Source organism: Microbulbifer regidiadema (SeqCode), from assembly GCF_052466995.1.
Genome location: NZ_CP174297.1, coordinates 1614193 through 1844878, shown reverse-complemented (window position 1 = coordinate 1844878; position 230686 = coordinate 1614193). Strand labels below are relative to the sequence as shown.

207 protein-coding genes, 19 tRNA genes, 3 pseudogenes and 1 riboswitch (2 of these 230 running past the window's edge) are annotated in these 230686 nt (G+C 50.8%); of the genes and pseudogenes, 143 read left to right on the top strand and 86 right to left on the bottom strand.

Going from position 1 to position 230686, the window contains the following annotated elements:
• Window positions 1-458: the final stretch of an MFS transporter gene (locus ACJJIK_RS07980; protein ID WP_444944701.1), read on the top strand. 736 nt of this gene lie to the left of the window's left edge; 458 of the gene's 1194 nt are visible here — the last part of the coding sequence; the start codon falls outside the window, past its left edge; its stop codon occupies window positions 456-458.
• 198 nt (window positions 459-656) lie between these two features.
• Here ACJJIK_RS07980 and sppA read toward each other — a convergent pair whose 3' ends face one another.
• The 4 genes from sppA to arsC all read right to left on the bottom strand — a co-directional run bounded on the left by sppA (window position 657) and on the right by arsC (window position 3933).
• Window positions 657-2522 (bottom strand): signal peptide peptidase SppA, encoded by a 1866-nt coding sequence (gene sppA, locus ACJJIK_RS07975; RefSeq protein WP_444944700.1) that lies wholly within the window; start codon window positions 2520-2522, stop codon window positions 657-659.
• 85 nt (window positions 2523-2607) lie between these two features.
• A complete protein-coding gene (locus ACJJIK_RS07970) occupies window positions 2608-2955 on the bottom strand; it encodes a DUF2069 domain-containing protein (RefSeq protein ID WP_444930314.1) in 348 nt (115 codons plus the stop codon).
• A gap of 10 nt (window positions 2956-2965) precedes the next feature.
• Window positions 2966-3586, bottom strand: a complete 621-nt coding sequence (gene wrbA / locus ACJJIK_RS07965; RefSeq protein ID WP_444944699.1) for an NAD(P)H:quinone oxidoreductase — start codon at window positions 3584-3586, stop codon at window positions 2966-2968.
• Window positions 3586-3933: an arsenate reductase (glutaredoxin) gene (arsC, locus tag ACJJIK_RS07960; RefSeq protein ID WP_444930316.1), complete on the bottom strand. Its 348-nt coding sequence runs from the start codon at window positions 3931-3933 to the stop codon at window positions 3586-3588. Before arsC ends, wrbA begins: the two co-directional genes overlap by 1 nt.
• Window positions 3934-4100: 167 nt before the next feature.
• Between arsC and ACJJIK_RS07955 the strand changes: the two genes are divergently transcribed.
• From ACJJIK_RS07955 to ACJJIK_RS07905, 11 genes are all read left to right on the top strand, one after another.
• A complete protein-coding gene (locus tag ACJJIK_RS07955; protein ID WP_444944698.1) occupies window positions 4101-5504 on the top strand; it encodes a YihY family inner membrane protein in 1404 nt (467 codons plus the stop codon).
• The gene (locus tag ACJJIK_RS07950; protein ID WP_444944697.1) at window positions 5479-5883 is read left to right on the top strand and encodes a TlpA family protein disulfide reductase; all 405 of its coding nucleotides are present in this window, start codon (window positions 5479-5481) and stop codon (window positions 5881-5883) included. The genes ACJJIK_RS07955 and ACJJIK_RS07950 overlap by 26 nt, the downstream gene beginning before the upstream one ends.
• A gap of 81 nt (window positions 5884-5964) precedes the next feature.
• Window positions 5965-7329 (top strand): L-cystine transporter, encoded by a 1365-nt coding sequence (locus tag ACJJIK_RS07945; RefSeq protein WP_444930319.1) that lies wholly within the window; start codon window positions 5965-5967, stop codon window positions 7327-7329.
• A 129-nt stretch (window positions 7330-7458) separates the two neighbouring features.
• Window positions 7459-7863 (top strand): hypothetical protein, encoded by a 405-nt coding sequence (locus tag ACJJIK_RS07940; protein ID WP_444944696.1) that lies wholly within the window; start codon window positions 7459-7461, stop codon window positions 7861-7863.
• Window positions 7864-8212: 349 nt separating this feature from the next.
• Window positions 8213-8737: an RNA polymerase sigma factor gene (locus ACJJIK_RS07935; RefSeq protein WP_444930321.1), complete on the top strand. Its 525-nt coding sequence runs from the start codon at window positions 8213-8215 to the stop codon at window positions 8735-8737.
• Window positions 8734-9117: a hypothetical protein gene (locus ACJJIK_RS07930; RefSeq protein ID WP_444944695.1), complete on the top strand. Its 384-nt coding sequence runs from the start codon at window positions 8734-8736 to the stop codon at window positions 9115-9117. Before ACJJIK_RS07935 ends, ACJJIK_RS07930 begins: the two co-directional genes overlap by 4 nt.
• 212 nt (window positions 9118-9329) lie before the next feature.
• Window positions 9330-9905 (top strand): DUF3106 domain-containing protein, encoded by a 576-nt coding sequence (locus ACJJIK_RS07925; RefSeq protein WP_444944694.1) that lies wholly within the window; start codon window positions 9330-9332, stop codon window positions 9903-9905.
• A 76-nt stretch (window positions 9906-9981) separates the two neighbouring features.
• Window positions 9982-10536 carry a glycine zipper 2TM domain-containing protein gene (locus ACJJIK_RS07920; RefSeq protein WP_444944693.1) on the top strand — a complete coding sequence of 185 codons (555 nt, stop codon included), beginning with the start codon at window positions 9982-9984 and terminating at the stop codon, window positions 10534-10536.
• Window positions 10537-10601: 65 nt separating this feature from the next.
• The gene (locus ACJJIK_RS07915) at window positions 10602-10919 is read left to right on the top strand and encodes a PepSY domain-containing protein (RefSeq protein WP_444944692.1); all 318 of its coding nucleotides are present in this window, start codon (window positions 10602-10604) and stop codon (window positions 10917-10919) included.
• Between the two features lie 34 nt (window positions 10920-10953).
• Entirely contained in the window at window positions 10954-11628 is a 675-nt protein-coding gene (locus ACJJIK_RS07910; RefSeq protein WP_444944691.1) for a response regulator transcription factor, read from the top strand.
• 17 nt (window positions 11629-11645) lie between these two features.
• Entirely contained in the window at window positions 11646-12992 is a 1347-nt protein-coding gene (locus ACJJIK_RS07905; protein WP_444930327.1) for an ATP-binding protein, read from the top strand.
• Window positions 12993-13014: 22 nt separating this feature from the next.
• Here ACJJIK_RS07905 and ACJJIK_RS07900 read toward each other — a convergent pair whose 3' ends face one another.
• The 5 genes from ACJJIK_RS07900 to ACJJIK_RS07880 form a co-directional block, all read right to left on the bottom strand.
• A complete protein-coding gene (locus ACJJIK_RS07900; RefSeq protein ID WP_444944690.1) occupies window positions 13015-14814 on the bottom strand; it encodes an acyl-CoA dehydrogenase in 1800 nt (599 codons plus the stop codon).
• 236 nt (window positions 14815-15050) lie between these two features.
• The gene (locus ACJJIK_RS07895; RefSeq protein ID WP_444944689.1) at window positions 15051-16124 is read right to left on the bottom strand and encodes an MJ1255/VC2487 family glycosyltransferase; all 1074 of its coding nucleotides are present in this window, start codon (window positions 16122-16124) and stop codon (window positions 15051-15053) included.
• The gene (locus ACJJIK_RS07890) at window positions 16121-16627 is read right to left on the bottom strand and encodes a phosphatase PAP2 family protein (RefSeq protein ID WP_444930330.1); all 507 of its coding nucleotides are present in this window, start codon (window positions 16625-16627) and stop codon (window positions 16121-16123) included. Before ACJJIK_RS07890 ends, ACJJIK_RS07895 begins: the two co-directional genes overlap by 4 nt.
• Window positions 16628-16984: 357 nt before the next feature.
• The gene (locus tag ACJJIK_RS07885; protein WP_444930331.1) at window positions 16985-17206 is read right to left on the bottom strand and encodes a DUF1653 domain-containing protein; all 222 of its coding nucleotides are present in this window, start codon (window positions 17204-17206) and stop codon (window positions 16985-16987) included.
• An 8-nt stretch (window positions 17207-17214) separates the two neighbouring features.
• Entirely contained in the window at window positions 17215-17535 is a 321-nt protein-coding gene (locus ACJJIK_RS07880) for a DUF3301 domain-containing protein (RefSeq protein WP_444930332.1), read from the bottom strand.
• A 55-nt stretch (window positions 17536-17590) separates the two neighbouring features.
• Here ACJJIK_RS07880 and ACJJIK_RS07875 point away from each other — a divergent pair, with 55 nt between their 5' ends.
• The 3 genes from ACJJIK_RS07875 (at window position 17591) to tmpT (ending at window position 20081) form a co-directional block, all read left to right on the top strand.
• A complete protein-coding gene (locus ACJJIK_RS07875; protein WP_444944688.1) occupies window positions 17591-18286 on the top strand; it encodes an SDR family oxidoreductase in 696 nt (231 codons plus the stop codon).
• A 415-nt stretch (window positions 18287-18701) separates the two neighbouring features.
• On the top strand, window positions 18702-19211 hold the full coding sequence (locus ACJJIK_RS07870; protein WP_444930334.1) for a DUF1097 family protein: 510 nt from the start codon (window positions 18702-18704) through the stop codon (window positions 19209-19211).
• A gap of 231 nt (window positions 19212-19442) precedes the next feature.
• A complete protein-coding gene (tmpT, locus tag ACJJIK_RS07865; RefSeq protein WP_444944687.1) occupies window positions 19443-20081 on the top strand; it encodes a thiopurine S-methyltransferase in 639 nt (212 codons plus the stop codon).
• Here the strand turns inward: tmpT and ACJJIK_RS07860 are convergent, their stop codons facing one another.
• The 3 genes from ACJJIK_RS07860 to ACJJIK_RS07850 all read right to left on the bottom strand — a co-directional run bounded on the left by ACJJIK_RS07860 (window position 20082) and on the right by ACJJIK_RS07850 (window position 22115).
• Window positions 20082-20390, bottom strand: coding sequence for a GIY-YIG nuclease family protein (locus ACJJIK_RS07860; RefSeq protein ID WP_444944686.1), 309 nt, complete (start codon window positions 20388-20390; stop codon window positions 20082-20084).
• 25 nt (window positions 20391-20415) lie between these two features.
• On the bottom strand, window positions 20416-21507 hold the full coding sequence (locus ACJJIK_RS07855) for a PA0069 family radical SAM protein (protein WP_444944685.1): 1092 nt from the start codon (window positions 21505-21507) through the stop codon (window positions 20416-20418).
• Between the two features lie 152 nt (window positions 21508-21659).
• Complete coding sequence (locus ACJJIK_RS07850; protein ID WP_444930338.1) at window positions 21660-22115, bottom strand: hypothetical protein; 456 nt, start codon at window positions 22113-22115, stop codon at window positions 21660-21662.
• A gap of 956 nt (window positions 22116-23071) precedes the next feature.
• Here ACJJIK_RS07850 and ACJJIK_RS07845 point away from each other — a divergent pair.
• Window positions 23072-24316: a cation:proton antiporter gene (locus ACJJIK_RS07845; protein WP_444944684.1), complete on the top strand. Its 1245-nt coding sequence runs from the start codon at window positions 23072-23074 to the stop codon at window positions 24314-24316.
• A 1-nt stretch (window position 24317) separates the two neighbouring features.
• Here ACJJIK_RS07845 and ACJJIK_RS07840 read toward each other — a convergent pair whose 3' ends face one another.
• The 3 genes from ACJJIK_RS07840 to ACJJIK_RS07830 form a co-directional block, all read right to left on the bottom strand.
• The gene (locus ACJJIK_RS07840; protein ID WP_444944683.1) at window positions 24318-24962 is read right to left on the bottom strand and encodes a LysE family translocator; all 645 of its coding nucleotides are present in this window, start codon (window positions 24960-24962) and stop codon (window positions 24318-24320) included.
• 118 nt (window positions 24963-25080) lie between these two features.
• Window positions 25081-25899 (bottom strand): AraC family ligand binding domain-containing protein, encoded by an 819-nt coding sequence (locus ACJJIK_RS07835; protein WP_444944682.1) that lies wholly within the window; start codon window positions 25897-25899, stop codon window positions 25081-25083.
• 1097 nt (window positions 25900-26996) lie between these two features.
• Window positions 26997-27977 (bottom strand): chromate resistance protein ChrB domain-containing protein, encoded by a 981-nt coding sequence (locus ACJJIK_RS07830; RefSeq protein WP_444944681.1) that lies wholly within the window; start codon window positions 27975-27977, stop codon window positions 26997-26999.
• Window positions 27978-28641: 664 nt separating this feature from the next.
• Between ACJJIK_RS07830 and ACJJIK_RS07825 the strand changes: the two genes are divergently transcribed.
• From ACJJIK_RS07825 to ACJJIK_RS07805, 5 genes are all read left to right on the top strand, one after another.
• A complete protein-coding gene (locus ACJJIK_RS07825) occupies window positions 28642-39057 on the top strand; it encodes a right-handed parallel beta-helix repeat-containing protein (RefSeq protein WP_444944680.1) in 10416 nt (3471 codons plus the stop codon).
• Between the two features lie 88 nt (window positions 39058-39145).
• Window positions 39146-40036 (top strand): hypothetical protein, encoded by an 891-nt coding sequence (locus ACJJIK_RS07820; protein WP_444944679.1) that lies wholly within the window; start codon window positions 39146-39148, stop codon window positions 40034-40036.
• Window positions 40033-41169, top strand: a complete 1137-nt coding sequence (locus ACJJIK_RS07815; protein ID WP_444944678.1) for a FlgD immunoglobulin-like domain containing protein — start codon at window positions 40033-40035, stop codon at window positions 41167-41169. Before ACJJIK_RS07820 ends, ACJJIK_RS07815 begins: the two co-directional genes overlap by 4 nt.
• Before the next feature lie 37 nt (window positions 41170-41206).
• On the top strand, window positions 41207-41716 hold the full coding sequence (locus ACJJIK_RS07810) for a tetratricopeptide repeat protein (protein ID WP_444944677.1): 510 nt from the start codon (window positions 41207-41209) through the stop codon (window positions 41714-41716).
• A 67-nt stretch (window positions 41717-41783) separates the two neighbouring features.
• Window positions 41784-46001 carry an RHS repeat-associated core domain-containing protein gene (locus ACJJIK_RS07805; RefSeq protein ID WP_444944676.1) on the top strand — a complete coding sequence of 1406 codons (4218 nt, stop codon included), beginning with the start codon at window positions 41784-41786 and terminating at the stop codon, window positions 45999-46001.
• 343 nt (window positions 46002-46344) lie between these two features.
• Here ACJJIK_RS07805 and ACJJIK_RS07800 read toward each other — a convergent pair whose 3' ends face one another.
• Complete coding sequence (locus ACJJIK_RS07800) at window positions 46345-47019, bottom strand: hypothetical protein (protein WP_444944675.1); 675 nt, start codon at window positions 47017-47019, stop codon at window positions 46345-46347.
• Window positions 47020-47393: 374 nt separating this feature from the next.
• On the opposite strand from ACJJIK_RS07800, the gene ACJJIK_RS07795 reads away from it, so the two are divergent.
• The 6 genes from ACJJIK_RS07795 (at window position 47394) to ACJJIK_RS07770 (ending at window position 50427) form a co-directional block, all read left to right on the top strand.
• A complete protein-coding gene (locus ACJJIK_RS07795; protein WP_444944674.1) occupies window positions 47394-47555 on the top strand; it encodes a hypothetical protein in 162 nt (53 codons plus the stop codon).
• Between the two features lie 54 nt (window positions 47556-47609).
• Window positions 47610-47756, top strand: a complete 147-nt coding sequence (locus tag ACJJIK_RS07790) for a hypothetical protein (RefSeq protein WP_444944673.1) — start codon at window positions 47610-47612, stop codon at window positions 47754-47756.
• 76 nt (window positions 47757-47832) lie between these two features.
• Window positions 47833-48123 carry an IS66 family insertion sequence element accessory protein TnpA gene (tnpA, locus tag ACJJIK_RS07785; RefSeq protein WP_444944672.1) on the top strand — a complete coding sequence of 97 codons (291 nt, stop codon included), beginning with the start codon at window positions 47833-47835 and terminating at the stop codon, window positions 48121-48123.
• Window positions 48123-48479 carry an IS66 family insertion sequence element accessory protein TnpB gene (gene tnpB, locus ACJJIK_RS07780; RefSeq protein WP_444944671.1) on the top strand — a complete coding sequence of 119 codons (357 nt, stop codon included), beginning with the start codon at window positions 48123-48125 and terminating at the stop codon, window positions 48477-48479. Before tnpA (ACJJIK_RS07785) ends, tnpB (ACJJIK_RS07780) begins: the two co-directional genes overlap by 1 nt.
• Window positions 48480-48505: 26 nt before the next feature.
• Window positions 48506-50056, top strand: a complete 1551-nt coding sequence (gene tnpC, locus ACJJIK_RS07775) for an IS66 family transposase (RefSeq protein ID WP_444944670.1) — start codon at window positions 48506-48508, stop codon at window positions 50054-50056.
• A gap of 47 nt (window positions 50057-50103) precedes the next feature.
• Window positions 50104-50427 carry a hypothetical protein gene (locus ACJJIK_RS07770; RefSeq protein WP_444944669.1) on the top strand — a complete coding sequence of 108 codons (324 nt, stop codon included), beginning with the start codon at window positions 50104-50106 and terminating at the stop codon, window positions 50425-50427.
• A gap of 334 nt (window positions 50428-50761) precedes the next feature.
• Here ACJJIK_RS07770 and ACJJIK_RS07765 read toward each other — a convergent pair whose 3' ends face one another.
• On the bottom strand, window positions 50762-51070 hold the full coding sequence (locus tag ACJJIK_RS07765) for a hypothetical protein (protein WP_444944668.1): 309 nt from the start codon (window positions 51068-51070) through the stop codon (window positions 50762-50764).
• A 296-nt stretch (window positions 51071-51366) separates the two neighbouring features.
• Window positions 51367-52610: pseudogene (locus ACJJIK_RS07760) on the bottom strand (IS256 family transposase).
• A gap of 159 nt (window positions 52611-52769) precedes the next feature.
• On the opposite strand from ACJJIK_RS07760, the gene ACJJIK_RS07755 reads away from it, so the two are divergent.
• Window positions 52770-53099: a hypothetical protein gene (locus ACJJIK_RS07755; protein WP_444944667.1), complete on the top strand. Its 330-nt coding sequence runs from the start codon at window positions 52770-52772 to the stop codon at window positions 53097-53099.
• A 32-nt stretch (window positions 53100-53131) separates the two neighbouring features.
• Here the strand turns inward: ACJJIK_RS07755 and ACJJIK_RS07750 are convergent.
• From ACJJIK_RS07750 to ACJJIK_RS07710, 9 genes and pseudogenes are all read right to left on the bottom strand, one after another.
• A pseudogene (locus ACJJIK_RS07750) lies at window positions 53132-53485 on the bottom strand (IS630 family transposase); the annotation flags it as partial.
• Window positions 53472-53924 (bottom strand): hypothetical protein, encoded by a 453-nt coding sequence (locus ACJJIK_RS07745; RefSeq protein WP_444944666.1) that lies wholly within the window; start codon window positions 53922-53924, stop codon window positions 53472-53474. The pseudogene ACJJIK_RS07750 and the gene ACJJIK_RS07745, both read right to left, overlap by 14 nt.
• A 101-nt stretch (window positions 53925-54025) precedes the next feature.
• Window positions 54026-54271 (bottom strand): hypothetical protein, encoded by a 246-nt coding sequence (locus ACJJIK_RS07740; protein ID WP_444930364.1) that lies wholly within the window; start codon window positions 54269-54271, stop codon window positions 54026-54028.
• A 56-nt stretch (window positions 54272-54327) separates the two neighbouring features.
• Window positions 54328-54456: a hypothetical protein gene (locus tag ACJJIK_RS07735; protein WP_444944665.1), complete on the bottom strand. Its 129-nt coding sequence runs from the start codon at window positions 54454-54456 to the stop codon at window positions 54328-54330.
• Window positions 54457-54839: 383 nt separating this feature from the next.
• Complete coding sequence (gene tdh / locus ACJJIK_RS07730) at window positions 54840-55865, bottom strand: L-threonine 3-dehydrogenase (protein ID WP_444930365.1); 1026 nt, start codon at window positions 55863-55865, stop codon at window positions 54840-54842.
• A gap of 89 nt (window positions 55866-55954) precedes the next feature.
• A complete protein-coding gene (locus ACJJIK_RS07725; RefSeq protein ID WP_444944664.1) occupies window positions 55955-57154 on the bottom strand; it encodes a glycine C-acetyltransferase in 1200 nt (399 codons plus the stop codon).
• Window positions 57155-57232: 78 nt separating this feature from the next.
• The gene (locus tag ACJJIK_RS07720; protein ID WP_444930367.1) at window positions 57233-57448 is read right to left on the bottom strand and encodes a hypothetical protein; all 216 of its coding nucleotides are present in this window, start codon (window positions 57446-57448) and stop codon (window positions 57233-57235) included.
• A gap of 58 nt (window positions 57449-57506) precedes the next feature.
• A riboswitch (SAM-I-IV-variant riboswitch) is annotated at window positions 57507-57633 on the bottom strand.
• A gap of 65 nt (window positions 57634-57698) precedes the next feature.
• Window positions 57699-59132 (bottom strand): aldehyde dehydrogenase family protein, encoded by a 1434-nt coding sequence (locus tag ACJJIK_RS07715; protein ID WP_444944663.1) that lies wholly within the window; start codon window positions 59130-59132, stop codon window positions 57699-57701.
• 28 nt (window positions 59133-59160) lie between these two features.
• Entirely contained in the window at window positions 59161-60765 is a 1605-nt protein-coding gene (locus tag ACJJIK_RS07710) for a 5-guanidino-2-oxopentanoate decarboxylase (RefSeq protein WP_444944662.1), read from the bottom strand.
• A 512-nt stretch (window positions 60766-61277) separates the two neighbouring features.
• On the opposite strand from ACJJIK_RS07710, the gene pdxH reads away from it, so the two are divergent.
• The 4 genes from pdxH (at window position 61278) to ACJJIK_RS07690 (ending at window position 65437) form a co-directional block, all read left to right on the top strand.
• Complete coding sequence (gene pdxH / locus ACJJIK_RS07705) at window positions 61278-61916, top strand: pyridoxamine 5'-phosphate oxidase (protein WP_444944661.1); 639 nt, start codon at window positions 61278-61280, stop codon at window positions 61914-61916.
• A 433-nt stretch (window positions 61917-62349) separates the two neighbouring features.
• A complete protein-coding gene (locus ACJJIK_RS07700) occupies window positions 62350-63012 on the top strand; it encodes an Hsp70 family protein (protein ID WP_444944660.1) in 663 nt (220 codons plus the stop codon).
• A gap of 53 nt (window positions 63013-63065) precedes the next feature.
• Window positions 63066-64040: an Hsp70 family protein gene (locus ACJJIK_RS07695; protein ID WP_444944659.1), complete on the top strand. Its 975-nt coding sequence runs from the start codon at window positions 63066-63068 to the stop codon at window positions 64038-64040.
• Complete coding sequence (locus ACJJIK_RS07690; RefSeq protein ID WP_444944658.1) at window positions 64040-65437, top strand: RDD family protein; 1398 nt, start codon at window positions 64040-64042, stop codon at window positions 65435-65437. Before ACJJIK_RS07695 ends, ACJJIK_RS07690 begins: the two co-directional genes overlap by 1 nt.
• Before the next feature lie 105 nt (window positions 65438-65542).
• Here ACJJIK_RS07690 and ACJJIK_RS07685 read toward each other — a convergent pair whose 3' ends face one another.
• Entirely contained in the window at window positions 65543-65875 is a 333-nt protein-coding gene (locus ACJJIK_RS07685) for a hypothetical protein (RefSeq protein WP_444930373.1), read from the bottom strand.
• A 604-nt stretch (window positions 65876-66479) separates the two neighbouring features.
• Between ACJJIK_RS07685 and ACJJIK_RS07680 the strand changes: the two genes are divergently transcribed.
• Both ACJJIK_RS07680 and ACJJIK_RS07675 read left to right on the top strand, forming a co-directional pair.
• The gene (locus ACJJIK_RS07680) at window positions 66480-66791 is read left to right on the top strand and encodes a transposase (protein WP_444930374.1); all 312 of its coding nucleotides are present in this window, start codon (window positions 66480-66482) and stop codon (window positions 66789-66791) included.
• A 1-nt stretch (window position 66792) separates the two neighbouring features.
• The gene (locus ACJJIK_RS07675) at window positions 66793-66963 is read left to right on the top strand and encodes a transposase (RefSeq protein WP_444944657.1); all 171 of its coding nucleotides are present in this window, start codon (window positions 66793-66795) and stop codon (window positions 66961-66963) included.
• Window positions 66964-67109: 146 nt separating this feature from the next.
• Here the strand turns inward: ACJJIK_RS07675 and ACJJIK_RS07670 are convergent, their stop codons facing one another.
• From ACJJIK_RS07670 to ACJJIK_RS07650, 5 genes are all read right to left on the bottom strand, one after another.
• Window positions 67110-68003: an alpha/beta hydrolase gene (locus tag ACJJIK_RS07670; protein WP_444944656.1), complete on the bottom strand. Its 894-nt coding sequence runs from the start codon at window positions 68001-68003 to the stop codon at window positions 67110-67112.
• Between the two features lie 293 nt (window positions 68004-68296).
• On the bottom strand, window positions 68297-71398 hold the full coding sequence (locus ACJJIK_RS07665) for an efflux RND transporter permease subunit (protein WP_444944655.1): 3102 nt from the start codon (window positions 71396-71398) through the stop codon (window positions 68297-68299).
• Complete coding sequence (locus ACJJIK_RS07660) at window positions 71395-72477, bottom strand: efflux RND transporter periplasmic adaptor subunit (protein ID WP_444944654.1); 1083 nt, start codon at window positions 72475-72477, stop codon at window positions 71395-71397. The genes ACJJIK_RS07665 and ACJJIK_RS07660 overlap by 4 nt, the downstream gene beginning before the upstream one ends.
• Window positions 72478-72947: 470 nt before the next feature.
• Complete coding sequence (locus tag ACJJIK_RS07655) at window positions 72948-73244, bottom strand: hypothetical protein (RefSeq protein WP_444930379.1); 297 nt, start codon at window positions 73242-73244, stop codon at window positions 72948-72950.
• A gap of 22 nt (window positions 73245-73266) precedes the next feature.
• Window positions 73267-74820: a VCBS domain-containing protein gene (locus ACJJIK_RS07650; protein WP_444944653.1), complete on the bottom strand. Its 1554-nt coding sequence runs from the start codon at window positions 74818-74820 to the stop codon at window positions 73267-73269.
• Between the two features lie 378 nt (window positions 74821-75198).
• On the opposite strand from ACJJIK_RS07650, the gene ACJJIK_RS07645 reads away from it, so the two are divergent.
• The 4 genes from ACJJIK_RS07645 to ACJJIK_RS07630 all read left to right on the top strand — a co-directional run bounded on the left by ACJJIK_RS07645 (window position 75199) and on the right by ACJJIK_RS07630 (window position 78906).
• Window positions 75199-75834 (top strand): CHAP domain-containing protein, encoded by a 636-nt coding sequence (locus ACJJIK_RS07645; RefSeq protein ID WP_444944652.1) that lies wholly within the window; start codon window positions 75199-75201, stop codon window positions 75832-75834.
• A gap of 133 nt (window positions 75835-75967) precedes the next feature.
• Window positions 75968-77137, top strand: coding sequence for a hypothetical protein (locus tag ACJJIK_RS07640; RefSeq protein WP_444944651.1), 1170 nt, complete (start codon window positions 75968-75970; stop codon window positions 77135-77137).
• A 12-nt stretch (window positions 77138-77149) separates the two neighbouring features.
• On the top strand, window positions 77150-78157 hold the full coding sequence (locus tag ACJJIK_RS07635) for a sensor histidine kinase (protein WP_444944650.1): 1008 nt from the start codon (window positions 77150-77152) through the stop codon (window positions 78155-78157).
• The gene (locus ACJJIK_RS07630; RefSeq protein ID WP_444944649.1) at window positions 78145-78906 is read left to right on the top strand and encodes a LytR/AlgR family response regulator transcription factor; all 762 of its coding nucleotides are present in this window, start codon (window positions 78145-78147) and stop codon (window positions 78904-78906) included. The genes ACJJIK_RS07635 and ACJJIK_RS07630 overlap by 13 nt, the downstream gene beginning before the upstream one ends.
• Window positions 78907-79161: 255 nt before the next feature.
• Here ACJJIK_RS07630 and ACJJIK_RS07625 read toward each other — a convergent pair whose 3' ends face one another.
• The 11 genes from ACJJIK_RS07625 to ACJJIK_RS07575 all read right to left on the bottom strand — a co-directional run bounded on the left by ACJJIK_RS07625 (window position 79162) and on the right by ACJJIK_RS07575 (window position 89122).
• On the bottom strand, window positions 79162-79740 hold the full coding sequence (locus ACJJIK_RS07625) for a TerD family protein (RefSeq protein WP_444930385.1): 579 nt from the start codon (window positions 79738-79740) through the stop codon (window positions 79162-79164).
• 37 nt (window positions 79741-79777) lie between these two features.
• Window positions 79778-80356: a TerD family protein gene (locus ACJJIK_RS07620; protein WP_444930386.1), complete on the bottom strand. Its 579-nt coding sequence runs from the start codon at window positions 80354-80356 to the stop codon at window positions 79778-79780.
• Window positions 80357-80384: 28 nt separating this feature from the next.
• Window positions 80385-81416, bottom strand: a complete 1032-nt coding sequence (locus ACJJIK_RS07615; protein WP_444944648.1) for a TerC/Alx family metal homeostasis membrane protein — start codon at window positions 81414-81416, stop codon at window positions 80385-80387.
• 11 nt (window positions 81417-81427) lie between these two features.
• The gene (locus ACJJIK_RS07610; protein WP_444930388.1) at window positions 81428-81877 is read right to left on the bottom strand and encodes a tellurite resistance TerB family protein; all 450 of its coding nucleotides are present in this window, start codon (window positions 81875-81877) and stop codon (window positions 81428-81430) included.
• Between the two features lie 64 nt (window positions 81878-81941).
• On the bottom strand, window positions 81942-83111 hold the full coding sequence (locus tag ACJJIK_RS07605) for a TerD family protein (protein ID WP_444944647.1): 1170 nt from the start codon (window positions 83109-83111) through the stop codon (window positions 81942-81944).
• Window positions 83108-83701, bottom strand: coding sequence for a TerD family protein (locus tag ACJJIK_RS07600; RefSeq protein ID WP_444930390.1), 594 nt, complete (start codon window positions 83699-83701; stop codon window positions 83108-83110). The genes ACJJIK_RS07605 and ACJJIK_RS07600 overlap by 4 nt, the downstream gene beginning before the upstream one ends.
• Window positions 83702-83990: 289 nt before the next feature.
• On the bottom strand, window positions 83991-84941 hold the full coding sequence (locus ACJJIK_RS07595) for an HpcH/HpaI aldolase/citrate lyase family protein (RefSeq protein WP_444944646.1): 951 nt from the start codon (window positions 84939-84941) through the stop codon (window positions 83991-83993).
• Window positions 84938-86035 (bottom strand): cysteine protease StiP family protein, encoded by a 1098-nt coding sequence (locus ACJJIK_RS07590; protein ID WP_444930392.1) that lies wholly within the window; start codon window positions 86033-86035, stop codon window positions 84938-84940. The genes ACJJIK_RS07595 and ACJJIK_RS07590 overlap by 4 nt, the downstream gene beginning before the upstream one ends.
• Entirely contained in the window at window positions 86028-86786 is a 759-nt protein-coding gene (locus ACJJIK_RS07585) for a hypothetical protein (protein ID WP_444944645.1), read from the bottom strand. The genes ACJJIK_RS07590 and ACJJIK_RS07585 overlap by 8 nt, the downstream gene beginning before the upstream one ends.
• A complete protein-coding gene (locus ACJJIK_RS07580) occupies window positions 86776-87903 on the bottom strand; it encodes a phosphoribosyltransferase domain-containing protein (RefSeq protein WP_444944644.1) in 1128 nt (375 codons plus the stop codon). Before ACJJIK_RS07580 ends, ACJJIK_RS07585 begins: the two co-directional genes overlap by 11 nt.
• A gap of 88 nt (window positions 87904-87991) precedes the next feature.
• Window positions 87992-89122, bottom strand: coding sequence for a trypsin-like peptidase domain-containing protein (locus ACJJIK_RS07575; protein ID WP_444944643.1), 1131 nt, complete (start codon window positions 89120-89122; stop codon window positions 87992-87994).
• A 132-nt stretch (window positions 89123-89254) separates the two neighbouring features.
• Here ACJJIK_RS07575 and ACJJIK_RS07570 point away from each other — a divergent pair, with 132 nt between their 5' ends.
• The 6 genes from ACJJIK_RS07570 to ACJJIK_RS07545 all read left to right on the top strand — a co-directional run bounded on the left by ACJJIK_RS07570 (window position 89255) and on the right by ACJJIK_RS07545 (window position 94580).
• On the top strand, window positions 89255-89500 hold the full coding sequence (locus ACJJIK_RS07570; protein ID WP_444944642.1) for a hypothetical protein: 246 nt from the start codon (window positions 89255-89257) through the stop codon (window positions 89498-89500).
• 549 nt (window positions 89501-90049) lie between these two features.
• Entirely contained in the window at window positions 90050-90943 is an 894-nt protein-coding gene (locus ACJJIK_RS07565) for a hypothetical protein (RefSeq protein WP_444944641.1), read from the top strand.
• Window positions 90944-91274: 331 nt separating this feature from the next.
• Window positions 91275-91892 carry a hypothetical protein gene (locus ACJJIK_RS07560; RefSeq protein WP_444944640.1) on the top strand — a complete coding sequence of 206 codons (618 nt, stop codon included), beginning with the start codon at window positions 91275-91277 and terminating at the stop codon, window positions 91890-91892.
• Window positions 91893-91910: 18 nt separating this feature from the next.
• The gene (locus tag ACJJIK_RS07555) at window positions 91911-92594 is read left to right on the top strand and encodes an ABC transporter ATP-binding protein (RefSeq protein ID WP_444930399.1); all 684 of its coding nucleotides are present in this window, start codon (window positions 91911-91913) and stop codon (window positions 92592-92594) included.
• Complete coding sequence (locus ACJJIK_RS07550) at window positions 92582-93796, top strand: ABC transporter permease (RefSeq protein WP_444944639.1); 1215 nt, start codon at window positions 92582-92584, stop codon at window positions 93794-93796. The genes ACJJIK_RS07555 and ACJJIK_RS07550 overlap by 13 nt, the downstream gene beginning before the upstream one ends.
• Window positions 93789-94580, top strand: coding sequence for an outer membrane lipoprotein-sorting protein (locus tag ACJJIK_RS07545; RefSeq protein ID WP_444944638.1), 792 nt, complete (start codon window positions 93789-93791; stop codon window positions 94578-94580). Before ACJJIK_RS07550 ends, ACJJIK_RS07545 begins: the two co-directional genes overlap by 8 nt.
• A gap of 56 nt (window positions 94581-94636) precedes the next feature.
• On the opposite strand, the gene ACJJIK_RS07540 is transcribed toward ACJJIK_RS07545, so the two are convergent.
• Window positions 94637-95641, bottom strand: coding sequence for a tRNA dihydrouridine synthase (locus tag ACJJIK_RS07540; protein ID WP_444944637.1), 1005 nt, complete (start codon window positions 95639-95641; stop codon window positions 94637-94639).
• Between the two features lie 563 nt (window positions 95642-96204).
• Here ACJJIK_RS07540 and ACJJIK_RS07535 point away from each other — a divergent pair.
• The 4 genes from ACJJIK_RS07535 to ACJJIK_RS07520 all read left to right on the top strand — a co-directional run bounded on the left by ACJJIK_RS07535 (window position 96205) and on the right by ACJJIK_RS07520 (window position 100278).
• Window positions 96205-96441 (top strand): OadG family protein, encoded by a 237-nt coding sequence (locus tag ACJJIK_RS07535; RefSeq protein ID WP_444930403.1) that lies wholly within the window; start codon window positions 96205-96207, stop codon window positions 96439-96441.
• Window positions 96442-96494: 53 nt separating this feature from the next.
• A complete protein-coding gene (gene oadA, locus ACJJIK_RS07530; RefSeq protein WP_444944636.1) occupies window positions 96495-98285 on the top strand; it encodes a sodium-extruding oxaloacetate decarboxylase subunit alpha in 1791 nt (596 codons plus the stop codon).
• Window positions 98286-98304: 19 nt separating this feature from the next.
• Window positions 98305-99621 (top strand): sodium ion-translocating decarboxylase subunit beta, encoded by a 1317-nt coding sequence (locus ACJJIK_RS07525; RefSeq protein WP_444944635.1) that lies wholly within the window; start codon window positions 98305-98307, stop codon window positions 99619-99621.
• A 210-nt stretch (window positions 99622-99831) separates the two neighbouring features.
• Entirely contained in the window at window positions 99832-100278 is a 447-nt protein-coding gene (locus ACJJIK_RS07520) for a hypothetical protein (protein ID WP_444944634.1), read from the top strand.
• Between the two features lie 62 nt (window positions 100279-100340).
• Here the strand turns inward: ACJJIK_RS07520 and ACJJIK_RS07515 are convergent, their stop codons facing one another.
• Window positions 100341-100985, bottom strand: a complete 645-nt coding sequence (locus ACJJIK_RS07515) for a type 1 glutamine amidotransferase (protein ID WP_444930407.1) — start codon at window positions 100983-100985, stop codon at window positions 100341-100343.
• Window positions 100986-101633, bottom strand: coding sequence for a hypothetical protein (locus ACJJIK_RS07510; RefSeq protein ID WP_444944633.1), 648 nt, complete (start codon window positions 101631-101633; stop codon window positions 100986-100988).
• A 92-nt stretch (window positions 101634-101725) separates the two neighbouring features.
• On the opposite strand from ACJJIK_RS07510, the gene ACJJIK_RS07505 reads away from it, so the two are divergent.
• A complete protein-coding gene (locus tag ACJJIK_RS07505) occupies window positions 101726-102598 on the top strand; it encodes a LysR family transcriptional regulator (RefSeq protein WP_444944632.1) in 873 nt (290 codons plus the stop codon).
• 58 nt (window positions 102599-102656) lie between these two features.
• Here ACJJIK_RS07505 and ACJJIK_RS07500 read toward each other — a convergent pair whose 3' ends face one another.
• Window positions 102657-103253, bottom strand: coding sequence for a hypothetical protein (locus ACJJIK_RS07500; protein ID WP_444930410.1), 597 nt, complete (start codon window positions 103251-103253; stop codon window positions 102657-102659).
• A 239-nt stretch (window positions 103254-103492) separates the two neighbouring features.
• On the opposite strand from ACJJIK_RS07500, the gene djlA reads away from it, so the two are divergent.
• The 3 genes from djlA to ACJJIK_RS07485 all read left to right on the top strand — a co-directional run bounded on the left by djlA (window position 103493) and on the right by ACJJIK_RS07485 (window position 105885).
• Window positions 103493-104278 carry a co-chaperone DjlA gene (gene djlA / locus ACJJIK_RS07495; RefSeq protein WP_444930411.1) on the top strand — a complete coding sequence of 262 codons (786 nt, stop codon included), beginning with the start codon at window positions 103493-103495 and terminating at the stop codon, window positions 104276-104278.
• A gap of 40 nt (window positions 104279-104318) precedes the next feature.
• On the top strand, window positions 104319-104621 hold the full coding sequence (locus tag ACJJIK_RS07490) for a BolA family protein (protein ID WP_444930412.1): 303 nt from the start codon (window positions 104319-104321) through the stop codon (window positions 104619-104621).
• Between the two features lie 421 nt (window positions 104622-105042).
• Window positions 105043-105885: an OmpW/AlkL family protein gene (locus ACJJIK_RS07485; RefSeq protein WP_444930413.1), complete on the top strand. Its 843-nt coding sequence runs from the start codon at window positions 105043-105045 to the stop codon at window positions 105883-105885.
• Between the two features lie 122 nt (window positions 105886-106007).
• On the opposite strand, the gene ACJJIK_RS07480 is transcribed toward ACJJIK_RS07485, so the two are convergent.
• From ACJJIK_RS07480 to recQ, 3 genes are all read right to left on the bottom strand, one after another.
• Window positions 106008-106250, bottom strand: a complete 243-nt coding sequence (locus ACJJIK_RS07480) for a hypothetical protein (RefSeq protein WP_444930414.1) — start codon at window positions 106248-106250, stop codon at window positions 106008-106010.
• 272 nt (window positions 106251-106522) lie between these two features.
• Window positions 106523-108034 (bottom strand): CoA-acylating methylmalonate-semialdehyde dehydrogenase, encoded by a 1512-nt coding sequence (locus ACJJIK_RS07475; protein WP_444944631.1) that lies wholly within the window; start codon window positions 108032-108034, stop codon window positions 106523-106525.
• A gap of 99 nt (window positions 108035-108133) precedes the next feature.
• Entirely contained in the window at window positions 108134-109939 is a 1806-nt protein-coding gene (recQ, locus tag ACJJIK_RS07470; protein ID WP_444944630.1) for a DNA helicase RecQ, read from the bottom strand.
• Between the two features lie 151 nt (window positions 109940-110090).
• On the opposite strand from recQ, the gene ACJJIK_RS07465 reads away from it, so the two are divergent.
• Window positions 110091-110519 carry a hypothetical protein gene (locus ACJJIK_RS07465; protein ID WP_444944629.1) on the top strand — a complete coding sequence of 143 codons (429 nt, stop codon included), beginning with the start codon at window positions 110091-110093 and terminating at the stop codon, window positions 110517-110519.
• On the opposite strand, the gene ACJJIK_RS07460 is transcribed toward ACJJIK_RS07465, so the two are convergent.
• Window positions 110520-111317 (bottom strand): glutaminyl-peptide cyclotransferase, encoded by a 798-nt coding sequence (locus tag ACJJIK_RS07460; RefSeq protein ID WP_444944628.1) that lies wholly within the window; start codon window positions 111315-111317, stop codon window positions 110520-110522.
• A 9-nt stretch (window positions 111318-111326) separates the two neighbouring features.
• Here ACJJIK_RS07460 and ACJJIK_RS07455 point away from each other — a divergent pair, with 9 nt between their 5' ends.
• On the top strand, window positions 111327-111959 hold the full coding sequence (locus tag ACJJIK_RS07455) for a DUF502 domain-containing protein (protein ID WP_444944627.1): 633 nt from the start codon (window positions 111327-111329) through the stop codon (window positions 111957-111959).
• Here the strand turns inward: ACJJIK_RS07455 and mnmC are convergent.
• The 4 genes from mnmC to ACJJIK_RS07435 all read right to left on the bottom strand — a co-directional run bounded on the left by mnmC (window position 111952) and on the right by ACJJIK_RS07435 (window position 115594).
• Window positions 111952-113940, bottom strand: coding sequence for a bifunctional tRNA (5-methylaminomethyl-2-thiouridine)(34)-methyltransferase MnmD/FAD-dependent 5-carboxymethylaminomethyl-2-thiouridine(34) oxidoreductase MnmC (gene mnmC / locus ACJJIK_RS07450; protein WP_444944626.1), 1989 nt, complete (start codon window positions 113938-113940; stop codon window positions 111952-111954). The genes ACJJIK_RS07455 and mnmC overlap by 8 nt on opposite strands.
• Window positions 113941-113953: 13 nt before the next feature.
• Window positions 113954-114493, bottom strand: coding sequence for a flavodoxin FldB (fldB, locus tag ACJJIK_RS07445; RefSeq protein ID WP_444944625.1), 540 nt, complete (start codon window positions 114491-114493; stop codon window positions 113954-113956).
• 14 nt (window positions 114494-114507) lie between these two features.
• Entirely contained in the window at window positions 114508-114981 is a 474-nt protein-coding gene (gene trmL / locus ACJJIK_RS07440; protein ID WP_444930422.1) for a tRNA (uridine(34)/cytosine(34)/5-carboxymethylaminomethyluridine(34)-2'-O)-methyltransferase TrmL, read from the bottom strand.
• 82 nt (window positions 114982-115063) lie between these two features.
• Window positions 115064-115594: a glycine cleavage system protein R gene (locus tag ACJJIK_RS07435; RefSeq protein WP_444930423.1), complete on the bottom strand. Its 531-nt coding sequence runs from the start codon at window positions 115592-115594 to the stop codon at window positions 115064-115066.
• A 131-nt stretch (window positions 115595-115725) separates the two neighbouring features.
• Between ACJJIK_RS07435 and ACJJIK_RS07430 the strand changes: the two genes are divergently transcribed.
• The 4 genes from ACJJIK_RS07430 (at window position 115726) to ACJJIK_RS07415 (ending at window position 117784) form a co-directional block, all read left to right on the top strand.
• Complete coding sequence (locus tag ACJJIK_RS07430) at window positions 115726-116031, top strand: MTH1187 family thiamine-binding protein (RefSeq protein ID WP_444930424.1); 306 nt, start codon at window positions 115726-115728, stop codon at window positions 116029-116031.
• Window positions 116032-116047: 16 nt separating this feature from the next.
• Window positions 116048-116860: a class I SAM-dependent methyltransferase gene (locus tag ACJJIK_RS07425; RefSeq protein WP_444944624.1), complete on the top strand. Its 813-nt coding sequence runs from the start codon at window positions 116048-116050 to the stop codon at window positions 116858-116860.
• 71 nt (window positions 116861-116931) lie between these two features.
• On the top strand, window positions 116932-117156 hold the full coding sequence (locus ACJJIK_RS07420; RefSeq protein ID WP_444930426.1) for a YheU family protein: 225 nt from the start codon (window positions 116932-116934) through the stop codon (window positions 117154-117156).
• Window positions 117149-117784: an alpha/beta family hydrolase gene (locus ACJJIK_RS07415; RefSeq protein ID WP_444944623.1), complete on the top strand. Its 636-nt coding sequence runs from the start codon at window positions 117149-117151 to the stop codon at window positions 117782-117784. Before ACJJIK_RS07420 ends, ACJJIK_RS07415 begins: the two co-directional genes overlap by 8 nt.
• On the opposite strand, the gene ACJJIK_RS07410 is transcribed toward ACJJIK_RS07415, so the two are convergent.
• Window positions 117762-118049 (bottom strand): antibiotic biosynthesis monooxygenase family protein, encoded by a 288-nt coding sequence (locus tag ACJJIK_RS07410; RefSeq protein WP_444930428.1) that lies wholly within the window; start codon window positions 118047-118049, stop codon window positions 117762-117764. The two genes, ACJJIK_RS07415 and ACJJIK_RS07410, sit on opposite strands and share 23 nt — an antisense overlap.
• Before the next feature lie 117 nt (window positions 118050-118166).
• Between ACJJIK_RS07410 and tusA the strand changes: the two genes are divergently transcribed.
• Window positions 118167-118397 carry a sulfurtransferase TusA gene (gene tusA / locus ACJJIK_RS07405; RefSeq protein ID WP_444932299.1) on the top strand — a complete coding sequence of 77 codons (231 nt, stop codon included), beginning with the start codon at window positions 118167-118169 and terminating at the stop codon, window positions 118395-118397.
• 78 nt (window positions 118398-118475) lie between these two features.
• On the opposite strand, the gene ACJJIK_RS07400 is transcribed toward tusA, so the two are convergent.
• Window positions 118476-119162: a hypothetical protein gene (locus tag ACJJIK_RS07400; protein ID WP_444930429.1), complete on the bottom strand. Its 687-nt coding sequence runs from the start codon at window positions 119160-119162 to the stop codon at window positions 118476-118478.
• A 290-nt stretch (window positions 119163-119452) separates the two neighbouring features.
• Here ACJJIK_RS07400 and ACJJIK_RS07395 point away from each other — a divergent pair, with 290 nt between their 5' ends.
• From ACJJIK_RS07395 to ACJJIK_RS07375, 5 genes are read left to right on the top strand one after another with little or no spacing between them, the layout of a single operon-like run.
• A complete protein-coding gene (locus tag ACJJIK_RS07395) occupies window positions 119453-120037 on the top strand; it encodes an elongation factor P hydroxylase (protein WP_444944622.1) in 585 nt (194 codons plus the stop codon).
• Window positions 120034-120927, top strand: coding sequence for a 5'-3' exonuclease (locus ACJJIK_RS07390; RefSeq protein ID WP_444944621.1), 894 nt, complete (start codon window positions 120034-120036; stop codon window positions 120925-120927). Before ACJJIK_RS07395 ends, ACJJIK_RS07390 begins: the two co-directional genes overlap by 4 nt.
• Complete coding sequence (locus ACJJIK_RS07385) at window positions 120924-122045, top strand: 4-phosphoerythronate dehydrogenase (RefSeq protein ID WP_444944620.1); 1122 nt, start codon at window positions 120924-120926, stop codon at window positions 122043-122045. Before ACJJIK_RS07390 ends, ACJJIK_RS07385 begins: the two co-directional genes overlap by 4 nt.
• Window positions 122036-123187: an ATP-NAD kinase family protein gene (locus ACJJIK_RS07380; RefSeq protein ID WP_444944619.1), complete on the top strand. Its 1152-nt coding sequence runs from the start codon at window positions 122036-122038 to the stop codon at window positions 123185-123187. Before ACJJIK_RS07385 ends, ACJJIK_RS07380 begins: the two co-directional genes overlap by 10 nt.
• A gap of 3 nt (window positions 123188-123190) precedes the next feature.
• Window positions 123191-124132 carry a class I SAM-dependent methyltransferase gene (locus ACJJIK_RS07375; RefSeq protein ID WP_444930434.1) on the top strand — a complete coding sequence of 314 codons (942 nt, stop codon included), beginning with the start codon at window positions 123191-123193 and terminating at the stop codon, window positions 124130-124132.
• 22 nt (window positions 124133-124154) lie between these two features.
• Here the strand turns inward: ACJJIK_RS07375 and ACJJIK_RS07370 are convergent, their stop codons facing one another.
• Together ACJJIK_RS07370 and ACJJIK_RS07365 are read right to left on the bottom strand one after the other, a co-directional pair.
• Window positions 124155-124556: a hypothetical protein gene (locus ACJJIK_RS07370; RefSeq protein WP_444930435.1), complete on the bottom strand. Its 402-nt coding sequence runs from the start codon at window positions 124554-124556 to the stop codon at window positions 124155-124157.
• A complete protein-coding gene (locus ACJJIK_RS07365; RefSeq protein WP_444944618.1) occupies window positions 124556-125770 on the bottom strand; it encodes a pyridoxal phosphate-dependent aminotransferase in 1215 nt (404 codons plus the stop codon). The genes ACJJIK_RS07370 and ACJJIK_RS07365 overlap by 1 nt, the downstream gene beginning before the upstream one ends.
• A 186-nt stretch (window positions 125771-125956) precedes the next feature.
• Here ACJJIK_RS07365 and msrB point away from each other — a divergent pair, with 186 nt between their 5' ends.
• From msrB to cyoD, 19 genes are all read left to right on the top strand, one after another.
• Entirely contained in the window at window positions 125957-126373 is a 417-nt protein-coding gene (gene msrB, locus ACJJIK_RS07360; RefSeq protein ID WP_444944617.1) for a peptide-methionine (R)-S-oxide reductase MsrB, read from the top strand.
• Window positions 126370-127146 (top strand): DUF1499 domain-containing protein, encoded by a 777-nt coding sequence (locus ACJJIK_RS07355; RefSeq protein WP_444944616.1) that lies wholly within the window; start codon window positions 126370-126372, stop codon window positions 127144-127146. Before msrB ends, ACJJIK_RS07355 begins: the two co-directional genes overlap by 4 nt.
• 159 nt (window positions 127147-127305) lie before the next feature.
• Window positions 127306-127381: transfer RNA gene (locus tag ACJJIK_RS07350), tRNA-Glu, on the top strand.
• Between the two features lies 1 nt (window position 127382).
• Window positions 127383-127458, top strand: a tRNA-Gly gene (locus tag ACJJIK_RS07345).
• Window positions 127459-127578: 120 nt separating this feature from the next.
• Window positions 127579-127654: transfer RNA gene (locus ACJJIK_RS07340), tRNA-Glu, on the top strand.
• A gap of 33 nt (window positions 127655-127687) precedes the next feature.
• Window positions 127688-127763, top strand: a tRNA-Gly gene (locus tag ACJJIK_RS07335).
• Between the two features lie 118 nt (window positions 127764-127881).
• A tRNA-Glu gene (locus tag ACJJIK_RS07330) sits at window positions 127882-127957 on the top strand.
• A gap of 33 nt (window positions 127958-127990) precedes the next feature.
• Window positions 127991-128066 (top strand) — tRNA-Gly (locus tag ACJJIK_RS07325).
• Window positions 128067-128184: 118 nt separating this feature from the next.
• Window positions 128185-128260, top strand: a tRNA-Glu gene (locus ACJJIK_RS07320).
• A 40-nt stretch (window positions 128261-128300) separates the two neighbouring features.
• Window positions 128301-128376: transfer RNA gene (locus ACJJIK_RS07315), tRNA-Gly, on the top strand.
• A 204-nt stretch (window positions 128377-128580) separates the two neighbouring features.
• Window positions 128581-129516, top strand: coding sequence for an ABC transporter ATP-binding protein (locus ACJJIK_RS07310; protein ID WP_444944615.1), 936 nt, complete (start codon window positions 128581-128583; stop codon window positions 129514-129516).
• Entirely contained in the window at window positions 129513-130286 is a 774-nt protein-coding gene (locus ACJJIK_RS07305) for an ABC transporter permease (RefSeq protein ID WP_444930440.1), read from the top strand. The genes ACJJIK_RS07310 and ACJJIK_RS07305 overlap by 4 nt, the downstream gene beginning before the upstream one ends.
• 7 nt (window positions 130287-130293) lie before the next feature.
• Window positions 130294-131124: an NADPH-dependent 7-cyano-7-deazaguanine reductase QueF gene (gene queF / locus ACJJIK_RS07300; RefSeq protein WP_444944614.1), complete on the top strand. Its 831-nt coding sequence runs from the start codon at window positions 130294-130296 to the stop codon at window positions 131122-131124.
• Window positions 131125-131321: 197 nt separating this feature from the next.
• The gene (locus ACJJIK_RS07295; RefSeq protein WP_444944613.1) at window positions 131322-132875 is read left to right on the top strand and encodes a DcaP family trimeric outer membrane transporter; all 1554 of its coding nucleotides are present in this window, start codon (window positions 131322-131324) and stop codon (window positions 132873-132875) included.
• Between the two features lie 44 nt (window positions 132876-132919).
• Window positions 132920-133501, top strand: a complete 582-nt coding sequence (locus tag ACJJIK_RS07290; RefSeq protein ID WP_444930443.1) for a hypothetical protein — start codon at window positions 132920-132922, stop codon at window positions 133499-133501.
• Between the two features lie 167 nt (window positions 133502-133668).
• Window positions 133669-134670: a cytochrome c oxidase subunit II gene (locus tag ACJJIK_RS07285; protein ID WP_444944612.1), complete on the top strand. Its 1002-nt coding sequence runs from the start codon at window positions 133669-133671 to the stop codon at window positions 134668-134670.
• Complete coding sequence (locus tag ACJJIK_RS07280) at window positions 134667-136742, top strand: cbb3-type cytochrome c oxidase subunit I (protein ID WP_444944611.1); 2076 nt, start codon at window positions 134667-134669, stop codon at window positions 136740-136742. The genes ACJJIK_RS07285 and ACJJIK_RS07280 overlap by 4 nt, the downstream gene beginning before the upstream one ends.
• Window positions 136743-137369: a cytochrome c oxidase subunit 3 gene (locus ACJJIK_RS07275; RefSeq protein WP_444944610.1), complete on the top strand. Its 627-nt coding sequence runs from the start codon at window positions 136743-136745 to the stop codon at window positions 137367-137369.
• Window positions 137362-137682, top strand: a complete 321-nt coding sequence (gene cyoD / locus ACJJIK_RS07270) for a cytochrome o ubiquinol oxidase subunit IV (protein WP_444944609.1) — start codon at window positions 137362-137364, stop codon at window positions 137680-137682. The genes ACJJIK_RS07275 and cyoD overlap by 8 nt, the downstream gene beginning before the upstream one ends.
• A 28-nt stretch (window positions 137683-137710) precedes the next feature.
• Here cyoD and ACJJIK_RS07265 read toward each other — a convergent pair whose 3' ends face one another.
• On the bottom strand, window positions 137711-139105 hold the full coding sequence (locus tag ACJJIK_RS07265; RefSeq protein ID WP_444930448.1) for an adenylate/guanylate cyclase domain-containing protein: 1395 nt from the start codon (window positions 139103-139105) through the stop codon (window positions 137711-137713).
• 782 nt (window positions 139106-139887) lie between these two features.
• Here ACJJIK_RS07265 and ACJJIK_RS07260 point away from each other — a divergent pair.
• From ACJJIK_RS07260 to ACJJIK_RS07235, 6 genes and pseudogenes are all read left to right on the top strand, one after another.
• Window positions 139888-139975 (top strand) — tRNA-Ser (locus tag ACJJIK_RS07260).
• A gap of 206 nt (window positions 139976-140181) precedes the next feature.
• Window positions 140182-140472 carry an IS66 family insertion sequence element accessory protein TnpA gene (gene tnpA / locus ACJJIK_RS07255; protein ID WP_444944608.1) on the top strand — a complete coding sequence of 97 codons (291 nt, stop codon included), beginning with the start codon at window positions 140182-140184 and terminating at the stop codon, window positions 140470-140472.
• The gene (gene tnpB / locus ACJJIK_RS07250) at window positions 140472-140828 is read left to right on the top strand and encodes an IS66 family insertion sequence element accessory protein TnpB (RefSeq protein ID WP_444944607.1); all 357 of its coding nucleotides are present in this window, start codon (window positions 140472-140474) and stop codon (window positions 140826-140828) included. The genes tnpA (ACJJIK_RS07255) and tnpB (ACJJIK_RS07250) overlap by 1 nt, the downstream gene beginning before the upstream one ends.
• 26 nt (window positions 140829-140854) lie before the next feature.
• Window positions 140855-142128, top strand: a pseudogene (gene tnpC / locus ACJJIK_RS07245) (IS66 family transposase).
• A 1877-nt stretch (window positions 142129-144005) separates the two neighbouring features.
• Window positions 144006-144629 carry a hypothetical protein gene (locus ACJJIK_RS07240; RefSeq protein ID WP_444944606.1) on the top strand — a complete coding sequence of 208 codons (624 nt, stop codon included), beginning with the start codon at window positions 144006-144008 and terminating at the stop codon, window positions 144627-144629.
• Window positions 144626-144988 carry a hypothetical protein gene (locus ACJJIK_RS07235; RefSeq protein WP_444944605.1) on the top strand — a complete coding sequence of 121 codons (363 nt, stop codon included), beginning with the start codon at window positions 144626-144628 and terminating at the stop codon, window positions 144986-144988. The genes ACJJIK_RS07240 and ACJJIK_RS07235 overlap by 4 nt, the downstream gene beginning before the upstream one ends.
• Window positions 144989-145567: 579 nt before the next feature.
• Here the strand turns inward: ACJJIK_RS07235 and ACJJIK_RS07230 are convergent.
• Window positions 145568-145867, bottom strand: a complete 300-nt coding sequence (locus ACJJIK_RS07230) for a hypothetical protein (protein WP_444944604.1) — start codon at window positions 145865-145867, stop codon at window positions 145568-145570.
• Window positions 145868-146536: 669 nt separating this feature from the next.
• On the opposite strand from ACJJIK_RS07230, the gene ACJJIK_RS07225 reads away from it, so the two are divergent.
• A tRNA-Ser gene (locus ACJJIK_RS07225) sits at window positions 146537-146624 on the top strand.
• Window positions 146625-146760: 136 nt separating this feature from the next.
• Here the strand turns inward: ACJJIK_RS07225 and ACJJIK_RS07220 are convergent.
• The gene (locus ACJJIK_RS07220; protein WP_444944603.1) at window positions 146761-147075 is read right to left on the bottom strand and encodes a hypothetical protein; all 315 of its coding nucleotides are present in this window, start codon (window positions 147073-147075) and stop codon (window positions 146761-146763) included.
• Window positions 147076-147464: 389 nt separating this feature from the next.
• Between ACJJIK_RS07220 and ACJJIK_RS07215 the strand changes: the two genes are divergently transcribed.
• Window positions 147465-147920, top strand: coding sequence for a 3TM-type holin (locus tag ACJJIK_RS07215; protein WP_444944602.1), 456 nt, complete (start codon window positions 147465-147467; stop codon window positions 147918-147920).
• Window positions 147921-148113: 193 nt separating this feature from the next.
• On the opposite strand, the gene ACJJIK_RS07210 is transcribed toward ACJJIK_RS07215, so the two are convergent.
• Window positions 148114-148275 carry a DUF7079 family protein gene (locus tag ACJJIK_RS07210; RefSeq protein ID WP_444945044.1) on the bottom strand — a complete coding sequence of 54 codons (162 nt, stop codon included), beginning with the start codon at window positions 148273-148275 and terminating at the stop codon, window positions 148114-148116.
• Window positions 148276-148762: 487 nt separating this feature from the next.
• On the opposite strand from ACJJIK_RS07210, the gene ACJJIK_RS07205 reads away from it, so the two are divergent.
• Together ACJJIK_RS07205 and hdeA are read left to right on the top strand one after the other, a co-directional pair.
• Window positions 148763-149263 carry a GmrSD restriction endonuclease domain-containing protein gene (locus tag ACJJIK_RS07205; RefSeq protein ID WP_444944601.1) on the top strand — a complete coding sequence of 167 codons (501 nt, stop codon included), beginning with the start codon at window positions 148763-148765 and terminating at the stop codon, window positions 149261-149263.
• 453 nt (window positions 149264-149716) lie between these two features.
• Window positions 149717-150085, top strand: coding sequence for an acid-activated periplasmic chaperone HdeA (gene hdeA / locus ACJJIK_RS07200; RefSeq protein WP_444930467.1), 369 nt, complete (start codon window positions 149717-149719; stop codon window positions 150083-150085).
• 473 nt (window positions 150086-150558) lie between these two features.
• Here the strand turns inward: hdeA and ACJJIK_RS07195 are convergent.
• Window positions 150559-150634: transfer RNA gene (locus ACJJIK_RS07195), tRNA-Arg, on the bottom strand.
• Between the two features lie 398 nt (window positions 150635-151032).
• Between ACJJIK_RS07195 and ACJJIK_RS07190 the strand changes: the two genes are divergently transcribed.
• Entirely contained in the window at window positions 151033-151212 is a 180-nt protein-coding gene (locus tag ACJJIK_RS07190; protein WP_444930468.1) for a PA3496 family putative envelope integrity protein, read from the top strand.
• Window positions 151213-151687: 475 nt separating this feature from the next.
• Here ACJJIK_RS07190 and ACJJIK_RS07185 read toward each other — a convergent pair whose 3' ends face one another.
• Entirely contained in the window at window positions 151688-152371 is a 684-nt protein-coding gene (locus ACJJIK_RS07185) for a 2OG-Fe(II) oxygenase (protein ID WP_444930469.1), read from the bottom strand.
• A 297-nt stretch (window positions 152372-152668) separates the two neighbouring features.
• Between ACJJIK_RS07185 and ccmA the strand changes: the two genes are divergently transcribed.
• The 8 genes from ccmA (at window position 152669) to ACJJIK_RS07145 (ending at window position 158722) form a co-directional block, all read left to right on the top strand.
• Complete coding sequence (gene ccmA, locus ACJJIK_RS07180) at window positions 152669-153343, top strand: cytochrome c biogenesis heme-transporting ATPase CcmA (RefSeq protein ID WP_444930470.1); 675 nt, start codon at window positions 152669-152671, stop codon at window positions 153341-153343.
• Window positions 153330-154043 carry a heme exporter protein CcmB gene (ccmB, locus tag ACJJIK_RS07175; RefSeq protein ID WP_444930471.1) on the top strand — a complete coding sequence of 238 codons (714 nt, stop codon included), beginning with the start codon at window positions 153330-153332 and terminating at the stop codon, window positions 154041-154043. The genes ccmA and ccmB overlap by 14 nt, the downstream gene beginning before the upstream one ends.
• A 14-nt stretch (window positions 154044-154057) precedes the next feature.
• Window positions 154058-154801, top strand: a complete 744-nt coding sequence (locus tag ACJJIK_RS07170; RefSeq protein WP_444930472.1) for a heme ABC transporter permease — start codon at window positions 154058-154060, stop codon at window positions 154799-154801.
• A gap of 1 nt (window position 154802) precedes the next feature.
• Window positions 154803-155045 carry a heme exporter protein CcmD gene (ccmD, locus tag ACJJIK_RS07165; protein ID WP_444930473.1) on the top strand — a complete coding sequence of 81 codons (243 nt, stop codon included), beginning with the start codon at window positions 154803-154805 and terminating at the stop codon, window positions 155043-155045.
• An 86-nt stretch (window positions 155046-155131) separates the two neighbouring features.
• Window positions 155132-155581 carry a cytochrome c maturation protein CcmE gene (locus ACJJIK_RS07160; protein ID WP_444930474.1) on the top strand — a complete coding sequence of 150 codons (450 nt, stop codon included), beginning with the start codon at window positions 155132-155134 and terminating at the stop codon, window positions 155579-155581.
• Complete coding sequence (locus tag ACJJIK_RS07155; RefSeq protein ID WP_444930475.1) at window positions 155578-157563, top strand: heme lyase CcmF/NrfE family subunit; 1986 nt, start codon at window positions 155578-155580, stop codon at window positions 157561-157563. The genes ACJJIK_RS07160 and ACJJIK_RS07155 overlap by 4 nt, the downstream gene beginning before the upstream one ends.
• Window positions 157564-157578: 15 nt before the next feature.
• Window positions 157579-158163: a DsbE family thiol:disulfide interchange protein gene (locus tag ACJJIK_RS07150; RefSeq protein WP_444930476.1), complete on the top strand. Its 585-nt coding sequence runs from the start codon at window positions 157579-157581 to the stop codon at window positions 158161-158163.
• Entirely contained in the window at window positions 158126-158722 is a 597-nt protein-coding gene (locus tag ACJJIK_RS07145) for an IMPACT family protein (protein ID WP_444945043.1), read from the top strand. The genes ACJJIK_RS07150 and ACJJIK_RS07145 overlap by 38 nt, the downstream gene beginning before the upstream one ends.
• 12 nt (window positions 158723-158734) lie before the next feature.
• Here ACJJIK_RS07145 and ACJJIK_RS07140 read toward each other — a convergent pair whose 3' ends face one another.
• Window positions 158735-159934, bottom strand: coding sequence for a CaiB/BaiF CoA transferase family protein (locus ACJJIK_RS07140; RefSeq protein ID WP_444944600.1), 1200 nt, complete (start codon window positions 159932-159934; stop codon window positions 158735-158737).
• A 276-nt stretch (window positions 159935-160210) separates the two neighbouring features.
• Between ACJJIK_RS07140 and ACJJIK_RS07135 the strand changes: the two genes are divergently transcribed.
• From ACJJIK_RS07135 to ACJJIK_RS07090, 10 genes are all read left to right on the top strand, one after another.
• Complete coding sequence (locus tag ACJJIK_RS07135) at window positions 160211-161062, top strand: HpcH/HpaI aldolase/citrate lyase family protein (RefSeq protein WP_444944599.1); 852 nt, start codon at window positions 160211-160213, stop codon at window positions 161060-161062.
• Window positions 161063-161128: 66 nt separating this feature from the next.
• Window positions 161129-161656: a MaoC family dehydratase gene (locus ACJJIK_RS07130; protein ID WP_444930480.1), complete on the top strand. Its 528-nt coding sequence runs from the start codon at window positions 161129-161131 to the stop codon at window positions 161654-161656.
• A 32-nt stretch (window positions 161657-161688) separates the two neighbouring features.
• Complete coding sequence (locus ACJJIK_RS07125) at window positions 161689-162207, top strand: MaoC family dehydratase (RefSeq protein ID WP_444930481.1); 519 nt, start codon at window positions 161689-161691, stop codon at window positions 162205-162207.
• Window positions 162208-162352: 145 nt separating this feature from the next.
• Window positions 162353-163000, top strand: coding sequence for a site-2 protease family protein (locus ACJJIK_RS07120; protein WP_444944598.1), 648 nt, complete (start codon window positions 162353-162355; stop codon window positions 162998-163000).
• 767 nt (window positions 163001-163767) lie between these two features.
• Window positions 163768-164157, top strand: coding sequence for a DoxX-like family protein (locus ACJJIK_RS07115; RefSeq protein ID WP_444944597.1), 390 nt, complete (start codon window positions 163768-163770; stop codon window positions 164155-164157).
• Between the two features lie 568 nt (window positions 164158-164725).
• Window positions 164726-165034 carry a cupin domain-containing protein gene (locus ACJJIK_RS07110; RefSeq protein WP_444930484.1) on the top strand — a complete coding sequence of 103 codons (309 nt, stop codon included), beginning with the start codon at window positions 164726-164728 and terminating at the stop codon, window positions 165032-165034.
• Window positions 165035-165156: 122 nt separating this feature from the next.
• A complete protein-coding gene (locus ACJJIK_RS07105; RefSeq protein WP_444932300.1) occupies window positions 165157-165384 on the top strand; it encodes a DUF7661 family protein in 228 nt (75 codons plus the stop codon).
• Window positions 165385-166141: 757 nt separating this feature from the next.
• The gene (locus tag ACJJIK_RS07100) at window positions 166142-166894 is read left to right on the top strand and encodes a hypothetical protein (protein WP_444944596.1); all 753 of its coding nucleotides are present in this window, start codon (window positions 166142-166144) and stop codon (window positions 166892-166894) included.
• A 76-nt stretch (window positions 166895-166970) separates the two neighbouring features.
• Window positions 166971-167504 (top strand): hypothetical protein, encoded by a 534-nt coding sequence (locus ACJJIK_RS07095; protein ID WP_444944595.1) that lies wholly within the window; start codon window positions 166971-166973, stop codon window positions 167502-167504.
• A gap of 351 nt (window positions 167505-167855) precedes the next feature.
• On the top strand, window positions 167856-168248 hold the full coding sequence (locus ACJJIK_RS07090) for a hypothetical protein (protein WP_444944594.1): 393 nt from the start codon (window positions 167856-167858) through the stop codon (window positions 168246-168248).
• Between the two features lie 579 nt (window positions 168249-168827).
• Here the strand turns inward: ACJJIK_RS07090 and ACJJIK_RS07085 are convergent.
• The 6 genes from ACJJIK_RS07085 to fes form a co-directional block, all read right to left on the bottom strand.
• Window positions 168828-169931, bottom strand: a complete 1104-nt coding sequence (locus ACJJIK_RS07085) for a 3-deoxy-7-phosphoheptulonate synthase (protein ID WP_444944593.1) — start codon at window positions 169929-169931, stop codon at window positions 168828-168830.
• A gap of 52 nt (window positions 169932-169983) precedes the next feature.
• Window positions 169984-170643, bottom strand: a complete 660-nt coding sequence (locus ACJJIK_RS07080) for a 4'-phosphopantetheinyl transferase family protein (protein WP_444944592.1) — start codon at window positions 170641-170643, stop codon at window positions 169984-169986.
• Between the two features lie 59 nt (window positions 170644-170702).
• Window positions 170703-172007: an enterobactin transporter EntS gene (entS, locus tag ACJJIK_RS07075; protein ID WP_444944591.1), complete on the bottom strand. Its 1305-nt coding sequence runs from the start codon at window positions 172005-172007 to the stop codon at window positions 170703-170705.
• Window positions 172004-179254 carry an amino acid adenylation domain-containing protein gene (locus tag ACJJIK_RS07070; protein ID WP_444944590.1) on the bottom strand — a complete coding sequence of 2417 codons (7251 nt, stop codon included), beginning with the start codon at window positions 179252-179254 and terminating at the stop codon, window positions 172004-172006. The genes entS and ACJJIK_RS07070 overlap by 4 nt, the downstream gene beginning before the upstream one ends.
• Before the next feature lie 277 nt (window positions 179255-179531).
• On the bottom strand, window positions 179532-179726 hold the full coding sequence (locus ACJJIK_RS07065; protein WP_444930492.1) for an MbtH family protein: 195 nt from the start codon (window positions 179724-179726) through the stop codon (window positions 179532-179534).
• Window positions 179727-179733: 7 nt separating this feature from the next.
• The gene (fes, locus tag ACJJIK_RS07060) at window positions 179734-181044 is read right to left on the bottom strand and encodes an enterochelin esterase (protein ID WP_444945042.1); all 1311 of its coding nucleotides are present in this window, start codon (window positions 181042-181044) and stop codon (window positions 179734-179736) included.
• Window positions 181045-181662: 618 nt separating this feature from the next.
• Between fes and ACJJIK_RS07055 the strand changes: the two genes are divergently transcribed.
• From ACJJIK_RS07055 to tnpC (ACJJIK_RS07005), 11 genes are all read left to right on the top strand, one after another.
• Window positions 181663-182727: an isochorismate synthase gene (locus ACJJIK_RS07055; RefSeq protein WP_444932301.1), complete on the top strand. Its 1065-nt coding sequence runs from the start codon at window positions 181663-181665 to the stop codon at window positions 182725-182727.
• Window positions 182727-184352 (top strand): (2,3-dihydroxybenzoyl)adenylate synthase, encoded by a 1626-nt coding sequence (locus ACJJIK_RS07050; protein ID WP_444944589.1) that lies wholly within the window; start codon window positions 182727-182729, stop codon window positions 184350-184352. Before ACJJIK_RS07055 ends, ACJJIK_RS07050 begins: the two co-directional genes overlap by 1 nt.
• A gap of 13 nt (window positions 184353-184365) precedes the next feature.
• Window positions 184366-185253, top strand: a complete 888-nt coding sequence (locus ACJJIK_RS07045; RefSeq protein WP_444930495.1) for an isochorismatase family protein — start codon at window positions 184366-184368, stop codon at window positions 185251-185253.
• Window positions 185254-185260: 7 nt separating this feature from the next.
• On the top strand, window positions 185261-186007 hold the full coding sequence (gene dhbA, locus ACJJIK_RS07040) for a 2,3-dihydro-2,3-dihydroxybenzoate dehydrogenase (protein ID WP_444944588.1): 747 nt from the start codon (window positions 185261-185263) through the stop codon (window positions 186005-186007).
• A gap of 901 nt (window positions 186008-186908) precedes the next feature.
• Window positions 186909-188765, top strand: a complete 1857-nt coding sequence (locus ACJJIK_RS07035) for an RHS repeat domain-containing protein (RefSeq protein WP_444944587.1) — start codon at window positions 186909-186911, stop codon at window positions 188763-188765.
• Window positions 188766-189039: 274 nt separating this feature from the next.
• Window positions 189040-190668 carry an RHS repeat domain-containing protein gene (locus ACJJIK_RS07030; protein WP_444944586.1) on the top strand — a complete coding sequence of 543 codons (1629 nt, stop codon included), beginning with the start codon at window positions 189040-189042 and terminating at the stop codon, window positions 190666-190668.
• A gap of 72 nt (window positions 190669-190740) precedes the next feature.
• Window positions 190741-192255: a hypothetical protein gene (locus tag ACJJIK_RS07025; protein WP_444944585.1), complete on the top strand. Its 1515-nt coding sequence runs from the start codon at window positions 190741-190743 to the stop codon at window positions 192253-192255.
• Window positions 192256-192359: 104 nt separating this feature from the next.
• Entirely contained in the window at window positions 192360-192491 is a 132-nt protein-coding gene (locus ACJJIK_RS07020; RefSeq protein WP_444944584.1) for a hypothetical protein, read from the top strand.
• 52 nt (window positions 192492-192543) lie between these two features.
• Complete coding sequence (locus ACJJIK_RS07015; RefSeq protein ID WP_444944583.1) at window positions 192544-194253, top strand: DUF6531 domain-containing protein; 1710 nt, start codon at window positions 192544-192546, stop codon at window positions 194251-194253.
• 54 nt (window positions 194254-194307) lie between these two features.
• On the top strand, window positions 194308-197103 hold the full coding sequence (locus ACJJIK_RS07010) for an RHS repeat-associated core domain-containing protein (RefSeq protein WP_444944582.1): 2796 nt from the start codon (window positions 194308-194310) through the stop codon (window positions 197101-197103).
• Between the two features lie 1414 nt (window positions 197104-198517).
• Entirely contained in the window at window positions 198518-199948 is a 1431-nt protein-coding gene (gene tnpC / locus ACJJIK_RS07005) for an IS66 family transposase (protein WP_444944581.1), read from the top strand.
• 82 nt (window positions 199949-200030) lie between these two features.
• Here the strand turns inward: tnpC (ACJJIK_RS07005) and ACJJIK_RS07000 are convergent, their stop codons facing one another.
• Both ACJJIK_RS07000 and ACJJIK_RS06995 read right to left on the bottom strand, forming a co-directional pair.
• Window positions 200031-200411 carry a hypothetical protein gene (locus tag ACJJIK_RS07000; RefSeq protein ID WP_444944580.1) on the bottom strand — a complete coding sequence of 127 codons (381 nt, stop codon included), beginning with the start codon at window positions 200409-200411 and terminating at the stop codon, window positions 200031-200033.
• Between the two features lie 100 nt (window positions 200412-200511).
• A complete protein-coding gene (locus ACJJIK_RS06995) occupies window positions 200512-200922 on the bottom strand; it encodes a rhodanese-like domain-containing protein (RefSeq protein ID WP_444944579.1) in 411 nt (136 codons plus the stop codon).
• Between the two features lie 323 nt (window positions 200923-201245).
• Here ACJJIK_RS06995 and ACJJIK_RS06990 point away from each other — a divergent pair, with 323 nt between their 5' ends.
• From ACJJIK_RS06990 to ACJJIK_RS06965, 6 genes are all read left to right on the top strand, one after another.
• Window positions 201246-202244, top strand: coding sequence for a helix-turn-helix domain-containing protein (locus tag ACJJIK_RS06990; RefSeq protein ID WP_444944578.1), 999 nt, complete (start codon window positions 201246-201248; stop codon window positions 202242-202244).
• 121 nt (window positions 202245-202365) lie between these two features.
• Window positions 202366-203373 (top strand): tryptophan--tRNA ligase, encoded by a 1008-nt coding sequence (locus tag ACJJIK_RS06985; protein WP_444930509.1) that lies wholly within the window; start codon window positions 202366-202368, stop codon window positions 203371-203373.
• 77 nt (window positions 203374-203450) lie between these two features.
• Window positions 203451-205019, top strand: a complete 1569-nt coding sequence (locus ACJJIK_RS06980; protein ID WP_444930510.1) for an AbgT family transporter — start codon at window positions 203451-203453, stop codon at window positions 205017-205019.
• 353 nt (window positions 205020-205372) lie between these two features.
• Window positions 205373-207475 carry a TonB-dependent siderophore receptor gene (locus ACJJIK_RS06975; protein ID WP_444944577.1) on the top strand — a complete coding sequence of 701 codons (2103 nt, stop codon included), beginning with the start codon at window positions 205373-205375 and terminating at the stop codon, window positions 207473-207475.
• Window positions 207476-207584: 109 nt separating this feature from the next.
• Window positions 207585-208163 (top strand): hypothetical protein, encoded by a 579-nt coding sequence (locus ACJJIK_RS06970; protein WP_444930512.1) that lies wholly within the window; start codon window positions 207585-207587, stop codon window positions 208161-208163.
• Between the two features lie 27 nt (window positions 208164-208190).
• The gene (locus ACJJIK_RS06965) at window positions 208191-209699 is read left to right on the top strand and encodes a PepSY-associated TM helix domain-containing protein (protein ID WP_444944576.1); all 1509 of its coding nucleotides are present in this window, start codon (window positions 208191-208193) and stop codon (window positions 209697-209699) included.
• 57 nt (window positions 209700-209756) lie between these two features.
• Here the strand turns inward: ACJJIK_RS06965 and ACJJIK_RS06960 are convergent, their stop codons facing one another.
• The 3 genes from ACJJIK_RS06960 to ACJJIK_RS06950 are packed head-to-tail and all read right to left on the bottom strand — an operon-like array spanning window position 209757 to window position 211550.
• A complete protein-coding gene (locus tag ACJJIK_RS06960) occupies window positions 209757-210218 on the bottom strand; it encodes a GNAT family N-acetyltransferase (RefSeq protein WP_444944575.1) in 462 nt (153 codons plus the stop codon).
• 39 nt (window positions 210219-210257) lie between these two features.
• A complete protein-coding gene (locus ACJJIK_RS06955; RefSeq protein WP_444944574.1) occupies window positions 210258-210974 on the bottom strand; it encodes an esterase/lipase family protein in 717 nt (238 codons plus the stop codon).
• Window positions 210975-211034: 60 nt separating this feature from the next.
• Window positions 211035-211550: a PH domain-containing protein gene (locus ACJJIK_RS06950; protein WP_444944573.1), complete on the bottom strand. Its 516-nt coding sequence runs from the start codon at window positions 211548-211550 to the stop codon at window positions 211035-211037.
• A 100-nt stretch (window positions 211551-211650) separates the two neighbouring features.
• Here ACJJIK_RS06950 and ACJJIK_RS06945 point away from each other — a divergent pair, with 100 nt between their 5' ends.
• The 3 genes from ACJJIK_RS06945 to ACJJIK_RS06935 all read left to right on the top strand — a co-directional run bounded on the left by ACJJIK_RS06945 (window position 211651) and on the right by ACJJIK_RS06935 (window position 213726).
• Entirely contained in the window at window positions 211651-212541 is an 891-nt protein-coding gene (locus tag ACJJIK_RS06945; protein WP_444930517.1) for a patatin-like phospholipase family protein, read from the top strand.
• 73 nt (window positions 212542-212614) lie between these two features.
• Complete coding sequence (locus ACJJIK_RS06940) at window positions 212615-213124, top strand: GNAT family N-acetyltransferase (protein WP_444944572.1); 510 nt, start codon at window positions 212615-212617, stop codon at window positions 213122-213124.
• 143 nt (window positions 213125-213267) lie between these two features.
• Window positions 213268-213726: a GFA family protein gene (locus tag ACJJIK_RS06935; RefSeq protein ID WP_444930519.1), complete on the top strand. Its 459-nt coding sequence runs from the start codon at window positions 213268-213270 to the stop codon at window positions 213724-213726.
• A gap of 91 nt (window positions 213727-213817) precedes the next feature.
• Here ACJJIK_RS06935 and ACJJIK_RS06930 read toward each other — a convergent pair.
• The 8 genes from ACJJIK_RS06930 to ACJJIK_RS06895 form a co-directional block, all read right to left on the bottom strand.
• A tRNA-Asp gene (locus tag ACJJIK_RS06930) sits at window positions 213818-213894 on the bottom strand.
• A gap of 47 nt (window positions 213895-213941) precedes the next feature.
• Window positions 213942-214017, bottom strand: a tRNA-Val gene (locus ACJJIK_RS06925).
• A gap of 301 nt (window positions 214018-214318) precedes the next feature.
• A tRNA-Asp gene (locus tag ACJJIK_RS06920) sits at window positions 214319-214395 on the bottom strand.
• 48 nt (window positions 214396-214443) lie between these two features.
• A tRNA-Val gene (locus tag ACJJIK_RS06915) sits at window positions 214444-214519 on the bottom strand.
• A 400-nt stretch (window positions 214520-214919) separates the two neighbouring features.
• Window positions 214920-214996 (bottom strand) — tRNA-Asp (locus tag ACJJIK_RS06910).
• Window positions 214997-215044: 48 nt separating this feature from the next.
• Window positions 215045-215120 (bottom strand) — tRNA-Val (locus ACJJIK_RS06905).
• A 446-nt stretch (window positions 215121-215566) separates the two neighbouring features.
• A tRNA-Asp gene (locus ACJJIK_RS06900) sits at window positions 215567-215643 on the bottom strand.
• A 48-nt stretch (window positions 215644-215691) separates the two neighbouring features.
• Window positions 215692-215767 (bottom strand) — tRNA-Val (locus ACJJIK_RS06895).
• A gap of 174 nt (window positions 215768-215941) precedes the next feature.
• Between ACJJIK_RS06895 and ACJJIK_RS06890 the strand changes: the two genes are divergently transcribed.
• From ACJJIK_RS06890 to ACJJIK_RS06840, 11 genes are all read left to right on the top strand, one after another.
• Window positions 215942-216469 (top strand): cytochrome c-type biogenesis protein, encoded by a 528-nt coding sequence (locus tag ACJJIK_RS06890; protein WP_444930520.1) that lies wholly within the window; start codon window positions 215942-215944, stop codon window positions 216467-216469.
• Complete coding sequence (gene ccmI, locus ACJJIK_RS06885) at window positions 216466-217695, top strand: c-type cytochrome biogenesis protein CcmI (protein WP_444944571.1); 1230 nt, start codon at window positions 216466-216468, stop codon at window positions 217693-217695. Before ACJJIK_RS06890 ends, ccmI begins: the two co-directional genes overlap by 4 nt.
• 302 nt (window positions 217696-217997) lie before the next feature.
• Window positions 217998-221501, top strand: coding sequence for a chromosome segregation protein SMC (gene smc, locus ACJJIK_RS06880; RefSeq protein WP_444944570.1), 3504 nt, complete (start codon window positions 217998-218000; stop codon window positions 221499-221501).
• A 25-nt stretch (window positions 221502-221526) separates the two neighbouring features.
• The gene (gene zipA, locus ACJJIK_RS06875) at window positions 221527-222543 is read left to right on the top strand and encodes a cell division protein ZipA (protein ID WP_444944569.1); all 1017 of its coding nucleotides are present in this window, start codon (window positions 221527-221529) and stop codon (window positions 222541-222543) included.
• 147 nt (window positions 222544-222690) lie between these two features.
• Entirely contained in the window at window positions 222691-224742 is a 2052-nt protein-coding gene (gene ligA / locus ACJJIK_RS06870) for an NAD-dependent DNA ligase LigA (RefSeq protein ID WP_444930524.1), read from the top strand.
• A gap of 180 nt (window positions 224743-224922) precedes the next feature.
• Complete coding sequence (locus tag ACJJIK_RS06865) at window positions 224923-225357, top strand: hypothetical protein (RefSeq protein ID WP_108732626.1); 435 nt, start codon at window positions 224923-224925, stop codon at window positions 225355-225357.
• Between the two features lie 248 nt (window positions 225358-225605).
• Window positions 225606-226052: a DUF4399 domain-containing protein gene (locus tag ACJJIK_RS06860; RefSeq protein ID WP_444930525.1), complete on the top strand. Its 447-nt coding sequence runs from the start codon at window positions 225606-225608 to the stop codon at window positions 226050-226052.
• Between the two features lie 58 nt (window positions 226053-226110).
• On the top strand, window positions 226111-227496 hold the full coding sequence (locus ACJJIK_RS06855) for a class II fumarate hydratase (protein WP_444944568.1): 1386 nt from the start codon (window positions 226111-226113) through the stop codon (window positions 227494-227496).
• 261 nt (window positions 227497-227757) lie between these two features.
• Window positions 227758-227958, top strand: coding sequence for a hypothetical protein (locus ACJJIK_RS06850; protein ID WP_444930527.1), 201 nt, complete (start codon window positions 227758-227760; stop codon window positions 227956-227958).
• Window positions 227959-227961: 3 nt separating this feature from the next.
• Window positions 227962-229032: an AraC family transcriptional regulator ligand-binding domain-containing protein gene (locus ACJJIK_RS06845; RefSeq protein ID WP_444930528.1), complete on the top strand. Its 1071-nt coding sequence runs from the start codon at window positions 227962-227964 to the stop codon at window positions 229030-229032.
• A 178-nt stretch (window positions 229033-229210) separates the two neighbouring features.
• Window positions 229211-230686, top strand: the 5' portion of a protein-coding gene (locus ACJJIK_RS06840) for an acyl-CoA dehydrogenase C-terminal domain-containing protein (RefSeq protein WP_444944567.1). 318 nt of this gene lie beyond the right edge of the window; only the first 1476 of its 1794 coding nucleotides appear in the window; its start codon is at window positions 229211-229213; the stop codon falls past the right edge of the window.

Below are 230686 nucleotides of genomic sequence, written 5' to 3'. Positions count from 1 at the left end.
ACTACGCAACGCTGCAATTGGCATTTGTCGCGGGCACGGTAATCGCAACGGTGACCATGTTGAGGCGGGGGCAGGGGCAGGAACCGGGGCGCGGTATTTTGATGTGCCTGCTCTATAGTGCCGCGCTGTTGATTGCCATCAGTCTGGGGCCCACTCAGTTTGGTTTGATCCTGCTGTGCCTGTGTTGGGGCGCGGTCGCAGCGGCCTCTGCGGGATTGGGGCGGGGCATAGTGCAGCTGCTGGCGCCGGCAGATTATCGCAGTCGTATTATTTCTATTTACCAGTTTGCCCTATTTGGTTCGGCCGCGCTGGGTGCGCTGGTGGCGGGTGTGTTGAGCGAAGTCGCCGCGCCCCTGGCTACATTGCAGTGGGCGGGAATCTTGAGTCTATTGGCCTTCGTCCTGGTTGCCCTGAGCGGAGCCCTGCGGCAGGTAAAAATTTCCGATGGCGAGGTATAGGCCGGGCAGTCCGGCGATGATATCGGTTTATAGCGGAGTTAAGTTAAGGAGAGTGGTTTGAGTTATTGGCACTCTTTGTTTTATGCGATTTTTTTCTCGCCAGTTAGCGCTTTAAACAAATAATAAAAGGTGCGCGCATAAGTTCTATGGGCGTCCGCGCCGGCATTGCGCCGGCGCAGTGTAATGGCCCTTGGGGTCTTAGGGTGCGAGACAGGAGAGGCAGCGCACGTAGAGGCCGCGTGGGTCGCGGAAGCTCTGCAACTCGCCGATGGGTGCCAAAATCGGATTTAAGCTATTAAACCAGGCCCCCAGAGGTAGGTTTTCCTCAAGGCTGGCGGCGATACGGGCATCCACATTGTCGCTCAGGGCGCGCAGGAACTTCTCACCGGGTGTCAGTTCGCGCTGGATCTCTATGACGTCGTACTCTTCGATTTCGGCAAGCTGTGCGGCGTCGGCAATGGCATCGTTGAGATTGCCGAGATCATCGACCAGCCCCAGATTTTTGGCTGCGCGCCCGGTCCAGACCTGGCCTTGGGCAATCTTGTGTACTTCCTTGGGGGTGCTGCCACGGGCTTCGGCCACAATCCTCAGAAATTTGGTGTAGGTATTGTCTACGCCCTGTTGCAGGATATTGGCTGCGGCCTCGGGTAGAGCGCGATCCAGGCGCATGCTGCCGGCCAGGTCCGAGGTGCCCACGCCGTCGGTGTAAATCCCCAGGGCTTCGAGAGAGTCCTCGAATGTGGGGAAGGCGCCAAATACACCGATAGAACCTGTCAGGGTTGCGGGAGATGCCCAGATGCGATCGCCACCGGTGGCGATCCAGTAGCCGCCGGATGCGGCCAGACTGCCCATGGAGACAACTACCGGGATATCGGCTTCGCGGGTGGCGAGCAATTCCTGTCGAATGGCCTCCGAAGCGAAGGCGGAGCCGCCGCCACTATCGATGCGTAAAACCAGGGCATCGACTTCCTTCTCGCGTGCCTGGGCGATCAGTTTTACCAGGCTTTCGCTGCCAATTTTACCGGCGGGCGCCCGGCCATCGACAATCGAGCCGCTGGCAGTGATCAGGGCGATCTGATTGGGCTCTTTCTTGATCGCGACTTCGCTCAGTTTCTGGCTGCGCAAATAGGTGAGGGCATCGATGGATTTGTAGTTGCGCTTGTCGTTCTCATCTGCGCCAATAGTCTCGCGCAACTCCTGGACGGCCAAATTGCGGCTGGCCAGTTGATCGACTAATTTATTGGCCAGAGCGGTGCGCGCCCAGTCACCCTCGTGCTGTTGCAACTTCAGGGGCAGCTCGTCGATAAACAGATCGATACTCTCTGTGGGCAGATTGCGCAGGCCGGTCACCTGTTCGGTGTACTCGCTCCAGAGCTCGTGCAGCCAGCGCTGGTTGTTCTCGCGGGAGGCCGGAGACATATCGTCGCGGGTATAGGGCTCGATAAAATCCTTGTAGTCGCCCACGCGGAAGACATGGAAATTGACTTTGAGCTTCTCCAGCGCACTCTTGTAGTAGTTCCGGTAGAGACCAAAACCGGTGAGCATTACCGAGCCCATTGGGTTCAGGTATACCTTGTCGGCGTGGCTGGCGAGGAAATACTGCGCCTGAGTGTAGTTGTCACCCACGGCGTAAATGGGCTTGTCGGCGGCCTTAAAGCGTTGCAGTGCGGCGCCAATCTCATCGAGCTTACTGAGGCTGCCACCGATCATATGGTCGAGTTCTAGCACCAGTGCAGAAATGCGCTTGTCTTGCGCAGCCCTATCGATCGCGTCGACAAGATCCTTCACCCTGACTTCGGTCGGCCCCTGGGCGCCGCCGAGGAAAATCGGCAAGCCGCTGGGCTGACTGAGTTCATCCACCAGGAAGCCGCTGGGGGCCACCCGCAGGGCGGCGCCCTGAGGGACCACTAACTGTTCATCCTTGCTAAAAAGAGCAGTGCCGATGAACACCAGTAGTACAAGGAATACCAGGTTGGTAAACACTCGCCTCAGCCAGGTGATGGAGCCGCCAATGGCGGCAAAAAAACGCCGGAAAAATCCTTTCTCATCAGATGAATCAGTCAAACCTCAAAACTCCTTAGTGCGCTGAGGGCAAGTAATCTCTACTTATTTGTCGCGAAATCATAAGCGATATGAGCTGCGGCGGGGGTTACTGCAAGCGATGCCAGCGGCTGCTCATCATTGAAGAAAAGAATAGGATAAGGCTAAGGGCTACCAGTACGCCATCCTGCCAGCCGCGTGTAGGCATCATTACATCGACAATACTGGCGGTGATATATAGCAAAAGGATAAAGCAGAGCCACAGGTAGCTGCGGTAGTGCTGCTTGATCAACCCCGGCAGTACCAGCAGTAGAGGTATGGTCTGCAAGCACCACAGGAAAACGGAGCCGCCTTCGAGGAATAGGTTCCAGGCCGCAAACAGCAACAGCATACCGATATAGCAAATCCAGTTAACTCGCAGCGCTATCTTGAGTTTGCGCTGTACGGAATCGTTCACACTTTGTCCTCTAGTTCTCTGCGCCTGGCGCATTTTCCAGGGTCTTGGCCAGGTTGCCGACTCGTTTGCCCAGTGCTCGGCACAGGGAGACCTCATCTTCAGAAAGCGAGGTGGCGTGCTCACCGGACCAGTGCGAGGCCCCGTAGGGAGTACCGCCAGTGCGGGTGCGCATCAGGGCGGCCTCGGAATAGGGGATACCGGCGATGACCATGCCGTGGTGCAGCAGGGGCAGCATCATGGAAACTAAGGTAGTTTCCTGGCCGCCGTGCAGGCTGCCGGTGGCGGTAAATACCGCAGCGGGCTTACCGGTAAGACTGCCATCGAGCCAAATATCACTGGTCTGGTCGAGGAAGTGGCGCAGTGGCGAGGCCATGTTGCCAAAGCGGGTGGGGCTGCCCAGCAGTAGGCCGGAGCAGTTGCGCAGGTCTTCCATTGTACAGTAGGGGGCGCCTTCGCGCGGGACTGGCGGCTCGCTCGCTTCGGTGTCGGGCGATACGCTGGGCACGGTGCGCAGGCGAGCGCTGATTCCGCTGGCCTCTACGCCGCGCGCCAGCTCGGCAGTCATGCGCGCTGTGGCGCCAGAGCGGCTGTAGTAGAGGATCAGGACATAGCCTTGGTTGTCCCGATTCATCAGATCAGCTCCAGCACATTTTCCGGCGGGCGCCCAATCACGGCTTTGTCGTCTTTTACCACGATCGGGCGCTGGATCAAGATCGGATTCTGAGCCATGGCCTCAATAAGCTGGGCCTCGGTCAGATCTTTGTTTTTCAGCTCCAGCTGCTTGTACGGCTCTTCGCCGGTACGCAATAACTGCCGTGCATCAATGCCCAGTTTGTGCAGCAACTGCTGTTGGATATCCTCGGCAGAGAGTGGCGTTTGCAGGTAGAGCACGACTTCGGGCTCGATACCATTATCCTGTAACAATTGCAGGGTTTGGCGAGATTTTGAGCAGCGGGGGTTGTGGTAAATCGTCCACATTGTGGCGGCATCCTGTTACTGTTTGGCGTATTCTAACCGAAGACGCTTGTGGAGTTCTAAGGCGTATCTGAATAATTCCCCAGGCTCTATGGGGGGCTCAGAGTCTCCCTATTTGGGAGTAGTAATACTGCCGCCGGTGGGGATTGTCCAGATATAGAGGGATCGCAATGAAAAGTATGGTGAAGGACTGGGGAAACCGCTGGCTGCGCTTTGCGATGTCGCTGTGGAAGTTGTTCAATGAAAAGGATTGCCGGCAGAACGCTGCCGCCCTCACCTATCTGACCCTGTTTGGCATAGTGCCCCTGGTGACGGTCAGCTACGCCATGCTGTCTCTGTTTCCCGATTTTGCCGGCTTGCAGAGCAAGCTTCAGGAGCAGCTGTTTTCCCACTTTCTGCCTCAGAGCGGGCAGGAGATTCAGAAATATATCAGCAGTTTTTCCGAGCAGGCGCAGCGCTTGACCGGGGTGGGTATCGGGATGCTGATTGTCACTGCGGGTTTGACCCTGCGTGGTATCGAAGAGACCTTTAACGCTATCTGGGATGTGCCAAAGGGGCGCAGTGGAGTTTCCAGCTTCCTTTTGTACTGGGCGATTTTGAGCCTCGGCCCGATTTTGTTGGGAGCCGGTCTGGCGACGAGCACCTATCTTTTTTCGCAAAAGTTATTTCTGGGCGGGGCTGACTCCTTTGAGGTGACGTCGCTACTGCTCAGGGTTCTGCCATTTATTTTCAGCACCATTGTTTTTACCCTGCTGTTTATTGCCGTGCCCAACTGCAATGTACCACTGCGTCACGGTATTGAGGGCGGCATCATAATCTCGGTTGCCTTTGAGATTATGAAGTACCTATTCGGTGTGCTGGTCGCGCGCAGTTCGGTTCAGGCCATCTATGGGGCTTTTGCCGTTGTTCCCCTGTTTCTGCTTTGGATCTATCTGATGTGGATACTGGTATTGGCCGGCTGTGTGCTGGTGCGCACACTGGCTGTTTACCAGGCCGCGACCCAGGAGCGGGAGCACTCGGACCTGATTGCGATCCTTATTGTTCTCTGGCAAATGTACAGAAAGTGCGCACAGGGGAGGCCGCTGCGCGAGCGGGATATTTCCCGGATGGGAATCAAGTTTGCCCAGTGGCGGAAACTGCGAAACATTCTTCAAGCCAATCGGATGATCACTCAGACCGATCGCAATGATTATGTGCTGTTGAGAGACTTAAATAGTGTTTCTCTGGTGGAATTGGCCAGTTGGCTGAGCGAGGAGTGGATGCCCAGTGGCATTCCCGTAAACTTGGATGGATTGCCCTGGTATGTCGAGGTGGAGCAGCGTTTTGCCAATGCCAGAGAGTCTACCCGGGAGCAGTTGGGGATTACGGTCGGGGCGCTGTTCCTGGAGGCCGAGCAGTGGGACAATGAAAATAGACCCACTGGCTTGGGTTATGATGGCGGGGCCGATGAAGGGCAAACTAAGGTTGAAAATGGGGGTGATAGTGGCGCGGAAGAGGGAAATAAAGCAGGGGACGGAGAGAGCGGCAAAGGCAATCTTTCTTTTGTTGGTGTGCGCAATAAGCGCCTGCGTTAAAGACCCCAAGCCCCTGCAAACGATTGCGGGGGAGTCGCTGGATATATCCGGGAAAGTTTTATTGGTGAATTACTGGGCCGAGTGGTGCAAGCCCTGCCGGGAGGAGGTTCCGGTACTGAACCAGTTGGCGCACAGCAGTGATAACATTGTTGTTATCGGGGTTAACTTTGATAATTTACCCGCAGCTGAAATACAGCAGCAGGCGGACAAGCTCGGTATAACTTTTCCCGTGCTGGCAACTGAGCCGCAGGGGCGCTGGGGGCAAGACAAGCCGGCGGTACTGCCCTCTACATTTATCATTGGTGCCGATGGGCGCTGGCAAAAAACCTTGATAGGGCCACAGGAAAGAGACGATTTTATCGCGGCTCTAAAACTATAACTAACCTATCTATCGGGTTGTGGCGGATCGCTGATAGCATGCCGCCACTTTCCCTTTTGTTCCCGGTGGGACCCAGACTCTATGCATATCAGTTCACTTGCCTTCCTGCTTTTATTTGTTGTTTTTCTGTACGGACTTTTTCGCTGGCAGAAAAGTCGTGACACCCTCGCGCCGGCTGTATTGGCGGGCTTGCTTCTCGGGGTTATCTTTGGGGGCACTTTGCAGTTGTCCCGGGGCTGGGGGGCGCTACCCGCAGAGGTAATACCCTGGATTGAGATGATCGGAGACAGCTACGTTAACCTGCTGTACCTACTGGTGATGCCCCTGGTGTTGACCTCCATATTAGTGGCCGTAGTCAAAGTCAGTCACACACAGGCCTTGGGTAAAATCAGCATCTCAGTGATAGGGGTACTTTTAGGAACGACGGCAGTAGCGGCCCTGATTGGGGTGGCGATGGCCGAGTTGTTTGGGTTGTCTGCGGCGGGCCTGGTGGAGGGTTCCAGGGAGGCGGCGCGGGTGGAAGTGCTCAATGAGCGCATTGGCCGGGTCAGCGACCTTTCCATTCCTGAGATTATTACCTCTTTTGTGCCGCGCAATATTTTTCTGGATCTGACCGGCGCCCGCTCCACCTCTGTGATTGCCGTAGTGATATTTGCGGTGCTTCTGGGGTTGGCCGCGCTGGCGGTGCGCCGTGAATTTCCCGAAGAGGGCGCGGCGATCGAGCGTTTCGTGCATGTGGCTCAGGTCTGGGTCATGAAGCTGGTACGCCTGGTGATGGCTTTTACACCCTATGGGGTGCTGGCCCTGGTCACGGGCCTGATCGCAAAATCCAGTATGGGAGATATTCTCAATTTACTGGGGTTTGTGCTCGCGTCTTTTACCGCGATTGGCCTGATGTTTTTAGTTCACGGCCTGCTGCTGCTGATTGGCGGTATTAACCCGCTCCACTACTTCACCAAGGTGTGGCCGGTATTGGTGTTTGCTTTCAGCTCCCGCTCCAGCGCCGCCACCATTCCCCTGAATGTGGAGACCCAGGTAGAGCAGTTGCGCACCTCCCCGGCTATCGCCAATTTCTCTGCGTCTTTCGGTGCCACCATTGGTCAAAATGGTTGCGCGGGGATCTATCCGGCGATGTTGGCGGTCATGGTGGCGGTGCCCATGGGGATCAATGTGTGGGACCCGGTGTGGCTGGCGACTTTAGTGGCGGTGGTCGTGATCAGCTCTTTCGGTATTGCCGGTGTTGGCGGTGGCGCTACCTTTGCCGCTCTGGTGGTACTGCCGGCGATGGGTTTGCCGGTCACTATCGCGGCCCTGCTTATCTCCGTTGAGCCCCTTATTGATATGGCGCGCACAGCGCTGAATGTAAATGGGGCCATGACTGCGGGCACACTGACCCAGCGCTGGCTTGGCGACGAAGTGCCCGGCCCTGAGGTTGTCGAGGGCTAGGGTAGATTTGGGATTTTCCCGGAGCTGCCGACATAATCGCGGCAGCTGTCAACCAACTGGGCAAAGCGGCGTTTTAATCTCAGACACTTATCGTTTGGACTGTTGTTATTCCCCGAACAGGAGCAATCTATGACAAAGCTGATAGGGCTATCACTGTTAACGGCGAGCCTTATTTTTCCGCTTACATCACTGGCAGAAACTGGCAGTGGGGCGGATGGGCATGATCACGGCGACCATATTGAGAATCGCCTCGACCGAAAGGGTGATCGTATCGAGGAGCGCCTCGATGAGAAGGGCGATCGTATTAATGAGCGTCTGGATCGCCGCTCTGAACGGGCTGCCGCCAACGGCAAGGAAAAGTTGGCCGCGCATTTAGACCGGAAAGGGGATCGCATCGATAATCATCTGGATAATAAAGGCGAAAAAATCAACGAGCACCTGGATAAAAAAGGTGAGCGTATAGATAACCGATACGATCGCCATGAGCGGAGAAAGGAGCACCACCACGAAGCGAGCGAGAGCAATAACGACTAATCGCTGCTGGTGCTAACTGGCATTATCTCGTGAGTTGCGGCGAACGAAGGTGCCTCTGAATAATTCTGTACTCTCTCTGCGGGCCTTGACGGCTGTAGATGTTATGCGCGGCTTGCTGTGAGTGGCTAGAGCCCATTGCAACACGGTAGCTGTGGCCTTCGAAGCCCGCTCTGTGGGGGGCACAGCGCTCACACTCGGTGTTGTTACTTCTTGGGAGACTGGGTACTTCCGTGAAGCTGCGCATTGATTGTGATCACGCTGACAACGAAAAGCATTACGGAATTATTTAGAGGCTCCTCAATAGCCGCAGCAAGCTTCCATCCTGGCAAAGGGACCTCAATCGGCTTTTATGGATCAGTTTCTCGCCTCGGTGGAAAAGCGGGCATTCACTATGGCGAAATTTGCTGTAGGGAACCGTGATGATGCGCTGGATATCGTTCAGGATTCTATGCTGTCGCTGGTTAAAAGCTATAGCGCCCGGGATCGGGCTGAGTGGCGCCCGCTATTTTTTACCATTCTCAACAATCGTATTACCGACTGGCATAGACGCAAAAAAAATCTATCCCGCTGGCAGCTGCTGAAGGATAAGCTCCCGGGCAGCAGTGATGAGGAAGAGTGGGATCTATACGAGTTTCCAGATCCCAATGGCCGCAGTCCCCACAGCGAGCTGGTGGCTGAACGCACGATAAGAGCCATTGATCACGCTATTGAAAAGTTACCTCTGCGTCAGCAGCAGGCTTTTTTACTGCGCTGTGTCGAAGGCTTTGATGTCAGTGAGACAGCAACGGCTATGTCTTGTAGTGAGGGTAGTGTGAAAACCCATCTATCGCGCGCATTGCGCAGTTTGCGTGTTCACCTGGAGGCGATGGAATGACAAGTTCCAGCAACTGTTCATCGACTGACAACCAACGCTTGCTTGAAGCAGCCAATGCAGCTGTTGTGTGCAGGGAGGAGTCCCTCGACAAGGAGACGCTGGCGAGGCTGCGCAATATCCGCACTGCGGCGCAAACACAAAGTATTAAAGCGCGGCGCTATTCTCTCAGTTCTCTATATCCCTATTTTTCGCTGGCAGCGGCCTCTGCAATAGTTTTGCTGGTGCTTTGGTGGCCTAGTCCGGTTGTTGATAGTGATTACCCCACTGAGTTATTCGTGGGTGGCGACTGGTTGCTGGATGAAGATATGGATATTGAGGTGATTGAGGATATGGAATTTTATCATTGGTTGGCGGAGGAACTGGATGGCCACTCTTTGTAGTGTGTTATTCATCGCACTGATGACTGCGCTTTGCTGTGCCGCTGCCAGTTGGGCCGACGCGCCCGAGCCCACTCAAGGGCCCGTCCCGCCACACAAAGAAACTGATGTCAGAGATACCTGGTCGGGGGGTGAGCATGATTAATACTGCGTCCTCTCTGATTAAGTTTTGCCTGCTAGTAGCCTTGTGCCTCTGTACTAATAAGGTTTGGTCGGTGGCGTGGGACAGCCTCAGTGAGAGTGAACGGCAGCTGCTCCAGGGTGCGGAGCAGCGCTGGTCGAGCCTGTCGGAAACTCAGCAGGACCGGCTGCTGCGGGGGGCGCGCCGCTGGAGCTCAATGAGTTCCGAGCAGCGCAACAACGCCCGCGAGCAGTATGAAAAATGGCAGTCTCTGCCCCAAGAGCGTCGCAATCAGCTGCGGGAGTCCTACCGGCAGTACCGCGAACTACCGGAAGAGCGGCGTAACAGTATTCGCGAGGCGCGGCAAAAGTACCGGCAAATGTCACCCGAGCAGCGTGAGCAGATGCGAGAGCGCTGGCGTGAAGCCAGGGGCAATAGGGTCAGCGGGGAGAGGTCGAGAGGAGAAAAGAGTAGAAGAGAGCGCTTGAGAGAGGAGCGTTTAAGGGGCGAGCGGCTGAGGCAAGACCGCCCGAGAGGGGAGCGGAGGAGAGGTGATCGGCCCCGGCGGGAGCAGGAAAGGGGCCGTCGGTCTGAGGAGAGTCGCCGGAGGGGGCGCCGGGGCGATGCCGAGCGGCCAGAGGATGAAGTAAGCGCTGATACTTTAAGCTAGAGGCTCCCCAGTTCAGCCTCTATTCAGATCATTTTGAGTAATCTAGCTGTCATTGATGACTAGCGGGAGATTAATCGTGCAACTTTACAAACAGCTTATCGCAGGTATGGCAGTTGCGGCATTGGTGGGTCTCAGTTCTACGGCGAATGCCGGCCCCCAGGGGTATGCTGCCGATGGCTATGACTATGCGCGAGTTACCGAGGTTATCCCTGTCTACACCGATGTTCAGGTGATCACTCCCACGACCCAGTGCCGTGACGAGCAGGTTGCCTATCGCGCCCCGACCTCCCCGGCAGGCACAGTTGTCGGCGGGCTGATTGGCGCGGCAATCGGCAATAACCTGGGCGATCACGGTCATCGCGGGCGCCACCACAGCCACCATCGTGGGGGGGCGACAGTTGCGGGCGCCCTAGTGGGTGCACTGGTCGGCAACCAGATCAGCCGTGCCAATGCCCCCGTCCACTACGCGACCGAGTCCCGTTGCCAGGTTGTGGATCAATACTCTACGAGACGGGAATTAGTCGGATACGATGTACGCTATCGGTATAATGGTCAGGTTTACTTGACTCGCACTGACCATCATCCGGGCGATAGAATCCGGGTTCGTGTCGCAGTATCGCCGGCGCCTTGAGCTGGCTTGAGGGCGGCAGTGAGTTTTAATAGGGTGGAAAGTTGGATATCCACAGGAGCCGCACCGTGAAACTGAATCGTACCTTAGTGGGCTTATTGACTGTTGTTGCTGTATTTTTACCGGCGCTTGGTAGCGCCTCGCTACACAGCCACTCCGCCTATGAACGCGAGAGCTTAAAGCCCTTCTTTCTGCGTGTTCAAGGCGGCCAAATTTCAAAAGACCGGGCGGCTGCACTGGTGAAGAAGCGCTTTGGTGGAAAAATCCTCGCCATTTCTGAGAGCAAAAAAAAGGGGCGAGCGGTGTATCGGGTGAAGGGGCTATCGGCCAAAAGCCAAGTCTATGTCGTCTTTGTAGATAAGCAGAGCGGCAATATCTCCCGCTGAAAGAATAATTGCGAGCAGTAATAAGGTAAGTTCTATGCGCGCACTATTAGTTGAAGATGAATCCCTGTTGCGGCAACAGCTGGCGGAGTCCCTGCGCACGGCGGGGTACACCGTTGACGAAGCCCCCGACGGGGAAGAGGCACTCTATCTGGGGCGGGAATACCCCTACGATGTTGCCGTGATGGACCTGGGACTGCCGAAAATGGATGGTATCCAGGTGATTGAAACACTGCGCCGGGAAGACAAGCACTTCCCCATTTTGATTTTAACCGCTCGGGGCCACTGGCAGGAGCGGGTCTCTGGCCTGGAAGCGGGCGGGGACGACTACCTGGTAAAACCTTTCCACACCGAGGAGTTACTCGCGCGGCTGAATGCCCTGGTGCGCCGTTCCGCAGGCTTTTCATCACCGACGATTAAAGCGGGTCCTATCGTTCTGGATACCAGTGCACAGCGGGTCAGCGTAGACGATGTCGAGTTGGAGCTGACCTCGTTTGAATACAAGGTGCTTGAGTACTTGATGTTGCATCCAGACGAAGTGGTATCGAAAACGACCCTGACAGAACATATTTACGAGCAGGACTGTGACAGGGACAGCAATGTAATAGAAGTGTTTATCGGTCGCCTGCGCAAGAAAATCGATGCGGCGGCCCAGCTCAAGCCTATCGAGACCCTGCGCGGGCGCGGCTATCGCTTTGTGATACCCCAGTGAAGCTCGCGGGGTTACCCTTGATCTCCTATCTTTTGGCCTCCTTGAAAGGCCGCCTGGCGCTGGTGACCAGTCTTGTGTTGGTCGGCTTTATTCTGCTGATTTCCGGGGTGCTTGAGCACGCTTATCGAACCTCACTGGATGAAGCCAAGCACAGGGAGTTGCAGCTTTATATCTACACCCTGCTGGCGGTTGCCGAACCCGAGGGCAACAGCCTAATTCTCCCGTCTAATCTACCGGAGCAACGCTTCAACCAACCGGACTCCGGCCTGGTGGGGGCCGTTATCGACCGCGAGGGTGAGATTATCTGGCGTTCGGAGTCGGCCCTGGCAATGCCACAGTTGGAGTTTTATCCACTGTCGCAGGGGCAGGAGTCCTACTCGCAGGTATCGGTTCCGGGGCAAGAGGAGCGCTACAGCAGCTTCCGCCAGGGAGTTGCCTGGGGCCTGGAGGGCGAGAATTTATTTACCTTTGCGGTACTTGAGGATGCCGCTCCGCTGCAGGCTCAAGTGGAGCAGTTTCGCTCGACCATGTGGCGCTGGCTGGGGGTGGGGGCGCTGCTATTAATTTTCGCCCAGTGGCTGGTTTTACGCTGGGGGTTTGCGCCGCTAACGGCTTTGGCCTGTGCCCTTCAGGATATGCAGCGCGGCGGTGCCGATCGGCTGGAGGGGGATTTTCCACGGGAGCTGCGCCCGCTGACCGATAACTTAAATCTATTAATTGAGAATGAGCGGCGCCAGCGAGAGAAAACCCGGCACACCCTGGCTGATCTGGCCCACAGTTTGAAAACACCGCTGGCCGTTTTAAAGGGGCTTCACTTTTCCGGGGAGTCAGGTGCTGTCGGCAAAACGTTGACGGATCAGGTGCAGCGGATGGACAGTATTATCAGCTATCAGTTGCAACGGGCGGTAACCAGCTCGCCAAAATCCATTATCCGGGGAACAGCAGTGGCGCCACTGTTGGATAAAATCCTGGATGCCCTGGAAAAGGTGTATCGCAGCAAGCCGAGCGAGGTTGAGAGCTTTTGTGATAAAAATGCCCTGTTTTACGGCGATGAGGGCGACCTGATGGAGGTCCTGGGGAACTTGCTGGATAACGCCTATAAGTACGGTGACGGGAAGCTGGCGGTTTCCATTGAAAATATGCCGGATGGTCGCAAGCTGTCTATTCGGGTCAGTGACAACGGCCCCGGTCTCGATAGCGAAAAGTGGCAGGCGGTTACGCAGCGGGGGGTGCGCGCCGATGAGCAGCAGCCCGGGCAGGGGATTGGCCTCGCCGTAGTGGTTGATATTGTTGAGAGTTATGAGGGGCAGATCCGAGCAGCCCCTCTGTCATCGGGAGGCACGGAAATTACAGTACAGCTGTAATTTCCGCTTTGTGGCAACTTACTCAGAACCAGTTTTCCTGCATATCGAAGGGGACACTATTACCCGCTTGCAGCAGTGCGATCGCGGCCTCAGTTTTCGGCAGCTCCCATTCAAAGTAATATTGGGCGGTGTGCAGTTTGCCCCGGTAAAAATCCTGTGCCTCTGCCGTAGGGGCATTTTCCAGCGCTTTTTCTGCAATAATTGCCTGCTGTAGCCACAGCCAGGCAATAACGGTACAGCCGAACACATCCAGGTATAAAGTGGCATTCCCCAGTCCCCGGTCTACATCTTCCTGAAGCTGGGAGAATAGTGCGAAACTGGTTGCATCCAGTTTTTCCAGGGCCTCTTCCAGCATTTTAGCCAGAGGTTCGAGCTTGCTGTCTCTGGCCTGCATGACCGTATTGCGGATTTCTGCCTGTAATAGCTGATAGCCGGCAAGATTCTTTGCGGGCACCTTGCGCCCCAATAAATCCAGAGCGTGAATTCCCTCGGTGCCCTCGTGAATCGCATTCAGGCGGTTGTCGCGATACAGCTGCTCTACTGGGTACTCGCGAATATAACCGGCCCCACCTAAAACCTGGATCGCCAGCTCATTGGCTTTGAGGCAATATTTTGACGGCCAGGATTTTACTACCGGCGTGAGCAAGTCGAGTAGCGTTGCGGCCTTGTTGCGCTGTGCTTCGGTGGGAGCGGTATGCTGGTCCTCGTAAAGCGAGGTGGCGTAGAGGCTCAAGCTCAAGCCGCCCTCAGTGTAGGCTTTTTGCATCAGCAACATACGGCGAACATCGGCGTGCTGAACGATGGGAACCTGCTTGGAGTCGGGATCGCGGTTTGAAGGCATGCGCCCTTGGGGACGGCCTTTGGCGTATTCGAGTGAGTAGGTGTAGCCCTGGTAGCCCAGTATTGATGCGCCAGCCCCGACACTGATACGGGCCTCGTTCATCATTTGGAACATATATTTCAGGCCCTGGTGGGGTTCGCCGATCAGATAGCCTACCGCGCCGCCGTCCTCGCCAAAGCTCAATACCGTTGACGTGGTATTGCGGTAGCCCATTTTGTGCAGCAAGCCCGCGAGTTTTACATCGTTGCGCCTCGACGGGTGCCCCTGTTTATCCAGCAGGAATTTGGGTACCAAGAATAATGATATGCCCTTTACACCTGCGGGCGCGCCTTTTATTTTTGCCAGCACCAAGTGAACGATATTTTCGGTGAGGTTTTGATCGCCACCGGAGATAAACATTTTCTGGCCGTGAATACGGTAGCTGCCATCTTCTGCCGGTGTGGCACTCGTGCGAATATCTGACAGGGCCGAGCCCTGGTCCGGTTCGGTCAGGGCCATAGTTCCGGCAAAACGCCCGTCCAGCATTTGCGGCAGAAATTGTTTTTTGAGCGCTTCGCTAGCGAAAGTACGTACCAGGTTTGCCGCGCCAATGGTGAGAAACGGGTAGCTGGCACTGGCGATATTTGCCGCAGATATATAGGCGAGGGCTGTGCGCAGAATAACTTCCGGCAGTTGCAGTCCCCCCTCCTCAGCATCACAGTGTGCGGCGAGAAATCCTGCGGCGGCAAAAGCGTTCCACGCCTGTTTGGTTTCCTCGATAACATGGACGCTTTCACCATCAAAACTCGGCTCGTTCGCATCGCCCTTGGCATTGTGGTTAGCGAAAAACTTTTCGGCAATGGCGAGGGCGGTATTGAGCGTTGCATCAAAAATCTCACGGGAGTGATCGCTGTATCTAGGGCGGTCGACCAGAGATTCGGTATCTAAAAACTCGTAGAGTAAAAAATTGATCTCACGCTCATTGAGTAGTTGATGGGCCATGTTTACCTCTTACATTATTTTTTTGGTAACTCATTGATTTATCGGCGGGTTTCCAGAAAACCGCGCGTTCTAAGGGGCCCCTGAGAGTCTCGCAGAGATATTGCGGAATTATTCAGAGGCTCTTTAAGTAAACGCGCAGGGCAGACAAGGGGCAATGACTGATTGTGTGAATCGACTTGGCGATTGTTGGGGCGTTATTCAGCGGCTCTCTAAAAGGCGGGCTGGCCCAGAAGTAACTATTTGGAGGTTTGTTGCGTGGCCGCTGCGCCCTCTATAACCGATTTGGGCGCTACCTCACGCCACAACTGGGAGGAGAGTTCTGCGGGGCTCTGCTTACATCCGGCGGCGATCCACTTACCCAGCGAGTCCGCCACATCCGGCCAAACTATACGGCGGGGGGGAGGGCAGTGAGCGAGCCATTGTGCGATAGACCTGGCGTTGATCTGCTTCACTACAGTGGCCATTTTGAGTTGAGTGAGTGCCTTGGCATTGGCTTCCTGTTCAAATTGATTGGTGAGCGGTCGGCTGAGGATCGGTTTGCCCAGGGCCAGGGTTTCGGCTAAGAGCTCAAAGCCGCTGTTGCAGATTACCGCCTTCGAACTGACCAGGTCCCGCTGGAAGCCATCGATAGAGGGGGCCTTAACCTGAATGTTGTCAGCGGTGGGCAAATTGTGGGGTATCCCGTAGACGATAAAGGCGTGGGGCAGCTTGGCGAGTTCATCCAACATTGGGATTGGCTGTTCAAAAGGGAGGTAGACCAGAATATGCTCGCCCTGTACTTGCGGATATACGGGTTTATGCAGAACGATGGGGGGTAGGATCGGATGGCCGAAGTGGTGCCAATGTAGGCCGATACTCTCCTGTGTCGGGGCAAATGATTTCAGTATGGCGCGGGATGCCCACTTGTTGCGCGGGGTGGGGATCGGGTGCTCAAAGGCGTATTGATGCCCAATGCCAATACTGCGTTTTTTTCTCAACTTTGCCGCCCAGGCTGTGACGGGTTCGTAGTCGCTGATCACTAAGTCAAAATCGTGAACAGGCAGAGCCCTGATATCCCTGATAAATTTCCCGACACTGATATTTTTTAGCGTTGCAAAAGTGTTCAGGCGGCCGCGACTGTGTGTAAAGGTCATCCCCTCCCGCCACCAATAATTTCCAAAGGGGGACATCTCAAACAGGCTCTCTTTTGGGCGGCCTGAAAATAACCACTGCACCTCAACTTCCGGATATTTTTTAAATTGCTGAGCCAGCGCACGGGAGCGGCTAATATGCCCGTTGCCGGTGGATTGAACGCCATACAGTATCTTCATAAAAAAGCAGTACCCACGATTAACCCGACACTGGTCCCCAAAATAGCGCCAGCACAAATATCTGATGGAAAGTGAACCCCCAGGCCGACTCTGGCCGCACCGACGCCGGCGGCCCAAATATAGCCAAGCCCCCACATGGGGTTAACCTGGTGGACCATTAGGGTGATAAAAAGAAAGGCGCATGAGGTGTGGCCGGAGGGCAAGCTGAATCGATCGTGTGCCACAATCACCGAACGCATACCTGGAATTGATTGGGGTGGGCGAAGTCGCCGAGTGGTATTTTTTATGCCCCAGTAGAGGCCGCGCTCCAGTGCCACCGCTGTACATGCGATATAGAGTAACTGCATTGCGGAATTGAGCCATACATAGGCCAACAACAGTGCCCCGGCGGCCCAGCCATCCCCGGATTTGGAGAGCCACAAATAGCGCCTACGGGAGCTGGGGCGCGATGCCCGCTCAACCATATACAGCACAGCAGATACATCAAAACTCTTTAGATTCATCGGTAAGCCTCGCATGCCGATAAGTTATAAAGCGATTGTTGCACTGACTTGACCAGCTTATGTCGAAATAGTGAAACCTTGATTAGTGGGGAAAGTGCGCGAAGAAGTCGCATTTTAAGAGAGCAAGCTTACAGAAAGTATAGGGTTTATAGCTCGTTTTAGACTTAAGCGGAAAATGATTTGACTAATAAGTGTCAGAGATTTTCAAATTTATTGAGGCGACTCTATACGTCGTGAAAGTTGGAGGAGATGAAAGGTCGTAGCGTTGGCAGTTTTATTTTTATCAGAATTTTCAACAGAGAGGGAAGGGGGTTGCGGGGGCTGAAGTCCCCCGAAAAATAACCGCTGTCAGTGAGGCTAGGCGGCTATATCAAATGCCTGAATTAACTCAAAGCGCGGTATTTCATGGCCATCTTTGGAAGCTGACCCTGTAAATAGGCTCAGAGGGCGCACCCAGACACCATAGCTGCCATAAAGGGCCCGATACACAACCATAACCTCTTCGGTTTCACTGTGTTTCGCGGTGTGTAAAACCTCGTATAGATTGCCTCGGTAGTGGCGATATAAACCGCGCTGCATGGGTACCTCTAACTCACGTGATGGGGGGCAAGCTGTAACTGCTCGATGCGATTTCCATGTAATACAGCAGAGCCTGAATAGCGATGTTCGCCGGTTGAAGTAAACTCGAACTTGTAGCTGCGATGAAGGCTGAACAAGCCTCTTCGATCCTTCTTTATCCGGGTGCGCACCAGTAGCACCGTGTCGTCCAGCAGTTGAACACCGAGCTGTCGGCAGTGTTCAGATGCGGCTCGCCGGACATGCTCCTTAGCGGCCATACTGGCCCAGATATACCAGAGGAGCATAAAGAACAGGGAGAGCCACAGTATGTCGGTGAGGGTGTAGTACATTGCTAAACAGTTGCTATGATCGCTTTCCAGCAAGAATACCATTTAAGGAGCGCTAATGTCCGGCACGATTTTAATTACCGGCAGTAACCGTGGAATAGGCCTTGAGATGTGTACTCAATTTGCCGAAAGCGGCTGGAAGGTCCTGGCCTGCTGTCGGCAACCGGAGCAAGCCACTGAACTTGGGGCACTGGAGGGGCGCTTTCCTTCAGTGCGGGTGATCGGCCTGGATGTGACTGATTATGACCAGATGGCCTCCCTGGGCAAAGCGCTTGCCGGGGAGCCGATTGACATACTCCTCAACAACGCGGGCTACTATGGACCTAAGGGGGTGAGATTTGGCGCCATTGACCCTGGGGAGTGGCGCCGGGTCCTGGAGTCCAACACTATCGCGCCCTACATGATGGCTGAAACCTTTTGTGACAATGTTGCGGCCAGCGAGCACAAGCTTATCGCGGTGATCAGTAGCAAGGTCGGCAGTATCGCGGATAACCACTCTGGCGGAGGCTACCTCTACCGAACCTCCAAGACCGCTGTTAATCAAGTGGTGAAAAGCTTATCTGTCGATTTAGACCCCCAAGGAATTAGGGTTTTGGCCCTGCACCCGGGGTGGGTGAAAACCGCTATGGGCGGCCCGGCAGCACTGATTTCTACACAGGAAAGCGTTGGCGGACTAAAAAAACTGCTTTTAGACGATGAGCTGGTAAAAACGGGCCATTTCTATAACTACGATGGCAGTGAAATTCCCTGGTAGAACCGGGTGACCCCAGAGGCCCCATAGTGCGGGCCTCGAACGTCGCAGAGATATCGCGCACTGATGCCCCTGTAATGGCCTGTGACAAAACTTCCCTGAGAATCCCATAAAATACAGTTTCCGAACCCAGCGTATCAGCGGCATTGGTAAGCCTCGCGGGTCGGATTTATTTGCTTAAACATTTCTGCATATAACCACAGGATTGTCGTATTTGCCCTGTGGCGAGCAACAGCTTGCCGATTGCAAGATTGGGCAAGAATACGCAAGAAGTTTTCTATTATCCCGAGCGAAACATGCGTGAAAATGCCGTCAGGTTCAGGGCTGGTACAGGTTGGCCCTCTAGAATGCCGGCGGGTTTATCTTTTAGGCAAGGAAAACAACCCCTGACCAGTGTGTCCTCGAAGGAGCGGATATCATGAAATGGCTCGGTGCATTAACCCGGCGCAAAAGTGTTTCTACCCAACTACTGAAGTCGCCAATCCTCGCCGTCCTGATAGTGGCTGCGCTGGTGGGTTACCTGGGAGGGATGTCAATCTGGGTGGCGCTATTAGGTGTTATTGCTTATTACTCCAGAGGCTGTGATTGGCGGGCGGGCGCCTACAATCTCGCCTGTGTGGTCACAGGGCTGGGACTGGGGCTTGGCGCCCAAGCCGCAGCGGCTAAGTGGCAGATAGACCCCAGTATTTTACTTGTGCCGATTGCGCTGCTGTTTTCCATGATTAGTGTGTGGGCGATGGGTCTGGTTACCGGTATCAGAAATACCCCCAGCTATGCCATTGGTATTATTATCGCATTCCTTGCCCAGCTGGATATCACTCTGGATGCCTACTTCCAGTTGATTGCTGCGGTGTCGGTTGGAGCGATATTTGCCGGCTTGATTGATATTTTATGGCCGCGCAGGGCGAGAACTGCGGGAACCTGTTAATTTTCTCCCCGCTAGCAGCCCGCCCTGAGGGGGCTCTCCAGGTCACATGGTGTCGAGGTATTGCTCAATGTTGAAGCGTATAATTCTATCAACACTAATGGTAGTAGTGACGGCTTTGGCTTTTACCGAGCCTTATGAGGCAAAAAGCAGTATTGAGCCAGAGCACTACCGGACACTTCTCCGTTGATGTAATTTGTTGTTCTTTTCTAATTTGGTTATGGAGGACCGCTAGTGAAAGCAGAGTTTTGGCACGACAAATGGAAAAGAAATGATATTGGCTTCCATGAGGGAGCGGCTAATTCACTCCTGACCGAGTTTTTTCCCAAGCTGTGCCTGTCCCCCGGTGATCGTATTTTCTTGCCGCTGTGTGGTAAAACTAGAGATATCGCCTGGTTGCTGGGGCAGAATATAGCGGTGGTTGGCTGTGAACTCAGTGAAGCGGCGGTGAAGCAGCTTTTTAACGAGCTGGCGGTGACCCCACAGATAAGTCAAGTAGGTCGTCTAAAGTGCTACTCCGCTGCCCATATTGCTATTTTTGTCGGTAATATTTTTGATTTGCAGAGAGCGGAACTGGGCCCGGTTGCTGCGGTATATGACCGGGCTGCCTTGGTGGCCCTGCCGGAAGAAACTCGTAAGCGCTATGTAAAACACTTGCAGGATATTACCCAGATCGCGCCGCAACTCCTTATCACCTTTCAATATGATCAAGCGCAAATGCCGGGTCCGCCCTTTGCTGTGGGCCGCGATCTGGTTGATGAATATTACGCGGTGAATTATAACTTGCAGGCTTTGACAGCAAGAGCGGTTGTTGGTGGGTTAAAAGGCAAAGTTCCCGCCAGTGAGGAAGCTTGGCTGTTAACCCCCCAATAATTACGGCTTTTGTTGCGACGGCTCAACAGTTGGCAAGGGCTGACAGCCGAGGATCAAATTTTCTTTTTTGGATTTTGGCCACTTCTTAACGGCTATTTCCATTTTCAGGGCGGTTGATTTGTCGGGCAGTATGACAGAATACACCAGACTGAGAGGCCCCTTGCCGCGCAGGGCTTTAGCGGTTTTGGGACCATCACTACAGTGCTCAGTAAATCGCCTATCGAGATCATTGGTGATACCCGTATAGAGTGCCCCGCTGGCGGTTCGGATAAGATAGAGAAACCAATTTACCGCTGGCTCTGCCTTCATTTGTCTGCCTGCTTAATTCGTAGACTCAAGAGAATAAATCCTGTTGCGCATTGGGGGGAGCGGGCGGCTTGAACTGGGAGCAATCCAAGTCGAGGCGCCGGTGATCCAAGCCTAATTTTTTAATGGCTACCTGAAAGCGCCGTTGAAGCAGCTGAGCAAATACGCCGGTTCCTGTGCGTCTCTGCGAAAAATCACTTTGATAGTCCTTTCCCGCGCGGCTCTGCTGTACCAGGCTCATCACATGTTTTGCCTTTTCCGGGTAGTGTAGTGCTAACCACTCCCGAAATAGAGGCGCCACCTCGTGGGGAAGGCGCAACAGGATGTATGCGGCTCTTACCGCCCCCGCTTTATGTGCTGCACACAGGATTGCTTCCAGTTCACTGTCATTGAGTGCTGGAATCATCGGAGCGGCAAGTACAGCGGTAGGAATACCTGCCGCACTCAGCTGCTCAATGGTGCGCAAGCGTGCGGAGGGACCGGCGGTTCGGGGTTCCAGCTTGCGTTTTAGGGTATTGTCCAGAGTTGTCACACTGATAGCGACTTGCGCCAGATTTTCTTGGGCCATTTCGGCCAGTAGGGGCAGATCCCGCAAGATCAACTGGCTTTTGGTGATGATAGTTACCGGCTGGCGAAATGCCTGCATCACTTGCAGTAAGCTCTGGGTAATCCCCTTCTCCCGCTCCAGGGGTTGATAGGGATCGGTATTGGCTCCCAGGGCGATGGGACTGCACTGATAGTTCTTCTTTCGCAGCGTTTTCTCTAAGAGTTCAGCGGCATTGGGCTTGTAGAAGAGCTTGGTTTCAAAATCCAGACCGGGCGATAAATCCATATAGGCATGGGCCGGGCGGGCGTAGCAATAGATACAGCCGTGTTCGCACCCCCGATAGGGGTTTATGGATTGTGAGAAAGGAATATCCGGCGATTGGTTGGTTGCGATAATACTTTTCGCTTTTTCCGGGGTGGCAGAGGTTATTAATCTCACCGGCTCGTCGGGCTCTGTTTGCCAGCCGTCACTTTCACGGGAGCTGGATAACTCGGCAAAGCGCCCAGCAAGGTTGTTGGCTGTTCCCCGGCCTTTAGCCGCTGGGGGTGTTTTGATAAGGGGGCGATCTGACATAGCTATAGCAATAACTGTATTAATGTACAGTTTACGCTGCCATTTTACCTGATTGCAAGATCTTGCTGGGAATATACAGAGAGGAGTGGGTAACGCGCTTTTTGCCCCCCTGAGAGCTGGGGTTTGCTCTCAGGGGGATTTCTGAGTTCCAACTAGGCGGTGACTGCTGGGTTATATCTCGCCTCCATTTCCAGGCCCGGCCGTTCGTCATCCCAAATCATATGTACTACTTTCCAGGACTCCCCATCGTTCAATAGCTGAATACTATTAATGCCTCTTTTTAGGAACTGGGTCTTTTCTTTGTCTGCCCAGGCCTCATAGACGCTAAAAGCATGGGCAATATTGCCAAACTGCTCAATGATGTTATGTATTTCCACTTCGTAGAAAGGGCGACCGGCGATTAGGGATTCAAAATTCTCTGGGTATTCCTGCACGCTTAGAATGGTTGACTGAGGCTTGCCATTTTTATCAACAGAGGTGCGGATCATTTTGGCATAGGGCAAAAATAGGGCTTCCTGCCTTTTCCAATCCCGCTGAAAACCCGCTGGACCAGAAATTCCACTGTAGAGTTCATCTACTACTTTCTTTATTTCAAGTTTTTCTTGCATTGTCCTCTCCTTGATAAACATTAATACTTCGGCCAATTATGGGGGGCTTGTTTAATGTAAAAACTGACAGGCTCGTGTGGTACGGCTTTTACGCTTTAGCGTGAAAATCTTTTCCGTTGAGGTTCAGCGTGTTTTTCATTTTCCGATGATATCAGCAGGAAATTGGGTTTGCTATAGAGGTAAGTCTAGATTTTGACGCTGTCGAGTTTATTGGGACTGCAAATAAGCTCCCCAAATTATTGGGTCCAGGCATGTTGGCAATTTAGGGGTTGCTGTGGAAATCCAAAGGAGAGAGGGAGCGGAGTGTTTAGCTGCCTAGCATGTGGTACTGAATATCCGGTCAAAGTCGATAATTTGTGGATTGAATACCTTTCTTGAGAGTGGGAGAGGTGTACTGAAATTACGGCCATTGTTAGACCGGTTGACTGGCTGATAATGGTTGATAGCTGCTTTGGCCCTGGTTTTGTTTGGACTAGTAGAGGCTTAAAAGAGGAGAGTGTTGAAATATCTGCTTTAATTTCTGAATGTAAGGCGCTGGTGGTGTTGCGATTATCTTGATTGGCGAGTACATAGGGATAATCGCAGGAAGGGGGCAGCTCTTGCAAAGGGCTAGGGCTATTCGCGGCGAGACTTTTTCCAAAGGGCGAGCTGGCGCCTATAGAACAGGGCTTAGAGCCTGTGTAGTTGGTGCCTATACTGTAACTGTCTACTTATAAGCTGGCGTCGAAGCCCCGTGGGAAAATTTGAATCTTTTACTGGGGGTTATCGGAAGTAAAGGGTGCCTGTTGTACGTAAAGCGGTTCCACTGGCAATCAATTTGGGAAGTCAGTATTGAGTTTGCTACGGAGTGAGTTTCGTCAGAAATTTCACCGAGGGAAGCACCGTTCTCCAGTGGGGTTGGATTCTGATTGTGACTGCCTTCGATTCATGGGTACAGTGGTAACGGGAGTTATTGGGTGAGTAATGTTGTCACTGTTGTGGGTCAGGGGCTCTATCTTGCCGCTGCCGCCGTTATTGGTTTAGGTATAGCGAGGGTGCTGCGTATTGACAATACGATCAGCTGTCTTATTGCTGGAGTGTTAGCGGCCTTACTTCTGCCCATTTTTAACTATGATACGGGATTGCGAGCAGCCAGCTTGAGAGATTTGGTTTTTTTTGTGATTCTGCCCGTACTTATTTTCGAGTCAGCCTGGGAGTTAGAGCCCAAACGTTTAAAGCGTTGGGTTGGGCCGATACTGCTATTCTCGACTTTGGGATTGGTTATTTGCGCAACGATTATTGCGGCTATTACTTACTATGGCGTTGGTCATTCAGAGGGGTTCCCCTGGGTGGCGGCCATGTTGACCGGGGCTATTTTAGCCGCTACAGATCCAGTCTCTGTAGTGAATAAATTGCGCCAAGAAAAAACCAATGAAGACCTCCTGACGCTGGTAGATGGAGAGAGCCTCTTTAATGATGCCTCTGCGGTAGTTCTTTATTCTTTAGTTTTGGGAGTGGCCACTTATGGTGTTGTGGAAAACGCCCCCTTGGGTATTAAGGCATCCTCGCTGGATGCGATCTCTGTAACCCTCTATTTTTGTAAGGTATTTTTTGGCGGTATTGCCGTAGGGTTTGTTTTTGGAGTGGCGACAACGCTCATTATATTGTTTCTACGCTCGCCCAGCGCAGCGTTGATGACCCTGGTGATCTCAGCGTTTGGCAGTTTTTATCTGGCAGAAAGTGTTCTTCATGTATCGGGTATTATCTCGGTGATGATCTGCGCAATCGTTGCGCGAGCTTGCCTCAGCAAACAAAATAGTACCTATTTGGTTAATGCCGGTCCTACCTGGGAATGGATGGGGCTATTCTTTACCGCGATAATTTTTGTAATTATGGGGTTGGTGATCACCTTTGAAATGTTTAGCCATCAATGGCTGTCAATGGTCATTGCTGCGATTGCTGCTTTAGGTGCCCGCGCTTTGTCGGTATTTCTCGTGGCGCCATTAACTCGCTTTGTCGGGCCGCCCATACCAAAGTCCTGGGGATTATTGATGAGTTGGGGTGGTTTGCGAGGCGTTATTGCGGTTGCACTGGTGCTCTCCCTGCCGGTCGAGTTGCCCTACTGGTGGACGATTCAATCGATGGTATTTGGCGTAGTACTCTTCTCTTTGCTGGTACAGGGCACCACCAGTGGTCGTTTGATTCATAAGTTAAACTTATAGTCTAAGGCTCACCGGAAGGAATCGCAGTTAGACTGCTGACAGCAGGGTTATCTGCGATCAGCCATACAGCGACAAGGAGCAGGCTAAGGGCGAAAAGTTTATTCTGTAGAGCGCTACTCCTACTGTTGACAAGTGCTCTGGATAAACCGCGACCAAAAGCGATCCACGAAAAGTGTGTTACAAAGTTAAGAATCGTAATCATTATAATTAGTGTGATGGTGCTATTTTCGACACCAGCTTCCTGTTTCGAGCCAAATACAGAAAACATGGTGATGACGATCATCCACGCTTTGACGTTCATGCCTTGAATAAACATGCCCTGCCAAATAGTTACTGACTTTATAGCGCTGCTACTGGACCCTTTAACGGGCTTGATAAAGGCGTAGGCCAAGTAAACCAAATAGGCGGCTCCGCTCCACTGTAGAGTGATCATCAGTGCTGGATAGTCGATAAGCCAGCTCATAAATCCAAAGCCAACTAATAAGGCTTTTAATAAAAATACAATATCTATGCCCGCCAGTAGAGGTAGGGAAGCGCGAATACCCAGGCTGGCGCCGGCTGCGGCAAAAGTGAGGTTCGCGGGCCCCGGACTAAAAATCAGGGGGAACATAACAGCCAGCCAAGCCAAAATAAACTCTAAGCTCATACGGATTACCTATGCCAGTTTAGTGTGCTTGCCAAGGGTAAGAGGGCAAAACCCGGGTTTCTCTCGGCGTTAGAGAAGCTTAAGGTGAGGGGGGAGGGGGTTCTTGTACAAAATTGCGCTATATGGATTTTAGGTAGCGAGCGGGGGTGATACCGAATACCCGCTTGAAGTTGCGGCTCAGATGGCTCTGGTCAAAGAAGCCGCAGTCGATTGCCACATTTGCGACTCGGGCACCGGTACGAAATAGCGTGCGGGCCTTTTGGGTTTTTAGGAGGATTAGGAACTGGTGAGGGCTAATGCCAAATTGGGCGTTAAAGCTGCGAATAAGCTGATATCGGCTCATACCGGTCAATTGACATAACTCATCCAGAGTCACATTGCCCTGCCAGTTTTCCTGTAGATAAGAGCGGGCCTTTAAAGCTCCCTGTTTGTTCTGAAAGGATTTCGGGTAGATCTTTTGGTCACCATAGCGGGCAAAAAGTTGACTGACCGCAAGGGTGAGCAGGGTGTCTGTCGAGAGGGATAAGGCGTTTTCCTCTAAGCTGCAATGCAGGGTGTAAAGGAGCCGAAAGAGCTCGGGATCATCGAGCAGCGGTCCACGCAAAAACGGTACGAGTGTTTGATTTGTCTGACGGTGCTCTCGAAGGATATCTTCAATAAGAGCGGTATCAAAATAAAACATACGATAGCACCAACCGGAGTCACTACCGGAAAAACCGGTGTGAATCTCTCCCGGATTGAGCGCTGCCAGAGTACCCCGGGGCAGGGTTAGAGTTTCCCCGCGATAATCGAGCTTCTCTACCCCAGAGAGGAAGATACCGATGGCCAACTCATCGTGCCAGTGCTTGGCAAAGGAAAACTGGCGAAAATAGGCGTGAAAAAGCTCTATATCCCTGTGGCGTGGATTTCGCCAGACTTTGGAGAATTCCTTTTGCATTGATGGCCCTCTGCAATAGAAGAGCTGATCAAGATAGCGAAATCCAGGGGATATGCAAAGTTATTGGTGGGAAGACAGTTGTGGAATGAGAGTTAGGAGGAGGCTGCGGAACTGGCCGCAGCCATAGGGCTTGCTCTTAGTTTAAGGTTGTCTTTACTAGATTTGTTAAGGGTTCTTTCTGGATTTGAGGTAGTTGATCAAGGCTAAAGTTATAACACTGGAAATCATTAAGCAGTAAATGACGATAGTCATATTGGAACCAGCCTCAGTGCCAATTAAGACACTATGTAGCAGGCCCAGTATAAGGCCCGGTAAGCTGAGGCGGTGGAGCCAAATTGTAATAGTCTTGTACTTTGAGCGTAGCGTACCGGCTATAGCTGTTCCAATGAGCATCCAAAAAGCAATGGCTCCTATGGATACACTGGTTTTATAAAAACCATGGGAAAAAACCGGTATTAGATTGCCCAGTGTTGAGTGGCCAGTTCTTATGGATGTGGCCACAATAAATAAACCGGCATGTAGGAGAAAGGTGATGCAAACCATACTTCCAAGGAAGATATGTGTTTTCCTACTAATTACTCGTTGAGAAGTTAACGGGTTGGCTAGTGCCAGGCATACCTGTAGCCACAGTAGAAAAATACTGTAAAGGCCAAAGAGCTTTGAAAGTATGTAGGCTAGCTGTCCCTTGGGGATATCATAGGTGAGGTAGTCTGAGAGACTGCCGGTGGTATTGCTCCAGAGAGCTATCGGCGTTGTTAGGGTAAAGCATACTGACAGGACTAGAAAAACGGTAAGCGCGGTCGGTGTAAGAATATTTGTTGGTGCGCTTGTTCTAGAAGTTGCATTAGTTTGCTGCATGGTATCTGTATCGTAAGTAAGTATGAACGTTGTAGAGAGTCTTATTCCGCAGCACCTTGAGTTCCCTTGGTAGCCCCTTAAGGCGGGCCTCGAAGGCCATATAGTGTCTTGTGGCCATTCACGGCGAGCTGTGCCTAACATCATATAGCTTTCAAGGCTTGCGGAATTGTTCAGAGGTTCCTTGATTTTTCAAGGGTCTCAGAGGGCTTGTGAAATCAATTAGAGCCTCTTCAAATATTTTAAAGGCATGTTTTTTTGTTGATGCATTGCTCTAGAGTTTCTTTGGCCTCTTGCTCGGTTAGTGCCTCAGAACCGGCAACCGGCAATTGAGCTTCAATCCAGCCTCTTATGCCGTAAGGGTTGAGTATGGCGGTTTGTTGTAACCCGCGTTTTCGCAGTATTTTGGCCATCTCGAACCCTCTAAAGTCCTTAACGCAGTAGCTTATGATAATGTCAGCGTTTTCCAGTGATTTGGGTAGTTGACTACCTATGCTGCGTATGGGAATGTTTACGGCCCCTGGGATGTGGGCCTCGGCAAATTCATCTTTCTCCCGGGTATCAACAAATACAACCCTCTTGCCACTTCTTATGTGATCAAATAACTCTGAGGCTGAAATCTCAGGCACAAGTTTTGTATCGTTGTTAAAGGTGACCTTGGTGTTTTTGGTGCACTGCTGATCTGGGATTAGATTGGTTTGGCTATCTTTATTCTTAGCATCTATCCACTCGTAGATATTATTGAAAAGCTGGTTGTAGCAATCTAGTGTAATATTTTCTTCACCATAATTTCTCTGTAGCTTTCTAAATGCAGTCTCTACGACAAGAGATTCCTGGTTTTTATTTGGGCGCCACAAGTTTACTTCAATATCATTGATAACACTTGCCAGCTTTATCAGTTTGGGGTCCGTAATATTGAAAGACGCTATCAGCACTTCAAACGTTGACTGGTGTTGAGTGCGATGAAAAGTTGCACCCTCAGAGTCAAAGCTTGCGGGTTCACCGGGGACAAAAGTACCACCTTGCAATGGATGAACAATAATTCGGCTGCCGGGATCTATATGTTGTGAAAGTAGCCAGGCAGACGCCCATTTATCCGGCCCGAGCCCGTGAGTGGTGTGGTAGAGCTTTGACTTCTCCGGGGGTAGTGAAGAATTGGCATTTGCTGAGAGAGACGCTGCGATCGTTAGCAGGATACAGGATAGTAAACTAAATTTGAGCACGATTATTCCGTAGTGGTGGTACAAGACAAATATAGTTTTTAGCTTTGTCTTTTAATTTTTGAAAAACAAAAAATTTTAGCAAAATTATTTTTTATTTGGGAAGAGGTTTGTTTAGGTTTTAGGTTGGAGTGTGAAGTAGGTTTAAGTTGAATCATCAGTCCTACATTATTGGTTTTTTTGTCAGTATTGACAGGTTGCTGATATGGGTCAAGATAATGCCATTGTTTGCATTTTATTTGACATTTTCCGTGGTATCCTGATTATAATTGAGGAGGTTAAGGCTTTTTTATAAAAGTTTGCTGGTTGTGGTTTTGTAGAAGGAGGCACTCAAAGGTTTTAGTTGAGTGCATGGTGCATAAAAGGGTGCATGGATTGCTGTTGGAAGTGCAGTGTTAAACAAGTGGTATAAATCCCCATTTTGTTCTTTTGATTTCTGTAATGCTTTCTTTCAGTTTATCAACTTAGGTTGCTGAGTCGCTGGATTTTCTGGCCGCCCGTTGTGCAGTGTATGATTCAAGGTGCAAATTGGGAAGGCATGTTCATGTGCAAGGCAGCGTATAAATACTTGTGGCTTTTGACGTTTCAAAAAAATGCTCGGCGGCTGTTGCAGTGCTTGTTTGTCTCATTGGTATGTATTTCGGGATTTACGTACGCGGAAGTAACGGTGGATGAAGAGGTCTCTCCCTGGCAGCTTTCTATTATTGGTGCCAGTACCGGTGATGTCACTCTAAGCGGTGATGAACAGACATTAAGTCTTGGAATTTCAGAAATTTGTGTGGCTGAAAATCAGGTCTCCGAAGACTTTTCCTCTAGTTCTAGTGAGGATCTTTCATCTCTGGGTTTTCAAAGTTTTGGTGGCGAGGCCTTATCACTACTGAATGAGCGTGCCACTGTAATTGCCCAAGATGATCAAGTTCTGCTGGCTCCAACGGTACTTAGCGACTCAGGTGAAATTACGCTTAGTGCCTTTGTTAATTCCTCAACGGATACTGGAGGCGGTACTGACTCACTCACTATTTATCTGACTGATGCTGAATATGTTGGTTATGGAGTTCAGTATCAGGGAGATGGTTCAACGGGTGTATGGGCTCTGGTTCAATTTACAAGTTCTGATAGTCAATCCAACTTGGCCCAAGTGGCTGCAACTGATAATCACCCAACAACGGGGCAAACGGTTACTTTAAATCGCTCTGGCGATACGTTGACTGTTACTGTGGGAGGAAGCGATATCGCTCTTGCCTATACTGTAGGTGAAGGCATTGGTGATCTTTCTCGATACGGCGTTCGTTCCACTGCGCTTGAAGTTAGCGACAATAATTACCTAGATGATCTAACGCTTACCTTCACTTCTAGCGCTACTTGCCCAGCCTTGGCTGATGCCGGTGAGTGGGATGATGCTTATTCTCTACACTTTATATATCAAGAGCTGCTACAGCAGGGGGAGTTAATTGCACGCTTATCCAGCCATACTAATAGTGGATCTGGTATTGCTGGTATTGCACTGCGAAATGGCACGGCAGTAACTGATAAAGCTATTGCGCTGATAATGGACTCATCTGATAACAGTATTGGGCTTTTCACCCGGGATACAGATAATGCAGCTAACACATTAACTTCTACTGGGCAAACTGGTGCCTTGCCCCAATGGTTAAAGTTGGTACGTAACGGCGACACGATTACAGCCTATATCTCCACTGATGGTGAAAACTGGACCCAGGTAGATAGCGTTTCAATCAGTTTCGACGATATTATCAAGGCTGGTATTGCAGTGGCCGTTACCGGAAGTGAAGCACAAATACTGGAGTACGATAATCTCAGTGTTGTAAATGAATTGTCTGGTGATATTACGTCAGACTTAGAGCTGGCGGCACATCAAACCTATGTAGTGACTGGTGATGTAGATGTTAATGGTGGTGCGACACTAACCGTTAATGAAGGTGCTACTATTTTATTTGAAAGCGATTTTACATTTGAGGTAAATGGTAATCTTTCTACTTTGGGCGGAATAGATACTCCAGTGGTCTTTACCAGTGCGCAAGCCTCACCAGCTAAAGGAGACTGGTATGGTATTGTAGTGAATAATGGTGGGTCATTGAATTTACGTCATACTACCATTGAATATACAGAATATGGGGTATATGCAGACTCGGGTAGTAGCTTGTCGATTGACAATAGCGTCTTTCAGTATGTTGATGAAACAGGCATATACGCCTATAGCGCTACTGGTTCAATCACGAATAGCTTCATTCAATATGCGGATGAGGCAGGAATTTATTTGTATGGTGTAACGGATATCACTGTCAATGGCAATACTATTACTAATAATAAATACGGGTTCTATATTCTGGGGTATAGAAGAGGTGTAACTACACCGACTATTAGTGGTAATGCGATAATCAATAACAGTAGTTACGGTATCTACTTATACGGAACGCGGGATTCAGACTATGATCCGCAGCCGGTGATTACGGGAAATAGTATTTACAATAATAGTGATTACGGGATCTACACAGAAGCATACGACGGCGGTATGGTTATTGTAAATGCCACGGGTAACTGGTGGAACACTATTGACCCTGAAATAATTGCGACAGACGTTTATGATTATATCGACAGTACTTCTAGTCGGCCGGTAGTAGATTATAGTGGCTATTTAGATTCTGAAGGTGGAACAGCAGCCGTTAGTAATGGTTTGCTCGGTAGCCTGACTGAGGATACCACGCTGGTAGCGGATACTACTTACACACTGCTGAGCACATTGTATATAGAAAGCGGTGTGACCCTTAAGATTGAGCCTGGCGCTCGCATCGAAATAGCTGGAGATTTCAGTTTTGAGGTTTTTGGAACAATAGAGGCGAAGGGTGCTAGTGATACTCCAGTTATATTTACCAGTAATGAAAATATGCCCATTGCAGGGGGTTGGGCGGGTATCGTGGCGCAAAGTGGTGGCACGGTAAACCTGGACTATGTGCTGATAGAGTATGCTAACTACGGTCTTTATGCGGCTTCGGGTAGTACTTTTAGTCTTAGTAATAGTAGCTTGCGGTATTTTTCCGAAAGCGGTGTTTACGCTAACAACGCTGCCGGTTCTATTAGTAATAGTACCATCCAATTTGCGGATAATTCGGGAGTGTACTTATATGGTGTGGATGATGTCACCATCAGTGATAGTGCAATTACTGAGAATAATTACGGTATTTATATTAGAGGTTATAATGACGGCGCTACCACTCCAGCTATTAATGGAAATACGATAACTGATAATAATAGTTATGGTCTTTACTTGTACGGAGTTCGGGACGCAGTCTATGACCCACAGCCCGTGATTACAGGTAATAGCATTCACAGCAATAATAGTTACGGGCTGTACACTGATTTTTATGAAAGTGGTGTTATTACCGTAGATGCTACAGGCAATTGGTGGAATACCACAGACCCGGAATTGATTGCAGGAGACATCTATGATTACACAGATACTACTCGCAATAGGCCAATAGTAGATTACAGTAGTTACTTAGATGCAGAAGATGGAACGGCAGATGTCAGCAATGGCCTATTTGGGTACTTGACTGAGGATACTACCCTTTTGTCAGGTGTTACTTACACCCTTCTAGACACATTATATGTGCAAAGCGGTATAACCCTGACGATTGAGCCTGGTGCTCGGATTGAAGCGAGCGGAAATTTTGGCCTTGAGGTATCTGGTACCTTGAATGCGCAGGGTAGTGCTAATACCCCGGTTGTGTTTACCAGTAGTGAGAGCACTCCCAGTGCTGGGGATTGGTTAGGTATTGTGGCGCAAAATGGCGGTGTAGTAGAGTTGGACTATGTCATACTAGAATATGCAAATTACGGCCTTTATGCCGCATCGGGCAGTACCTTCAGTTTAAGTAATAGTAGCTTGCAGTATTTTTCTGATAGTGGAATCTATGCCTACAGCGCCATTGGTTCGATTAGCAATAACAGTATCCAGTATGCGGATAATGCTGGGGTGTATCTATATGGCGTGACTGATGTCACTGTTAGTGAAAATACAATTACGAATAACAATAATGGGTTTTATATTAAGGGTAATAATAGCGGGGTAACCACACCTGTTATTAGCGGCAATACGATATTCGATAATAGTAGCTATGGATTATATCTATCTGGAGTTCGGGATGCAGATTATGACCCGCAACCTGTGATTACAGGCAATAATATTTACACTAATAATAGCTATGATATTTATACTGAGTCTTATGAAAGTGGTGTACTTACCATAAATGCAACTGGTAATTGGTGGAATACCACGGATCCAGAATTAATCGAAGGTCAAATTTATGATTATGTTGATAGTACCCGCAGTCGGCCGAATGTAGATTATAGCGGTTATTTATATTCTGAAATTGAAATTTCTGAAAATGCCAATAACCTTTCTGGTTACTTGACTGAGGACATCACTCTGGTGGCAGGTGCCACTTATACTCTCTTCGGCTCACTGTATGTGCAAAGTGGGGTGACTTTGACAATCGAACCTGATGCTCGCATTGAAATAGCTGGAGACTTTAGTCTCGAGGTATTTGGTACCTTGGATGCGCAGGGTACCAGCGATACTCCCATTATATTTAGCAGTGCTAAAAGCGCTCCTAGCGCTGGGGATTGGGTTGGCATTGTGGCGCAAAGTGGCGGCACGGTGAATTTGGATTATGTGACACTGGAGTATGCCGACTACGGCCTTTATGCCGCTTCGGGTAGTACCTTTAGCCTTAATAATAGCACCTTGCAATATTTTAATGAAAGTGGTGTTTACGCCGACAGGGCCAGTGGCTCAATTGATAATAGTACTATTCAGTATGCGGATAACGCTGGGGTATATCTGTATGGTGTGGCGGATGTCAGTGTCAGTGATAACACGATTGCAGATAATAAATACGGGGTTTTTATTGAGGGTTATAGTAGTGTCGTTACTGCGCCAACTATTACCGGTAATACGGTAACTGGAAACAGCGACTACGGTTTCTACTTGTATGGGGTTGCAGATGCAAATTATGATCCGCAACCTGTGATTACCGGTAACAGTATTTACAACAATAGTCGTTACAATCTATATACCGATAATTATGAAAGTGGTGTACTGACTGTCAATGCCACAGGTAACTGGTGGAACACTATAGATGCAAAATTGATCGCAGAAGAGGTCTATGACTATGGTGATGATGGTTCCTACCGGCCATTAGTGGACTACAGTGATTATTTGGATGCAGAGGATGGAAGTTCTGCGATCAGTAATGGCTTACTTGGTTACCTGGCGGTGGATACTACCCTGCTGGCAGGCACTACTTATACCCTCTTGGGTACATCCTATGTGCCAAATGGTGTGACGCTGACAATCGAACCTGGAGCTCACATTGAAATAGCTGGAGATTTCAGTCTAGAGGTATTTGGGACCTTGGATGCACAGGGCAGTAGTGATAGCCCGGTTGTGTTTACCAGTGATGAGGGTACCCCCAGTGCTGGGGACTGGGCTGGCATTGTGGCGCAAACTGGCGGTACGGTGAGCTTGGATTATGTAACGCTAGAGTATGCTGAGTATGGTCTTTATGCTGCTTTGGGGAGTACCTTTAGTCTTAGCAACAGCACATTGCAGTACTTTAATGAAAGTGGTATTTACGCCAATAGTGCCAGTGGTTCAATTGATAATAGTACTATTCAGTATGCGGATAACGCTGGGGTATATCTGTACGGAGTGGCGGATGTCAGTGTCAGTGATAACACGATTACAGGTAATAAATATGGAGTTTTTATTAGGGGCTATAGCGGTATTGTTACCGCGCCAACTATTACGGGTAATACGGTAACTGGTAACACCGATTATGGTTTCTACTTGTACGGGGTTGTGGACACAGATTATGACCCTAAACCTGTGATTACTGGCAATAAAATTTATAGCAATAGTAGTCACGAACTCTATACGGAGTCTTACGAGAGTAGTCTACTTAATATTAATGCCAGAAGTAATTGGTGGGGTGCTACAGAATGGGAATTGATAGCAGCAGAAATCTATGATTATACCGATGATGCTAATAATCGGCCGATAGTAGATTACAGTAGATACCTGGATGATGAAGGTAACGTGGTAGCTAACAGTAATGGCTTAATCGGTTATTTAACTGAAGATACTACCTTGCTAAGGGATACGACTTACACTCTCTTTGGTACATCCTACGTGCAAAGCGGTGTGACTCTGACAATCGAGCCTGGTGCCCGTATTAAAATAGCTGGAGATTTTAGTTTCGAGGTATCTGGCACCTTAAATGCGCAGGGTAGCAGCGATAGTCTGATTGTGTTTACCAGTGGTGAGGGTACTCCCAACGCTGGAGATTGGGCCGGTATTGTGGTGCAAAGTGGTGGCACGGTGAACTTGGAGTATGTGGTACTGGAGTATGCCGACTACGGCCTTTATGCTAGTTCAGGAAGCACATTTAGTCTTAGAAACAGTACTTTGCAGTATTTTGATGCAAGTGCTGTCTACGCCTATAACGCTAGTGGTTCAATCACTAATAATAGTATTCAGTATGCAGATGTTGCTGGGCTTTACCTGTACGGTGTGTCAGATGTTACCGTGAGTGATAACTTGATCACGGATAATTATTATGGATTCTATATTAGGGGTTATAGTGGTGTTGCTACCACTCCAACGATTACTGGTAATATTATTACTGGTAATAGTGACAGCGCCCTTTATTTGAAAGGCGTTTGGGATGCAGACTACGACCCACAACCCGTAATTACCAATAACAGTATTTATAGTAATAATAGCTACGATTTGTATACCAGAGATTATGAAAATGGTGTGCTTACTGTTAATGCTACGGGCAACTGGTGGAACACTACAGACTCAGGGGAGATTGGGGAAGAAGTCTATGCTTATAGCGATGGCATCCCCGATCGCCCGTTAGTGGATTATAGTGGCTATCTGGATGCTGAGGGCGGCAGCGCAGCGATCAGCAATGGTCTGAGCGGTTACCTGACTGAAGATACCACTCTGGAGGCAGGTACCACATACACTATAGTGAATTCAGTGTATGTGCAAAGTGGTGTGACCCTGACAATCGAACCTAGTGCTCGCATTGAAATAGCTGGAGACTTTAGTCTCGAGGTGTACGGTACTTTGGATGCGCAGGGTACCAGTGATAATCCGATAGTATTCACCAGTGACGAAAGTGAGCCTAGTGTCGGTGATTGGTATGGCATCGTGGCGCAAAGTGGCGGCACGGTGAATTTAGATTATGTAACAATAGAGTATGGGGATTACGGCCTTTACGCAGCTTCGGGCAGTATCTTTAGTCTCAACAATAGTACCTTGCAGTATGCAGATACTGCTGGGGTGTACTTGCAGGGTGTAGCGAATGCTACCGTTAGTGGCAACACGATCACTGATAACAAATACGGGTTTTACATTCAGGGCTATAGTGGCACTGCTACCACCCCAACGATTACCGGCAATACCATCACTGGTAATAGCAGTTACGGCTTCTATTTGGATGGGGTGAGGGACGCAGACTACGATCCACAGCCTGCAATTACTGGTAACAGTATTTACAATAATAGTAGTTACGACTTGTTCACAAATAATTATGAAGGCGGAGTGACTACTGTTAATGCTACGGGTAACTGGTGGAATACCACTGACCCTGGATCGATTGCAAATGAAGTCTATGACTATACTGACGAAGCTTATGACCAACCAATAGTGGATTACAGCGGCTATCTGGATACTGAAGGTGGGAGTGCAGCGATCAATGATGGTCTAAATGGTTACTTGACCGAAGATACTACTCTGCTGGCGGATACCACTTATACCCTATTGAGCACACTATATGTGCAAAGTGATGTAACCCTAACGATTGAACCAGGTGCTCGTATTGAGGTAGGTGGAGATTTCAGTATTGAGGTGTACGGTACTTTGGATGTGCAGGGTGCCAGTGATAGTCCGATAGTATTCACCAGTAACGAAAGTAAGCCTAGTGTTGGCGATTGGCATGGCATCGTGGCGCAAAGTGACGGCACGGTGAATTTGAATTATGTAACAATAGAGTACGCGGATTACGGCCTTTACGCAGCTTCGGGTAGTACCTTCAGCGTTAGCAACAGCACCTTGCAGTACTTCGATGAAAATGGTGTCTACGCCTACAACGCCAGTGGCTCAATCAGTAACAGTACCATTCAGTATGCAGATACTGCTGGGGTGTACTTGCAGGGTGTAGCGAATGCTACCGTTAGTGGCAACACGATCACTGATAACAAATACGGGTTTTACATTCAGGGCTATAGTGGCACTGCTACCACCCCAACGATTACCGGCAATACCGTTACCGGTAACAGCCAGTATGGCTTCTACTTGTACGGAGTTTCGGACGCAGATTACGATCCACAGCCAGTGATTACCGGCAATAGTATTTACAGCAATGGTAGTTACGATCTTTACACCAACTGGTACGAAACTGGTGTGGTTACCGTTAATGCCACAGGTAATTGGTGGAACACTATAAATTCTGGGGTGATAGCAGCAGAGGTCTACGATTATAGCGATTATACCCCCGATCGGCCGATAGTGGATTTCAGTGGTTTTTTAAATAATGCTAATGGAAGTCCTGTATACGATTACCTTCTTCGTTTTGATATTGATTCAGATACGAACTTGGTTGCAGGTTCCTATAGTGTGGTTGATGATATCAATGTAAATAACGGTGTGAGTTTAACTCTGGAAGCTGGGGCAAAATTGGTATTCGCTGCTGGTTACTCCCTGGTAGTAGAGGGTGATCTGGTAGTTAGTGGTTCCAGCTCCTTGCCGGTACTATTCACCAGTGAGGCTCAATATCCTGTGTCAGGAGATTGGCAGGGTATCGTTGTTACTAGTGGTGGCAGTGTCAATATTGATAATGCTTATATCCGATATGCTGAAACTGCAGTCTCTGCGACTTCGCCCACTGCGTTCAGTGTTACCAACAGCATTATTACTGACTTTAGCGAAAGCGGGATCAGCATTAACAATTTTACTGGTGGCACTATTGCCAATAACTTAATTCAAAATACGGATTACACAGGTATAGGGATGGCCCTGGATACTGCATCGACAGCCGTAACTGATAATATTGTTACTGGCTTGAATTATGGTGCATATATTACCGGGGCCTCTTCACCGAGCTTAGCGGGTAATAGTTTTATCGATAATAATTATGGTATTTACCTAAATGGTTCGGGTAGTGATTCCACCAATCCAACGCCTATAATTACCGGTAATAATCTCTATGGTAATACTAGTGGCAGCTTGTACCTCAATAACTATGGTAGTAGCTCAGCGTTGGTGTTGAATATTACTGGCAACTGGTGGGGCAGTGCTGCACCAGAGTGGGGGGGAGATATTATCGGGGTTGATTCACCAGAAGCTGTAGTGGATTACAGCGCTGCTCTGTCTGCAGAGACTCGAGTAATAACATCCGACTTAAACGGAGATTACGAATACTTTTCCCCAAATAGTGATGGCATCAAGGATTCATTAGCTATAACTGCCACCTTGAGCTCAGCTAGTAATTGGGATCTGGAAATCAGTAATGAATCTGGAGCTGTTGTTAATGTTTTCTCTGGAACTGGTGCAGATATTAATATCGATTGGGATGGTACTGACAGTGGCAGTACCGTATTAAATGATGGTCGTTACTATTTATTCTTGAAGGTAACTGATGTGGAGAATACCAGTTATCGCGCGGGTGCCATGTGGGTAGAGCTGGATAATACCGCCCCCATAGCATTAATGAACAATATTAATGACGGCGATACCTTATCAACTGGGGTTACGACACTGGAGATTGAAGGTAGTGCTATCGACAATTTCTTCGTTGACTACTCCGTGGATTACCAGTTGAGCGGTGATATCGATAACTGGGTAAGTCTTAAGTATTCAACATCAGGAGTAAGTGAAAGCACCTTGGCTGAGTGGGCAGTTAATTCCGCTGACGGTACAGTTGAGGCGCCGGCCAGTGGTAATTACCAAATACGTTTGGTTACCACTGATCGGGCTGGCAATATCACCACAATTACTCGTACGGTTACCCTTGATCTACTCAGTATTACCAACGTCAGCCGCAACCAAACCACAGTGAACCCGGTTGCCGATGAAAGCCTGGTAATCAGTTTTGACTTGTCTGCCAGTGCTACCGTTACGTTGGATATTAAAGACGAGCAAACTGAAGAGCTGGTTCGCAGTATGGTGGAAACCTTTGATAGTGCGGGTAGCTATTCCCTGAGTTGGGATGGTAAGGATGACGAGGGTAATTATGTTCCGGAGGAAGCATATACCTACTTCCTGACTGCAGTGAGTGGCAGTGTGGAAGGGGTGTATGGTATTGAAGATGGTGGAAGTGCCGTCGATGTTCTATTGGGTACAATGGATACCACCATGAATGCCGTACAGAACGACTTTATGAAAACTGAAGTTACGCCCACGGAGAATGTGCGAGTCTATATGGAGGTAACGCCAGATGGGGGCGATACTCATATTGTTTATGACAATGTCCCTATGGAGGCCGGTACCCACTATATGACTTGGGATGGTCGTACCGCTGATGGCGTACTTACTACCGGGTCTTTTTACACCTATGTGCCAGAGCCTGAAATTCTGCCCACTAATGTAGTAATTATTGACGGTATAAAGCCAAGTATCAGCGGCACACTGGACGCACCCAATATCGAAGTTAAATCCGATCCTTATTTGATGTACCACAGCTACGATCAAATCTCGAAAGTGGCTTACTTGTTGGATCAGGATTCCTACGTAACCTTCAAACTATTGCCGCCGGATATCGGTGATCCGACGGATGCTGGAGCGATCACCTTAATCGATAACCAGCTGCAAGTTGCGAATGATAGCGATGGTGCAATAGCTACCCATGAGGTGGAGTGGAAGGGTTACGACGAGAGCGATGGCAACGCAATTATGGTCTCGGATGAAGGTGTGTTCAGTTTCTGGATACAAGCAATTTCGGCAACTACCGGAGCCAGTACCACTTACTACGGCGCATTGCAGCTGTATCAATAATGGTTACGGCGCTAGCGGTATTTTAACTCACCGCTAGCGCCGTAACTGTCAGGTCGGCACTAAATCAAAAAACAACCAAGAGAACAACGTGAAAGCCTTACTAAAGTCCAACGTGGTCATTGTGACTTGTACATTGCTATGGTGTGCCTGCGTTCAGGCAGGTGAGGATATTGCTTACCTGGCCCCGGGCAAACAGGGGTATTGGCAGGTATGGGTAATGGATACCCAGGGCCAACAACACCGGCAGCTCACCCACTCAGCCTTCGATAAAAACAGCCTTAGCTGGTTTCCCGATGGCAAACGTTTGCTGGTGAATGGCAGCCAGGGTGAACTGCATGAGGTGGGGCTGGTCAGTGCCAAAGAATTGCCAATAACAATGCCACTAAAAGGTTTTATTGATGCGAGCCTGGCGCCGGATGGAAAATCTGTAGTCTTTTCTCTCAGTACCTCTGACAGTGTTGACGATAACAACTTGTGGCGATTGCCGCTGGATGGAAGCAACCAGCAAAAGCTCACCAATATGCGTTATATGCAGCACGAACCCCGCTGGCATCCAGATGGCAAGAGCGTGTATTTCTTATCCGGGGATGGTGGCGAAGCTCACGATATCTGGGTGCTGGATTTGATTTCCGGAAGCAAGCGGCAGCTGACTTTTAACAGTCTTTACAACTTTGATGTTGTCGCCGATAGAAAAGGCCGATTGGTGTTTTCCAGTAACCGTGCCGGTAACTACGACCTGTGGTTGCGCGAGAGTAATGGAAAACTCAAACAGTTAACCACCGATGCCGCACTGGATGCCGCCCCTAGCTGGTCCCCAAAAGGTGATGCCGTTGTATTTCAGTCTACCCGCGACGGCGCCTATAACTTGTGGAGGTTAACGCTCAATGACGGTGAGCTAACCCAGCTGACCCAATTTACCAGCGGTGCCCGTAAACCCCTATGGCGGCCACAGTCCGCGCAAGGCAAATCAGTACTATGAATAAGATGTTAAAAAAAATCGGCCTCACTGCAGTATTGGCCGCTGTGGTTACGCCCTTGGCTGGCTACGGACTGTCTATTTCCGGGGTCAATAGTGAATCCCGCTCGTTTGCCCCCGCCCAGGGCGAACAGTTCGCACTGAATTACCATATTGATACACAAGCCAACGTCACGATTAATATCTACGACGCTCGCGACCTGCTGATCAAAACGGAATATCGTGAACAGCTGGCGGCCGGCGATCACCAGTGGCAGTGGGACGGTACCGACCAGCAGGGGCGCCCGGTGCCCGCAGAGGCTTATCACTACACCATCAATGCAAAAGCCGGCGAGCAAACGGCCGAGTACGACCTGACCGATATTACCGGTGGTGAAAGTGTCGCAGTGAACGATCTGAGTTGGAATGCGGAGCAGGGCAGTGTGGATTACACCCTGCCGCAAATGGCCCGCGTCGCGATTCGGGTGGGATTAAAAAATAACGGCCCACTGCTGAATAATATTATCGACTGGGTGCCGCGCGTATCTGGCCAACAAAAAGAAGCCTGGGATGGGCAGGATGCCTCCGGCGCCCTGAATTTAAAGGGCCACCCAGCGCTGGAATTAATTCTCAATGCCTTCGCCTTGCCCCGCAATACCATCCTGGTGAGCGGGGATAAATCATCTTCTGACTCCCGCTTTGTGCAGGATATGCCGTGGGGCCAAAGCCTGCGACAAAAAAAGAAATCTTATCGCCCGCGTATTCACGCCCCAGCACAACGGGATGCATTGAGCCGGGGAGATTTTCCGCTGGAAATTTCACTGGTGGGGGACTACCCCAAAAATAGCGAAGGCACCCCGATAGTTAGTGGCACTGTACCGGTACGTATTAATGTACAGCCGGAGCATATCACGCAGCTGGCCTCAAAAAGATTTGAGCCGGTGTACTTTGTCGATGGCCAGTACGTTTATGAGAACGAAGTGGGTTATTTCCCCACCACTTATCGCTGGGACAGCCGCAACCACAACCCAGGCGAGCACTATCTCACCGTCAATTTACGCGGCTACTTGGGCAACTTTGGTATGGCCACCCTAAAAGTGGTTATTGCAAAGCCCCAGGCCGACGATTCAGCGAAAACTCTCGCTCATAAAGATTAACTCTAATGCGAATTAGATATTCAGAAGGATGTGAACTATGAAGCGAACGACGGAATTAATCCAGATTCTATCCCTGGCAATTATTGCGCTTTTTGCTGCTACTGGGACTCACGCAGCCAAGCCGAGCGCCCATATCCAGCAGGTCTCCCAAGCTGAGGCCCAAACGGCGGTTGAGCAAAAGGATTACAAGCGAGCGCGAGCCTTGTACAACCGCCTGCTGCGACAGCAACCGCAAAATTACCCGGCCATGATTGAATTGGCCCAGCTGGAAAAAAAACTCGGCAAGTACGAAAAAGCCAAGCAGCACGCTTCAGTAGTATTGAAACAAAACAGAACCCATCGCCAAGCCCTGCAATTGTTGGCCCAAATCGCCATTCAACAACAGCAGTGGGCAGAAGCGGAAACTTATTTCAGCCGCCTAATAAAAAACCACCCGGAGCATGGTCACGCCTATCTTGGCCTAGCCCAGGCTTACCAGGTACAGGGCAAGGATAAGCAGGAACAAACCGCTTTGAAAGATTATCGCCTGTGGCGTGCCGCACAATAGTATCGTCTGATTTGTACTGAATAAAAATCACACTCCCGGCCAGCAATCGGGGGGATAGGGAATACCCATGAGCAGTTTTGCCAATAAAATACTAAAAACACCGCTAAAAGCCCTCGTTGGATTTAGCAAGACCTTGGATGGCGCCCGGCGAGCTTGCGCAAGCGTTAACTCCATTCGTCCGCCCCTAGCCTCCGCGATGTTGGCTTTAACTCTGGCCATCGCCGCTAGCCCTGGCCAGGCCCATACCTTTGGTGGTGGTACTGGCTCTAATGATGATAGCGGAGGTGGTGATAGTGCTGAGGAGGGGGGCTGTCCAGAAGAGTCTGCCAAGGGGGGTACGGTCGTACTTTACAGCGGCCAGGAGCGCCACAAAGAAACCGATATGGTGGTAAAGGGTAGCTACCCGATTCAAATTATACGGAAATACAACAACCAATCGGATTACGATAGCGCCCTGGGTTATGGCTGGGCCTTCGATCACGATTACCGCTTGTATGAATACCCCGATGATAAAGTAATAATCCGCTATTGTGCTGGGCATCGTGCGGAGTTTGTTTACAGTGGTGGTGCCTATGTGAGCGATGTAGTCGGGCTGCGCGGTACCCTGAGTGAAGATAGTGATGGTACCTACACCTTTGCGCATAATACTGGGCGTAAAGATTACTACGATGCTGAGGGCCGACTGACAGCGCGGGAAAATAAAACCGGTCAGCGCTTAGAGTTTACTTACAGCAGTGAACGCTTCCCTATCGTCGGTACTTCCCTCTATTCTGTCGATCCCTCTAAGCCGATGACGGTGGCCTACAGCTACCAGTTGCAAAAAATTGAAGAGCGCCTGGCAGATGGCAGCCTGAGTGGCAACTACGTTAGCTTCAGTTACGACAGTGATACCGGTCGTGTTACCCAGGCGGTGGATCATACCGGCCGCACTATTGTTTATAGCCACGACACGCTGGATGATAGTGAAGGTAATGCCCTAACTTCAGGCAACCTGATTAAAGTCACTGGCCTGGAAGGGTTGGTATCCACTTATAAATACGAAGACAGCAACGATAGCCACAACCTGACCTATTTCCAGGTGGGTGAAAATGCTACCCCCTATGAGGAAACCTATAATACTGAAGATCAGGTAATCAAAGAGGTTTACGGCAATCTGATCTTTGAGTTTGACTATGTTACCGAGGGTTATGAAACCGAAGTCACCACCACTATTACCGATGCAGATGGCAACAATCCTTATACCACGACTGAGCGCTACGTCTTTAACGAAGACGGCCGTACGGTGGAGTATGAGGATCAAGCGGGCTATCTCATTATAAAAAAGCGTGATACCAACAGCAATGTCATCCGAGAAGAGTACTATGGCCTGGATGATGATAATAGTGATCGCACTCTGGTGCGGGCTATCGATTACACCTATGATACCGACAACCATCGCCTGAGCCAGTCGGCCAACTTGGCTAGTGGTGAAATCATTACTACCACTTGGACTTATGAGGGGGGCTGGGTAGCTAGTGAAGAAGTGGTATCTTCTACTGATACCGCTACAGTGTTCCGTACTGAATACATCTTTAATTACGATAGTGATGGAAATCCTCAGACCCTGGCCAGCACCAAAAAATTAAAGGCCGACGGAAGCTATCAAACTACTAGCTATAGCTATAATGCCCGCAACCAGCTCACTGCCACCACTTATGCCGACGGTAGTCAGTATGTGCTGGAATATGAAGGTGATAGCCTATATCCGACCAAAGAGTATTGGAAAGACAGAAATGGCAATAGCCTGGCGACTGGAGTGCAGATCAACACTTATGATCAAGTGGGTAATCGTTTAACTATTACTGATGCTATAGGCAATATTACCACCTACGACTACGATGATAAAAATCGTGTGGTGCAAGTTACAAATGCCCTGAACGAGGAAACCCACTATACCTATGCGGACAATAATTTGGTACAAGTGGAAGTAGGGCGTAGTATTGATAGTGTTAGTGAGGAGGTCACTGCTGGTCAGATCACTTTATTCCATTACGATGGAAAAGACCAGCTTACCAAAATTGCGCGTCGAGACAGCACCGGTACTGAAACTACCTACCAGAGTTATACCTACGATAGCTTGGGTCGGCGCTTAAGCATCACTGATGCATTAGATAATGTCACTACTTTTAGTTATGATGTTCGTGGCAACCTGGCGAGCACTACTGATCCCGAGGGCAGCGTGGATAGCCGTAGTTATGATGCCCTCGGTAATATGGTTAGCACCACCGACCCGTTAAGTCGTGTCACCCTTTACACTTACGATGCATTAGATCGTTTGACTAAAACCGAACAGCAAGGGGTTAGCCCAAGTCTTGTTACATCCTATAGTTACGATTCTATCGGTAACCTACTGACCGTTACCGACCCGGAAAAAAATACCACTACCTATATCTACGATCGCTTAGGCCGAAAAACCGGAGAAGTACGTCCGGGTGGAGAAACTATTACTTATAGTTACGATAACCGTAATCGTCTCGCCAGTAAAATTGGAGCTCGTGGGCAGGTATTGGTCTACAATTACGAAGATTGGGGTGGGCTAGCAAACATTGAGTATTTTGCTAGTGCTACAGACTATACCAGTAATAATACTGAGCGTACCCAGAGTTTTACCTACAATGATAATGGACAACTAACTCAGGCCATTGACTCAGCCATACAGAGCACCGCGCTTTATACAAATAGTTACGATGAATTAAATCGTCTATCCCAAACGGCTAATCACTATATCCCTGGAGGAGATCGTACCCTCAACTATTCCTATAATTCTATGGGTAAACTTAGTGGGCTTAGTTTGGATAATACTGCTGAACCGGGCGGCACACTCACTAACCACAGCTTTGGTTATGATGATTATACACGCTTAACCAGTGCTGTTTTGGCTGGTAATAGTCATACCTTGGGCTATGATAGTGCTGATCGTTGGAGCAGTCTTAGTTATGCCTCTGGTGCCAGCCGTACCAATACCTATAATGCCGATGGTACTTTAGATAGCTCCACCATCACAGATCCTACCGGTACCATCCTGGAAGCCTTGGGTTACAGTTTTGATGCTGCAAAAAACATTACTGCCTACAGTGATAACGATGGAACTCAGGTATTTTCATATGATGGAGTGGATCGGCTTACTAGTGCCGACTATCCTGATAGCACGTCCCTTATCGACGAGATATTTTCCTACGATGGAGTGGGTAACCGGGAAGACCCAAGTGATAGCAGCACCTACGAATATAACAGTAATAATGAGCTTATTAGTCAAAATAACAGCGCCTTAATCCGTGCCTATGACGATGATGGAAATTTAACGTCTGTCACTGGAACGGAAAATAAAACCTTTACTTATGATTTGGATAATCGACTTACGGGTTATAGTGATGGAGATACTGCTGCAAGTTACGGTTACAACTTTAGCGGCCAACGTATTTTCAAAAGTGTGGATGGTACCACCACTTGGTTTTTATGGAGTGGAACTCAGCTGCTAGCTGAGTTCGAAGAAAGTAATGGTGCTGCCAGTCTTACCCAGCGTTACGACTATTTACCCGGTGCCTATGCTCCCCTCCAGCTTGCAGATACTCACGGTACCTATGCAGTGTATAGTGACCATCTGGATACACCTAGACTTCTGATTGATAGTGACGGAGAAGCTATTTGGCGCAGCACGCGTACGGCGTTTGGTGAGACCTCTATCGACAATGATATGACAGGAAATGTCGTCGTATTTAATATGCGCTTCCCTGGACAGTATTACGATGACGAAAGTGGGTTACATTATAATTACTATCGTGATTATGATCCGACTTTAGGGAGATATATTCAAAGTGATCCAAGAGGAACTATTTTAGATTTTAGCGATGAAAAGCGAAAGCTTTCTCAAAAAAATGGTGTGGTTGTTCCTAAAATTAGTGAAAAATTTTACCTTAATCATGTTTATGGTTATGTAAGTCAAAATCCAATAAGTAATTTTGATTATACGGGGGAGACTGGCCTTGTCGGTGCCTTAGGAGCTGGTGTTTTATTGGCCGGACTTGGAGTTTTTATGAAATGTTTTTATGATTGTATGGATGGAAATGGAAATGGAAATGGAGGTGGCGATGGTGACTGTGGCCCATACGATCCACTGGATACTGAAAGTAGAAATCAGTACGGCAATTGTGCCACTTATTGTACCCAGTTAGCTAATTTACTTAGTACAGTGTCTGGTTGGGCTGGAACGATAGGGGGTGCGACAGGGGGATTATGGATAGATTAACAGCTGGAATATGTTTTGTGTGGTCCTTATTTTGTATAGGTATTTTTTTTGGGTTGATCATTATGGGGTTGAGATATAATCCAGGTGGTTTATTAACCTTGGATATGCTTTTGATGATCTCTTCGATGCTTTTTTCACCTATCTTGATTTTTATTGTTGGGTATAGACGGCAAGTGTCTAGATTATTATGTGCAGGGATGTTGATTACATTAACTATTAATTGCATGTATTTGTTTTTTTTCGATGTGGGGAAAGTTTCGATATTTTTGGTTAATGTAATCTTTTTGGCTTTATTGCTGGTATTTGGGTTTTGTAAGATTTCCAATTGTACTGGTAGAAATGCTTAGGGTATCTCTGAAAACAAAAAAGCGAAAACAAAAAAGGATAGCCATGGATTGGAGGGTAAAAGCTGGGTGAGAACTTCTGTGCCACAGAGCGGGTAGATGGAGTGCCTACAACAAAGTGGGTGGCGGATTGGCGCTGATAACGTTTTTAGATCGTAGGTAAAAAGGTGCGGGGGCAGGTAGGGATACCAGTACTCTGGGGATAACCAGGGTTCGAAATTACCTTGTTCAGCTGGGCGCGGGGCTAAGAATTGTTGGCAGTCTTGCAACCCATGTATCCAGCGTTTATCGAGCTGAACGCAGGCTTTTCGTACAGCCTCTGCTGATCCCACCAAGCTTTTAAATCGGCTTTCAACGTTCCGGTTGAGGTAGAGCCAGTGTTTTACTGAGGTACCCAGCCGATTCAGGGTCGGGGGTGTATTTTGAGAAATGGTGCCGCGCTTCCTCGGGTCTAAATGCCGATCACTCCAGTCCATTAATGCCAAATAGTGATCCAGCTGAAAGGGCGGTCCTTTCGGCATATTAAGGCGCTCGCCGCCCACAAACGGCAGTAGTTCCTTGGGCTGTTTGCCTAAGACCGCAGTACGAATACGCTGTTGAATTGATGTGTAATCAGAATCTTCAGGAGTCTTGGCAATATTGGCACGGATGGGGTTGAGGTCGATGTAGACCATGCAGGCGGCGAGGGCTCTTTCATCTAGTAAAGCTTGGGATTTGAAGCGCCCCTCTCAGAAGCGGCCGGTGCAATGGTCTTCGGCATTGGCCTGGCGAGCGATAGCCTCATTCAGGCAGCGCATAAACCAGCTGACATCCATCGCCATAGCTAAATTAGCTCTTTAATTTTGTGCTTTTCACTGAAGTCTAGAGAGGCGCCCTGAATAAAGCGTCGAGCCAAATTAGAAACTTTAAATAGCTCCTGCGAGCGAAGAATAACCTCAATGTCAGATCAGGCTTTAGCGGTCTTGGCATCGCTCTCAGCTGGCCTAACACTGAAGTCATTCTCCGCTGGCAAAAGCTCTTCAAAGTTTCCACTCTCGCGCTACGCTACTTGCGAGGTGATACACTCGATCACAGTGAGACGAACAAGCTCAATGAAGTCGTCACATTATGGCGGGAGCGCCTTATGGATATCAGCTGGTTTATGCGCTGCCAGAATGAGGCTATCGCTCGCCAGGCCAATGCCGAAGACCATTGCACCGGCCGCTTCTGAGAGGGGCGCTTCAAATCCCAAGCTTTACTAGATGAAAGAGCCCTCGCCGCCTGCATGGTCTACATCGACCTCAACCCCATCCGTGCCAATATTGCCAAGACTCCTGAAGATTCTGATTACACATCAATTCAACAGCGTATTCGTGCGGCAATCTCCGGTGAACAACCCAAAAGCTTGCTGCCCCTGGTAGGTGGTGAGTAAGCGCTCAACAAACCCCATCTAAAACTCTGAAATCCATCCAGATATGCTCCTGATTTTTAATGATCAGGAGATACGCATGACCCAGCAAAGCAAATCAGATTTCTGGACAGAGCACGTAACCCAGTGGAAGGCTAGCGACCTTTCCCAAGCCGCCTATTGCCAGCAGCACCAGCTAAAGCTCAGTACCTTCACCTATTGGCGTAGCAAGCAGAGCAAAAATACAGCCAAACTCATGCCGATAACAATGCCGCCTTCTCAAACTTCAATGGTCATGACTTTGCCGGGTAATATTCAGATACAACTACCAACATCTGAACTGGAACATACCTTGCCAGTGCTTTGGCGTCTTCTACGGGAGCAGCATTAATGCTGCGCCCAAAACAATCAGCGCAAGCGTATTTGTATATGGAGCCCGTCGATATGCGTAAATCGATTGATGGTCTGGCAGCACTGGTTGAGCAGGAAATGGCGCTGTCGCCGGCTCTGGAGGCACTCTTTGTATTCTGTAATCGCAACCGCGATAAAATCAAGCTGCTTTACTGGGAGCGCAACGGCTTTGTGGTCTGGTATAAGCGTCTGGAAAAACAGCGCTTCCACTGGATGTGGGCGGATGAAATAACTCACACTGCACGCAGTGGCCGTGAGCTCAACCAGCTGCTCGACGGCCTTAATATCTGGAGCCAAAAGCCCCATCAATTGATTCAATTTGACTCGATAACCTGACCTGAAGTTGTTGTAAAATAGCGGGCATGATTAGCGAGACCGCAGAACAACTCCCCGACGATCCAGAAGCGCTAAAGGCGCTTCTGCGACAGCAATCCGAACAGCTAGAAAACAGGCAGCAGCGTATTCGCCTGCTCGAAGAACAAATCTTGTTACTGCAGAATAAGCGCTTCGGCAGTAGCAGTGAGAAAGCAGACTCCAGTCAGATCAACCTCTTCAATGAGGCAGAAACGCTTGCCGATGACGCAATCGAAGAAGCCAGCCCCGACACTCCCAGTACAGAAACCGTGACTTACACGCACAGGAAATCTGCCGGGCGCAAACCATTGCCGCAAGACCTGCCCCGTGTGCGCATTGAACACGATTTGTCTGAAGAGGAAAAAATTTGCCGCTGCGGTTGCCAGATGCAAGCAATGGGTGAAGTTATCAGCGAACAGCTGGATATCATCCCAGCCAAGATCCAGGTGCTTGAGCACGTCCGTAAAAAATATGCCTGCAAGGCCTGTGAATCCTGCGTAAAAACGGCAGCACTCCCACCACAGCCGATCCCTAAAAGTAATGCCAGTCCCGGCTTACTTGCGCATATAGCTGCTGCCAAATATCAGGATGCGCTACCTCTCGCCCGGCAGGAAAAAATCTTTCACCGCATCGGTGTGGCATTGCCACGCAATACTCTGGCCAACTGGATGATCCGCAGTGGTGCCCTGATACAGCCACTGCTCAATCTATTGGAAGATAAACTGCGGGAAGGGTCCATTATCCAATGTGATGAAACCCCACTCCAAGTGCTGAAAGAACCGGACAAACCTTCGCAAAGCCAATCTTATATGTGGGTACGGCGCGGCGGCCTGCCAGATCAAAAAGTGATTCTGTTTGATTACTCGCCCAGTCGCAGCGGAGAAGTCGCCGGCAGCCTGCTGTCGGGCTTCAGAGGCTATTTACAAACCGATGACTACGCCGGTTATCATGCTGTGGGCAATGAAAAATCCATTACCCATCTCGGCTGCTGGGCGCATGCACGGCGGAAATTTATCGAAGCGCAAAAGATTGCCGGCGGTAAAGTAAAAAATAAAGGTAAAAATCATCAGCCGAGTAAAGCCGACATCGCTCTCAATTACATAGGCCACCTATACGGCATTGAACGTAAAGGGCAAGGACTCAGGCCAAGTGAACGATATTGTCTCCGCCAAGAAGAAAGTCTACCTTTGCTGGAAAAAATCCGGATCTGGCTCGATAAAACACTCCCCAAAGTATTACCGAAGACCGCCCTTGGAAAAGCGCTTGGGTATCTGCACAAGAACTGGAAAAAACTAACGGTCTACACCGAAGATGGGCAGTTAAATATTGACAATAACGCAGCCGAAAATGCCATCCGCCCCTTTGTGATCGGACGTAAGAACTGGTTGTTCAGTGATACGCCGAGAGGCGCCAAAGCCAGTGCCGCACTATACGGCTTAATCGAAACCGCCAAAGCTAATGGCCTTGAACCGTATGATTACCTGCGCCGGGTTTACACCGACTTACCGAGTGTGCAGAGCGTCGAGGATATTGAAGCTTTATTGCCTTGGAATCTTTAAGGCATAACGGAAGCAAATCTTCCGTATGAATCAAAGGGTGGGGTTTATTGAGCGCTTACGGTGGTGAGCGTCTAAACATGCCTAAAGGCCTACCTTTTCAGCTAGATCACTATTTGGAACTGGTAGACTGGAGCGGTCGACATTTGGACCCCAGAAAACGGGGCCTGATTGCCAAAGAAACGCCACCCATTCTGAAACGATTAGGTATCGCTCCCAAACACTGGCTTTACCTCAACCGAAACTTTGAAAGTCGCTTTAAGGGCTTGGTAGGTTCAGTAGAGACTGTTCGACTGGCCTGTATCCGGCTCAACAAGCGCTGGGTACACGGTATAGGTGACTGTCAACACTTCCTCTCTTCAGCTTCCTGCTAATTCCTATCCAATCTCTCGATACCGCTACTCCCACTTTCTATCTACAAGCACCACTTTCGAGCTTCAACCTCAACTCCTCAAGGTTTCATCGCCCCCACTCCCTCAAGCAGAAAGAATAAGCCGTCAGAGATGGGGGCTAGCTCTATCACTAGCACCCCTCTCTAATCTGTGGATGTCCTAGATTGCGGTTCCCAAGGTTTTCTGTCTATGGGTGTCCAGAATCTCTCCTACTGGGCTGAAATTATACCCACAGGCACCGAGATACATAGCACTATAATTAAAGACCACCACATAAGAGTATACCCACGTGACATACACTCCTCCGCCAATTGGTTTAGCTTCTTATTTTTTTAGCCCCATCTTTTAACCTTCTCTGACTCTCATCCCTGAATATATATACCTCAAAAAGCCAAACACAAAACCAAACACTAGCAAGAACGTAAGGCTCCTCAATGCCGAGCGAATCCAAATCTATACCAACAATAAAAAATAAAAAATGCAAAAAAAGATAAATAATTGAGGCATAGATAATTACAATAATAATGAGAGCCTTATAGAGTATCCCACCCAGATGCTCAGCCGCCCTAAACAGAGGACCATGAGTAACCCATAGCAGCCTCAATAAAAATAACTTCATTTCCATATTCAACCTTAAAAACTTTCAATCTCTCAACAAAAATAAAACCTCAATACATCCCTACTTTTCGGGGCACACAAAGTCATTCAAGCACTATTAACCACCTATCACTTATACCCCATAAAATCATATCTCACTCTAGCCTAATCTCTCAGACGCAGATCAGCTTCGGAAAATTTATTTTCATGATGCTTGTCCCAGGCCTCCTGAATAAGCCGCTGACTAGCATCATCAAGCCCATCGCTAGCAAAAGAATCATATGCCCGAGAGTTATTGTCAATTCTGGTGTTCAGCAGGTTTGATCAGGCAGCGCTCTGGTCAGCGGTTGGCACCTCTTCTCCATCTTTGAATTTCACTCCGGTGATGACCTTCGCAAGGTAGTCAAAGCCTCGAAGCTTTCTCCATTTTCCTTCCGCGCACATCCCGAGCTTGAACAACATGTGCAGCATCCCTTCTCTCGATAGACAGCCTTTCGAACGCTTGGTCCGGTGCCGTATCGTCCTGAACGTCGACTCAATCGGGTTCGTTGTTCGGATACTCTGCCAGTGTTTTGCCGGGAAGTCGTAGAAGCTCATTAACTCTTCATGATCCTTTAGCAAGCACTCGACAACTTTTGGGTATTTGGCTTCGTACGTCTTGATAAACGTGTCAAATGCCTTTTCCGCGTTCGCCCGCGTCTCTGCCTGCCAGATGTCGTGCAGGAAGCGTTTGGCTTTCGGCTGACTCGCCTTTGGCAGCTTGTTCAGGACGTTGGCCGTCTTGTGTACCCAGCAACGCTGCTGGCGGGTTTCGGGGTAGGTTTCTGCGCCGACCAGAACCCCATAGCGCCGTCGCCAACAGCCAGCTCTGGGGCGCTCATGCCACGCTCTTTCAGCTTACCCAGCACACCTTTCCAGCTCAGCGTCGACTCCCGCTCTCCATCTTCCATCGCCAGAAAGTGCTTCTCTCCACGCTCATTTACGCCTATGACGACCAGAGCGCAGAGTTTGCTTTCTTCCGAGCGTAGGCCGCTGTATATGCCGTCTGCCCAAATGTATACCCAGCGATCTTTATCCAGGGATTTGGCTCGCCAAGTATCATAGTCGCCTTTCCACTGTGCCTTCAGGCGAGCCACTGTACTGGCCGACAGACCTTTCGCTTCTAGGCCAACCAGCACCGAAAGAGCCTCTTCCATCTCACCGGTTGAAACACCCTTCAGGTATAGCCACGGTAGCGCCGTCTCTAGTGAGCGGGCCTTGCGAACGTAGGGCGGCACCAGGGCTGAGCGGAAGGTTACCGGCTCCCCATCCTTGCTTCGGACCTTCGGCACCTTCACCTTTATTGGGCCAATTCCGGTCTGTATATCGCGCTCCGGCAGGTGGCCGTTGCGGACGACTGCGGCGCGGCCACTGTCCAGGAGATGACCTTGAAAGCCTTCCATAAACGTGGATAGCTCCGCCTCAATCGCCTGCTGCAGCAGCTCCCGTGCACCTCGGCGCAGAAGCTCGGTCAGTAGGTCAGTGGTCTCCTGTCGACCTGTAAACTCAACAGCGGTATTCTTGTCCATAGCAGCGTACTCTTGGTTGGTTGCTTTGTTTGGCGACAACAAATCAACCAGATACGCTGCTTTCTTTCAAATCTTCAAACATCAGATTTGGTTATAACTCGGTCGAAGAGTGGGCTAGTTTAAACTGTTGTAGTGATGACGGTTGATGTGAGGGTGGTTATGTTTGTGTGGATTGTTGAGGTGATTGGGGCGGTACTGATATTTTTTGCTTTTTCAGGGCTAATTTTAGGCTGTGTATTTTTCTTTATTAAAAGGAGAGATCTTCAATCTTTATTGATTTTAATTGGCTTGGTAATCACTGAATCTGGAAGGCTGTTTCGCTTATATGGACCATCCTACATGTTGGAAACTGGTGAAGTGTGGATTAAGTTGACAGATGGATCATCGCAGATGGTGTTTATTTTAAGCAATTTATCAGTGCCGTTGGGGATATTTATAGTAATGATTGGGTTCTTATCATTAAGTTGGAGCGAATATAAAAATAAATAGATTTAGATTCCTGCATTCAACATAGCCGTTTCCAACTCCTTGACTGAGGTGAATACCCCTCGGCGTAACTGCTTCTCTGTGAGTAATCCAAAAAATCTTTCTACCAGATTTAGCCTGGATGAACTGGTCGGAATAAAATGAAGATGAACTCGTTTGTTTCTCTTGAGCCAGCGCTTTACATTTTCATGCTTGTGAGTCGCGTAATTATCGACGATAAGATGAAGATCCTGTTCTTTGGGTGTTTGCTTTTCTACGGTCTTTAAAAAGCCTAAGAACTCCTGATGACGATGGTGCTTTCTACACTCACCTATGACCTCACCAGTCAGCGTATTAAGGGCGGCAAAAAGAGTGCTTGTCCCGTGACGTTTATAATCATGGGTCATGGTGCCACACCGCTTCAATGCCCGCACCATTTAATATTCTTCGGTCAAGAATGGGGATAAGGTCCATAAAGTGTGCTGACAGTAACGCAGAAGCGTATGATGCACCAAACCCTCTGATTTTTGTATCGTTGGATTTTGTTAAATCAGTAATGTCTTTGCATAATTTTATAAGCCCGGCTGTTTCTTGCTTATTTAGCTGAGGTAGCGTTTTGCCATTAAAATTATGATCGATCTCAGAAAGTACAGCCTCATAGCTACTCAGTTTGCTGCCAAGTGTGATCTCAGGCTCAGTAATTGAGGTATTACCACCCTTGAAATTACTTACATGCAACAAATCAACAATGCCTAATGAGAGTCGTTGACTCTTGTTTGAAATGAATGTTTGATAATGCGTCATGGCAACATCAAGCATTTCCCATGTTGTGTGTGGGTTTCGTGCCATAATTCGATAGCCTTTAGTGCCGCAAGCAACGGCTGCAATGTCATATTGAGGTCGAGGAATGGAGATCTTCTCCGCGTGGTAGATAGTGTTATCCTGTTTCGTTAAACATTATTGGCTCCGCCGACAGTGGCATACATGCTATAGGCCCCTATGCCAAGAGCAATCCAAAATAAGAAGCCTATTAATACAACAATGAGTCCATCTGGATCAGGATCACGTTTGGTAAATTGCTTACTAATGAAATAACCGGGCCCTTTCAGTAATAACTCGAAGATTATTTCTATAAATATGTGGCCTAAGAAATGGCCAATAACTCTAAAAAAACCTCCGACGACTTCCTCTATCATATGGTTCCTTGTGTTGTCTAACTTTGCCAGTAGGAGCGGCTGAAATATAACCTAGGTCATCCAGTCCGGCAACCAGCTGGATGAGCCTGCCAAGGCTTGTATAGTAGAGCGTTCGCCATTGATGTTGCATAATCGCGGGTGGATTTTTCTGTTTTAGTCATTTTCTTAAGGGCTTCTAATTCCATTTTTCAAATCCGACACCTCCTTTAAGAGTCGGTCAAGGTTTATTCCTCCTTGTTGACGGTTCACAAGACTGAAGGTAAAAGTCAGAAATAGTACCGCTGCACCAAGTGTTGCTAGCTAACAATTAATTTTCCGAACAATACCAAGACATTGTTTCCTGCATTCAGCTCTGCGCATCTTGCGCTCAGCCGGCTGAATGTTAAACATGTAACTATGGACTATTCATCACACTTATATGATGAAGTAGATCTGTGGATTGTGTCCGAAGAATTGAATTTGCCCGTAGGTAAGGTGCGGTAGATAGCGCAAAATTCCTGTTGGAAAGAGGGCGGCAGATTGAGGATAGAGAGGGAGCAGCTGCGGGAAATCCCGCAGCTGCTAGGACTTATTTCCAGTTCAGAATTACCTTACCGGATTCACCAGAGCCCATGGTATCGAAGCCTTTTTGGAAGTCGTCGATAGAAAACTGGTGAGTAATAATCGGGGTCAAATCCAGGCCGGACTGAATCAGGCTGGCCATCTTATACCAGGTCTCAAACATCTCGCGGCCGTAGATGCCCTTGATAATCAGGCCTTTAAAAATAACCTGTCCCCAGTCAATTGCCATTTCACCTGCGGGGATACCGAGCATGGCAATTTTGCCGCCGTGATTCATCGCGGCAATCATATCGCGGAAGGCGACGGGTACGCCGGACATCTCCAGGCCAACGTCAAAGCCTTCGCTCATTCCCAACTCGCTCATTACGTCGTTGAGGTTTTCCTTGGCGACGTTTACCGCGCGGGTGGCACCCATTTTACGCGCCAGTTCCAGGCGGTATTCGTTGATGTCGGTGATCACCACATGGCGGGCGCCCACGTGTCTGGCAACCGCTGCGGCCATAATACCGATGGGGCCAGCGCCGGTAATCAGTACATCTTCGCCAACCAGGTCGAAAGACAGGGCGGTGTGTACCGCGTTGCCGAGGGGGTCAAAGATGGAGGCGAGATCGTCGGAGATATTGTCTGGGATCTTAAAGGCGTTGAGTGCGGGAATCACCAGATACTCTGCGAAGGCGCCGGGGCGGTCTACGCCGACACCGTAGGTGTTGCGGCACAAATGGCGGCGGCCGGCGCGACAATTGCGGCAGTGGCCGCAAGTGATATGGCCTTCACCAGAAACCCGGTCACCTACCTGGAAACCCGCAACTTCCTGCCCCATACCCACAACTTCACCCACATACTCGTGGCCAACTACCATGGGGACGGGAATGGTTTTTTGAGACCATTCATCCCAGTTGTAGATATGCATGTCGGTACCGCAAATTGCGGTTTTGTGAATCTTGATCAGCAGGTCATTGTGGCCCGGGGTGGGGATTTCCACATCGGTGAGCCAGATTCCCACTTCGGATTTCAGTTTGGATAGTGCTTTCATTGTCTTAAAAACTACAAATGGCAAGGCGCGGTGCCGCTTTGCTGAATCCCTTGTGAGGATTACGGCAACGGCACCGCTGTCTGTTGGGTTTAGATAATATTTAGCTCGCGACCGACTTCAATGAAAGCATCGATACACTGGTCGAGCTGCTCGCGGGTGTGGGCGGCGGACATCTGGGTGCGGATACGGGCCTGGCCTTTGGGCACTACCGGGTAGAAGAAGCCGACGACGTAGATACCGCGCTCCAGCATCTTGTCAGCCATTTTCTGTGCCAGGGCAGCGTCGCCGATCATAACTGGGATAATGGGGTGGTCGGCACCGGCCAGGGTGAAACCGGCTTCGGACATGCGCTTGCGGAAGTAGGCGGAGTTGTCGCGCAGTTGTTCACGCAGCTCGCCGCCTTCAGTCAGCATATCCAACACTTTCAGCGAGGCGGTGACGATAGCCGGGGCTACGGAGTTGGAGAACAGATAGGGGCGCGAGCGCTGGCGCAGCAAATCGATAATTTCTTTGCGGCCAGAGGTAAAGCCGCCGGAAGCGCCGCCGAGGGCCTTGCCCAGGGTGCCGGTAATAATATCGACACGGTCGATCACATCGCAGTACTCGTGGGTGCCGCGACCGTGGTCACCGAGAAAGCCCACGGCGTGGGAGTCATCTACCATAACCAGGGCGTTGTGCTGGTCGGCCAGATCGCACAGGGCTTTGAGGTTGGCGATCACGCCGTCCATAGAAAAGACGCCGTCGGTGGCGATCAGCTTGGTCTTGGCGCCAGCGGCGTCTGCGGCTTGCAACTGCTTTTCCAGTTCCGCCATATCGTTGTTGGCGTAGCGGTAGCGCTTGGCTTTACACAGGCGCACGCCGTCGATAATAGAGGCGTGGTTGAGGGCGTCGGAGATGATGGCATCTTCCGGGCCGAGCAGTGTTTCGAATAGGCCGCCGTTGGCGTCGAAGCAGGAGGTGTAGAGGATGGTGTCCTCGGTGTGCAGGAACTCAGACAGGCGCGATTCCAGCGCTTTGTGGATGTCCTGGGTGCCGCAGATAAAGCGCACGGAGGCCATGCCGAAGCCGTATTGCTCAAGCCCCTCTTTAGCCGCTTTAATCAGGTCCGGGTGGTTGGCCAGGCCCAGGTAGTTGTTGGCGCAGAAATTAAGTACCTGGGTGTCGTTGTTCACCTGGATCTCAGCGGCTTGCTGGGAAGTAATAATCCGCTCGCGCTTGTACAGACCGTCGGCATCGATCTGTTTTAGTTCGCTGCGCAGGTGCTCAAAGAATGGTTCTGGCTTTGACATGGTATTGTTTTTAGCTCCTGTCGGGTGCTCTTGGCACAGGGTAATGGGCGCGAACTCGCGGCGCCTGTCGCTTCTACTTTATCCCGCCAGCTTGCAGGCCTCGTGGGCCGAAATCGGGTGCTCACTGGCGCGGCAACTGGTGGCAAATTTTAATGCCTCTTCGGCGGTGTCGAACAGTAGTTGCCACAACAACTGACGATCACCTCTTCTCACCGCGCGTACAGCCGTGTGGCTTCTCTGGCTGGCAATTTGGATTTCGATAATATCTTTGCTGGAAAACGGTGATTCGGACATGGTCCCTCCAATGGTAAAACTATGGAGGGCTGACGTGGAAATGGCGAAATGATATTCGCCCATCCGGTTGGTTTGCTCTGGTAGAGCCCCATCCTCCCCGCAGGCTTTGTGTGCCGCAGAGAGAGAACCACCTTGCCCCGGTCGGCAGGTTGGCGTTGGCGTCAGCCACTCTCGTGATGTGCGAGCAAAGATAACGGGGAGGGGATTGGCAGTCAACAGCACCGCCCTGATTAGAGGGCGGTGCAGACATTTATGCGGGAAGCTGCACGGATTTTAGTTCGATAAACTCACCGAGACCCGCCTCACCAAACTCGCGTCCGTTGCCGGAGCGCTTGTAACCGCCGAAGGGGGCGTCGTAGTTAAACTCTCCGCCGTTGACAAAACACAGGCCGGCTTCAATACGGCGAACGATGGGCATAGCGCTCTCGGCGTCTTTGGCCCAAACCCCGCTGGACAGGCCGTACTCGGTGTCGTTGGCAATGGCGATCGCCTCATCCATATCTTTGTAGGGGATCAGGCAGGTCACCGGGCCGAAGATCTCTTCCCGGGCGATGGTCATCTCGTTGTGTACATCGGCGAAGACCGTGGGTTTTACATAGAATCCCTTTTCCAGTCCGTTGGGCCGGTCGAGGCCGCCGGCCACAAGGCGGGCGCCTTCGTCGATGCCTTTTTCGATATAGCTGCGCACAATCCCCAGCTGGCGGGCGGAGGACAGTGGGCCCATAAAGGCGTTGGTGTCGGTGCCCAGCGCCACTTCTTCAGCTACCTGCTTGGCGATTTTTACCGCCTCTTCATAGTGCTCGGCGGGGACCAGCATACGGGTGAGTGCGGTACAGGTTTGTCCACTGTTAATAAATACATCTTCGCAGCCCCAGCGAACCGCTGCTCGAAGGTCTGCATCCGGGGTGATAATCAGGGGCGATTTGCCGCCGAGTTCTTGGGTTACTCTTTTTACCGTGGGCGCTGCGGCTTTGGCCACTTCAACCCCTGCGCGGGTAGAGCCGGTAAAGGACACCATATCGATTCCCGGGTGCGAGGACAGCGCGGCCCCCACTACTGAGCCCGGGCCGGGAGTCAGATTGAAGACGCCCGCCGGAACGCCGGCGGCTTCGATGATCTCCGCCATGATGTAATCCTGTAGCGGAGTGGTTTCCGAGGGTTTGGCGATTATGGTGCAGCCCGCAGCGAGGGCCGGGGCAACCTTGCCGACAAACTGGTGCAGGGGGTAGTTCCAGGGAGTGATAAAGCCGCACACACCCACCGGTTCGCGAATGAGCACCGAGTGGGCGGCTTTTTCGGTCTCCTCCATTATCGAGGTGCGCTCGGCGTAGTAGCGCATCGCATAGATGGGGCCGTCTACATGCAGCCAGCGGGTAATGTGGGCGGGGCAACCGAGGGTTTGTGAGATCGCCTGGGTCAAGTCTTCCTTGCGCGCCTCCATACCATCGGCAATGGCAGTTAGCAGGGCCGAGCGCTGTGCTGCGCTGGTGTGACGCCACTGTTTAAAGGCGCTGCGAGCGGCGCTGACGGCGGTGTCGACGTCCTCAGCAGAGCCCTCCACTACCTGGCAGATCATCTCTTCCGTGGCGGGATTGATAACCGGGTGGGAGCCGTTGCCGAGGGGTTCACGCCACTCACCATTAATAAACAGTTTGTCTGTATGCAGTTTGTTGAAATCTGTCATGTCACGCTTCCGTTTGCTTTGCGCCGCTTTAAGGGGCGGTGATTTCGATGAGTGTTGGTGTTTTGCGTTGTAGGGCTTCAGCAACTGCCGCCGCTAATTGTTGCGGCTTGTCGATACGGCAGCCCTCGGCGCCAAATGATTGTGCCAGTGCGACAAAATCCGGCGTGCGCAGGTTAACCCCTTCTTGGGGGACTTCTGCGGCATCCATAAAGTCGCGAATCTCTCCGTAGCCGCTGTTATTCCACACCAGGATCGGCAGGGGTAATTGCTGTTCTACCGCAACGGCCAGCTCGCCCAGAGTAAACATCAGGCCGCCATCGCCGATCAGGGCAATAACATCCCGTGTGCTGGATAGTTTGGCGCCGATTGAAGCGGGCAGGGCAAAGCCCAGGGTACCGTAGCCGGTGGTGCAGGTGACATGGCTGCGGGGGTAGTACAGCGGCAGGGCGTGGTTGGTATTATAGGCCAGCTGGGTGGAGTCGGTAACCAGAATCCCCTCCTCTGGCAGGGCCTCGCGCAGGGCCTCAACCCAGGGAAAACGCTCCTCAGAGCCTTCCCACCACTCTTTGCGGCAGCGGCGGATTAATTGTGAAACTTCCTCTTCTGCCTGTCGCTTCGAGCTTTCTTCGTGCGCGAGCAGGGCTGCGCTCAACTGCTGTAGGCTTTCAGCGGCATCGGCGCAGATCGCCAGGTCCGGTTGGGCGTTGCATACCAGTTGGGCTGGGTCGATATCGATGCGAATCAGTTTGCCGGAGAAAGCGTAATCCTCGCGCACCAGATTGCGGTCAGTTTCGGCAAGTTCAGTGCCAACGGCCAAGACTACATCGGCAGTTTCCACTCGCTCGCGCACGCAATCAAAGCTGAGATTGGCACCGCCACACAGGGGGTGTCTCTCGTCGACAACGCCTTTGGCGGCCAGCGATAGGAAAACTGGGGCAGTGATCTTTTCCGCAATTTGTGTTGCCGCTTCCCCGGCGGATTGCGCGCCACCGCCGAGAAGAATCACCGGGCGCTCGGCAGCTTGCAGCCACTGGGCCGCAGTTGCGATGGCTGTCGCACTGGCTGCCGAGGCTGTGGCGCTGGGGGCCGCGCAGTAATCGTCCAGTTGGCCGGGCATCACTGCCGGGAACAGGTCGATAGGAATTTCGATATGCACAGGGCCGGGGCGGCTGGATTGCAGTAGCTGGAATGCCCGCGCCATCACTTCCGGTAGTTGCTCCGCCTGGGTCAGGGTGTGCTGCCAGATACAAAAGCCCCGGCTGGCATCGCTCTGGCGGGGTAGCTCGTGCAGGCGCCCACGGCCCATGCCCAGATCTTCCCGGCGATTGACGGCGGAAATAACCAACATGGGAATGGAATCCGAGTAAGCTTGCGCCATAGCCGTAGCTGCGTTGGTGAGTCCCGGCCCGGTAATCAGGAAGCAGACACCGGGTTTGCCGCTGGCGCGGGCATAGCCGTCAGCCATAAAGGCGGCGCCCTGTTCGTGTCTTGGCGTGATATGCATCAATTCGCTACCGGGTAGGCCACGGTACAGTTCGATGGTATGCACGCCGGGAATCCCGAAAACTTTTTCTACCTGGTATTCACGCAGCAGGCGCATCAGCACCTGGGCGCATGTGGGCGCAGAGGACATAAGCACCATTTTCCTTATTCGTGTAAAAATGCAGTGAGCCTAGCGGCCCGCCAATAGGGGTGCAAGCATCCGCAGAGTCTGCATCTTCACAGGCAAAATCGCAGGAAAATTGAGATTCCTCCTAGGGAGCCTCTGAATAATTCCGTGATACCTCTGCGGGCCTTGCAGGTCACAGAGGTTGGGCACAGCTCGCCGCGAATGGCCGCAGCCCTTTGTAGTAGAAGAGCCGCAACGCAGCAGCTGGGGCTTGCAGAGCGATTTTCACTCTGCGCTGCGGTCTCTTGAGCGGTCCAGATATCCCTGCGAAGTCGCTCCCTGACTGAGAGCCGCTCTGTAGAGGCATCACGGAATTATTTAAGGGCTCCCTGAATCGCGGCAGGAAATGTTGCGAGCTTGCAATAACTTTGCCTGCCGTTAGGTGCTGGGGAATTTGACGAGATGGCTGCCGCGCAATAGCCTTCCGCCACTCCGCTGAATAAACTTTGAGCTAGAACAACCGAGGAAGTAGCACCATGGAAATCGATAAATGGCGTCGGGAATATCAACTGGGCGGTTTAAGACGCTCTGAATTGCCGCCGACCCCCCAGGAGCAGTTCAGCAAGTGGCTTGAGGAAGCTGTTAAGGCGGAGTTCGTTGATGCCAGCGCTATGTGCCTCGCCACCACGAATGCGGAGGGGCAGCCCTCGCAGCGGATCGTTTTGCTGAAGGGCTTCGATGACAAAGGTTTTGTGTTCTACACCAATTTGCACAGTGACAAAGCTCGGGATATGGCGGTTAATCCACAGGTATCCCTGCTGTTTCCCTGGACCCGTCTGGAGCGACAGGTCATTGTCTATGGAAAGGTAGAACCGGTTTCCCGCGAGCGGGCCGAGGCCTACTTTCAATCCCGCCCTCTGGATAGTCAGCTAGCGGCATGGGCCTCTCATCAGAGTCAGCCGATTTCCTCCCGGGAGGAGCTGGAACAGCGGTTTGAAAATGAGAAAACCCGCTTTGCCGGTAAAACGGTCCCCCTGCCGGAATTTTGGGGAGGCTATTGTGTGGTGCCCAGTGCTATTGAGTTTTGGCAGGGGGGCGCAAACAGGCTGCACGATCGTTTTATTTATCGGCTTGAAGAAAATGGGAGCTGGAAGATAGAGCGCCGCGCGCCTTAAATTTTATTTCGGTAGCCTGAGAGGCCCCTGAAGTACCCCATTATATCTCTGCGGGCCCCTGCGGCCCGCTTTGTACCCCCACCTGGCGATTTCCCGCAGCGGGTAATGTCCTGTAGCTGCGCCCCATCTGGCTATTTGTGCTCAAGGCAGCTTAAAATAATACGCTATAAACCGGGTTCAAAATGATAGTTTAAATATCAAGAGATTCGAAATAGCCCGGGAACTTTTGGAAAATTTTGTAATACCTGTGCAGGCCTTAAAAACCGCAAGTGTTGGCTGCGGTTTGCTGTGAATGGCCAGTCCCTTACAGGAATAGTGCGGTAGCTGTGATATCTCGACAGAGTTGGGCCTCCTGCGAGGCCGGGCCCTGGTTGTAGTTCCTATTCACAGGCTGCCCAAAGCAACCGATTTCAAGTATTAGACAGAGGGTAATATGGCCATTATTGGCATCGACCTGGGTACGACCAATAGCGCTTGCGGTGTATTGACCGAAGACGGAGTAAAATTAATTCCCAATCGTTTGGGGGAGACTCTGACCCCCTCTGTTGTGGGGCTTGATGATAGCGGGAAGCTGGTCGTCGGAAAGACGGCAAAAGAACGCCTGATTAATCATAGCGGCACCACGGTGGCGGCATTTAAGCGATTAATGGGCACCGATCATAAAATCTCTCTTGGTAAGCAGCAGTTTACCGCGACCGAATTATCCTCCCTGATTTTAAGGGCTCTAAAAGAAGATGCTGAAACTTACCTCAATGAGGAAGTCACAGAAGCTGTGATCAGCGTCCCGGCCTATTTTAATGATAACCAGCGACATGCGACCAAACTGGCTGGTGAGTTAGCCGGACTGAAAGTTGAGCGCCTGATTAACGAACCAACTTCCGCAGCCATTGCCTATGGTCTACATGATAAACGCGAAGGGCACTTCCTGATCCTAGATCTTGGGGGTGGTACATTTGATGTGTCCATCCTGGAATTTTTTGATGGCATTATGGAAGTTCATGCCAGTGCGGGAGACAACTTCCTCGGAGGAGAGGATTTTGTTGAAGCTATGATTGAAAGCATCCTGGATGAATTCAATCTAAAAAAGAAGCGCTAGAGCCGCGCGAACTGCAAAATTTATATATGCAGTTGGAGACAGCGAAACGCAGAGTGAGCCAATTACCAGAGCAGCAGCTTGAATTGCAAATCGATGGCCGCGCTATGGAATACCGCGTGACCCCCGAATGGTTTGAGAAGCTTAGTACTCCACTACTGCTCAGGGCTAAACGCCCGATAGAGCGCGCGATGCGCGATGCCAATCTGCCGCCGCAGAAAATTGATGAAGTGGTATTGGTTGGCGGTTCGACACGTTTAGCCCATTTCCGCTCAATGGTAGGGCGAATGTTTGGACGCCTGCCGGCCTGTCATTTAGACCCTGATACCGTTGTGGCTATGGGCGCCGCAATTCAGGCAGGCCTGAAGGAAAAAAATTCAGCCCTGGATGATATCGTGTTGACGGATGTGTGCCCCTACACCCTGGGTACGGGCGTGATCAATGAAGATAATTCGCAGCTTGGCAGTTACTTTATGCCAATTATTGAACGCAATACGGTAGTGCCGGTTAGCGTAGTAAGGCGCGTGTGGACAGCGGGCGATGATCAAACACAGCTTTGCATCGATGTCTATCAGGGGGAAAACCGCCTGGTAAGCAAAAATGTTTACCTGGGTGAGCTGACGGTTCCCGTCCCTAAAAAGCCAAAGGGTGAAGAGGCTGCTGATATTCGCTATACCTACGATATGAATGGCTTGCTGGAGGTGGATGTCACCGTTGTCTCCACCGGTAAAACGTTTAATAAATTAATTGAATTTACCCCGGGAGCACTTACAGATATACAAAAAGCGGAAGCTTTACAAAAGCTGGAAAAGTTAAAGTTCCACCCGCGGGAAGATGAGAAAAATCAGGCTATCATTGCGCGCGGTGAGCGTTTGTATGAATCGAGCCTGGGAGAGCAACGGGAATATATCGCTAAGTTGTTGGCCTCCTTCGAAGGTGTGCTTGAGCGGCAAAACCCTGCGGAAATCATCAAGGCTCGCTCTGAAATCGGTGAAATACTGGATCGCCTGGATAGTGAGGACTGGATTTGATGGCCCCTTGGGACACCCTCGAAATCAAGCCTACCGATGATGCCCGGGCGATTAAGCGTGCCTATGCAAAAAAGTTAAGGCAGACTCGCCCGGATGAAAAACCCAAGGAATTTCAACTCCTGCACTCTGCGTACAAGCAGGCGCTACAGCTTGCTGAGGAGCTGCAAGAGGAGGCACATTCTGACCAGGGGGACGATAGACCCTCCGAGCCCCCGCTGGCCAGCTCCGTAGAAGAACCGCTCATTACTGAGAGTGAAGGGCAGGCGATTGCTGCAACCCCCGTGAAGCGGGTGATAGATGAGCCCGTTTTGCCTGAGGTTGCCATAGCGCCTACAACCACTGACACTGCCCCAGAGCCAGAGCCAGAGCCAGAGCCAGAGCCAGAGCCAGAGCCAGAGCCAGAGCCAGAGCCGCCAAAGCTGACGGTAGAGCCCGAAGAGGCAGGGCCCAAATTAAGTGATCAGGTTGAGGTTGCTTTATCGGAATCAGACTCACAAGCCGAATCAAGCCCCGAAAGAGATCTGCGCGTTGAGGAGTACCACCGTGTTCTCAAGCAGGTAGACGATCTTCTCAGTCGTGAACTTGAACTCAATAGTGTGCAAAATTGGCATTTTCTTGCCCAAAGCCCCCATATGCTTGATGAAGAGTATAACTGGAACTTGGGGCTGTCGCTCTTCGAACGCTTTGCCCTCTTTAATCAAAGTATTGAGCAGGGAGAGAAAACCGAAGGCTCTCAGATTAGCTCAGATATTTTGCAATACTGCGATGAGTTGTTTGATTGGAGGGGCAATGCCCCCTACCTGTATCAAGCGCTGGATGACAATTTGTGTAACAGCCTGTTTGGCGCTCTGGAAAATCATGAGTCTGTGGTAGACCCTTTGCGGGGGCTTCGCGGCGGACGGGAAGTGATAAGCGGTCATCGAGAGGAGCAGAGTGAGAACTACGAGCAGTATTACTTTGGCCACTTGTTGGCGAGAGGGGTAGCTGTACTGCTGGATCTATTTCTGCTTTTTGTCGCGGTTGGCTTTCCAGCCTCTATTGTATTGATAAAGGCTTTTGATAAGCCAGAAGATACTGCAACCTTTGAAGCGGCTGGAATCTGTTTGTTAGCATATCTATTACTTGCATGGCTGTTGGAAAGCTCCCGCTTCCAGGCTACGCCGGGAAAATACTTAATGGGATATCGCGTAACTAACCAAAAGTTTGAACGTATTGGATATGGACATGGCCTCTGGCGAGTAGTTAGCTTTACTCTAACCCTGGTGCTGGGGAAAATCGGTTGGTTTATCAACTGTTTTCTCGGCGGCAACTTGATGCATGATCGCCTTAGCCGGAGTCATGTGGTTAATATGCGCAGAACCCGCGAGGAGCATTTGCGGCGTTTGAATGATAAGTAGAGTGGATGGGCGGATAGGTTCCCCCTGTTTTATCTGCAAATAAGCCGCTATCGGCTCGACTAGTTTAAGAAGTTAAATGCCCCGGTTTTACCGGGGTATTTACTATTAATTGTTGTTTACATTGAAGTAACTAAATGTTGGGTAGATCCCATTTTGAAAGCAAGTGTCTAAAACGTTAAAATTAGCTTTTTTCCCTGCAAGAAATGCTGCGGTTAATAAGGTTAAAGTTTCTTGGCCGCTATCGGCATCACGGCTCCATCGAATAGAATTACTGTTGCAGCTATCGGGACCAACAGTTTGGTCTAGATAGGCATAGCAGGTAGCGTCATTCATGTGGCAGCCTATCTTATTGATGGTCACATCGCCAGATGACCCCGCAGATAAGGCGTTTTTTGATAAGCCTATTGCAATTAATGTAATTAGGAGTTTAAGTTTCATTGGGGTCTCCGATTTAAATTGGGTATGCTAGATTAAGTCTCTCAGGGAGCTAGGGAGCCTCTGAATAAGTTTGCGCCCTAAAATAGGTTAGGATAACAATTTGCCGCAAAGAAAATAATGTAACGCAAACCATGTGTCAAGCCAGCTTTTTAGAAGCCGAACACTGGATAGGCACTGTAAAACTCGTAAAGAGAAACTTCTTGAGTAAATGGATTCGTTAATCCCCTGGGAGCGTCTTGAAGTCCTAATGGTCCCTTCTATACAAAATCAGGAAGTGGCTGCTGCTCCAGGGTAATCACACTACAAATTTGGCGGTTTCGAGGTATTAGCCGCCAAAAAACGTGGCTATCCGGAAGGGATGAATCGTAGCCTAACCACATAGCAGGCAACGCAACTTCAAAAAAATCGTAGATGAACAGCCGGATCAGCTCAAGCTTAACTACGCTCTATGGGCGTACAAGACTGTCATGGAGCTAATTAAACATGAATATGGCATAAAAATGCTAATTCGCACCGTAGGTGATTATCTGAAATGCTGAGGTTTTACAGCGCAGAAGCCCGCCGGACGGGCCTATGAGAAAAATCCTAAATCCGTTAAAAATTGATGGAAGAAGACTATCTAGATATTAAACAGCGTGCGAAACAGGAGGGTGCAGAAATTTACCGGGGCGATAAAACGGACATTCGCAGTGATTGTCAGTATGAGCGGGGCTATGCGCCAAAAGGAAAAACGCCCATTGCGAAGCTAAATGCAAAGCGAGCTTCACTCAATATGATTTCAGCGATTACAAATCAAGGAGCAGTACGCTTTCAAGTTTACGAAGGAAGTATGGATGTCGACAGGTTAATTGGCTTTCTTAAGCGATTAATCAATACAGTAGGTCGCAAAGTTCCCCTCATTCTGGACAGCACTTAGAGTGCATCATGCTCGAGTGGTTAAAGCCTGGCTGTCAGAACATGAGAATGAGATAGAAATATTTTGCTTGCCATCGTATTCACCTGAATTGAATCTGGATAAATATTTAAACTGCGACCTTAAAGGGGGGGCGTACATAGTGGGATTTCAGCACGATCCAAGAAAAAATTGAAAACAAAATACTTTCTCACATGAGGATGCTGCAGAAAAAGCTCGTGCGAGTAGCTTCCTGCTTTTAGGATAAGTAAATTAAATATGCAGCATAAGCGAACTATTGGGCCGCCGGGTTAATAGTTTAAAATTTAGCAGGATTTTTTGTTAGAAAGAGTACTTTCTAGGTAGGATCTGGCTACTAAATACCTTTTCAATCCCTTGGTCATATCCAGGGGCGACAACTGTGCTGTGATTCTCATGATCAAACATATGTTGTTTTAAGGTTAAGTTTTCATATTGACGGGATTTAAGCTGTTGGGTTAAAAAAGAAAAATCTTCAATCCCGCAAACTGAATTAACCTCATTGCAAACCTCTTCACTGCCAATAAATAAATACACACTCTTCCCCAAGTCGGTATTGCGCTCTGCATAGGCCAGTTCGCTGTCCAAAATTTGTTTGTCGGCCCACCATATACTGGGGCTTCCAATAACATATCGATCAAAGTTATTGGTGTGGTTGAACAGTGCATGTAGGGCGAGGAGCCCTCCCAGGGAGTGGCCGACCAGAGTTTCATCTTCTTCGTTGCCTTTAAAATTATTATTAATAAAGGGTTTAAGTTCCTCTTCAATAAATTCGAGAAAATGATCGGCACCACCACCGAGTTTGGCGCCTTTGATCACGCCGGATACAGGGGTAAAGTCCACCACTCGCTGGGAGAGATTTCGGTGGTCGAAAGCATGGGAAATACCTACCAGAATCACCGCAGGAACTTTGACATTGCCAAACTCATCGGGAACCTGCTCCTGAATCAGGTTGGGAGCAGTCATGGGGAAATGTAGAAAGCCGTCGGTCATATAGATGACCGGGTAGCGATCAGCATTTTCTGGGCTGTAAGAGAGCGGGAGCATAACGTCGATAACGTATTTGCGCTCCAGTAGATCAGAGTAAAAGTTATAAGACAGTATGCCCGGGCGGCTAAAGGTTGTGGGCTCGGCATTGCCGGCCGCAGCCAACTGGCAGTAGGCGGCAAGGGCGAATATCGCCAATAGTCTAATCATCTTCATTATTATCCTCGTGGGGCCTTGGTTATCCACCAAGGGAGGGGATATTTGCCTGGAAGCCTACCAGATAGATATGGGCGGTCGCTAGCAGTTCTATAAATTACGATAGGTGATGCTTCTCTTGATAAGAGACTGTGATCACAAATTATGGGTTTGGGGGAGATACAGGGGGCTTCTCTTTGGGGTTGGGGGCTGTAATCGATTTAAAGTAGCTATGAGTAACACCTGTGCTGGCACCTTTATTGTAGTTGCCAGCACAGGCCTATTAGGCTGAAGCCCCTTATAGGGGGCTAGGTGCTGCTAGGTTGCGGTAGTTTCAGGTCATTCTTTGGCTCATGAGGCGATACTTGGGGGCTAAATGCTTTTTGGGAGAGCAGCGCAGACATAAAGGCCAAGATAAATAGGGCGCTAAATAGCATTCCGCCGGTAATCACTGTGGCTAGCCCCCGGTAAATGGTGGCACTATTTCCTGGATTGAGCACTAGGGGGAGGTTGCCAAAGATACAGGTGATTGTGGTGAGCATAATGGGGCGGACGCGCAAGCTGGCTGCTGCATATATGGCATCTAGTTGGCTGGCTCCGCTTTGCAGAGACTTTTGAAACTGATTAACCAGTAGTATTGCATTATTAACCACAAGGCCCATCAGGATTACAAATCCAATCATGGTTATCACATCAAGGCTTTGCGGGGTGAAAAGGTTTAAAACCTGTAAGCTCAACATTCCGCCAGCGAATGAGAGGGGTATCGCGCAGAGAACAGCGGCAGCGAGTTTTACCGATTTCAGCGCGAAGTACATTAGCAGGGCCAGGACTACCAGGGCGGCTAAAAATATCTTCATAAACTCATTGAGAAATAAGTTGAGCTCATTGGCGCTACCCCGAAACTGGGTATGAAGATCCCTGTAGGGACTCTCTGACAGAAAAGCTTTTACGGATTTATCGACATTCTCGACAAAAGACTTCATCGCCACGCCCTCTGCCGGCGTTAAATTGATCGATGCGCTTACTTCCTGGCCAACGCGAAGTATACTGGCGGGGGCCTGAGTGATTTTGGCGTCAGTAAGTTCGCGCAGTGGGATAAATCCATGACCATTAATTAATATTTCAGTATCTAGAAGTGTCTGTAGGTTTTGTGGGGCCTTTGCCTTGAAATAGAATGGAAGAGTGTTGGTTCCTGTATAGAAGTGTCCAATATAGATTCCATCGGTTAGGGCCATTAAATGACGGTTTAACTCTGATACTGTAATACCTAAATGAGTCAGCTGCACTAGGCGAGGCTGAAACTCTATTCGGACCGCTCGATTTTGCAGCGCACTGCCTTCTCGAATTTGCGCTTCTGGAAGTTCTGAGCGCAAGTGGTTTATAAGTGCTGTGCCGGCCAGCTGCAATCTAGATAGTTCCGCGCCTTTAATATCCAGTTGGCTAATGCGGTTGTTAGGCATTGCAAATCTTAACAGGCCGCCGTGTCTAAAATGAATTTGAGTACCGATTAACCCATAGAGTGCCTTCTCATTGAGCCACTCTTGTAGTTTGTCAAACTCCCAGTCACCCTTGGTGTATAAATACAGGTGGCAGTTATTTGGGCTGCAAATGATTCCATAGGTTGAGAGTTGCTCTTCTATTTCTTGTTTATTGGCGGTAATTCTGTTGACTACCCGCTCTGCAATATTGGTTTTAATCACGTCTGCGGCTAGAGGGGTTTCGAAATTGATAAAAACAGAGATCATATTCTGTTTGGGATCGGGAAGGACATCTATGGGAGGTGACGAATAATAAGTGGCGATCAGCGCAATTGGTAAACCCAAAGTTAGGATAGCCATTGCTCTCTTAGGGTTGCTTGCGACTTGAATTGAGCGATTGACAAATTTCTTTAGTGCAGTGTTAATCGTTGTATTGGCAGCCTCTTTTTTCACCGGGGTAGATTTTCCCAGCAAGTGCCTCGCCAGTGAAGGTAGTATTAGCAGGGCAAATAATAGGGAGGCGAGTAGGGCGCTTGAAATTGTGAAAGCTAAATCCTGAAATAACTGTCCGGTTGCGGACTTCATAGCAATAATCGGTAGAAAAACAATAACACTGGATACTGTAGATGAGATCAAGGGTCCGGTGACTTCCCTAGTGCCCCGTATAATGCTTTCTTGAGTGTTGACCCCTTGTTGTCGCAATCCTTGGATATTTTCTATAACAATAATTGCGGCATCAACCATTAATCCAATAGACAGTGCAATTCCCGCTATAGAGATAACGTTCATACTCCTACCGCCGAGGTACATACCGAGAATAACGAGGGAGACACAGACAGGGATACTTAAAAATATTAGGGTTAAGGTTCTAAAGTTGCGCAGAAACCAATAGAGTACCAGGCAGGCAAGTAAAGATCCTAGCAGCAGGCTGCCGTATACCAGATTGAGGGAGTCTCGAATGCCCTTGGAGTCATCACGGCTTATAGCAAGCTCCATCCCGAGCCGTTTCAACTCTCCACTGTTTAGCCCTTCCATGGTTGATTTCAGCTGTGCAATAGTTTCTAGAACATTGACATTTTGGCTGGGAAGCAGATAAAAATAGAGTGACCGGTTACCTTCGAGGGCAAAATATGACCAGTCCGATGCTATGCGTGGTGTTACTGAGGCGATATCCGAGAGCTGGATAATCTGATTCCCTCTCGTGGCGATGGGTAGCTGTGAAAGTTCGCCTATGGGAACCTGCCCCTTAAAGTGTAAGGCATAATCTTTGGAGCCAATTTTAAGATTGCCGCCCGAACGGTCTACAAGGTTATTGAGATGCTCAGTGACTTCAGCAATACTTAAAGAGTTCTGAATCATTCTTTCTGAATCGAATTCAATGTCAACTCGCTGGGCGGTGGGTGTGCCGGCCTCTTCAATGGATGATACCCCAGGAATTTTGCTGATGGCGGGTTTTACATGGTTTGTGAATGCATCAATTAAATCCAATTCACTGGCCGGCTGCTTTGAATATAGAAAAAATGTTGCCAGTGTGGCGCCTGCGCCATTGGAGAAGTTAAATACACGTGGTGTGCTGACCTGGGTTGGCCAGTTAGGCACTTGGTTGATTCTGGAGAGGACTTCAATATACATCTTCTCCATATCTGCTTCTGTATGAAAGTCAATGGTGGTCCAGGCTATACCGCTATTGATATTGGTCTGCACTTCTTTCAAATGACTTAAATTGGAGAGTGTTTGCTCCAGTGGAGCAATAAGTATTTGCTCTATTTCTTCCGCTGTCTTCCCTGGCCAGGCTGTTGCCAGAGCAATTTGCGGGCGATTAATCGAGGGGAGTAGGGCATTGGGTAAATTTAAGCCGGCTATAATGCCGGCAATGATCAGCGTAAAGGTGCAACTTATAATGATGGAACTGTATTTTTCTAGCGCTTTCATGTGCTTTCCCTCTCGGTGGGAGTAACAGCTTCATTGAGTTGCAATCCTTCATGGCCCAACACCACGAGAAGATCACCCGGTGCAATGGTTGAGCGCACAACAAAATAATCCTGGAGTGTATCTATTATTTGCACTTTTGCGCTAACTGCTCTTTGGTCACTATTTAGAGTCCAAACTTTATATTGTTGGCCGCTTTCGAGTATAACTGCGTCACTTGGAACTTTAGTGATAAACTCTTGATTATCTTTGCTGCTGAAGGGCGTCAACATTGTGATTTCAAATCGTTGCCCAACTAGCAGGGAATTAAAGTTTTGTCTGCTGGCTTCAAAGAAAAGTCGCAAATTTTGTGTTTCCGGGTTAACGGTATGGCTAATATTTCTGAGGGCGATATCTTGCTCGTGAAGTTTAAAGATACTTTGACTTAACAAGTTCTCTTTATTTAGATGTTCCTCGGGTAGGCTGCATTCAATTTGATTTTCAATAAGTGGAAGCAGTTGCATAATTCTTTGCCCTGAATTAAGTCTCTCCCCCGGGTTGGCATCTATACTTAAAACCTGGCTATCGTTTTTTGCAAAGTGTTGCAGGCGCTTTGAACGATATTCGGCTGTATGTAACTGCTGCTCAAGTCTTTGCTTAGTTAAGCGATAGGTATCTACGTCCAATTTAAGATTATTTAAATGAGATGAAGATACCATGTCGGCTGAGCGAAGTTTTTCTAGTCTACCCAGCTCTTCTTCTGCATAAGTCAGCTGGCTCTGGGTGATTTCTATATCTGTGCGAATAATCTTGATTTCCTGGGAGAGGTAGAAATCATCTTGGGCAGCTACTAGTTCGCCGGCTTTAACAATGGAGCCGATCGGCTTTATTTGTGTTAATTCTGCTTCAGTATGACTGGATATTTGGTACAGTGGTGGTGATGATACAGAACAAAAAAGTTTTGCCCTGATGGCCTGCTCCCAAGGGTGTGCAGCTTCCACTAGTACCGTGCGGCCAGTATTGGCAAGAGCGTTGCAGCTAATAAGTAGTGTAAAAAAAGAAATACTGATCGCAAAGAGCTTTCTAATTTTATGGTTTCTCATGTTGAGACTCTTGCTAATATTATTTTCGAATTGATTGTTGGTATGAGCGAGCCATGATCTAGCTGGAAGGCTTTAAAGGGGCTATATTGCCTTATTTGACTAAAAGGTATATTGGAGAGCGGTTCCCTACAATCGCTGTGCGGCAAGGTGAAATTTGTAGGGGGTGAGTTGTTCCTGCTGGGGGTTGAACTGAGTTTCTATTGAAGTTGCTTGGGCGTTTTAATAGCGCGATAATTTTTATTGCTGTAATTTAAGTGGCTATTTGAGAGCCACTGCTGAGGCCAGCTTTTGTCTGATAATGTTTTTAGTTTAGCTCGACTGGCTTTATCTGCCCGTTTTTGGTGCATTATGACGGTAATGTGGGGGGGCTGAATAATCCCGAATACCTTGGGGGGTAAAGCGGCGGTACTACAGGATTATTCAGAGGCTTCCTGGGTTAAAGCTATTTATCCCCGGGATGCTGGGGAGGCTTACTCCTCCCGCCTTAACTCCAAGCGCTGGGACTCCCGAATACGAAAGCGCCGCTTGTTTTCCCTTTCACCGTAGAGGCGTACCCGCTCACCAGATATCATGCCCTTTTTTTTCGCTTCCTGTGCGTCGATAAAGTAATACTCACCGGTGGTTTCGTCTTTTACCGAGAAGCGATGATCGATCTCCCCTGTTTGAAAGTTCTCGGAAATCTCTTCCTCTAAAACGCCAGTTATAGTTTCCCCAGCCATTGCGGAGGGGGAAAGGGCGAGAAGCAGGGCTAAGGGTAAATTTTTCATTGCAGACATACTCCTCTTGAGGTTACTCATCGTAGGTTATAGACACAGTAGCAGAGTTATTACTGTTGTCAGTGGACAGGAGTTCAATGGTGACTCCTGCTGAGGAGTCAGTAAAACTCTCCCCAGCACTAGACAAGGTTGCCACCTGGTTGGCAGTGGCATTGTTACTACTGTCAATCAGGTAGTGAATTGTCACCGAATTTTCATGGTGTGGGCGGGGGTTTAAGATACTGTGCTCAATATGGTATTCGATGTAATAGTGACTCTCGCCATTTCTACTACCCGCGCTCTCAACTTTTAACAGTTGGGGAAGGCTGCTACTGAGCTCCCCTGCTGTCAGCTCTATAGCTTGAAGCTCAATATTCGTGGTGGTACCGGAAACGGCTTCCAGGCTTTCGGTGTACCCGGGAAAGGCATCATACCAACCCATATAATCACGGTGACCACTTCCGAAGAGCCGCGACTGCCAGGCGTTACCCATTAGAGAGCCGTCACTGCCATATTCATTCTCACCGCTATCATTGGTGTCCCCATCATTATTGTTGTCGTTGCCGGCGTGGCCGAGACCGATGTTATGGCCTAATTCGTGGCCCATAATCAGCTGGTCGCTATCGGCAGTAATCATGCTCCAGCGGCCGCCGACGGAGGCTACCCCAGTGCCAACCAGCCCAGCTCTGGCAGCAGCTTCGGGGAAGATATAAACTCGGTGGCGCCAGTCGCTGAGGTCTACCGGTTGGGTATTTGAGTCGACATAGTTGCTCTCAATCCAGAGGGTGGCGTTATCTCTCCAGGTGTAGCCGCTATCGCTGTACTCCGTGCCTGAGCGGGACTCTGCATCCTCAATGCTCAATACACCACCATTCTGACTGTCGGTGATACTGTAACTAAAGCAGTCGATAGAGCTACTCTCATCGTTATTTTCGCCGTAACAGTACTGGTCCAGTGAGGTGTCATTGCTCAGGTGACGGCTGAATTTTAGTTGGCCCAGGGAGTTCTCATGGTAGGCACTATCGAGGGAGTCCGTGTCATTAAAGGCCATATCGGCGATTTGTGAAATACTCAGGTCGTCCTCTACAGAGGCGTCCGAGAAGTTCATAAAGATAAACACGATGCTGCTTTCGCTCGCTTCGATGGTTTGTACGGAGAATACGACAGAGAGGGTGCTGCTATCCGTGAGCTGGAAGGAAATGGTGTCCTCTGCGGATTCGCCATTGTTTAAATTTTGAGCGTTAGTGTTTAATTGATACTCCCAGTTCCCGCTTTCGTAGAGAGTAAAATCACCGTAGTCACCGGCAACACTACTGGACTGAAAGGAGGGGCTGGCACTATCTGTGTCTTCGAGGGTGAGGGTGCCACTGGCATACTCCTGGGCTCCTACAATAAGCGTTGCCAGGGGGCTGCTGGGATTAAAGGTGTAACCGCCGGTATCGCCTTCGGCGCCGTCAGTATCTCCGCTGTCGGTACTGGTTTCCGTTTCTGTAGACTCATCGCTGGAGCTACTACTGGAGCCGCCTCCACAGGCGCTAAGGAGAATGGATAAGCTAAATGCTGTAAGGAGTTTTAAGGTATCGGGCATGACAAACTCAACGTATTTCTGGATGCAAATGAGCTGGGAATTGGTATTTTATGGACCGCCGGGCAAAGGTCCAGTTCCTGCGAGCCTTAGATAATCGAAGCCGAATTCTGGATGAGCCTGGGCAAAACAACCATCGGTTTTTTGGCCAATTGTGACGGCGTTGGAGTATTGGTGGTGCTTGTCCTTGGTGGTGCCGATCAAATTTACGCAATTGGTGACAGGGTTCGTAGCGATTAAACGGCCAGTTGCCAGTGGCTAGGATAAAGGAATTGGACTGATATTTGATTGCCGCTGGAGTTCAATAGCGATAGGTTTTGCGTACAGATCGGGGACTATAATAGGATTTTAACGATTGACTTTAATTGGTGGGGAATAAGGATGTTGTCTGTCGCAGTGAAAATTAAAGGGGCTGTGAGTAAGGTTGGGTTTATCGCGATACTTGCCGGTATTGGATTATTGGTATTGACGATTTACCAGCTTGCGACCCGTTTAAATCTTAATTCCGCCCATTCTGTTGGGGAATTAATTGACTCACTTCATGGTGTGGCGGTCTATTACAACGGTGGAGTGAATAACGTCGAGGAGCGCAACACATCAGAAGATGGTTATAATATTGGCTTAAAATACCAGTGTGTTGAGTTTGTTAAACGTTATTATTATGAGCGCTTTGGGCACCGGATGCCGGATACCTACGGCCACGCTAAAGACTTTTTTGATTCGACACTTCACCAGGGCAGTATAAATACAAAAAGAGGGTTATTGCAGTTTCACAATGAAGGCGATACTCCTCCAGATATTGGTGATATCGTCGTGTATAGCCCTTCGCTATTTAACCCTTATGGCCATGTAGCCATTGTCGCTATGGTGGATATAGAGAGTGGAACTCTGGAGATTATCCAGCAAAATGCGGGCCCATTTTCTCCGCCCCGAGAGCGCTACGCCCTTATTTTCGAGCCACCGGCAAGTTGGTCTGTAGATAATGCGCGGATTCTTGGCTGGCTGCGAAAAGAGTGATCAACAGCTTCCTAGATGACTTCTGCCATTAATCCCTGCCAACAGCCATTTATCTAGGTGGGGCACCGCTGGTCTTATCTACTGGTCTGGGCTTGTCAGGTTGATAGTGTGTCTCCATTGAATGGAGGCAACGATGAAACTTTACACTCTCCTGGTCTTACCTTTGATACTTGCTAACGCTACTAGCCAGGCTGCGCCTTTCGAATCGCAGTGGGAGCTGGCGATGGCAACTGCTTATGATCGCGCCTCCGATAGCGTGCTCTTTGATGGCGCATCAGGCGTGTCTCGGCAAGCTTTACTTCAGGGGGCTTTCCAGTATCAAGACTGGGAGGGGCAGGTGTCCGTATTTCACCAGGCCGAGAGGGGGGCTAGTGAAGACTCACAACTCGTGGTTGATGAGTTTTTTTGGCAGGGCAGCTGGCAGAATTGGGATTGGCTATTGGGCAAGCGCCGCTTGGATTTTGGTGTTGGCTATGGACAGCGTCCGCTGGACTGGTTTTTACCCATAGAGAGAAATGCGGTTGCGCTTCAGGTGAATGAGGGCGTTGGGGTTGCATCTGCCAGTCGCTTTACCGGTAGTGGGGAATTCAGTGTAATGCTGGTGGATGCTGGCATTAGCCAGGTTTCTACAGGTGACCTCCCAAAGGGCCTTGCTGCGCGCTGGTATCAGCTCGGTGCAAGCGCCGAGTGGCAATTATTGGGTTATATCGATGATCAGCGCGGTGTGAATCTAGGCGGGAGTTGGGTTGACACTTATGGAGAGCAGTGGGAGGTCCATACAGAGTGGCGTTATCAGCAAAAGTATTGGCGCTGGCAGCCCGCAGAATTGATGGCTGTACCACAACAAGAACGGGATAATGATGGTTGGCAGGCCCTTATCGGGATGACCTGGGCAAACAGTGAAGGGCATTCAGTTATTTTTGAGTATTGGTTTGATAGCCGCACTCTCGGTAAGAGTGAGTGGGATCAGGTATTTGATAACAGCCACTGGTATCAAAGTCAGGGTGTACAGTGGGATAATCTTCGTCAGTCCTCTGCGATGGTTTTTTTAAATGATAGTACCTTGAGACACAACCTGCTTTTACACTGGACACTTTCCGATAATGAATACCACCCAAAATTAGATATAATTTATACACCGGAAGACAGCGGATTGATTTTAACTGTCGGTGGAGAGCGGGAGATAACAGAAGATTGGGGGCTTCATGCATCGCTAAGATATTTTGGTGGCCGTGAACAATCCGCTTTTGCGCAGCTCCAAACTCAGTGGGTCTTTACTTTGAGCAGTACTATTGTTTTTTGAGTGGAACTAATGGTGAATCTATTAAAAGAGTATTCTCGCTCTCTACTAATCTGTACTGTGGTATCAATAATAACCTGGGCTATTTGGGGGGGCAGCTATAGTATTCATGCTGTCATTTCTTTTGCGTACGGATTTGTGGCGACATCTACGGGGAAATTAGTCTGGTTTTTTAAACCGGCTTGGTCTTCTAGATTAAAGTATGCAGTGGCTTGTTTGGTGGCGATTGTAATAGGAACTCTACACGCCTGGTGGTGGGTATCAGGCTTTGGAACCTTTCGCGCGCTTGATTTTATCATTGTTTCCACGCTTCTTTTTATTTTTCTCTATCAAGTTTACCTTAATCGGGAGCAGTCGCTCCAGCTGGAGAAGGAGCGCCAAGAGGCCAAATTAAAACAGGTTGAACAACAAAAGACGCTGGCTCAGAGCCAGTTGAAAGTGCTGCAAAGCCAAATTGAACCTCATTTCCTATTTAATACGCTGGCTAACCTGAAAGTACTTATTCGCCATGATCCGCAAAAGGCAGAAAGCCTCTTGGACAACTTTAGTGAGTTGTTGCGCTTTAGCCTGAAAAAATCTCGCTCTGATCAAGTATCGCTAAAAGATGAAATTAGTAGTTTGGAGTGTTATTTGGAGATTCAAAAGATACGCCTGGGAGAAAGGTTAGAGTATGAGATCGATTTATCCAGGGATATTCCTTTGGAGACCCTTGTTCCGCCTTTGTTAGTGCAGCCTCTGGTTGAGAATGCAATTTTTCATGGTATTGAACCGGCGGCTAAAGGTGGACTGATCCACTTGAGAGTACAGCAAAAGGAGGATCAGTGGATAATTGAAGTCGCAGACAATGGTGTCGGGCTTGCTGCTGGCGTCGGAAAATTGAGCTGTAACAAACACAATGGAATTGCACTAAGCAATATTCGCGAGCGCCTTTCTACCCTTTACCAAGAGCGTGGTAAGCTACTGATTCAAAGTAATCAACAGGGTGGTGTTACTGCCCGTTTGGAGTTTCCATGCGCGCCATAATTGCAGATGATGAGCCGCTGCTGCGTTACCATCTCGATCAAATGCTTGCGGATGTTTTTCCCGAACTTGAGGTTGTTGGTAAAGCCGCTGATGGGGATGAGGCGCTGAGCTTCTGTCTAAAAGCGGAGCCGGATATTGTTTTTCTGGATATTCGTATGCCGGGTTTGGATGGTTTGGCGGTTGCTGAGGCCCTCAAAAATGTAGAAAAGCAGCCGATAGTCGTGTTTGTCACCGCTTATGACGAATATGCAGTGAGAGCTTTTGAGCATGAGGCTGTAGATTACCTACTTAAACCGCTTGATGATAAGCGCTTAGAGCAGGCCTGTGAGCGCATTCGTCAGCGCTTAAAAGAGCGGGAAGAAACTAGCGTTGCGGCAGCTCCCGATATAGAAGCGATACTTAAGCAGCTCTCTGTAAGCGAACCGGAATATTTGCGTTGGATTCGGGCGAGTAAGGGGGAGGATGTCTACCTTATCGCCTGTGATGAGATTTCAGCATTCGTAGCCGAAGATAAATACACCAGCGTTTACTCGGATCAAGGGCAGCACATTATCAGGATGCCGTTAAAGGAACTGTTGCCTCAATTACCGCCAGATTTGTTCTGGCAAATTCACCGTTCTACGATTGTTTGTGCAAAACGCATTCAAAAAATTAGCCGGAGCTTGACGGGGACGGTCACGGTAGTGATGGATGATGGGCGACAATATGCGGTGAGCCGTCGGGCGGCATCTATGTTTAAGTCTATGTAAGTGTTTGGTTCTTATCGAGTGTTTTTCTACTGAGATCTAAAGGGGGATAATTCCATCCTGCCTCTGCGCTCTTTAATATTTATAGTGTGCGCTTTTGGAGCGATTCATATTCGGTTTTGCGACTTTCTTAAAGCTTGAAACGTGTAGTAGTGGTTCGATCGTTGGGGTAGAAAAATTTAGGCTCGCGAACATGGGGCGGTGGGGCCAGGTTGTGATTGGCTGTCAAGCTATTTCACAACCTGGCTGGAATATGGCTTAGCCGATATTCACACCGTGAGCTTCTGCCAGGGGCTTCAGGCCACCGGTGAAACCTTGACCCACCGCCTTGAATTTGAACTCATCGTTGTGGCGATACAGTTCGCCAAATATCATGGCGGTTTCGGTAGAGGCATCTTCGGAGAGGTCGTAGCGGGCAATTTCTTTGCCGTCAGCTTTATTCACCACGCGAATATAAGCGTTTCCTACCTGCCCAAAAGACTGTTTGCGCGCCTCGGCATCGTGGATGGTGACTGAAAAGACCAGCTTCTTTACTTCGGCGTCGAGGCTGGTCAATTTAACGTTCACCTTCTCATCGTCACCTTCGCCTTCACCGGTGCGATTATCTCCCATATGTTCAACAGAGCCATCGGTAGATTTCTTGTTGTTATAGAAGATGAAGCTGGCATCGCTCAGGACCTTACCGTTCTCACCGGTAATAAATACTGATGCATCAAGGTCAAACTCAGTGCCATCGGTAATGCGTGGGTCCCAACCCAGGCCTACGACAACTTCACTGAGCCCAGGTGCTTCTTTAGTTAGGCTGACGTTACCGCCTTTAGAGAGAGATACTGCCATGATATGACTCCTTAAGTTAGTTTGAGGGGAGCTAGGGTTAGTTAACCGTTAAACCATAATTGTTAGCGAGAGCCTTTAGACCACCAGTAAAGCCTTGGCCAACCGCACGGAATTTCCACTCGCTGTTATAGCGATACAGCTCTGCAAAGATCATTGCGGTTTCAGTTGCAGCGTCTTCGGCCAGGTCATAGCGGACGATCTCAGATCCGTTAACTTCGTTAACAATCCGAATGAAGGAGTTGCCAACTTGGCCAAAGTTCTGTCGGCGAGATTCTGCATCGTGGATAGTGACAGTAAAAGCGATTTTATCGATGTCAGCGGGAATGAGGCTAAGATCCACTTTGATCGCTTCATCATCACCATCACCGCTTCCATCGCGGTTGTCACCAGTGTGCTCAACTGAACCATCTGGGCTTTTTAACTGGTTGTAGAAGATAAAGTCGGCATCGTTGCGGACTTTACCGGAGGCGCTCAATAGGAATGCGCTGGCGTCCAAATCAAATTCTGCGCCATCCGTTGAGCGCGGATCCCAACCCAGGCCGATTAAGATTTTAACCAGGCCGGGTGCTTCTTTCGATAAGGATAGGTTGCCGCCTTTTTGTAAGGATAATGCCATTTGTTCAGTTCCTTTTAACTTCTATGGACTATTGATTTACAGCTTGCGTATCTTCTCTTTCGGGAAAGAGTACGCTGGCTAAAATACCGATGGTTAAAACTGTCAGTACAATAAGTAGGCTGGTATTCGGCTGTATGCTGATACCGTGATGGAAAAGATGATCGGTAGCATTTAAGGTGAGTTTTGCTGAGATGAAGAACAGCAGGACAATGACCGATTTTTCCAGGTGTACCAGGTAGCGTTTCAGTGCTTCGAGCACAAAATAAAGCGTACGAAGGCCCAGGATTGCAAACAGCATTGCTGAATACACAATCAGAGGTTCCCGGCTAACGGCGATAACTGCTGGAACCGAATCAAATGCAAATAAGATATCGGATACTTCTACGACCACAAGACAAAGGAACAATGGCGTAGCGAAGAGGGCGCCTTTGACCGGCAGGCTCATGCCTTTATTTTCACTCTTCTGAACTTCAGTTTCCAATTTATCGCGTTTTACGAAGAAGTTGTGCCCGTAAAGCTTGGGCCATACAGGAAATAGCTTTTTAGCGAATCGATAGGCGATATGCTGAGAGTAATCTTCGTCAGTATCCTCTTCTCCGCCTTTGAGCATCATGACAGCAGTCCATGCTACGATCAGAGCAAAGACAATTTCAACCCAGGGACCAAACGCAAGTAAGCCTGTGCCGATTGCGACAAATATACCGCGGAAGACAATAGCACCGATAATGCCCCAGTAAAGTACGCGGTGACGAAGATTGTCAGGCACTTTAAACCAAGCGAAAATAGCCATAAAGACAAATAGATTGTCAATCGACAGAACTTTTTCCAGGGTATAACCGGTAACGAAGAGGCTGGCAACCTCTGAGCCATGTTGGAAATAGAGGAAGCCGGCAAAAGCTAATGAGATTGCTATCCAGAAAATAGACCAGATAGAAGCGTTGGCAAGCGTTATCGGCTTGTCATCTTGGTGAGTGACCATATCCAGCAGAAGCGCGGCAAGTGCCAGGCCGATGAATACCGCTGTAGTCAGTGGCGGAAAGCCAAGTTGGATTGTTTCCACTTAATAGTTCCTTACAGCTCAAAGTCTACTGGATTGAGGCCCAGTTCTAGGCAAATTAGACGAGCTACCGCTTTCTCATCATTGTCAAAGTCACCATCGGAGCCCCCGACAGCACAGACAACTCGAACAAGTAAACGTGCCTGTGTTTCGTTATCTTTAACCTTGCTAATGATCTTTAAGGCTTCGGCCTGGCCTATCTGGAAATCAAAGTCAATCTTTTCACAAGCATCGTTGAAAACCTTGATTACGTCCTTCATATTGAAGATTTTCAATTCTGACGAGTTATTAATAAAACCCGCCATTTTCATTTTTTCATCTGATGTGATCTCGCCATCTGCGGCGGACATCAGTGCGCAGCCATTGGCTACAGCTTCCATAAAGCTTCGGTTTTTATATTTTCCCACCTCGGTGGCTAATGTTTCACGAGCTTTCAATGTATTGGTTTTAAGCCAGCCAAGCATAAATTCTCCATTAATAATAGATTTGTAGAAGACTACTGGATTGATTCTGTCTACAGGTTTAGTTTTATTTAGAGCCGGGACTCCAGTGCATCCCCCAGTTATAGGCTCTATCCATATCTTTATGTCCGGGGTAAAAGTCAACGGTGCGAGAGACCTTAACAGTTCCGTTTACATTTTCAAGCAGGGCGATCGCGCACATTCCGTGGCGCCCGCCCTCCTCATCCATGCGCACTTCAATTTCCGGCTGGCCGGGCACGAAAATAGTAACGACCCCATCTGTGGCACGCCAATTTGCCGCGCCATCATAAATAAATGCGTAGATCAATACGCGCTTTAATTTAGTCCATTGTTGGCCATTAATGTGGAGCCATTCTCCCGTGCTGACAGAGCCCGTTCGGTCATCGCCCATTAGCTGAATGTAAGGCTTCTGCTGTAATTTGCCAAAGCTCCGGCCCAGTGCTTGTACGGCGCCTTTCTGACCATCTTGCAGTTCGAATAAACAGCCTAAATCTAAATCAATGGCACCACTTCTCCCCAGCAGGCTATCAAAGAAACCAGGTTTTCCTTGATTCCAGTTTAAGTTGATTTTGATTTCGCCAAACCCCTTAACGTTCTTCTCCAGGCTAATACTGGGGCGAGTCTTATCCAGTGTTACTTTGCTGAGATTGATACTGGGGGTATTGCTCGGTGCTACGGGAGCTGTGGCACCTTGCGTGGGGAAGCTGGCTGGTTTAGTTATTTCAACACCGAAATGCTCAGCTAACGGCTGCAAACCGCCGGTAAATCCCTGCGAAACATTACGGAATTTCCAGGCTCCCTGGCGAAAATAAAATTCACCTAAGATTAAAGCTGTTTCGCTCATTCCATGGGTGGGAATTTGAGCTTCGATACCTTCGCTTAGAGCTAGGCTGAGAGTTGATACCTGGTGGAAAGTGGCCCGATTTTCATGGATGGTGGCAGTGAAGGCAATTTTTTCTAGTGCAGGATCAATCTGATTGAGATTAATCATAAACTCTGCCCGGCCGGCAGAGTTATCGACTAATTGAATTGCACCATCCAAAATAGCAGTCTGACCATAGAAACACATATCTCCGTCGCCACGAACCTTCTTATTTGCTGTCAGAGCAAATGCGGAGATATCGAGGTCTACACCTGAGATAGGAGTATAGTTAATACTGGCGCGAAGTTGGCCTGTGGCTACGGGTGTATTACCACCGGGTATCAGTACTGTCATACACGCACGGCTCTAACAGCTAAGCTCACGAGATCTTCAACAGTTCTGCCACTGGTGGACTGACCAATGGCTTTGAAGTCCCAATTGCTGCCCTGGCGGCTAAGGCTGGCCATTACTACGCCGGTGTGCTGGCCTTTTTCTGCGAGGTGGAAGCGTGCGATCTCTTGATTGTTGGAGTTATTTACAATACGGCAATAGGCGTTTTCTACCTGATCGAAATTTTGCCCAGTAAAACTGTTAACAGTAAAAATTAAGTGTTGTACTGCCTCGGGTAAATTTTGCAGGTTAACCTGTATGGTTTCATCGTCGCCATCGCCTTCACCTGTTCGGTTGTCACCGGAATGCTTGATGGAACCATCTTTTGAGTTTAATTGACGAAACCAAACCAGGTCCATAGCTTGAAAGTCGCGATCTAGCATAATGCAGGATGCATCGAGGTCGATTGAATCATTCCCACCGCCGAGGAGCTTGGCGAAGAAACCGGTGGATTTAGCTGGATCCCAACCCAGGCCAAGATTTACTGAGGTCAGATTGCTCCCCGCAGTTTTTTCTAGTGAAATATTTTGATTTTTGCTTAGGGTGATCGCCATATTTGATTCTCTAATGAGTGTTTTAGTTTAAGTGTGAATTTGCGAGGGTGTTCTCGCTGTACTCACTATTTTTCTTAACAGAAAATTGGCTGATTTCTTTCGCGAGATTACTGTCAGTATGACTCTCACTTAGCAGCTAATGTTTTACAGTCAGCAAAGCTGTTAGCCAAAGCTTTCAGCTGTTGCTGGCTGAGCGGGTATATTTAGTCCCTAACCCTTTATTACATTGGGGTAATTTGCTTCCTTTCCCAGCTCGGTACTCTCCTCCCTTGGAGTTTAGAGTCTCTATCTATTGGTTGACTTCTGCGAGGCGTACCCCAGGCTCTCCTTTGGTGGTCTCACTGAGCATTACACCTTGCCACTTCGCTCTTTCAAGAATACGTACAGCCCAGTTGTAGTGAGTGGCGGGTTCGCACATGGCATTGTCATGCTTAAAAACAGCCGGAGCGTTATCGTTAACGATTAACTTGGCACTATTCAGGTCTTGGAGACTTACACGAAGAGCATTTTGTATGATGTTTATTTGGCTTGGGTGGACGGCAGTCTTGCCTACGAGACCGTGACTAATATCAAGCTCAATTTCTTCCTTAAGTAAGCCAGGGGAAGCAAGTTGCTCGAAGACCGGAGCTGTCAAAGCAAAGCCCTGGGCTCCCATCACCCCAGTGAGCATAGAGATAGCATAATTTATCGGCGTTTTGTAAATGGTGGTTGCTGGGTTGCGGCGAAGGCCGAGGCAGCCCATTAAGTCGTTACCACCAATTCGCAGTGCAAGCACGCGCTGGCCTAAATTAGCTTTTAAGGCCTGACCTAGCTCAACCATTGCGCTGGGGTCATAGACATCGCTGGTTTCCAGGGTTGGCATTAAATATAAGTATGGATTGCTAACAGCATACTCCCACGAGGGAAGAGATTTCAGTGTCAGCTTGGGTACAACAAAACCATCAACATGCTCAATCAGCGGCCACTCATTGAGCATCGCTGCCATTTCTGCATCTCGCGGCCGGACAAATAGCAGCGGGGCGGAGTTAGGACGTCCGCCTCTTTGTTCAACCTGTATTAGAAAAGCGTGCAACTTTGCGAGAGCGCTGTCGACGTCGGATGCTGCAATGGCATCTTCTAAGCAAAGGACCAGTGAGCGGAGGTGCGGAAGTTTTTCTCCAAATACCAGATTCAGAATGTCCCCTCGGGTTGCAGGCATATACAGGGTGGCACCGAGAGCAAAAGGTGATATCTCTCTCACTGGTTGGCACTCCGTATAATTGTTGTTGCACGGTAGGGCCCAAGGGTATCGCCCACCTCGTCAACTTTAACATTAGCGCGTTTGGTAAGGTAAAGTAGCAGCTGCACGTCTTCATCATTGCAGTCGCGGACGAGTACTTGATCGGGCACTCGGCGAAGCACCGCTCGGGTGGCTTCTGCAATACCGGGTTTTACCCTATTTAAGTTGGTGATATTGAATTGCTGAGCTAAAGAGGTGATCACCCCATCGGCGGCAGATTGCAATTGTGAGCGCTGTTCTTGACTCCATGGTTGTGCTGGGGAGACTTCGCCCAGACGTTTACGTATAGCTTCAATTTTGTCGATAAACTCACGCGTAACGTCGTGTTCTTTAAGTTGTTCGTAAACGATACAACCGTGTAGGCCACCTTCCCCGGGCCAGATAGAGCGCGATATCAATCCGGAGATGGTTGCGCCCAAAATGCCGCTAGGGATAATCCAATCCTCAGCGGAGGCTGCGAGCCAGGCGCGGCCACAGGGGTCTGCCAAAACAACAAGGCGAGGATCTTCTGGAAAACGCTTGTCGTGCTTAAGCGCTCGCTTGAGTTCATTGGAGATCGCCCCCTTACCGGTCCAGCCATCGACAAAGACGATATTTTCAGCGCCGTGTTCCTGGATGATGGCTTCGAGCGCGACCATATCGATCCCGCGATCGCGGACAATACTAATTCCATAGTGGTGGGCCCTATGCCCGATATCAATCAGCGCGCGACGCAGAAGGACACCGAGGGGGAGGCCGGCACGAACAAAGGAGATTAAAACAATCTCTGAACCCGAGTAGGCACTGCTCAGGGCCAGGGCTAAAGACTGTACCTCCGCAGCCATGCGAGTACCATTTTGCACAAGTGCCTTAGAGTAAAGAGACTTGTGCATATCCGTAGGTGGGTGCTCCCGGCTAATCATTTCCGAGTAATGCTTTTGATTACTTTGAATCAATCGTTCTTTTTCTTCGACATCCGTAACATCGATCAATGTATGCTGGAGAAGGAAATGAACATCCTCTGCGGCATAGCTGCCGCTTCCTACGGTATTTAAACTGGCGAGGAGGCTACCCATGGGCAAGCTCCCCTATAATTTTGGCGAGTTGGCTTCGGGTGGGAGTGCCCCACATGTGACAGAGCTGCATAAATCCTAAGTCTGTTATGCTGTCTCCAAAGCCCAGGACTGGCCGAGTTCCGTGAGTGTCACGGTCATTGCGCAGCCACTCCTCTACGGCAAAGCGCTTGGCGAGGCCATTGGGAAGAAAGGCGAGATTGTTTCCGTTAGCGTGGATATGCATCCCATCAAGCACACCCTTGGCTTGAACCTCAGCCAGGACATTGGCGAGAACTGTATCATCAGATTCGTTCTGTTTGATAACCGTGTAAAGGTGTAAGCCCTTTTCCTCGACCACCCAGCCGCGCAGAGAGTGCCCCAGTTCTTTTCCAATTTGTAATGTGGTCTCAGTCAGAATAGGGAGGCGCTGTTGAAACTCCCGTAAGGTTTCTGACATTTGAGAGTGCCAATTGTTATCCAGTGAGCCGTCAGGGTGGAGCATGCTGCCCCCGTGGGAACAAATTGCCCCCTTGGTAAATGGGAGTTTGACACGGCTATAGGCTTCGGTACTGCGAGCGGTCACGGGCACAACATCGGCTGAATCCAGCAGCCAGTTGATAAACATATCTTGGACCGGGTCCATATATCCACTTGGCTGGCCACTGATGTCTAGAGAGGCGACAGTGCGCTGTCCACCCGTGGTCATTTTGCGGGCTGTTTGGAATAGAGTATCGTCGAGATCGACTAGCACAAGTGGTCTATTATTTTTCATCGCAAATTACCTCCGCATTTAGAGGTTTAATTAATTCGGAGGAAAGAGCTTGCGCGGGTGTTTCTGTGCAGATTAAAACTCTATCAAATTGGCCGGCTTCTACGTTATAGAGAAAATTGGGGATACCAAGTCCGTAGTTGTCAGAAAATGACATTGCGTGTTCGATAGTGTGACCTAATGCTATAGGAGAGCGGGTCGTAGAGCTAAAGTGCACATCGACTCCCGCGCGCTCCAGGCGCTCAGCGAGCAGAAAGGGTCGCCATACGAATTCACCGGTGCCTATAACAATAACCTTCTCCCCCGGCTGAAATTGAAGGTTCAAGCCCAGGGTGTCTTCGACATGTTGAACACCAAGGCGACCCCAGTCTCTGTGGGCGGAGAGAGGCCACTTACCGGTTGAAACTGAACCTACATCAGGCATCTCGGGCAGGGGGGAATCCAGGTTTTCATGGAACTTATAGGAGCCGTTAATTAATGCAGCCGTTTCAGCAGACTCACCGATCGCCTTGCGAACTGCACCGTTAGACCAGTCGGTGAGAACACATGTAACTACCCGTTTGAGATTTTTAAGCCCTGCATTTTTTAGGGCTTTATGTAGATTGATAAAGGTCTTACCGGTAGATGCCTCATCATCTACCATCACCAAAGATTGAGCCTGAAGCATCATTTCCCGAATGCTGGGGTCTACGGGTAGGTGGAGTAAGTGAGCGCTCGCATGGCTGTGTTCTTCTTCAAAACGGGTAAACAGCTCTGTACCGAGGGGGTGGCGGGTACTCGTAAGATAAACGCTGTCAGAGCGGGAAGCACTAAATGCACGGTGAACACCCGCGCCAAGGCCCACGGCGGTTTCAGCCATGCCGATAAATAGAACAGGCCCAGGGAGGTCAGCGGGAATTTTGTCTGCCAGTCTGTCAAAACTGGCGGCCATTACCGAAGGGCGCACGGGTATATGACGGCCCAGTACTTTTGATACGAAAAGAAAAGCTCGTTTAGGATTTCGGCGTTCTGCAAACCCAAAGAGGTTTTCAGGCGGCAGAACAGCCTCTTCAATTTTAAGCTCGAGATTTCCCCGCTTAAGTTTTGCGCAGAGAGTTTTGGGGGCTAGATTACAATCCATGAAATGTTTCTTTTGTACTTCCAGCCGGGAAATTAACGTCTCTAACTTTGAGTTTCAAGCTAGAGTGACCTCTGGCCATTACATTAGATTACACGCACTCAATTCTCCATAGTGATTGCTGGGCTTTGCGAGCCACTTCCGCAGTTGAAATATTTTTATCGGGGGTAGAGCTGGGTGGTTTTATGTCGCAAGCACTCAGAAACTCTAAGGCCAGACTTGCCTTAACTGCAAAATTCATATTCTGAGCGTCAGGAACGGTTGAGGTGACCATTCCCAGCACCAGCCCCGCAGAATCAAAGAGGGGGCTGCCACTTGATCCAGGTTGAATAGCGGCGGTGAATTGCAGCAATCGTGTGTCATTGTGAAGACCAAACAGAGCTGAAATGCCCCCTTGAGTAGCATGTACACCACCACCGGCTAGGCCGGCGAGGGGAAATCCAAGAGCGACTACACTTTCACCCAAGTTGCAGTATTTTTCTTCTCTGAATGTGGTTGGTTTAAATTCAGGTGCTTCCGACACTCTGAGGAGTGCTAAATCATTGCGCTGATCGACAACGACTACCTCTGCAGGGTATTTCCCCTCAAAAGATGCGATATGAATCTCGCTGCAGCCCTCTATAATATGTGCACAGGTGAGGATATGTGTGCTTGTTACCGCAAATCCAGTCCCTGTTGATCCAGCTCTTGGAGAGGTTTGAGGAGAGAGGGAATCCCGACAAGGGTGAGAGTCATCGATATCCAGGCCAATTCTGCGTCCGAGCGCAGAGAGACCGTAGGCTGATCCCTCCGCGAGAGCGCGGAACTTCCACTCCTGATTCCGGCAGTAGAATTCACCAATGACCAGTGCGGACTCGCCATTTTGCGAGAGGTTTAAATGCAGCTCAATTTGCCCGTTTACCTGGAGGTGAATAGATTGAAGCGCACTGATAGGCCCAGCCGCAGAAAATGTGTAGGCAACAATAAGTAATCTATCGGCACCGGTTGGGAGCTGGTCGAGGCGTAAATCGCAGCAAATCTGCTCTTGGCTGCCGCTCCAGTTCATCCAGTCTTGCGATACTTGAAATAGAGCGGCTTTCCCTTGTGACTTGCGTCTCTCATCAAGAGGTAAGAGGGCAATAGCTGCGTACTCTCCTAGTGATGCGGAGTTTTCGCATTTCAGTGTCCAGGAACACTGGGGTGCTCCTAATGTGGTGTTTGCACCTGGTGCTAGCTGAATCATGAGTCGTTCACTCTTTGAAATCTAGAGCAGAAAATTATAGATATGTTTTGATAACTCCCGAACATCCCAACAGTTTTCACGATTTGTACTCTACCAACTAAAGTGCTGTTGTCTGAGTGGGGTTGTCAGTCAGTGTTACAGATGCAGAGCGATGCACTGCCAATGCATCATAATAACCGCCTGAAAAAAGTGCTGCGATGCTTAATTCGGATGTTGCAACAAAATAGACAGCAGTTCAACTATGCGCCGCTGAATGGACGACCTTGTTTGCAGGAAATAGAAAAACTTAACGGTGACTTTTGCGTTTCTACGTTAAAAAAATATTGTAATGCAGGAGCTTTTCCGGTTGTTGGGGGAGCTTGTCTTATGATGGTGTAAAACTAAAGTTTAATGGCTGGAAATAAATTCTATGGCTTGCGTAGTTGAGTTGTTAGCCATTGAATAGTTTGAGGTGGGGCATTCTTGAAGATCAAGGCTTTATCGTTGATTAGCCATAAGATTATTCTTTAGATTGTAATGCTGCAAGTTTATCAGTCTGGAGGGAGGTGTTGTCGCCTAAGGGTAAACCTGCAATTTGACTTCGGATTGACACTTTTTCCTGTGTAATTGGTAGTAATTTACTTTTCTAGTTGCGGTCGGGATAATTACTGGCAATACGCACTTGCATATAGCAATAGTTCACTTAAATGATTGATATAGATTTTAGGTATAGATAACACACTAATTTCCCGGTTCGTAAAGGCGCGTCAGTGCCTTGTCGGTAGGGGGGGTTATCGGTGTCAATTATTTAATATTTTGAGCGCTTTAACCGTTGGCAATTGAGCCTTTGACTTTGGTATCAAATTCTTCTTGCGGTAATAAGTCACTGTTTACTGTAATGGAGATGCTCGTGCATAAGTCTCTATATCTACTATTAATGGATTAATTATGTTAGATACTTTTAACTTGGAATCTTACGCTCTTTCTGTTGAGGGCGTTGAGGATCTGATTGAGGTTAAAGCGCCTTACTTTGCACTAGAGTCCTTGCACTTCGATGTTGATGGCTGGCTGATTGCCAAGGTGCCGGTTCAATGTCAGAGTACTTTCGAAAAGACCCTAATGGATGTTTCCGAAATAGGCCGGCATCTAGCTATTTTGGGGTCCTGTTTCGGCGCCTTGGCGAACCCGGTGAGATCAAAACATTACTACTTGGCTGGCAAGGCGGATCTCATCACCTTTGATAATTTTGTATCAGAAGTTCGCCCTGAATATCTTTATGCTCGCGCTAAAGCGGTATTTACCAGCAAAAGAGAACTCGTCGCCGAAGCCGAGCTGATAGACACTACTGGTGACGTTGTAGCTCGACTTGATGTTACCTATCACGTAATGAAGGAGAAATCCTTCCACAGGATTTACAGTGACGGCATCCAGGATATCTCTCCAGTGACTGAGGGGGTTAACCCCTATAAAGAGAGTATTGATGTACAGGTCTTAAGTGCCGATGAACAAAGTTTAAGCGCAACTATTGGGCAGGTAACACCTGAAATGTGTCTCGGACACTTCGATCGGGTAAAGGCGCTGCCTGTGGCTATTGCCTCTCAATGCCTACTGAAGTCCTGCTGCCTGTTTTTGCGGCACCTGCTTGGAGAGGATGAGGCTCGCTTTGTTCTGACGTCAACCAGCTTAAGTGCAGCCAATCTGGCTTTGGTTGGCCAGTCAGTAGATATTAAGGTATCCCTTGATGCTGTTGAGGGAGACGTATTTATTGTGCGCAGTATTGCCACCAATAATCGTGGTGAGGCAGTAGGAGAGGCACTGAGCCATATCAAAAAGGCTGCCTAATAGTTGTATACCTCTACTTAAACTTGTCAGTGTGGGAGCTTTTTCTCTTGCACTGACAAGCTCCTCCATAGTACTTGAAAGCCTGGCTTGAGGGGTGGCAAAGTGCCCGGCGCCAGCTCTCCCGCTCTCTGCAGCAATTAAATTGTACGATTGTTCTATTTTCAGCTTGTCTCACACTATTTCCCCCTTTTTTGTTATCGACTTCTACTTTTGCACCATTCAGCGCAGCTTATTCCCGTCTATCGAACGTAATGACTATTTATCGCATTGCCAGGACCACAAGCTTCACTCTCGCTAATCTACTCCTAACTTAAACGCAAGGAGAGATCTAATGAAGAAGTTGATAGGCGCGTTAGTTGTGAATCTGGGAGTGAGCCTTTCCTCCTTTGCCGCAGTCGATGCAGAAATGGAAAGTTTGTACCAAAAAGCGGTCAGGTCGGGCGGGGATGCGGTGGAAGCGTCTTATGAGGCATTTAAATTGGCACAGGCAGAAGCCCCCGCTGATCCCATCGCACTTTTTTATTTGGGTGCCAGTGAGACATTGATGGCGAAAGAAGCTTGGCTGCCCTGGAAGAAGGTGGGCTATGCAGAAAATGGTATCGCTCGCATGGATAAGGCACTCAGTATGCTTGAGGAAATGGAAAATCCTGGCCGCTCCTCCCAGGGGATGCCTCAAGATTTACTGTTGAAGGGGATTGCAGCGAAAACTTTTACCTCAGTCCCTAAATTTTTTAATGCCTTTGATCGGGGAATGGAACTGTATCGCGAGTTGATGAGTGATTCCCGTATGGGGCATATGCCAGCGAATGCTACCCGTTGGATTTATTGTGCTGCACAGCAGGCAGCAGAGCTCGAGGGTAATACAAAGCTGGCCAGTGCCTGGAAAACCGAGGGGCAAGACCGGGGGATATCAAACCCCTGTGCTGATGATTTGAGTTCCGATCAATAGCTGCGGACGGGAGGATCTATGTTACAACTCGCCCATATTGAAAAGACGTACACCAGCGGAGAGGTTCAGCTCCAAGCTCTAAAAGATGTGAATCTACATATCCATGCGGGCACCATGGTGGCGCTGTGCGGGCCATCGGGCTCGGGCAAAAGTACTTTGCTAAATATCTGTGGACTATTAGATCAAGATTATCGTGGAGAGGTGTGTTTTGCTGGTGATGTAATGACTAGAGATTATCAGCAGGCAATGAAAATCCGCCGTACACACCTGGGCTTTGTATTCCAAAAATTCAACCTAGTGCCAGTAATGACAGCCTTTGAAAATGTGGCCTATCCCCTGCTTTTAAATGGCATTAAAGAAGCAGAGGTAAGGCGGCGGGTCATGGCTATGTTGGATTGTGTGGGATTGTCCCGGTTTGCCAAATATCGGCCGGATCGTCTCTCTGGTGGACAGCAGCAGAGAGTGGCAATTGCCCGAGCACTGGTGCATCGACCTAAGATGGTGATTGCCGATGAGCCCACTGCCAGTTTGGATAGTGTTACGGCACAACAAATTATTGACTTAATGAAAACCCTGGGGCGGGAACACGAAACGGCTTTTATTGTGGCCAGTCACGATGACCGTATGACCCGCCACTGCGATAGAGTTATTGAGCTGCAAGACGGTATGATTCAGGAGGAGAGTGCTTTATGCGTCGCGTGAAAATCGCCATATTGAATTTATTGCGCAACCGCCGTAGAAGCCTGCTGACGGTTGCTATTGTGTCCATCGTAGTGACAGCTTTGATGGTCTCTGGGGGGTTCGGTCTGTTTACCTATCAATCCCTTAAAGAAAATGCTGCGCGGAGTGAGGGGCATTTGGTCTTGACTCAGCCGGGATATTTCTCTGCCGATGAGGATTTCCCGCTTCAGTATGGTTTGGATAATGCGAGCGAGTTGCGCAAACGCCTGTTGCTGGAGGATAAGGTAAAGGCCGTGCAGCCCAGGGTTTATCTACAAGGGTTAATCTCCAATGGTGAGAAGTCCTCTATCTTTTTAGGGCAGGGAATACTGTCGAGTGAATTCCGGGTTAAGGGGCCTTTTCTAAATCTCACAGAGGGCCGTATTTTGTCGGGCCGTGAGGAGATTAGTGAGCCTGAGATTATGCTGGGTAAGGATCTCGCCAGGAATCTCAATGTACAACCAGGGGACTACATCACTTTAATGTCCTCTACCGTGAGCGGCGCCCTTAATGCAATGGACTTTAAGGTAAGCGGTGTCTTTGGAACAGGTGTTCCTGATATGGATAAGCGCCAGGTCTATATCTCGGTTAAGTCTGCACAGTTTTTGCTGGATAGCGAGCGGGTTTCGACTATGGCAATTTATGGCTATGAGCTGGATCTGAGCGAAATTTTGCAGGAAAAGCTGAGTGCGTTAGTTCCAGATTTGCAAATTACGACTTGGGAAGAGCGCGCTTTTTTCTACCGGGGAGTGAAGAATCTCTATGACCGTATTTTTGGTTTGATGGGCGTCATAATGGCATTGGTTATCTTTGTCTCGCTCTTCAATACCTTGACCATGTCGGTTACGGAGAGAACCCGGGAAATTGGTACGCTGTCGGCATTGGGGGCATCAAAGGCGGAGTTGATTAGCGGCTTTATATTGGAGGCGTTGGTTTTAGCTGTGGTGGGGGCTGTAATGGGTATTATTTTGGCGGGCTTGGTTAGTGCTGGATTGATGGTTTTTGATGTCACTATGCCGCCACCCCCGGGAAAAACAACCGGGTATCCGTTGACCGTTTATTTCTCGATTCATTTGGCTTGGATGATTTCTGTAGCGGTAGCGGCGATATGTGTTTTTTCCTCCTTTCTGGCCGCGCGGAAGGGAATCAATAAGCCGATTACCGAGGCGTTGGTTTATGTGTAAATTAAAAGTATATAAAAATAGTTTGCTTGTTGGTTTGTTGCTGATATTTGCTCCCTTTGTCTCTGCCGAGGTGATGGCGAGTGAAAGTAAACATGAATTTTCCTCTGTGCAGATAGAGAGTATGCTGGCTAAAGCCGATTCATACCGTCTCGGAGAGGCCTTTGCTAAAGTCGTTACCAATATCCAGGTCTATAAAAAAGGCCGGTTGGACAGTGAGGATTACTATCATGTTTATACCCGCCCGGAGAGAAAGTCCCTGGTAGTATTTAAAGGCGCAGGGCAGGAAGGGCAAAAGATGTTGATGCTGCAAGATAACTACTGGTTGCTGATGCCTCGCAGCCGTCGCCCCATCCGTATTACTCCAATGCAGAGGCTACTTGGGGGAGCGTCCATTGGTGATGTCGCCACCCTCACCTGGAGCCAGGATTATCGGGGGCAGTTTGTAGCAAGTGAGTTTCTACAGGATAAACTGGCGCATAAGTTGCAGTTACAAGCGAAAACTAAAGGGGCCAGTTACCAAAAAATAACCCTGTGGCTCGATGCTGAAAGCCACTTTCCTGTCCGGGCAGAGCTTTATCTGAAATCTGGCAAACTGGCCAAAGTTGCCCACTTTGTCCCTGGCTTGAGAGATCAAATGCTGTTTGTGGAGGAGATGGTTTTGGTGGATAGCATTGAGGCGGCGACTGAAACCCGGGTGCGCTACGAAAGTAGCACTGCGCATCAATTGCCAGAGAAGTTTTACAATCCCGCTTACTTGAGCCGGCAGTCCAAAATGGACCTTTGAGGCCCTGCCTCCGCCAGTATCAATCCGGATACTGGCGGAGGGGCAAATGTTAAGCGTTAGGCGGCTTCAATGGCCGATGCTTGAATTTTCCGCTCCTCGGAAAATGCGCTATCCAGCTCTTCGGCTTCCCTGAGGCGTTTTATTTTGTCAAAAAATAATTGAGCCTCGGGGAACGCTAATTTCAAGTAAGCGAGCCATTGTTTAATGCGATTGCCGAGGTATTTGGAAGGGTAAACCTCTCGAGTGGTTTGATAGTAGCCCCAGAGAATCTCAATAATTTCCCGCCAGCCCATGGCGGTATAGTGCTCGCCTGCGCAGTAGGCTTTTATTTGCCTGCCCAGGTCGGGCCTGGCCAACAGGCTGCGACCAAACATAAATGCTTCGCATCCAGTGACTTCCCGGCAGCGTCGAAACTCATCGAGTGTCCAGATATCTCCGTTGGCAACGATGGGAATTTGCAACTGCTGGCGGATTTCACCGATATATTCCCAGTAGGCCGGGGGCTTATAACCATCGACCTTGGAGCGTGCATGCACCGCCAATTCGTTGGCGCCGCCAGTCGCTGCGGCCAGGGCGTTATCCAGGTAGGAAGAGCGATCATTGAAACCCAGGCGGATTTTTGCGGTGACGGGGATGTTTTCCGGGACAGCGCGGCGAACCGCCCCGACAATAGCCTCCACTCGGTGAGGGCTCTGTAGCAAGCAGGCACCGCCGTCGCTGTTATTGACCGACTTGGCGGGGCAGCCAAAATTGAGGTCAATGGCTTTGGCGCCAAACTCAACAGCCCTACTTGCATTGATGGCCATGGCTTCGGGGTTTCCCCCCAGTAGCTGGAGCCGCACCGGGGTGCCGCTCGGAGTGCAGGCCCCCTCATCAATTTCGGGGCACAAGCGGGTGAATACCTTGCGGGGTAGGCGGGTGTGGGTGACGCGCACAAATTCGGTGACACAGACATCGATTCCCCCGATGGCAGAGAGCAGTGCGCGCACATGATGGTCGATTACCCCCTCCATGGGTGCCTGGTAGATCTTGGGTTGTGGAGTCGGTGTCTTGTTGGTCATAAGTCAGCTAGGCGGTAAATCTTGATCCAGAAAACGCATATTCTATCAGCAAGTTATTGTAATGGCGCAAAATCGATCATTCTTCAGGGTAGAAAAGTAGGAGAAATAAACTCGTTCTACCGGTGTCCCACGGCAAAATTGGGCGGCTAAATTTATTTCCCTCAGTTGCTGCTGAAACCAATAAGTATTTGATTTTAAAAGCAACTTGTATTGATAATAGAAAATTATCAGCATTCTGGAACTGTCGAATTTATTCCTCTGTATCCGCTTTTTGTGGGGATGGGGTCGATGCAGACGCGGTTGAAATTGCTGGTTTAGGGAATAAGATTCCAGTGTGCAGAAATTGGGGCGGCGGGGTTAACTGAGGCCGCGCAAGGCGAATTTATTCAATCTGCAAAATAATTGATTACTGTGCAAAGGCGGCTTATACAGCGCTGCAAAGTGTCAATGGGGGTATTTCGCCAGTCCCGAATAATTGGGTATGTAAATTCACAGTGTTGCCGGCACAGGTGAAACCGTCCAGGGTGGTTGGTTTTATTGCCTGGTACTAGGGGGAACAAACAGTGCAAGAAACACTTTTTCAGCAGGGCTTAGATATCACCCTGTTTGGTATGGGGATTGTTTTTACTTTTTTGCTGTTGCTGGTGATCGGCACCGGCATTATGTCCAGAGTTATTTCCCGCTATTTTCCCGAAGCGGAGCCCGCCTCCCACACGCCTTCCTCCAGTGCCGGGGATGAAAACGCCCGTTTACATGCGGTGATAAAAGCAGCGATCGAACAGCATCGCAAAAGACGCTAACCGCAAAATCGTTTCCAAACTATTTTCAATAATTCTGCCGAGAGAGATAACCCATGACTGAGGTTAAAAAGCCGCTGGGGATTACCGATGTCGTTCTGCGCGATGCCCACCAGTCACTGTTTGCTACCCGACTGCGACTAGACGATATGTTGCCGATCGCGGAGAAACTCGACAAAGTCGGTTTCTGGTCTCTGGAGTCCTGGGGAGGCGCTACCTTTGATTCCTGCATTCGCTATCTCGGCGAAGACCCCTGGGAGCGCATCCGCGAGCTGAAAAAGGTCATGCCGAATACACCCCAGCAGATGCTGTTTCGGGGCCAGAATATTCTCGGCTACCGCCACTATGCGGACGATGTCGTAGAGAAGTTTGTCGAGCGCGCCGCAGTGAATGGGGTGGATGTTTTCCGCGTGTTCGATGCGATGAACGATATGCGCAATCTGAAAACGGCGCTGGCAGCGGTTAAAAAACAGGACAAGCACGCCCAGGGCACCATCTCCTATACCGTAAGCCCGGTACACACGATGGATTTGTGGGTGGACTTGGGGCGCCAGATTGAGGATATGGGCGCGGACTCCATTGCGATCAAAGATATGGCCGGCCTGCTGCGCCCCTATGAAGGTTATGAGCTGGTAAAACGCCTTAAGGCCGCCGTCGACATTCCTATCCATATGCAGTGCCACGCCACTACCGGCCTGTCTACCGCGACGGCGCTGAAGTGCATTGAAGCGGGTATCGACAATGTGGATACGGCGATTAGCTCTATGTCCATGACCTATGGCCACAGCCCCACAGAGGCACTGGTGGCGATTTTAGAGGGCACCGAGCGGGATACCGGGTTGGATATCAATCTGCTTGAGGAGATTGCCGCCTACTTCCGTGATGTGCGCAAGAAGTACGCGAAGTTTGAAGGCTCCCTGAGAGGCGTGGATTCCCGCATTCTGGTGGCCCAGGTACCCGGTGGCATGCTCACCAATATGGAAAACCAGCTGCGCGAGCAGGGCGCGGGAGACCGCCTGGATGAGGTACTGGAGGAAATCCCCCGAGTGCGTGAAGACCTGGGTTTTATCCCACTGGTGACCCCCACCTCCCAGATTGTGGGCACCCAGGCGGTACTCAATGTGCTGACCGGAGAGCGCTATAAATCGATCTCCAAAGAGACAGCTGCTGTTTTGAAGGGCGAGTATGGGGCGACTCCCGCAGAGGTAAATCAGGAGCTGCAAGTTCGGGTACTCGATGGCGCCAACCCGGTGACTTGTCGCCCGGCGGACCTGTTGGCCCCTGAATTGGACAAGTTAAGCCTGGAACTTCAGGAGAAGGCCGGCGAGCAAGATGTGTCCCTCACCGGTGGCGAGGGGCAGATCGATGACGTACTCACCTATGCGTTGTTCCCACAAATCGGCCTGAAATTTCTGCAAAACCGGGGCAATCCCGAGGCATTTGAACCCGTGCCCACGGGTAACGAGGGCGCTGCGGTTAAGAACGACAAAGGTGAAGAAGTCTATACCGTGACTGTGGAGGGGCAGAGCTATACCGTTACGGTAGCCGATGGCGGCGACCTGACCAGTGTCGCCCCACTATCCGGCGGTGCGCCAGCAGTTGCTGCGGGTGCTGTCTCCGCACCCGCCAGTGGCGGTGAGCCGGTGAATGCCCCCCTCGCCGGGAATATCTTCAAGGTTATGGTGAAACCCGGGGATCGGGTGACTGAGGGGCAGGCCGTGTTGGTGCTGGAGGCGATGAAAATGGAAACCGTCGTCAGTGCCCCCCGAGCCGGTAGCGTCACCAGTGTGGTGGTGAAAGAGGGCGATTCCGTGGCGGTGGGTGATGTCCTGCTGTCCATTGCGTAGCCAAAGGTAGGAGTCACACGTGGATAATCTAATTACGCTATGGCAATCCTCCGGTGTCGCACAGATGGCATCGGGCCAGTTGATTATGATCCTGGTAGGCTTGGGCCTGCTGTTTCTGGCGATTCGCAAAAATTTTGAGCCCCTGCTATTGGTGCCTATCGGCTTTGGTGGAATCCTGGCCAATATTCCCGGCGCCGACCTGGCCCTGTCAGCCGCCGAGGCGGCTCTGGTCCAGGGGGATACGGCGATTTGGGCGCAGATGGCCCAGATCCTGGGGCTCGAGAGCAATTCCGGCCTGCCCGCCCTGAAAGAGGCCCTGGCCAGTGCGCCGGCAGCGGTGCAGGTGCAGGTGGCGGAGTTTGCCCGGGATGCCGGTTTCAGCAACGGTATGCTGTATAACTTCTATTCCGTGGCTATTGCTTCCGGTGTTGCCCCGCTGGTGATCTTTATGGGGGTGGGCGCGATGACAGACTTTGGCCCGCTGCTCGCCAACCCGCGCACCCTGTTTCTCGGTGCGGCAGCTCAGTTCGGGATTTTTGCCACGGTGCTCGGTGCGGTGGGTCTATCGGTAGCGGGAATAATGGACTTCTCTATCGCCGATGCCGCAGCGATCGGTATTATCGGTGGCGCCGACGGCCCCACGGCAATTTACGTTTCCAGTTTGTTGGCCCCGGATTTGTTGGGGGCTATTGCGGTCGCGGCCTATTCCTATATGGCGCTGGTCCCTATGATCCAGCCGCCGATTATGCGCGCTCTGACCACTGAGCAGGAGCGTAAAATTGAAATGGTACAGCTGCGCCATGTGAGCAAGCGGGAAAAAATTGCATTCCCGCTGCTGCTGCTTATTTTGGTGGCCCTGTGTCTGCCCGCTGCGGCACCGCTGTTGGGAATGTTCTGTTTCGGTAACTTGATGCGCGAGTGCGGTGTAGTATCGCGCTTATCGGATACCGCGCAGAATGCCCTGATCAATATCACCACGATTTTCCTGGGTTTGTCGGTCGGTTCAAAGTTGGCGGCAGACAAGTTCCTCGACCCCAAAACTCTGGGCATCCTGGCCCTGGGCATTGTGGCATTTGCCATTGGCACTGCGACAGGTGTGTTGATGGCGAAGCTGATCAATGTATTCAGCAAGCATAAAATCAATCCACTGATTGGCTCTGCCGGCGTCTCTGCGGTCCCGATGGCGGCGCGGGTGTCCAACAAAGTGGGGCTGGAATCCAATCCGCACAACTTCCTGCTGATGCATGCTATGGGTCCCAACGTAGCCGGTGTTATCGGCTCTGCGGTGGCGGCCGGGGTGATGATCAGTATGGTGCGCAGCCTTACCGGCGGCTAATCGGCAACTCTCAGCTGCGAGTAAAGGGCGAACAGTGTTCGCCCTTTTTTATTGGTCCGGGGCAGGGCTGTTTGAGGCTTGTCAGGTTTTCTTCTGGTACAGAAGTGCTGGATAAGAGGGCCGATAAGATTCATTTTGAGTTAAGGTTGTTTGCGCTATATTCTCCATCAACTTGTCAGTTGAATTAGAACTTTACCCGGAAGTAAGTCTATGCGCAGTCTCCCGATTATCCTGTTTTTTACCCTCCTCTCCGCTACAGTTTCCGCACATGAGCACTATCCAGCAGCGGAAGAAATTCGCCTGTTGAAGAAAGAAGTGATTCAGTTGCGCAAAGAGATGCGCGTTGACCACAAGCAGAGTGCTAGCGCGGAAAATGTCCGCGACTTAGAGAGAGAGGTGGCTAGGTTGCGAAAAAATATTCACCAGTTACAGGATGTGATTCTGGAGTTGCAGGCGAGCATTGAAGCCCAGTCCCAGGTGGTACAGCCGCTGCCAGTGGTGGAGCGGCCTAAGTGGACTTGTTATATGAAGGATGCAAGGGCGGGAGGCATACATGTAAATGGCTTTAGCCGTATCGAGGCGAAGGGAAAACTGCTTGAAACCTGCACCCAGCGCGGCGGTGTTTGCTTTGAAAGTGGGATCAAATGCTCTGAGTAAGCCAGCCGCTTTATTGGCCGGCGGCCGGCGATAAAGCCTGTTGATCTTCTCCCACTTTCTCCTCAAGCAAGCGCTGGCCGGGTGAAGTGCGCGTCAAGCAGCTTAAATAGCGAATCGCGCCCTTTGCGATGCAGCGCCTCTGGGGTGCCGTGGATTTTAAGGTGTTGGGGGAATAACCGGGCAATATCTGTTGGCGACCACTCGAGATGAAATTGTAATCCCAGCACATTTTTGCCGAACAGAAATGCCTGGTGGGGGCATAGGTCAGATTCCGCCAGGCACTTTGCCCCCTCTGGGATGGCAAAGTAGTAGCTGTGTGCGTGGAATACATGGCCTAAATTAAAATCTGCGCCCGCAGTCGATCTTATCGGCAGCCAGCCCATCTCCTCTCGGGGGAGTGGGCGAATTTCTGCTCCCAGAGCATGGGCCAAAATCTGAGCGCCGAGGCAAATACCCAGTATTGGGATCGGTTGTTCGATACAGTTTTTCACCCAGGCAATTTCATCGGCAAGCCAGGAGTATTTGTCGCGGTCACAGACATTCATCAATCCCCCCAGAAGAATAACACCGCTAAAACCACTTTGCGGGAGCGGTGACTGCTGTGGGTTGAGGATAGAGAGCGGTATTTGCTGCTGTTCAGCCCAGTCACCGATATATCCCGGTCCCTCAGTTGCTTCGTGCTGGATAACCAGAATTGGCTTACTCATTTACTGGAAATCCTGGTGCTCAAAATACAACTCTTTTTTCAGGTGAATACCTGCCGCAGTTAGGCTTTGCGGCCAGTTGTCTTCAGAGAGCGGCTTGCTGCTGCCGCTGTAAATTTTACCGGGTGCGCCTCGCTCGGTACTAACCAGCAGTATCTGGTCGAAGCTGGGGGTGGAGGCTATTTCGTGGACTAGCAGAGAAATATCTTTAAGGGTAATTAAGCGGTAGTGGCCGTTTTCTTTTTGCACCAACGGGCTGTCCATCAACCGGGTAGTGACCTGGAAAGCAGTTTGCAGTGCAGGTTTTCCCCCCCGCTCAAAATGCCCGTTAAATAGCTGGGCGCTAAAGGCATTCAGTGTTCCACTGCGCAATGCGTTCAGGGAGAATGTTTCCGGTAGCAGCGTGACTAACTTATGTTGCTGTAGAAGCTTGTTCACGTCTTTGCGGTCTGTCACTTCCACTCCCAAAATAACCTGATGGCTGTGTCGCCCACCGTGGAGTGGCATATGTGAGGCGATTATTTGCCCGTCAACGGCAAGCAGGGCCATGCCGTGGGTGCCAATGGAATCGTCGCTCTGTACGGCGGGCGTCTGGGCGAAGCACAGGCTCGTGCTGATAATCAGTGCCCAGCTGAGAAGAATGGTTTTCATAGATTTTGCATCACTTAAGATCTTGGATGCGGGGAATTCTAAGCGTACATTAGTAACCAATCGATTCGATAATAGAGATAACTGATTCCATTATGGAAATAGAGGCCCTGGAAAAATTTCTGGTGATTGCCGCAACGGAGAACTTGCAACGCGCCGCAGATAGGCTGGATGCCACGCCGGGTGGGCTGAGTAAGGTCTTGAAGCGCCTTGAGGAAGAGCTGGGTGTCCGCCTATTTGACCGGATTGGCAAGCAGTTAAAAATCAATGATGCGGGGCGCCGGCTGCAAAGTCGGGCGGTTGAGATGGTGGCGATTGCCCGGCAGGTCCGTACTGAAGTGCGCGGTGCGGGTGCGCTGCTGGAGTGTCGAATCGCTGCGCCCACTATGCTGCAACTGGCCTGGGGTGGGTTTATCCATCGCGAGTTGTCCAGTGAATATGCGGGAGTGCGACTGTCATTTACCTCGGCCTATGAGACCCTGGCCGTAAAGATGCTGGCCAGGGGGGAGGTAGACTTGGCCCTGATTACCGGGGCAGTTCTCGGGCAGCTGTCCCCGGCAATGGAGGTTCGTCCACTCGGCTCTATCGCGATGTGTATCGCCGCCGGGCCCCATCACCCCTTAGCCGCTGAATCTGCGCGCGAGGGGGTTGCACTGGCGGAGGTGTTGCGCTTCCCCTTTGCCGCTCCGAGGATATCGCCCTTTTGTGGCGAGGAGCGGGGAATCGGCAGCGATGGCTGGCCGGAGAGTGATTTCTCCCGCCAGGTACAGGTGGTTGTCAATGATTACGGGGTTCTCTGCCGCCTGGTGATGAATGGGGCTCTACTTGCCTTCTTGCCCGAAACCTTGGTGCGTGAAATAGGGGGGGTTGTTGTTGGGGTTGAGGGCGCTGTTGCCGCATCCGATGAAGATCTCTATGTCGTTGGGCGGGGGGGCGATTGGCTGCACAAGTTTCCGGCTTTGGGTTAGTGCCGCCGCCATCAGACCCCTTTCCACTGGCAAATAGCACGGGAAGCGCTGATATATTTTAAGGTTCCAGTGTCGGGCAGGGGGTTCCCGCCGCGATCCACCCCTTCATAGCCTCGATAAACTGACTGTGGGAAATGTTGACCGGCTGTCGGCTGTCTCCAGGGTGCCATCCCCACAATACCAAAGCGCTGTGACTCACAAATTCTAACTGGCTCACGGGAGACCGCCCGCCGTTTTCGCGGGGGCTGCTCAGCAACTGGCAGATCTCCGCTGAGGGTTTTTGTGACCAGTTAAGCTCAATGGGTGCCATAACCCACCCCGGTGCTCCGGGGGCGCCGGTGACCGGATTATTTTTATGTGAGTGGCAGTTGTTGCAACGCATAGCCCCGACCCCCATATTATCTGGGCCGCGCTCTACCAGGGGCACATGGGGTAACCCTTCATTTATTAGCGGCCTCTCCAATTGATGGCAATTGAGGCAGCGGGGATGCAGCAGCACCTCTACGATGGTTTCCCAGTCCCGGTGCTGTAGCCCGTTGGCGTCGGAGCTTTTGCGGTCATCCCCTTGGCGCTGCTCGCAGCCACTCAAGAGAAGGGCGATAGCGCCTAGGGCCAAGGTGGAGCCTATGAGAAATACGTTTGGCCGTCTTGTCATCCGGCTTGCCTTTAAATTGGAGTTGTCCTCTCAAAACATAATTGGGCCCGGGGGCTAGCGATAGTTTCGAGATAAATTGGGGTGCCAAAAGATCGATTGGGGATTTCAGCAGCCTTACAAACTTTTGACTACCTGTTCACAGGGGAAAGTTTAGGCGCTGGGGACCGTGGTATGATAGGCGCGTTTTACTTATTTGATATTGATATAGCGGGCGCAGTTTTCAGCGCCTAGGAGAGAATATGTCCTGGTTAGGGGCGGGGTTAGGTGCCGGTTTTGGCTTTATGTTTGGCGGCCCCATCGGTGCGGCGCTGGGGGCCTGGGTGGGCAGTTCATTTGGTTCCAGTTTACAGCAGCGCCTGGGGAAGGCCGCCCAGGCGCTGAGCCGGGATGGGGCGCAGACCGTCTTTATTGTCACACTGTTTTCAATGTTGGCAAAAATGGCCAAGGCCGATGGGCGGGTTTCCAAAGCGGAAGTCGATTTTATTGAAGAGTTTATTCGCAATAACCTCCGCCTGGGTAGCGAGGAACGCAAGCACGCGATCCGTATTTTTGAAAATGCCAAGACGGATAAGTACAGTATTTACGACTATGCGAAACAGTATCGCCAATTGGTTCGCGACCAGGCAATGCGGGAGATGGTGTACCGTCTTTTATTTGCGGTTGCCCATGTCGATGGCGAGTTGCACAGCGCCGAAGAGGAAATTCTAAGGCGTATCCCCATCGATTTGGGCTTGCATGAATCCCTGTTTGCCGCGATGCAAAATGAGTTCGCAGGGGGAGGGCGGCATAGCGCGCTAGATCTCGAACGGCATTACGCCGTGTTGGGGTGCACTCCGGAGACCAGCGATAGAGAGCTCAAACTGGCCTACCGCAGAAAAGCCGCCGAATACCACCCGGATAAAATTGCCTCCAAAGGATTGCCGGAAGAGTTTATGCGCCATGCGGACGATCAGATGAAAAGTATTACGGTCGCCTATGAAGCGATTGTTGAGGCGCGCAAGCAGCGGGCAAAGGTTGTCAGTTAGGCCGCTCGCCTTGCTGTAGTGTAAATAGAGGAGTTAATAGATGAGTCTTGCCGAGACAATAAAAGAAAAACTGACCGCAGAATTTTCCCCCCTGCATATTGAAGTGGAGTGTGAGAGCCATATGCACAATGTGCCCGCCGGCTCTGAAATGCACTTCCGAGTCGTTTTGGTGAGTGAAGCTTTCAATTCGGCAAGGAAAGTTCAGCGCCACCAGAAAGTCTACGCCGCTCTCGCTGAGGAGATGGCCGGCCCTATTCACGCGCTGGCACTTCACACTTACAACCCGCAAGAGTGGCAGGGGCAGGCACCGCAAAGCCCTGAATGCCAGGGTGGAAAAAAGTAACGGTAATTTGCCTTTGTGAGGCCCCGCTGCTGGGGCCTGTCGCGCTGTTTCCAGCAATACTCTATCGAGGGATTATTCCGCTTTCTTTTTACGCCATTTGAGATCTATAGAGATTTCCCCCGCCGGTAATTTTTGCGGTAACTTGTCGTCTATTTTTACTAAAAAAATTTAGATTTTTTCCTGCCACTGTGGCCCTGCTGGCCGCTAGAATTTCAACAGGCGCCTTGCCACTTTTAAAATCATACTTTTTTCGGAAAAACTAACCGCCAAAAGGCGATTTTTCTGCCAGAAAACAACATATCCTTTTTTATACGCCAACATTTGATGGTTTTTTATACGGCCGTTACTTCGTGCGACTAGACTGAGCATTGATTGGGCTGATTGCTGTTTGATCTGCTGAATATCAATGGAGTTACTACAAATGAAGATGACGCGTATTCTGATCCCCGTTATGACGCCCCTCGCCTTAGCAATCTCTAGTGTCGCTTCGGCAGGACCTGCTGGCTATGCCCCTCCACCCCCAGCCAAAACTCAGGAGTTTAAGGTTCGCATTGGCGGAGCCTATGTCTCCCCCAACTCGGACAATGTCACTTTTGCTGACAGATGGCTGACCGGGCCTGATGAGTTTATTGAGGACTGGGGTGCATTCCGCACTAATATTGATCCCAGCGATGAGTGGGGTTGGTTTATTAATGCGGAGTGGCGAGCCACTGACCATATGAGCGTATCCCTGAGTTACACGCAGGGTGACCGCCATACGGGAGGTGATCGCAGACCCTGGTTATATCGCTTTAACCCTGAATTTAGGAATCAATACAGTCGGGATGACTTTGCCAGATGGAAGCCACACCTCACGGCGCTCTATCTGAATTATTATCCCCTGGATCCCTCCTGCTTAGTTCAGCCCTATATCGGCGCTGGTATTAACTACGCTGATTTTACCGATGAGCGCCTGAGAAACTGGGGCTGGTATGATGACGATTTCGAATTCGTACCCTGGGAGCGAGGCCGTGTAAACCTCAATGACAGCTGGGGTTATACCTGGCAAGTGGGTGTCGACTTTAACTTCGGACATGATAGCAGCTGGCTGGTTAACCTTGCCGCTATCTACTATAGCGTTGATACCGATGTTGAAGTGAATACTTTATGGTATGACAGCGACAATGACAACGAGCTGTATCGTCACAGATTTGGTGGTGATTATCTCTTTGATCCCTGGTCGTTCAACATCGGTGTAGGCTACAAGTTTAACTTCCACTGGTAATTGGGCGTGCAACTAAAAAGGGCGCTTCGGCGCCCTTTCTTATTTAGGGGTTTTTTAATGTTGGCAGGGGGCGGGAGAGAGTTATTTACTGCTTTTGGGCGGTTGCACTGATCACCTATTGATTACAGTTGGTATTTATATTTTTCACAGTTGTAATCTTCAAACTTTTCTCTAAGTTTTTTTATCTTGTCCTTCCACTTTTCCATCTGCTCTCCAGAGCCGCCATCTTTTCGTTTCTCACGAAATTTCTCAACCTTTTGCTGCCACTTTTTACACTGCTTAAAAGAGGCGTCTTCCTGTGCCGCTGCGGGGTTGCTGGCTGCAAGAGCAGAAGCCAGGGCGATGGTGAGAAGGGTGCTTTTCATAATAATTATTCCAAGTATTGCTAAACAAATAATCTCACCTTGTTTTTATAAAGTAAATGTGACGAGTCGCAAAAAATAAACCTATAGGTTTTTGTGACTATAGGGGGAGGTTATGTTTTCTATAAGCGAGTTGGAAAGGTAATTATATTGGCGGGCGAAAGCCGGGCTGGAAGTGTTTTGAGTTAATGGCCTGGGCGCTAAAAGAGGGCCCGCTGAGCTGCGGGCCCTCTCTGAGGGATTGCTGACTTTGAGCTTGGGGTTGCCTCGGCCCTTTATTGATTAGAGGGAAAGCTGAACTGAATACCTTCCCTTACCCCGCTGGCCGGCCAGCGCTGGGTAATGGTTTTGCGTTTGGTATAAAAGCGCACTGAGTCGGGGCCGTAGGCGTGCAGGTCGCCAAACAGAGAGCGCTTCCAGCCACCAAAACTGTGGTGTGCCACCGGTACCGGCAGGGGCACGTTGATACCTACCATACCGACTTTAATATTATCGCTGAAATAGCGCGCCGCCTCACCGTCGCGGGTGAATAGGCAGGTGCCGTTGCCGTATTCGTGGGCATCGATAATATCCATGGCCTCCTGCATGGTTTCGACGCGCATCACGCACAGAACCGGGCCAAAAATTTCCCCGCTGTGAATCGACATTTCCGGGGTAACACGATCGAATAGGCAGGGGCCCAGGTAGTTGCCATTCTCAAAGCCGGAAACGGTCTGGTTGCGCCCGTCGATTACCAGCTCGGCACCTTCATTGATACCGGCGGCAATATAGCGCTCTACTTTTTGCAGGTGTTGCCGGGTAACTAATGGCCCCATATCGCTCTGGCTATCCATACCGTCGCCGACCCTGAGATCAGCGATTTGCCCTTTGAGCTTCTCAACCAGGGCATTGGCCGTGTCATCGCCCACCGCAACCGCGACCGAGATGGCCATGCAGCGCTCGCCACAGGAGCCGTAGGCGGCGCCCATCAGGGCGGCGACGGCATTGTCCAGGTCGGCATCGGGCATAACGATCGCGTGGTTTTTCGCCCCGCCAAACGCCTGTACTCGTTTCCCGTGGGTGGTGCCGGTGGTGTAGACATACTCGGCGACCGGGGTGGAGCCGACAAAGCTGAGCGCTTGGATACGTTTGTCGGTCAGGAGTGTGTCGACTGCTTCCTTGCCGCCGTTAACTACATTTAAAACGCCAGCGGGGATGCCCGCTTCGATACCCAGTTCCGCGATAAACAGGGCCGAGGAGGGGGTGCGCTCAGAGGGCTTGAGAACAAAGGTGTTGCCGCAGGCAATCGCCATGGGCCACATCCACAGGGGAACCATGGCGGGGAAGTTAAAGGGGGTAATGCCTGCGCAGACACCCAAGGGCTGGAATTCACTCCAGGAATCTATTGCCGGCCCGACATTTTTGCTGTGCTCGCCCTTGAGCATTTCCGGGGCGGAGCACACGTATTCGATATTTTCGATGCCCCGCTGTAACTCTCCCATGGCATCGTCGAGCACCTTACCGTGCTCCAGGGTGATCAGTTCGCAAATCTTTGCCGCATTCTCCTGTAGGAGGTCTCTCAGGCGGTACATAATGCGCACCCGCTTGGCGGTGGGCAGATTGCGCCAGGCGGGAAAGGCGGCTTCAGCTGCGCTAATGGCCTCTTCGACAGTGGCTTTGGAGGCCAGCGCAACTCGGCCGATAACCTCGTTAGTGGAGGGATTGCTCACTTCCTGGAACTCGGAGTTACCTGCGGCACTGGTGTGGTTAACCAGAGTGCCATTAATCAGGTGGCCGATAACTTTCATAGTGCTCTCTCAGTCGGGTTTATCAATTATTGTTTTACTGCTTTGCGCCCTTTGTAACACAGCTCGGTGTTTTGGGGAAAAGCTCCCGACCGCTTGGGGTTATTCGTGTTTGGGGAAATCCCTCAGCACGGCCAAAAACGCATCGCCGAAACGCTCGAGCTTGCTGTCGCCAACCCCGGAGACCGCCAGCAGTTCACTGCGGGTTTGTGGGTGCGCTTGCACCATGCCGCGCAGGGTTGCATCGTGGAAGACGACATAGGGCGGTACCCCGCGCTCCTCTGCCAGCTGTTTGCGACAGTCGCGCAGGGCCTCCCAGAGCACTTGGTTTTCCGGGGTGAGGTCATCCAGGTTGCGATTGTCGCGCCCCTGGGCGCGCGCCGCTTTGGCGGGGAGCTTGCGCAGGCTGAGGGTCTCTTCCCGGCGCAGCAGTGGCCGACAGATCTCCGTCAGCCTCAGGCCCTGGAATTCCCCCTCCACTTCGAGGTAGCCGCGCACAATCAGCTGGCGCACGATCAGCCGCCACTCGGCAGTGCTCAGATCTTTGCCAATACCGTGAGTGGAGAGCTGATCGTGGGCGAACTTGCGCACTTTTTCGTTCTCGGAGCCGCGCAGCACATCGATGACATGGCTGGCACCAAAGCGCTGCCCGGTGCGATAGACGCAGGAGAGCAGCTTCACTGCTGCCTCACTGGCATCCCAGGTGGCGGGCGGCTCCAGGCAGGTATCGCAGTTGCCGCAGGGCTGGTCCAAGGGTTCGGCAAAGTAGTCCAGCAGAGCCTGGCGGCGGCAGCTGGTAATTTCACACAGGCCGAGCATGGCATTCAGGCGGCTGCGCTCCTGGCGCTTGTGCTCCTCGCTGCCCTCGGAGGACTCCACCATCTGACCGATCTTGACCACATCCTCGAGACCGTAGAGCAGCAGCGCCACCGAGGCCTCGCCATCGCGGCCGGCGCGGCCGGTTTCCTGATAATAGGCCTCGATACTCTTGGGCAGGTCCAGGTGAACTACGAAGCGCACATCCGGCTTGTCGATCCCCATGCCAAAGGCGATGGTGGCGACAACAATCACCCCCTCTTCCCGCAGAAAGCGGCGCTGGTTTTCGGCGCGGGTCTCGGCGGGCAGGCCGGCGTGATAGGGCAGGGCGGTGAACCCCTGTTGGTTCAGCCACTCGGCGGTGCTCTCCACCTTGGCCCGGGACAGGCAGTAAATAACCCCGGCATTGCCCTGCTGCCCGCTCTGTAAAAATTGCAGCAGTTGGCGGCGCTGGTTGTCCTTGGGTTCAATGCGGTACTGGATATTGGGGCGGTCGAAGCTGCTGACAAAGTGGCGCGCTTCCTCCAGGTCCAGGCGCTGGGCAATTTCTGCGCGGGTGCGCTTGTCCGCCGTCGCGGTCAGGGCGATACGAGGCACCCGGGGGAACTGTTCGTGCAGGCAGTTGAGTTGCAGGTAATCGGCGCGAAAATCGTGGCCCCACTGGGAGACGCAGTGGGCTTCATCGATGGCAAATAGCGAGAGCTCCACCCGCTGGAGGAGTGACAGGGTGCGCGCTTGCAACAGCCGCTCCGGAGCCAGGTACAGAAGGTCCAGTTCACCGTGCAATAACTGGCTTTCGATCGCCTGGATTTCGTCGTAGGCCAGCGATGAATTCAGGTAGGCGGCGCGGATGCCGGCTTCCTGTAAGGCCTCGACCTGATCCTGCATCAGGGCGATCAGGGGGGAGATAACAACGCCGCAGCCGGGGCGCGCCAGAGCGGGAATCTGGTAGCACAGAGATTTACCACCGCCGGTGGGCATCAGTACCAGGGCATCATTGCCTGCGACTAAAGTGTCGATCACCGCTTGCTGTGGGTCGCGGAAGTTCGTGTAGCCGAAGACGTGTTCGAGAATATGCTGTGGAGAGTTCATGGCGCGGAGTATACCTTGCGACCCGGCGCTGTGCGGTATGTTATTGAAGGGCGGAGCACTGAAATTGAATGAAATAGGCCGCTTTATGCCCGTGACATATTTCAGGGGTTATAATCCCAGGCCATCACGGCGACAAGCTAAGGATAGGGCTATGCGCACATTGATTTTGTCAACTGTGTTGTCGTTGACGGTTCCCGCAGGGCTTCTGGGGTGTACGGCCACCCCACCGCACAAACTGGTTCAGTCTGTAGTGGCTGATACCCACTTGGGCTGGCAGACCGCGCCGGAAAACCAGCTGGCATTTTCCCTGGCTACTGCTTCGGGAGTCGCCCAGGTCGAATTGCAGCCGCTGCCGGAGGCGTTGACGGTTGTGACTCTGGAATTGCCGGGGATGCGGGAAGTGGAGTATGTCCAATGGGAAAATGAACACGGGGAATCCACCATTCTATACGACGGTGAAGCGGGCCTGGAGGGCGTGAGCCTGCAGAGCCGGGGGCACGGTTACCGCCTGCAATTGCAGTTATCTGCAATGGAGTATATTCGCGATGGCGGTGTACTGACGGTGACCCACCGGCATTAGTTATGGCGCCGCACCGCGCTGGAAACCCAATCCCTCGGGGCGGATAAGGTAGAGCTGCTGCCAGTATTTGCCGGTGACCCAGAGCCCGTTCCTGGCTCTGTCCCAGGCGATACCATTGGCCACCGTATCCGGGTGGTCTCTGCCGCTGGGGTTGAGGGCGCTGAGGTCAATAAGACCGCGCACTTGGCCAGTTTCCGGGTCTATGGCGATAACCCGCTTGTCCTGCCAGATATTGGCCCAAATTAGCCCCTCGGCGAACTCCAATTCATTGAGGTTGGACCAGGTCTCGCCGCCGCCTTGAACTTTGAGATACCGCACTGCCTCGAACGTCTCGGGGTTGCGGAAAACCAGTTCGCCGCTGCCATTGCTCATAATGAGCTGCTCACCGTTACTGGTGAGGCCCCAGCCTTCGCCCCGATAGTGCATAACCTTCAGGTGTTGGAGATTGTCCGCCTGGTAGACATGAACTTCTCCCGCTTTGTAGGTGAGCAAGTAGAGCTTATTGTCGAGAACGGTGAGCCCCTCGGCGAAGCGATTCCTGGCCAGCCACTTGCGTCTTACCGGGTTGGCACCGGGGTCGGTATACTCCGCGAGCCAGGAGCGGCGGTAGAGCCCACTGCTTTCCCACCAGCGCTGACCGTCGTAGAAAAGCCCCTGGGTGAAATGATTCCCATTGCGCTGGCGCTCCTCCAGAATGGAAAAAGGCGTTGTTTGGAGTGGTGTCTCTGCGGCTGCACTGTGCGCCAGCAGGGCGACAAGCAATAGCCATATCCAGTTGTTCAAGAGAAGTCGATTCATCAATAACCTATGACCAGAATTAAAACATTTATCACATTGACGCTGTTAGGTGGCCTAGCGGTGGTACTGCCTATCGCTATCTTTGTTCTGCTATTCCAGTGGCTGTTCGGTCAGGTCAGCGACCTCGTTGCTCCCGCTGTCATTTGGCTGGAAGCGCATACGGAGTTCAAGGATACCCTCGCCCGGCTCGTGGTGATAGCCCTGATTCTCGGGGGCTGTTTCGCCATCGGTTTGCTGGTGAAAACCAGTGTGGGCAGCTGGCTGCACCGCCATGTGGACCACTGGCTGGGGCGTCTGGCACCGGGTTACAGCACGATTAAAGACGTGGTGATCCAATTTATTGGCGGCGGTGGTGAGGGAGTGCTGGCGGGGCCGGTGGCCAAGGTCCGTATCCACGGCGCCGACAATCCCCTGACGGTGACGGCGATTGTCACCTCTCAGCACCCCAACGGGGATATGACCGTCTATGTGCCCACAGCGCCGGTACCCACCTCCGGGTTTGTTTTTCACGTGCCGGCGGAGTGTGTGGAAATACTGCCCGGGGTGAGTGTTGAGGCGGCGATGAAGACGATCGTCGCCTGTGGTTCCGGCAGTGCCAGCCTGCTGTCAGCAAAGGGGGCGCCTGAAACGCCCCCTAGCTGATATCCCGGTTTCGCCCCAGATCGCGAATGGCAAAGCGCGCTGGGTGCAGGGCTTTGGCGAGGGTAGCGCTGACCGGCAGGGGTTCGTTCAGCATCCAGGATGCCAGCACCTCGGCGGTCAGTGGCGCGTAGGTAAAGCCCCGGGAGCCCAGACCTCCCATCACATAGAGTCCCGCCTGATAGTCGGCCCGTGCGGCAATGTACTGCTTGCGGTTCTTGCGCAGGGCGACGTAGGTGGTGCCGATAGAGTCCCAGTGGGGTATGGGACCGGCCAGGGGCAGGTAGTCGGGGGTTGCGGCGCGCAGGGCGGCGCGACCGGCGAGGGCCTGCTGTGAAAACTCTGCCGCTACTTCCGGCAGCAGTCCCGCCAGGGTCTGTAGGTTCTCATTGTGCTCGCTATCCCGCAGTTCTGTTGCAGTCTCTTTGAGTTTAAAGGTGGCACCAAAACTCTGACGGCCCCGGTGGGCGGGAGTGATATAGCCCTCACCGCACAGTGCCATTTGCAAGCGCGAGGAGTTCTCAGTGGCGCTAGCTCGGGACACCTGGCCGCGAATCGGCCTCAAGGGGAGGGTCGCCGCCGGTGCAAACTGGCGAATATCATTGGCGCCACAGAGGACAACGGCATCGACCGTAAACGCCTCCCCAGCGGTGTGTACCCGCCAGTTTGCGGCATTGCGCTGCAACTCCAGCACGGAGCAGTGCCTGTGCAAGGTGATATTGGGGTGCTGCAATAAAGTGGCGCAGACTTTGCGGGGCTCAATCCACCCGGCGCGGGGGAAGTGCAGGCCGCCCACAGTTAGATCGATACCCGCCAGGGAGCTGGCGGTCCGCGCATCGACGGGCTCTGCCAGTTGCTGTCCGTCGCTCTCTGCCAGTGTGGCGGCGACCTGGCTCTGCAACAGCTGCTCCCGTTCAGTTTGCGCCAATTGCAGCAGGCCGCTGAAGTGGCTCACTTTGGCGCAGCGGTTGCGGTAGTAGCGCTGGGCAAACATCAGGGCGTGGAGATTGAAGTCCCCATTGGGGCCGGGCTTGGGCGAAAGTTTGGCGTAGAGGATTCCCTGCTCATTCCCGGAGCCACCGGAGCCCGGTTCCTCTCCCCGCTCAAATACCTGTACTTTAACGCCGCGCTCTGCCAGTGCCCGGGCCGTGGTGGCGCTGGCAATACCGGCGCCGACAATAGCGACAGTTTTAGGGAGGGGGCTCTCTTGCTGGGGCAGGTGCCACGGAGTTTCCCGCACCTCATTTACCTGCGGGCTCTCTAGAGTGCCGCACAGCATCTCGCGCTTGCGCCCGAAGCCGGGAACCTTGCGCAGGGAAAAGCCGGCATCGCGGAGCCCGCGCTTAACCAGTCCGGCACAGGTAAATGTGGCGAAGGTGGCGCTGGCACGGCTGAGGGCGGCCATGCTGTTAAACAGCTCCGGCGTCCACATATCCGGGTTTTTGGCCGGGGCAAACCCGTCCAGAAACCAGGCATCGACTTGCCGATCGCCGTCCCTGTGCAGGCGCAGGCTCTCCAGCGCCTCACTGGCCTCCCCGATAATCAGGGTCAGGCTGATCTGGCCAAAGTGCAGCCGGTGAATGCCGCTGGCCAGCAGGGGCGGGTAGTTATCGATCAGCGCTTGTGCGAGCTCTGCCAGTTGTGGCCAGAGATCCAGTGCCCTGCGCAGGTCGTCGGGGCGCAGGGGAAATTTCTCTACTGAGATAAAGTGCAGGCGGGCACTTTGGGGAGCCGTTTTCTGCCACAGTTCGGCGGCGGCGAGGAAGTTCAGGCCGGTGCCGAAGCCCGTTTCGGCGATAGTAAAGGTGTCGTTTTCCGCGAGCTGCTGCCAGCGCTCCGCCAGGGCGTTTTGCTGTAGGAAAACGTAGCGGCTCTCCTCCAGGCCGGAGGCGCTGGAGAAATAGATATCGTCGTAGGCGCGGGACAGCGGCTGGCCATCTTCACGCCATTCGATCTCTGCGTACTTCTTGTCCGGTTCGCTCACAATAAGACTTCCGTCAGCCCTCATCCCGCAAGCCAAACTCGCGCATTACCTGGGCGCACCAGCGCTGGATGCGCTCTTCACTCAGGTCGAATTCGCTCTCTTCATCCAGGGCCAGCCCGACAAATTGGCTGCCATCGTCGGTCAGCCCTTTGGACTCTTCAAACTCATAGCCATCGACGGGCCAGTAGCCCACAGCGCGGGCGCCGCAGGCCAGCAGCTGCGAGTGCAGGTAGCCCAGGGCATCCTGGAACCACTGGGGGTAGCCCTCCTGGTCCCCGAGGCCAAACAGTGCGACCTTTTTGCCGTGTAGATCCAGTGCGGCCAGATCGTCCCAGATATTTTCCCAGTCCTCTTGCAGCTCGCCGTAGTCCCAGGTGGGAATACCGAATAGCAAGAAGTCGTAATCTTCTGCGAGGTTGATATCGGCCTCCGCAACATTGTGGATATCAATCCACTGGGGGCCGATACACTGGCGGATTTTTTCCGCAGCCATTTCGGTATAGCAGGTGCTGGAACCGTAAAAGAGTCCTATGGGGGCTTGGGAACTTTGCATAGAGGGTGAACTTCTTACTGCTGCGACAGGGCGCCACTAAAATCCAGTTGTCGCCAGGCCTCGTAGATCACGATGGCGGCGGCATTGGACAGGTTGATACTGCGGCTCTCGGCACGCATGGGAATACGCAGGGTGTTATCGGCCCCGACGGCTTGCAGGAACTCTGCGGGCAGTCCCCGGGTCTCCGGGCCAAACACAATGGCGTCGTCCGCCTGATACTCGATCTCGGTATGGCTTTTGCTCCCCTTGGTGGAGAGGGCCAGTACCCGGGCGGGCTGCTCGCTATCGATAAAGGACTGCCAGTCCCTGTGGCGCACCACGCGGCTGTACTCGCTGTAGTCGAGGCCGGCGCGGCGCAGGCGCTTGTCGTCCATATCGAAACCCAGGGGTTCGATAAGGTGCAGCTCGGCGCCAGTATTGGCGCAAAGTCGAATAATATTGCCGGTATTTGGCGCTATTTCGGGTTGGTATAAAACAATTTTGAACATGGAGTGGCGTTTGCGCTGGAGAGACTTCTAGTCGGGTCGGGCAGTGGCGCCCGACCCGGTACGGCTGCGGATTATTCCACAATTAGATGGGGGTGGCGATCTCCTCGCAATCGATTTCGACCCCCAGTTCATTGGCGATTTGATCGAGGTCATCGCGCAGGCCATCCAGATCCATATCCTCGGCCACGCTGATCGTACACTCGGCGTTGAACAGGGGCTCACCGCTCCAGGGGGTGCTGCCGTAGGAGGTTTCCAGCTGCTCCATATTGATATGGTGGGCGGTGAGGGCGCGGGATATCTCGCGCACTATACCGGGGCGGTCGTTGCCCACCAGTTTTAGGGTCAGTGTTTGTTGGGGTTTGGCGGATACGGCGATGGCATCTTCGATCATCAGATTGTAGCCGGCGTCAGCCAGGGCCAGTAGCGCCTCTTTCAGTGCTTGGCTTTTATCTGCGGGCGCTACTACGCGCAGGATTCCGGCAAACTTACCGGCGAAGTGGGCCATATGGCTGTCTTCCCAGTTGCCGCCGTTATCTGCGATAACTGCTGAAAGCTTTTCCACGACACCGGGCTTATCATCAGAGATCATGGAGATAACGAAGTGCTGTTGCATATAAAGTTCCTTTGCTTCACGAGAGACGTTGAGCTGACATTGTAATAGGATCTCGTCGGATAACTCTATCGGCCAATCTCAAAAGCGTTATTTTGAAGCTTACTTGTCGGTATTTTAACGAGGAACTGTTGATGAACGTGATTGCGGACTTGTGTGTGATCCCTATCGGCGTGGGTGTCTCCGTCAGTAAATACGTTGCCGAATGCGAGCGGGTGCTGGAGGCCGCCGGACTCTCCTATCGCCTGCACGCCTACGGTACCAATATCGAGGGGGACTGGGATAAGGTGATGGCGGCGGTTAAAGAGTGCCACGAGCGGGTACATCAAATGGGCGCCGAGCGGATCAGTTCCAGCCTGAAACTGGGAACCCGTATCGACCGCGAGCAATCCATACAGGATAAGATCGATAGTGTGCAAACCAAGTTGGACCAACGATAACAACACAGGAAGAACTATGACGAGCAATTTTAAGAAATCCCTGCTGGCTCTGGCCGGAGCCCTGGCTTTGGCCGGCACTGCCCAGGCTGCCGATTTTTCTGCCGTTATTAAAGGGGATCACCGCAGCAAGGATTACGTTGCGCGGGACCAGTATCGCAACCCGGTGAAGACCCTGACCTTTATGGGTATTGAGCCGGATATGACGGTGGTGGAAATTACCCCCGGCGGCGGTTGGTATACCGAAATCCTGGGCCCCTACCTGAGCAAGGAAGGGACCTTATATGCGGCGCACTTCCCTGAGAATAGTGAGTCCGACTACTACAAACGCTCTCTGAAGAACTTCAAAGCGAAGCTGGCTGCCAATGATAAGGCCTATAAAAATGTGATTGTGACTGAGTTTGCCCCGCAAACCGGTCGCGAGATTGCTCCGGCAGGCAGTGCCGATGCCGTAGTAACTTTCCGCAACGTACACAACTGGATGTATCGCGATTATGCCGATGAAGCTTTCGCCAGCTTTTTTGCCGCGCTGAAACCCGGCGGTGTTCTGGGAATTGTCGAGCATCGCGCCAAACCAGGTACCAGCCTGGAGGATATGGTGTCCAGCGGCTATGTGACTCAGGAGCACGTGATCGAGCTGGCGAAAAAAGCCGGCTTTGAGTTCGAAGAGGCCAGCGAAGTCAACGCCAACCCCAAAGATACCGCCAAGCACCCCAAGGGGGTTTGGACTCTGCCGCCGGTCCTGCGCCTGGGAGATGAGGACCGCGAAAAGTACCTCGCCATCGGTGAGAGCGACCGTATGACCCTGCGTTTCCGCAAGCCCAACGCCTGATCGATTTCGATTGACTGTAATATATCGGGAGTGGCGATTGCCGCTCCCGACCTATCTGAATTTTTCGCTGTATGATTATTCCCTTCGAACAACTGGATACCGAGACCCTGCAAAACCTGCTGGAGGAATACGCCACCCGCGAGGGCACCGAGTACGGTGAGCGCGAGGTGGAGCTGGTGGACAAGGTCGCCAGCCTGCGCCGCCAGCTGCAATCCGGGCAGGTGGTGATCTGGTTTGAGCCCGATGAAGAGACCGTCAACTTGGTCCTGGCTGAGGACCTGCCGGCCGATGTCTGAATGTTTAATCGATCGCCCGGATAAACCCCGCGCGCGCTTTCTGTTTGCCCACGGCGCCGGGGCGCCGATGGACAGTGAGTTTATGCAGTTTCTGGCGCAGGGGTTGTGTGAGCGGGGCGTCGAGGTCGCGCGCTTTGAGTTCCCCTATATGGCGCAGCGGCGCACTGGTGGCAGTAAGCGCCCACCCAATACCATGCCGCAGCTGCAAGAGTCGTTCCGCGAGCAAATTGATCAGTTCGGCCCCGGGCTACCCCTGTTTATCGGTGGTAAGTCCATGGGCGGGCGAGTGGCGAGTCTATTGGCGGATGAGTACTGGGGGCAGAAGGCGATTGCCGGTGCCGTATGTCTGGGGTATCCATTCCACCCCCAGGGCAAGCCGGAAAAACTGCGAACTGCACACTTGCTGGATATACGCTGCCCGACCCTGGTGATTCAGGGGGACCGGGACCCATTGGGCAACCGGGCCGAAGTGGAGGGCTACGGCCTGTCGGATAGGGTCGGAATCGAGTGGCTGGAGGACGGCGATCACGACTTCAAGCCCCGTCGCGCCAGTGGCTTTAGCCAGCTTCAGCACTGGCAAACGGCAGTGGAGTTGGCCGCCCGGTTTATGCCGCGGTCTCCAGAATAGTAATGCGCTCCTCCCGCATCATCAGCGGGTTGAGGAGCGCCATCTGTGCGCGGCGCTCCTCGCTGGTATACCAGTGTTGCCAGTGCAGCTCCGATTGCCACTTGGAGAGGGTGAAGCGCCGCAGGGGATTGCCCTTCTCGATATAGGTCTGCCCCTCAATAAAACCCACGGTGCGGTAGGCGTGGGTGAGAATCTTGCGGGCGGCCTCTTCATAGCTGCCCTGCATCTCTGCGGCGATTTCCCGCTCAATCAGCACGTAAATCATTGCCTGCTCAAATTGCCTTAGCCTCAGAGGATTTTAGTGCGGGTGACGGTGAATTACCGGGCAGCGCTGCTGTACCCAGTGATGACGGCAGCGGCAAAATTGCGCACAATGGCGCTTATGAAGTCAGATCACACCCTAGATGCCCGCGGCCTCTTGTGCCCGGAACCCGTCATGATGCTGCACTCAGCGGTGCGTAAAGTCGCCGAGGGTGAAGTGTTGAAAATGGTTGCCACCGACCCCTCTACTCAGCGGGATGTACCCAAGTTCTGTCAATTTCTGGGCTATGAACTGGTACAGCACGCCGAGGAAAACGACGAGTTCGTCTACTGGATTAAAAAAGCGGAATAGCGGGTCATAAACGCTCCAGCCCCCGCCACTGGCGGGGCTGGGAGTTTTTTGCATGAAAAGCCTGGCGGGCCCTGTGGATCAGGGTGCTGTCACCAGAGCTGCGATCGCGGCCAGGGCCTCGGGGTCCTCGGATTTAATTTTGTTGGCGATATGGTGTTGGAAAAAGTAGCGGAATCCCTCGCTCTCCTGTGCGGGGTACAGGCAGTGGTCTCCCGGTAACACCGGGGTGGTTTCAACGATATCGTGGTCAATAAGCATGCCGTGAATCTCCCCGTCGGCGTGCAACCGCCAGCTGATAACCTCTATCAGCGTCAGGTTTTCACGTGGTTTGTCCATAAACACCGCGTGGGTACCGATGGTGTCGGGAATTTCCTGGAGCACTTCCTCAGCTTTATTACTCTCGTATTCAAAGTACTCGGCCGCAGTCTCCAACTCGACGATCTTGTGAATAGGGGGTTGATGGAAGATTTCCTCGATGCCGGGGTCATAGTAGCCCTCAAAGCGCCCGTCGAGAGGGTCCTTGATAGCGGGACAGGCCACTATGGTGTTGAGCCAGGGAACGAGGCCTACGACCTCGCCATTGGCTTTAAGACCCCAGCATAAAATTTTCAGGCTATACAGATCTGTGCCGCTGGAGTTGTTGGAGTAGAGCATTTCCAAGCCATCTAGCTCTGGCGAAAGGCGAATAAAGCGCCTGTCAGCAGAAGTTTCGATAGGCTCGCCGGTGAAGAGGTCAACCACATTATTGGTACTGTGGTCTGTCATGGAGCACCTCCTTGCAGGGCCGGTTGTATACCGTCTCCACTCAGATGAAGGTGCGACAGCGAATGCCCTACCTCTGAAGGAAGACTGGGGCAGGAGGGGGTTTGATTGCTTTAATTCCCTCCTCGGGGAGACGCTTGAAGGACATGCCCTCGGCGGCATCCCTGTTCCTAAAGGTATATGTTGATTTGCGGAAATACAACTAGCGCCTTTTACCCCCCTCGGCGCCTTTGCTTTGATCCGGGCGCCGGCGTTGATATAGTCCCCGCCTTTGAGGTATCCCGGAGAACGCCTTGCCTGTCGCAATTGCAGAAATGGCTCCTGTTTCCACCAAACAGCCCATGGCTGATCGTATCGCCAGAGTCTTCGATCACTGTTTTTCAGACCCCAATGGGCTGAATACCCGACTTCGCGGGGGCTTTTGCGAGCCCTATTACCGACCTTGCGGAGAGGGCCAAGCCTATCACCAGGTGGAGTTTACCCTGGACTATGCCGCCAGCGCCCTGCACGAAGTGGCGCACTGGTGCGTGGCCGGAGAGGCCCGCCGGCGGTTGCCGGATTACGGCTACTGGTATGCCCCGGATGGCCGCAGCGCCGAGCAGCAGGCGGAGTTTGAGCAGGTGGAAGTTAAACCCCAGGCCCTGGAGTGGATCTTTGCCCGCGCCTGCGGTCTTAAGTTCCGGGTGAGTGCCGATAATCTGGAGAGTGGTTTGGGCCCCAGTGATTCGTTTAAACAGGCTATCTGGCAGCAGGTTCTGGACTATTGTGAAACCCGGCCCAACCCCCGGGCCTGTGCGTTCGCCGAAGCCCTAGCCCGGGAGTTCAGTGGCCCCAATCCGTTTAACCGGGACAATTTTCCCCTGGCGGATCTCTCGTGAAAAGCTACCTCATAGACGCATCGGTATATATCTTTCGATACTACTTTGCGCTGCCGCCCAACTGGCAGAGTCGCAGTGGCTATGCCACCGAGGCGGTCTACGGTTTTACCAACTTCCTGCTGGATATGTTGGCGCGGCAACCCAGTTATATTGCCTGCGCCTTCGACGAATCACTGGGTAGCTGTTTTCGCAATGAGATTTACCCGGACTATAAATGCAGCCGTGCACTGCCCGATGAGGCCCTGGCTTTTCAGCTGGCGGCGTGTCGGGAAATGGCCGAGGTGCTGGGGATTGCCAGTTTCTCCAGCGAGCGCTATGAAGCCGATGACATATTGGCCACCCTGACCCGAAAGCTGCGCCGGCAGGCTCCGGTGGTGGTGAGCCGGGACAAGGATCTGGGGCAACTGCTGGCCCGGGGCGCGGTATCCCTGTGGGACTTCGCCGGCGATCGGCACCTGGATAGCGGTGCCCTGGAGGCAAAGTTCGGGGTGCGCCCGGAGCAGATACCCGACTACCTGGCCTTGGTGGGGGACACCAGCGACGATATCCCCGGTATCCCCGGGGTTGGCCCTAAGACGGCCGCGCGTCTGCTGGAGACATTCGATTCTATAGATACTCTACTGACACAGCTGGACACCCTGGTCACACTGCCCATTCGCGGTGCCAAGGGGCTGGTGGCGCGGATAGAGGAATATGCAGACCAACTGCGCCTCGCCAAGCGCCTGGCGAGCCTGGAGGAGCGGGTGCCCCTGGATGTGAAACTGGCGGATCTGCGCCCGCAACCGGTAGATGTCTATCTGGCCCGCGCCCTGGCTGAGGAGTTTGGCATCGGTGGCCTGAGTAAAAAGATTGAACGCACCTTCGCCGGTGCCGATGGAGAACTGACATGAGCGATAGCGCTGTACAGAGTGCGGGATTAAAAATCGTCGCCGATGAAAATATCCCCGCATTGGAGGAGTATTTCGGCGATCTGGGGACGCTGGAGCGCTACCACGGCCGCACCCTGAGCCGGGAACAATTAATCGATGCGGATATCCTGCTGGTGCGCTCGGTCACCCAGGTCGATCAAAGCCTGCTGGAGGGAACCCGGGTGCGCTTTGTAGGCAGCTGCACGATCGGGACCGATCACCTGGATACCCAGTGGTTGCAGCGCAATGAGATCTTTTGGAGCGCCGCGCCGGGCTGCAATGCCAACTCCGTGGTGGAGTATGTGTTTTGCACTCTGGCGGCTTTGAATATCGACTGGCAGGGGCGCAGCTTCGGCATAGTGGGTTGCGGCAATGTGGGTGGACTGTTGCAGCAGCGCCTGCACGCCCTCGGGGTTTCCTGCGCCGTCTACGATCCCTGGTTGCCGGAAAACCCGGATGCGAGCACTCTGGAAAAGGTGCTGAGCCAGGATATCGTCTGCCTGCACGCGCCGCTGGTTAAGGGGGGTACCTATCCCAGTTTCCATATGATTGGTGCAGAGCAGTTGCAGCAGCTGCGCGACGGCAGTGTGCTGATCAGCGCCGGCCGGGGTGGGGTGGTGGACAACCGCGCCCTGTTGGCGGAAATCCAGCGCAATAAGCGTTTTACCACGGTGTTGGATGTGTGGGAAAACGAACCGGATATCGATACCGAGTTACTCGAACAGGTAGATCTGGGCACGCCGCATATCGCCGGTTACAGCCTGGATGGAAAGCTGGCCGGTACCCGTATGATCCGCGAGGCCCTGTGCCGGGAGCTGGGCATTGCCCCCCTGTCCTCGGAATATCGGCCGACTGAAACCCCGAGAGAGATCGCGGCGGATTCGGCCGAGGATTTGCTGTTGCAGATATACGATCCCCGCGCGGACGATCGCCGCCTGCGCGCGGCCGCAGCGAGCGAGGTGCCGATGAAAAAGGCCTTTGATTTGCTGCGCAAGGAATACCCCGAGCGCCTGGAGTTTAATCACTACCGCGCCGCCGCAGAGGCTCTGAGTGAGATTGAAAAACAGCGTTTGGCAGTACTGGGGTTGGCGTGCAGTTAGGTAAGCAGGTAAAAAAACTCGGACTGATTATCAACCCCTGGGCCGGTATCGGTGGCCCGGCGGGGCTCAAGGGCAGCGATGGTGCCGAAACCGTGCAGCGAGCACTGGCGGCGGGCATTGAACCCCAGGCAAACCAGCGCGCGGCACTGGCCCTCGAGGCGTTAAAACCCTACGCCGAGGCGCTGGAAATCCTGTGTTTTGCCGGCGATATGGGCGCCGCTATCGCGGCTAAACTCGGCTTCTCTGTGCGTGAAGTGGGCGCGGCAGAGCGCTCGCCCTCCTCGCCGGAAGACACCGAACGGGCGGCGGTCGCTATCCGCGATAGCGGCGCCGACCTGATCGTCTTTATTGGCGGTGACGGCACCGCGCGGAATATCGTCAACGCCCTGGGGGACAACTTCCCGGTGCTGGGTATTCCCGCCGGAGTGAAAATGCACTCCGCCTGCTTTGCGATTTCCCCTAAAGCCGGCGGTGAGGTGTTGCGGCGCCTGATGGCGGGGCAGCTGGTGGATCTCGCCGAGCGCGAAGTGCGGGATATTAACGAGGAGTCTTTCCGCAGCGGGCGGGTGACCACTCGCTACTACGGCGAGCTGCTGGTGCCCCAGGAGGGCCATTTCTTGCAGGCGGTAAAAAATGCCGGTCGCGAAGTGGAAGAGCTGGCGGTTGCAGATATCGCCGCTGAGATTACGGAAGAGCTGGACCCGCAGACCCTGTATATCGTCGGCCCCGGCTCTACCACCCTGGCAATTCTCAGCGAACTGGCTTGCGCGGGAACGCTGTTGGGGGTGGACCTGTTGCTGGATGGACAGTTGTTGCAGGTGGATGTCAGTGCGCCGCAAATTGAACAGGCAATAGCCGAACACTGCGGGCCGGTGAAAATTATTCTTACGGCTATCGGTGGCCAGGGGCATTTAATTGGCCGGGGCAACCAACAATTATCCGCCGGTGTGCTGTGGCAGGTCGGGCGCGATCATTTAATCGCGGTTGCGACCAAAACAAAAATTACAGAATTACAGGGGCGTCCGCTGTTGATCGACAGTGGCGATCCCGAGCTTGATAAACACTGGAGTGGTTTTATTCGAGTGGTGACCGGCTACCGCGATGCCATTCTCTATCCACTGAGTAACGGGGATATTCAATAAACGATGAGTGCAGATTGGCAGTTACTGCTGGAGCAGGTAGAAAATAAATTAGCGCAAAATACTGGTGACAGCCGCCGTTTTTTTCACGGTCGCGGTCGCAGTTATGCGGGCTTGGAACAGGTCTGTGTCGACAGTTTTTTTCCCGCTCTATTAGTCACCTTTTTTGAGGAGTACGACGGCGAAATAGAGCTGTGTGAAAAACTCTGGCAGATGGCCCAGGCTCGGGGTTATCAGGGAGTTGCGGCGCAGCGGCGCTACCTCCCCGGGGCGCCCTTACAGTGGCACTGCGGCGAGGCGGTTAGCGCCCCGGTGGCGCGGCGCGGGGATCTTCAGTTCCCTCTCACGTTCGATCGGCAGAATGTCGGCTTCTTCCTGGATATTGAGCCGGGTAGGGCCTGGCTCGAGCAGCAGGTGCGCGCCCGGGGCGATGGAACATCCGCGAAGATGCTCAATCTTTTCGCCTTTACCTGCGCCTTTTCTGCGGTGGCGCGGGCGGCGGGCGATATTGAAATTGTGAATGTGGACGTCAATCGCGGTGTGTTAAATCGCGGGCGGGAAAATCACGAGATCAATGGGTTGTCACTTAAGGGGGTTCAGTTCCTGCAATTTGATGCGCTGCGTCAATTTAAGCGCTTCGATCGCCGTGGCCCTTTCGATCTGGCCATTGTCGATCCGCCGACACGACAAAAAGGCCGCTTCGATGTCAGTCAGAACTATGAAAAACTGTTGCGGCAGCTGCCCGCCTGTCTCGCCGATGAGGCGGACCTGTTGATGGTGATCAACTCGCCCCGGCACAGCGAAGCCCACTTCCGCGATTTAATACTCGGGTCTGACAGCGGTTATGAAGTGGTCGCGCGGCTGCAACAAAATCCGGATTTTCCCGATCGGGACCCGGATGCGGCGCTGAAAATGCTGCACGTTAAATATCGCCGCCAATCCCGCTAGCGGCGCCGGCCAGAGCCGCGCATTAAAGCGCGGCAAACTCCCGCATCAGGCGCTCCATCAGCGCCTGCAACTGGCCCGATGATCCCTCGCGCACGGCGCTGTTGAGCAGCTGGGCATTGCTCTGCCCGGATTCGGCACCGGCGTTAATCATGAGCAGAAAGCCCTTGTGGGTTAGTACCGCCTCCTCCATGGCCTCCTGGCGCACCAGCTGGGAAAAGCTGATATAGCCGCTCTGTTTAAGCCAGCTCATAGAGCCCAGGCAGGCTAAATGGCGGGGGGAGTGCAGCCCGTATTCATCCGGTGAATCGGGGCCGGAAATATCCTCCACATAGACGGTTGCCGGTACCGGGAACTGGTTAAACATCGCCAGCAGTACCCTGCCGGCATCCCGGTAAAAATCGTGAATATGTAAATCGTCCAACATCAGCGGGCATATTGCTCCAAAAAGTATCCCAGGCGTTCGACTGCGTGAGATAGGTCGTCGGCGCGGGGCAGGAAGACAATGCGCAGATGGTCCGGTGCATCCCAGTGGAAGGCACTGCCCTGTACCAACAGGATTTTTTCCTGGCGCAGGAAGTCCAGCACCAGTTGCTCGTCATTTTCGACCTTATGATGATCCAGGTGCAGCTTGGGAAACAAGTAGATAGAGCCCTGGGGTTTGACGCAGCTCACACCGGGGATGTCATTGAGCATGCGGTGGGCCATATCGCGCTGCTGGCGCAGGCGCCCGCCGGGCAGGACCAGGTCGTTGATACTCTGGTAGCCGCCGAGTGCGGTTTGCACTGCGAACATGGCCGGCACATTGCCGCACAGACGCATGGAGGCGAGTATCTCCATCCCCTCGACAAAGCCTTTGGCGCGGTGTTTGGTACCGCTGATCACCATCCAGCCGGAGCGGAAGCCGGCCAGGCGATAGGATTTGGACAGACCGTTAAAGCTCAGGCAGAGCACGTCCGGGGCCAGCTTGGCCATCGGGGTAAATTCCGCATCGTCGTAGAGAATCTTGCTATAAATTTCATCGGCAAAGATAACCAGGTTGTGGCTGCGCGCCACTTCGACAATGTCCTCAAGCAGTTCCCGGGGGTAGACGGCGCCGGTGGGATTATTGGGGTTGATGACCACGATACCGCGCGTTTTGGGGGTGATTTTGGCTTTGATATCCTCGATATCCGGCAGCCAACCGGCCCCCTCATCGCAGCGGTAGAGAACCGGCTTGGCACCGGTGAGATTGGTGGCGGCCATCCACAGGGGGTAGTTGGGCATTGGCAACAGCATTTCGTCACCATTGTTGAGAAGGGCCTGGGTGCTCATGGAAATCAGCTCGGAGACGCCGTTACCCAGGTAAATGTCGTTAATCTCAACACCCGGAATACCCAGGGTCTGACACTCTTGCATAATGGCCTTGCGCGCAGCGAATAGCCCTTTGGACTCGACGTAGCCCTGTGCCTGGGACAGGTTGTGAATGACATCCTGGATAATTTCATCGGGGGCGTTAAAGCCGAAGGGGGCGGGGTTGCCAATATTCAGCTTGAGGATGCGGTGGCCCTCCTCCTCCATACGCTGGGCTTGCTCCATCACGGGGCCGCGAATCTCGTAGCAGACGCCGTGCAGTTTTTCTGATTTATTGATGTCCTTCATGGTGACTTGACCGCTCTATTGCAGAGCAGGAGCGGCCCAGGGCCGCGAGTTCAGTGCGCGCAAACCGGGTAATGTCCACCAGTGGTAGGTACCACTCCTGCGGGAAACTGGGGGCCGATCAACAGGGGCATTGCCACTGGGCCATGCCTGACCGGAAACCCCAATCGATTACGGGAACACTAGAGTATGTCAAAACAGATGGATGAGAACTACTGGCGCAATAAGCTTACAGACAAGGAGTTTGAGGTCTGCCGTGAAGGTGGGACAGAGGCGCCGTTTAGCGGCGAATATTGGGATGTTTTTGACGATGGCGTCTACCGCTGTCGCTGCTGTGGCGAGGCGCTGTTCGACTCGGGGGCAAAATTTGAGAGCGGCTGCGGCTGGCCCAGTTTCGATGCGGAGCATAGCAACGGTGTGGTGAGGGAGCTGCCCGACAACAGCTACGGTATGCAGCGCGTGGAGATTCGCTGCAACAAGTGCGACTCCCATCTCGGCCATGTTTTTGAGGACGGCCCCACGAATACGGGGCTGCGCTACTGCGTTAACTCCCTGTCGGTGAAGTTGGAAGCGGAGGGCGAGGGCGCGGAGGGGGCTGCTGAGTGAGCGAGTCCCACGGGAGTCAGTGGCTGCTGCGGGTGCAGTGGGTCTTGTTGGCGCTGCTCGCGCTGGCCGCTGCTGCCCTGCGTTTTGGGCTGCTGCACTTTTCTGTGGTGTTTAAAGTCTTTGTGTTTGCCGGCGGCGCGGCACTGGCACTGGCGTTGCTGAGTCTGCTGGTCTTTGTCTGGGGGGCGAGCAAGCGCAAGCCGCTGGTGCGCAGCAATGCGCTGTGGGCGGCGCTGCTCGGGTTAATACCGCTGGCGATTCCCCTGGTAACTGTGGGCAAGGGCAATTTTGCGGTGCCGAAAATCCACGATATCACCACCGACACCCGCAACCCGCCCCAGTACCAGGCGGTATTGGCGCTGCGCCAGAAAGGTGACAACAGCGCCGAGTACGGCGGGGAGCGGGTGGCGCGATTGCAGCGGGAAGCGGATGTATACGCGGATATTACCCCCTTACATCTGCACCTTTCGGTGCCCCGCGCCACCGAGGCCGCAGCTGAGGTGGCCAAAGACCTGGACTGGCAGGTGGTTGCCTATAAGCCCGGGCAGGGCCACCTGGAGGCGGTGGCGAAAACACCGCTACTCGGCTTTAGTGACGATATTGTTGTGCGGGTCAGTGCGGAGCGCGGGGGCGGTTCCCGGGTCGATGTGCGCTCTAGCTCCCGTGTGGGGGTGAGTGACCTGGGCGCCAACGGCAAACGTATCCGCCGCTTCCTGGAGGCGCTGCACAGAGAGGCGCGGGGGCTGGAAGAAATTGGTACGGGGCGACACTAAAATGCTTGTCTCAAATGGCCGGGTTTTGTAAGTGCCTGACAATAAAAGAAAAAAATTCCAAAAGAGTGTTGACAGGTCCGGCCACGCTCCATAGAATGCGCCCCACTTCTGACGCAGAGCAACGTTTTAAGACACAGCGAAACGACAGAAGGTTTCTGGGTCCCCATCGTCTAGAGGCCTAGGACACCGCCCTTTCACGGCGGTAACAGGGGTTCGACTCCCCTTGGGGATGCCACGCGGGAATAGCTCAGTTGGTAGAGCGCAACCTTGCCAAGGTTGAGGTCGCCGGTTCGAACCCGGTTTCCCGCTCCAAGTTTTCCGCTTTGCGAGATGATCTCTAGTCAGCTCGGAGAGCACGCCACCGAGAAATCAGTGGCATTGCCATGGACAGCATGGCAGCACCGGACCTGTAAGGTCGAAGTGCAAGTTTCTGTCCCCATCGTCTAGAGGCCTAGGACACCGCCCTTTCACGGCGGTAACAGGGGTTCGACTCCCCTTGGGGATGCCAATACGACCCGGTAGCAATGCTGCCGGGTCAATTGCGGGAATAGCTCAGTTGGTAGAGCGCAACCTTGCCAAGGTTGAGGTCGCCGGTTCGAACCCGGTTTCCCGCTCCAGTTTTGTTGTATGAGATGATCTCTAGTCAACTCGCACAACATCGCCACCGAGAAATCAGTGGCATTGCCATGGACAGCATGGCAGCACCGGACCTATAAGGTCGAAGTGCAAGTTTCTGTCCCCATCGTCTAGAGGCCTAGGACACCGCCCTTTCACGGCGGTAACAGGGGTTCGACTCCCCTTGGGGATGCCAATACGACCCGGTAGCGATGCTACCGGGTCAATTGCGGGAATAGCTCAGTTGGTAGAGCGCAACCTTGCCAAGGTTGAGGTCGCCGGTTCGAACCCGGTTTCCCGCTCCAGTTTTGTTGTATGAGATGATCTCTAGTCAACTCATGTAACATCGCCACCGAGAAATCAGTGGCATTGCCATGGACAGCATGGCAGCACCGGACCTGTAAGGTCGAAGTGCAAGTTTCTGTCCCCATCGTCTAGAGGCCTAGGACACCGCCCTTTCACGGCGGTAACAGGGGTTCGACTCCCCTTGGGGATGCCAATACGGCCCGCTAGCAGTGCTAGCGGGCCAATCAAAAAAAGCGGGAATAGCTCAGTTGGTAGAGCGCAACCTTGCCAAGGTTGAGGTCGCCGGTTCGAACCCGGTTTCCCGCTCCAAAATAAAAAGCCGCTCAATCGAGCGGCTTTTTGTTTTTCCGGTATAGTCATTGTTACTGTCTACACTGTGACTCCCACTCGGGAGCTTCTCAAGTGGCGCTGTGCCCCGCCGAGTGGCGTGTGTGCGAAACTCCCAGTTCCCCCTCGGCTTGAAATTACCCGGGCAAGCGCGTTGAATAACGCTCCCCAAAATAGGAGTGCGATATGAGCGCTGCGCTATCGATCCACAACTTACAAAAAACCTATGACAATAGTTTTCAGGCCCTGAAGGGCATCAGCTTTGATGTTCAGCCGGGCGACTTCTTTGCGCTGCTGGGGCCCAATGGCGCGGGGAAATCTACCACCATCGGTATTATCTGCTCCCTGGTGCGCAAAAGCGGCGGCTCAGTATCGATTTTTGGTGAGGATGTCGATGCGGATTTTGCTGCGGCCAAGCGCCTGCTAGGGGTCGTGCCGCAAGAGTTTAACTTTAGCCAGTTTGAAAAAGTGTTCGACATTGTCGTTACCCAGGGTGGGTTTTACGGCTTACCGCGCAAACTGGCGGAAGAGCGTACAGAAAAGTATTTAAAGCAGCTGGGCTTGTGGGACAAGCGCGCCACTCAAGCGCGAATGCTTTCCGGCGGTATGAAGCGCAGGCTGATGATTGCCCGCGCGCTGATTCACGAGCCGAAATTGCTGATTCTGGATGAGCCCACAGCCGGGGTGGACATTGAGTTGCGCCGCTCAATGTGGAGATTTCTGGAAAAAATTAATCAGCAGGGCACCACGATTATTCTCACTACCCACTACCTGGAGGAGGCGGAGAGTCTCTGTCGCAATATTGCCATTATCGACAAGGGCACGATTGTCGAGAACACTTCGATAAAATCTCTGCTGAAAACCCTCAACCGGGAAACCTTTATCCTGGACTGTGCAGAATATCTCACCGAGTGCCCGGACCTGTCCGCTTGGGAGGGGACCCTGCGGGACAGCCACTCTCTGGAAGTGACGATCGAAAAGGGGCAGTCCCTCACCGAGCTGTTTGCTGCACTACAGCGCCAGGGTGTTACAGTGACCAGCATGCGCAACCGCGCCAACCGCCTGGAAGAGCTGTTCCTATCCATGTTGTCGGAAGAAAAAATGTCGGGGCTTGAAGAGTGAAGGGCAGATTAATCTGGATATCGTTTAGCACCATCTACCGGCGGGAAATCCGCCGCTTTATGCGTATCTGGCCCCAGACCCTGGTGCCGCCGGTCATCACTATGTCGCTGTACTTTGTAATTTTTGGCTCGCTGATCGGCCGGCGCATCGGGGAGATGGGCGGCTACCCCTATATCGAGTTCGTGGTGCCGGGCCTGATTATGATGTCGGTGATTACCAACTCCTATGCCAATGTGGTCTCCTCTTTTTACAGCGCGAAATTCCAGCGCAGCGTTGAGGAGCTGCTGGTTTCACCGACACCCAACTGGGTGATTATGGCGGGCTACGTTCTCGGGGGCGTATCGCGGGGATTGATGGTGGGGTTGATTGTCACTCTGGTGGCGATGTTTTTTACCTCGCTTACGGTTGAGCATATTTTTGTGACCGTAGCGATCGTATTCCTGACCGCGACACTATTTTCCCTGGCGGGTTTTATCAATGCGATCTTTGCCAATAGTTTTGATGCGATCTCCATTATTCCGACGTTTGTATTAACACCCCTCACTTATCTGGGCGGAGTGTTTTACTCTATCGAGCTGCTGTCGCCATTTTGGCAGGGACTATCGAAACTCAACCCAATACTTTATATGGTGAACTCCTTTCGCTACGGCATTTTAGGTGTTTCCGATATTGATGTTACCGGGGCATTTTTCGGCGTCCTGGTATTTATTGCGCTTCTGGCATCTTGGGGGCTATACCTGATGAGCCACGGCAAGCGCCTCAGACACTGAGAAATTTATGACTAGAGAAGACTGGCAAAACCTGCCCCTGGGGCAGGAAACCACCTACGAATCCACTTACAACCCCGAGTTACTCCACCCGATCCAGCGCTCGGTATCCCGCGCGCAACTGGGGCTCTCCGCCGGCGCACTGCCTTTTTTTGGCGAGGACGAATGGTGGGGTTTTGAACTCTCCTGGCTCAACCCCAAGGGCAAGCCACAGGTCGCGGTCGTGCGCTTTAGCTTTCCTGCGGAGAGCCCCTGTATGGTGGAGTCCAAGTCTTTCAAGTTGTATTTAAACTCTTTTAATCAGAGCAAGTTTGAGTCCTGGCGCCTTGTGCAGGATACCCTGGCCCGCGATCTGGGTGCGGCGGTGGGCGCGAGTGTTGGCGTCACCTTGATGAATGTGGAAGATGGAGCCCTGGCAATTGGAAAGCCGGAGGGGCATTGTCTCGACCATCTCGATATCGAGGTGAGTGAGTACCAGCCGGCCCCGGCACTGCTAGCGCTCGAAAAGGCAGAGGAGGATGTCAGCGAAACACTTTACAGCCACTTGCTGCGCAGCAATTGTCCGGTAACTGGCCAGCCGGACTGGGCTACCGTTGTCATAGCGTACAAGGGCCCGGCACTAAAGCGCGAGGCGCTGCTGGCTTATATCGTTTCTTTCCGCGAGCATCAGGACTTTCACGAACACTGTGTGGAGCGAATTTTTTGCGACCTGAAAAAGCTCGCGGACTTTACCGAATTGACAGTGTGTGCCCGCTATACACGGCGCGGTGGCCTGGATATTAACCCGCTGCGATCGACCCTTATCGAACAGCCCCTACCGCCCCGCTTCGCGCGCCAGTAAAACTCTCTCAATAGAACGCCACTGGAGGTCTGCTAGTGGCGTTTCCCTTTATTCCCGAGCTGGTATCCCCCTCTCTTAAGCTACGCTTTCTAGGGAGTCTCTGCACAAGTCCGCCCTGCGGGGCTGGCAGGGACCGCCTAGGGCCTCAACACGGTTTGGTTGGCTGACCCTACAGGATGTAGCGTTAAGGATGTTAGATGGATACTAATGCGCAATCACCAGTGATCCCTGCTGTGGTGATCGGTTTAACTCAGCTCTTTTTCTCCCAGCTCTCTAGTGCCGAAGTCTATGTGGAATCTGACAAGCTGATGCCGGTGATAGAGGCCCAACAGAAGCAGCTCAAGGAACAGGAAGCCCAGATCCGACGCCAGCAGCAAGACCTCGATGTTTTGCGCCGGCAAATTGAACAGTTGCAGCGGGCGCTGCCAGCCTCTTCCGGAAGAATCTCTGAGCAACCGGTTGATGCGCCTGTCCCCGCACAGGATCTCGACAATTTACAGCAGCAGATCGACGAAATTCGCAAGGGGGTTCCCCCCCATTCCCTACCGCCCCCCAGAGCTGTCGCCGATCCGGCAGTCAGTGAGCTAAGCGATATTGAAGATGTGATCTCCAATGCGGCAACGGAGTGGCCCGGTTCTATTCCTTTGCTGGGGACGACGATAAAGGCGAAGATCAGCGGCTATGCCAATCTGGATATTAATTACGATACCGATGCCATTATCAGCCCCGCTCAGTTTATCCCCGCAGATATTGTGGCCTTCGACAAAACCGCTGCCGAGGGGGATGAGGGGCAGACTGAATTTACCGTGCAGACATCGCGCTTGATATTTGAGACCAAGCAGCCCTGGGAGGGGCGTGAATTTACCACCCTGATCTCGATGGATTTTGTACAGGATGCCAGTGTCACTACCCCCAATCCGCGTATGCGCAAGGCCTACGGCCAGGTCAGTAATTTCCTGTGGGGGGGCAGTGTGCTGGCAGGGCAGGACTGGTCCACCTTTGCGGACGTGGTGGCAATCCCCAACACCCTGGATTTCCAGGGGCCCAATTCCGTTATCGGGTTGCGTCACCCGATGGTGCGTTGGCACAAAAAATACGGCCCCCAATATCAGTTCAAGGTAGCCCTGGAGGCACCGGACTCGCAGATTTTTGAAGATGAGATAGTGGACGGGGAGACGATAGATGTTGTCGAGGTGGGCAAGTGGCCTGATGCGGTTTTTGTCCTGGTGTCCGAAACGGAAAAATACCACTTCCAGACCGGCCTGTTACTGCGAGATTTGCGCGCTAGTGGCGATCCGGACTCAGCGGTATCCACCACCGGCTGGGGGCTCAACCTGAGCGGCACATTTGATATGCCGGGGGCGCTGTCCAAGGACCTGCTCACCTATTCTTTCTCCTTTGGCGAGGGCTACAGCGGCCTGTTAAACGATGCACCGCCCGATGCTGCCTACAATGTTGCGGACAACTCACTGGAGGCCCTCAAGACCTCGGCTTGGTATGTCGGCTACCAGCACTGGTGGACCCCCTGTTTATACAGCGTGGCCACTTACGGCAGGGTGCGACAGGACAATTTGGATTTCCAGCCCGGTATTGCTTACAAAGAAACCCAATATCGGAGTATTAATTTGGTTTGGGCACCATTTCCGCGCTGGTTGACGGGTATTGAAGTTTTATACGGCTCCAGAGAGGACAAAAATGGCGATCGAGGATCGCTGATACGCACTCAGTGGACGACACGAATGACCTTTTAATCTCTCCTGATTAAAGTTTGGTTTTATTAGAGGAGCAGGAATTGATGCAAGGCCTCCCAGCGAAAACTTCGCTTTCTCGACTGACCCGTTTGTTTTTCTGTCTTTCAGTTATCTCTTTTTTGTGGGGCTGGACTGCCGCCAGCACGGTTGTCAATCGAGTTTGGCAATCGCCGTATATCAGTGGGCAGCATTTAGGCAAAACCCTGGTGCTCGCTTACACCCTGGTGCCCAGACCACTGCTGGGTGGACGGGTTGAAAATGAATGGGTCGCACAATTGCAGGCGTCCGGTATCGACGCCCACTCCTGGGGTGGCTTGGGCTCTATCGACGGCATTCCTTCGATGAGTGACATTATGCCGTTACTCAGAGAGAGAGGTTTTAACACTTTACTGGTTACCCAGTTATTGGCGTTGAAGCACATCCACCCCAATAATCGCAATACCCCCGTGGCAGTAGTGGAAACACGCCTGTACTCAGTACCCAGTGATGAAGTGTACTGGTCTGCCCAGTCGGACACTTTCTTATATAAATATTCCGGGAACGAGCTGCGCCATCCCAGCGCGAAAGACCTGCACGAATTTGTAGAGGTTATGATTAACACCATGTCCGGCAGTGATGTTTTATAATTGAGTGCCGTTTTTACTATTTTAAGACAATAGAAACTTGATATTTCACGGCTCTGTTGAGACAACTTATTGACGGGGTATTCGTGCGCGCCCAGCGCTTCGCAATGGAATTTGCAGCCTTAGCTGGAATAGGGGCCGGCTCATGACTTTTGTCGGTAGGCTTTACCATGGATTGTACTGTAAAAGACCCTGTGGTTTTTTGGCGAGTGTCTCTGCGCAGGTTGTTGCCCCTGCCCATTTTTCTCTCAATACTATTTATCCCCCCTTCGGCCCTTGCCACTGAAACCTTTTTGATGCCACTGGGCCCGGTGGCAGAAGAGCAAAAGGTGCATTTTTTTTGGGCTATGGCGCTCACCATGGTCGCGGTGCTGCCCGTTTTTATTTTGGTGCCGGTGATTCTGATCAAGTATCGCAGAAAGAAAAGTCGTGGATTTTACGCACCAAAGTGGGAGACCTATGGCCCGCTGGAAGTGATTATGTGGGGTATCCCCTTTCTTATCATTACGGTGCTGTCAATTATGCTCTGGCGCGCGACAGCGCGTCTCGACCCCTACGAGGAAATTCAGGGGGTTGTTTCCCCGGTCAAAATACAAGTGGTTGGCCTGGACTGGAAATGGTTATTTATTTACCCGGAACTGGATATTGCGACGGTGGGCGAATTAGTGGTGCCGGTACACACACCGATATCGATGACTCTGACCAGTGATACGGTAATGCAGTCATTTCTTATTTCTGCGCTGGTTGGGCAAATTTATGTGATGCCGGGTATGACCACAAAACTCAATTTTATCGGCACGCAAACTGGCGCTACCCGGGGGGAAAATACTCAATATAGCGGCGAGGGATTTGTAGAACAGAATTTTGCTGTCGAGGTTGTGACCGAGGATCGCTTTGACACCTGGGTGCAGACAGTGCGATCTGCGGGGATTGAGCTCAACAGTGACAATTATAACCGCCTGGCGCAGCGGGGCACGAAAAAGCAGGCCTACAAGGCCCTCGGCAATCGCCAGATGCCGGCGAATACACTGTACTTTAATTTGCCGGATAGCGGGATTTTTCAGCAAATAGTGATGCGCTATCACTCTGGTCAACCGCTGAGTACCGAAGAACAGCCCGGCACCAGGGCGTTTGGACGCGATGACAGTGATGCTGAGGGTGCGCGCCCATGAACAATCTGGATTACGGCTGGTTGGGCAAACTCAGTGGAGATTCGCTGGTATTTAGTAAATTTCTGGAGCAGCCCTCGATCAGTGAAGCCGTCGCCAGTGCGGCGGGTTCAATTGTGATTTTGGCTATGGCGGTAATCCCGCTGTTAATAACCCGCTACCAGTTCTGGGGAACCCTCTGGCGGGATTGGTTGAGCAGTACCGACCACAAAAAAATCGGCATTATGTACATTGTTTTTGCCGTGGTGATGCTGCTGCGGGGGCTGCTGGAAGGCATGGTTATGCGGGCCCAGCAGGCGGCCGCCCCGGAGGGGTTCCTACATGCGGACCACTTTGCCCAGCTTTTCAGTACCCACGGCACGATTATGGTGTTTTTCGTCGCAGTTCCCTTTTTGGTGGGCCTGATTAATTTTGCCATGCCACTGCAAATTGGCGCCCGCGATGTGGCCTTTCCGCTCCTCAACCAGATCAGCCTAGCGGTAACTGTTTCCTCGGGAATGCTTATGATGGTCTCGCTGGTGGTGGGGGAGTTTTCTACTGGCGGCTGGTCGGCTTACCCACCCTATACGGGGGCGGATTTCAGCCCTGGGGTCGGGCCGGATTACTGGGTATGGGCCATTGTATTTTCCGGGGCGGGGACGACGTTAACGGGGATTAATTTTACCGTCACCCTGTATAAATGCCGCGCCCCGGGTATGCACTTGTTCCGCATGCCGCTGTTTTGCTGGACAGTACTCTGTGCATCGACCCTAATGATTTTTGCAATGCCGCCTCTCAGCGTGGCCGCCCTTATGCTGGCCCTGGACCGCTATCTGGATTTCCATCTGTTCACCAATGATCTCGGCGGCAATATGATGAACTATGCCAATTTATTTTGGCTTTTTGGTCATCCCGAGGTCTACCTGCTGGTGCTGCCGGCCTATGGTATTTTTTCCGAGGTTTTTTCCACTTACTCGGCAAAAACCCTGTACGGCTATAAATCCCTGGTGGTGGCCACTATGTGTATCGCCATCCTGTCTTTTACCGTGTGGTTGCACCACTTTTTTACCATGGGGCAGAGCCCGACAATCAATATCGCCTTTGGGATCGCGACAATGCTGATTGCAGTGCCGACCGGGGTCAAGGTGTACGACTGGATGGCGACCCTGTATCGCGGTCGAATACGCTTTACCACCCCGATGGTCTACGCCATCGGCTTTTTGATTTTATTTGTTATCGGTGGTCTTTCCGGGGTTATCCTCGCCAACCCCACCGTGGATTTCCAGGTACACAACACCCTGTTTCTGGTGGCTCACTTCCACAATGTCCTGATTCCCGGCGTGCTGTTTGGCATTTTGGCCGGGTATAACTATTGGTTCCCCAAGGCATTTGGCTTTCGCCTCAACGATAAGTGGGGTAAGCGTTCGGCCTACCTCTGGTTTGCCGGGTTTATGCTGACATTTTTCCCGCTTTATGGCGCCGGCTTACTGGGTATGCCACGGCGCTCTTTCAGCTACGCCGACCTCACCTTTAAGCCCTATATGGTTATCGCCTTTATCGGTGCAATGATCGTGCTGGCCGCGCTGATTGCATTGATCGTGCAGTGCTGGGTGAGTATTCGGGATAGGGATAAGAGCAGGGTCCCCATTGGCGATCCCTGGGATGGCCGCTCGCTGGAGTGGGCTACACCGGCTCCGGTGCCGGCTTACAACTTTGTTGAGATACCCAAGGTGACCGACCGGGATGCTTTTACTGAGGCCAAGGAGCACGGCGAGGCCTACAAGCGACCTAAATTTTATCGGGATATCGAGCTGCCTAAAAATAATCCCCTCGGATTTATTGTGTGTGTTGCCAGTGGCATTTTGATGTTTGCCCTGGTCTGGTATATCTGGTGGCTCGCCCTGATCTCGGCGCTGACCCTATTGATTGCGGTGATAGCGTCCACTTTCCGCAAAGAAACGGAATATCGGATTCCCGCCGGCCAATTGGAGCAGGAGATGGAAGCCTGGCTGGCCCTGATTGATAAGACTGAACCCGTGGCCCGGGACCTGGAGGACTCCCCGCGCAACCAGGGCTATGCGAGGTTGGACCTTTAAATGCCCCCGCCCCCCTCAGCGAAAAGTGTGGGCGCGAGCCCCGCGCAAGAAGCCAGTGATAAAACCCCGGACAGGGTGCTCTTTGGTTTCTGGGTATTTCTGATGAGTGACCTGATTTTCTTTGGGGTGGTATTCGCGATTTATATCACCATGGTGGGCGCCACTGCGGGCGGGCCGGGCCCGAGGGCGCTGTTTGATTTTGCCAGCCTGCTCGCCCAGACCCTGCTGCTTCTCACCAGCAGTCTGACCGTTGGTATCGCGACAGTTGCCCTAAAGTATGAGCGCAGTCGCGCCAGCTTTCTCTTCTGGGTGCTGATAACCCTGCTGCTGGGGATGGGCTTTCTGGCGCTGGAACTCCATGACTTTGCCAGTATGGCTGCGAAGGGTGGCGTGCCGCAGCGCAGCGGCTACCTGTCGGCCTTTTTTTCTTTAGTGCCTCTACACGGGCTTCATGTTGCGTTCGGCTGCCTGTGGATGATCGTCTTGATCGTCCAGGTATTTACGATGGGGTTGGGCCATATTGTAAAGCTGCGTTTCCTGCGCCTGGCGCTGTTTTGGCACTTCCTCGATGTGATCTGGATCGGAATCTTCTCTGTGGTGTATTTCGGCGGGTGGGTTTATGGCTAAAGAACTGACTTTTGCGCAGCAGCTGCGCCTGTATCTCACCGGTTATATTCTCTCGATTGTGCTCACCCTGGCCGCGTTCGCCGCCGTGCTGACGATTGGGCGGGAGCAGAAAGGTGTTTTGATTCTCGTTGCCCTACTGGGGATTGCGCAGCTGTTGGTGCAGTTGAAATATTTCTTGCATGTCACCACCCAGCGGGAACAGCGGGATAACCTGGCGTTAATCCTTTTCTCCAGCTTAATTCTGGCGATTATTGTTTTGGGGACGGTGTGGATTATGGGGAATCTGGCGGTGCGTATGCATACGACAATGTAGCCCGTTGCGCCTACGCACCTTGATCGGATCAGATAATCACTTTGCTCTTTAGGTTGGATGCCGCTTTTTGCAGGGACTGTAAGACTTTTTCCTTGTCGTAGTTGCGGATCTTATCCAGGTCTAAATGCATAGAGAAGCCGGGTGCGTGCTCCTCCAGGTAGCTCTGCTGGCCACCGAGGTTCTTGCGTAGATCAGATACCTGGTAGACCTTCACCGGGGTGCTGATACCTTTCACGGTAATATGCCCCTTGTCCCGGCACATCACCGTGTGCTTGATCATCGCCCAGGTCTCGTGGCTGATCAGGATCTCTCCCGGCTGGGCTGCGCCCTCCAAGCGGGCGGCAAGATTAACGTGGGTGCCCATCACCGTATAGGACTGGTAGTTGGCGGTGCCAAAAATGCCCACGGTGCAGTAGCCGGTATTGATACCCATCCGCACCTGTAGCGGCCGGGAGATTCCCTTGTTGTACCACTCCTGCTTCATTTCGCGCACGCGCTTGCGCATAGCTAGCGCCATCGCCACACAGCGCAGGGCATCGGATTTTGGCCCCTTGCTCTCATCATCCCCAAATACAACCATCACCGCATCGCCGATAAACTTATCGATGGTGCCGCCGTACTGCCCGGCTATGCGTGCCATTTCGGACAGGTAGTTGTTGAGCAGGTGGGTAAAAGTCTCCGCCTCCAACTCCTCGGTGAGCTGGCTGAAATCTTTGATATCTGAAAAGAACACGGTCAGGAGCTTGCGCTGGGTCACCAGGGCCTCTTCATCCCCGGTGGTCACAGAGCGCCACAGCTTTTGCGGCAGGTACTTGGACAGCTTGTAGGAGCGGACCTTGCTGACGCGCTGCTCCATCATCAGGGCGTGGTTCTCTTCTTTCAGCTGGCCAATCTGGCGGTGCGTAAAGAAGGCGTAAGCGCAGAGGTAGGCGAGGATACAGATCAGACTCACGGTACTGATGGTGAGGTCAGCGCTGACCAGCAGGGAGGGCTCGTACATCAGGTAACCGATAACGACCCCTACCAACAGCCCGGTATTGTGCTCAAACCAACTGCGACCGCCGCCCCCGGTGAGGGCGTTCAATTGCACCATGGTCACCAAGAGCAGTGAGGGCAGCATGGTGAAGTTGGTTAGGGAGATGGTGATGCCGATCAGCACGGTATCGAGGAAAGACAGGCAGCGGCGGGTATTTGACGCCTTCTTGTTGCGGGTCTTATACAGAATAAACTGGGCGAGGGCGCTGTAAGCTACGATAAAGGCCGCAGATCCGAGGATAATCAGCTTGTCCAATTGCCAGGGCGCCGACCAATTCACCGAATATGCCAGGGTGCCGGCGGCGGCAAATAAAATCAGGGTGCGGAAATAAGTGGAGTAGCGGGGATTGATATTTCGCCCCGGGCACTCCTCAAGCTGATCCTGCATTTGTATTGTTCTTTATCCATTTGAGCAGAAAGTGAACACCTTGCGTGTTGGCGACAGGTTGGCTCCGATTTCCCCGTCCGCCGTATAGCCACGCTGTGACCTCAACAGCGCAGTTTACTCCTCCGAGGAACAGAATGCGAAAAAACTGTATGCGCAAGTGATTTTTTTATTGTGACTGCGGGTATCTTCAGCAGACTCTGGGCCGGGGGTGCAAATGCCCGAGCCAGAATGCTCGCCGCTTCCCGAGATGGCTGAGTGACTGGCTATTCCCACAGGGTGAAGGCGCGGCGAGGGCGACTCTCTATTCCCTCCAAAAAGAGCAGGGAGCGCCCAGGGCGCCTTACCGTGAAAGCTCAGCAGATAACATTGTGCTGTTCCTGTTGCCGCCATATACCTGTAGGAGAATTTGGATGTCTTATTTACAGCGATAGGCGCCTGTGGCAGAAATTGATAGCTAGTGGTTATATAGTGACGGTCTGGATCTATTATTGCCGCGCGGGGTGGCTCGGTCGCGATACCAGGCCGCGCTGAGCACGGGGTTCGTCGGCAAAGGCCACTGCGCCGCTCCGACCATTGTGGTTCCCCCGAAGAGGGGCGCAGGGAAGCCCGCCATTGGCGGTCTGAGAATTTTTTTTACATTAGTGCTTGCACATCCCCAAGCATTTGGGTAAAGTGCGCGCTCTCTCGAAGACACAGCAGCTATCTTCCTGATTTACTTGAAGATTTCGCTGAAGAGAGAGGCCCGCCGAAAGGCGGATTGCCCTCGTAGAGGGTGACAATTTGGTGAGGTGTCCGAGTGGCCGAAGGAGCACGCCTGGAAAGTGTGTATGTCGAAAGGCATCGAGGGTTCGAATCCCTCCCTCACCGCCATCTTCTAAAAGCCCGGCTTATGCCGGGCTTTTTTGTTTGTGTTTCCATTTGGCCCTTCTCTATCTTTTCGGCAGCCTGATGAGTCCATGTATTCCATCTGTGACTATCTACTTTTGCGCTTCCTCAGTAAGCGCTCAACAAACCCCATCTAAAACTCTGAAATCCATCCAGATATGCTCCTGATTTTTAATGATCAGGAGATACGCATGACCCAGCAAAGCAAATCAGATTTCTGGAAAGAGCACGTAACCCAGTGGAAGGCTAGCGACCTTTCCCAAGCCGCCTATTGCCAGCAGCACCAGCTAAAGCTCAGTACCTTCACCTATTGGCGTAGCAAGCAGAGCAAAAATACAGCCAAACTCATGCCGATAACAATGCCGCCTTCTCAAACTTCAATGGTCATGACTTTGCCGGGTAATATTCAGATACAACTACCAACATCTGAACTGGAACACACCTTGCCAGTGCTTTGGCGTCTTCTACGGGAGCAGCATTAATGCTGCGCCCAAAACAATCAGCGCAAGCGTATTTGTATATGGAGCCCGTCGATATGCGTAAATCGATTGATGGCCTGGCAGCACTGGTTGAGCAGGAAATGGCGCTGTCGCCGGCTCTGGAGGCACTCTTTGTATTCTGTAATCGCAACCGCGATAAAATCAAGCTGCTTTACTGGGAGCGCAACGGCTTTGTGGTCTGGTATAAGCGTCTGGAAAAACAGCGCTTCCACTGGATGTGGGCGGATGAAATAACTCACACTGCACGCAGTGGCCGTGAGCTCAACCAGCTGCTCGACGGCCTCAATATCTGGAGCCAAAAGCCCCATCAAATGATTCAATTTGACTCGATAACCTGACCTGAAGTTGTTGTAAAATAGCGGGCATGATTAGCGAGGCCGCAGAACAACTCCCCGACGATCCAGAAGCGCTAAAGGCGCTTCTGCGACAGCAATCCGAACAGCTAGAAAACAGGCAGCAGCGTATTCGCCTGCTCGAAGAACAAATCTTGTTACTGCAGAATAAGCGCTTCGGCAGTAGCAGTGAGAAAGCAGATTCCAGTCAGATCAACCTCTTCAATGAGGCAGAAACGCTTGCCGATGACGCAATCGAAGAAGCCAGCCCCGACACTCCCAGTACAGAAACCGTGACTTACACGCACAGGAAATCTGCCGGGCGCAAACCATTGCCGCAAGACCTGCCCCGTGTGCGCATTGAACACGATTTGTCTGAAGAGGAAAAAATTTGCCGCTGCGGTTGCCAGATGCAAGCAATGGGTGAAGTTATCAGCGAACAGCTGGATATCATCCCAGCCAAGATCCAGGTGCCTGAGCACGTCCGTAAAAAATATGCCTGCAAGGCCTGTGAATCCTGTGTAAAAACGGCAGCACTCCCACCACAGCCGATCCCTAAAAGTAATGCCAGTCCCGGCTTACTTGCGCATATAGCTGCTGCCAAATATCAGGATGCGCTACCTCTCGCCCGGCAGGAAAAAATCTTCCACCGCATCGGTGTGGCATTTTACAAACCGATGACTACGCCGGTTATCATGCTGTGGGCAATGAAAAATCCATTACCCATCTCGGCTGCTGGGCGCATGCACGGCGGAAATTTATCGAAGCGCAAAAGATTGCCGGCGGTAAAGTAAAAAATAAAGGTAAAAATCATCAGCCGAGTAAAGCCGACATCGCTCTCAATTACATAGGCCACCTATACGGCATTGAACGTAAAGGGCAAGGACTCAGGCCAAGTGAACGATATTGTCTCCGCCAAGAAGAAAGTCTACCTTTGCTGGAAAAAATCCGGATCTGGCTCGATAAAACACTCCCCAAAGTATTACCGAAGACCGCCCTTGGAAAAGCGCTTGGGTATCTGCACAAGAACTGGAAAAAACTGACGGTCTACACCGAAGATGGGCAGTTAAATATTGACAATAACGCAGCCGAAAATGCCATCCGTCCCTTTGTGATCGGACGTAAGAACTGGTTGTTCAGTGATACGCCGAGAGGCGCCAAAGCCAGTGCCACACTATACGGCTTAATCGAAACCGCCAAAGCTAATGGCCTTGAACCGTATGATTACCTGCGCCGGGTTTACACCGACTTACCGAGTGTGCAGAGCGTCGAGGATATTGAAGCTTTATTGCCTTGGAATCTTTAAGGCATAACGGAAGCAAATCTTCCGTATGAATCAAAGGGTGGGGTTTATTGAGCGCTTACCTTCCTCAAGCGCCTAACTCCTGGCTATCCCAAGTCTTCTTGATCACTCGCTAAATATTGCTGCATTTATACCTGTGTGTTGTTCAGTTCTAGGTAAATATAGGATAAGGCTCGATTTATTTATGTGGCTAGAGGGTTACCTAGCCCCCCATAACAACTGACGCGCCTAGCAATAGTAAAAAAGGGGGCTGGCTGTAGGTCGGCTAGCTTTCATGCAAGCAGGCCAGAAATCTCATGGGAATCCATAACAGCCAGTTGACCTTGAGAGAACGATGCTGGGTAGAGGTGCTCAATGGACGGGACTATTCAGCCTGAGCTATTGCGCAACAGCTCAATCGATCCAGCAAAACCATCTATCGTGAGTTGCATCGTTGCAGCCCTTACTGTGCTGAGAGCGACCACTGCCAGGCGCTACAGTTACGGCATGGGGTTCTGAAGTATACTAAGCACGACTTTGCCATGAAAATGCAAATCGACCATCAGCGGGAAAGCGCAAGTTCGGAGCAGCTTGAGTGGTGTATAAGATCCGTTGGTTGCTCAACGATTTACCGCTGGATCAGTTAATTTAACTGGAGGTTGCGTCTACCAAGGAAAGGAAAATCTTATCGTAAGCGGACAAGCTTAGAGATGGGAGTAAAGCTTACCTCAGATCGCATTGATATTGATGAGCGGCCGGCGATTGTTGATGAAAATAGCGAGGTCGGCCACTGGGAGGACGATACAGTTTATGGTTGAGGTGGCTATCTGGTGACACTGGTTGAGCGAGCATCCAAATTATTGCTTGCTCGCAGAGCCCCAAATAAGAGTAAGAGGGTAGTGAGCAAAGCTATCAAGCAGATACTGAAGCCATATTAATCCATCTGTAAAACCATAACCCTCCGGCAACGGAGGTGAGTTTTCTGGATACCAGTCGATTGCGCGTAAACTAGACTGAAAAATATACTTTGCAAGGCCCTACCACTCTTGGGGGGCGGACTGAGCGCAAACACCAATGGTCTGTTGCGGCGTTTCTTTCCAAAAGGAAAGGAGCTTAGCAAGGTACCCAAAAGTCGCATTGACGATGCATTATTTCGAATTAGCACTCAGCCAAGGCAGGGATTAAACTACTTGAGCCCACTGGAACTTCTTGTGGGTAGGCGTGTGTCACTTATGTTGGGAATTTGGGAAGGAGTATAGTTCCGTGCAGGTCGCCTTGAAGAGCTAATAATTAAAGCTCTTGGCTTTGCTGGAGGGTATTTACTGCTGTATGGAAGCAATATTCATCGCTGCTTCTCGGTAAGTTCGGTTCTCTTTTGGTTAAATGGGCGCCAAAAATTTAGTCCTATCTACACCCTTGATGCGTCAAATAATACTCTCTTTCGACCCCTGGGCTGTAGTGCCTGCAATCAGGTGTAATATGACTACTGCTAATGCTAGCCTCGGACATGGTCTCTTGGTTTGCGGATTTGGATTGAACGGTAGGGACCTGTCGGCTCGCACCTTCCAGGGGGTGGTTTACTGTGTATTGATTGCTTGAGGTTGGGTTGATTGTAGTTGCATGCGCAGTTGGTACCGGTTGTTTGTAATAAAGCAAAATTAAGTCTCGCGTTTGTTTTCTGTTGTGAGTATATTAGATTTTAGCTATTAATAAGCAGGAAGTAGTTTTTATAGTGGGGCATGTGGAGTCGATGATTTTTCATAAAAAAACTAGGGGTAAAATTCCCATACATTACCTTTAGTCAGCCACTGCAATTCAAGTTTGAACTAAGGTCCCGTAACTTACCGGTAGTACTGTTCTCTTTCTTTGAGTTGAGAAAATTTTTTAATAGGAGATTAAGGGTGGATGTAGTAATTCCAATAGTTTTTCCAGACTATAAGATTAGGGTGAATGTTCCGAGATATAAGGTAGATATACTGCCTTGGTTTGATTTTGATAACTTTAGCACGCCAAAGCTATCTCAGAAGCTATCGTATCTAGGTCATGCGGGTGTACTTTTTATTAATGGGAAAAATGGAATAACAAAGTACTATGAATATGGAAGGTATGATGCGGAGAATTTGGGGTTGGTGGTTAAGGCTAAAAATTTGCCAGATGCTTTAGTGGTTAATAATAGGGTTGATCTTGGGTCACTGAAGAGGCCGCTTTCTTTTATATCAAGGGTGTCTGGGCAGTCAGGCAGAATTGAAGGGGCTTATATTGAAGTTGAAGGTAAGTATCAGGCTATGCTTGAATATGCTGAGGGTAGAAAGAAGCAAAATAATAATCCAAATCGTAAGCCATATGAGTTAGATAGCTATAGTTGTATTCACTTTGCCAAAGAGACTGTAGAAAAAGCCGGAGTTGATACACCGATAATGATAGATCCTAGGCCTAACTCGTATATTGGTGAGCTTCGAGATGATTTTTTAGACTTGGATTATACTTATAATAAGTTAACAATTGAAAGTAGGGGGGTATATTGATGGTAAGGAGCCGCAGTCTATTTGTAAGGTGGTTAGCTCTTCTTTTGGTGAGTTTTACACTTTCCTCCTGCACCCAAGAAGTGGAAGGTGAGAGAACTAGGCCTAAAGATGTTCCTGTGCATGCAATTTGGGTAGGTGGCATCGATGGTGGTGTATACGCAATAGTAAAAAAATCAGAGGGTTTGTATGATGTTGTTGTATATTATGAAAATGGTGAAGTAGCCTATAGTGGAAAAATGAGGCTGATATCTGATACTCCACAAGCCATTGATTTTGATGATGCTCAATCTTACCTGGGGTGGGATGGTGATACGATGTACCTTATAAATGAGCAGCGGCTTGTAATGACTAAAGAGTAGGTAGGTTTACTTTAAAGGCGTAAACTTCAGATTCCTATGGATTGGAGATAGGCGCCACACTGGCAGTATTTCTGGTGCCTACTCTGCTAACCATTTATTTCTGATTAATAGTACAGAAGTCCTGGTTTGGGTGAGGGTTATGACTTTGAATAAAAATCCAGAAAAAAATAGTATTGAGAAATTGGGAGGGAGTTGGCAGGGTATAGTGGGTAGGAAGTGTTGCTAGTCGCTTGCCCTCCGTATTTAGAGGGGCGAGTCGGATATAGGCTTGCAGTATAGCCTCTGCTGATTCCTCTAGCCTTCAAAGGGACTTTCAAAGTTGCATTTGAGATAAATCGGCATTTTCCCTAAACGTTCAGTCGCTCAAGGGCAGCCTCTCATATTTAGTACTCGTCACTCATGAATAGTCGTAGGCATCTGGATTGCTCATCTGGGATTGCTGAACGAATGCACTGTTAACTTGATGTGTGATTCCCTTCCTCTCATTTGCATACAGTATTTGACTCTGAGGGTTCTACTGTACCAATATCGAACCCTCCCAAAGATCTAGGCCATTTTCACTGGCCAACTTATATCATTCTATTTTTTCCATATCACACTGATATAAAGTACATATAGAATAGCCGCTACGATAGGCATAAGGTACCACCAGTAAGAGGAGGCTGTTCCGTTGTGGGTGTATTGATATATAACAATACCGGTGGAAAGTAACCCAAGAAAAGGTAAAAAATATAGAGAAATCGCGAGTATCGCGGATGAAAAGGTTGATAAATCTTTTCCGTTGGCAATGCCGCCCCAGGCAAAGACGGCCATCATAAAGAGAAAGCCGGAAAAAGCTAGCTGAAAGAATGATCCTATAATCACCCAAGTTAAAGACATGTTACTTCCTTGATTTTTGATCCTTGAATCCTGTATTCATCCCTGACGTATAGTAGCCTAATACTCCCAAGTACTTGGCTAAGGTGCTAAAACTACTAAGCGTGATGAGATATAACAATAAAGTGTATAGGTCGGCATTTCAAATAGGAATCAGGGAGAGGCGTTATCGCCTTGGCTTCTGGGATGGGGTCGATTCCTAAGACTGTAGGAGGTACTAGATAACGATGCCAACCCCTGCGGAAGTGGAAGGAAAAGTTTGTAAGCTAAGCTTGCCCCGGCAGAGTGCTTTCTGAAAAACCGGCAACTGCCAAATTTAGTCTGAACTAGTACACTTTACCCGCCCATCTTTATCTCTACCTACTTACGGCCATGCTCTGCGGTGGTTGCGGTATTTTCAAGTTAGTTGTCACTCCTGGGTCGGCCTGGAATGTTTAAATTTTGAGCTTATATTACATATGAGTTGTGTGAAATTTAACCTTTTTCATCAATATGAGCCTCTAAAAGTGGGCGCGGGCATAAACATTTGAGATTCAGCTGGAACTTTCCCCGGTATTTGGGTAAAGTGCGCACTCTCTCGACGATATAGTAGCTATCTTCTTGATTTTCCTGAAGATTTCTCTGAGGCGAGACCGCTGAAAGGCGGGTGACCCCGACAAAGGGTGACAATCTGGTGAGGTGTCCGAGTGGTCGAAGGAGCACGCCTGGAAAGTGTGTATGTCGAAAGGCATCGAGGGTTCGAATCCCTCCCTCACCGCCATCTTCCAAGAGCCCGGCTTGTGCCGGGCTTTTTGTTTTTGAGGCTTTCCCTCTTTGGTGCGCTCTTGGTTGTTGGCACTCTGACATAGAGTCAGCTTGCTCCCCTAGATATCTATAGAGTCATATTGAGGCTAACCCTAGTCTTTACTCGATGCACTTTCCCAGATTTCTTCGAAGCCATGAATAAACATGTAACCCGAAATTTTGTTGAAAAGTTTATACATCCAGAATTCTATGTCAGATATACCTTCAATTACTTTATTTTCGCCACTGTCTTTTATCGCTAGATCTGTCATTTGCCAAAATGATTTTGTTAGTGAAGATGCCATCTCAATTGAGTCAACTTGTATTTTTGACATAATAAAATCTACGAGAAGTTGATCATCCATTTTTCTGGCATAGTGTAAGGCGAGAATTCTAGCCTCAGATTCAGACTCTTTAAATTTAAGCACTTTTTAAGCCTTTAGCTTCCGGTTTATCTTGGGCGTCAATTTTGTATTTTGATTGATGGGTTAAAAAGATAAGTTTGCCGTCCGGAAATGGGCGGGTGATGGCTTTCTCCCAGCGGTATTAATGTTGGCATTCATTACTTACTTCTCTTGAACCCTATTGATCTGTCACCCTGTGCGTTTTCACTCGGGGAGCATACAGGACGTCTAAGGTCGTTCAAAAGCCCTGATTTATCTAGTTAACTCTCCCTTGGTGTTCAAAGCTGTATGGGCATCAAAGTGGCTCAGATGTCTGACGGGTAGTCCAGGCGCGCAAGTTTATGCCGAAGTCTCACGATTATACTGCCAGTAAGGCCTGGGCTAAATATCAATCACTTTATATTGGAGTCCTCATGAGTTTTGATCCCCTAACGGCACTTTTACAGGCCGGCAAGATGGCAATTGAACGTATCTGGCCCGACCCGGCAAAGCGTGCTGAGGAGGTTCGAAAGTTAGAAGAGCTCAAGCAGAAGGGTAGTTTGGCAGAGCTGAATGTTCAGGTGCAGTTGCTACTCGGGCAGCTGGAAATTAATAAGGTCGAAGCTCAACACAAAAGCCTATTTGTTGCAGGTTGGCGCCCTTGGATTGGTTGGGTGGGAGGCTTGGCGCTGGCCTATCAGTTTGTTCTGTATCCATTGCTCTGCTGGTGCTGGGCAATCTACAGCGCTAAGGGCTTAATACCCTTGGAAATGACCCCGCCCCCAGTGCTGGAAACCGGTGCGTTATTTTCAATGATAACGGCTATGCTTGGGATAGGTGCAATGCGTTCGTACGATAAAGCCCGTGGTACGCAAACACACAAAATTTAACGACTTGTATCAGCAGCTGTGGTTTCTCTTAAGCGCAATTAATGGTTTTATTTTTTCCAGTGCTCGTTTGTAGTCCGCCTGAGAATCCACGGCCTGCGTTTTCCATAGCGGTGCCTTGTTGATATAAGCCTTAATAAGGTTAGGGTGTTGAAACCTGTCCACTCGGGTAGTGGATTGCAAAAAATATTAAACCTCAAGGCGGGTAGTACTTCGCGGGTAGTACTTCGTTGAATAGTATTTCCTCTGATTCATTTAGCGTGTATTTTGATTTGGCGCAACACCTGGCGATATGCTCATACAAGCAGTCGTGGTCTGTATCCATATAGAGGTGTTGCATGCTGTCCCATAACGGCATTCGATCTTTAACATCTTCTTTAGGCGGTTTCATTTTTAAAATCCTGTCAGCAAGGGTCAATGCTGTTTCCATTCTAGGCTGCCGCCAATATTATTTCTGGTGTTTTTGAAAATTGGGAGCTGACTAGAATCTAGAGTTTTTAATAAAGCGGTCGGTTTGCTATTTGGTTTTGGGGGTGTCGTGGCGATAAATGTATAGAAATACAGAACCGAATTTTATTTCATTATTGAGGTCGGGACTAAAGTACTCTTTTAGAGGGAGTAGGTTTTACTCTGCCTGAGAATGCTGGGTCTATCGGCAGGTGGAAGTGGAAAGTTGAAAAACAGTTTGCAGTAAGGCAGTAATTTAAGTGTGTTTTTTGTAAGGTCAGGGAGTGTCGTACACTCGTGCCAGCTAGATTGTATGTCAAAATAGTTTGACTTATTGACGGGGCAGGTAGCGATAAGCAAAATGCCCCTCCAGCAGTAATTAGTCGCAGTTTAGATTTATGCGAGTCAAATCTTCGTTATTAATCGCTTTGTTAACGCTCAGCGGATGCTATGAACCCGCGCCTCAGTCTTACGATCGCAATGAGTGGTTGCCGCGTTGGTCTGATGTTGACGGCGATTGCCAGAATACTCGCCAGGAACTCTTGATCCGACTTTCGTTGGCGCCAGTTACCTTTGGCAATGAGAAAGGGTGCACCGTAGTATCCGGTTTGTGGATGGACCCTTACACCGGGCAGTTTTTTGAGCAGGCGTCAGATTTGGAGGTGGAGCATATAGTGCCGCTATTTTGGGCGCATCAATATGGTGGAGCTGAATGGAGCCGCGAGCGGCGCAAGGCTTTTGCGGAAGATCCGGCAAACCTGTGGCCGGTGGACGATAGTCACAATCGAAGTAAGGGGGATAAGGGGCCCGACCAGTGGCTGCCGCCCTATGAGCCCGCCCAGACTATTTATATTCGCCAATTTAAGGCTGTTGCCCGCAAGTACGGGCTCGACCGTTGAGCTAGATAAGCGGTACCCCTTGCAGGGGTAAATGACTGCTCGCTGCTGGGGGCCCCTGCCAATAATTTCTGATCTGATCTGATCTGATCTGATCAGTGATAGACCTAAATCCAATTGAGAGAAGTGCTTTGCTGCAGGCAGGTTGTCCCCTCCATTGGTCCTGCCTTCTGTGGCTAGAGTGGTATGCAGGTTGACGAGGTCATCAAGTGTGTTTCACTGCCCCTAAAATGAAAAATACGTCTATTCTGTTAAAGGATCAGGCATTGGGTGATTTTGCGTCTTGGCTTGCGTTTCCGCTGTCGTAAGGCCGGTCAACCGGGCCCTTCCTTTGTCTCGCTATCTATCGCGGCCACTTCGGTGACTTGTTGTCCAATCCGTGGATAGCGAACGGATTGCATATTAGCTGCAATTGATTCACAGGGTGATTCCCCTGGATATATTGGAGATCGAATTGTGAAAAGTAAGCAGTACATCCTTCCTTTGGTTATTGTCAGCCTGGCTGCTTCTGCGGCCTTTGCCGACAAGCATCCCAAGAAGGCGGCAAAAGACTGGACCTGTGCAGATTTTCTGGCGATTGATGATGAATTTAAGCCCAAGGCGGTCTATTGGGCTGCGGCTTACTCCGGGAAAGGTAAAGAAGAGGGGGATGTGCTGGATATCGATGGCACAGAAAAAGTAACGCCGATGGTGATTACCGCTTGTACAAGAGCCCCTAAAGAATCCTTCTGGGGTAAATTCAAAGAAGAGTGGCACAAGGTGAAGATGCATCACGAGGAAAAGAAAGCTGAGAAGCAGATGATGAAGATGCAGGGCGGCAATTAGACGAACAATGGCGGTGGTGCTAATCGCGCAAGTGGGCCCTGTTAGTCGGGGTATTCACCAATAGTTGCCGTGATATTTCCCCGGGCCCGGCTTGTGTCGGGCTTGCCGATTTGGGGATAGCGATAAAGGGGCTACTCCGTGATACTTCGGGCTTCAGGTGGTTTTACTGTCAGGGCGCGGTTATATCCGAGTGTATGGGGCTGAAGAGATTCTATTCGCACAGGTTCGTGCCTGGTAGCTACTGATTTAGGTATTGCAGAAGCATGTTGGGCCTCTTTTCAAGATGGAATAATTTTGAACAGTGACTGTGAGGCGTTGAGTAAAAAACACCCAGGAAAGATGCTGTCGTCAACAAGATAGTAAAGGGGGGGGAAGCGACTGCTCGCTGTACTGGGCTTTTTCGGGATGGATTAACCTTGCTGCTGCTTGTGTGTCGGCTAAGGTGTTTGTGCGCTGGTTCACACGGGTAAGTATGGCGCCCCCGGGTGGACTCGAACCACCAGTCCGGACTTAGGAGGTCCGTGGTTTATCCTGTTAACCGACGGGGGCCGCTACTGAAGAGGGCGCCATTCTAGCCTGTGAAAGCCCTCGTGTCATGTCATCCTTTGCCCGTTAGTGTATCGAATCTCAAACGGTGGTCTGTATTGTGTCACTCAGGGTAACATTAGAGCCACTCGGTTACCCCTATTCCCGTCATTCACAATTCTTAAAATTTTCGAAAAAACTTCATCAATCTGCCTTTTTTGTTCGTTACTTTGACTTGGAAAACGTAATTTTTGCGGATGGCTTTGCATAGTGATTTGTCGGGTAATTTTCCCGTGTTAAGTGTGTTTCCACTTGATGAATTATTGCTTGACCACAATTGATCGGGCTGGCTAATCTGCAATCGCACCCTCGGTGCAATAAGGAAATTTTTGCATTCTCTAGTCAAGATTATGGAGTTTCGTATGAGCGGCCACGTTAACGAAAGACACCTAGATTTTGATAGTGTGGGTATTCCACAAATTGCCACTGAAGTGCTGAAGGAGGCCACCTCCCAGCCACCACGCGACGCCCGTCGAATGGTAGAAGATAAACTGGAGGAGAAGCGTTTAAGACGTGAATTAATGGATTATGACTTCGACTAATAAAGTATGCTGAGGTATTAAGGGCTTCAGTAATCTATGCAGGGTGCGGAGAGGCAATAAAAGTAATTGCAAAAGCTGATTGTTTGAACTGTACCCTGCGTAGTTAATTAAAAACTTGCCTTTCCTGTCCGTCACGCCCTTGTATTTTCCGGTAAAGATTTTGTTGTGCTTAGAAAACGCCGGCCCGCTATCTTCCCTTCTTATCTCATTTATTAATTAGCTCTCCCAAGCTGCTGTGTTGCAGCTCTCATCAGTGGTGGTGAGTACTTGCGGCGAGTTGCGTCTAGCATCTGTAGCCGTCAAAGCCCACAGGAATATTACGGAATTATTCCCAGGCTCCCGGGTTTATTGCTTCTTGAAAGTGGGAGCTGGAACTTATCAGGGGTATATTGAGAAGTGAATCTTTCAGGGCCTTGGGCCCGCTTGGTAAGCGGGCTTTGTGTTATTGGTTAGAGATGGCCGCAGTTTACAGGTTTTATGCGATTGCTGAGTTATCCTTAAACCCGCCCAGCAAGCGTTTAAGCTTTGAAGCGAACTTGCCGCGCTTGGCCTTCCTGTTTTTGTCGGCGTCACTGACCAGCCAGGCCACTTGGATAACCAGTCTCTTGCCCTCGAAGGGCAAGTGTCCGTGGAAGGAGTTGTCCGCTCGCTTAAATGCGGCCAGGGTGCCATAGGTGGGTCTAACTTCCGGAGCTGCGGTATCCTCAAAATTGTCGCCACTGTTTAAGAAGCGCAGACACCCGGTGCCATCCAGAGACCACTCTGGGTTGAGGTAGAGTAGGGCGGTGGCAATTTTTGATTGGCCGTCGGTATGGATGCGGCCGTGACGTTTCTTGAGTGTGCGGCTAATAGAAACATAGGTTGGGTATTGAGAGAGATTCTCAATACCTAAGTTGTTGCCGATAGCATCGGCAAACGCCGGCGCTCTAAATTGTTCAATAAGTTCATTGATTGTGGTGCCACAGCTACTTCTATCGTAGGGAAGGTAGCCGGCTCCTTTGAGCTGGGGGAAATCTTTAATAAAGGATGCCATAAGCTCCTCTGCCAATAAGTTCTCGGCGATGAAGAAGGGAAATGGCCGCTGGTAAATCTGGCTTTCCCGGCCGGTTATCGTATTGGCATCGAGCCAGGGGGCGATAGGGGTGGCGAGGTTGGTCATAGACACGCATCCTTACGAACGAAAGTATTGGCCCTTTCGGGTTCCAGTCTTATGTCGACTGCTGAGAACACCCACTTCCTTGGGGTACAGCGAGAAATAGGTACGGAGTTTCACGACGCTGGGAAAGTATCAAAACGGTCATTCCCTGCCAACGTAAATAGCGTTTTCCGATGTGAATAAGTGGGCATTCTTGCGAAAGATCAAGTGTGACTGAATTGTTATCGGCTGAGGCAATGCAATTAGCGCTGGTCCCGGTATAATGCCGGCCAGATTTTGTCAGAGCGGTTTTATCCTGAAATGTCTGTGACTCCCAAGTCCCAAGTTGTGCTGCAAGTGAGTGATCTCGCCTGCGAAAGGGATGGTCGGCGCTTGTTTGAGGGCCTGCGGTTCTCTTTAAAGGCCGGTACTGCGATTCAGATCAAAGGAAGCAATGGTGCGGGTAAGACCACCCTGCTGCGCACTTTGATTGGCAGCAGCAGTGATTTCACTGGAGAGATCCTCTGGTGTGGCTCCCCCTATCCGCAGTCGCTGCCGGCCCTGCGGGAGTCCCTGTTGTATATAGGCCACCGGGGCGGGGTGCGCAGTGGTCTGACGCCGCTGGAAAACCTCAGCTGGTATGGGGCTCACCAGGAGGACGCGCTCACTGCGTTGGATAAAGTCGACCTGACAGGCTTTGAAGACAGCCTGTGTCACTCGCTTTCCGCTGGGCAGAATCGACGGGTCGCCCTGGCCCGATTGTTCCTGCCCAACTCCCCCCGTTTGTGGATACTCGATGAGCCCCTCACCGCCCTCGACGTAGTGGGAGTTGCCGCTCTGGAAACGCAGATGGCCGCTCACCTTCACAGTGGGGGGGCGATCCTGCTGACCTCCCACCAGCCCCTGTCGCTGACCGGACTCAGTGCGGTCAATTTGTCTGACTACTCGGTTGCTGAATCTTTTGATGATTTTGGGGGAGCGGATGTTGCCTGCTGATGTCAAAGCGCCGGCGGGCGAAGTGCGTGGCGGCCCCGGTTTTATGGCGCTGTTTCGGATTGAAATGCTCCTGGCATTGCGAAAGCGAGCAGATATTGCCAATCCGTTATTATTTTTTGTGACGGTTTTAGCACTTTTGCCTTTAGGGGTGGGACCTGAGCCCGAACTTCTGGCAAAGATGGCCCCGGGCATGATCTGGGTAATGGCCCTGCTGGCCACCATGCTCTCTCAGGAGAGTCTGTTTCGGGGTGATTTTGAAGATGGCACCCTGGAGCAGCTCACCCTGTTACCGCAACCGCTCTATTTTGCGGTGCTTGCCAAATCCCTGGTGCACTGGATTGCCACAGGCCTGCCGCTGGCACTGCTGTCGCCATTGCTCGCCCTGATGCTGAACTTGCCCGTGGATGGTTACGTTTGTTTGCTGGTTTCCCTGCTGTTGGGAACCGCGAGCTTGAGCTTGATTGGGGCTATTGGAGCGGCGCTCACCGTCGCCTTGCGCCGCCCCGGTTTGCTCCTGGCACTAATTGTTATGCCGCTGTATGTGCCCGTGCTAATCTTCGGCACTGGCGCGGTACAGGCGGCAATTGACGGCTATACCTACAGCGCTCAACTGGCGATTTTGGCCGCACTTCTCGCAGCGGCTGCGGCACTGGCGCCACTCGCTGCTGCGGGTGCAATACGTATTAGCCTGGATAATTGATTCGGAGGTCTTTCTTGGCTTGGCAATGGTTTCACCGCCTGGGTTCGCCCCGCTGGTTCTATCAAAAATCTGAAGCCTGGTTGCCCTGGCTGGCGCTGGCTAGTGTTTTATTGCTCGCTGTTGGCAGTGTCTGGGGCCTGGGTTTTGCCCCGGAGGATGCCAAACAGGGCAATAGCTACCGGATTATCTTTATCCATGTACCCGCCGCTTTCCTGGCCCTGGCCGGTTATTACATTATGGCGATCAGCGGCGCTATCGGCCTGATCTGGAAGATGAAACTCTCCTTTGCCGTGATGCGCGCTGCGGCGCCGATCGGCGCGGTGTTGACGTTTATCTCATTGTTTACCGGCGCTGTGTGGGGCAAGCCTACCTGGGGAGCCTACTGGGTGTGGGATGCTCGCATTACTTCAATGCTGATCCTCCTGTTTCTCTATATCGGGGTTATGGCCCTTTCCCGCGCGGTGAGCCGAGAGCAGGTTGCCGATAAAGCCTCCGCACTATTGGCTTTAGTGGGCACAGTTAATATCCCCATTATTTATAAGTCTGTGGACTGGTGGTTTACCCTGCACCAGCCCGCGACAATTCGCCTGACCGAGTCCAGCAGTATTGATCCGAGTATGTTTTACCCACTGCTGACCATGATTATCGGTTTTTACTGTCTGTACGCCTGGACCCTGCTGACCCACACCCGCACTCTGCTGTTGAAGCGTGAGATGCGCACCAAGTGGGTACAGGAAGAGCTAGCGGGAGGTCGATAGAGTGGAATTTCAATTTGCCAACTTGGCCGAGTTCCTGGCGATGAATGGCCATGGCGCTTACGTATGGGTGTCTTATGCGGTGACTTTCCTGTGTCTCGCGGCAATGGCCTTCTATCCGTTTATTGCCCGCCGGGGGCTACAGGCAGAGCTGGCGCGCCAGCAAAAACTGGCCCAGCGCCGCCGTCAGGTAGTCAGTGAGCGCACACAAGCCAAAGAAAAAGAAACAGCAGAGGAGCCGGCTTAATTTTAATTTGCCGGATTCTAGTGGGTAGGGTGCTGGAGAACCTATCCGCGAACAGAATTAAATAGTTATGGAGTAGGACTAAGACAATGCACCCTGTACGCAAGCAACGCCTAATACTCGTACTTGTTTTGGTGGTTTTGTCCAGTGCAGCCGTGGGCTTTGTAGCCTATGCGATGCGCGGCAATATCGATTATTTCTATGCCCCCAAGGCTTTTGCAGCGGGTGAAGTCCCTATGGAGAAGCGAATTCGTGCGGGTGGATGTGTCGTCCCGGGCAGTGTGCAGCGCGCTGTAGATAGCCTTGATGTGCAGTTTGTGATTACCGATGGCGAGGCCCAACTCTCCGTTGTTTTTGACAAAATCTTACCGGACCTTTTTGCCGAGGGAGAAGCGGCAGTTATTACCGGTCAGCTGATGCCCAACGGTGTTCTGCGTGCGGACCAGGTACTGGCCAAACACGATGAAACTTATACCCCGCCGGAGGTTGCCGATACCATGGTCTCCCACGAAGGTTGCACCGATGGAGCGAAAATATGATCCCTGAGCTGGGCCATTTTGCATTAATTATTGGCTTGCTGCTTTCTATTGCTCTCGCGACAGTGCCGATGGCCGGCAGCTACTCATCGCGTCCGGTGTGGATGGAGGCGGGACGCCCGCTGGCCCTGGGTATTTTTGCTTTTGTATTGATCGCGTTTGCCTGCCTGACGACTTCCTTTGTGCAGAGTGATTTTACGGTTAATTACGTTGCGCAGAACTCCAACAGTATTCTGCCGGTTTATTACAAAGTCACTGCTGTTTGGGGCGGGCACGAGGGCTCGATCCTGTTGTGGCTTTTGATTCAGGCGGGCTGGGCTGCGGCCGTAGCGCTGTTTGGTAAACAGTTGCCCGAAGAGCTGTCTGCGCGGGTTTTATCCGTGCTCGGTTTTGTCTTGATCGGCTTCTTCCTGTTTATCCTATTCACCTCCAACCCGTTTGATCGCACCCTGCCATTTCCGCCGATGGAGGGTTCAGACCTGAACCCGCTGTTGCAGGACCCGGGTATGATTTTCCATCCGCCCCTGCTGTATATGGGGTATGTGGGCTTCTCGGTGGCCTTCGCCTTTGCCATTGCCGCGCTGCTCGGCGGCCAGCTGGATGCGGTGTGGGCTCGCTGGGCCAGACCCTGGACTGCGGTGGCCTGGGGCTTCCTAACCCTGGGTATTGCCCTGGGCAGCTGGTGGGCCTATTACGAATTGGGCTGGGGCGGCTGGTGGTTCTGGGACCCGGTTGAGAACGCGTCCCTGATGCCCTGGCTGGTGGGCACGGCCTTGATGCACTCCCTGGCGGTGACTGAGAAGCGCGGCCTGTTTAAGAGTTGGACTATCCTGCTGGCGATTTTCGCCTTCAGCCTTAGCCTGCTCGGAACCTTCCTGGTGCGCTCCGGGGTTATTACCTCGGTGCATGCCTTTGCCACAGACCCGCTGCGCGGAAGCTTTATCCTGGGCTTCCTGGCTGTGGTTATTGGCAGCTCTCTGTTGTTGTTCGCACTGCGCGCACCGACTGTCAGCGCGCGCAGTGTTTTCTCTTTCCGCTCACTGGAGACCTTCCTGCTCGGCAATAATATTCTGTTGATGTTGATTATGGGGATGGTTCTGACCGGCACTCTGTATCCGCTGCTGGCCGACGCCATGAACTGGGGTAAGGTCAGTGTGGGCCCGCCCTTCTTCAATCTGTTCTTTGTGCCGCTGACGGTTGTTCTGTGTCTGCTGCTGGGAATGGGGGTGCGCGCCAACTGGAAAGACAGCCGCTGGGATAAGCTGCTGAGCGCATGGCGTTTGCCATTTGTCGCTTCGCTGGTAGTTGCCTTGCTGTGGACCCTGGCCCTGGGAGATTTCCACTGGGGAGCGGCACTGGGTATCTTTATTGGTCTCTGGGTCTTTGCCTCCAGTCTCGCTGATATCGTGGCCAAGACCCGCAATTCCAGCTCATTCTTTGCCGGTCTCAAGCGCCAGAGAGCCAGTTACTACGGTATGCATATCGCGCATATCGGCCTTGCGGTTTCGGTACTGGGGGTGGTGCTGACCACCGTCTACAGCGTCGAGGAAGATGTGCGTATGGGGGCAGGGGACAGCTTCCAAGTTTCCGGTTACGAGTTCAAATTTGATGGTGTGCGTATGGCCCAGGGGCCCAATTACCGGGCCTTTGAAGGTGTCTTGCATGTCAGCAAGGATGGCGAGCCGGTTGCGGAGCTGCACCCGCAGAAGCGCAATTATCTGTCTGGTGGCAACACCATGACAGAGGCGGCGATCGATACTGGCCTCTTCCGCGATATCTATGTGGCCCTCGGTGAGCCGCTGGACAGGTCCAATCCCAGTGGCGATTGGGCCGTGCGCCTCCAGTACAAAGCCTTTGTGGTTTGGATTTGGCTGGGCTCACTGCTGATGGCGATCGGTGGAGCTATTGCGGTGGCGGATAAGCGCTACCGCAAAGCGAAAGTCGCTAAGGCGCTAGACGTTTCAGGCAATGTTGCTACGGCATAATAGTTGGAAAGGATAATGTCGAGACTCAAACTCTTTTTGCCCCTGGTGATTTTTGCCGTACTGGCCCTGTTATTTTGGCGGGGCCTCTTCCTGAACCCACAGGAAATGCCATCGGCACTGCTGAATAAGCCCGTGCCGGAATTTTCCTTGCAAAAAGTGGCGGATAACAGCCAGGTTGTAGAGAAGAAAGACCTTCCCAGTGGCCCACATTTGTTGAATGTGTGGGCGACTTGGTGTGTGGCCTGCCGGGTTGAACACCCCTACCTGAACGCTCTGGCTGAGCAGGGTGTGCCGATTGTTGGCGTTAACCTCAAAGATGAGGACGAGGCGGCGATCAAGTGGTTGGAGAAATTCCACAACCCCTACCTGTATAGCCTGGCTGATCGGGATGGCCGTTTGGCCCTGGACCTGGGGGTTTTCGGTGCACCGGAAACCTTCCTGGTGGACGCCGAGGGAACAATTCGCTGCAAGCACGTGGGTGTTGTCGACAACAAAGTCTGGCAGACCAAGCTTCAGCCCCTGTATGAGAAATTAAAAAACCAGCGCTGGGACGATATTGTCGGTGAATTATCAGATTCCCTCATCTCCCGTTGTCAGTGAGACGGAAGAAAAGAAGAGCCGTTTTATCTGCTGGCTGGGGCCAGTAGAAGATAAAGCGGCTTTTCAGCAACAGCTGGATACTGTCCGCGCTCAATACCCCGATGCCAGCCACCACTGTACCGCACTGGTAATCGGCAACCCCTCCAATCCCGACGCTATGCAAGCAGATGACGACGGTGAGCCGGGGGGCAGTGCCGGGCGGCCGATGTTGGAGTTACTGCTGAAGCAGGGGGTTGGCAACGTGGGAGCTATTGTGACCCGCTATTTTGGCGGCACCAAGCTCGGGGTTGGCGGCTTGATGCGGGCTTATCGCGGTGCGGTGGGTGCCGCTTTGCAAGATATCCCCTTGCAGCCCTTTATCCCTTTAGTCCATATGTCGATTTGCTGTGATTTTGCCCAGGAGGCGCGCCTGCGTTTTTTAGTGGGGCGACACCAGGGGCAGTGTGGCCAGGCGGAGTACGCCAGCAGGGTTACCGTACCTATTTCACTTCCCCAGAATCAGTGGTCGTCACTGCAGGCGCAGTTATTGGCGGAGAGTTTTCAGATTCTCGACGATTGAGAATGGCTGCTTTCAAATAATTCCGCAGTTGGCCAGCTGGGTTATTTCCGCATCGGAGTAACCCAGTTCAGTCAGAATTGCCTTGGTATCTTCCCCCAGGGTGGGTGCCCGCCTGAATTTGACCCTCTCTCCATCACAGCGAATTGGCGGTGCCAGGACTTTAATATCCCCGCCGTGATCACAGGGGATGGACTGAATACGGTCAGTTGCAGAAACAAAAGGGTTTGTCAGCGCCTGCGCCACATCGTATACCGGGGCCGCCGGCACTTGACCGGAAAAAATACTTAACCACTCTGCGGTAGTTTTTCTGGATAGTATGTCATCGAGTGTTCGAGTCAATTCCTGCAAATTTTCCCTGCGCGCCTTAAAGTTGGCAAACTGCGCTGCTTCGGTTAACTCTGGGTGTTCGATACATTGACAGAGAGCCGCCCAGAATTTTTCCTTATTGCACATCACGTAAATCCAATCGTCCTGGGTTTTATACAATTGGCAGGGGTTTAGGGAGAAGTGCGCAGATCGCGGCACCCGCTTTTGGTTGTGCCCCGCATTCAATTGCCACATGGCGACGTAGCTTAAATTGTACAAAGCGTTGTCAAACAGGCTGACATCGATATCTCGCCCCCTACCGGTTTCCCTGGCATTCAGTATTCCAGAAACAACCGCCAGCGCGAGGGCCACACCGGTGGATAAATCCACCAGGGATAGGCCGCAGCGGGTTGGCGGGCCATCGGGTTCGCCAGTCAGTTTGAAATAGCCCACTTCCGCCTGCACAGGATAATCGTAGCCCGGCCACTTGGCCCTATCGCCATCGCGACCGTAAGCGGTCAGGTGGGCACAAACAAGTTTCGGGTTTATTTTTCCCAGCTGCTTGTAAGTAATCCCCAGCTTGTCCGGCACGTCTCCGCGTAAATTATCGGTGAGAGCATCCGCGCTGAGGATCAGTTTGTGTAAAATTTCCTGACCCTTGGGCGAAGAGAGATTGAGGGACAGGCTGCGCTTATTGTGATTGAAAGCCTGAAAAAAAAGACTGCTATTATCCCCGGATTCACCCTCCACAAAATAGGGGCCCACAGTGCGAGCTACGTCCCCTCCACGGGAGATATCTTCAACTTTAATGATTTCAGCTCCCAAATTGGCCAGATAGAGTGTGCCAAAAGGACCTGCACCGTACTGCTCTACCGCCACAATCCGCAATCCAGACAGAGGTAACATGCTGGGATATCCCACTAAAAAGGGTTTGCTCTATCCCCTAGCATAGAACAAAGGCCTTTGCCCTATAGGGTTGCGGAGCCTGCGAATTATCCGGTATTCCCGGATGGCTTCATGTAAACCTATTTTTGGTGGGGATGGCCAGTCGATTACAGGGGTTATGGCTGCGCGATATTTTCCGGACCAGAGTTGCTAGTCTTGGTGAAAGGCCGCTCCCTAGAGTTGGAAACAAATGATTTCAGGTGGTCATTACTTGATTTAGTGTGAGAGTTTAACTATATGGGCAGTATCACCAATCAAACTCAGCTGTTCCGAAGTGTTCTATTTGTTCCCGCCACCCGGCCTGACCGCTATAAAAAGGCCATCCAGAGTGGAGCTGATATCGCCTGCGTAGACTTGGAAAATGCTGTGGCGCTGGGGGATAAAGATATGGCCAGGGAGCAGGTGATCAGATTCTTTACTATGGAGAGCGATTTAAAAATTCAGCGAGCGCTAAGAATTAATGAACTCGAAAGTGATCACGGCATTAAAGATATGCTAATGCTATTAGCCCTGGACCGATTGCCGGACATTATTATTATACCCAAGGTACAGTCGGCAGAAGAGGTTGTTGGATTCTGCCAGGTAATGGCCCCCTCCCATAAAACTATTAGAATTATGGCTTTGCTTGAGTCGCCGAAAGGTTTGGAAAACGCCTTGAGTATTGCCCAGGCGGACGGAGTCGTTTGTCTGGCCTTTGGCACTGCCGACTACAGCGCAGCGGTGGGCTCGGACATGGGTTGGGACGCGCTCCACTACGGTAGAGGTAGGCTGGTACAAGCCGCAGCTTTTGCCGGCATACACGCAGTAGACGGCCCCTGGCTGGATATTGAGGATAACGAGGGCTTGTTGCATGAAACCCGGCGAGTTTCCGCGCTGGGATTCTCTGGAAAAGTGGCTATCCACCCCAGACAAATTGTCGCGATTCACCGGGGATTGGCCCCGTCAAGTGAAGCCCTGTCCCACGCGCGGCGCGTTGTACAAGCTTACGAGCAAAACTGCGGTGGAGTATTGGTTGTCGATGGCCAAATGGTGGATATGCCGGTGGTGGAGCGGGCCCTGAAAATTGTCGCCGCCGCCAAAGGAGTCTGATTACAGCAGACCATTTCAAGCCTATCCAGGCGTTTACCTTCTGTCTTTACCGGCTTAGAGGTTCTTATGCCCCATTATCACTTCCCGGCTTATATCCGCACTGGAAAAAACCGCTACCGGGAGCGTTATGGTCTCGATTTTGAAGACTTCAAAGTAGGGCAGGTATTCCGACACAGGCCGGGAGTGACTATCAGCCAACAGGACAATAAAGAGGAGTGTATTAATACCTTAAACCAAGCAATGCTGCACTTTGACGAATGCTATACCGCCCAGACCGAATTTGCTCGGCCGCTGGTGGATACCACATTAATTGTGCAAAAGTTAATGGGGTTGACTTGGAAGACCTACAATCGCCGCAAGAAAATTATTGGCTGGGGTAGCATAACCATGGTTGCTCCAGTCTACGGGGGGAATACCCTGTATGCAGAAACTGAGGTTTTAGAGGTGCAGGCAGTCCGGCAACACTCCGACGCCGGTTTGGTAAATATAGCTGTTTACGGCAAAAATCAGGATAGAAAAACCATCTGTGAAATGCGTTGCGATATATTGGTTTATAAACGCAATCATCTGCCTTTCTCTGCTAACGGCTATTGATAAAGTGTAGCTTCACAATTTAGGTGGTCTTAATGAAAGAATCGTTTAGCTTCTTACGGGAAGTGGAAGATAACGTTTATATAGAAACTTTCGGTATAGATTTTGAAGATTTTGAGGTGGGCCAGATTTTTGAGCATCGCCCGGGTCGCACATTTACCCAGGCCAGTTGCACCAACTATGCATTGCACTCCTTTGATCTAACTCCATTTATCCCCGATCAGATCTATGCGCATCGAGTATACGGTAATAGAGCGCGCGTTTTAGAAACCTTCGTTCTTAGCGCTATGGCGCAGACCACAAAAACCTTTGGTAAGGTTTTGGCCAATTTAGAGATGATTGATTGTGAGCTACAGCCGGTTTATGTGGGGGATACCTTGTATTTTGAATCTGAAATACTCTCAAAGCGGGAGTCAAAGTCGCGCTCGGACCGAGGTCTGCTCAGTATCTATTCCCGCGCCCAAAATCAACACGGAGAACAGGTCTGCTCTTACAAAAGGACCCTATTAGTATATCGCAAGGGTTTTGGTCCCTATGGGGCTGCGGGGTATTGATAGGCGGCAGGATAAAATTACTATAAAATAATTGATTAATTGCCGGTCAAGGCGGGTTGATAATATGCAAGCAAGTTAGCCTGTACAGCGCGCTTCACTCGCTAAGTGCTCCGGTTAGGCCTATTGGAAACGTTAACTGATATCTATGATCGAATTATTAATATCTATAAAAATTTTCATGATCCTCCATATATCAACGATCGCGGCGTTCTTGGTACTTTTTGGTGTCAAGATTAAAGAGCTTTCATATGGTGTAGGACCGACCCTGTTGAGTATAGATAAGCTCAAAATTCAACCAATACCCATTAGTGGATACGTCAGAACTTTAGATTCTAGAGAAGATACATTAAACGAGGAAGAGAAGAGATATACATTGGACGGCCAGCCGCTTGGGGTTCAGGTGTTCTTACCTTTATCAGGCTGTATTGTGGTATTTTTTATATCATATTTATTCCTGGGGAGGGATAGTCTGAACTTATTCGTTTCGGCTTTTCAAGAGATTATTTTAGGCGGACTTAACCCCCTATCAACTGGGCAAGATCTTATCCAAAGGTCGCGGGATTTTATTCAACAAAGCTCGCTAATTTCTATCATAGCAACTGTGCAGATTAAGTTGGTCGCCTTTAATTTGTTGCCGCTAACTGTGCTAAATGGTGGCCAGGCAATCGTTAACTTAATTAAGATGGGAAAGCCTGAGGCAAGCTGGGAAATAAAAGCTGCTAATATTTCATTTATTCTTGCAATGTATTTGTATGTAAGCTGGTCATTTGCAATGATCTACTATGTCTGGTAGGGCGAAAAAGCAAATCAGTGCTTTCACTTCTTTCTGGGGCTTGTCCCCAGTACCCAATCTCGCCTAGGTGCGGTGGCATAAGCAGCTGTGGACGCAGAAAAGAAATCTAAATATTTTGATTCTATTTTTTATACTGCTTGCCCTATCTCTAAGCGTAAGCGTGATCGTTATTTGTTGTGAGGTCGATAGCAAAGTATTGACTTTTGGGGTTAGGTTTTCTATGCGGGTTGAGTGAAGTATATAAAACCTGCCCATAATCTATAGTGACCAAAAAATTCGGCCCTTTATCGGTTATTATCGAAAAGATATATTGTAGACTCCCTTTTTACTGTCATAAAAAGTGAGAAGGTAAATCGCCGCAGTGCGTACCTCCTATATTCGGTGGTGTGGAAAGGGAGCGGGAAGTATATTTCTGTCCCAGTTATGGTTGTGGTCAGTTTTAGAATATTTGTAGATGTCAAATACAAAAGCCTCTATTTGTACGTGTTAGCAGAACGCCACTCTTCAACCTGGTATCATGGTTCCATTTGCAGGGCTTCACTTTAAGCTGATAGCTCTAAAAATCTTTGTGTTATTGCGTAAAACCGATAGTAGTGTTAATTGACGTGGAAAATATGGTGTTTTTCCCGTAAATTTATCGGGTAGTGGTTAGCGAACGGCGATCGCTAGAGGATAGCTGGCTAGTGCCGTTTACAACAGCTTGAATTAGGCGGAGCAGCTCCGTCTGGTTCTTGCTATCAACATTAGGTTTGATATGGGGTAATAAGTTGAACTCAATACAAATAGCAAGAATTACTATTGGATTTAGCTGGATTTATCATGGGATATTTCCGAAATTGATTCATGTGGCACCTCTTGAATTAGCTATGACTTCAACTGTAGGGTTTTCAGTTGAAGCATCCTATTTAATAACGAAGGCAGCTGGAATCTTAGAGGTCATCTTTGGGTTGTTGTTCCTGGTGTTTTATCGAATGAAAAGCATTGTCTATTTAAATATAGCTGGGCTTACAATGCTGTTGCTATTTGTGATGCTTCAAATGCCGAGTTTGCTTGTTGAGGCATTTAATCCGGTCACTACCAATTTACCATTAATTGCATTGAGTTTTACCCTATTAAATAGGGCGGATGAGTGCGGTACACATAATAAAGGAGGCTGAAAAACCCTAAGTTGAGCTCAAGAATATAGCACGACTTATCTCAGCTGTTTAACGGTATATTATATGGTTTTATTTGGTATGACCATTTATAGTGAGGGTATACTTTATAGCGATCTTTATACGGAGAGGTCTGGCGCCTTGCTTTAGTACATTTGTACCATGCTGAGAGAGTGGCTGATGGTAAAGCAACTTGTCGTGACTGCGGTGTAGAAATCAGAGGAGGATTTTGCCAAACCAGCACTCTGCGGACTAGGAGCTGCCATCATTGGCAAAAAGATAAGAGGTGAACTGCCGGAACACGTAATCCGTATATTCGGCGGTATGGGTATATGGGTCTGTGAGATGCTCTCTTACCAGCCGACAGAGGAAGAGTGAAAAAAATTAGCAGAACTCTACGGTGAAATTACTTTCGCATCCACGTTATTTTCTGGAGTGAGATTTAACCCCTTGACTCTTGAGTTGGTGGTGAGGTATACAGGTAGCTAGTGAGGCGGGCCGAAAAGTTATCAAAGCGTTTCAGTTTGCTTGTATTACGGGTGTTATATGTACTCACATAAAGGAAGAGTCAATGCCAGGAAGCTATCCCGATAAAATAAAAAATCTACCTTCTTATGATGGCCGTTTCGATGCGTACAAGTTGGAAGCCAAAGATAGTGATGTTCTATTTGCTTCTTATCCAGCGGGAACAATTATCCCTCCGCATGTGCATGATACAGAGAATCATGGAGTTATCACGAAGGGGGAGCTTATCCTTACAATGGATGGGATGACTAAAAGAATTGGTGTGGGCCAATGGTATTATGTTCCTGCGAATGTTGAGCACTCTGCACAGTTTGAGGTTGAAACCGATGAAATTGAATTTTGGTTTAAACGTTAATGCTTTGAATTTGCATAGCAAATTCAGTTCTTGGCATTATGGTTCTTGGGCTAAATAGTCAGAATAACCTGTGTTATATCCAGGTGTGGTTTTGTGTGATGAAAGACTAGTTGCTCAAAATTATGGGTTTGTACAAATATAATGTTTTTGGTAGAGAGGTTCTCATTGAAGAAAGAGATAATGGGTGGGCAACTTTCTATCAGGGCCCTGAAGGTAAGCGTCGGAATGCCGGAATATTTGTGCCCCCTGACATAACTAAAAATGAGTTAACCCAGTATCTATCAGATCTTTGCCATGAGTGGGCAACTGAAAGGTATCCAAATGTGATACGTATTATAGAGGGTGAATAACAGGGAGTTTTAGCTGATAAGGCTTAATACTCCTAGGGAGTTTACTATAGCTTTTGCTGCGGTTTCACACAAAAACAAGATTATTCTTGGTGTCTATCGAATTGGGGAAGAGTCCGAGATAGTAATCCAGCTGAAAATTAGCTCTTTGGATATAATTTGCTATTCATTATCAAGTATCAATTTTCGAGCGGCCATCTAAACCTTCCCTCCTTTCTCTCTAGTACACCCAGTTCCGAAATCCTAGCAGCCCCACAAAGACTTGTGAGCGCTAGCTTGTGGATTTGTGGCCATCTTGGCCGTTATTTATAGAAGTATGAGAGGTCATAAGAAAAATAACTGGTATATCAAGGAGTTGTAGGTTGATATAAGAATGGGGCAGCAGGCAGGATAATCGTTTTGCAGTTTTTATAGTCGAGCCAGGTGGGCTTAAATCAATTTTTTTAAAATAGTATTTTGACCTTGTCAGAAAAATTGATTATGAGGTGGTAATCAGGATAATGGGGTCTGCATTTAGCTCTGAAGTGCATCAGTTAATTGTCTGGGAAAGAACAGTCAGCTGAAAATAGTATATGCCGCTTCTTCTTCGTCAAGAGATTAAGTGATAACAAAACGGTACCGGTCCACCCCAAAAGAGCCCTGTTGGATGTTGCGGGGCTAACAAGCTAGTTAAAGGTCGTCACATACAATCGAGAGTTAGGTTTGCTCTGCAATGTTCTGTCCGTCATTGTGATATTAATAACAAGCAGGTTCAACTTCTATGAAGGCAATTAAAAAAGAAAAAGATTGTATATACTATGGTTGTGAAAAAAACTCTGATAAAACGATAATAAAAAAAGAAATAGATGGTGTGTTTTATGAGTTTGAAGAGCTTTCTGATGAAGATAAAAAAATTTATCGAGAGGAGTTCGAGAAGGTGGCAAGGTTCGTTAGTCAATTGCCTACTGATGGTCAAGTTCTAACGCTTGGAAGCAGGATATTTATATACACCCTCCTTGGTGTGACAATAGGGTTTGTGGGGCTCGCATGCTTGCCAGTTTTTAGCGACGTAAATATTACAATTAAGCTCAATACAGCTTGGGTTTCGGCTTGGGCTTTTGCAGCATTTGTTTTTTTAGGTTTGATTTCCACTCCATATATAATGAAAAAAGAGGTAATACCTTTTGAAGGTCGGCTGTTTATGAAGGTGGGGAGCTGTCTAGCTCTTTTGCTTGCTTTATTTATGTTGCCTACTTATGCCATCCTGTGGGGGGCTCCTGTTTTTCTGCATCATTTTACCGCCAAGGATGGAGAGATTACAGTTACGGTTGTAGGTAAGGAGGATAATTATATGAATGGAAGATGTCGCCCTAGATTAATCATTAAGGAATTTACGTGGCTCGGAGAGGATTATATTTGTCCGGGGAAGGAGGTATATAAAAAAGTTAATGTGGATTCGCGTATTATCTTGTCGGGTAAGGTTTCGGAGTACGGTGTTGAGCTACGTAAGTTGCGATGGTACAGTGATGATTGAGGTTTTGATTGTGTCAAACCCTAAAAAATATATAGTTTGGTCGCGCGTGATTAATTCTTGCACATTGGGTTTGCATATGAATAAATTCCTACTTCTATTAGTTTTCCTTGCGGCAGATTTGTTTGCCGATCAACCCCCAGATTGGAGTGCGTTTATTGTTCAGTCTGAGAACAAGGGATGGAGTGCAATAGTTCATCCTGAGGGTGTCGCAGATACACCTTGGAAAGATAGTTGGGTACTAAATATATACAAAGGTTTTCATTTTTCTTATCCCGCGCCAAATGTGAAGCCGGTATGGACTACCAAATATAATCCTAGTGGCTATTCTGGTGGGTATCTATCAAATGATGGCTCTACTTTTTCTTATGTCGAGGCCTGGTATTACCCATACAGTCCAGTTGTGAAGATATATCGTGAGGAGTGCAAAATTCTGAAAAATGGTTCTTATTTTGCTGTTGGAGATAAACTACAGAAAACTGTCTCGCACGAGCTTTGGTTGAAAGAAGGCGGCAATGTAGAGTACCTTTCTATTGATGGTAATCTGTATTTACAGCTCGAAACTATCAAAGGCCCACGAAAGATTGAGATATCATGCAATGAAGAAGCCTAAAAATTTAACGGTATGCGTACTGCATACACTGGGCCTTATTGATGCTCAATTGATGTCGGTGGGGTTGGTTTCTATGGGGGTATAAAGGATTGAACCAGAACTATACTTCTGTGTTGAAATACAAAATCCTATGAGGTCTATTTTTCAAAAGAGATTTTAAGGTCCCCTAGCAATAGGTTGCCTTTGTGGGGTGGGAATACTTAAGTGTCTATAAAAACACGGGGGTCTATAGAAGTAAAATTTAATGGTAGGGCGTATTGTTGGGTGATCTTTATTTGGGTTTGGCAAGTTAGCCTAACGGGTCTGAGTACAGTATGGGCTTAATAGTTGCTTGGGATATTATATTTGCTTATGAAAGAAAATCGCTATTTGCTAAAAGATAGAGCGGGCCTAGAAAAACTATTTTATGAAGATCTTTTTGGTGCTGCCGATGAAGTATCAAGTGTTGGGATATATGGTTCGGGAAAGCATTTGAAGGAAATGCCTGAATATGAGCTGAATTTTGAGCCATATATAGGTCTGGCTAAATCTTGCGGTATGTGCTCTATGAGTCTAAAGAAAAGCTGTGAAACAGGAAGGCTCTACCTGTGGAACGTGAATTTAGGTGGGCATGCTCCACGGCTAGAATTAGTGCCTGTATCTTTGAGCCTGGTACTGGATTTAGACTTCATGAGAAGGATGCATGAAAATCATGGGCATTTTCTGACTTTAAAAGTGGACGCATCTGCAAATTATAAGATATAACTAGGTTAGGCCATGCGATGGAGTAAGCCTCTTTGCTCTTCTGCGAAACTGTATACTCTAAGGGTTACAAGCTTGGTAATAGAATATCCAAGATTCAGATCCAAAGCTATTTCTGAGATGATGATAGTTGAATGTTCAACTGCTAAGTGTCCCGGTTACGGCTATGAATATTTTTTAAGTTTGCGATGTGAGTTTGCGGTTCATAGTTGAATGCAGGTTTCTTTTAGACCTTCGGAATATTTACACTGGCTTATTATGTTGGTTTAGGGGTGTGTCTCCGTGGGTTGCGCGGGTATCATTGTCAGTTGCGTTTGCTATGTCTATTTCATGTTGTTGTTTGGTTTATTATGATTGTTGAGATATGCCGGTTGAGAATTAAGTTCCAAGGTCGTACATCTTCATCTTTTGGGTTGTCTCTGTTGACGCTCTTGCTCCAGAGATTATATATCTATAGATAGTTACGGTGTGTATGACACAGCCCAAAAAATTAACAGTACAGAGCGTGAACTGCCTAATTCTCACAAAAAATCTAAAATCTTTACTGCGGGATGATGGGCGTATAAAAGTGCCGAAGTGTTGTTATACAACACTTCGGCTTAACGCTATCTCCATATTTTGTGGGGCAGTGAACAGGTGACGACGCCTGATAACTGCCTCTGAAAGCATTTCTAGAGTTTGGCAAGTATCTTTCCAGCTTATACAGGCGTCGGTAACGGATTGCCCGTAGCGCATATTTTCTACTGCACAGATTTTTTGATTGCCTTCTTCGAGGAAGCTTTCAATCATTACTGCTGAAATATTTTTCTGCCCGGAAACCATTTGCTCACAGAGTGATTCTGCAACCACTATTTGGTTACTGTGTATCTTTTGGCTGTTACCGTGACTACAGTCAACCATAATACCGCCGGGTAGCGATGCGGATTCAAGTTGGCAGGTCGCTTGCTCTATATCTTCTGGATGGTAGTTGGGTTTTTTTCCACCGCGTAGTATCAAATGACAGTCGGGGTTGCCCGAAGATTGAATTGCTTCAAACTTGCCGTTGCGGATGGTTGTGCAGAAAATCTGCTGGGATTGCGCTGCCTGAATGGCATTCATTGCAACTTTAATATTACCGTCGGTACTATTTTTAAATCCGATAGGGCAGGGGAGTGCTGAGGCCAACTCCCGGTGTGTTTGTGACTCTGTGGTGCGGGCGCCGATGGCCCCCCAGGAGATCAGGTCTGCGATATAGAGCGCATTCAATGGGCACAGGAATTCAGTGGCAGTACCTAGGCCCAGGGCATTGATATTGAGCAATAGTTCTCGGGCCTTGGTGAGCCCGGTATGCATATCGGCGCTGCCATCTAAATTGGGGTCGTAAATAAAGCCTTTCCAGCCGACAGTGGTGCGCGGTTTTTCAAAGTAGGTGCGCATAATTAGACAGAGACTATCTTCAAATTGGGCTTTAATCTCCGACAGCTTTTGCGCATAGTCCAGTGCGGCTATGGGATCGTGAATTGAGCAGGGCCCCACGACAACCAAAAGGCGGTCATCATCTCCGCTGAGTATTTTGGAAACCTCATTGCGGGTTCGTTCGATCGTTAAAGCGGTACTAGACGGGCAGGGCATTTTACGGATTAGCTCGTCATTACCCGGCAGTTGCATATGAGTCCGTGCGCTCAAAATAGCAGGAACGTCAGACATAAAATGGTCCTTTTCTTTATCACTGAGCTAGCGTTGGCATGGTTGAGGTTGATTAGTACTCAACGATAGTCAATATACCGCCTTGATGTGGCTGATATGCACCGGTATAGGTACTGCCACTGGGAACTCCAGAGGAAAGATCCCGCAAAATTCTCAGTTCTAGTGTTTGTTGCTGGGGTGACAGTGCAATAATTTCAGCATCTAAAAAATCAAAGTACTTTCCAACTTGGGGATACAGTGCTTTAAACAGACTTTCCTTGATTGAGAAAGCCAAAGTCAGCCAGTTTTCCATTGCTAAACCGCTATCTGCGAGCAGGCTTTCCTCTGCCTGGTTGACTATATTACGTTTGATTTCAGCGGCAGTTTTCTCTGCGATAGTTGTTTCATAATCAATCCCCAGTCCCCGTGAGTTTGTGGTGGCTGCACAGATTGCCCGGTTGTTGGCATGGGTAATAGAAGCCTGTACACCCTCAGGCAATACGGGCTGGCGGTTTTCGCCTACAGGGATTTCTGCTACCGGCATCTCCAGTTTGCTTAGAGCAAAGTGAGCACACCCCCTTCCGGCGAGAAATTCAGCCCGCCGGGAGGGGACAGCTTTCTCCAAGGTACTTGGGAAAGGAATATTAAGCTGGGAAAAAAAGCAGTCGAGATACTTTTCTGGGCTAAAGGTGGTCTCTACCAGAAAGCCGGAAAAGTGATCGGACTCAACCATTCGATATCCACCTAGAAAGGCGGATAGCGCCTTGTTATCTATACAAATCGATTCCTGATTCATGATGTTGTAGCTTCAGCATCCATTTTGTCTTTTTGCGGAGCGGGGCTCGGCGAAGGAGCTGCTTGTTGTGGCTTATTTCTTACAAAAGCAGCACTCTTCAAACTGCTGAACCCCAGAGACATGGCGACAGTAATACCAACAGCCGCTGCGGCAAAGTAGAGAGTGCCGGCCATAGGGGCAAACAGTTTACCGAGGATACCAAATCCCATTGCTCCAAAGGTATCGCCGGTCACATTCTGGGCTGCCCACAGGCTATTGACTCTTCCCTGCAACTGATTGGGTGTATGGCTCTGTACCAAAGTCATCTGGATCAGTGAACTGATAGCCCCCAAATAGCCGTAAGCCACCAAGGCAAATAGTGCGATATAAAGGTGGCTGGCCAAGGTGAGACCGCCTAGGGCAACGAAAGAAAGCGTACATGTAAGTAGTAAAACGGTACCGGGGCGTTGTAACTGAGGGGCCCAGCCACTGGTTAAGGCACCCAGCATTGCGCCGAGGGGCACTGCTGAATACATCAGCCCGATTTCAAACGCACCGCCACCAAGGGTAATAGTAACCATCGCGGGAAATAGAACGCGAATTCCTTTGCCCAGTGAGTCCAGTGTGCCCACAGCGATGGCACTGCCGACAATTTTATGACGGAATAAAAACGAAAACCCTTCGGCTAGCGCCTTTAGTGGTTGTTTGCCCGGCTGCTTGCCCGGGGCCATGGAAGGTAGTCGGGTTAGGGGAATCAGGGTGACAAAAGTGCCCACCGATGCTGCGGTGTAGTTCCAGCTGATATCAGTGGCGGCAATAATCAGTCCTCCAATAGCTGGGGAAACCACGGTACCGATACGTACGGTGAGCATGCCCAGTGCATTGGCCGAGGCAAGATTCTCTCTGCCGACAATAGAGGGAATAGAGGCCATTAACGCGGTGATGCCGATTGCACCAAATAAACCACTCCAAATAGAAAGGGCGTACAGGGCTATGAGTGAGGGTGAAGTAAAGAAGCAATTGACTGCTAGTGCGGCAAAACCCAGAGCGCAACCGGAGCGACCGATTAAAATCAGCGTGCGGCGGTTGTAGCGGTCGGCGAGTATCCCTCCCCACAGCAAACCAATAAACATAGCTGCACCTTCAAGCGCCATAATGATCCCCACCTGGATGGTGGAGCCTGTCATTGCATGGACTTGTACAGGTACCGCGACTGTAAGCATTCCCAGGGAGATGATTGAGATCATCCTGGCAATAAAGATCATACGGAAGTTGACATTGCTTTTGAGCAAGTCAAATCTCATAAAAAATGAATGATTCATAGGGAGGTTACCGCCTCTTGGGGATCTGCTTTCTCTGTCTTTTTGGTTAAAGTTGGAACCTTTGCCAATATGCCGTTGAGCAGGGGGCCGAGTACTTCGAGGGAAGTCGGCGAGAGAATATCGTCATGGGCAAAAGGCAAGCGGTGTTGTTGCATATCGTTTAGGAATGGGGCCCAGCACTTGTCCACATCCCAACCTTCGGGCAGTGTTTTTTCTGCAACAAATAATTGCACATTGCCGGAGTAGGGCTGGCTACAGGCATTGGATAGCAGGCGCACAGTGTCATCGTAATTTGCCACTATGTCGTTAAACATTTTTGTCTGCTCTGCCAGAGTGGCTTCATCGGCAAACTCGCCTTCAGCTGCACTGAGGAATTGCCGTTTCTCTCTCTCTACTTCTTCCCGGGCTTCGTCTTCACTGGGGCGTTTCCACTCCTGGCCCTCAGGTGGGTAGGTATCGAACAAGCCGACAAATGCTACTTCGTGACCGAGGGCCGTCAGCTTGGCTGCCAGGGCTAGGGCAACAGTACCGCCGAAAGAGTACCCCATTAAATGATAGGGACCCTTGGCTTGTGCGCTGAGGAGAGTCTGTAAATAGCGCTCTACGGCTTCATCCATGGTTTCACTAATCGCCACAGGGCCGTTAGGTCTGGGAGATTGCAGGCCGATAATCGGCCAGTTTCCTTGCAGGTATTTGGGGAAGCCGGTGTATTGCCAGGAAAAGCCTGAGCCCGGGTTAATACAGAATAGCGGCGTACCCGTTCCCATCCGGATCGGAAGAATATTGCCAAAGCCGGCTTTTTCAGGATCTTTGCGTAAATTCTCATCAGTCAGTACTGCGGCAAGCCCCTCTACTGTGGGGGATACCATAATCTGCCCGACTGTGACGGGAAGGGATAGGGATTGGCGGAGTTCTGCGGCCAGTCGCATAGCCAATAGTGAATGGCCCCCAAGCTCAAAGAAACTGGCTTCCGCTGTGACCGATTCCAGATTCAGTATTTTGCAGAAGGCATTGGCAATAATTTGCTCGGCGCCTTCACGGGGCGGACGGCCAGAAACCGTTTTATTATTTTCAGGGTCTGGCAGTGCCTTTCTATCGAGCTTGCCATTGGCGCTGAGAGGGAATGTATCCACCGCGACCAATGCTGAGGGCACCATATGCACCGGCAGGGTTTGCGCCAGCTGCTCAAGCAGTGCGCGAAGTATTTCTGGGGACTCTACAGGGTTATCCAGAATTACGTAACCGACCAGTTGACGGTTATCACCTGTGGCTTTGCTTCGATTCAAAACACGGGCGTGAACCGCTGCCTGTCTTACCCCCTCCAGGGAAGACAGGGCTTTTTCAATCTCGCCAATTTCAATTCGTAGACCGCGAATCTTAACTTGATCATCACTGCGGCCCAGGTATTCAACATTGCCATCGGGCAGCCAGCGAACCACATCACCGGTACGGTACATTCTTTCGCCTACGGCATAGGGGTCGGCCACAAATCGTTCGGCGGTCAGGCTGTGCCTGTTGAGATAACCGAGAGCGAGCTGTGTGCCGCTCAGGTAGAGTTCTCCCGGAACGCCGATACCTACCGGGCGTAAAAATTGATCGAGTATTCTGAGCTGGGTATTCCAAACCGGTTTGCCGATCGGAATTCCAGTACCCTCTCCCAGTTTTTTTCCCAGATCAGCCGGGCAGTAAGTAACATCGACAGCGGCCTCGGTGGGGCCGTACAAATTGTGCAAGGGCGCCTTAAAGTAATTTGCATAGGCTGAGGCGAGTTCTTTTGACAGGGCTTCACCACTGCAAAATACCCGGCGCAGGGACTGTGCCAGAGGCGCAGCCGATGGCTGACTATCCAGGTAGTCCACCATAGCGGCAAGCATAGAGGGGACAAAATGCATGGTTGTTACCTGATACTGGGAAATAATCTGTAGCAGTTGTTCCGGGTCTCTGTGTGCTTCCGGTGGCGCCATGACCAATTCGGCCCCCTGGATCAGAGGCCAAAAGAACTCCCATACAGAGACATCAAAGCTCGATGGTGTTTTTTGCAGTACGACATCACCCTCTGTGAGTTTGTATTCGTCCTGCATCCAAAGCAGCCGATTCACAATGGCTTCATGGGAAACCAGAACCCCTTTGGGGCGGCCGGTGGAACCTGAGGTATAAATCAGATAGGCGGGATCTTCTGGGCGAACTTCCGCAGTGATGCCCCCACTGGGAGATGGCTGTTGGAGAAGATGTTCAATAGCCAGTACGGGTACAGGGCTGGGCACCGGAGAGTGATCGCAAAATCGGCAAACCTGATTTTCACCGGCGACAATCAATTTGGGATTGGCATCCTCTAGCATCAGAGCCAGGCGTTCATCTGGATAGCTAATATCCAACGGCAGGTAAGCGGCCCCAGCTTCGATTACGGCTTGTAAAGAGAGACTGAGTCCAACACTGCGCTCTATAGCGACGGCGACAACATCCCCGGGCCCAACACCGTTAGCACTGAGCTGTGCGGCAATATTGCCAACGTGTTGACGCATACTTTGATAGTCAAAGGAGCCCTGTTCGTCAGTGAGTGCTTTGTTATTGGGGCTGGCTTGCGCCTGCTTGGCCAGCAAGTCCTGCAAAGTGGCAGGCTTAAATATCTTCTTGGTGTCATTCACACTTTCGAGAAGCTCGCGTTCACCATCTGTCTGCTGGGACATGGCAAGCAGCGGTTGTTCTGGGCTTTCGGCAAGCTGAGTGAGCATATGGATAAAACGCTGGACAAGGTGTTCAGCATTGACGACAGCGTCGCGATATTCGAACAGTATTCTCGGTTTGTCCCCAGGCAATACTAATAGAGTCAGCGGGTAGTGGGTAAAGCCGCGATTTTGAACCGCAGTTAAATGAATTCCTGCGTGATTTTGCTGCAAAAGGGCTTGGTCTGCCGGGTAGTTTTCCACCACCAAAAGGGTGTCGAACAGGGTATCTGTGCCGGCAGTGCGCTGGATTTCTCCGAGGCCAATACCGTCGTGGTCAAACAGGGCAATTTGCTGCTCTTGCAGTGATTGAAGTTGCTTGATCAGCGGCTGTTGAGGTTGCAACTGTACGCGAACGGGCAGCGTATTGCTGAATAAACCAATGGCCTCATCAATCCCGTCCACGGCACTGGATCGCCCGGAAACAGGGCTGCCGAATACCACGTCATTGCGGCCGGTGAATGAGCCCAGCAGAGCCGCCCAAACGCCCTGGATAAGTGTGTTGAAGGTGAGACCTTCCTGTTGGCAGAGGTTATTCAGGCGTTTGTGTAAGTGCTCACATAGGGGAGCTTCTATTTCATGAACGGTTCCTTTATCGCGACTCTCAGTAAAGGCAATGGTGGGGGTGACACCTTTGAGCAGGCTTCTCCAGTGTTCGATAGTGGCTTGTTTTTTTCTATCAGACAGCGCCATGACTACCGAGCTGTAGTGATTGGGTACTGATAAACGCGCTTCAGTATCATCTCGATAAGCTTCCAGCAGGTCTTGCAGCAGAATTGGGGTAGACCAGCCATCGATAACCAAATGATGCGCAGTGATAAGCAGCGCGTGGTTTTCTGCGGAGATTTTTACAATGTGTGCGTGTAACAGGGGCGTGCGAGTCTCAGCGTGTTTGCGAATATCGAAATGCAATCCAGCCTGCTGCAACTCCAGCTTGTGTAGCGTTTCCTGTTGCTGTTGTTCGGGCTGCTGGCTCAGGTCCACTTCTGTCAGGGGCCACTGTGCAGCGGTATCCGCATCGCCACTGATTTGCGGGATGAGTTGTAGGGGGGCATCCCAAGACTCACAGTCGAACAATGCTCCTAGTTGTGGGTGCTTGGCTAAAGTGACATTGAGCGTGCGGCGCCACCGGGCAGTATCCAGCTCGCCATCGAGTGATAATTTTGTGGTAAAGCTGTAGGAGTTCTCCTCGCTATCCAATTGCGTCTGAAACAGTAGGCCTTCCTGCAAGGGCAGTACGGGAAGTACTGCGGCTAGCGGACCATATTTGTTCTCGGCTTCAGCGAGGGGTAATTGCTGCGTTGCTGTGGAGTTTGCCTTGGTCTGCTCCTGTAAAGGCGTCAGATTGAGGGCGATTTGCTCGGCTGAGCGCAGTTTGAAAATTTCTTTGGGGCGCAGATCGTAACCCGTTTTGCGCATCGCAGTACAAAGGCGCATCGCGGAAATACTGTCTCCCCCCAGTTGAAAGAAATCATCTTCTGCGCCGATATTGTCCAGCTCCAGGGTGCTGGCGATAGCATCGCAGACAAGTTGCTCAGCACTATCTTTTGCCGCTCTCGATGTTTTCTGTATAGAGGCAGAGGGCATTGGCAGAGCTTTTTTATCGAGCTTGCCGCTTACTGTCAGTGGGAATTCTTCGAGAATACTCAGACTGGCAGGCACCATATAATCTGGTAGTTGCTCGCTGAGTTGCTGCATAAGGCGGCTTTCAATCGCCTGTTTATTCTCTTTTGCTGGTGTCTTCAGCGTGCAGTAGGCGAGTAATTGATTACCTGTGGCAATAGGTTTGGCAATCACTGCGACTTCTTTGGTTTCTGCGAGCGATGAAAAGGCGGCTTCCACATCGCCGAGTTCAACCCTGAATCCGCGAACTTTGACTTGGTTGTCACAGCGGCCGATAAATTCTAATTCCCCGTGGCTACCCCAGCGAACCAGGTCCCCAGTTAAATACATCACTTTACCAGGGCGGTATGGGTTTGCGACAAAACGGCTGGCAGTGGTCTCCGGGCGACGCAGGTAGCCGATAGTCATATTGTCTCCAGCGAGATAGAGCTCGCCGGCCACGCCAATGGGGACTGGCCGCAGGCGTTTATCCAACACATAGACTTCAGTGTTGGCCAGCGGGCCGCCAATAACCGGTTCTGCCAGGTCTGTGGAGACCTGCGCACTGGTTGCATAGACGGTAAATTCTGTGGGGCCGTAAATATTGTGTGCTTGTAGTTTGGGGTGTCGCTGTAATTCAGACCACAGAGCTGGAGATACGGCTTCCCCGCAAATATCCATTAAAGTGGGATGGTGATGGCCCTCATCCATCAGCCCCGCTTCCATTAATTGTGTGGCCAATGAGGGGGCAACGGCGAGAGTGTCTATTTTTAGGGTGCGGATAGAATCGATCAGAGCGTAGACGTCCCTTTTGGCGTCGTCACCAAACAGGTGCAGCTCGTGGCCGAGCATCATCAGGAGAATGGGGTCCCAGGAAGTATCGAATGAAAATGAACCCGTCAGAGCTACCTTCAAGCGCTCGTTAGCGCAGCACGGAATAGCCTTGTTAAAGATCTCCTCTTGTAGGGCCAGTGCCAAATTAAGGAGTGCCCCATGAGGCACCATCACCCCTTTGGGTTTTCCGGTAGAGCCGGAGGTATAAAATATATAGGCTCTCTGTTCCCCGGAGTTTATGTGTGTTTTATCAATCGGTTCTGCGGCTGCGGGCAGTGTTGCGGTATCCAAGTACAGTTGCTCAACTTGCGATGGTAGTCGATGGGCTTGCTTGGATAGAGTAATCACCTGTGCCGGTTGTGCATCTTCACACATCACCGCAATGCGCTCGTCGGGATGTGTCAGATCGAGGGGGAGGTATGTGGCACCAGAGTAGAAAATTGCCAGGATGGCAGTAATGGAATCAACACTTCTTGGCAGAGCTACCGCGATAATATCCTGTGGCGTTACCCCTTTGTTCTGTAAGGCAGCACAAATCTGTAGGGCCTGCTGTGAAAGCTCACTAAATGAAACGGCGCGGCCTTCAAAAACCAGGGCCGTAGCACTGCCGCGCGTGCGCACCTGTTGTAAGAAAATATCCAGGGCGCTGATATGACTCTCAGTATTGGCGACCTCTATCCCTTTAGCCCAACTGTCGATAAGCTCTTTCTCAGCGGTGGGAATTAGAGAGAGTTCACTGGATAGGCAGTGACTATTGTGGTGAACTTGAATAAAGAGGTCGCTAATTCTGTGCCTGTGGAGTTCCAGTTCCTGTTCATCGTAGCGCTGGGCGTTGGCAGCCAGTTCAATAGTTATCGCTTCTTTACCGAGATAAATGGAAAACTCTATATCCTCAATCGGACCTGTTGCTATTTGATGGGTTGTAGCGGGGGCCCCGTCAAAATTGAGTGCGTAGTCAAAGATTTTGCAATTGATAGTGGGGCCATACAGGCGGCTGTGTGATCCGACCAGTCCGAGGTCCCTTTGCAGTTGCTCAGCCTCGTAGCGCTGATGCTTGCGAATTTTGCGCAATTCCCTGGATAGGATGCGGCCAGTGTCAAAAATAGTGTGCTCGGCACTGACCTCAAGCTGTACAGGCAGCACGTTGGCGACGGGACCCGTAGAGCGAAGTGCGGCAGACCCCATGCGACGCATAAAGGGATAGCCTACAGCAACCTTGTCGCTGTCGCACATTCTGGATAAGTAAACAAAGATTATTGCCGTGGTGAGGTCGATAACCGACAGCTTTTTTGCGTCCGCTTGCTGGGTTAGATCTTCGATCAGGCTGCGGTCCATCGAAATACTCTGCCGGTGCACAAGGCTATTGGCATTGTCCAGTGAACCGGTATTCTTATTCGATAGTGTCAGTGGTGCTGCCAGGTTTTTGGCATAGTCCAGCCAAAAGGTTTGGTCTTGCTTGTATTTTTCTGATCCGACGTAATTCAGGTACTCATCAACAACAGCAGAGAATTTAGTAAAGGGAGAGCTGCTCGGGGATGCACCATTGATAAGTGCGTTATAGATGGATTCAATTCTTTTAGTCAGGGCGGTAAAACTGAAGCCGTCTACCATCAAATGGTGATAACGCTGATACCAGAGGAAGGACTGTTCACTGGAACCTTGCGGTAACTGAAAAATAATATGCCGATACAGGCAAGTTCCGCTATCTGCACTCAAATCACGTTGAAGATCATCCAGCATCACGGCTTTTGCCGCAGTTATTGGATCAGCTGAATCTTCAATTTGAATGAAATCTACAGCGTTTAGAGATTCAGGTTCCGGCGTTGGCAGGAATTGCTGGATTGGGTTGTCATCCTCCTGGCGATAGACGGCATGAATTGTATCGGCTTCACTCAGCCCGATATGAATCGCCTGGGTCAACAGTGTCACATTGATCGCCCCCCGAATTTCAACGTATTGAGCGACGGCGAAAGCATTGCTACTTTCTGACAGTTGATCTGCTAACCAGATTCCCACCTGGGGGCCCACCAAAGGGTAAGTGTTATCACTAAGTTTACTTGCAGAAATGGGTGCGCTTTCTTCTTGCACAGTAACAATCCTTTTTCAACATATTGAGTTGGCACAATGCCTAGGTGGGAGAAAAAGTGTGGCCAAATAGCTCTTCCTGATCTATTTGGCCACGGCCCACTGGTGTATGAAAATAGTGTGGCACAGACCTTAGCCATATTTTCAAGTGGGAGTTGCTGGTACTTTCCAGCTGCGGTTAATCCCTTAACCGCCGGTAAATAATGTGCGGGAAATAGCAAATGCTATTGCCTGCACTTATTTTCAAAGGAAACAGCCTAACCTCAGTGGCTGACAACTATCAGTGGTTTAGGCTTTTCCAGTTCTCTTCAACATATTCAATACACGAGCCCCGATCTTGAGGGCCGTAAACGGTTTTCCATCCTTCTGGAACACCGGCGAATTCTGGCCACAGACTATGCTGACCAAGCTCATTGGTTAGCACCAAAAATTGGTGGCTCTCATCATCAAACGGATTTTGATATTCTGATTGCATAACAAATTTAACCCTGATAGTTAAAACTTTGTAATAAGTACGAAAGCCCTGTGATCAGCCCCTCGCGCCAGCACAGGGTGTCGTGCCCCCCAAAAAACTTCTGATATCTAACCTCAAAATTTTTGCTGCTTAGGGCTTTGTTGAGCTGATCATTTACCCTATTGAGGGCATGTTCCCGGGTGCCCACTTCCTGAAAAATTTTTAATCCGCTTGGGGCGTAGGCTCCAAGCTCTACCTGTTCGGTGAGCCAACCCTTTTTATCGCTATTATTGCCCTTTCTCATCAGCTCATTATTTGGCCACCAGAAGGAACCCGATTGACTCAGGATACAGCCAAATCGTGCCGGCCAATTTAGACCTGCAAACATTGCAGCCAGGCCACCATAGCTTTGCCCTGCAACCACGGTATGTGCCGGACTTTCTGTGTGGGGTAGCTGGGCTTTTATCTGGGGAATAAGCTCTTCCTGTATGGCCAGCCAAAATTTTTTACTGCAAGTTAGATCTTGCTCCCGCTGATGCCCATTGATCGAATCAATCAGCAGATAGAGTGCTGCGGGTAAATTTCCGGATTGTGTTTGCTCTTCTAGAAGTGAAAAGATAGGCATTTCTTTTGCCCAGCGCTCGCCGTCGAGAAGAATGACAAGCGGACGTGACTCAGGTTTGGCTGTCTCGCCACAGGCATAGGTCCAGACTTGGCGATTGATACCGAGAGAGGGGCTTTTCCAGCACAGCGTTGCCACTTTATCTAAACCGTGTTCTATAGGCTCGGATTGCTGATCATTTTTTTGCCACAGACTTTGCTCTGCAAGACCTGGCAAGTGAATTGCGGAAAATTTTTTGCTCCACAATCCTGTATTCGGTGCTTGCCGATTCAAAGGGTCTGGTGTTGCTGATTTCAGCAGGCTGCGCCACCACTGGCGCTGTACTTGGCGTTTATCATCATCGGGATCAAGTGTCTTTTCCCAGTTGCAGCCGACCCACTTTTCCGTGACTGGGATTAGGCGATAACTGCCCCTCCAGTATTTTTCTATCTCTACTTGCCAATACCAAACATCCGTTTTGGGCAACCTCTCCAGGGAGGTCGGTGAGAAGGTATGGTGATCGGTTACACAATTTATATCGATATAAACTCGCTTGATAGGCGAGTGCATTTCACAGCCATTTGGATCTTGCCACAAGAAAGTAAGAATTAATTTTTCTTTATCTAAAGGGTTTTCATCCACGAACGGCAGTCCATGTCCCTTCACCTCAGACCACCAAGGTGCGCTGCCAACCCCACAAGAATGAGGCTGCGAAAAAAATAATAAATCTATTTGCATGGCAGCGGTCATGACATTCCTTGTCTTGAGTAATTGGGCTTTCCACGAGGCTTGTGGGAGGTTGTGTTCTCAGCGCTATTTTTCAAAAAGCAGTAACAACTTGCGAATAGGCTACCCTAATACGGTGCCAAATGTAAATACAAATTATTATCATTTGTAGTTGTGGGGGCATCTCAAACGTTAATAAAAAATATTTAATTTATGTTTCAGGCTTGATGGCGGTAATCGGTGCAAAAATCCAAAGGTTGGTGAGGCTGGACCAATTTCTTTGCGAAAATGGTGTTTACAGAGAAAATAAAAAAATAGAGTGCTCATTTTTACTTCTCTTGAGTCCTGGCCTGATTTTATTTTTTTCTCTGTAGTCGCTTCCCGACATGATATCCATGTAAATATTTTCCAAATATTGAATACATCAATTGACAAATACACCAACATTTGAAATATAATGATATTCATTCTCATTTGCGTTTTCAATGGAGTGAAAAGTTTATGCTCTTCCCGACCCAGGGTTTGGAATCTGGCCTATCGCCTGTTCTTGATTCCGCTGATTTTTTGTTCACCTCCTCTTACAGAAGCTTGCGGGGTAAGGGGGTTTTTACAGAAATTAACCAGCCAGTGATGCCGGAGCCTGGTGGCAGTAGTCAGTTGTTTCATAACTCGGTGCAGGGGGCTTTTGCCAATGCGAAGAAGGCGGGGCTCCGCAACCCTGTTGTTATTGGTGCGGTTCCTTTTGACCTGAGCCAACCATCACGACTGTTTATTCCTGCGGAGTGTGAGTTTTTTGATCGCAGTGAGATGATCTCAACCCTGGATGGGGGAAGCGCTTCCGCTCCTCAAGTTGAAAAGATGCAGAGTGTCCCCGGCGAGTGGCGCTTCAAGCAGTCAGTAGAGCAGGCAATCGCCAATTTTCAGCACAGTGATTTACGCAAAGCGGTATTGTCCAGAGTACTAAATGTTGAGTTGGCCGATAAAGTTTCAGTCGATGAAGTTCTGTCTCGATTAATTGTGCAGAACCCTTCTGGTTACCACTTCCGTATACCGATTGAAGGCGATCGGGACCTTATCGGCTCAAGTCCCGAGCTACTAGTGCGTAAAGTGGGCAGTGAACTTGTTTCCAACCCCCTGGCAGGTTCGGCTAAGCGGCAGGAAAATTTGGAAAAAGATAAGGCCGTAAGTGAATCGTTACTGACCTCGGCAAAGGACAGCTACGAACATCGGTTGGTCATTGACGAAATTCGCCAGGTGCTTACGCCATTATGCGATTCACTCGATATTCCAGTAGCCCCCGCACTGATTAGTACCCCGGCTATGTGGCATCTATCAACCTTAATCCACGGGCAGCTGAAAAACCCAGAGATCTCAGCGTTAGAGCTTGCTTGCCAGCTACACCCGACACCGGCAGTGTGTGGTTTTCCGACCAAAGATGCCCGCAATTTAATCCGTTTGGTGGAGTCTTTTGAGAGAGGGGTTTTCACCGGTATGGTGGGTTGGTGTGATGCCGAGGGTAATGGTGAGTGGGTAGTGACTATTCGCTGTGGTACGGTGAGTGGCAATCATATTCAGCTGTTTGCAGGGGCGGGTATTGTTGAGGACTCTTGCCCTGAGTCGGAGTGGCAGGAAACCGGTGCAAAGCTGGGCACTATGCTCAATGCACTGGGGATCACGCAGCAGGGTGCGCTTTAATGAGTATTGAATTTACACCCTGGCCAGAATCGATGGCTCGGCGTTATCGAGATCTTGGTTATTGGCAAGATAAGCCACTGACAGATATCTTGCGGGAGTCCTGTGCAAGGGATGCCAATGCGACAGCAATTATTTGTGGTGGCCGACACTTCTCCTATGCCGAATTAGACCAGTTTTCTGATAATCTGGCTCGATCCCTGCGGCTCAGGGGGCTTAAACCTTACGATACGGCTCTGGTTCAGTTACCGAATATTGCTGAGTTTTATATCGTATTCTTTGGGTTATTAAAAGCGGGCGTGGTCCCGGTCAATGCGTTGTACAGTCACCAGCGCCTGGAGCTACTGGCCTACGCAGAGCAGCTTCACCCAAGCCTTGTTATCGCCTCTGCTTCTCATGCACTTTTTTCTGATACCACTTTTCTGGATGAGCTAAAGCAGAAAACTCCCTCGCTAGAACATGTTTTGTTGTGGGGAGAAAATAGATCAGCAGACTCACTTGATAGCTGTATCAATACAACGGAAATTGCAGCAGAGTTAGAGCCGACACCTGCCGAAGAGGTCGCCTTTTTCCAACTTTCAGGTGGTAGTACCGGTACGCCAAAGCTGATACCCCGCACCCATAATGACTATCTCTACAGTGTACGCAGAAGTGCAGAGATATGCGATCTGAGTCCGCAAACCCGCTTTTTATGTGCACTTCCTGCGGGACACAATTTTTCTTTAAGTTCACCCGGTGCTCTGGGGGTGTTTGACAGTGGCGGTACTGTGATTACCGCCTTAGACCCGGAGCCTTTAAATTGTTTCTCTTTGATTGCCCAACATGAAGTCAATATGGTTGCCCTGGTCCCACCGGCGGTTTCTCTTTGGCTTAAGGCCGCGCCGCAGAATCGGGAAAAGTTAGCCACGCTTTCTTTAATACAGGTGGGTGGAGCTAATTTTGCCGAGAGTGTCGCCCGCAGAGTGCCTGAAGAGTTGGGCTGCCAACTGCAACAGGTCTTTGGTATGGCCGAGGGTCTGGTTAACTATACCCGGCTGGATGACGAAGGCGCTTTGATTTTTTGTACCCAAGGTCGTCCTATGTGTCCTGACGATGAGGTTCGGGTTATTGATGAGTATGGAGCCCTTGTACCTCCGGGGGAGGCCGGCATGCTGGCAACCCGAGGTCCCTATACTATTCGCGGTTACTACAATAGCCCTGAACACAATAAAGCGGCATTCGATGATGAGGGCTTTTATCGCACTGGAGATTTGGTACAACGTGATGAACATGGCTATTTAAGGGTTGTGGGCCGCCAGAAGGATCAGATTAATCGCGGTGGAGAAAAGATAGCGGCGGAAGAGGTTGAAAATTTGTTGCTGCGCCATGACACCATTACTCAGGCCGCACTGGTAGCAATGCCGGATGATTTAATGGGGGAGAAAAGCTGCGCTTTTCTGGTGTCAAGTGATGCAAGCTTACGCCCTGTCGCTTTGCGAAAGTACTTGCGAAGTCTTGGGGTGGCCCAGTTTAAACTGCCAGACAAGTTTGAATTTGTTCAGAGTTTGCCGCTAACTCCGGTTGGAAAAATAGACAAGAAAGTTTTGCGTAAAGAGCTGCTTAAGAAGATAGCGGTTTCTAGGATTTAAGGTATCAAGATTTATGTCAATTCCATCATTGGACAATTATAGTCTACCCGCAATTGATGCTCTCCCTAAAAATAAGGTGGACTGGGAAGTTGACCCTTCCAGAAGCGCTTTGCTTATTCATGATATGCAGGAATACTTCGTGCGCTTCTTTGGTGAGGGAAGCGAACTGATTCGCAATATTGAGAATAATATTGTCGCACTGCGCTCTTGGGCTAAGCAGCAGCAGATACCGGTAATTTATACCGCACAACCCACTGAACAGAGTGATCAAGATCGGGCGCTATTGAATGATATGTGGGGGCCAGGGCTTACCAAGGCTGACCCGAGCCTACAAAAAGTGGTCTCTGCCTTGGCTCCAGATGAGGATGACATAGTACTGGTTAAATGGAGATACAGTGCTTTTTACCGATCTGAACTCCAGGAAATCTTAAAAGAAGCGGGGAGGGACCAACTGTTAATTTGTGGTATCTACGCGCATATCGGCTGTTTGACCACCGCACTGGATGCATTTATGCGAGATATTCAGCCTTTTATGATCGCCGATGCCGTTGCTGATTTTTCTGAAGAAGAGCAGCATATGGCGCTTAACTATGTAGCCAACCGCTGTGGAAGTGTTGTAGCAACAGAGGATGTCGTATCTTTGGGCACTACTTCTGAAATGGTGCTGACCCAGGCTCTCCTCAAGGAGCAATTGCTGGAGTTGATTGATGAAGAGCCCGATTTGTTTGATGCAGATGAAAACCTTATTGATTACGGGTTGGACTCGGCGCAACTGATGGGGTTGATTACGGAATGGCAAAAACTCGGCGTACACATGACCTTTGAAGAGTTGGCTGTTGCACCATCACTGAATGGCTGGTGGCGGCTTATTCAGGGGAAATACCCTGAATTAAAAGGGTAACTGGGTTATGGACTTTTCAGGGAAGCGTGTCTGGGTTACCGGTGCTGGGCGCGGTATCGGGGCGAATATAGCGGATTTATTTTGTCAGAATGGCGCTATCGTTTGGGGTTTTGATATAGCCTTTCCCGGCACTGAATATACTTACCAGACCATTCCTCTGGATATTACCAGCCCTGAGCAGATTGCGCAGGTTTGTAAGCGATTGCTCACCGATGGCCAGGGGCCGGATATTCTGGTCAATGCAGCGGGCATCCTGCGTCTTGGGGGTATCTCAGAATTAACTGTCTCTGATTGGCAGGACTGCCTATCGGTCAATGTGACGGGCCCTTTTAACTTAATCAAAGAGTTGACTCACCACTTTAAGAATCAAGGCAGGGGAGCTATCGTAAACTTGGCCTCTAATGCGGCTCATGTTCCAAGGTTGGGTATGACCGCATACTGCGCTTCAAAAGCAGCATTGGTTAGTCTCAGTCATTGCGTAGCCCTTGAGCTGGCTGAATATGGTGTTCGTTGTAACTTAGTCTCGCCGGGATCTACGGATACTGAGATGTTGCGTGAACTGTGGGGGAGCGAGGGGAGTGAAAAGGCTACCATTGCCGGTAATCCAGAGGGGTACAAGCTGGGAATCCCTTTAAATAAGCTTGCGACAACCTCTGATATAGCAAATACAGTTCTTTTTTTAGCCTCTGATATGGCTGCACATATCACCATGCAGGATATTGTTGTTGATGGTGGGGCAACCCTGGGAAGCTAAGGAACCTCTGGAAAATAATTCCATAGCTATCTATTCGGTATCGCACAGCCAAAAAGTCATATTCTCATACGTGTTTATCCCCATTTCCATTCCCTGAAATCTGTGTTTTGCAGATTTCAGGGACACTGACCCTAGTGCAGCAGATATTTTTCCCAACCAACTGGGCTTATGGCTGATCCAGATTTAAATGGCACAGATGCTGCGGAAGCTGTTTATATCTACTAGTTAGAAAATATTCTTTGTTGGCACTGGCTACTGAAATTAATTGAGTCCACTATACTGGACCCTAAAATGTAGTAGTTAAGAATTGATCGAACAGTTGCTGTTTTTTAGAAGCTGTTTTGTTAGGTTGCGTTTAGTTTGTGAGCTTTTCTTTTCTGATATTTTAATATTCTAATGACTCCCCGCATTCAGCTTTTTATCTGGCATGCAAGTTGTTGGTGGTTCTGGTTTCTGTGGGCTTAGAGCTCAAGATCTCTTTCTGGAGGTGAAGTTACAGTGTCTTCCTTAAATTTCAGCTTAAAAAATAGACGGTTGTTATGTTTCATTACCTTACTGAATCGTTCGACAGTTAAGAGTATAAAACTCCCAAAAACGGTTCGATTGTGCCAACTGTAATGGCGCTGAATCTGTAGGTGTAGAATACGAAAGTGTGCGCCACATCACTAATACGTTTTGGGATCGAGAAATTTATAATTATATCGGTATAGATAATGTAAAATAGATTTCTGTCGAGTCAGAAAAGGGAAGCTCTGTGCTCAAGAAGTGTGCTGAATACATATCTATAAGCTCGTAATTGGTACTCGTTCCTCATATGGTTTTGGGCGAGATTTACTCCTTATTTTCTTCTTGTTAATGCATCGATTAATGGCGCTATGTGCCTAATATTGGGTCAGTTTAGATGAGAGATTTTTTTTTAGTGCTCCTATTGGTTATTTCAGCTGAGGTGTGTGCTGGTTCTTGTGTGGAGAATTATTATGGTCCGTATCTATCCTATTCGGAGGCAGATGCTGCTTGTTATGTAATGCGTGGTGATGGTTATTGTGGGGCTGGTCCAGACTTTGGTTTGTCAGGGCTAAATACAAGAGGTTTTTATGAGCAAATAGAACAAGAGAGTGGTAAGCGTTGGACTAGTAAATCTTTAGCGGGGAAGTGTTCTGATTATGAGAAGGTGGGAATCCCTTCTGGAAAAGATATATTTCTCTATTTTTTTAGTGCCTATGATAGTGGCACCTGTGCAGCTGGTATGTCGCTTGACAGTGTTGGATTGTGTAGTTGCGATTTTGGAATAATGAATTATGATAGTATGTCTTGTGAAGAGCTGATATGTGAAGCGCCTTTGGAATGGAATGGGTTTGCATGCACTAAAGAATGCCCGGTAGATAAGCCCTGGTCCGATACCGCTAGAGATTGCATAGCTCCAGCTGAACCCCAAAGTTGCTCTAACCAAACGGGCGGCCCCTCTAATTTGGCCGGCAATCCTATCAACTTCTTTAATGGTCATAAGCTACAACGGGAGCCGGTATTTACTGCAAGTGGCGATTTCCCATTAACATTCTCTTGGCTATATAACAGTTTTGGCAATTTGGAGAAATCTGGGGCGGGGTATACGATTAATTTTTTTTACCCTGGAGAGACAGTAACCTATGCTGAAGCGCCGGTTGAGGAGAGTGAATATACCTTTAGTTTGCCACTGGATGAAGACTCCGTTTCCGAATATACCGGTAGTGCTACAGATAACTGGCGGCACAATCACAGTTACTTCCTTGCCTATTACATCTTGCCCGATGGTGAAACCGAGCGGGTAATTGCCTATCGCCCGGATGGTAGCGATCTCCATTTTTCTGATGAAGATGGTACTTTTATAGGGGAGGCCAATCGGGATTGGCGTATTGCGAAAGAGCTGGATGAGAGCGGCGAGCTGTCTGGTTGGAAGCTGGAAATTGGTGGCCGAATAGAAACCTACGATACCGCTGGTCGCGTTTTGCGAGTGGAGAACCAGCAGGGTGAAGGGATTAGCTATACCTATGACGACAGCGGTGTTTATCAGTCAGCGATTGCTGATGATAACGGCAATAGTGTTGATTTAACCTGGAGTGATGGGAAACTTATCCAAATTACTCGCAATGATGGCTCTGTGTACAAATTTGCCTACGCTGACGACGATTTGCTCAAGACCATTACTTTCCCCGGCGATGAAAACCCTCAACGTACCTTCCGTTATGAAGATGATCGTTTCCCCAATGCTCTAACCGGAGTTACTGATGAGGCAGGTAAGGTTTACAGTACCTTCACCTATGATGATCAGGGGCGAGCCATTCGCACGGAGCACAATGGGGGGGCAGAATCAGTCGATGTTGAATATATCGATGATTTTACTCGCCGCACCACCAATGTGCTGGATAAGCAAACCACCTATAACTATACCGAAATAGATGGCGTAAAGCGTATCACCTCTGTAGACGGTGAGGCATCGGCTAATTGCGCTGCGGCTAATAAAGGTTATACGTACGATGCTAACGGGTTTGTTGCTAGTGAGACTGATTGGGAAGGAAATACTACCACTTATACCCGTGATAATTTGGGGCGTGAGCTGACTCGGACAGAGGGTTTGGGAGCTGCTGAGTCAAAGGTAGTTGTCATTGAGTGGCATGATTCTTTTAATGTGCCTGTGAAAATTTCTACATCTGAAGATGTTGTTGAATTTGCCTATGACTCCAGTGGTCACTTGCTATCAAAAAAAATTACCCCCAAATAGAGTTCTGAATAAATGGTTTGCCAAAATCAATAAAACAGCTTAATGAGTAAGCAAATTCGAAGAGTTTGATGTGTGTTTTATAGGGTATATTTTGTGGCCCTCTAGTTGGTTGGTGGTTTGCGGGAATTAAGCGTAATTGTCGAGTAAAATTGCCTCTATATGTTGTGTAATTGGGGTGGGGGTAGTTCTCAGCGTTTCTCGGTGAAAAATAGAATACAGATCGCCTATTTCTAAAAATTAGAACTAGTGTTGGTTTTCAGGAGTGGAATAGAAAATGAGTTTCAAAGTGAAGTCTGCTTTCAATGTTGAGAGGAATAAAATACTTCTTGGCTTGCTGATGTTGGAGTCTATTTTTTTTGCGCCTAGTGTAGATGCAGAATTTTGGCGCTATACTTTTGATGGCGGTTTTGAATCTCCTTATGAATATGTGATACAGCACCCCTTTGCGACAAAGGAAGAGGCTGCAGAATACTGGTGTGATAGCTATAATCAACCTGATAATCCTGACTATCTTTTCGTTCATAGGGTTAAAGATGTTTACATGGCGAGTGATACGGATAATGTTAGGCATTACACTGTTCTCTGTGAAACTGTACAGATAGGTTATGATGACTGGAGACAAAGTGGTGGAAGTAGTTTTTATTCGTTAAGCCCCTGTTATTACGATTGGCTTGATAAACCATGCTCATCTTCAAAAAACTTTGGTGGGTTCTCTTGTGATCAAGGGCCGTCACCAATGACAAGTCATCCTGTTAATATGCTAACAGGAAATAAGTTCTATCATGAGGTTGATTACTCTGGTTCCGATGAGTTTCCTTTAGAAATTAGCCGCTACTACAATAGCGAATTGGGCCAATGGCGACATAAATACGATCGTACACTATTTATGCTGGGTAACAGGGCTTTGGCCTATCGGCCAGATGGTAAGGTGATTGAGTTTGCCTATCTTGGCAACGGCCTGTGGAAGCCTGATCCAGGTGTAACTTTAGAGCTGAAATGGGTGCCGCCAGTCTACCACCTGATAGATTCAGATGACACGGTTGAATCTTACAGTAATACTTATGGTGTCCTCGAATCGATATCTACACCTTCAGGGGTACAGATTACCTTCTCAAGAAGCGAGAATAATCTGACGGCCACACACGTTAACGGCCAATCATTGATCTTTAAGCATGATACCAGCGGTCGGCTTATTGAAGTCGAGGTTTCTGAATCGGAAATCTACAGATATGGATATGATTCTGAAGGTCGCTTAGTTCATGTGGCTTATCCAGATAAGACCCCGGGTGTTGCTGGAAGCAACCCGTTTGGGGAGGATAATCCGTATCGTAGTTATTCTTATGCAGACTCTCGTTTTTCTAACTATATAACCAGTATTACCGATGAGTTGGGTGATGTACTTTCTGCTGTTAAGTACGATAGTGAGGGGCGAGCTATCCAAAGTGAATTGGCACTAAACGCAGATCGGATACAGTTAGATTATACTCACCTTGAGGATTCCACGGACCCAAGAGTAAAGGTCACTAATGCTTTAGGGAAGGATACCACCTATCACTACACAACGCTTCATGGGGTCAGAAAAATCACCCATGTGAAGGGGCATACAAGTACTAATTGCGCCGCAGCTAATAAAGCCTACTCTTACGATGCCAATGGTTTTGTAGCAAGTGAGACCGACTGGGAAGGAAATACTACCACTTATACCCGTGATAATTTGGGGCGCGAACTAACTCGTACTGAAGCTGCCGGTACTTCTGAAGAAAAATTAATCACTACTGAATGGCATAATACCTATAGTTTGCCTAAAAAGGTCACCACATCAAATAATATTACAGAATACAGTTATGACTCTGCGGGGCGATTGCTTAATAGGATAGTTACATCAGCAGAGAACGTTGAGTAGGTTTGAGTGAAAGTAATAATTTGTACTGAGAGTGAGGTGTCAATAATGAAGGTTTGTATATTTGGGAGTTGGATGAATTTTAAACTTTTTAAGTTGTTAGCTTGCACTTTATTGATATCTTTATCTATTTCTGCACAGAGAGGAGTGGCGGAAATTGAGTGGAACTGGGCTGGGCACCCACATGACCCGGCCGGGGTCTACAACTCGCCAACAAGAATATTTCCCAGCAGTGCCGCAGAGGCATGTATACTGCATATGGAATCTTATAATCGGGCCTTTGATGATTTTTACAGTACATTTGTGGGGGTTGAGTTAAATGATACTGGGAGCTCGGCTAAATGTAAGTATACGAATCATGTGAGTGCGACTTATTCTTACGGGTGGCATTCTTCGGTTTCTAAATGGTCCGATTGCAGTAATGGTTCTGAGTACAACTCTACAACAGGGGTCTGCGAAAGTGATGATGTTTGCCCTAGTGATACAGAAGGTAATCCGGTTAATATAACAACAGGAGCAAAGGTTCAACAGTTTCGGGATTTGTCTAATCTTGGTATCACCTTTACCAGAGGGTATTTTCAAAGTGATGGTCGTGCTGCATGGAGTTTTTCCCCGCTTGAAACTCTCGAGTCAATGACGGTTGGGAATGAGGAGGCATATCGCCACTATGAAAATGGCCATGAATCTATTTTTTTAAATAATAATGATTGTTGGTCCACATCATTAAATCGTTGCCATCAAATAGATGTGGTAGATGGAAATATTGAATTTACTTACGGTAGGTTGATCAAAGTTTTTAATTCTGACGGTAGCCTAATTGCAACAAAAGAAGTGGGTGGATCTGATGTGTATTATAGTCATGGAGAGGATAGTATTGTCATAACATCTGATGGTCAGGTGGTAGAGGTGTTTTTTGAGGAATTGCAAGATGCCAACTATAGCACCTATAAGCGTATCACTTCTGTTTCGTCTGGTGTTGAATCTGTAGACTACGAATACAATAATGATGGAATGCTTTCTAAAGTTACCTGGATGAATGGTGACTATGAGGAGTATGAATATGACGAGACAAGAAATACATTCTTGACGTCTCGATCTATCAATGGTGTAGTTTATGCAGAGTGGGAGTATGATGATCTCGGACGTACTATTTATTCCCTCCACTCTGAAGGTACGGATAAAACCTCCTTTGACTATAGTATTGCTAATCAGGTGACAACGACCAATGCGCTAGGTAAAAAAACCACTTACTATTTAGAGAATGTTGGCGGAATAAATCGGGTCACTTATATCGAAGGTGTTCAGTCGGATAATTGTGCTGCGTCTTCAAAATCTAGAACTTATGGTGAGGATGCTTTTATTAGTAGTAAGACAGATTGGGAGGGAAATATTACTACTTATACTCGCGACTCTTTGGGGCGAGAATTAACCCGTACCGAAGCGGCTGGCACCTCTGAGGCCAAGCTAATCACTACCGAGTGGCATGAGACCTACAATCTACCTAGAAAGGTGACAACAGCTGAGAGTATTACTGAATACAATTATAATTCCGAGGGTCGGCTGCTTTCAAAAAAAATTACTCCTATATAGGATTCTGAATAAATAGTTTACTAAGCTGAATAAATTGGTTTAGCGGAAAAACCGAAGGGTTGGTATGTGTTTTGGTTGGTTCTATTTATGTGGGAGCGTTTAGCATGTTGGTGGCCCATGGCTCCCAGGTTGCGATTGCTGAGCAGAATAGCTCTTATGCCTATAATGAGGCGGGTAATATAGAGGTAACGGATGATTCGAGTGGGGATGTCACTGGTGCTACTCTTGTTGAATAGGGAAAGATAAGAAATGTATTTTTTAAGGTGCTCCCTTGTCGGGGGTGTTATTGTGTTGATTGCGTGTGAAGTGAATTCAGCTATTCCTGAAAGCGTAATTTATGAAAATGTAGGCTCCCCCTCCTATGTATTTAATACATATAGGGACGCATCAACTTATTATACGGATCCGAACGAAGCGTGTGCTGAAGCGGCACCTAAGCCTGGGGTGAGTGGGGTTGGGTATCGATATGATGATCCTCAGTTTGGAGAAAAAGAGGGGTATGGTTGGGGGTGCTTTTTTTATCTTAAGTATATTCGTTTTGAGACGGGTGAGGTGATTTACGACTATCCTGATACTTTTTATCAGAATTGGGTTGGCACGAATGTGGTGTGTCCAGGGGAAGGTGCGTTCTATAAAGATGGGAGTTGCTATATTGCTCGCCCTTTGTGGGAGGATTCTTGCCCTGTAGGAAATCCTGTTTATATTGGCTCCGGTGTAAAGTTGCAAAGGGAAGTGGACTATTTATCTTCGGAGTTTGATATTGGAGTTGAAAGGGTCTATCGGTCAAAAAATCAGTATGACTCGCTTGGGATTTTTGGAGTGGGTTGGGCTTTGTCTGTTTTTGAGTCGCACCTTAAGTTTGAGTCGGATTATTATGGATCTGATACTGATTTTGTTTTTGTGAATATTTCCGGTGAAAAAAGTATTCTTTTTGAGTCGGAGGGGGTGGGTTGGAAATCGGTAAGCGATCATGATTATTCATTTCTTTCCGATGATGACGGGTATTTGTTGGAGCGAACAGACAAAACTGAGTCGTACCGTTTTTCAAGTGAGGGGAGTCTGCTGCAAGTTGTAAATAATAGAGGTGGGAGTTTTAGTCTTATCTACGGTGCTGCTGACTCAGAATTTCCTGGTTTGCTTGTCGAAATATCTGGTAGCTCTGGCTCAAATGTTCAGTTTCAATATAATGATTCTGGTTTTGTTCAGTCATTATCGCTTAATAATGAGATTCTTTTTCGTTATGAATATGATGGGGATCGATTAGTCAAGCGCAGTGATTTAGAGGGAAATTGGAGAAACTACTTGCATGAGGAAGGATATTCACCTAATCCGCTAGAAATGTTAACTAATGGAGGGGTTGCTCTTCAGGGTGGGACCTATGTTGTTGGGGCGGAATATCCTGGCAATATATTTTTTATCGAGGATGACGAAGATGAGTTGGAGTTTTCTGAGGACTTCTCTAGTTTTACAGGTAACTTTGATAAGAGTCCACTTACCGGGATAGCTGATAATGGTGAACGAATTTCAACCTATAAATATGATGGATTTGGTCGTGTAGTTAGTTCTGGTGATATGTTTGGCGAGGATAAGTTTTCTTATGAATCTAATAAAACTACTGTAGAAAATAGGCTTATGAAGACTACAGAGTATAGTTTTGTAACTTTTAATAACCGACGGCTGATTTCTGCTATAGAGGGGGCTCCCTCTGAGAACTGTGCGGCTGCTAATAAGGCTTATACTTACGATAGTAATGGCTTTTCCTCTAGTGAGACCGACTGGAAGGGTAATAAAACGACTTATACCCGAGATGATCTAGGTCGAGAGCTAACTCGTACAGAGGCTTCTGGTACTCCTGAAGCCAGACTAATCATCACTGAGTGGCACGAAACTCTTAATTTGCCTAAAAAGGTGATAACAGCTGAGAGTATTACTGAATACAATTATGATTCAGAGGGACGATTGCTAGATAAAAAAGTCGTGCCGGTAGAAGATTCTTAATAAAAGTGAACAAATTTAAGTAAAGTGAACGAACAAAAATTCGAAGGATTTGATATGTATTTTAGCAAGTCTATTCTTGCGGGGGCGCTTAGCTTGTTGGTGGCTCATGGCACCCAGGCGGCGATTACTGAGCAGAACTGGTCCTATACCTATAATGAAGCGGGTAAGATGGAGACGGCGGATGGCCCGCGTACGGATGTCTCTGATATCACAACCTATACTTACGATAGCAATAACCGTCTAACCACCACGACCAATGCGTTGGGGCATTTGGAATCTATTCTTGAGTATGATGGGGCGGGTCGTCCGCTTAAGGCTGAGAATTCCAATGGGGTGCAAACACACTTTACCTATACCGCGCGGGGTTGGTTGGAAACCACTACGGTAAAAGCTGCATCCGGTGATTTACTGACCACCTATACCTATGATGCGGTAGGTCAGGTGACGAATATTACCTACCCGGACGGTTCCAGTGTTACTTTCGAGTACGACGCTGCACGCCGTTTGACGGCTACCGAAAACTCCTTGGGGGAGCGGGTTGAATATACCTTGGATGCCGCCGGTAATATTAAAGAAGAAAAAGTTTTTGCTGCGGATGGTACAACCCTGGTACGCTCTGTTAGTCGCAGTTACGACGAGCTGAGCCGCTTGATTGATGTCGATGGTAATAACGGCCAGAACACTTCTATTGCCTACGATAAAAATGGCAAGCGGGTTTCCACTACGGACGGTAATTTAAATAGCACCGGCGAGGCGCGGGATGCTTTGGGCCGCGTTGAAACGGTGACCGATGCTGATGGCAATGATATCCAATATACCTACGATAGTGCCGATCGTATTACGTCTGTAACCGACCAGCGCGGCAATATTACTAGCTATGAATACGACTTCGCCGGTAACCTGATCAAGCTCACCAGCCCGGATACGGGGATTACTACTTACGATTATGATGAAGCGGGCAATTTAAAAGTTCGCACCGATGCCCGTGGAATTGTTGCCAACTATAGCTATGACGCGCTGAATCGCCTTACTGCGATCAGCTATCCCGGTAATAACAGTGAGGATGCACTGTTCAGTTATGACAGTATAGAGGAGGATAACAAAGGGGTTGGCCAACTTACGGGCTACAGCAATGATGCGGGCTCTACGGCTTTAATGTATGATGACTTGGGCCGTATTATCCAGCAGGATGATACTATCGATAGCTGGAGCTTTAGCACTCAATATAGCTACGATGACCTTGGTCGTATTAGCAGTATTACTTATCCCTCTGGTCGTATTGTTAGCTATAGTCGCGATGCTCTGGGGCGTATCTCAGCGATAAGCTCTCAGACTAATGCGGAAGCCAGTGCGCGCACTATCGTCAGCAATATCCAATACCAGCCCTTTGGCGGTATTAGTTCTATGGATTACGGCAATGGCATCAGCCAGAGTTACGGTTACGATCTGGATGGCCGCCTGGAAACTGTGAGCGCCTCGGGGATCGGTAATATCCGCTCTGAGTTTTACACCTATGACTTTGCCAATAATATCACCGGTATTGCGGATAACCTGGATAACGCCAAGGACCGGGGATTTATCTACGATAAATTAAATCGGCTTACGGATGAAGGCTATGTCGAGGGCGAAAACAGCTATCACTACGATTCGGTGGGCAATCGTACTCAGCAGGATGCTATCAGCACTGATGACATTGAGAGTAGTACTATTTACAGCTATGAAGCCAGCTCCAACCGCCTGACCAGCAAAGGTGATGAGGCCTGGGTGACCGATGAGGTGGGCAACACCATCAATACGGGTGATGGTGCCAAGCAGTATACCTACAATCATGCCAACCGCCTTAAAACCTATAGCGAAGACAGCATCCTAAAGGGCACCTATTATTACAACGTCCTTGGCCAGCGAGTGCGCACAGATAAAACAGAAGACAATCTGTTGCACTATGACTTGAGTGGCCAATATCTGGCGGAGAGTAATATTGCTGCTGATGGCAGTGAAATCCAGAGTCAGATCGATTATATCTATCTCGACAATATGCCGGTGGCGCAGTTTGAGATTAGCTATAGTGAAGGTGAAGTACAGGCTAGGACATTGACCTACCTGCATACCGATCACCTAAATACTCCGCGTATTGCTACTAATCAAAGTGAAACGATTGTCTGGCGCTGGGATAGTGATGCCTTTGGTAGGTCTGAGCCTAATGCTGATCCGGATGGTGATACTAACCAGATATTAGTCAATCTTCGATTCCCTGGGCAGATAAAGGGTGCCGAAGCAGGGCATTATTACAATTACTTCCGTGATTATGATGCGGGTAGTGGGCGGTATTTGCAGAGTGATCCGATTGGGTTGGAAGGTGGGATAAATACTTTTGGGTATGTATATCAGAGCCCAATTATGTATATGGATATTTTCGGGCTCGATGCTAGTCTCTACCCTAAGGATCCAGTGATGGCTGACCCTACAGATAGTGTTTTGCTTTCACCCCCTGAAAGCTGTGAAAAGTCGTGCACCTATCATGAAAATGTGTGGACTGTTAATAGTGTCAGTGAGGCTGATCGACTTACTGCATTAGCTGCAGTCATTAAAGCTACAGAAACAGCACTTAATTTGGCACTTGGTGGTCGTGCACTAGGGCCAAAGGGCGCCAATGTTCTATCTAATAAGAAAATAGGTACTGGTGGGGCTTTTGCTGGATATGCACTTGGGATTAATGATGCCTTTCAATCTCCAGTTTATCATAAGGGAGATATTATTATAGATAGCTATGACATCTGCAGGTCAAATACTGACACCGGATATAAACCAATGAACATTGAGCACACAATTATTCACAACCATGCGAAGTAAGTTGTTTAATATTTTTAATGACCCAAGTTTGAAGGGAAGTTCTCCATTTATTACGGGTTTTTCCCTTTTAATTACCCTTATTGCTTATTTTTTTTTGTTTCGAGGTGAGGGGGGGGCGATAGTTTTATTGGGTTTGGTAGGGATGCTTTTTAACATAGGCTTGCACTTTTTTATTCGTCAAATTTTAAGGTGGTTGAATAAATAGTGACTCATTTTCTATTCCGTAAATTGCTAGTGTTAGGGTTTGAGTAAAAAGCTAGGTGCTGAAAGTTGAGGAGAAAAGTTTAGATGTGAATTGGTGCGCCGATGCTGGGCAGTCGGTGCATCTTATTTAAGATAGATACCAATTTGACGTAAAAAAATTTCATTATCATAGTCAAATAGATCAGGATTGCGCAATGGTGATTTATTGGTGCTAAGTGGAAGGGTAATCCGCTGCTTTACTGGAGTAAAGGCCAAGAAACTATGGCAATACCGAAGTTCATGGAGCCGAAATCTCATGATACTGGACATCCATGATTGGAGAGACGTGTCATTTACACGATAAGCGTTAGTTTTGGTAGGTTTTATCTCTGATTAATAAGTAATGGACGTGAAATATTGTGGATTTTCGTTCAGGCTTTGGAAAACTGTGTTTTTGGATAAAACAAAGCAATCCTACGGCTTGGCAGGGCTTGGCAGGGCTTGGTTAGCAGCGGGTAGCAGAAAGAAAGCGTTGGCAAGCGTCATTACTGGGGTGAGATACCGAGCCGTTCTAGGGTAGGAAGTGTATTTTCGACAATACAACCTCATTTTCTTGGATCTAAATGCTGTCCTCTCCAGTCCGCTAGCTCTAATTAGTGATTTAGCTGAACAGATAGCTCTTTCGGCATATTTAAATTATCACCGTCAACAAATGGGTGTGGATCTTTAGTCTGCTCACCTGAGACTGCCGCACGGGTGCGCTGTTGAGTCGAAGTTTAATCGGTCATCACAGGAATTTCCTTTGCGATTGGTTTTAACCTAAAAATAGCCCGGTAGCATCACTAACGTGAAGAAACAATTTGTTGATTGTTGCTTGGTAACTTCACACCTTACTCCCCATTTGTCCTTACAGCAGATTTGCGCTCTTCCTGCCTTTAACAAAGGAGCGTGGAACGTGTATAAAACTGCTGATTTATTTAGATTGTCGGTAAATTTTACTCTCTTCTGTTCTCCCCTGCAGCTAGCTATGTGATTGAGAACTTTATTCGTAACTACTCACCCCTAACTGCCGCCTCATCAAAAAAACTATCAGATTTTTTAAAGCAAAGAAACAGAAAAGCTGAGACAAGTGCTCTAAGCAAACTCGCTTTATTGTTATCTGCAACGATCTGAGATATGCCAAAATTTGTGATATCCTACACCTTCGAGATAACGGGTTCACTTTTCGGTTATGGCCAACATTAACAAAACTTCTGTGCGCGAGGAAATGGATCGCCTAAAAGCCGAGTTCCAGCGCCAGTGTACCGAGAAGTTGTTAAGCCAGGAAAGTCGTCTGCTGCTGCAAAGCGTGTTTACTCTGCTAGAGTTGATACTCGCCATTTTTCTGGAGAAAAAAACGGCCAAGACGAATAAAAACTCCATCAAGCCATCCTCCCAAACGGACAAAGATGAATCCGCATTGCCCCATAAAGGCAGTAAGGGGAAAGGGAAAACAGAAGCCGTTCAGGCTGCTGACAACCATCGCATCACAGAAACTATCTCCATCAGCGAAGTCCGCTACTGCAGTGACTGCAGCGAAGACCTAACAAGCGTCCCGTGCTTAAGTCATGAACGACGCACTCGTATTGATATTCAGTTTGAAAAAGTAGTCGAGCATGTCGATGCCGAAGTAAAAGCCTGCCCCATTTGCACCCATACCGTGAAAGGCGAGTTCCCTGCCGATATGGCGGGACCATTGCAATACGGCAATGGCCTAGCCTACGCGATCAACCTGTTGGTCTGTCAAATGATCGCCTTAAATCGGGTGCAGAAGGCGGTTAAAGCCATGATCGGGCAAGTGATCTCAGAAGCTACTCTGTTGAAATTTGTCCTGCGACTACATGAAGCCCTGGCGGACTGGGAGCAATCAGCTCTTGAGGAATTATTGCAAAATCCCTCGCTTAACGTAGATGAAACCTCCCTGAGGGTCGAGCAAAAGAATCATTGGATTCATGTGTATGCCTCCGGCGATATTACCCTCAAGTTTTTACACCGAAGTCGCGGTAAGGAAGCAATTGAACACATTGATATCATACCACGCTATGGGGGCGTCATTATTCATGACTGCTGGGCCTCGTATTTGTCTTATATCCACTGTGGGCATGGCCTGTGTGGCTCGCATTTGTTGCGTGAATTGACCTTTATCGTTGATGCCAATGGGTATGAGTGGGCGAATGATATGAAACGCTTACTGCAAGCCACCTGCAAAACAGTTTCGGTGAGAAAACGCAAAAAACTGATCAAAAAGGAATACGTTGTTCTGCAACAGCAGTATCGGGAAATCATTGCTAGAGGTGAGCAGGAATTACCCGAGATTCCAGCTAAACCCAAAGGCCAGCGCGGCAAAATGGCGAAGACCGATGCGCATAATCTATGGGAACGCTTGAAAAATTACGAAATGGCGGTTTTATTATTTGCCAGAGAGAGTCACGTCTCCTTTACCAACAATCGTGCGGAAAGGGACCTGCGCATGTCAAAGGTTAAGCAAAAAGTATCTGGTTGTTTTCGAGCGGCACACTATGCACAGGCCTATTGTCGCATTTCGAGCTATTTACAAACTATGGCTAACAAAGGCCACAACCCTTTGATTGCAATTCAGATGGCGCTTTCGGGCCGTATTTAAATCGGTAGGGGGTGAGTAGTTACTTCTCCGTTTCCTTTTGTATTACAAGTTGAACTTGCAATCCTTGCTAAAAAGCCCGTTTTTATTTATGCCCCTTTGAAGATACCTTCCACCTTATCTCGATGCAGTGATATTTCCGAGCTTCTTTCGCAATTGCACTCAATAGGGCTTGGGTAATCTCTTCTTTTCGGTTTGTATCACAATCCCCGATATATAGCTCACTGATAATGGCCCAGGCCGCCGAGCTTCCACTTTCTGGAATAATATTAAAGCTGATATACCCCTCAAGGTTGTGGTCTTGTTCCACAACCAGCACTTGATGCTCTTTCCTCTGAAACAACCTATTTTGCAATTCAATTTGGGTAATATGGAAAGAGTCAGTTGAATTATTATGCCTGGCTAAGCAGCGCATCATATTGTAGAGATAAAAACAGTCGGTGGGGTGGGCGTGGCGAACAAACATATCAGTACCATTTAATCAGTATTTCTTTGAGTCGACGTTTGATAGCTTGGCACAGCCTTATGCCAAGCTATGTCATCCTGTAAGAGGCTAACAATAGGAATTAAATTGATTTGGCTGTTTCTTGGATGAGGGTGAATCCTTCATCTAGCCATCCGGTGATGCCGCCGATCATTTTCTTGACCGGCCTGTTAAGCGTTGCCAGCCTGATAGCTGCTTTTTCTGTTGCATTACAGTGTGGGCCTGCACAATAGATGACAAATAAAGTATCTGAAGGGTATTCGCTCAGCCTGTCTTTATTGATACGGCTGTATGGTAAGGATTCGGCTGTTTGTATATGTCCATTTTTATAAGCCTCTTCACCTCGCACATCTAAAAGTACGAAATCCTTGCGATTTTGGCTGATTGCGTGGTGTACATCCCAGCAGTCTGTTTCAAAAGATAGGAGGTTTTGGAAGTGGTTTAGCGCATCTTGGCTGTTGGCAGCGGGTACTCTACTTACGGCTGAACTCATATATTACTCCCGGTGATTTCTCGGTGTTCGTCAGGTTTCCAAGTGGCGATAGTGTCCCTTTTTGGCTGCTTCCGGGCGATCTACCTCTGAGCCAGATAGCATTAATTTTGCGCCAATTCTGCGTGCAAACTTGTGGGTCGGCTTTGGCTAGTGGGATTCGGCTTTACTTATTTGAGGATGATGGTGATTTACCTATTAAATTATGCTTCAAAGGTTGAGGGTTTTATTCCCAGCATTGCTTTCAATAACTGCTCAACTGGGTATGCTGGGTTGGATTTATTCGTTAACCTAATTTAATTAACTGCTGAGGGTTAGGGGTACCTATGTCGACGTTGGCACAAAAGCCTTATAACAGCCAGAAAGTGGCTATCCTCGCCCACCGCCAGGTGTCTCTCTTCGAGCTCGGCTGCGCTACGGAACTTTTCTGCTTGCCCCGCCCGGAACTCAGTGAGCTCTATACGGGGGAGGTTGTGACTTTCGCGGAGGAACCCCCTTTGGCGACCGGTGGTCTAGCTCTGTCCTGTCGGCAAATAGAGAGCTTGATGGATTACGATCTGCTGGTGATCCCCTGCTGGTCGACCACTGTGCAGCCACGGGATAGCTACTTAGAGCGGGTATATAGAGGTGTAGCCGAATTTGCCGCTGCCGGCCGTCAGATTCTCACTTTTTGCTCCGGTGCTTTTCTACCTGCAGAACTGGGGCTGTTTGATGGCCGCCAGGCGACTACTCACTGGTTGTTTGCGGAGCGTTTTCGTGAGCGCTTTCCCGCAGTGATGTACGTGGGGGATGTTCTCTATGTTTGGGAGGGCTCACTGGCCTGTGCTGCGGGCAGTACCGCCGCTATCGATTTGGGGATTGAGTTCCTGCGGCGCAACCACGGTTATAAAGTGGCCAATTCAGTAGCGCGGAGGTTGGTGATGGCGCCCCACCGGCAGGGTGGTCAGGCCCAATATGTGGAGATGCCGGTTACCAAGCGGCCGGATCATTTCTCCGCTGCGCTGGATTGGGCGATTGGCCATTTAGATGCACCTATCAAAATCGATGATTTGGCGCAGCAGGCCCATTTGTCCCGCCGCAGCTTTGATCGAAAGTTTCGCCAATCGATGGGCATAGCTCCCAAGGAGTGGTTGATTCAGCAGCGCTTGCGGGCGGCGCAGAAGGCGCTGGAGTCCGGCAAGGAGTCTGTCGATAGGGCGGCCCAAGTGGCGGGCTTTGAGAATAGTGCGACCTTGCGTCACCACTTTCGCCGGGTATTTGGTGTTTCACCCAGTGAGTATCAGCGTCAATTTCAAGTTTCCGCCAAGGGGGGCGTCGAAGCTTAGGTTTGTCGGCGTGTTGGTACAGCTATGGGGTGTCGGTACCTTTGGTTGATACACCCCCGGGCGCTAAAGGGGTATGATTCGATCTTTATGGCCTGATGACAGTACAGACTACGAAGGAACTATGACGAAACAGCGCGTATTAACCGGTATTACAACAACCGGTACCCCACACCTGGGGAATTATGTGGGTGCAATCCGTCCGGCGATCGCCGCGAGTCAGGATGAAAACAACCAATCTTTCTACTTTCTGGCGGACTACCACGCACTGATTAAGTGCCAGGACCCTGAGCAGGTCCACCAGTCCACCCTGGAGATCGCTGCAACTTGGCTGGCCCTGGGACTGAATACCGATAATGTGGTGTTCTATCGCCAGTCCGACGTTCCTGAAATTCCTGAACTGACCTGGCTGCTTACCTGTATGACAGGCAAGGGCCTGATGAACCGGGCCCACGCTTATAAGGCGGCAGTCGATGCCAACCGCGCCGATGGTGAGGATTCGGACTTTGGTGTCACTATGGGGCTGTACAGCTACCCGGTTCTGATGGCGGCGGACATGTTGATGTTCAATGCCAACAAAGTCCCCGTGGGTAAAGATCAGGTACAGCATATCGAAATGGCCCGGGATATTGCCCAGCGCTTCAACCACCACTACGGCGAGCACTTCTCTCTGCCAGAGGCGGTGGTCGATGACCATGTAGCGGTGTTGCAGGGTCTGGATGGGCGCAAGATGAGCAAGAGTTATGGCAATACCATCCCCTTGTTCCTGCCCGAGAAGAAGCTGAAAAAGCATATCAACAAAATCAAAACCAATCTGCTGGAGCCGGGCGAGCCAAAAGATCCAGATACGTCCACCGTATTTCAGGTTTGGCAGGCGTTTGCGACAGAAGAGCAGACTGCGGAGATGCGCAAGGCCTTTGAGGAGGGGATTGCCTGGGGCGAGGCGAAGAAGCAGTTGTTTGAGCTGGTGAACGGACAGATTAGCGAGGCCCGTGAGCGCTACAATGAGTTACTGGCCAATCCGGGCGAAATTGAAGCGGAGCTGGAGAAGGGGGCGCTTAAAGCTCGCGCTTACTCGGCGCCCTTTATCGAGAAGTTGCGTCATGCGGTGGGTATCCGCAAGATCGGTTAAAACTATTCCTAAAAAAGTGGGAGGTCATGGAGTCGTGGCCTCCCTTGAAGAAAAAATAATAAATGTAGGGGGCAAACATGGAAAATGTTCAAGCAAATCCTAATGTCGGCAATAGTGCCGAGAATAAAACTGGTTGGCTCAACCGGGCACTCAATTTTATTGAGGTGGTCGGTAATAAGCTGCCAGATCCCGCAGTTCTGTTTTTAATCTTGATGGTGGGAATCTGGGTGCTCTCCTGGCTTCTCGCCGGTGTTAATTTCGAGGCTTTACACCCGGCGACGGGAGAGGCCATACAGGTAACCAATCTGCTATCGAGCAGTGAGATAGCCCGCTTTCTATCCAGTATGGTGACCACCTTCACCAGTTTTGCGCCTCTGGGCGTTGTATTGGTGGCTATGTTAGGTGTTGGCGTGGCGGAGCAGAGTGGCTTTATCAATGCGGTACTGAAAAAGCTATTGGCGGTAACCCCGCAGATGTTACTGACACCGATGCTGATTCTGGTGGCGATTGTCAGCCATACCGCTGTGGATGCGGGCTATGTGTTGGTAATCCCTCTCGGCGGAGTGATTTTCTACGCGGCGGGTCGCCACCCATTGGCGGGTATCGCGGCGGCATTTGCCGGTGTTTCCGGCGGCTTCTCTGCTAACTTTGTGCCCTCGGCAATCGACCCTCTGTTGCAGGGCTTTACGCAGACCGCTGCGCAGATTGCCAATCCGGAGATGCAGTTAAACCCGCTCAATAACTGGTTCTTCACCTCGGCCTCCTGTCTGCTGGTGACCCTGTTGGGTTGGTGGCTGACGGATAAAGTGATCGAGCCGCGTCTCAAGAGTGTTGAGATTGATGGCGATGAAGCGGATATGCCGGTAATGCAGGAACTGGGCGCCCGCGAGAGAAAAGCGATGTACCTGGCAGTGACGGTAATGCTCGCCGGTATTGTCGGGCTTGTGGCCTGGATGCTGCCGGAGACCTCGGCACTGCGCGATGCCGAAGGCCAGTTGGCCTCCTTTGCTGCGCCGGTGATGAAGTCGATTGTACCGCTGATTTTCCTGCTGTTTGTGATCCCCGGGATTGTCTTTGGCTACGCCGCTGGCACCTTCCGCCAGAGCAAGGATGTTATCGATGCGATGTCTAAAACCATGGGCTCCATGGCTTATTACATCGTGATGGCATTTTTCTGTGCGCTGTTTATCTCGGAGTTTGCCCGCTCTGGCTTGGGCACGCTGCTCTCTGTCGAGGGGGGGAGCTTGCTTGCGGCGATGGAATTGCCGGGTCCGATTACTCTGATGGGTATTATTGTACTGGTGGCCTTTATCAACTTGTTTGTGGGTTCTGCATCGGCCAAGTGGGCGCTGTTGTCCCCCATATTTGTTCCCATGTTGATGCAGATCGGCTTCTCACCAGACCTTACTCAGGCGGCTTACCGGGTGGGTGATTCCTCCACCAATATTATTACCCCGCTGATGCCTTACTTCCCCTTGGTGGTGGTTTACTGTCAGCGCTACGTGAAGGGAACAGGTATTGGTACCCTGGTTTCTATTATGTTGCCTTACTCTGTTGTATTCCTGATTTGTTGGTCGCTGTTCCTGGTGGCCTACTGGACGCTGGGAATGCCTCTGGGGGTGCAGGCTAGCTATACCTACCCCTAACGCGCAATCTGACTGAAATAAAATCCCAAGCTGGATGGCCGCTGTCGAGCGGCTGTCCAGCCCTCTCTGCTCACTCAAAGTGAGATCTTAGCTCCCCCCCTTTTTTATCTATTGGTCAGAAGTTAATTGCACACCCGTGCAACTTAACTGCTATCAGATCATTTTTTATACCGTTATTTTTGGCATTCACTGCCGCGAGGACACTTTTAGTAAAAAAATGTTCCAATAATGTTGTAGATGATAACGATTCCTATTAGGATTCGCGACCAGTTACCGGGGTCACAGTCCTATTGTGATCCACCCAAATTTAGTTGGCATTGAGGGACCTCATGAGTACCGCTCGAACAAAAAGTATGCAAAAAGCTTCTCCTGTAATTTCTGGAATCAGCCGCTCTTTATTGGCGCTGGCTATTGCTGCGGGCGGTTCTGCAGCGTTTGCTGCGGACGGAAAAGATGAGCGCATCGAAGAGGTGAATGTTACTGGTGAGCTGAATTTATCTCGCCAGACCTCCATTGGTAAGCTGGATATTCCGGTTGATGAAACTCCCTTTTCTATCTCCTTGCGGGATAAAGATTTCTTAGACTCTATTGGTGCGAAGTCTGTACAGGACGCATTGCAGTATGTTGCTGGTGTTAATGGTGGGACTTACGGTGTAGATGCGCGTGGTGACTGGTCATCAGTTCGTGGCGTAGACCCGGTTATGTTTATCGATGGCCTTCAGTCTATCTTTGGTAGCTACACCAGCTCTCGTGCCAATGCATATGCTTTCGAGCGTGTTGAAATTCTGAAAGGCCCATCTTCTGTTCTTTATGGACAGGGCTCTACAGGTGGTATTGTAAATCTGGTCTCTAAGCGCCCCAAAAGCGAGTTTGGTGGTGAAGTGATGGTTCAGGCTGGTGACTACGACCGTATGGTTGTAGCTGGCGATGTGACCGGAGCAATAGATAGCTCCGAGCAGTGGTTATACCGAGTAGTTGGCTACAACCGCGATGCAGATGCGCAAGTTGATCATGTAGATGACAACAGTACCCTGTTTATGCCTTCAGTTTCCTGGCGCCCGAGCGCTAATACAGAAGTCACTTTCCTGACCTCTTATCAGAAAGATGAGACCGGCACTACCACCGCATTTCTACCCTGGGGCGGCACCCGGATTGATAATGTTAACGGCGATATTCCTACCGATACTTTCTTGAGCGAGCCGGGCTGGGATAAATACGATACTGAGCAAACATCTTACAGTGTTTGGGTTGATCACCGCTTTAGTGATAGCTGGGCATTAAATGCCGGATTGCGCTATTCCGAAGGGGAGGTTGACTACAACTCTATGTGGGCCAACTTTGATCTTACCCGTCTCAACCCAGATATCAGTGAAGTGACACGTACGATCTATATGAGCGATGCTACCAGCGACTTGCTCATCTTCGATCTACGTATGTCTGGGGAATTTGCTACGGGCCCATTCGAGCACCAAGTTTCTTTTGGTCTGGATAGCCAGGATGCTACGACGACAAACGATCGCCTGTACTTAAATGGGCTCGGTGGCACTATTGATATCTTTGAACCTGTTTACGGTTATGTACCTACAGGTCTGAGTAGTTTGAATGATTTGGAGGGCTTAACTGATTATTGGTATGCCTCCGAAACAAATACCGAGCAACTGGGTTTCTATTTCCAGGATCAAATATCTATTCAAAACTGGATCATTACCACTGGTATTCGTCGAGATAATGCGAAGTCCGAGTCTGGTGGTGTATCGTTTGATGACGATGCCACAACTATGCGTTTTGGTGTAATGTATGCTTTCGATAATGGCATTACACCTTACGTTAGTTATTCTGAGTCTTTTGAGCCAGTGAATGACGCTGACGAAAACGGAACCCCTTACAAGCCGGTTGAGGGTGAACAGGTTGAAGCTGGTATTAAATATCAGCCGGAAGGCACTAATCTGCTGGTTACAGCCTCCGCTTTCGAGATCAAGCAAAAGAATTTGCTAGTGAACTCTGGTACTGTGGGTTATCTAGCACAGGTTGGTGAAGCTACCTTTGATGGGTTTGAGTTAGAGGCTGTGGGCCAGCTTGGCGATTTAAGTTTGGTGGCTAACTATAATAATCTCAATGTTGAAGATAGCATTGAAGCTGTCCCTGAAGAGCAGTTTTCCGTATGGGGGAACTATGACTTCAGCAAGCTACTGCCTGGTTTGAGTGCTGGTATCGGTGTTCGCTATGTAGGTGAGAGCTCCACAGGTGTTAATGATTCAACCGGAACCTTCCCGTCCTATAACCCGTCATACACTCTGTATGATGCGTCTATCGGCTACACCCTGGAAAGCTGGAAGTTCCAGTTGAATGCCAAAAACCTGACCGACGAGGTTCATACCACCGCTTGTCTGAGCCGTGGTGACTGCTTCTACGGTGAGCGCCGTTACGTGACTGCCGAGGCGCGTTACATTTTCTAAGTTAGTGTAGGCTGGGAGTCTGCACGCAGGGGGAGTCTGCGGGCAGGCTCCCTTTTTTACGTTTTAGCAACCGACGGGAGTCGAGTTTCTCGCTGTGATGGTTATGCCAATGTCTTTTTATATGGTTGCCGCCGCCTCCAGCGCCTTTGCGTTGGCTGGTATTTTGCTCCTTTATTCCGCCTGGTCCCGCAGAGGGGCAGAACCTGTACGCCGCTGGAGTGGCTGGGGCGCTATGGTGCTATCGGCCTGTGGTTGGAGCTCGATCGTTGGGGTGGAATATGGAATCAGTATTGCCACGCTGATAGTAATGCTGGGTGTCTTTGGGCTTTTGGCTCTTAAAAGTGATTGGCCCAGTGGTCCGAGACCCCTTGAAAAACAGCGCTCGGGGACTCCCGAATCTCAAGCCCTGCACCTATTGTGGTTGCGGGGCTTTTTGCGTTTTCTGGCCACCTTTCTTTTACCCACTGCCAGCGCATTGATTGCCGCTTTGCTGTTTTTTGGCTTTACCGGGTTCTCTGAAACTGTCCGCTTGGTCGGTGGTGCATTCTTGGCGGTGACAATTTGGACTTTGGCGATGATTTGGTGTTGTGCCGATAAAAAGTTGCGGCGCCCCTCCGCAGCCCTACTGGGCTTCTCAGCAATCAGCGGCTTACTGTTAGCCTTTGCGCTGCCCGCTTCGGCGGCGTAGATACACGGACTTGAGTAGGAATTGAGCGTGAAATTTTCCTTTAAACCCACCCCTGGCTTTGTCCGCGATATGACCGATGGGCACTCGGTTCTCGGCCTAGCGGTATCCACTCTTTTGTATATTGTCTGTGTTAGCGGAACACTGGCGGTTTTTTACAATGAGTTCGAGCGCTGGGAGCAGGCCTCCGAGTTGGAAAACCTCAATGTTGAGGCCTCTGTGTATCAGACGGCTACCGAGAACGCCATTGCGTTAGCCAAACAAGAAAAAGAGGATCTCAAGTCAATTACCTTCACCATCCCCAATCAGGATAAGCCCAGATTGGTGGTTGAAGTTGGGGATATAGAGCGATACGTCGCAGAAGATGGTTCCCTACAGGGTAAAGTGGAGCACGAGTGGACACACTTTCTGGCCTACTTGCATTTTGCACTCAATCTGCCGGTTGGCTATGGAGTAATATTGGTTGGCCTGATTGGTGTGGTGATGTCAGCACTGATTGTTTCAGGCTTGTTGGCCCACCCCAAAATTATCAAGGATGCTTTCTCCTTCCGCCTCTCTGGCTCCAAGCGCTTGCAGCAAGTGGATCTGCATAACCGCCTGGGGGTTTGGGCCGCTCCTTTCCATCTGGCAATCGCGATTACGGGAGCTTTTATCGGCCTGTCCCAGGTGGCCTCTTTCGCAATTGCCGGCGTATTCTTCGGCGGGGATACGGAGAAGGTCGAGCATATGCTCTATGCAGAGCACCCGGTGATGGAGGAAAACGCCCCTGAGGTTGATTACCCAGACTATGGGGCAATCCTTGCCGCAATGGATCGTATCGCACCGCAAGAAGAGCGCACCCGTATTGAGGTGGCGTTCCCGGGGCGTGCGGGGCAGGTGGTTGAGGTGTGGACGCAGGTTCCCGAGCGCCTGGTTTGGGGCGAGCGCTACCACTTCAATCCCGATGGCAGCCTGATTGAGAAAGAGGGATGGTCCGAGGGCGATGGGGCCAAACAGGTTTATCTCTCCACCTTCCGTTTGCATTTCGGTCATTTTTCCGGTTTCCCGGTAAAAATTGCTTACTTCCTGCTGGGGGTGGGCATGTGTCTGTTGGTGGTATCCGGTATCAATATTTGGTTGGTGCGCAAGCGTCAGCGGGGTAATCCCGCCGTGCGCCTGGAGCGCGTCTGGACTGCCCAGGTATGGGGAATACCATTTGCCATTGCGTTGAGCGCGGTGACTTATCTGGCGTTTAAACTGAATGCCGCACAGGTATTCTGGTTGGTGACCTTGCTTCTCAGTGTGGCGGCGGCCTTTACCGGTACGGTGGCAAAATGGTCTATGTCTCTGCGTATTGCCACCATTCTCGCCTGTGTGGCCGCCGTTGCGGTGCATGTGGCGCAGTTTGGCGAGGACTCCTTTGTGCGCGCTTCCCTGGTCGTAAACGCGGTGTGGCTGCTGATTGCCGCTGGTATTGCGGCCTCGTGCATTTACAGCAGGGCGCGTGAGCACAGCAGCGAACCGGCATCACTTAATGCAGGCCCGGTAGTTAGTCACTAAACCACCGGTCCAATAGGGGAGTCCGGCATTTGCCGTGCCGGACTCCCTGTGCCCTCCTTATTTGCAGGGTGGGCGCAACATTTCTATATGGGGTATGCCGTCTTCCTGGTAGGGCGCCGATACCTGCTCAAATCCAAACTCTCCGTAGAACTTCTCCAGGTGCTGCTGGGCCGAAATGCGAATAGCGGCACTGGGATACTCTTTGCAGGTGTGCTCAATCGCGCGGCGAATAAGCTCTTTGCCAAGGCCGGTGCCGCGACTGGCCTCTGCGGTGAGCACCCTTCCTATAGAGGGCTCCCGGTACTTGAGCCCCGGAAAAACCACGCGTAGGTAGGCCATCACCTGGGGTGCCTGCGCGTTACCCTCCCAGCAGATAAGGTGCCAGGACTGCTGGTCTTTTCCATCCGCATCCTGATAGGGACAATCCTGCTCGACCGTAAAAACCTCCTGTCGTACCCGAAGAACTTCGTAGAGTTGGTTGAGCGTAAGCTCATTAAAACTGCACCATTGCCACTGCATAAAGACGAATTCCAGTTTGTTTTAGCTTAATAATAGATTTTAATTGGGCGCCTGATCGTCGGCCCGCTGAAAGACTCCGTGTTTCAGGTAGTGAATAACCTGGGCAATCACTTTCTTGTCTTTCATCATAAATACATGGGTGACAGGCACTTGTAGGTGATCGTTCATTCCGTCCAGCTTGGTGCTGGCTACAGAGACTTTGCCATCGTCGGTCTCCGGAATAAGGCGGGACAGGATAAGGTTCATACTGCGCGTACCGGCAATAATGCCCACATCAAAATTTGCCCTGCCGAGCTTGTTGGGCACGCTCATTGCACCGGTACCTAGCTGTAGCCCGGCATCGCCAAAAGCGAATTTAAACCCCGGAAATGCCCCCAGCTTGTCCACGACTTCACTGCCCTTGTTGGGTGGGCCGAGCATAACGACGCGGTGTAGGTTTTTTATTTCGGCGGAGTGCAGATATTGCCGCACGAGAATGCCGCCCATGGAGTGAGTGACAAAGTTCACCGCCTCGCTGTCACCGCACTGCTCGACAGCGGGTGCTATGGCCATATTGGCCAGTGTCTCAATGGGGTGCTTAGTCGAGGGGTAGTCGATATTGACCGTTTTGAAGCCCTCGGCCTCGATAGTCTTTGCCAGCTTTTCCATTGAGCTGTCTGACTTGGCCAGCCCGTGCAATAAGATCACACAGGCGGAGTGAGCGCTTGCTGATAGTAGGGTTAATAGAGCGGCGATTATCAGGGGGAACTTTCTCATCGGCTTTAACTTCCTGTCGATTTCTAGAGTCTGTTTGGGTATAGCTGCTGCTGCAGTGGTTTAATGGGGGTTGGATTGTGGTTGGCAGTGCTGGCGCAGGATGTCAGCTGCCCGCTCGGGGCTGTCGGGGCTGATAACGATGGTCTGAGCCGTCAGGCGCAAGACGACAGCCTTTTGCGGGTCGGTTGCAAATGCGCGGTAGCGCCCTAACTTCTGGTTGTGGAACAGGCCTATATAGCCGAACAACCCCGAGTTGCCAAAGATGCGCACTGATCCCTGCATGGCCTCCGGGTCGGGGGCTACCTCTGATAGCCCTTGCAGGGGGATTGTCGTTTTCCAGCCCGGGCGCAATATTAAGAGGTTGCCATTCTTGATCGCATAGCCGCGTATGGCAAAGAAGGCGCTGAGGGCCAGTATCGCCGGTGGGAGCGCTATGGCAATGCTGTACAGGGTCGATGGAAAGGCCGGCGCTCTCGATGCAAGAAAGAAGGGTAGCCCCAGCAGGAATAGTGCGCAAATCGCACTGATGATTTGAAGCTGGCGGCTCCACGGCGCTTTAAATGCAATTGTTGGCATGTTTGGTTTAACTCAACGGATGACCTGAATGCCCCAATCATAGTGCTATTGGAATCCGCTTGGCAAAGGCCCTTAGATTTGGATTTAACGGTTAGTTGGTATGGATGAGTGTATTGGAGTTAACGGGAGTACCCAGTCGGCCCTTGTCGTAGAGGGGGGCGCTATGCGGGGGATTTTTGCCGCAGGCGTATTGGATGCTTTTTTGGAGGAGAATTACCAGCCGTTTGACTTCGCGATCGGTGTGTCGGCGGGCTCCACAAATTTAATTAGCTATCTGGCGGGGAATCACGGGAGAAGCCGACAAATACTGTTGGACCATGCGCGCAGGGCGGATTTTATAGATTGGCGTCGCTACCTTCGCGGCGGCCATTTTTGTGATATCAGTTGGCTGTGGCACGCGTCGTATCAGGATGTGCCATTGAATGTTGATCGCTATATTGAGAGGGGGGTTCCGCTCTATGCGGTAACCACCAGTATTGATACTGGAGAGGCTCGATACCTGGAGGTGACCCCGAAAAATATGCATCAGGTTTTCCCGGCTTCTTGTGCTATTCCTGTTGTTTATCGAGAGTTTCCCCTGGTGGATGGTGAGCGGATGACCGATGGGGGCCTGGCGGACTCCATTCCGGTGATTCGAGCTTACCAGCAGGGAGCGCGAGATATTACTGTTATCCTCTCCCGCCCGCTGGGATATCGGAAGCTAGAGGGGGCCGCGCCAAAATTTATTAAGCCGTTCTTTCGCGATCACGCCCATCTGTTTGAGGCGGTGCTGGAGCGGGGGAAGAAATATAACCGGGCGCTGGAATTTATTGAAAGGCCACCGCAAGGGTGTCGGGTTTCAGTTATTGCGCCGCCAGATAATTTCCCAGTCCGGCGCTTTACTCAGGAGATAGAGCTGTTAGAGGAGGGGTATGAGTGTGGCCGGGCCTGCGGCAGAGGTTTTCTCAAGCGGCTTGCTACCCCGGAGACTCCTGCGTCTACAGGAAAATAGCCCGAGAATTATCGGCAAGCAATCCCCGTCGGTGGATTCTTGTTCGAGATTTTAATGATGAGGTAATGGACTAGTGGAAGTGCGCTTGCTCGGCATTGCCGATGTGCCCGCGATATCGGCCTTTTACTTGCGCAATGAAGCGCATTTGCGGCGCTGGGAGCCTATTCGAGAATCGGGCTTTCACAGCCCTGAATCTTGGCGGCGGCGGATGGGCTCTAGGGAGCTGCTAAAGTTTGCCGCTTTGGAGCCTGGAGGTGATCAATTGCTGGGGGTGTGCTCCTTGACGAATATCATCCGTGGCCCATTTCAGGCTTGTACCATGGGGTATGCTGTTGACCGCCCCCATGAAGGGCGGGGAATAATGGGCAACCTGTGCCGTCATGTTGTTGATTATGCTTTCGATGCCTTAAGGTTAAATCGGGTGATGGCAAATTATATGCCCTGCAATAACCGCTCGGCAGTCCTGCTGGAATCCCTGGGGTTTGTGGTTGAAGGTAGGGCGGTAAAATATCTGAAGATTAACGGCCGCTGGGAGGACCATATTCTCACAGCCAAGCTGAACCCCAGTTTCGTAGAGATTTGACGCTGGACGTTAATTTACGCGCCAAATAGCATTTACTTCGGCCCCTGCTTGTAGGAGTCTTGGGCTAGGCTGGCAGATTGTTGCTAATCTATTGCGATTTCATGGAAGATTATGAATAACAGTTTTTGCAAAGGGAGAAGGGTATGAATGGGAAGTGCCTGTGCGGTGCGGTTGAGTTTCATCTGGAAAAGCCAATACCGAATCTCTACCAGTGCCACTGCTCACTTTGCCGCAAGCTGAGCGGCTCTGCTTCGGACAGTGCCATGTTTGTTAGTCGTAACCAGTTTCGTTGGGTGCGGGGGCTGGACAAAATTTCCTCTTACCGAACTCCAACTGGATATCGCTCCGATTTTTGTGGCGGGTGCGGTAGTACGGTTCCCCACTTGATGAGCAATACCACGCACTTCTGGGTGCCGGCGGGGTTGCTTGAGGGGGATATCGAGGGGCGGGTGGTTGCCCATTTGTGTACAGAATCCCGAGCATCCTGGGATGAAATTTCAGGAGAGGCGGAATGGTTCAAAGAGATGCCGGAAATGGATGAGCTGGTGCGGCTGCTGCACGAGAGCGAAGAAAAAGTGGAGAGGGATTTGGTCGAGGGGTAGATATCTCTGGATTGCAATCTGGAACTTGGCCCCAGTTTAGCCTGGCGCATACAAAAAAGCCCCGCTCTTGCGAGCAGGGCTTTTTTGTATATGGCGGACCGGACGGGACTCGAACCCGCGACCTCCGGCGTGACAGGCCGGCATTCTAACCAACTGAACTACCGGTCCGCATTCCTGCCTCTCTTTGTTGCTCTTGCCGGGCAAGAGTAAGAGAGTGGTGGGTGGTACAGGGGTCGAACCTGTGACCTACGGCTTGTAAGGCCGTCGCTCTCCCAACTGAGCTAACCACCCCGCGTCAGGAGCTGCGTATAATAATGATTTTTTCAGCTAGGTCAACAACTTACGGAAGTTTTTCTGAAAAATTGGCAGCGATAAGTCGTTGGGGTTTGGGAGGGGGGCAGTGCTTTAGCGCCGATACTGCGCAATTCAGTTTGGCATCAGTCTTTCAGATTTTTCTGCTGCTTTTCTTGGCGGGTGAATTGGTGGGTCGATTGGTAGCGCGGGAGCGGCCCGCAATACGTCCAGTGTCCGGAGGGCTATATTTCCCATATACAAAAAAGCCCCGCTCTTGCGAGCAGGGCTTTTTTGTATGTGGCGGACCGGACGGGACTCGAACCCGCGACCTCCGGCGTGACAGGCCGGCATTCTAACCAACTGAACTACCGGTCCGCATTCCTGTTTCTCTTTGTTGCTCTTGCCGGGCAAGAGTAAGAGAAGTGGTGGGTGGTACAGGGGTCGAACCTGTGACCTACGGCTTGTAAGGCCGTCGCTCTCCCAACTGAGCTAACCACCCCGCGTCAGGAGCTGCGCATCTTAATGATATTTATTTTCTGGTCAACTGTTTTCTGAGAAAAAATTCCCAAAAGTTCTTCAGAATAAAAAAATGGTCGTAAATTGTTCAAAAATAATCAGTGAGAGCCCGCATTGAGTGTGGTTGGTTGTTTTTTGGGTGTGCAGAAAATTGAGGGCTGCAAAAAAGTCGAAAGTTAAATAGGGGTGATTGCTGGAGCCCGAAATAACTTTGTTTTTTACCTCGCAGCTTTCCGGAGGAGTTTGATGTGGGGGTATCTTTTGGGTGGCGGCGAAAGTGTGGCTCAACCTGTAGGGGCGCCTAAATTGTTACGCGATAATTTTGAGTTGAGGAGGGCATATACAAAAAAGCCCCGCTCTTGCGAGCAGGGCTTTTTTGTATATGGCGGACCGGACGGGACTCGAACCCGCGACCTCCGGCGTGACAGGCCGGCATTCTAACCAACTGAACTACCGGTCCGCATTCCTGCTTCTCTTTATTGCTCTTGCCTGGCAAGAGTAAGAGAAGTGGTGGGTGGTACAGGGGTCGAACCTGTGACCTACGGCTTGTAAGGCCGTCGCTCTCCCAACTGAGCTAACCACCCCGCGTCAGGAGCTGCGCATCTTAATGATATTTCTTTTGCGGTCAACTATTTCCTGAGAAAAAATTCTCAAAAAATTATTTAGAATAAAAAATGGTCGCAAATTGTTCAAAAATAGTTAATAAGGCCCCGCGCTGAATGCGGTCAGCTGTTTTTTGGGTGTGCAGAAAATTGAGGGTTGAAAAATAAAAGCTGAGAGCGGGATAAGAACGATTGCAGGAATTTCCTGTGGTGGCCTTGCGTTTGCGGGGGCGGGTCAGCTTTGTTTTTTGCTTCGCAGTTTTCCGGAAGGGTTTAGGGGTTTAGTGTGGGAGCGCCTTGAGTGGCTTCGGGGTGAGGAGGATGCGGCTTAACCTGTAGAGGGTGCCTAAATTGTTATGCGATGATTTTGAGTTGAGGAGAGCGCATACAAAAAAGCCCCGCTCTTGCGAGCAGGGCTTTTTTGTATATGGCGGACCGGACGGGACTCGAACCCGCGACCTCCGGCGTGACAGGCCGGCATTCTAACCAACTGAACTACCGGTCCGCATTCCTGTTTCTCTTTGTTGCTCTTGCCGGGCAAGAGTAAGAGAAGTGGTGGGTGGTACAGGGGTCGAACCTGTGACCTACGGCTTGTAAGGCCGTCGCTCTCCCAACTGAGCTAACCACCCCGTGTCAGGAGCTGCGTATCTTAATGATATTCTCCGCTGGGTCAATGCCTTTTTTGATTTTTTTTTATCTTTCAATAAGTTAACGCGCTTTTGTGTGAATGTGTGGGCGTGTCCGCAGGGGGCGACGCTGTTATAATCGCCCCAATTCCCGTTGGATAGAGCGTGAGAGAAACTGTGACACAGAAGACCTGGCTGGCCCAACTCGCACTGGCATTCGGTGTGTTTTGTCTGTCTATTGCCGCACAAGCGGTGGTGGAGACCGAAAAGCTGTCCTCCCCCGAGCTGGATGCAAGATATCGCGTATTTATTGAGGAGATGCGTTGCCCCAAGTGCCAAAACCAAAACCTGGCGGGCTCTGACGCTTCTATTTCCTCGGATTTACGCCGTGAAATCCGCCGCTTGCTGGAAGAGGGCTTTACGGACCAGGAAATTGTTGACTACATGGTGGCCCGCTATGGGGATTTTGTGCTCTATAGGCCGCCTGTACAGAAAAATACGCTGGTTTTGTGGTTGGCTCCCGGGGTTTTTGCCGTTATCGGGCTGTTGGCTTTGATTGTAATTGTGATGCGCTCGAGGAGTGGTACTGGGGCCCGGCAGGATGATGCCAGCGGGGAACTCAGCGACGAAGAGCGGCGTCGATTAAAGCAGTTGCTGGGAGAGGAAGCGGTAGATGAAGGCAAAGGTGGGAAGGAAAGTAAATGATTGATATCTGGTTTGGCATAGCTCTGTTGCTGCTGTTGGTGGCATTTGTATTTTTGCTCCCCGCTCTCAGGGCCGCAGGGAGACGTCGCGGCGGTGAGAGCAAACGCGAGGCTATGGCTGCGCTTTATCGGGAGCGCAGCAAGGAACTCCGCGCGGCAGTGCAGAGCGGCGCTATGGATGAGAAACAGTATGCTCAGCTGGAGGCGGATCTTGCCCGGGAGTTACTGGCAGCCGAGCAGGGCGATGAGTCCTCTGAGACTAAGCGGGGCGGCGGACGGCTGCTGATTGTCCTGGCCTTTCTCGTGCCCCTTGTGGCGGCGGCCATCTATACATATTCCGAGCGCCCAGCTGAAGTGGATCTGTATCGGGATATGCTGACCAGTCGGAGCGGGCAGACGACCCCGGAGCAGGAGGCGGAGATTACCCGCAAGCTACAGGCGCGAATTAAGAGCCATCCCGATGACTTGAGCAGTCGCTATGTTTTGGCGCAGCGCCTGTTGGTGAGTGGAGATCTCGCCGGCGCGGTAGATTCGTACCGCTATGTTGTTGCCCGAGAGCCCCAGGCGGCCAATGTTAAAGCCGAGTTGGCGCAGGCACTATTTTTTGCTGGCGGCTCCAAGATAACTGTAGAGATCCGTACGCTGGTGGAAGAGGTCCTACAGGTACAGCCGTCGAATGGCACCGTGCTGGGGCTTGCAGGTATTGCCGCCTTTGAGGATGGTGACTATCGCAAGGCCCGCCAACACTGGCAGTTGGCTCTCGCCCAGCTGCCGCCGAACTCTGCCGCCGCAGAGGCGCTTCAGGCTGGCGTGGCGCGGGCTGAAAGTGCTCTGGCAGATAGTGGTGAGATTGTAGCGGTGCCGGCTGAGGTTGATAACAAGGACAAGGGCCCGCAGATTCGTCTGAAAGTTACGTTGGCTGAGGGCGTTGAAGCCCCGGCATCTACGCCGGTGTTTATTTATGCGCGCAGTGCTGCGAGCCCCATGCCGCTGGCGATCGTGCGCCTCACCGCCGGGCAGTTGCCGGCAGAGGTTGTGCTGGATGAATCCCGCGCAATGATGCCGGGCAGCTCCATTGCGACAGTTGACACTGTGCAGTTGGTGGCGCGCTTGGCGATTAAGGGGGATGCGCGTCCGGCGCCGGGAGATTGGCAGGGAATCATCGGCGAGCTGCCTAAAGCGCGCTGGGGTGAGGCTCAATTAATAGTGATTGATAGTCAGCTGTAACCGGCTGTGACTGTCGAAAATGAGGTCACAGTGTAAGCTGTGGCCTCATTTTTATTTGCGGTTCGGTCGCAATCTTGCGTCTAATGGGCCGCAGGCCTGGATAGTCCCAACGTTGATGAGCCCTGTTGGGATAAATTGGCATAGAGCAGCGGTCGCCATATTTGGCTTGACCCCTGCGTAGCTGGGTTGATAATCCCGGCTGAATTACTGTGAAGAATAGCGCGGAATGCTCCGGCGGCACCAAGTAAAATTGAAGGTTTGGTGTCCCGCCCGGCAGAGAAGAATATCGAGTTTATAAATACATGCGTCTGAAGTGCATCAAGCTTGCGGGCTTTAAGTCTTTTGTTGACCCTACCACCGTCTATTTCCCGACAAACCTCAACTCGGTGGTGGGCCCCAATGGCTGTGGTAAATCCAACACCATCGATGCCGTGCGCTGGGTAATGGGGGAATCCTCCGCAAAAAACCTGCGCGGCGATTCCATGACGGACGTAATTTTTAATGGTTCCAGTGGCCGCAAGCCCGTGGGGCAGGCCTCAATCGAGTTGGTGTTCGACAACTCTGAGGGCAAGCTCTCTGGCGCCTATGCCTCCTTCGCGGAAATCTCGGTAAAACGCAAGGTGACGCGGGAAGCGCAGAATACCTACTACCTGAATGGTGAAAAGTGTCGCCGCCGCGATGTCACCGATCTCTTCTTGGGCACCGGTTTGGGGCCGCGCAGCTACGCCATTATTGAGCAGGGCATGATCTCCAAGTTGATCGAGGCCAAGCCCGAGGAACTGCGCGTCTATATCGAAGAGGCCGCCGGCATTTCCAAATACAAGGAGCGCCGCCGGGATACGGAAAATCGGATGCGACGCACCTCTGAAAACCTGGAGCGCCTCACGGATATCCGCGATGAGCTGGACCGCCAGTTATCCCGCCTGGAGCGGCAGTCGGCGGCGGCGGAAAAATACAGTCGTTTTAAAGAAGAAGAGCGCAGTTATAAGGCCAACTTACAGGCGCTCAAATACCGTGAGCTGGATGGCCAGTCCAAGGCCAAGCAGCAGCAAATAGGTGAGCTTGAACTCACGGTTGAAGAGTTGGTTACCCGCCAGGTGACTTGTGACACCGGTATCGAGCAAAAGCGCGTGGGTTACCACGAACTCTCCGACAGCTTTAACGAAGTGCAGGGGCGCTTCTACGCCGTCGGCGGGGATATTGCCCGCCTGGAGCAGAGTATTGCCCACGCCCGGGAGCGCTCTACTCGCCTGCACTCCGATATGGCGCAAACCGAGCAGGAGTATCGCGAGGCGGAGACCAATCTCGAAGTGGATCGCGAAAAAGCGGCCCAGTTTGAAGAGGAGCTTGAGATTATTCTGCCGGACTTGGAGATGGTTCTGGCGGCAGAGGAGGAGTCCGCTGCGGCACTGCTCGAATCTGAAGAGCAGATGCGCAACTGGCAGAACGAGTGGGATCAGTTTAACCAGGGGGCCTCTGGCTCCCGCCAGAAAGCAGAGGTGCAGCAATCCCGCATCCAGCATCTGGAAACTTCTGGCCAGCGCCTGCTGGAGCGAATCAACAAGCTAGTGGCGGAGCAGTCCGGCCTCCAGACCTCCGACGATGACGAAGAGGCACAGCAGCTGAATGAGCAGCTGGTCGAGCTGGAAATGCAGGCTGAAGAGCGCCGCGAGGAAGCGGCGGAGCGCCGCGAGTCTCTGGATCGTCTCCGCCTACAGGAGCGGGAGCTGGCTACTGAGCTCGATCAATTGCGCTTGCAGTTGCAGACCGGGCGCGGCCGCCAAGCGTCCCTGGAGGCCTTGCAGCAAGCCGCTCTAGGGCAGGGCAAGGCAGTTGAAAATTGGCTGCAACAGCAGGCTCTGACAGACAGACCTCGGCTCGCCGATCAGATTAAGGCCGAGTCCGGTTGGGAAACTGCGGTGGAGACCATCCTCGGCCCGCAATTACAGGCGGTGTGTGTTGAGCAGATTGAGTCTTTAGCTGAAGGTTTGGCGGCACTGGAGAGCGGCCAGGCAGTACTGATCGATAACAGCGCAGTCAGTAGCGGTGTTGCGGGGGGACTTCCCGCACTACAGGATAGAGTTCAGGGGCCGGCTTCTCTCTCCGGTATCCTCGCGGGGATTTACATCGCAGAGGATTTAACGGAGGCGCTGTGTCAGCGTGCAAGTTTGCAGGCCCACGAGTCTATTGTGACTCGCGACGGGCTCTGGCTCGGCCCCAACTGGTTGCGGGTAAATCGCGCCAGCGATGCGGAGGCCGGGGTTCTGGCACGCAAGCAGGATCTCGAAATCCTGGGGCAGGAACTGGCCCTGTGTGAAGAGCAGATAGAGAGTATTGCCGAGCGAAGGGAGTCCCTGCGTACGCAGACCCTCGATATCGAGCGCTCGATCGAACAAGCTCGCACTGAGTCCGAGCAGCTCGGGCGGCGCGAGGGGGAGCTGCGCAGTCAGCTGTCCGCCCGCCGAGCGCGTGCCGAGCAGATGAATGAGCGCCGTATCCGAATCGAGCAGGAAATTGAAGAGGTGCGTGAGCAGCAGGCGCTGGAGGGGGAATCCCTATCGGAAGCGCGCCTGCTGTTGCAAGAGGCCGTTGAGGCGATGAGTGATGATACCGATCGTCGCGAAACGCTAATGGCGCGCCGGGAAGAATTGCGCGAAGCTCTCGATGCCGTGCGCCAGCGCGCGCGCGAGGACAAGGACCGCGCCCACGAACTGGCTATGCGCGAACAGTCCGTGCGCACCCAGATGGTGTCTCTCGAGCGCACTTTGCAGGTGATGAGTGAGCAGCTGGAGCGTTTGCGCAGTCGTCGCGAGCAATTGCAGGAGCAAATGGAGGAGACCCAGGACCCCTCACAGGATTTTCAGGCTGAGCTGGAGGAAAAGCTCGGCGAGCGCATTGAGGTGGAAACCGAACTCACCGATGCGCGCAAAAAGTTGGAAGAGGTGGAGACCGGCCTGCGCGAGCAGGAGCAGGAGCGCCATAAAGTTGAGGCGGCCCTTCAGGGGGTGCGCGCCCAGCTCGAGCAGGAGCGCCTCGCTGCGCAGACCCTGGAAGTGCAGCGCAACGGCTTGGTAGAACAGCTGCGCGAAAGTGAGCACGATATCGATCAGCTGCTCGAGCAATTGCCTGGCGATCTGACGATCAAACAGGTACAGGAAGATTTGGAATTGGTAGCTGCGCGTATCTCGCGCCTTGGGCCGATCAACCTCGCCGCTATCGATGAATACAAGCAGGAGTCCGAGCGCAAGAACTATCTGGACCGCCAGCACGGGGATCTGATGGAGGCGCTGGAGACTCTGGAAAATGCAATTAAGAAAATCGACAAGGAAACGAGAACCCGCTTCAAGGAAACTTTTGATCAGGTAAATGCGGGCTTGCAGGAACTCTTCCCGAAAGTGTTCGGTGGCGGTAACGCCTACCTGGAGCTCACTGGCGAAGATCTGCTCGACACTGGTATCGCGATCATGGCCCGGCCGCCGGGTAAGCGCAACAGCACTATCCACCTGCTCTCGGGTGGTGAAAAAGCGCTGACAGCGATCGCTTTGGTATTCTCGATTTTCCGTCTGAATCCAGCACCGTTCTGTATGCTGGATGAGGTGGATGCCCCCCTTGACGATGCTAACGTTGGTCGTTACGCACGAATGGTTAAAGAAATGTCAGAACACGTTCAGTTCATTTATATTACCCACAACAAGATCGCAATGGAGATGGCGGATCAGCTACTAGGGGTGACCATGCACGAGCCGGGTGTTTCCCGATTGGTGTCGGTAAATGTGGAAGAAGCAGCCGAGCTGGCTTCTGCATAAGGCGTAAAGGGAGAGGCGCTAAAAAATGGATAACTGGCTGGTTACAATCCTGGTTGTCGTTTTGTTGGTTATTGTGGTCGACGGCGTACGCCGGGCGATCTTGCGGCAGCGCGCGGCAGTGAAAGTCTCTCGCAACCTGTCGCGGGCCATGCAATCTGAAGTGAAAAACGAAGTGGACCCGCTGACTGAAAAGGCCGAGGCTGAAGCCTCGGTACGCAAACCCCGCGAGCGGGGAGAGCCCAAGTCCGCGAATAGTGAATTGCCCGGGCAGGCGCGGGTAGTGCACCGCCGCCCACCGGAGGATGCCCTGCATGTGAATCGCCAGGTGCAGGAGAGCTTTATTTCCTCGCGCAAACCCCTCGCCGGCAGCAGCCCGCAGAGAGGGGTTGAGGAGTCGAGTGTTTTCGATCTGGAAGAGCAGGTCCCCACGCTGATGGAGTCAGTGGGAGAGGAGCAGCGCTACGAACCGGCGCTGGACGAGGCCGAAAGTCTCAGCGCGATGGATGGCGCTCATGTTCCTGAACCCGAAGCGGTACCTGAGAGTTCCCATATCGAGCAGCCGGCCCGTTCCCCGAGTTCCGACAGTGCCAATGAAGCCGCCCCGGCGCGCGAGGTGCTGGTTATTAACGTGATGGCGCCGGAGGGGGATTACTTTGAGGGCAATGATTTGCTTCGGGTGATGGTGGCCTGTGGTATGCGCTTTGGTGAAATGAATATTTTTCACTACCACGAGCACGGCGGTGCCGACGGGGCGGTGATCTTTAGTCTCGCCAATATTGTCGTACCCGGTATTTTTGATTTGGCGCAAATGGAAGAGTTCGCTACACCGGGGGTGAGCCTGTTCCTGACACTGCCGGTGGAGGGGGAGGCAATCAAGGCTTTCGATCAACTGCTCTCCACTTCATATCGAATTGCCAAATTACTCGGCGGCGAATTGAAAGACGAAAATCGCAGTGTCTTTACCGCGCAGACAGCGGAGCATTACCGCCAGCGGGTCGTGGAGTACCAGCGTCGCCGAACCTTGGCTATGGCGCAGGGCTAAGCGCGGTCTTTAATAAATTGTTGCCATTTTAATGCGGCCCGATGCCGGTTGATTTTTCCTGTGGAAATTAGCCGTAAGCTCGGGCCGTATTTGCATGTAGAATCGAAAAAAATTTTCTAACTATTATTTTATTCACTCGAATTGCCGATGACTCATCAAACTATTGCCCCCCAAGTGCGCGAGCGCGTGCAGGAATTACACGAAATTCTCCAGCGTGCGAATCACCAATATTATGTACTTGATGATCCCGAGTTGCCCGATGCCGAGTACGACCGGCGCCTGCGCGAACTACAGGCGCTCGAAAGTGAATATCCCCAGTTATTAACCGCAGACTCTCCCACCCAGCGGGTGGGGGCGGAGCCGCTTTCCTCTTTTCAAGAGGTTCGCCACGAAGTGGCGATGCTGTCACTGGATAACGCTTTTAACGATGAAGAGTTGTTGGAGTTTGATCGCCGGGTGTGCGAGCGCCTCAACAGCAAGGGGCCGGTAGAGTACGCCTGTGAACCCAAGTTAGACGGTATTGCTATCAGTCTTTTATACCGCGATGGCGTGCTCGAGCGAGCGGCGACCCGCGGCGATGGCACGACCGGTGAGGATATCACCCAGAATGTGCGCACCGTGGGATCGGTGCCCCTGCGCTTGCGCCAGCTCGATGGTGTCGAAAAATACCCGCAGGTATTGGAAGTGCGCGGTGAAATCTATATGCCCAAGGCGGGCTTTGCCGAGCTGAATCGCAAGGCCGCCGAGGCGGGCGATAAGCTTTTTGTTAACCCTCGCAACGCGGCTGCTGGCAGTCTGCGCCAGCTGGACTCCCGCATAACGGCACAGAGACCGCTGGAGTTGTGTGTATACGGCGCAGGTCTGGTGGAGGGCGGTGTTCTGCCGGAAGAGCACGTCGAGACCCTGCAATTACTCGGGCAGTGGGGCTTTCGCACAAACCGGGAAATGCGTGTCGCTAAAGATATCCAGGGCTGTATCGATTACTACCGCGAAATCGGCGAGAAGCGCGACAGCCTCGCCTACGATATCGACGGCATTGTTTTTAAGGTCAACAGTATTCCCCTGCAGCGCCGCCTCGGTTTTGTCGCCCGCGCGCCGCGCTGGGCCATGGCGTATAAGTTTCCCGCTCAGGAGGAAATGACAGAGCTGTTGGACGTAGAATTTCAGGTGGGGCGCACCGGAGCGGTAACGCCGGTTGCTCGCCTGCAGCCGGTATTCGTCGGTGGCGTTACCGTTTCCAATGCCACTTTGCACAATCGCGATGAGATTGAGCGCCTCGGGGTGCAGGTGGGGGACACCGTAATTATCCGCCGCGCCGGGGATGTTATCCCGCAGGTGGTCTCTGTGGTGGAGAGCAAGCGCAAGCCGGGAGGTCGCTCGATAGAGTTTCCCAGCCACTGCCCGGTGTGCAGTTCGCCGGTGGAATCCACCCCCGGTGAGGCGGTGGTCCGCTGTAGCGGCGGTTTAATTTGCAGTGCCCAGCGCAAGCAGGCGATCAAGCATTTCGCCTCGCGCAAGGCCATGGATATCGATGGGCTCGGCGACAAACTGGTGGAGCAACTGGTGGACGAGGGCTTGTTGCACTCGGTATCCGGGTTGTATCACCTGACGCTGGAGCAGGTGGCGGGGCTTGAACGAATGGGGCAAAAATCCGCGCAGAATCTCCTCGATGCACTGGAGCGCAGCAAGGAAACCACGCTGCCGAAATTCCTCTATGCCCTGGGGGTTCGCGAAGTGGGTGAGGCCACGGCGCGCAATCTGGCGCGGCACTTTGGCGAGTTAACCCCACTGATGGCGGCAGATGTCCAGGCGTTGCAGGAAGTTGAAGATGTGGGCCCGGTCGTTGCCCACTTTGTCGCTGAATTTTTCCAGCAGCCCCATGCTCAGGAAGAGGTCGAAGCGTTGCAGCAGGCGGGTGTGCGCTGGCAGGCAGAGGAGCGTGACGAGCAGAACCAGCCCCTGGCGGGGCAGACCTGGGTACTAACGGGCAAGCTGGAAACCCTATCGCGCAGTGAGGCAAAAGATTACTTGCAGCAGCTGGGCGCGAAGGTGGCGGGAAGTGTTTCTGCCAAGACCGGCACCCTGGTTGCGGGGCCCGGCGCCGGTTCTAAATTGACCAAGGCGCAGGAGCTGGGTATTGCGGTGATGGATGAAGAGGGGCTTCTCGACATGCTGCGCGAAAGGGGTTTTGAGATCTAGTTTTTCACAGTGGGGGTGAAGCGCCATTGGATGGCTTGAGTTGTCGAACTTTTGCGCACTTGGCAGGTTCGCGCTTTGTTTTGTGGCTTTCTGGTCGCTTCGCCGTTACAGTTGACACCTTAGATCTATTTTGCCCTGGGTACCTGATGTCCGGCGGCACTGTGGTAAGGAATGGAATTAATGCTTCAGGGCGATCAGGAATCCATCGTTTACGGCTGTATTAAAGACAGCAATAGCCTCTCCGGCGGTAGTGATCGGCGCAGGGTAAACCGCAATGCGGTGCTCGCTCTGCCCAGTGCCGATGAATGGCCATTCTTGTGTCGGGATATGTTTGCCATTCCCACCATCAAGGTAAAGCAGTCCCAATATCAAACGGATGTTATTCACTTTGGCGCTTCCTACCGAGCGGTAGAGTACGAATGGGATTTGTGGATACAAAAGTTTGAAGAGCTTCTAAAGAGTATGTACTGGGTTTCGGCAACGGTACATTTGGAAACTGAACTCTCGGGGGTTCACTCTTTCAGCTGGGAGTCGGCGGGTCTCTACCACGAGCCCGGCAGCGGCGATATGCAAGTGCGCTGTGAGTGGACCCAGGAGGGGCGGGTAAGTATCTGATTTTTAGATCCGGCTGGGGCCTCTCCGCCACCGGCCTGTGGCAGGGTTGCCCCAAATCGACAGCCCTGTCACAAATCCTATCTCCCTTTCCCTCTCCGCAACTATATTCCCTGATAGTCTCTGGAACTGAAAATTTGGTCTGTTAAAGTGTCTTGGCCTAACGGTACTGCGGTGCCGTGGCTGACAAGCTGTAAAGCCAGACTATAAGAATTGGCGCGATCTGGGCGCCCTATCAGGAAGAAATACACATGACTAAAACCAGTTCTCTGCTGTTTGCCAGCGCATTAATGCTGTCGCCGCTACTGCATGCGGCCGGGCACGAAAGCAAAATGGATATCAGCAGCAAGGCTCCTGCGGATGCGAAGGTCTATATTATTTCGCCGAAGGATGGAGAAAAGGTACCCCGGACTTTTACTGTAAGGTTTGGTTTGTCCGGTATGGGGGTGGCGCCTGCGGGAGTTGACCGGGACAACACGGGCCACCATCACCTGTTGATCGACGTGGACAAAATGCCGGATATGACCAAGCCCTTGCCGGCGAGTGACCACCTTATCCACTTTGGCGGTGGACAAACCGAAACCCAGCTTACCTTGCCGCCGGGCAAGCATACGCTGCAATTGGTGCTGGGCAACTACCTGCACGTACCTCATAAAAAGCCCGTGATGTCTAAGAAAATCACCGTTGTGGTCGAGTAAGACCGCAGCGGCCAAATAACTTTCTATCGGTGCACTGACTGCACCCGGAGAGATTGAGATGGGTGGTAACTTCCGCACTGAAAAGGATAGCCTGGGCGAAGTTCAGGTGCCGGTTGAGGCGATGTACGGCGCGCAAACCCAGCGTGCCGTAGAGAATTTTCCGATCAGTGGCCAGGGTTTGCCCGCAGAGTTTATCCGCGCAATTGTGCTGATAAAAAAATCTGCCGCAGAGGCCAACCGGGATCTGGGGTTGTTGGATAAGGCGCAGGCAGAGGTCATTATCGGCGCCTGCGACAAACTCAACGATGCGGAGCTTGCCACTCATTTCCCCGTCGATATTTACCAGACAGGTTCTGGTACCAGCTCAAATATGAATGTCAACGAGGTGCTCGCTCACCTTGCAGAAAAACACAGTGATCAGATCGTTAGCCCCAATGATCACGTGAATATGAGCCAGAGCAGTAACGATGTGGTGCCCACAGCAATCCACGTGTCGGCGCTGCTCGCTGTGCGCGATACCCTGCTGCCCGCTTTGCGCCATTTGCACAGTGGTTTATGTGATAAGTCTGCCGAACTCGAGAGCATTGTAAAAACCGGCCGCACCCATTTAATGGACGCGGTGCCTATGACGATGGCACAGGAGGTGGGCGGTTGGGCGGCGCAAATAGAGGCGTGCCGGGAGAGGATTCGCGCGGTAATGCCGCGACTGGCCCAGCTGGCCCAGGGCGGTACGGCAATTGGTACCGGACTCAATGCGCACCCGGACTTTGCCGAATTATTCGCACAAAAAATCAGCGCACACACATCCCAGCAGTTTTGCCCGGCAGAGAATTTTTTTACCGCGATTTCGAGTCAGGATACTGCCGTGGAATTATCCGGGCAGCTCAAGGTGCTGGCGGTTGCGCTGATGAAAATTGCCAATGACCTGCGCTGGATGAACAGCGGCCCCCTTGCGGGCCTGTCCGAAATCGCCCTGGAGGCCCAGCAGCCGGGCAGCAGTATTATGCCGGGCAAGGTGAACCCGGTAATTGCCGAGTCCGTCACTATGGTGTGTGCCCGGGTGATGGGCAATGACACCACCATGACCGTGGCGGGGCAGAGCGGCAACTTCCAATTGAATGTGATGTTGCCCCTGGTGGGCAGCACGCTGCTGGAAAGTATCAACCTGCTCGCCAATGCATCGACTCTGCTGGTGGATCGAGCGCTGGCCAGCTTTGCGGTCAACCGGGTGCATATCGATGCAACCCTGGGGCGCAACCCTATTTTGGTGACTTCGCTCAACCCGGTAATCGGTTACTTGAAAGCGGCGGAGATCGCCAAAGAGGCCTATGCCAGTTGCCGGCCGGTGCTGGATGTTGCCGTTGAAATGACGGATTTGGACAGAGAAACACTTGAGGAACTGTTGGATCCCGCTCACCTGGCCAGGGGCGGCCTGATCAGTTAGGGGCAAAGAGGGCGATTCCCAACACTATTATCGATATAATACCAGTCAGGCACATAAACCAGCGCAACAGCCTCAGTAGCGTGGCTCGATCCTCTGGTTGCAGCATCCTTCTGCTCATTGGTGCCTCCTGCGGCGTTGACAGGAACCTGCCAATCCCTCACGATTCGACGCCGCGTCGGCACAGGGTGCCGACAATATAATGGTAGCGCCGCACAATGTGGCGGACTCCCCTGTTTTGAAAACCAATATACCCAGATCACCATGGCTAAAAGAAGTCGCCGCTCCTTTATTACCAGTGTTCTCGCCTGTGTCGCCTTTGTAGTGGCGGCAGTTTACAGCTGGGACCTGCCTGTTAAGGATGTTGTTACCTATTTCTCTCTTCTCCTGGTGGCGCTGCTCGCCATCATCGCTCTGGCATTTGGGTGCGGGGCTTTGTTGAACTGGTTGCGCAGGCGTAAATAATAGATGGCGTCAACAGAAGAGGATATTCGCATCCCCATTGCCTACCTTGAGCGCTTGCTCGAGGAGGCGACCAGGCACGGATGTGATCGCAAGGAGCTTTTGGCTTCTGTGGATATTGCTGAAACTGAATTGCAGGGTGTCTCTGCATTTTCAGCAGTGAAGTACGGTCGTTTGTACCAGCGCGTGATGTGGCTGGCGCAAAACGAGTGGTTTGGCATGCTGAGCGGCGGCCGGGTCCGTTCGGGCTCTTTTCGCCTGTTGTGCCTGGCGGTGGTCAATTGTGCGACCCTCAGGCAGGCGATTACGCTGTGTGCCGAATTTATGGAAATCTGTCGGGGCTTTAAGGTTAAACCGGTCCTGGAGGAGGGCGCGCACGGGCGCGAGCGGGTTGAAATTCGCGGTATCAGCTCGCTGGCTAACGGCGAATTTGAGCAGTTGCTGGGCGCCACAAGTCCCAGTGTGGTGCGCACAACCCTGGCGGTTTGGCACCGCTTTTACTGCTGGTTGGCCGGGCGGGAAATTCCGCTGGCCAGGTTGCACTTCTCATTTGCCTGCCCGGAAGAATTTCGCAGTCTCGCCCAGAGCGAGGCCAACGAGTTGCTCTTTGAGCAGCCGTTTAATGCGCTCGAATACGATACCCGCTACCTGGAATATCCGGTGGTGCAGAGCCCGCAGATGGTCGAGGATTTTATTCGTACCGCGCCCTACCACCTGGTGATCAGTGACGGCAGCGCCAACAGTATCAAGACCAAGGTGAAGACCATTCTGAACCGGGATGTGAGCGAGTCTATGCCGGCGGCAGAAGCGGTGGCGGACAGGCTCAATATGTCGGTCACAACTCTGCGCCGTCGCTTACAGCAGGAGGGTACCTCCTACCAAAAGCTCAAAGACGAATGTCGGATGGAGGCCGCTTTTCACTACCTGAGTTGCCCGGATCTCTCCAATGGGCAGATTGCGGAGATGCTGGGGTTCGATGAATCCAGTGCCTTTTTCCGCGCCTTCAAAAAGTGGACGGGAATCACGCCAGGCGAGTACCGCCGGGGCGGTCGCGCCGCAGCTGGCCTGGATATTTGACCAGGCCAGCCACTTCTTTCTACCCTCTCGCCTCGATTTGTCACCGCTTTGGACGGGTTTGGCCATAGAGAGGGTTGCTCGCTTACTACTATGATGAACCAACCTTAGAAATTAGTCATAACTATGACTGGATGGTTTTACCACCGGTCTCGAACATAAGCGAATTGAGGGTATCAGGATGACCGATATCAAAATGCCACTGCGTGACTTGCGTTTCGTAATGCGTGAGATGCTGGACTCAGAAAAGCATTATGAGTCACTTGGATATGAGGAGGCTACTCCTGATGTCGTGGATGCCATCCTGGAAGAGGGTGCAAAGTTCTGTGAAAACATCATTGCGCCGCTGAATCAAATTGGCGACCAGCAGGGCTGCACCTGGAAAGACGGTGAAGTCACTACCCCTGAAGGCTTTAAAGAAGCTTACCAACAGTTTGTAGAGGGTGGTTGGGCTGCGTTGGCTCACGACCCGGAGTACGGTGGTCAGGGTCTGCCGCCCTCCCTCGGCACCATCATGAGCGAGATGGTTGGCACCGCCAACTGGTCTTGGGGCATGTACCCCGGCCTGTCCCACGGCGCCATGAACACTCTGGAAGAGCACGGCACCGAAGAGCAGAAGCAGGTTTACCTGACCAAGCTGGTTGAAGGTAGCTGGACTGGCACCATGTGCCTGACTGAGCCCCACTGCGGCACCGACCTGGGCATTTTGCGCACCAAGGCTGAGCCCAACGACGATGGCTCCTACGCGATTACTGGCACCAAGATCTTTATCTCTGCCGGTGAGCACGACATGACCGACAACATCGTTCATATCGTTCTCGCCCGCCTGCCAGATGCACCTGCCGGTACCAAGGGTATCTCCCTGTTTATCGTACCCAAGTTCCTGCCGAATGCCGACGGCTCTGCCGGCGAGCGCAACGGCGTGGTGTGTGGTTCCCTGGAGCACAAAATGGGCATCCACGGCAACGCCACCGCAGTGCTGAACTTTGACGGCGCTAAAGGCTTCCTGATCGGCGAGCAAAATAAAGGCCTGAGCTATATGTTCACCTTTATGAACACTGCGCGCCTGGGCACTGCTCTGCAAGGCCTGGCTCACTCCGAGATCGGTTTCCAGAAGTCCCTGGCCTACGCAAAAGATCGCCTGCAAATGCGTTCTCTGTCCGGCGTGAAAAACCCGGAAGGCCCGGCTGACCCGATTATTGTTCACCCTGACGTGCGTCGCATGCTGATGACCCAGAAAGCCTTCTCCGAAGGTGGCCGTATGCTGGTGGTTAAGTGCGCGCAGCTGGTTGATATCACTCACAAAGGTGATGCTGACGCGAAGAAAGCCGCCGACGATATGCTGGCCTTCCTGACGCCGATTGCAAAAGCGTTTTTGACTGAAGCCGGTTTTGAATCTGCCAACCTGGGTATGCAGTGTTTCGGTGGCCACGGTTATATTGCTGAGTGGGGCGTGGAGCAGAACGTACGCGATGCGCGTATCTCCACAATCTACGAAGGCACCACCGGTATTCAGGCTCTGGATCTGCTGGGCCGTAAGGTTCTGATGACCCAGGGCGAACTGCTGCGCGGCTTCACCAAGCAGGTGCATAAGTTCTGCCAGGCAGAAATTGACAACGAAGCGCTGGCTCCGTTTGTGGCCAAGCTGCAGGAGCTG

Bases quoted from the DNA above. Each gene is read 5' to 3' on its own strand.
- fldB (WP_444944625.1), bottom strand. From the start codon at position 114,493: ATGCAAAGTTCCCAAGCCCCCATAGGACTCTTTTACGGTTCCAGCACC.
- ACJJIK_RS06860 (WP_444930525.1), top strand. From the start codon at position 225,606: ATGACTAAAACCAGTTCTCTGCTGTTTGCCAGCGCATTAATGCTGTCG.
- ACJJIK_RS07310 (WP_444944615.1), top strand. From the start codon at position 128,581: ATGAGCGCTGCGCTATCGATCCACAACTTACAAAAAACCTATGACAAT.
- ACJJIK_RS07645 (WP_444944652.1), top strand. From the start codon at position 75,199: ATGTTGTCTGTCGCAGTGAAAATTAAAGGGGCTGTGAGTAAGGTTGGG.
- ACJJIK_RS07680 (WP_444930374.1), top strand. From the start codon at position 66,480: ATGGAAGAAGACTATCTAGATATTAAACAGCGTGCGAAACAGGAGGGT.
- ACJJIK_RS07665 (WP_444944655.1), bottom strand. From the start codon at position 71,398: ATGAAAGCGCTAGAAAAATACAGTTCCATCATTATAAGTTGCACCTTT.
- ACJJIK_RS06950 (WP_444944573.1), bottom strand. From the start codon at position 211,550: ATGCCAACAATTGCATTTAAAGCGCCGTGGAGCCGCCAGCTTCAAATC.
- ACJJIK_RS07930 (WP_444944695.1), top strand. From the start codon at position 8,734: ATGACAAGTTCCAGCAACTGTTCATCGACTGACAACCAACGCTTGCTT.
- ACJJIK_RS07020 (WP_444944584.1), top strand. From the start codon at position 192,360: ATGTTGGTGGCCCATGGCTCCCAGGTTGCGATTGCTGAGCAGAATAGC.
- ACJJIK_RS07430 (WP_444930424.1), top strand. From the start codon at position 115,726: ATGAACGTGATTGCGGACTTGTGTGTGATCCCTATCGGCGTGGGTGTC.
- ACJJIK_RS07290 (WP_444930443.1), top strand. From the start codon at position 132,920: ATGCAAGGCCTCCCAGCGAAAACTTCGCTTTCTCGACTGACCCGTTTG.
- ACJJIK_RS07690 (WP_444944658.1), top strand. From the start codon at position 64,040: ATGGCCCCTTGGGACACCCTCGAAATCAAGCCTACCGATGATGCCCGG.
- ACJJIK_RS07765 (WP_444944668.1), bottom strand. From the start codon at position 51,070: ATGGAAATGAAGTTATTTTTATTGAGGCTGCTATGGGTTACTCATGGT.
- ACJJIK_RS07285 (WP_444944612.1), top strand. From the start codon at position 133,669: ATGGATTGTACTGTAAAAGACCCTGTGGTTTTTTGGCGAGTGTCTCTG.
- smc (WP_444944570.1), top strand. From the start codon at position 217,998: ATGCGTCTGAAGTGCATCAAGCTTGCGGGCTTTAAGTCTTTTGTTGAC.
- ACJJIK_RS06935 (WP_444930519.1), top strand. From the start codon at position 213,268: ATGAATGGGAAGTGCCTGTGCGGTGCGGTTGAGTTTCATCTGGAAAAG.
- ACJJIK_RS07940 (WP_444944696.1), top strand. From the start codon at position 7,459: ATGACAAAGCTGATAGGGCTATCACTGTTAACGGCGAGCCTTATTTTT.
- ACJJIK_RS07465 (WP_444944629.1), top strand. From the start codon at position 110,091: ATGCGCACATTGATTTTGTCAACTGTGTTGTCGTTGACGGTTCCCGCA.
- ACJJIK_RS07700 (WP_444944660.1), top strand. From the start codon at position 62,350: ATGGCCATTATTGGCATCGACCTGGGTACGACCAATAGCGCTTGCGGT.
- ACJJIK_RS07215 (WP_444944602.1), top strand. From the start codon at position 147,465: ATGAGTTTTGATCCCCTAACGGCACTTTTACAGGCCGGCAAGATGGCA.
- ACJJIK_RS07545 (WP_444944638.1), top strand. From the start codon at position 93,789: ATGTGTAAATTAAAAGTATATAAAAATAGTTTGCTTGTTGGTTTGTTG.
- ACJJIK_RS07855 (WP_444944685.1), bottom strand. From the start codon at position 21,507: ATGTCAGATCGCCCCCTTATCAAAACACCCCCAGCGGCTAAAGGCCGG.
- ACJJIK_RS07815 (WP_444944678.1), top strand. From the start codon at position 40,033: ATGAATAAGATGTTAAAAAAAATCGGCCTCACTGCAGTATTGGCCGCT.
- pdxH (WP_444944661.1), top strand. From the start codon at position 61,278: ATGGAAATCGATAAATGGCGTCGGGAATATCAACTGGGCGGTTTAAGA.
- ACJJIK_RS07550 (WP_444944639.1), top strand. From the start codon at position 92,582: ATGCGTCGCGTGAAAATCGCCATATTGAATTTATTGCGCAACCGCCGT.
- ACJJIK_RS07625 (WP_444930385.1), bottom strand. From the start codon at position 79,740: ATGGCAGTATCTCTCTCTAAAGGCGGTAACGTCAGCCTAACTAAAGAA.
- tnpB (WP_444944607.1), top strand. From the start codon at position 140,472: ATGCTGCGCCCAAAACAATCAGCGCAAGCGTATTTGTATATGGAGCCC.
- ACJJIK_RS07565 (WP_444944641.1), top strand. From the start codon at position 90,050: ATGTTAGATACTTTTAACTTGGAATCTTACGCTCTTTCTGTTGAGGGC.
- dhbA (WP_444944588.1), top strand. From the start codon at position 185,261: ATGGACTTTTCAGGGAAGCGTGTCTGGGTTACCGGTGCTGGGCGCGGT.
- ACJJIK_RS07035 (WP_444944587.1), top strand. From the start codon at position 186,909: ATGAGAGATTTTTTTTTAGTGCTCCTATTGGTTATTTCAGCTGAGGTG.
- ACJJIK_RS07010 (WP_444944582.1), top strand. From the start codon at position 194,308: ATGTATTTTAGCAAGTCTATTCTTGCGGGGGCGCTTAGCTTGTTGGTG.
- ACJJIK_RS07000 (WP_444944580.1), bottom strand. From the start codon at position 200,411: ATGTTTGTTCGCCACGCCCACCCCACCGACTGTTTTTATCTCTACAAT.
- ACJJIK_RS07140 (WP_444944600.1), bottom strand. From the start codon at position 159,934: ATGTTACCTCTGTCTGGATTGCGGATTGTGGCGGTAGAGCAGTACGGT.
- ACJJIK_RS06945 (WP_444930517.1), top strand. From the start codon at position 211,651: ATGGATGAGTGTATTGGAGTTAACGGGAGTACCCAGTCGGCCCTTGTC.
- ACJJIK_RS07365 (WP_444944618.1), bottom strand. From the start codon at position 125,770: ATGAAGGACATCAATAAATCAGAAAAACTGCACGGCGTCTGCTACGAG.
- ACJJIK_RS07720 (WP_444930367.1), bottom strand. From the start codon at position 57,448: ATGTCCGAATCACCGTTTTCCAGCAAAGATATTATCGAAATCCAAATT.
- ACJJIK_RS07540 (WP_444944637.1), bottom strand. From the start codon at position 95,641: ATGACCAACAAGACACCGACTCCACAACCCAAGATCTACCAGGCACCC.
- ACJJIK_RS07485 (WP_444930413.1), top strand. From the start codon at position 105,043: ATGAAGATGACGCGTATTCTGATCCCCGTTATGACGCCCCTCGCCTTA.
- arsC (WP_444930316.1), bottom strand. From the start codon at position 3,933: ATGTGGACGATTTACCACAACCCCCGCTGCTCAAAATCTCGCCAAACC.
- ACJJIK_RS07630 (WP_444944649.1), top strand. From the start codon at position 78,145: ATGCGCGCCATAATTGCAGATGATGAGCCGCTGCTGCGTTACCATCTC.
- tdh (WP_444930365.1), bottom strand. From the start codon at position 55,865: ATGAAAGCACTATCCAAACTGAAATCCGAAGTGGGAATCTGGCTCACC.
- ACJJIK_RS07080 (WP_444944592.1), bottom strand. From the start codon at position 170,643: ATGGTTGAGTCCGATCACTTTTCCGGCTTTCTGGTAGAGACCACCTTT.
- cyoD (WP_444944609.1), top strand. From the start codon at position 137,362: ATGGCTAAAGAACTGACTTTTGCGCAGCAGCTGCGCCTGTATCTCACC.
- ACJJIK_RS07125 (WP_444930481.1), top strand. From the start codon at position 161,689: ATGAAAGAATCGTTTAGCTTCTTACGGGAAGTGGAAGATAACGTTTAT.
- ACJJIK_RS07500 (WP_444930410.1), bottom strand. From the start codon at position 103,253: ATGACAAGACGGCCAAACGTATTTCTCATAGGCTCCACCTTGGCCCTA.
- ACJJIK_RS07475 (WP_444944631.1), bottom strand. From the start codon at position 108,034: ATGAAAGTTATCGGCCACCTGATTAATGGCACTCTGGTTAACCACACC.
- queF (WP_444944614.1), top strand. From the start codon at position 130,294: ATGACTAGAGAAGACTGGCAAAACCTGCCCCTGGGGCAGGAAACCACC.
- ACJJIK_RS06985 (WP_444930509.1), top strand. From the start codon at position 202,366: ATGACGAAACAGCGCGTATTAACCGGTATTACAACAACCGGTACCCCA.
- ACJJIK_RS07295 (WP_444944613.1), top strand. From the start codon at position 131,322: ATGGATACTAATGCGCAATCACCAGTGATCCCTGCTGTGGTGATCGGT.
- ACJJIK_RS07425 (WP_444944624.1), top strand. From the start codon at position 116,048: ATGACGAGCAATTTTAAGAAATCCCTGCTGGCTCTGGCCGGAGCCCTG.
- ACJJIK_RS07715 (WP_444944663.1), bottom strand. From the start codon at position 59,132: ATGACAGATTTCAACAAACTGCATACAGACAAACTGTTTATTAATGGT.
- ACJJIK_RS06865 (WP_108732626.1), top strand. From the start codon at position 224,923: ATGCTTCAGGGCGATCAGGAATCCATCGTTTACGGCTGTATTAAAGAC.
- ACJJIK_RS07160 (WP_444930474.1), top strand. From the start codon at position 155,132: ATGCACCCTGTACGCAAGCAACGCCTAATACTCGTACTTGTTTTGGTG.
- ACJJIK_RS07755 (WP_444944667.1), top strand. From the start codon at position 52,770: ATGTTTGTGTGGATTGTTGAGGTGATTGGGGCGGTACTGATATTTTTT.
- ACJJIK_RS07860 (WP_444944686.1), bottom strand. From the start codon at position 20,390: ATGAAGGCAGAGCCAGCGGTAAATTGGTTTCTCTATCTTATCCGAACC.
- ACJJIK_RS07885 (WP_444930331.1), bottom strand. From the start codon at position 17,206: ATGCAGCGCGGTTTATATCGCCACTACCGAGGCAATCTATACGAGGTT.
- ACJJIK_RS07090 (WP_444944594.1), top strand. From the start codon at position 167,856: ATGAAAGAAAATCGCTATTTGCTAAAAGATAGAGCGGGCCTAGAAAAA.
- ccmI (WP_444944571.1), top strand. From the start codon at position 216,466: ATGATTGATATCTGGTTTGGCATAGCTCTGTTGCTGCTGTTGGTGGCA.
- ACJJIK_RS07575 (WP_444944643.1), bottom strand. From the start codon at position 89,122: ATGATTCAGCTAGCACCAGGTGCAAACACCACATTAGGAGCACCCCAG.
- ACJJIK_RS07520 (WP_444944634.1), top strand. From the start codon at position 99,832: ATGCGCAGTCTCCCGATTATCCTGTTTTTTACCCTCCTCTCCGCTACA.
- ACJJIK_RS07875 (WP_444944688.1), top strand. From the start codon at position 17,591: ATGTCCGGCACGATTTTAATTACCGGCAGTAACCGTGGAATAGGCCTT.
- ACJJIK_RS07810 (WP_444944677.1), top strand. From the start codon at position 41,207: ATGAAGCGAACGACGGAATTAATCCAGATTCTATCCCTGGCAATTATT.
- ACJJIK_RS07620 (WP_444930386.1), bottom strand. From the start codon at position 80,356: ATGGCATTATCCTTACAAAAAGGCGGCAACCTATCCTTATCGAAAGAA.
- ACJJIK_RS06855 (WP_444944568.1), top strand. From the start codon at position 226,111: ATGGGTGGTAACTTCCGCACTGAAAAGGATAGCCTGGGCGAAGTTCAG.
- ACJJIK_RS07740 (WP_444930364.1), bottom strand. From the start codon at position 54,271: ATGATAGAGGAAGTCGTCGGAGGTTTTTTTAGAGTTATTGGCCATTTC.
- wrbA (WP_444944699.1), bottom strand. From the start codon at position 3,586: ATGAATCGGGACAACCAAGGCTATGTCCTGATCCTCTACTACAGCCGC.
- ACJJIK_RS07560 (WP_444944640.1), top strand. From the start codon at position 91,275: ATGAAGAAGTTGATAGGCGCGTTAGTTGTGAATCTGGGAGTGAGCCTT.
- ACJJIK_RS07510 (WP_444944633.1), bottom strand. From the start codon at position 101,633: ATGAAAACCATTCTTCTCAGCTGGGCACTGATTATCAGCACGAGCCTG.
- ACJJIK_RS06980 (WP_444930510.1), top strand. From the start codon at position 203,451: ATGGAAAATGTTCAAGCAAATCCTAATGTCGGCAATAGTGCCGAGAAT.
- ACJJIK_RS07880 (WP_444930332.1), bottom strand. From the start codon at position 17,535: ATGTACTACACCCTCACCGACATACTGTGGCTCTCCCTGTTCTTTATG.
- ACJJIK_RS07050 (WP_444944589.1), top strand. From the start codon at position 182,727: ATGAGTATTGAATTTACACCCTGGCCAGAATCGATGGCTCGGCGTTAT.
- ACJJIK_RS07085 (WP_444944593.1), bottom strand. From the start codon at position 169,931: ATGTCTGACGTTCCTGCTATTTTGAGCGCACGGACTCATATGCAACTG.
- ACJJIK_RS07025 (WP_444944585.1), top strand. From the start codon at position 190,741: ATGAATTTTAAACTTTTTAAGTTGTTAGCTTGCACTTTATTGATATCT.
- ACJJIK_RS07275 (WP_444944610.1), top strand. From the start codon at position 136,743: ATGCCCCCGCCCCCCTCAGCGAAAAGTGTGGGCGCGAGCCCCGCGCAA.
- ACJJIK_RS07835 (WP_444944682.1), bottom strand. From the start codon at position 25,899: ATGCAAAAGGAATTCTCCAAAGTCTGGCGAAATCCACGCCACAGGGAT.
- ACJJIK_RS07955 (WP_444944698.1), top strand. From the start codon at position 4,101: ATGAAAAGTATGGTGAAGGACTGGGGAAACCGCTGGCTGCGCTTTGCG.
- ACJJIK_RS07840 (WP_444944683.1), bottom strand. From the start codon at position 24,962: ATGAGCTTAGAGTTTATTTTGGCTTGGCTGGCTGTTATGTTCCCCCTG.
- ACJJIK_RS06955 (WP_444944574.1), bottom strand. From the start codon at position 210,974: ATGAGAAAGTTCCCCCTGATAATCGCCGCTCTATTAACCCTACTATCA.
- ACJJIK_RS07580 (WP_444944644.1), bottom strand. From the start codon at position 87,903: ATGGATTGTAATCTAGCCCCCAAAACTCTCTGCGCAAAACTTAAGCGG.
- ACJJIK_RS07055 (WP_444932301.1), top strand. From the start codon at position 181,663: ATGCCGGAGCCTGGTGGCAGTAGTCAGTTGTTTCATAACTCGGTGCAG.
- ACJJIK_RS07210 (WP_444945044.1), bottom strand. From the start codon at position 148,275: ATGCCGTTATGGGACAGCATGCAACACCTCTATATGGATACAGACCAC.
- ACJJIK_RS07895 (WP_444944689.1), bottom strand. From the start codon at position 16,124: ATGAAGATACTGTATGGCGTTCAATCCACCGGCAACGGGCATATTAGC.
- ACJJIK_RS07710 (WP_444944662.1), bottom strand. From the start codon at position 60,765: ATGTCCTCTGCGCCCACATGCGCCCAGGTGCTGATGCGCCTGCTGCGT.
- ACJJIK_RS07660 (WP_444944654.1), bottom strand. From the start codon at position 72,477: ATGAGAAACCATAAAATTAGAAAGCTCTTTGCGATCAGTATTTCTTTT.
- ACJJIK_RS07400 (WP_444930429.1), bottom strand. From the start codon at position 119,162: ATGACAGACCACAGTACCAATAATGTGGTTGACCTCTTCACCGGCGAG.
- ACJJIK_RS07600 (WP_444930390.1), bottom strand. From the start codon at position 83,701: ATGGCGATCACCCTAAGCAAAAATCAAAATATTTCACTAGAAAAAACT.
- tnpC (WP_444944581.1), top strand. From the start codon at position 198,518: ATGGCCAACATTAACAAAACTTCTGTGCGCGAGGAAATGGATCGCCTA.
- ACJJIK_RS07435 (WP_444930423.1), bottom strand. From the start codon at position 115,594: ATGCAACAGCACTTCGTTATCTCCATGATCTCTGATGATAAGCCCGGT.
- ACJJIK_RS07280 (WP_444944611.1), top strand. From the start codon at position 134,667: ATGAACAATCTGGATTACGGCTGGTTGGGCAAACTCAGTGGAGATTCG.
- tnpA (WP_444944608.1), top strand. From the start codon at position 140,182: ATGACCCAGCAAAGCAAATCAGATTTCTGGAAAGAGCACGTAACCCAG.
- ACJJIK_RS07105 (WP_444932300.1), top strand. From the start codon at position 165,157: ATGGGTTTGTACAAATATAATGTTTTTGGTAGAGAGGTTCTCATTGAA.
- ACJJIK_RS07800 (WP_444944675.1), bottom strand. From the start codon at position 47,019: ATGGTCTACATCGACCTCAACCCCATCCGTGCCAATATTGCCAAGACT.
- ACJJIK_RS07655 (WP_444930379.1), bottom strand. From the start codon at position 73,244: ATGAAAAATTTACCCTTAGCCCTGCTTCTCGCCCTTTCCCCCTCCGCA.
- ACJJIK_RS06995 (WP_444944579.1), bottom strand. From the start codon at position 200,922: ATGAGTTCAGCCGTAAGTAGAGTACCCGCTGCCAACAGCCAAGATGCG.
- ACJJIK_RS07870 (WP_444930334.1), top strand. From the start codon at position 18,702: ATGAAATGGCTCGGTGCATTAACCCGGCGCAAAAGTGTTTCTACCCAA.
- ACJJIK_RS07120 (WP_444944598.1), top strand. From the start codon at position 162,353: ATGATCGAATTATTAATATCTATAAAAATTTTCATGATCCTCCATATA.
- djlA (WP_444930411.1), top strand. From the start codon at position 103,493: ATGTCCTGGTTAGGGGCGGGGTTAGGTGCCGGTTTTGGCTTTATGTTT.
- ACJJIK_RS07790 (WP_444944673.1), top strand. From the start codon at position 47,610: ATGGTCTACATCGACCTCAACCCCATCCGTGCCAATATTGCCAAGACT.
- ACJJIK_RS07605 (WP_444944647.1), bottom strand. From the start codon at position 83,111: ATGACAGTACTGATACCCGGTGGTAATACACCCGTAGCCACAGGCCAA.
- ACJJIK_RS06970 (WP_444930512.1), top strand. From the start codon at position 207,585: ATGTCTTTTTATATGGTTGCCGCCGCCTCCAGCGCCTTTGCGTTGGCT.
- tnpB (WP_444944671.1), top strand. From the start codon at position 48,123: ATGCTGCGCCCAAAACAATCAGCGCAAGCGTATTTGTATATGGAGCCC.
- ACJJIK_RS07585 (WP_444944645.1), bottom strand. From the start codon at position 86,786: ATGAAAAATAATAGACCACTTGTGCTAGTCGATCTCGACGATACTCTA.
- ACJJIK_RS07610 (WP_444930388.1), bottom strand. From the start codon at position 81,877: ATGCTTGGCTGGCTTAAAACCAATACATTGAAAGCTCGTGAAACATTA.
- ACJJIK_RS07910 (WP_444944691.1), top strand. From the start codon at position 10,954: ATGCGCGCACTATTAGTTGAAGATGAATCCCTGTTGCGGCAACAGCTG.
- ACJJIK_RS07375 (WP_444930434.1), top strand. From the start codon at position 123,191: ATGAGTGCAGATTGGCAGTTACTGCTGGAGCAGGTAGAAAATAAATTA.
- ACJJIK_RS07850 (WP_444930338.1), bottom strand. From the start codon at position 22,115: ATGCAAGAAAAACTTGAAATAAAGAAAGTAGTAGATGAACTCTACAGT.
- ACJJIK_RS07185 (WP_444930469.1), bottom strand. From the start codon at position 152,371: ATGACCAACCTCGCCACCCCTATCGCCCCCTGGCTCGATGCCAATACG.
- ACJJIK_RS07490 (WP_444930412.1), top strand. From the start codon at position 104,319: ATGAGTCTTGCCGAGACAATAAAAGAAAAACTGACCGCAGAATTTTCC.
- ACJJIK_RS07935 (WP_444930321.1), top strand. From the start codon at position 8,213: ATGGATCAGTTTCTCGCCTCGGTGGAAAAGCGGGCATTCACTATGGCG.
- ACJJIK_RS07420 (WP_444930426.1), top strand. From the start codon at position 116,932: ATGATTATTCCCTTCGAACAACTGGATACCGAGACCCTGCAAAACCTG.
- msrB (WP_444944617.1), top strand. From the start codon at position 125,957: ATGTCAAAACAGATGGATGAGAACTACTGGCGCAATAAGCTTACAGAC.
- ligA (WP_444930524.1), top strand. From the start codon at position 222,691: ATGACTCATCAAACTATTGCCCCCCAAGTGCGCGAGCGCGTGCAGGAA.
- ACJJIK_RS06990 (WP_444944578.1), top strand. From the start codon at position 201,246: ATGTCGACGTTGGCACAAAAGCCTTATAACAGCCAGAAAGTGGCTATC.
- ACJJIK_RS07370 (WP_444930435.1), bottom strand. From the start codon at position 124,556: ATGTTGGACGATTTACATATTCACGATTTTTACCGGGATGCCGGCAGG.
- ACJJIK_RS07460 (WP_444944628.1), bottom strand. From the start codon at position 111,317: ATGAATCGACTTCTCTTGAACAACTGGATATGGCTATTGCTTGTCGCC.
- ACJJIK_RS07725 (WP_444944664.1), bottom strand. From the start codon at position 57,154: ATGTCAAAGCCAGAACCATTCTTTGAGCACCTGCGCAGCGAACTAAAA.
- ACJJIK_RS07515 (WP_444930407.1), bottom strand. From the start codon at position 100,985: ATGAGTAAGCCAATTCTGGTTATCCAGCACGAAGCAACTGAGGGACCG.
- ACJJIK_RS07745 (WP_444944666.1), bottom strand. From the start codon at position 53,924: ATGGCACGAAACCCACACACAACATGGGAAATGCTTGATGTTGCCATG.
- ACJJIK_RS07190 (WP_444930468.1), top strand. From the start codon at position 151,033: ATGAGCGGCCACGTTAACGAAAGACACCTAGATTTTGATAGTGTGGGT.
- tnpA (WP_444944672.1), top strand. From the start codon at position 47,833: ATGACCCAGCAAAGCAAATCAGATTTCTGGACAGAGCACGTAACCCAG.
- ACJJIK_RS07555 (WP_444930399.1), top strand. From the start codon at position 91,911: ATGTTACAACTCGCCCATATTGAAAAGACGTACACCAGCGGAGAGGTT.
- recQ (WP_444944630.1), bottom strand. From the start codon at position 109,939: ATGAACTCTCCACAGCATATTCTCGAACACGTCTTCGGCTACACGAAC.
- tusA (WP_444932299.1), top strand. From the start codon at position 118,167: ATGAAGTCAGATCACACCCTAGATGCCCGCGGCCTCTTGTGCCCGGAA.
- trmL (WP_444930422.1), bottom strand. From the start codon at position 114,981: ATGTTCAAAATTGTTTTATACCAACCCGAAATAGCGCCAAATACCGGC.
- entS (WP_444944591.1), bottom strand. From the start codon at position 172,007: ATGAATCATTCATTTTTTATGAGATTTGACTTGCTCAAAAGCAATGTC.
- ACJJIK_RS07265 (WP_444930448.1), bottom strand. From the start codon at position 139,105: ATGCAGGATCAGCTTGAGGAGTGCCCGGGGCGAAATATCAATCCCCGC.
- ACJJIK_RS07130 (WP_444930480.1), top strand. From the start codon at position 161,129: ATGCCCCATTATCACTTCCCGGCTTATATCCGCACTGGAAAAAACCGC.
- ACJJIK_RS07205 (WP_444944601.1), top strand. From the start codon at position 148,763: ATGCGAGTCAAATCTTCGTTATTAATCGCTTTGTTAACGCTCAGCGGA.
- oadA (WP_444944636.1), top strand. From the start codon at position 96,495: ATGACTGAGGTTAAAAAGCCGCTGGGGATTACCGATGTCGTTCTGCGC.
- ACJJIK_RS07110 (WP_444930484.1), top strand. From the start codon at position 164,726: ATGCCAGGAAGCTATCCCGATAAAATAAAAAATCTACCTTCTTATGAT.
- ACJJIK_RS07505 (WP_444944632.1), top strand. From the start codon at position 101,726: ATGGAAATAGAGGCCCTGGAAAAATTTCTGGTGATTGCCGCAACGGAG.
- ACJJIK_RS07045 (WP_444930495.1), top strand. From the start codon at position 184,366: ATGTCAATTCCATCATTGGACAATTATAGTCTACCCGCAATTGATGCT.
- ACJJIK_RS07685 (WP_444930373.1), bottom strand. From the start codon at position 65,875: ATGAAACTTAAACTCCTAATTACATTAATTGCAATAGGCTTATCAAAA.
- ACJJIK_RS07410 (WP_444930428.1), bottom strand. From the start codon at position 118,049: ATGATTTACGTGCTGATTGAGCGGGAAATCGCCGCAGAGATGCAGGGC.
- ACJJIK_RS07480 (WP_444930414.1), bottom strand. From the start codon at position 106,250: ATGAAAAGCACCCTTCTCACCATCGCCCTGGCTTCTGCTCTTGCAGCC.
- ACJJIK_RS07590 (WP_444930392.1), bottom strand. From the start codon at position 86,035: ATGGGTAGCCTCCTCGCCAGTTTAAATACCGTAGGAAGCGGCAGCTAT.
- ACJJIK_RS07455 (WP_444944627.1), top strand. From the start codon at position 111,327: ATGACCAGAATTAAAACATTTATCACATTGACGCTGTTAGGTGGCCTA.
- ACJJIK_RS07230 (WP_444944604.1), bottom strand. From the start codon at position 145,867: ATGTCTTTAACTTGGGTGATTATAGGATCATTCTTTCAGCTAGCTTTT.
- zipA (WP_444944569.1), top strand. From the start codon at position 221,527: ATGGATAACTGGCTGGTTACAATCCTGGTTGTCGTTTTGTTGGTTATT.
- ACJJIK_RS07650 (WP_444944653.1), bottom strand. From the start codon at position 74,820: ATGCCCGATACCTTAAAACTCCTTACAGCATTTAGCTTATCCATTCTC.
- ACJJIK_RS06850 (WP_444930527.1), top strand. From the start codon at position 227,758: ATGGCTAAAAGAAGTCGCCGCTCCTTTATTACCAGTGTTCTCGCCTGT.
- ccmA (WP_444930470.1), top strand. From the start codon at position 152,669: ATGTCTGTGACTCCCAAGTCCCAAGTTGTGCTGCAAGTGAGTGATCTC.
- ACJJIK_RS07735 (WP_444944665.1), bottom strand. From the start codon at position 54,456: ATGGAATTAGAAGCCCTTAAGAAAATGACTAAAACAGAAAAATCCACC.
- ACJJIK_RS07805 (WP_444944676.1), top strand. From the start codon at position 41,784: ATGAGCAGTTTTGCCAATAAAATACTAAAAACACCGCTAAAAGCCCTC.
- tnpC (WP_444944670.1), top strand. From the start codon at position 48,506: ATGATTAGCGAGACCGCAGAACAACTCCCCGACGATCCAGAAGCGCTA.
- ACJJIK_RS07155 (WP_444930475.1), top strand. From the start codon at position 155,578: ATGATCCCTGAGCTGGGCCATTTTGCATTAATTATTGGCTTGCTGCTT.
- ACJJIK_RS07890 (WP_444930330.1), bottom strand. From the start codon at position 16,627: ATGAATCTAAAGAGTTTTGATGTATCTGCTGTGCTGTATATGGTTGAG.
- ACJJIK_RS07135 (WP_444944599.1), top strand. From the start codon at position 160,211: ATGGGCAGTATCACCAATCAAACTCAGCTGTTCCGAAGTGTTCTATTT.
- ACJJIK_RS07640 (WP_444944651.1), top strand. From the start codon at position 75,968: ATGAAACTTTACACTCTCCTGGTCTTACCTTTGATACTTGCTAACGCT.
- ACJJIK_RS07945 (WP_444930319.1), top strand. From the start codon at position 5,965: ATGCATATCAGTTCACTTGCCTTCCTGCTTTTATTTGTTGTTTTTCTG.
- ACJJIK_RS07030 (WP_444944586.1), top strand. From the start codon at position 189,040: ATGAGTTTCAAAGTGAAGTCTGCTTTCAATGTTGAGAGGAATAAAATA.
- ACJJIK_RS06975 (WP_444944577.1), top strand. From the start codon at position 205,373: ATGCAAAAAGCTTCTCCTGTAATTTCTGGAATCAGCCGCTCTTTATTG.
- ACJJIK_RS07670 (WP_444944656.1), bottom strand. From the start codon at position 68,003: ATGATTAGACTATTGGCGATATTCGCCCTTGCCGCCTACTGCCAGTTG.
- fes (WP_444945042.1), bottom strand. From the start codon at position 181,044: ATGCAAATAGATTTATTATTTTTTTCGCAGCCTCATTCTTGTGGGGTT.
- ACJJIK_RS07150 (WP_444930476.1), top strand. From the start codon at position 157,579: ATGTCGAGACTCAAACTCTTTTTGCCCCTGGTGATTTTTGCCGTACTG.
- ACJJIK_RS07065 (WP_444930492.1), bottom strand. From the start codon at position 179,726: ATGCAATCAGAATATCAAAATCCGTTTGATGATGAGAGCCACCAATTT.
- ACJJIK_RS07100 (WP_444944596.1), top strand. From the start codon at position 166,142: ATGAAGGCAATTAAAAAAGAAAAAGATTGTATATACTATGGTTGTGAA.
- ACJJIK_RS06960 (WP_444944575.1), bottom strand. From the start codon at position 210,218: ATGCAGTGGCAATGGTGCAGTTTTAATGAGCTTACGCTCAACCAACTC.
- ACJJIK_RS07095 (WP_444944595.1), top strand. From the start codon at position 166,971: ATGAATAAATTCCTACTTCTATTAGTTTTCCTTGCGGCAGATTTGTTT.
- ACJJIK_RS07415 (WP_444944623.1), top strand. From the start codon at position 117,149: ATGTCTGAATGTTTAATCGATCGCCCGGATAAACCCCGCGCGCGCTTT.
- ccmB (WP_444930471.1), top strand. From the start codon at position 153,330: ATGTTGCCTGCTGATGTCAAAGCGCCGGCGGGCGAAGTGCGTGGCGGC.
- ACJJIK_RS07900 (WP_444944690.1), bottom strand. From the start codon at position 14,814: ATGGCCCATCAACTACTCAATGAGCGTGAGATCAATTTTTTACTCTAC.
- ACJJIK_RS06845 (WP_444930528.1), top strand. From the start codon at position 227,962: ATGGCGTCAACAGAAGAGGATATTCGCATCCCCATTGCCTACCTTGAG.
- ACJJIK_RS07385 (WP_444944620.1), top strand. From the start codon at position 120,924: ATGAGCGATAGCGCTGTACAGAGTGCGGGATTAAAAATCGTCGCCGAT.